The sequence below is a fragment of the Actinomadura geliboluensis genome (genome assembly GCF_043197915.1).
Classification (GTDB): Bacteria; Actinomycetota; Actinomycetes; order Streptosporangiales; family Streptosporangiaceae; genus Spirillospora; species Spirillospora geliboluensis.
Genome location: NZ_JBICUA010000009.1, coordinates 157814 through 386319, shown reverse-complemented (window position 1 = coordinate 386319; position 228506 = coordinate 157814). Strand labels below are relative to the sequence as shown.

At 72.4% G+C, this 228506-nt stretch carries 203 protein-coding genes, 1 tRNA gene and 2 pseudogenes; 91 read left to right on the top strand and 115 right to left on the bottom strand.

Annotation, left to right across the window (positions count from 1 at the left end):
- Positions 1–118 precede the first annotated feature (118 nt).
- The gene (locus ACGFI1_RS28895) at positions 119–1405 is read right to left on the bottom strand and encodes a lipase family protein (RefSeq protein ID WP_392789681.1); all 1287 of its coding nucleotides are present in this window, start codon (positions 1403–1405) and stop codon (positions 119–121) included.
- A gap of 261 nt (positions 1406–1666) precedes the next feature.
- On the opposite strand from ACGFI1_RS28895, the gene ACGFI1_RS28890 reads away from it, so the two are divergent.
- Positions 1667–2851: an MFS transporter gene (locus tag ACGFI1_RS28890; protein ID WP_392789679.1), complete on the top strand. Its 1185-nt coding sequence runs from the start codon at positions 1667–1669 to the stop codon at positions 2849–2851.
- Here the strand turns inward: ACGFI1_RS28890 and ACGFI1_RS28885 are convergent.
- Positions 2848–3420, bottom strand: coding sequence for a hypothetical protein (locus ACGFI1_RS28885; RefSeq protein ID WP_392789677.1), 573 nt, complete (start codon positions 3418–3420; stop codon positions 2848–2850). The genes ACGFI1_RS28890 and ACGFI1_RS28885 overlap by 4 nt on opposite strands.
- A gap of 172 nt (positions 3421–3592) precedes the next feature.
- On the opposite strand from ACGFI1_RS28885, the gene ACGFI1_RS28880 reads away from it, so the two are divergent.
- Entirely contained in the window at positions 3593–5044 is a 1452-nt protein-coding gene (locus tag ACGFI1_RS28880; protein WP_392789674.1) for a hypothetical protein, read from the top strand.
- 7 nt (positions 5045–5051) lie between these two features.
- Here ACGFI1_RS28880 and ACGFI1_RS28875 read toward each other — a convergent pair whose 3' ends face one another.
- A complete protein-coding gene (locus tag ACGFI1_RS28875) occupies positions 5052–5873 on the bottom strand; it encodes an IPT/TIG domain-containing protein (protein WP_392789672.1) in 822 nt (273 codons plus the stop codon).
- Between the two features lie 173 nt (positions 5874–6046).
- Between ACGFI1_RS28875 and ACGFI1_RS28870 the strand changes: the two genes are divergently transcribed.
- The 3 genes from ACGFI1_RS28870 (at position 6047) to ACGFI1_RS28860 (ending at position 9184) form a co-directional block, all read left to right on the top strand.
- Entirely contained in the window at positions 6047–7735 is a 1689-nt protein-coding gene (locus ACGFI1_RS28870; protein WP_392789670.1) for an ExeM/NucH family extracellular endonuclease, read from the top strand.
- Between the two features lie 101 nt (positions 7736–7836).
- Positions 7837–8145 (top strand): hypothetical protein, encoded by a 309-nt coding sequence (locus ACGFI1_RS28865; protein WP_138636257.1) that lies wholly within the window; start codon positions 7837–7839, stop codon positions 8143–8145.
- Between the two features lie 52 nt (positions 8146–8197).
- Positions 8198–9184, top strand: a complete 987-nt coding sequence (locus ACGFI1_RS28860) for an LLM class flavin-dependent oxidoreductase (RefSeq protein ID WP_387073177.1) — start codon at positions 8198–8200, stop codon at positions 9182–9184.
- 32 nt (positions 9185–9216) lie between these two features.
- Here the strand turns inward: ACGFI1_RS28860 and gabT are convergent, their stop codons facing one another.
- The gene (gene gabT / locus ACGFI1_RS28855) at positions 9217–10590 is read right to left on the bottom strand and encodes a 4-aminobutyrate--2-oxoglutarate transaminase (RefSeq protein WP_387073180.1); all 1374 of its coding nucleotides are present in this window, start codon (positions 10588–10590) and stop codon (positions 9217–9219) included.
- 91 nt (positions 10591–10681) lie between these two features.
- On the opposite strand from gabT, the gene ACGFI1_RS28850 reads away from it, so the two are divergent.
- Together ACGFI1_RS28850 and ACGFI1_RS28845 are read left to right on the top strand one after the other, a co-directional pair.
- The gene (locus ACGFI1_RS28850; protein ID WP_392789666.1) at positions 10682–12175 is read left to right on the top strand and encodes a PucR family transcriptional regulator; all 1494 of its coding nucleotides are present in this window, start codon (positions 10682–10684) and stop codon (positions 12173–12175) included.
- A 4-nt stretch (positions 12176–12179) separates the two neighbouring features.
- Complete coding sequence (locus tag ACGFI1_RS28845; protein WP_392733732.1) at positions 12180–13607, top strand: aldehyde dehydrogenase family protein; 1428 nt, start codon at positions 12180–12182, stop codon at positions 13605–13607.
- Here the strand turns inward: ACGFI1_RS28845 and ACGFI1_RS28840 are convergent.
- From ACGFI1_RS28840 to ACGFI1_RS28810, 7 genes are all read right to left on the bottom strand, one after another.
- Positions 13604–14653: an alpha/beta hydrolase gene (locus tag ACGFI1_RS28840; RefSeq protein WP_392789664.1), complete on the bottom strand. Its 1050-nt coding sequence runs from the start codon at positions 14651–14653 to the stop codon at positions 13604–13606. The genes ACGFI1_RS28845 and ACGFI1_RS28840 overlap by 4 nt on opposite strands.
- Before the next feature lie 54 nt (positions 14654–14707).
- Positions 14708–15319 (bottom strand): hypothetical protein, encoded by a 612-nt coding sequence (locus tag ACGFI1_RS28835; protein WP_386873858.1) that lies wholly within the window; start codon positions 15317–15319, stop codon positions 14708–14710.
- A gap of 107 nt (positions 15320–15426) precedes the next feature.
- Entirely contained in the window at positions 15427–16227 is an 801-nt protein-coding gene (locus tag ACGFI1_RS28830) for an SAM-dependent methyltransferase (RefSeq protein ID WP_364548547.1), read from the bottom strand.
- Between the two features lie 70 nt (positions 16228–16297).
- Positions 16298–16708 (bottom strand): hypothetical protein, encoded by a 411-nt coding sequence (locus ACGFI1_RS28825; protein ID WP_392789661.1) that lies wholly within the window; start codon positions 16706–16708, stop codon positions 16298–16300.
- Positions 16709–16751: 43 nt separating this feature from the next.
- Positions 16752–17162, bottom strand: coding sequence for a hypothetical protein (locus ACGFI1_RS28820; RefSeq protein WP_392789658.1), 411 nt, complete (start codon positions 17160–17162; stop codon positions 16752–16754).
- Between the two features lie 51 nt (positions 17163–17213).
- Entirely contained in the window at positions 17214–23582 is a 6369-nt protein-coding gene (locus ACGFI1_RS28815; protein ID WP_392789656.1) for an RHS repeat domain-containing protein, read from the bottom strand.
- Between the two features lie 118 nt (positions 23583–23700).
- Complete coding sequence (locus tag ACGFI1_RS28810) at positions 23701–27828, bottom strand: LamG domain-containing protein (protein ID WP_392789653.1); 4128 nt, start codon at positions 27826–27828, stop codon at positions 23701–23703.
- A 652-nt stretch (positions 27829–28480) separates the two neighbouring features.
- On the opposite strand from ACGFI1_RS28810, the gene ACGFI1_RS28805 reads away from it, so the two are divergent.
- Positions 28481–28717, top strand: coding sequence for a hypothetical protein (locus tag ACGFI1_RS28805; RefSeq protein ID WP_392789651.1), 237 nt, complete (start codon positions 28481–28483; stop codon positions 28715–28717).
- Between the two features lie 60 nt (positions 28718–28777).
- On the opposite strand, the gene ACGFI1_RS28800 is transcribed toward ACGFI1_RS28805, so the two are convergent.
- From ACGFI1_RS28800 to ACGFI1_RS28780, 5 genes are all read right to left on the bottom strand, one after another.
- Entirely contained in the window at positions 28778–30958 is a 2181-nt protein-coding gene (locus tag ACGFI1_RS28800) for an MMPL family transporter (RefSeq protein ID WP_392789649.1), read from the bottom strand.
- A 117-nt stretch (positions 30959–31075) separates the two neighbouring features.
- Positions 31076–32038, bottom strand: coding sequence for an RNA polymerase sigma factor SigJ (sigJ, locus tag ACGFI1_RS28795; RefSeq protein WP_392789647.1), 963 nt, complete (start codon positions 32036–32038; stop codon positions 31076–31078).
- 55 nt (positions 32039–32093) lie between these two features.
- The gene (locus tag ACGFI1_RS28790) at positions 32094–32711 is read right to left on the bottom strand and encodes a class I SAM-dependent DNA methyltransferase (RefSeq protein ID WP_386873867.1); all 618 of its coding nucleotides are present in this window, start codon (positions 32709–32711) and stop codon (positions 32094–32096) included.
- A complete protein-coding gene (locus tag ACGFI1_RS28785) occupies positions 32680–33417 on the bottom strand; it encodes a type 1 glutamine amidotransferase (protein ID WP_392789645.1) in 738 nt (245 codons plus the stop codon). The genes ACGFI1_RS28790 and ACGFI1_RS28785 overlap by 32 nt, the downstream gene beginning before the upstream one ends.
- A 34-nt stretch (positions 33418–33451) precedes the next feature.
- Positions 33452–34954, bottom strand: a complete 1503-nt coding sequence (locus tag ACGFI1_RS28780) for a carboxyl transferase domain-containing protein (protein ID WP_392789643.1) — start codon at positions 34952–34954, stop codon at positions 33452–33454.
- A gap of 1 nt (position 34955) precedes the next feature.
- Here ACGFI1_RS28780 and ACGFI1_RS28775 point away from each other — a divergent pair, with 1 nt between their 5' ends.
- A complete protein-coding gene (locus ACGFI1_RS28775) occupies positions 34956–36464 on the top strand; it encodes an amidase (protein ID WP_392789814.1) in 1509 nt (502 codons plus the stop codon).
- A 3-nt stretch (positions 36465–36467) separates the two neighbouring features.
- On the opposite strand, the gene ACGFI1_RS28770 is transcribed toward ACGFI1_RS28775, so the two are convergent.
- Complete coding sequence (locus ACGFI1_RS28770; protein ID WP_392789641.1) at positions 36468–37832, bottom strand: sensor histidine kinase; 1365 nt, start codon at positions 37830–37832, stop codon at positions 36468–36470.
- A gap of 530 nt (positions 37833–38362) precedes the next feature.
- Between ACGFI1_RS28770 and ACGFI1_RS28765 the strand changes: the two genes are divergently transcribed.
- Positions 38363–39538: a serine/threonine-protein kinase gene (locus ACGFI1_RS28765; RefSeq protein WP_392789638.1), complete on the top strand. Its 1176-nt coding sequence runs from the start codon at positions 38363–38365 to the stop codon at positions 39536–39538.
- A 28-nt stretch (positions 39539–39566) separates the two neighbouring features.
- On the opposite strand, the gene ACGFI1_RS28760 is transcribed toward ACGFI1_RS28765, so the two are convergent.
- Positions 39567–40685, bottom strand: coding sequence for a PP2C family protein-serine/threonine phosphatase (locus tag ACGFI1_RS28760; RefSeq protein WP_138642336.1), 1119 nt, complete (start codon positions 40683–40685; stop codon positions 39567–39569).
- Positions 40686–40861: 176 nt separating this feature from the next.
- Here ACGFI1_RS28760 and ACGFI1_RS28755 point away from each other — a divergent pair, with 176 nt between their 5' ends.
- The gene (locus ACGFI1_RS28755) at positions 40862–41083 is read left to right on the top strand and encodes a hypothetical protein (protein ID WP_387072887.1); all 222 of its coding nucleotides are present in this window, start codon (positions 40862–40864) and stop codon (positions 41081–41083) included.
- Positions 41084–41186: 103 nt separating this feature from the next.
- On the opposite strand, the gene ACGFI1_RS28750 is transcribed toward ACGFI1_RS28755, so the two are convergent.
- From ACGFI1_RS28750 to ACGFI1_RS28715, 8 genes are all read right to left on the bottom strand, one after another.
- A complete protein-coding gene (locus ACGFI1_RS28750) occupies positions 41187–41663 on the bottom strand; it encodes a ribose-5-phosphate isomerase (RefSeq protein WP_138635555.1) in 477 nt (158 codons plus the stop codon).
- Positions 41664–41718: 55 nt separating this feature from the next.
- A complete protein-coding gene (locus tag ACGFI1_RS28745) occupies positions 41719–42783 on the bottom strand; it encodes a hypothetical protein (protein ID WP_392789635.1) in 1065 nt (354 codons plus the stop codon).
- Positions 42784–42829: 46 nt separating this feature from the next.
- On the bottom strand, positions 42830–43789 hold the full coding sequence (locus tag ACGFI1_RS28740) for an ATP-binding protein (protein ID WP_392789633.1): 960 nt from the start codon (positions 43787–43789) through the stop codon (positions 42830–42832).
- A 185-nt stretch (positions 43790–43974) separates the two neighbouring features.
- The gene (locus tag ACGFI1_RS28735) at positions 43975–44727 is read right to left on the bottom strand and encodes an energy-coupling factor ABC transporter ATP-binding protein (RefSeq protein WP_138635558.1); all 753 of its coding nucleotides are present in this window, start codon (positions 44725–44727) and stop codon (positions 43975–43977) included.
- On the bottom strand, positions 44724–45488 hold the full coding sequence (cbiQ, locus tag ACGFI1_RS28730) for a cobalt ECF transporter T component CbiQ (RefSeq protein WP_364548581.1): 765 nt from the start codon (positions 45486–45488) through the stop codon (positions 44724–44726). Before cbiQ ends, ACGFI1_RS28735 begins: the two co-directional genes overlap by 4 nt.
- Positions 45488–45853 carry a PDGLE domain-containing protein gene (locus tag ACGFI1_RS28725; RefSeq protein ID WP_392733699.1) on the bottom strand — a complete coding sequence of 122 codons (366 nt, stop codon included), beginning with the start codon at positions 45851–45853 and terminating at the stop codon, positions 45488–45490. Before ACGFI1_RS28725 ends, cbiQ begins: the two co-directional genes overlap by 1 nt.
- Before the next feature lie 13 nt (positions 45854–45866).
- A complete protein-coding gene (locus ACGFI1_RS28720; protein WP_392789630.1) occupies positions 45867–46583 on the bottom strand; it encodes an energy-coupling factor ABC transporter permease in 717 nt (238 codons plus the stop codon).
- Positions 46584–46742: 159 nt separating this feature from the next.
- Positions 46743–47357 carry a mycothiol-dependent nitroreductase Rv2466c family protein gene (locus tag ACGFI1_RS28715; RefSeq protein WP_386873877.1) on the bottom strand — a complete coding sequence of 205 codons (615 nt, stop codon included), beginning with the start codon at positions 47355–47357 and terminating at the stop codon, positions 46743–46745.
- A 178-nt stretch (positions 47358–47535) separates the two neighbouring features.
- Here ACGFI1_RS28715 and pepN point away from each other — a divergent pair, with 178 nt between their 5' ends.
- The gene (gene pepN, locus ACGFI1_RS28710; protein ID WP_392789626.1) at positions 47536–50115 is read left to right on the top strand and encodes an aminopeptidase N; all 2580 of its coding nucleotides are present in this window, start codon (positions 47536–47538) and stop codon (positions 50113–50115) included.
- A gap of 92 nt (positions 50116–50207) precedes the next feature.
- On the top strand, positions 50208–51203 hold the full coding sequence (locus ACGFI1_RS28705) for a hypothetical protein (protein WP_392789624.1): 996 nt from the start codon (positions 50208–50210) through the stop codon (positions 51201–51203).
- On the opposite strand, the gene malQ is transcribed toward ACGFI1_RS28705, so the two are convergent.
- Together malQ and ACGFI1_RS28695 are read right to left on the bottom strand one after the other, a co-directional pair.
- Entirely contained in the window at positions 51164–53164 is a 2001-nt protein-coding gene (gene malQ / locus ACGFI1_RS28700; protein ID WP_392789622.1) for a 4-alpha-glucanotransferase, read from the bottom strand. The two genes, ACGFI1_RS28705 and malQ, sit on opposite strands and share 40 nt — an antisense overlap.
- Positions 53165–53192: 28 nt before the next feature.
- Positions 53193–54617 (bottom strand): amidase, encoded by a 1425-nt coding sequence (locus ACGFI1_RS28695; RefSeq protein ID WP_392789620.1) that lies wholly within the window; start codon positions 54615–54617, stop codon positions 53193–53195.
- A 348-nt stretch (positions 54618–54965) separates the two neighbouring features.
- Here ACGFI1_RS28695 and ACGFI1_RS28690 point away from each other — a divergent pair, with 348 nt between their 5' ends.
- The 3 genes from ACGFI1_RS28690 (at position 54966) to ACGFI1_RS28680 (ending at position 58332) form a co-directional block, all read left to right on the top strand.
- Complete coding sequence (locus tag ACGFI1_RS28690) at positions 54966–55697, top strand: nuclease-related domain-containing protein (protein ID WP_392733688.1); 732 nt, start codon at positions 54966–54968, stop codon at positions 55695–55697.
- Between the two features lie 266 nt (positions 55698–55963).
- Complete coding sequence (gene ilvD / locus ACGFI1_RS28685) at positions 55964–57829, top strand: dihydroxy-acid dehydratase (RefSeq protein ID WP_392789618.1); 1866 nt, start codon at positions 55964–55966, stop codon at positions 57827–57829.
- A gap of 155 nt (positions 57830–57984) precedes the next feature.
- A complete protein-coding gene (locus ACGFI1_RS28680) occupies positions 57985–58332 on the top strand; it encodes a DUF1330 domain-containing protein (RefSeq protein ID WP_138635565.1) in 348 nt (115 codons plus the stop codon).
- Here the strand turns inward: ACGFI1_RS28680 and ACGFI1_RS28675 are convergent.
- Together ACGFI1_RS28675 and ACGFI1_RS28670 are read right to left on the bottom strand one after the other, a co-directional pair.
- Positions 58329–58547, bottom strand: coding sequence for an FmdB family zinc ribbon protein (locus tag ACGFI1_RS28675; RefSeq protein WP_138635566.1), 219 nt, complete (start codon positions 58545–58547; stop codon positions 58329–58331). The two genes, ACGFI1_RS28680 and ACGFI1_RS28675, sit on opposite strands and share 4 nt — an antisense overlap.
- Positions 58548–58587: 40 nt before the next feature.
- On the bottom strand, positions 58588–59097 hold the full coding sequence (locus tag ACGFI1_RS28670; protein ID WP_387072860.1) for an HNH endonuclease: 510 nt from the start codon (positions 59095–59097) through the stop codon (positions 58588–58590).
- Between the two features lie 309 nt (positions 59098–59406).
- Between ACGFI1_RS28670 and ACGFI1_RS28665 the strand changes: the two genes are divergently transcribed.
- Together ACGFI1_RS28665 and ACGFI1_RS28660 are read left to right on the top strand one after the other, a co-directional pair.
- Complete coding sequence (locus tag ACGFI1_RS28665; protein ID WP_386873884.1) at positions 59407–61506, top strand: prolyl oligopeptidase family serine peptidase; 2100 nt, start codon at positions 59407–59409, stop codon at positions 61504–61506.
- Entirely contained in the window at positions 61503–62273 is a 771-nt protein-coding gene (locus ACGFI1_RS28660) for a class I SAM-dependent methyltransferase (protein ID WP_392789615.1), read from the top strand. The genes ACGFI1_RS28665 and ACGFI1_RS28660 overlap by 4 nt, the downstream gene beginning before the upstream one ends.
- Positions 62274–62381: 108 nt before the next feature.
- Here the strand turns inward: ACGFI1_RS28660 and ACGFI1_RS28655 are convergent, their stop codons facing one another.
- Positions 62382–62972, bottom strand: coding sequence for a GNAT family N-acetyltransferase (locus ACGFI1_RS28655; protein WP_138635570.1), 591 nt, complete (start codon positions 62970–62972; stop codon positions 62382–62384).
- A gap of 6 nt (positions 62973–62978) precedes the next feature.
- On the bottom strand, positions 62979–64613 hold the full coding sequence (locus tag ACGFI1_RS28650; RefSeq protein ID WP_387072853.1) for an XRE family transcriptional regulator: 1635 nt from the start codon (positions 64611–64613) through the stop codon (positions 62979–62981).
- A gap of 384 nt (positions 64614–64997) precedes the next feature.
- Between ACGFI1_RS28650 and ACGFI1_RS28645 the strand changes: the two genes are divergently transcribed.
- From ACGFI1_RS28645 to ACGFI1_RS28630, 4 genes and pseudogenes are all read left to right on the top strand, one after another.
- Positions 64998–65303, top strand: coding sequence for a hypothetical protein (locus ACGFI1_RS28645; protein WP_254715494.1), 306 nt, complete (start codon positions 64998–65000; stop codon positions 65301–65303).
- A 231-nt stretch (positions 65304–65534) separates the two neighbouring features.
- A complete protein-coding gene (locus ACGFI1_RS28640) occupies positions 65535–66614 on the top strand; it encodes a mechanosensitive ion channel family protein (protein WP_301174666.1) in 1080 nt (359 codons plus the stop codon).
- A gap of 61 nt (positions 66615–66675) precedes the next feature.
- Positions 66676–67041, top strand: a pseudogene (locus tag ACGFI1_RS28635) (globin); the annotation flags it as partial.
- Positions 67042–67114: 73 nt separating this feature from the next.
- Positions 67115–68698 (top strand): glycoside hydrolase family 13 protein, encoded by a 1584-nt coding sequence (locus ACGFI1_RS28630; protein ID WP_392789613.1) that lies wholly within the window; start codon positions 67115–67117, stop codon positions 68696–68698.
- Positions 68699–68794: 96 nt separating this feature from the next.
- Here ACGFI1_RS28630 and ACGFI1_RS28625 read toward each other — a convergent pair whose 3' ends face one another.
- From ACGFI1_RS28625 to ACGFI1_RS28585, 9 genes are all read right to left on the bottom strand, one after another.
- The gene (locus ACGFI1_RS28625) at positions 68795–70204 is read right to left on the bottom strand and encodes a S28 family serine protease (protein ID WP_392789610.1); all 1410 of its coding nucleotides are present in this window, start codon (positions 70202–70204) and stop codon (positions 68795–68797) included.
- Between the two features lie 195 nt (positions 70205–70399).
- Complete coding sequence (locus ACGFI1_RS28620) at positions 70400–70993, bottom strand: GNAT family N-acetyltransferase (protein WP_138635574.1); 594 nt, start codon at positions 70991–70993, stop codon at positions 70400–70402.
- Positions 70990–71421 carry an acyl-CoA thioesterase gene (locus ACGFI1_RS28615; protein ID WP_392789607.1) on the bottom strand — a complete coding sequence of 144 codons (432 nt, stop codon included), beginning with the start codon at positions 71419–71421 and terminating at the stop codon, positions 70990–70992. Before ACGFI1_RS28615 ends, ACGFI1_RS28620 begins: the two co-directional genes overlap by 4 nt.
- Before the next feature lie 55 nt (positions 71422–71476).
- Positions 71477–72805, bottom strand: coding sequence for an enolase C-terminal domain-like protein (locus tag ACGFI1_RS28610; protein WP_392789603.1), 1329 nt, complete (start codon positions 72803–72805; stop codon positions 71477–71479).
- Positions 72802–74274, bottom strand: a complete 1473-nt coding sequence (locus ACGFI1_RS28605) for an aldehyde dehydrogenase (NADP(+)) (protein ID WP_392789601.1) — start codon at positions 74272–74274, stop codon at positions 72802–72804. Before ACGFI1_RS28605 ends, ACGFI1_RS28610 begins: the two co-directional genes overlap by 4 nt.
- A gap of 101 nt (positions 74275–74375) precedes the next feature.
- Entirely contained in the window at positions 74376–75017 is a 642-nt protein-coding gene (locus tag ACGFI1_RS28600) for a hypothetical protein (RefSeq protein ID WP_392789599.1), read from the bottom strand.
- On the bottom strand, positions 75014–75490 hold the full coding sequence (locus ACGFI1_RS28595; RefSeq protein WP_392789597.1) for an RNA polymerase sigma factor: 477 nt from the start codon (positions 75488–75490) through the stop codon (positions 75014–75016). Before ACGFI1_RS28595 ends, ACGFI1_RS28600 begins: the two co-directional genes overlap by 4 nt.
- Positions 75491–76578: 1088 nt before the next feature.
- Positions 76579–78243, bottom strand: a complete 1665-nt coding sequence (gene ettA / locus ACGFI1_RS28590; protein WP_138642192.1) for an energy-dependent translational throttle protein EttA — start codon at positions 78241–78243, stop codon at positions 76579–76581.
- Positions 78244–78309: 66 nt separating this feature from the next.
- Positions 78310–79599 carry a sensor domain-containing diguanylate cyclase gene (locus ACGFI1_RS28585; RefSeq protein WP_364548630.1) on the bottom strand — a complete coding sequence of 430 codons (1290 nt, stop codon included), beginning with the start codon at positions 79597–79599 and terminating at the stop codon, positions 78310–78312.
- A 401-nt stretch (positions 79600–80000) separates the two neighbouring features.
- Between ACGFI1_RS28585 and ACGFI1_RS28580 the strand changes: the two genes are divergently transcribed.
- Both ACGFI1_RS28580 and ACGFI1_RS28575 read left to right on the top strand, forming a co-directional pair.
- Positions 80001–80342 carry a cupin domain-containing protein gene (locus tag ACGFI1_RS28580; protein WP_392789811.1) on the top strand — a complete coding sequence of 114 codons (342 nt, stop codon included), beginning with the start codon at positions 80001–80003 and terminating at the stop codon, positions 80340–80342.
- Positions 80234–80749 (top strand): AraC family transcriptional regulator, encoded by a 516-nt coding sequence (locus ACGFI1_RS28575; RefSeq protein ID WP_392789594.1) that lies wholly within the window; start codon positions 80234–80236, stop codon positions 80747–80749. Before ACGFI1_RS28580 ends, ACGFI1_RS28575 begins: the two co-directional genes overlap by 109 nt.
- A 20-nt stretch (positions 80750–80769) precedes the next feature.
- Here the strand turns inward: ACGFI1_RS28575 and ACGFI1_RS28570 are convergent, their stop codons facing one another.
- The 10 genes from ACGFI1_RS28570 to ACGFI1_RS28525 all read right to left on the bottom strand — a co-directional run bounded on the left by ACGFI1_RS28570 (position 80770) and on the right by ACGFI1_RS28525 (position 91683).
- Positions 80770–81234: a single-stranded DNA-binding protein gene (locus ACGFI1_RS28570; RefSeq protein WP_364548633.1), complete on the bottom strand. Its 465-nt coding sequence runs from the start codon at positions 81232–81234 to the stop codon at positions 80770–80772.
- Positions 81235–81318: 84 nt separating this feature from the next.
- Positions 81319–83031, bottom strand: coding sequence for a GTPase family protein (locus ACGFI1_RS28565; protein ID WP_301174673.1), 1713 nt, complete (start codon positions 83029–83031; stop codon positions 81319–81321).
- Positions 83028–84962, bottom strand: coding sequence for an AAA family ATPase (locus ACGFI1_RS28560; protein WP_392789591.1), 1935 nt, complete (start codon positions 84960–84962; stop codon positions 83028–83030). Before ACGFI1_RS28560 ends, ACGFI1_RS28565 begins: the two co-directional genes overlap by 4 nt.
- Positions 84959–86197, bottom strand: coding sequence for a uroporphyrinogen-III C-methyltransferase (gene cobA / locus ACGFI1_RS28555; RefSeq protein WP_392789589.1), 1239 nt, complete (start codon positions 86195–86197; stop codon positions 84959–84961). The genes ACGFI1_RS28560 and cobA overlap by 4 nt, the downstream gene beginning before the upstream one ends.
- A gap of 185 nt (positions 86198–86382) precedes the next feature.
- The gene (gene cobT, locus ACGFI1_RS28550; protein ID WP_364548641.1) at positions 86383–87483 is read right to left on the bottom strand and encodes a nicotinate-nucleotide--dimethylbenzimidazole phosphoribosyltransferase; all 1101 of its coding nucleotides are present in this window, start codon (positions 87481–87483) and stop codon (positions 86383–86385) included.
- A gap of 16 nt (positions 87484–87499) precedes the next feature.
- The gene (gene cobC / locus ACGFI1_RS28545; RefSeq protein WP_138639318.1) at positions 87500–88525 is read right to left on the bottom strand and encodes an Rv2231c family pyridoxal phosphate-dependent protein CobC; all 1026 of its coding nucleotides are present in this window, start codon (positions 88523–88525) and stop codon (positions 87500–87502) included.
- The gene (locus ACGFI1_RS28540; RefSeq protein ID WP_138639317.1) at positions 88522–89118 is read right to left on the bottom strand and encodes a precorrin-8X methylmutase; all 597 of its coding nucleotides are present in this window, start codon (positions 89116–89118) and stop codon (positions 88522–88524) included. The genes cobC and ACGFI1_RS28540 overlap by 4 nt, the downstream gene beginning before the upstream one ends.
- A 52-nt stretch (positions 89119–89170) precedes the next feature.
- Complete coding sequence (gene cbiE / locus ACGFI1_RS28535) at positions 89171–90469, bottom strand: precorrin-6y C5,15-methyltransferase (decarboxylating) subunit CbiE (protein WP_392789587.1); 1299 nt, start codon at positions 90467–90469, stop codon at positions 89171–89173.
- Between the two features lie 75 nt (positions 90470–90544).
- Positions 90545–91051 carry a hypothetical protein gene (locus ACGFI1_RS28530; protein WP_386873897.1) on the bottom strand — a complete coding sequence of 169 codons (507 nt, stop codon included), beginning with the start codon at positions 91049–91051 and terminating at the stop codon, positions 90545–90547.
- Complete coding sequence (locus ACGFI1_RS28525; RefSeq protein WP_392789583.1) at positions 91048–91683, bottom strand: GNAT family N-acetyltransferase; 636 nt, start codon at positions 91681–91683, stop codon at positions 91048–91050. The genes ACGFI1_RS28530 and ACGFI1_RS28525 overlap by 4 nt, the downstream gene beginning before the upstream one ends.
- 60 nt (positions 91684–91743) lie before the next feature.
- Between ACGFI1_RS28525 and ACGFI1_RS28520 the strand changes: the two genes are divergently transcribed.
- Positions 91744–92340: a TetR/AcrR family transcriptional regulator gene (locus ACGFI1_RS28520; protein ID WP_138639314.1), complete on the top strand. Its 597-nt coding sequence runs from the start codon at positions 91744–91746 to the stop codon at positions 92338–92340.
- Between the two features lie 57 nt (positions 92341–92397).
- Here ACGFI1_RS28520 and ACGFI1_RS28515 read toward each other — a convergent pair whose 3' ends face one another.
- Positions 92398–92958: an ATP-binding protein gene (locus ACGFI1_RS28515; protein WP_392789581.1), complete on the bottom strand. Its 561-nt coding sequence runs from the start codon at positions 92956–92958 to the stop codon at positions 92398–92400.
- Between the two features lie 192 nt (positions 92959–93150).
- Here ACGFI1_RS28515 and ACGFI1_RS28510 point away from each other — a divergent pair, with 192 nt between their 5' ends.
- From ACGFI1_RS28510 to ACGFI1_RS28490, 5 genes are all read left to right on the top strand, one after another.
- Positions 93151–93996 (top strand): helix-turn-helix domain-containing protein, encoded by an 846-nt coding sequence (locus ACGFI1_RS28510; RefSeq protein WP_392789579.1) that lies wholly within the window; start codon positions 93151–93153, stop codon positions 93994–93996.
- Positions 93993–94193, top strand: coding sequence for a DUF397 domain-containing protein (locus ACGFI1_RS28505; RefSeq protein ID WP_138639312.1), 201 nt, complete (start codon positions 93993–93995; stop codon positions 94191–94193). Before ACGFI1_RS28510 ends, ACGFI1_RS28505 begins: the two co-directional genes overlap by 4 nt.
- A 130-nt stretch (positions 94194–94323) precedes the next feature.
- On the top strand, positions 94324–95343 hold the full coding sequence (locus tag ACGFI1_RS28500) for an LLM class F420-dependent oxidoreductase (protein WP_392789577.1): 1020 nt from the start codon (positions 94324–94326) through the stop codon (positions 95341–95343).
- Between the two features lie 161 nt (positions 95344–95504).
- Positions 95505–97205, top strand: coding sequence for an acetolactate synthase large subunit (locus ACGFI1_RS28495; RefSeq protein ID WP_392789574.1), 1701 nt, complete (start codon positions 95505–95507; stop codon positions 97203–97205).
- Between the two features lie 27 nt (positions 97206–97232).
- Positions 97233–98021, top strand: a complete 789-nt coding sequence (locus ACGFI1_RS28490; RefSeq protein WP_301174676.1) for an SDR family oxidoreductase — start codon at positions 97233–97235, stop codon at positions 98019–98021.
- Positions 98022–98024: 3 nt separating this feature from the next.
- Here the strand turns inward: ACGFI1_RS28490 and ACGFI1_RS28485 are convergent, their stop codons facing one another.
- Both ACGFI1_RS28485 and ACGFI1_RS28480 read right to left on the bottom strand, forming a co-directional pair.
- A complete protein-coding gene (locus tag ACGFI1_RS28485) occupies positions 98025–98816 on the bottom strand; it encodes a methyltransferase domain-containing protein (protein WP_392789572.1) in 792 nt (263 codons plus the stop codon).
- Between the two features lie 138 nt (positions 98817–98954).
- The gene (locus ACGFI1_RS28480; protein WP_364548667.1) at positions 98955–99161 is read right to left on the bottom strand and encodes a hypothetical protein; all 207 of its coding nucleotides are present in this window, start codon (positions 99159–99161) and stop codon (positions 98955–98957) included.
- A 302-nt stretch (positions 99162–99463) separates the two neighbouring features.
- Between ACGFI1_RS28480 and ACGFI1_RS28475 the strand changes: the two genes are divergently transcribed.
- The 4 genes from ACGFI1_RS28475 to ACGFI1_RS28460 all read left to right on the top strand — a co-directional run bounded on the left by ACGFI1_RS28475 (position 99464) and on the right by ACGFI1_RS28460 (position 102589).
- The gene (locus tag ACGFI1_RS28475; protein WP_392789570.1) at positions 99464–100666 is read left to right on the top strand and encodes a sensor histidine kinase; all 1203 of its coding nucleotides are present in this window, start codon (positions 99464–99466) and stop codon (positions 100664–100666) included.
- Between the two features lie 13 nt (positions 100667–100679).
- Complete coding sequence (locus ACGFI1_RS28470) at positions 100680–101327, top strand: response regulator (RefSeq protein WP_138637837.1); 648 nt, start codon at positions 100680–100682, stop codon at positions 101325–101327.
- A gap of 18 nt (positions 101328–101345) precedes the next feature.
- Positions 101346–101756, top strand: coding sequence for a hypothetical protein (locus ACGFI1_RS28465; protein WP_392789567.1), 411 nt, complete (start codon positions 101346–101348; stop codon positions 101754–101756).
- A gap of 152 nt (positions 101757–101908) precedes the next feature.
- Positions 101909–102589 (top strand): DUF4328 domain-containing protein, encoded by a 681-nt coding sequence (locus ACGFI1_RS28460; protein WP_392789565.1) that lies wholly within the window; start codon positions 101909–101911, stop codon positions 102587–102589.
- Between the two features lie 24 nt (positions 102590–102613).
- On the opposite strand, the gene ACGFI1_RS28455 is transcribed toward ACGFI1_RS28460, so the two are convergent.
- From ACGFI1_RS28455 to ACGFI1_RS28445, 3 genes are all read right to left on the bottom strand, one after another.
- Positions 102614–105946, bottom strand: a complete 3333-nt coding sequence (locus tag ACGFI1_RS28455; protein WP_392789562.1) for a DNA polymerase III subunit alpha — start codon at positions 105944–105946, stop codon at positions 102614–102616.
- A gap of 1 nt (position 105947) precedes the next feature.
- Positions 105948–106223 (bottom strand): DUF6504 family protein, encoded by a 276-nt coding sequence (locus ACGFI1_RS28450; RefSeq protein WP_138637840.1) that lies wholly within the window; start codon positions 106221–106223, stop codon positions 105948–105950.
- A gap of 105 nt (positions 106224–106328) precedes the next feature.
- Positions 106329–106601 (bottom strand): hypothetical protein, encoded by a 273-nt coding sequence (locus ACGFI1_RS28445; RefSeq protein WP_240807862.1) that lies wholly within the window; start codon positions 106599–106601, stop codon positions 106329–106331.
- Between the two features lie 299 nt (positions 106602–106900).
- On the opposite strand from ACGFI1_RS28445, the gene ACGFI1_RS28440 reads away from it, so the two are divergent.
- From ACGFI1_RS28440 to ACGFI1_RS28425, 4 genes are all read left to right on the top strand, one after another.
- Positions 106901–107581: a TetR family transcriptional regulator gene (locus tag ACGFI1_RS28440; protein WP_392733646.1), complete on the top strand. Its 681-nt coding sequence runs from the start codon at positions 106901–106903 to the stop codon at positions 107579–107581.
- An 84-nt stretch (positions 107582–107665) separates the two neighbouring features.
- Entirely contained in the window at positions 107666–108628 is a 963-nt protein-coding gene (locus tag ACGFI1_RS28435; protein ID WP_386873907.1) for a quinone oxidoreductase family protein, read from the top strand.
- A 71-nt stretch (positions 108629–108699) separates the two neighbouring features.
- The gene (locus tag ACGFI1_RS28430) at positions 108700–110049 is read left to right on the top strand and encodes a DUF4389 domain-containing protein (protein WP_386873908.1); all 1350 of its coding nucleotides are present in this window, start codon (positions 108700–108702) and stop codon (positions 110047–110049) included.
- Between the two features lie 80 nt (positions 110050–110129).
- A complete protein-coding gene (locus ACGFI1_RS28425) occupies positions 110130–111893 on the top strand; it encodes a serine/threonine-protein kinase (protein WP_392789558.1) in 1764 nt (587 codons plus the stop codon).
- Positions 111894–111911: 18 nt separating this feature from the next.
- On the opposite strand, the gene ACGFI1_RS28420 is transcribed toward ACGFI1_RS28425, so the two are convergent.
- Positions 111912–112868 (bottom strand): alpha/beta hydrolase, encoded by a 957-nt coding sequence (locus ACGFI1_RS28420; protein ID WP_392789555.1) that lies wholly within the window; start codon positions 112866–112868, stop codon positions 111912–111914.
- A gap of 137 nt (positions 112869–113005) precedes the next feature.
- Here ACGFI1_RS28420 and ACGFI1_RS28415 point away from each other — a divergent pair, with 137 nt between their 5' ends.
- On the top strand, positions 113006–114787 hold the full coding sequence (locus ACGFI1_RS28415; protein WP_392789552.1) for a serine/threonine-protein kinase: 1782 nt from the start codon (positions 113006–113008) through the stop codon (positions 114785–114787).
- Between the two features lie 21 nt (positions 114788–114808).
- Here the strand turns inward: ACGFI1_RS28415 and ACGFI1_RS28410 are convergent, their stop codons facing one another.
- Positions 114809–115447 (bottom strand): LysE family translocator, encoded by a 639-nt coding sequence (locus ACGFI1_RS28410; RefSeq protein ID WP_138637845.1) that lies wholly within the window; start codon positions 115445–115447, stop codon positions 114809–114811.
- Positions 115448–115626: 179 nt separating this feature from the next.
- On the opposite strand from ACGFI1_RS28410, the gene ACGFI1_RS28405 reads away from it, so the two are divergent.
- The gene (locus ACGFI1_RS28405) at positions 115627–117159 is read left to right on the top strand and encodes a glycosyltransferase family 39 protein (protein ID WP_392789549.1); all 1533 of its coding nucleotides are present in this window, start codon (positions 115627–115629) and stop codon (positions 117157–117159) included.
- A gap of 6 nt (positions 117160–117165) precedes the next feature.
- Here ACGFI1_RS28405 and ACGFI1_RS28400 read toward each other — a convergent pair whose 3' ends face one another.
- From ACGFI1_RS28400 to ACGFI1_RS28385, 4 genes are all read right to left on the bottom strand, one after another.
- Positions 117166–117792, bottom strand: a complete 627-nt coding sequence (locus ACGFI1_RS28400; RefSeq protein ID WP_240807863.1) for a DUF1444 domain-containing protein — start codon at positions 117790–117792, stop codon at positions 117166–117168.
- 79 nt (positions 117793–117871) lie between these two features.
- The gene (locus tag ACGFI1_RS28395; RefSeq protein WP_392789547.1) at positions 117872–119377 is read right to left on the bottom strand and encodes a cobyric acid synthase; all 1506 of its coding nucleotides are present in this window, start codon (positions 119375–119377) and stop codon (positions 117872–117874) included.
- Positions 119374–120279, bottom strand: a complete 906-nt coding sequence (locus tag ACGFI1_RS28390) for a cobalamin biosynthesis protein (RefSeq protein WP_392789543.1) — start codon at positions 120277–120279, stop codon at positions 119374–119376. Before ACGFI1_RS28390 ends, ACGFI1_RS28395 begins: the two co-directional genes overlap by 4 nt.
- Positions 120254–120937: a phosphotransferase gene (locus ACGFI1_RS28385; protein ID WP_392789540.1), complete on the bottom strand. Its 684-nt coding sequence runs from the start codon at positions 120935–120937 to the stop codon at positions 120254–120256. Before ACGFI1_RS28385 ends, ACGFI1_RS28390 begins: the two co-directional genes overlap by 26 nt.
- 229 nt (positions 120938–121166) lie before the next feature.
- Here ACGFI1_RS28385 and ACGFI1_RS28380 point away from each other — a divergent pair.
- A tRNA-Arg gene (locus ACGFI1_RS28380) sits at positions 121167–121240 on the top strand.
- A gap of 207 nt (positions 121241–121447) precedes the next feature.
- Here the strand turns inward: ACGFI1_RS28380 and ACGFI1_RS28375 are convergent.
- The 9 genes from ACGFI1_RS28375 to ACGFI1_RS28335 form a co-directional block, all read right to left on the bottom strand.
- Positions 121448–122830 carry a tyrosine-type recombinase/integrase gene (locus ACGFI1_RS28375; RefSeq protein ID WP_392789537.1) on the bottom strand — a complete coding sequence of 461 codons (1383 nt, stop codon included), beginning with the start codon at positions 122828–122830 and terminating at the stop codon, positions 121448–121450.
- Positions 122827–123027: a helix-turn-helix transcriptional regulator gene (locus tag ACGFI1_RS28370; protein ID WP_392789534.1), complete on the bottom strand. Its 201-nt coding sequence runs from the start codon at positions 123025–123027 to the stop codon at positions 122827–122829. Before ACGFI1_RS28370 ends, ACGFI1_RS28375 begins: the two co-directional genes overlap by 4 nt.
- A complete protein-coding gene (locus ACGFI1_RS28365; RefSeq protein ID WP_392789809.1) occupies positions 123024–124652 on the bottom strand; it encodes a replication initiator in 1629 nt (542 codons plus the stop codon). Before ACGFI1_RS28365 ends, ACGFI1_RS28370 begins: the two co-directional genes overlap by 4 nt.
- Positions 124653–124738: 86 nt before the next feature.
- Positions 124739–126205, bottom strand: a complete 1467-nt coding sequence (locus ACGFI1_RS28360; RefSeq protein WP_392789532.1) for an FtsK/SpoIIIE domain-containing protein — start codon at positions 126203–126205, stop codon at positions 124739–124741.
- 89 nt (positions 126206–126294) lie between these two features.
- Positions 126295–126501: a hypothetical protein gene (locus ACGFI1_RS28355; RefSeq protein WP_392789529.1), complete on the bottom strand. Its 207-nt coding sequence runs from the start codon at positions 126499–126501 to the stop codon at positions 126295–126297.
- A complete protein-coding gene (locus ACGFI1_RS28350) occupies positions 126498–126926 on the bottom strand; it encodes a plasmid replication, integration and excision activator (RefSeq protein WP_392789527.1) in 429 nt (142 codons plus the stop codon). Before ACGFI1_RS28350 ends, ACGFI1_RS28355 begins: the two co-directional genes overlap by 4 nt.
- A 128-nt stretch (positions 126927–127054) precedes the next feature.
- Positions 127055–127786 (bottom strand): GntR family transcriptional regulator, encoded by a 732-nt coding sequence (locus ACGFI1_RS28345; RefSeq protein ID WP_392789524.1) that lies wholly within the window; start codon positions 127784–127786, stop codon positions 127055–127057.
- Between the two features lie 182 nt (positions 127787–127968).
- Positions 127969–128193: a hypothetical protein gene (locus ACGFI1_RS28340; RefSeq protein ID WP_392789521.1), complete on the bottom strand. Its 225-nt coding sequence runs from the start codon at positions 128191–128193 to the stop codon at positions 127969–127971.
- Positions 128193–128570 (bottom strand): hypothetical protein, encoded by a 378-nt coding sequence (locus tag ACGFI1_RS28335; RefSeq protein ID WP_392789519.1) that lies wholly within the window; start codon positions 128568–128570, stop codon positions 128193–128195. Before ACGFI1_RS28335 ends, ACGFI1_RS28340 begins: the two co-directional genes overlap by 1 nt.
- Before the next feature lie 636 nt (positions 128571–129206).
- Here ACGFI1_RS28335 and ACGFI1_RS28330 point away from each other — a divergent pair.
- Entirely contained in the window at positions 129207–130400 is a 1194-nt protein-coding gene (locus tag ACGFI1_RS28330) for a transcriptional regulator (RefSeq protein WP_392789517.1), read from the top strand.
- On the opposite strand, the gene ACGFI1_RS28325 is transcribed toward ACGFI1_RS28330, so the two are convergent.
- From ACGFI1_RS28325 to ACGFI1_RS28270, 12 genes are all read right to left on the bottom strand, one after another.
- Positions 130381–131040 carry an HAD family hydrolase gene (locus tag ACGFI1_RS28325; protein ID WP_392789515.1) on the bottom strand — a complete coding sequence of 220 codons (660 nt, stop codon included), beginning with the start codon at positions 131038–131040 and terminating at the stop codon, positions 130381–130383. The two genes, ACGFI1_RS28330 and ACGFI1_RS28325, sit on opposite strands and share 20 nt — an antisense overlap.
- Positions 131041–131197: 157 nt before the next feature.
- Complete coding sequence (locus tag ACGFI1_RS28320; protein ID WP_392789512.1) at positions 131198–131815, bottom strand: ribonuclease D; 618 nt, start codon at positions 131813–131815, stop codon at positions 131198–131200.
- 15 nt (positions 131816–131830) lie between these two features.
- Positions 131831–132610, bottom strand: coding sequence for a hypothetical protein (locus tag ACGFI1_RS28315; RefSeq protein WP_392789510.1), 780 nt, complete (start codon positions 132608–132610; stop codon positions 131831–131833).
- Between the two features lie 954 nt (positions 132611–133564).
- Positions 133565–133822 carry a hypothetical protein gene (locus ACGFI1_RS28310; protein WP_392789508.1) on the bottom strand — a complete coding sequence of 86 codons (258 nt, stop codon included), beginning with the start codon at positions 133820–133822 and terminating at the stop codon, positions 133565–133567.
- Complete coding sequence (locus ACGFI1_RS28305; RefSeq protein ID WP_392789506.1) at positions 133819–134118, bottom strand: DUF6247 family protein; 300 nt, start codon at positions 134116–134118, stop codon at positions 133819–133821. The genes ACGFI1_RS28310 and ACGFI1_RS28305 overlap by 4 nt, the downstream gene beginning before the upstream one ends.
- Positions 134119–134622: 504 nt before the next feature.
- Positions 134623–135963: a tyrosine-type recombinase/integrase gene (locus ACGFI1_RS28300; protein WP_392789504.1), complete on the bottom strand. Its 1341-nt coding sequence runs from the start codon at positions 135961–135963 to the stop codon at positions 134623–134625.
- Positions 135964–136075: 112 nt separating this feature from the next.
- Positions 136076–136351 (bottom strand): hypothetical protein, encoded by a 276-nt coding sequence (locus ACGFI1_RS28295; RefSeq protein ID WP_392789502.1) that lies wholly within the window; start codon positions 136349–136351, stop codon positions 136076–136078.
- 251 nt (positions 136352–136602) lie between these two features.
- Positions 136603–136782, bottom strand: a complete 180-nt coding sequence (locus ACGFI1_RS28290) for a hypothetical protein (RefSeq protein WP_392789499.1) — start codon at positions 136780–136782, stop codon at positions 136603–136605.
- 152 nt (positions 136783–136934) lie between these two features.
- Positions 136935–138173, bottom strand: a complete 1239-nt coding sequence (locus tag ACGFI1_RS28285) for a hypothetical protein (RefSeq protein WP_392789497.1) — start codon at positions 138171–138173, stop codon at positions 136935–136937.
- 25 nt (positions 138174–138198) lie between these two features.
- Entirely contained in the window at positions 138199–139419 is a 1221-nt protein-coding gene (locus ACGFI1_RS28280; RefSeq protein ID WP_392789494.1) for a M48 family metalloprotease, read from the bottom strand.
- Complete coding sequence (locus ACGFI1_RS28275; RefSeq protein ID WP_392789491.1) at positions 139416–140105, bottom strand: hypothetical protein; 690 nt, start codon at positions 140103–140105, stop codon at positions 139416–139418. Before ACGFI1_RS28275 ends, ACGFI1_RS28280 begins: the two co-directional genes overlap by 4 nt.
- The gene (locus ACGFI1_RS28270) at positions 140102–140701 is read right to left on the bottom strand and encodes a hypothetical protein (RefSeq protein WP_392789488.1); all 600 of its coding nucleotides are present in this window, start codon (positions 140699–140701) and stop codon (positions 140102–140104) included. The genes ACGFI1_RS28275 and ACGFI1_RS28270 overlap by 4 nt, the downstream gene beginning before the upstream one ends.
- Positions 140702–140949: 248 nt before the next feature.
- Between ACGFI1_RS28270 and ACGFI1_RS28265 the strand changes: the two genes are divergently transcribed.
- Positions 140950–141825, top strand: a complete 876-nt coding sequence (locus ACGFI1_RS28265; RefSeq protein ID WP_392789485.1) for a helix-turn-helix domain-containing protein — start codon at positions 140950–140952, stop codon at positions 141823–141825.
- A gap of 86 nt (positions 141826–141911) precedes the next feature.
- On the opposite strand, the gene ACGFI1_RS28260 is transcribed toward ACGFI1_RS28265, so the two are convergent.
- A complete protein-coding gene (locus ACGFI1_RS28260) occupies positions 141912–142121 on the bottom strand; it encodes a DUF397 domain-containing protein (protein ID WP_392789483.1) in 210 nt (69 codons plus the stop codon).
- Between the two features lie 202 nt (positions 142122–142323).
- Here ACGFI1_RS28260 and ACGFI1_RS28255 point away from each other — a divergent pair, with 202 nt between their 5' ends.
- The 5 genes from ACGFI1_RS28255 to ACGFI1_RS28235 all read left to right on the top strand — a co-directional run bounded on the left by ACGFI1_RS28255 (position 142324) and on the right by ACGFI1_RS28235 (position 150837).
- On the top strand, positions 142324–144138 hold the full coding sequence (locus tag ACGFI1_RS28255; protein ID WP_392789480.1) for a BTAD domain-containing putative transcriptional regulator: 1815 nt from the start codon (positions 142324–142326) through the stop codon (positions 144136–144138).
- A gap of 40 nt (positions 144139–144178) precedes the next feature.
- Positions 144179–147148, top strand: a complete 2970-nt coding sequence (locus ACGFI1_RS28250) for a DEAD/DEAH box helicase (RefSeq protein WP_392789477.1) — start codon at positions 144179–144181, stop codon at positions 147146–147148.
- On the top strand, positions 147145–148362 hold the full coding sequence (locus tag ACGFI1_RS28245) for a hypothetical protein (protein ID WP_392789474.1): 1218 nt from the start codon (positions 147145–147147) through the stop codon (positions 148360–148362). The genes ACGFI1_RS28250 and ACGFI1_RS28245 overlap by 4 nt, the downstream gene beginning before the upstream one ends.
- Entirely contained in the window at positions 148359–149309 is a 951-nt protein-coding gene (locus tag ACGFI1_RS28240; protein WP_392789471.1) for a M48 family metalloprotease, read from the top strand. The genes ACGFI1_RS28245 and ACGFI1_RS28240 overlap by 4 nt, the downstream gene beginning before the upstream one ends.
- A 118-nt stretch (positions 149310–149427) precedes the next feature.
- On the top strand, positions 149428–150837 hold the full coding sequence (locus ACGFI1_RS28235; protein WP_392789469.1) for a serine/threonine-protein kinase: 1410 nt from the start codon (positions 149428–149430) through the stop codon (positions 150835–150837).
- Positions 150838–151384: 547 nt separating this feature from the next.
- Here ACGFI1_RS28235 and ACGFI1_RS28230 read toward each other — a convergent pair.
- Positions 151385–152428, bottom strand: coding sequence for a C-terminal binding protein (locus ACGFI1_RS28230; RefSeq protein ID WP_392789466.1), 1044 nt, complete (start codon positions 152426–152428; stop codon positions 151385–151387).
- A complete protein-coding gene (locus ACGFI1_RS28225) occupies positions 152421–153098 on the bottom strand; it encodes a GntR family transcriptional regulator (protein WP_392789465.1) in 678 nt (225 codons plus the stop codon). Before ACGFI1_RS28225 ends, ACGFI1_RS28230 begins: the two co-directional genes overlap by 8 nt.
- 71 nt (positions 153099–153169) lie before the next feature.
- On the opposite strand from ACGFI1_RS28225, the gene ACGFI1_RS28220 reads away from it, so the two are divergent.
- The 5 genes from ACGFI1_RS28220 (at position 153170) to ACGFI1_RS28200 (ending at position 156858) form a co-directional block, all read left to right on the top strand.
- Entirely contained in the window at positions 153170–153961 is a 792-nt protein-coding gene (locus ACGFI1_RS28220; RefSeq protein WP_392789462.1) for an SDR family NAD(P)-dependent oxidoreductase, read from the top strand.
- A 1-nt stretch (position 153962) separates the two neighbouring features.
- On the top strand, positions 153963–154856 hold the full coding sequence (locus tag ACGFI1_RS28215) for an amidohydrolase family protein (RefSeq protein WP_386873919.1): 894 nt from the start codon (positions 153963–153965) through the stop codon (positions 154854–154856).
- Positions 154853–155926, top strand: a complete 1074-nt coding sequence (locus ACGFI1_RS28210; protein ID WP_392789458.1) for a Gfo/Idh/MocA family protein — start codon at positions 154853–154855, stop codon at positions 155924–155926. Before ACGFI1_RS28215 ends, ACGFI1_RS28210 begins: the two co-directional genes overlap by 4 nt.
- A 10-nt stretch (positions 155927–155936) precedes the next feature.
- Complete coding sequence (locus tag ACGFI1_RS28205; protein WP_386873921.1) at positions 155937–156380, top strand: VOC family protein; 444 nt, start codon at positions 155937–155939, stop codon at positions 156378–156380.
- 148 nt (positions 156381–156528) lie between these two features.
- Positions 156529–156858 (top strand): fumarylacetoacetate hydrolase family protein, encoded by a 330-nt coding sequence (locus ACGFI1_RS28200; RefSeq protein ID WP_392789453.1) that lies wholly within the window; start codon positions 156529–156531, stop codon positions 156856–156858.
- Here the strand turns inward: ACGFI1_RS28200 and ACGFI1_RS28195 are convergent.
- From ACGFI1_RS28195 to ACGFI1_RS28180, 4 genes are all read right to left on the bottom strand, one after another.
- Positions 156821–157867: an LLM class F420-dependent oxidoreductase gene (locus tag ACGFI1_RS28195; RefSeq protein WP_392789450.1), complete on the bottom strand. Its 1047-nt coding sequence runs from the start codon at positions 157865–157867 to the stop codon at positions 156821–156823. The genes ACGFI1_RS28200 and ACGFI1_RS28195 overlap by 38 nt on opposite strands.
- 66 nt (positions 157868–157933) lie before the next feature.
- Positions 157934–159493: an AMP-binding protein gene (locus tag ACGFI1_RS28190; protein WP_392789448.1), complete on the bottom strand. Its 1560-nt coding sequence runs from the start codon at positions 159491–159493 to the stop codon at positions 157934–157936.
- A 5-nt stretch (positions 159494–159498) separates the two neighbouring features.
- A complete protein-coding gene (locus ACGFI1_RS28185) occupies positions 159499–160959 on the bottom strand; it encodes an amidase (protein ID WP_386873924.1) in 1461 nt (486 codons plus the stop codon).
- A 38-nt stretch (positions 160960–160997) separates the two neighbouring features.
- Entirely contained in the window at positions 160998–162377 is a 1380-nt protein-coding gene (locus ACGFI1_RS28180; protein WP_392789446.1) for a flavin monoamine oxidase family protein, read from the bottom strand.
- 338 nt (positions 162378–162715) lie between these two features.
- On the opposite strand from ACGFI1_RS28180, the gene ACGFI1_RS28175 reads away from it, so the two are divergent.
- From ACGFI1_RS28175 to ACGFI1_RS28155, 5 genes are all read left to right on the top strand, one after another.
- Entirely contained in the window at positions 162716–163396 is a 681-nt protein-coding gene (locus ACGFI1_RS28175) for a FadR/GntR family transcriptional regulator (protein WP_392733607.1), read from the top strand.
- A 122-nt stretch (positions 163397–163518) separates the two neighbouring features.
- Entirely contained in the window at positions 163519–166419 is a 2901-nt protein-coding gene (locus ACGFI1_RS28170) for a family 78 glycoside hydrolase catalytic domain (RefSeq protein WP_392789443.1), read from the top strand.
- Positions 166416–167681 carry an ABC transporter substrate-binding protein gene (locus ACGFI1_RS28165; protein ID WP_392789441.1) on the top strand — a complete coding sequence of 422 codons (1266 nt, stop codon included), beginning with the start codon at positions 166416–166418 and terminating at the stop codon, positions 167679–167681. The genes ACGFI1_RS28170 and ACGFI1_RS28165 overlap by 4 nt, the downstream gene beginning before the upstream one ends.
- A 6-nt stretch (positions 167682–167687) precedes the next feature.
- Positions 167688–168713 carry a carbohydrate ABC transporter permease gene (locus ACGFI1_RS28160; RefSeq protein WP_392789439.1) on the top strand — a complete coding sequence of 342 codons (1026 nt, stop codon included), beginning with the start codon at positions 167688–167690 and terminating at the stop codon, positions 168711–168713.
- Positions 168713–169552, top strand: coding sequence for a carbohydrate ABC transporter permease (locus ACGFI1_RS28155; protein WP_387072750.1), 840 nt, complete (start codon positions 168713–168715; stop codon positions 169550–169552). Before ACGFI1_RS28160 ends, ACGFI1_RS28155 begins: the two co-directional genes overlap by 1 nt.
- Before the next feature lie 170 nt (positions 169553–169722).
- On the opposite strand, the gene ACGFI1_RS28150 is transcribed toward ACGFI1_RS28155, so the two are convergent.
- Positions 169723–169932, bottom strand: coding sequence for a hypothetical protein (locus tag ACGFI1_RS28150; RefSeq protein ID WP_392789436.1), 210 nt, complete (start codon positions 169930–169932; stop codon positions 169723–169725).
- Between the two features lie 213 nt (positions 169933–170145).
- On the opposite strand from ACGFI1_RS28150, the gene ACGFI1_RS28145 reads away from it, so the two are divergent.
- The 4 genes from ACGFI1_RS28145 (at position 170146) to ACGFI1_RS28130 (ending at position 172507) form a co-directional block, all read left to right on the top strand.
- On the top strand, positions 170146–170703 hold the full coding sequence (locus ACGFI1_RS28145) for a TlpA family protein disulfide reductase (protein WP_392789434.1): 558 nt from the start codon (positions 170146–170148) through the stop codon (positions 170701–170703).
- Positions 170704–171549: a cytochrome c biogenesis CcdA family protein gene (locus tag ACGFI1_RS28140; protein ID WP_392789431.1), complete on the top strand. Its 846-nt coding sequence runs from the start codon at positions 170704–170706 to the stop codon at positions 171547–171549.
- Positions 171550–171715: 166 nt separating this feature from the next.
- The gene (locus tag ACGFI1_RS28135) at positions 171716–172159 is read left to right on the top strand and encodes a VOC family protein (protein WP_387072740.1); all 444 of its coding nucleotides are present in this window, start codon (positions 171716–171718) and stop codon (positions 172157–172159) included.
- A gap of 21 nt (positions 172160–172180) precedes the next feature.
- On the top strand, positions 172181–172507 hold the full coding sequence (locus ACGFI1_RS28130; RefSeq protein WP_392789429.1) for a hypothetical protein: 327 nt from the start codon (positions 172181–172183) through the stop codon (positions 172505–172507).
- A 28-nt stretch (positions 172508–172535) separates the two neighbouring features.
- Here ACGFI1_RS28130 and ACGFI1_RS28125 read toward each other — a convergent pair whose 3' ends face one another.
- The gene (locus ACGFI1_RS28125) at positions 172536–173138 is read right to left on the bottom strand and encodes a TetR/AcrR family transcriptional regulator (RefSeq protein WP_386873936.1); all 603 of its coding nucleotides are present in this window, start codon (positions 173136–173138) and stop codon (positions 172536–172538) included.
- A 57-nt stretch (positions 173139–173195) separates the two neighbouring features.
- Between ACGFI1_RS28125 and ACGFI1_RS28120 the strand changes: the two genes are divergently transcribed.
- Positions 173196–174224, top strand: a complete 1029-nt coding sequence (locus tag ACGFI1_RS28120; RefSeq protein ID WP_387072735.1) for an alpha/beta fold hydrolase — start codon at positions 173196–173198, stop codon at positions 174222–174224.
- A 74-nt stretch (positions 174225–174298) separates the two neighbouring features.
- Positions 174299–174901, top strand: a complete 603-nt coding sequence (locus ACGFI1_RS28115; protein ID WP_392789426.1) for a dihydrofolate reductase family protein — start codon at positions 174299–174301, stop codon at positions 174899–174901.
- A gap of 84 nt (positions 174902–174985) precedes the next feature.
- Here the strand turns inward: ACGFI1_RS28115 and ACGFI1_RS28110 are convergent, their stop codons facing one another.
- A complete protein-coding gene (locus ACGFI1_RS28110) occupies positions 174986–176152 on the bottom strand; it encodes an FAD-dependent monooxygenase (protein ID WP_392789424.1) in 1167 nt (388 codons plus the stop codon).
- Positions 176153–176194: 42 nt separating this feature from the next.
- Here ACGFI1_RS28110 and ACGFI1_RS28105 point away from each other — a divergent pair, with 42 nt between their 5' ends.
- Positions 176195–176776 carry a TetR/AcrR family transcriptional regulator gene (locus ACGFI1_RS28105; protein WP_392733585.1) on the top strand — a complete coding sequence of 194 codons (582 nt, stop codon included), beginning with the start codon at positions 176195–176197 and terminating at the stop codon, positions 176774–176776.
- 26 nt (positions 176777–176802) lie between these two features.
- Here the strand turns inward: ACGFI1_RS28105 and ACGFI1_RS28100 are convergent, their stop codons facing one another.
- Positions 176803–178335, bottom strand: coding sequence for a serine/threonine-protein kinase (locus ACGFI1_RS28100; RefSeq protein WP_392789422.1), 1533 nt, complete (start codon positions 178333–178335; stop codon positions 176803–176805).
- A gap of 112 nt (positions 178336–178447) precedes the next feature.
- Positions 178448–178846: a sigma factor-like helix-turn-helix DNA-binding protein gene (locus ACGFI1_RS28095; RefSeq protein ID WP_392789419.1), complete on the bottom strand. Its 399-nt coding sequence runs from the start codon at positions 178844–178846 to the stop codon at positions 178448–178450.
- 17 nt (positions 178847–178863) lie between these two features.
- Between ACGFI1_RS28095 and ACGFI1_RS28090 the strand changes: the two genes are divergently transcribed.
- On the top strand, positions 178864–179331 hold the full coding sequence (locus ACGFI1_RS28090) for an SDR family oxidoreductase (protein ID WP_392789416.1): 468 nt from the start codon (positions 178864–178866) through the stop codon (positions 179329–179331).
- Positions 179332–179630: 299 nt separating this feature from the next.
- Here the strand turns inward: ACGFI1_RS28090 and ACGFI1_RS28085 are convergent, their stop codons facing one another.
- Positions 179631–180899 (bottom strand): MFS transporter, encoded by a 1269-nt coding sequence (locus tag ACGFI1_RS28085; protein ID WP_386873945.1) that lies wholly within the window; start codon positions 180897–180899, stop codon positions 179631–179633.
- 253 nt (positions 180900–181152) lie between these two features.
- Between ACGFI1_RS28085 and ACGFI1_RS28080 the strand changes: the two genes are divergently transcribed.
- From ACGFI1_RS28080 to ACGFI1_RS28060, 5 genes are all read left to right on the top strand, one after another.
- On the top strand, positions 181153–182319 hold the full coding sequence (locus tag ACGFI1_RS28080) for a cytochrome P450 (RefSeq protein ID WP_392789411.1): 1167 nt from the start codon (positions 181153–181155) through the stop codon (positions 182317–182319).
- Between the two features lie 247 nt (positions 182320–182566).
- Positions 182567–184099, top strand: a complete 1533-nt coding sequence (locus tag ACGFI1_RS28075; protein WP_392789409.1) for a M28 family peptidase — start codon at positions 182567–182569, stop codon at positions 184097–184099.
- Positions 184096–185157: an aspartyl/asparaginyl beta-hydroxylase domain-containing protein gene (locus ACGFI1_RS28070; RefSeq protein ID WP_392789407.1), complete on the top strand. Its 1062-nt coding sequence runs from the start codon at positions 184096–184098 to the stop codon at positions 185155–185157. The genes ACGFI1_RS28075 and ACGFI1_RS28070 overlap by 4 nt, the downstream gene beginning before the upstream one ends.
- Positions 185158–185162: 5 nt before the next feature.
- A complete protein-coding gene (locus ACGFI1_RS28065) occupies positions 185163–185939 on the top strand; it encodes a class I SAM-dependent methyltransferase (RefSeq protein ID WP_392789404.1) in 777 nt (258 codons plus the stop codon).
- 32 nt (positions 185940–185971) lie between these two features.
- Complete coding sequence (locus ACGFI1_RS28060) at positions 185972–186730, top strand: sulfotransferase family protein (RefSeq protein WP_392789401.1); 759 nt, start codon at positions 185972–185974, stop codon at positions 186728–186730.
- A 10-nt stretch (positions 186731–186740) separates the two neighbouring features.
- Here ACGFI1_RS28060 and ACGFI1_RS28055 read toward each other — a convergent pair whose 3' ends face one another.
- Complete coding sequence (locus tag ACGFI1_RS28055; RefSeq protein WP_392789397.1) at positions 186741–189941, bottom strand: BTAD domain-containing putative transcriptional regulator; 3201 nt, start codon at positions 189939–189941, stop codon at positions 186741–186743.
- A gap of 149 nt (positions 189942–190090) precedes the next feature.
- Between ACGFI1_RS28055 and ACGFI1_RS28050 the strand changes: the two genes are divergently transcribed.
- Both ACGFI1_RS28050 and ACGFI1_RS28045 read left to right on the top strand, forming a co-directional pair.
- Positions 190091–190684, top strand: coding sequence for an NADPH-dependent FMN reductase (locus ACGFI1_RS28050; protein WP_392789395.1), 594 nt, complete (start codon positions 190091–190093; stop codon positions 190682–190684).
- A 38-nt stretch (positions 190685–190722) separates the two neighbouring features.
- On the top strand, positions 190723–192177 hold the full coding sequence (locus ACGFI1_RS28045; protein WP_392789392.1) for an MFS transporter: 1455 nt from the start codon (positions 190723–190725) through the stop codon (positions 192175–192177).
- Between the two features lie 59 nt (positions 192178–192236).
- Here ACGFI1_RS28045 and ACGFI1_RS28040 read toward each other — a convergent pair whose 3' ends face one another.
- Positions 192237–193448: an FAD-dependent monooxygenase gene (locus tag ACGFI1_RS28040; RefSeq protein WP_392789390.1), complete on the bottom strand. Its 1212-nt coding sequence runs from the start codon at positions 193446–193448 to the stop codon at positions 192237–192239.
- 142 nt (positions 193449–193590) lie between these two features.
- Here ACGFI1_RS28040 and ACGFI1_RS28035 point away from each other — a divergent pair, with 142 nt between their 5' ends.
- Entirely contained in the window at positions 193591–194370 is a 780-nt protein-coding gene (locus ACGFI1_RS28035; protein ID WP_138639797.1) for an IclR family transcriptional regulator, read from the top strand.
- 133 nt (positions 194371–194503) lie between these two features.
- Here the strand turns inward: ACGFI1_RS28035 and ACGFI1_RS28030 are convergent, their stop codons facing one another.
- The 4 genes from ACGFI1_RS28030 to ACGFI1_RS28015 all read right to left on the bottom strand — a co-directional run bounded on the left by ACGFI1_RS28030 (position 194504) and on the right by ACGFI1_RS28015 (position 197330).
- Positions 194504–194947 carry a DUF3592 domain-containing protein gene (locus ACGFI1_RS28030; protein WP_392789387.1) on the bottom strand — a complete coding sequence of 148 codons (444 nt, stop codon included), beginning with the start codon at positions 194945–194947 and terminating at the stop codon, positions 194504–194506.
- Positions 194948–195181: 234 nt separating this feature from the next.
- Positions 195182–195616 carry a hypothetical protein gene (locus tag ACGFI1_RS28025; protein WP_387072686.1) on the bottom strand — a complete coding sequence of 145 codons (435 nt, stop codon included), beginning with the start codon at positions 195614–195616 and terminating at the stop codon, positions 195182–195184.
- Positions 195617–195769: 153 nt separating this feature from the next.
- Entirely contained in the window at positions 195770–196750 is a 981-nt protein-coding gene (locus tag ACGFI1_RS28020) for a helix-turn-helix domain-containing protein (RefSeq protein ID WP_392789385.1), read from the bottom strand.
- Positions 196751–196943: 193 nt separating this feature from the next.
- Positions 196944–197330: a hypothetical protein gene (locus ACGFI1_RS28015; RefSeq protein ID WP_392789382.1), complete on the bottom strand. Its 387-nt coding sequence runs from the start codon at positions 197328–197330 to the stop codon at positions 196944–196946.
- 384 nt (positions 197331–197714) lie between these two features.
- Between ACGFI1_RS28015 and ACGFI1_RS28010 the strand changes: the two genes are divergently transcribed.
- On the top strand, positions 197715–198803 hold the full coding sequence (locus tag ACGFI1_RS28010) for a zinc metalloprotease (protein WP_392789379.1): 1089 nt from the start codon (positions 197715–197717) through the stop codon (positions 198801–198803).
- 22 nt (positions 198804–198825) lie between these two features.
- Positions 198826–199146 (top strand): hypothetical protein, encoded by a 321-nt coding sequence (locus ACGFI1_RS28005; protein ID WP_386873960.1) that lies wholly within the window; start codon positions 198826–198828, stop codon positions 199144–199146.
- 81 nt (positions 199147–199227) lie between these two features.
- Here ACGFI1_RS28005 and ACGFI1_RS28000 read toward each other — a convergent pair whose 3' ends face one another.
- The 3 genes from ACGFI1_RS28000 to ACGFI1_RS27990 all read right to left on the bottom strand — a co-directional run bounded on the left by ACGFI1_RS28000 (position 199228) and on the right by ACGFI1_RS27990 (position 201757).
- Positions 199228–200382, bottom strand: a complete 1155-nt coding sequence (locus ACGFI1_RS28000) for a hypothetical protein (protein WP_392789377.1) — start codon at positions 200380–200382, stop codon at positions 199228–199230.
- Between the two features lie 25 nt (positions 200383–200407).
- Positions 200408–200887 (bottom strand): peptidoglycan-binding domain-containing protein, encoded by a 480-nt coding sequence (locus ACGFI1_RS27995; RefSeq protein ID WP_392789374.1) that lies wholly within the window; start codon positions 200885–200887, stop codon positions 200408–200410.
- Between the two features lie 303 nt (positions 200888–201190).
- Positions 201191–201757, bottom strand: coding sequence for a TetR/AcrR family transcriptional regulator (locus tag ACGFI1_RS27990; RefSeq protein WP_387072675.1), 567 nt, complete (start codon positions 201755–201757; stop codon positions 201191–201193).
- 71 nt (positions 201758–201828) lie between these two features.
- Here ACGFI1_RS27990 and ACGFI1_RS27985 point away from each other — a divergent pair, with 71 nt between their 5' ends.
- From ACGFI1_RS27985 to ACGFI1_RS27975, 3 genes are all read left to right on the top strand, one after another.
- Positions 201829–202962: an FAD-dependent monooxygenase gene (locus tag ACGFI1_RS27985; protein ID WP_392789372.1), complete on the top strand. Its 1134-nt coding sequence runs from the start codon at positions 201829–201831 to the stop codon at positions 202960–202962.
- A gap of 78 nt (positions 202963–203040) precedes the next feature.
- Positions 203041–203670: a ClpP family protease gene (locus tag ACGFI1_RS27980; protein WP_386873965.1), complete on the top strand. Its 630-nt coding sequence runs from the start codon at positions 203041–203043 to the stop codon at positions 203668–203670.
- Positions 203667–204272, top strand: a complete 606-nt coding sequence (locus ACGFI1_RS27975) for a ClpP family protease (RefSeq protein WP_386873966.1) — start codon at positions 203667–203669, stop codon at positions 204270–204272. The genes ACGFI1_RS27980 and ACGFI1_RS27975 overlap by 4 nt, the downstream gene beginning before the upstream one ends.
- A 4-nt stretch (positions 204273–204276) precedes the next feature.
- Here ACGFI1_RS27975 and ACGFI1_RS27970 read toward each other — a convergent pair whose 3' ends face one another.
- Both ACGFI1_RS27970 and ACGFI1_RS27965 read right to left on the bottom strand, forming a co-directional pair.
- Positions 204277–204633 carry a helix-turn-helix domain-containing protein gene (locus tag ACGFI1_RS27970; RefSeq protein ID WP_138639810.1) on the bottom strand — a complete coding sequence of 119 codons (357 nt, stop codon included), beginning with the start codon at positions 204631–204633 and terminating at the stop codon, positions 204277–204279.
- 94 nt (positions 204634–204727) lie between these two features.
- Positions 204728–205519: an alpha/beta fold hydrolase gene (locus tag ACGFI1_RS27965; RefSeq protein WP_392789368.1), complete on the bottom strand. Its 792-nt coding sequence runs from the start codon at positions 205517–205519 to the stop codon at positions 204728–204730.
- Between the two features lie 182 nt (positions 205520–205701).
- Here ACGFI1_RS27965 and ACGFI1_RS27960 point away from each other — a divergent pair, with 182 nt between their 5' ends.
- Together ACGFI1_RS27960 and ACGFI1_RS27955 are read left to right on the top strand one after the other, a co-directional pair.
- Positions 205702–209097, top strand: a complete 3396-nt coding sequence (locus ACGFI1_RS27960) for a DUF4132 domain-containing protein (protein WP_392789366.1) — start codon at positions 205702–205704, stop codon at positions 209095–209097.
- Positions 209098–209228: 131 nt separating this feature from the next.
- Complete coding sequence (locus ACGFI1_RS27955) at positions 209229–209825, top strand: class I SAM-dependent methyltransferase (protein WP_392789364.1); 597 nt, start codon at positions 209229–209231, stop codon at positions 209823–209825.
- Positions 209826–209923: 98 nt separating this feature from the next.
- On the opposite strand, the gene ACGFI1_RS27950 is transcribed toward ACGFI1_RS27955, so the two are convergent.
- Together ACGFI1_RS27950 and ACGFI1_RS27945 are read right to left on the bottom strand one after the other, a co-directional pair.
- The gene (locus ACGFI1_RS27950) at positions 209924–210853 is read right to left on the bottom strand and encodes an FAD binding domain-containing protein (protein ID WP_392789361.1); all 930 of its coding nucleotides are present in this window, start codon (positions 210851–210853) and stop codon (positions 209924–209926) included.
- Positions 210850–213372: a molybdopterin-dependent oxidoreductase gene (locus ACGFI1_RS27945; RefSeq protein WP_392789358.1), complete on the bottom strand. Its 2523-nt coding sequence runs from the start codon at positions 213370–213372 to the stop codon at positions 210850–210852. The genes ACGFI1_RS27950 and ACGFI1_RS27945 overlap by 4 nt, the downstream gene beginning before the upstream one ends.
- A gap of 131 nt (positions 213373–213503) precedes the next feature.
- Here ACGFI1_RS27945 and ACGFI1_RS27940 point away from each other — a divergent pair, with 131 nt between their 5' ends.
- The 9 genes from ACGFI1_RS27940 (at position 213504) to ACGFI1_RS27900 (ending at position 221776) form a co-directional block, all read left to right on the top strand.
- Positions 213504–214304 carry an SAM-dependent methyltransferase gene (locus ACGFI1_RS27940; RefSeq protein ID WP_387072658.1) on the top strand — a complete coding sequence of 267 codons (801 nt, stop codon included), beginning with the start codon at positions 213504–213506 and terminating at the stop codon, positions 214302–214304.
- Between the two features lie 117 nt (positions 214305–214421).
- Positions 214422–214820: a hypothetical protein gene (locus ACGFI1_RS27935; RefSeq protein WP_386873976.1), complete on the top strand. Its 399-nt coding sequence runs from the start codon at positions 214422–214424 to the stop codon at positions 214818–214820.
- Between the two features lie 49 nt (positions 214821–214869).
- Positions 214870–215370, top strand: coding sequence for a hypothetical protein (locus tag ACGFI1_RS27930; RefSeq protein ID WP_392789354.1), 501 nt, complete (start codon positions 214870–214872; stop codon positions 215368–215370).
- 114 nt (positions 215371–215484) lie between these two features.
- On the top strand, positions 215485–216192 hold the full coding sequence (locus tag ACGFI1_RS27925) for a DsbA family protein (RefSeq protein WP_392789352.1): 708 nt from the start codon (positions 215485–215487) through the stop codon (positions 216190–216192).
- Entirely contained in the window at positions 216189–217028 is an 840-nt protein-coding gene (locus tag ACGFI1_RS27920; protein ID WP_392789350.1) for a cytochrome c biogenesis CcdA family protein, read from the top strand. The genes ACGFI1_RS27925 and ACGFI1_RS27920 overlap by 4 nt, the downstream gene beginning before the upstream one ends.
- 68 nt (positions 217029–217096) lie before the next feature.
- The gene (locus ACGFI1_RS27915) at positions 217097–218605 is read left to right on the top strand and encodes an ABC transporter substrate-binding protein (RefSeq protein WP_392789347.1); all 1509 of its coding nucleotides are present in this window, start codon (positions 217097–217099) and stop codon (positions 218603–218605) included.
- The gene (locus tag ACGFI1_RS27910; RefSeq protein ID WP_392733511.1) at positions 218602–219525 is read left to right on the top strand and encodes an ABC transporter permease; all 924 of its coding nucleotides are present in this window, start codon (positions 218602–218604) and stop codon (positions 219523–219525) included. Before ACGFI1_RS27915 ends, ACGFI1_RS27910 begins: the two co-directional genes overlap by 4 nt.
- Positions 219522–220295: an ABC transporter permease gene (locus ACGFI1_RS27905; protein WP_386873982.1), complete on the top strand. Its 774-nt coding sequence runs from the start codon at positions 219522–219524 to the stop codon at positions 220293–220295. The genes ACGFI1_RS27910 and ACGFI1_RS27905 overlap by 4 nt, the downstream gene beginning before the upstream one ends.
- Positions 220292–221776: an ABC transporter ATP-binding protein gene (locus ACGFI1_RS27900; protein ID WP_392789344.1), complete on the top strand. Its 1485-nt coding sequence runs from the start codon at positions 220292–220294 to the stop codon at positions 221774–221776. Before ACGFI1_RS27905 ends, ACGFI1_RS27900 begins: the two co-directional genes overlap by 4 nt.
- Here the strand turns inward: ACGFI1_RS27900 and ACGFI1_RS27895 are convergent.
- From ACGFI1_RS27895 to ACGFI1_RS27885, 3 genes are all read right to left on the bottom strand, one after another.
- Positions 221752–223470 (bottom strand): ABC transporter ATP-binding protein, encoded by a 1719-nt coding sequence (locus ACGFI1_RS27895; protein WP_392789341.1) that lies wholly within the window; start codon positions 223468–223470, stop codon positions 221752–221754. The two genes, ACGFI1_RS27900 and ACGFI1_RS27895, sit on opposite strands and share 25 nt — an antisense overlap.
- 7 nt (positions 223471–223477) lie before the next feature.
- A complete protein-coding gene (locus ACGFI1_RS27890) occupies positions 223478–225262 on the bottom strand; it encodes an ABC transporter ATP-binding protein (RefSeq protein ID WP_392789338.1) in 1785 nt (594 codons plus the stop codon).
- 219 nt (positions 225263–225481) lie between these two features.
- Positions 225482–226255 carry a phytanoyl-CoA dioxygenase family protein gene (locus ACGFI1_RS27885; RefSeq protein ID WP_392789335.1) on the bottom strand — a complete coding sequence of 258 codons (774 nt, stop codon included), beginning with the start codon at positions 226253–226255 and terminating at the stop codon, positions 225482–225484.
- 69 nt (positions 226256–226324) lie between these two features.
- On the opposite strand from ACGFI1_RS27885, the gene ACGFI1_RS27880 reads away from it, so the two are divergent.
- Positions 226325–227227 carry an AraC family transcriptional regulator gene (locus tag ACGFI1_RS27880; RefSeq protein WP_392789332.1) on the top strand — a complete coding sequence of 301 codons (903 nt, stop codon included), beginning with the start codon at positions 226325–226327 and terminating at the stop codon, positions 227225–227227.
- A gap of 46 nt (positions 227228–227273) precedes the next feature.
- Here the strand turns inward: ACGFI1_RS27880 and ACGFI1_RS27875 are convergent, their stop codons facing one another.
- Both ACGFI1_RS27875 and ACGFI1_RS27870 read right to left on the bottom strand, forming a co-directional pair.
- Positions 227274–227939 (bottom strand): GntR family transcriptional regulator, encoded by a 666-nt coding sequence (locus tag ACGFI1_RS27875; protein ID WP_205719350.1) that lies wholly within the window; start codon positions 227937–227939, stop codon positions 227274–227276.
- Between the two features lie 29 nt (positions 227940–227968).
- Positions 227969–228379 (bottom strand): annotated as a pseudogene (locus tag ACGFI1_RS27870) (acyl-CoA dehydrogenase family protein); the annotation flags it as partial.
- Between the last annotated feature and the right edge of the window lie 127 nt (positions 228380–228506).

The following is a 228506-nucleotide window of genomic DNA, read 5'->3' as shown; positions in this document are numbered from 1 at the left end:
GGCCGCCCCCCGCGGCCGCGGGCCGCGCGCCGCCCCCCCCCCCCCCCCGCGCCCCCCCCCGCGCCCCCCGCCCCCCCCCCCCCCCCCCCCCCCCCCCCCCCCCCCCGCGGGGGGTGGGTCAGCAGTTGCCCGTGACCGGCTTGCCCTCGAACCGGTCGCCGAGGAAGGCCGTCACGTCCCCGGCGGCGCCCCAGTCGGTCGACAGGTGCTCGGTCGGGTAGGTGTTCTTCCAGGTCGTGTTGATGCCGGCCTTGCAGTACGCCTGGCGCGTCGCGTCCTCGGTCTCGTGCGGGATGATCTCCTCCAGCCAGCCGCGGTACTGGAAGACCGGGAAGCCGATCTTGTACGTGGCGGCGGAGGCGGGGGTGCCGATGTCCACGCCGAGCTTCTGCCGGTCGACGATCTCGCCCCACGTGGTGCCGTCCGGGCCCTTGAGCGCGTACAGCTGCTCCAGGCTCAGCTTGTCCTTGGAGAAGCTCTCGACCCGGGCGCCGAGGAACACCGCGAGCGTCCCGTACAGGCAGTTGGACTTCACGTCCTTGATGGCCTGCGCGCCCTTGTCGTTCATCAGCTCGGTGAAGGGCATCTCCGGGTAGGCGGCGTTCAGGCCGACGAGCGCGTCGGCGAGGAAGCCCGCGAAGAAGCTGCCGTTCAGCTGCTTGGCGGTCAGCTTCAGGTCGCCGGGCACACCGCCCGCCGCCGCGCCGACGACGTCCAGCTCCGGCGCGTAGGAAGAGGCGAGCTGCGCGCCCCACAACGAGGCGGCCCCGCCCTCGGAGTAGCCGGAGATGCCGACCTTGCCGTCCGCGGCGAGCGTCCCGCCGGGGATCCTCCGGGACGCCCGGACCGCGTCGAGCAGCGCGTGCCCCGCGTTCGCGCCGATCATGTACGTGTGGACCTGCCCGTTGAGGTACCCGACGCCGTCGGTGGCGGCGACCGCGAACCCGGCCTTGAGGAACAGCGTCAGGTTCGCGCCCTCGTACATGTCGACGAACTGCCCGGCGAGCTGCTTGGAGAAGGCGCACTGCAGGCCGGAGCCGAGCGTGCCGGGGTTGAACGCGACGGTCGGGCGGGAGCCGCCCTTCGTCCAGGCGGCGTCGGGGACCGCCACCGTCCCCGTCACCACGTTCCTGGCGCCCTTGGCGTCGGTCGAGACGTAGCGGACCTTCCACGCCTTCATCGGGACGTCGCCGGGGATGTTCGTCAGCTTCGCCGGGCGGCAGGCGAGCAGGTCGCCCGGGTTCCCGGCGACCGCCGCCGGCGGCGCCGCGTAGATGTCGGCGTCGGTCGCGTCGCACCCCGGCGGCGCGGCCCCCTCCGGGGCGGCCAGTGCGGGCGGCGCGGCGACGGGCACCGCCAGCGCCGCGCCGAGCACGGCGGTGCTGAAGAGGGTACGGAGACGCATTCTCGCTCCAGGGGATGGGGCTGGAAACCGAATGCTGACGACTGTGCCGATCACGCTCCGCGCGCGGAATGAAGTCTCCTCACAGGGTCGCAACCCGTTCTTAGCAACGAACCCAAGAACCGTCCTCCAGCCCCCACCCACCACCATTCAACGGACGAGCGCCGCTCGGCGACCCGTCCTCCAGCCCCCACCCACCGCCATTCAACGGACGAGCTCCGCTCGGCGACCGGGTTGTCCGGTCGGTCATCTAATGTCGCGTTAATGAGCGAGTCACTCCGGGACGCCGAGCGCGCCGGCGGCCCCCGCCCGCGCCTGGTCACACGGCCGCTGGCGCTGCTGTTCGCGGCGACCGTCACGAGCCTCACGGGCGTCTTCCTGCTGCTGTCGGTCGTCCCGATGTACGCGGTCGACGGCGGGGCCGGGCAGGCCGGCGCGGGCCTCGCCACCGGGGCGCTGATGCTGACGACGGTGCTCGCCGAACTCGCCCTCCCCCGGCTGCTCGCCCGGTTCGGGTACCGGGCGGTGTTCGCGGCGGGCACGCTGCTGCTCGCGCTGCCGACGCTCGCGCTGCCGCTGTCCTCGGGGCTGCCGATGGTCGTCGCGGCGAGCCTGGTGCGCGGGCTCGGCTTCGGCGTCGCGGTGGTCGTCCCGAACGCGCTGGTGGCGGCGCTCGCCCCGGCGGAGCGGCGCGGCGAGGCGCTCGGCCTGTTCGGCATCACCGCCGGGGCGCCCGCGGTGCTCGCGCTGCCGCTCGGCGTGTGGCTCGCCGACCGGGTCGGCTACGAGCCGGTGTTCCTCGCGAGCGCGGTCTTCTCGCTGATCACGCTCGCGGTGCTGCCCGGCGTCCCCCGTGGGCTCGCCGCGCCCTCCGCGCCCGCCGCGCCGCCCTCGTCGCAGCGGCCGCTGGGGGTCGTCGCGGGGCTGCGGTCACCGGCGCTGCTCCGCCCGGCCGCCGCGTTCGCCGCGACCGCGATGGCGGCGGGCATCCTCATCACGTTCCTGCCGGAGGCGGTGCCCGCCGGGGGCGTCGCGGCGGCGGCGCTGTTCGTCCAGCCGGCCGCGACCACGGCCGCGCGCTGGTGGGCGGGCCGCGTCAGCGACCGGCACGGCGCGGCGCGGCTGCTGCTGCCCGCGCTGGCGGTGTCGGGGGCGGGCATCGCGCTGCTGGTCCTCGTCCCGCACCCGGCGGCCGTGTTCGCCGCGATGGCCGTGTTCGGCGCGGGCTTCGGCGTCACGCAGAACGCGAGCCTGGCGATGATGTACGAGCGGGCGCCCGCGTCCGCCTACGGGACGGTCAGCGCGCTGTGGAACATCGGCTACGACGGGGGCATGGGCGTGGGCGGCGCGGCCTTCGGCGCCGCCGTCGCGCAGACCGGCTACCCGATCGCCTTCGGGCTGACGGCCGCCGTGATCCTGCTCGCGCTGCCGCTGGCCCGCCGCACCTAGCCGGGGTCCGCGGGCAGCAGGCCCGAGGCCTCCAGATAGTGGCGCCCCCTGGGGGTGAGGTCCCAGGCGTTGTGGCGCCACTCCTTGCGGCGCCACACGACGCCCGCCGACAGCAGCTTGCGGCCGACCCGGCTGATCTCGGTCTCGTCGGTGCCGAGCTCGGCGGCGAGCTGCCGGTTCGACAGGCCCTGCCGGCGCGACACCGCGACGAGGAAGCGCGCCGCGTGCCCGTCGGGCTGCAGCGCGAGCTGGAGGCCGGACGGCAGCCGCCGCAGCGCCCAGTGCACGACGTCGATCAGCCCGAGGATGCGGCCGCGCTGCTCGCGCTGCGCGCCGTCGAGGCGGTCGACGTCGAGGTAGTGCCGGTGCAGCCACTGGAGGCCGTCCTGGCACTCGGTCAGCGCCGGCTCGTCGGCGCTCAGCGACGCGTCGGTGATCAGCATGCCGAGCGCGGAGAAGTGGCCGTCACTGATGATCTTGGCGTGCTCCATCGCGTCGATGAGGCGGCGGATCTCGGTACGGCGGTCGCGGGTCCCGGGGGCGGTGTCGCTGTCGGTGGTGGTGTGCACGGCTCACTCCTAGGTCGACGAGCATCGCCGGACACCTCCAGCGTGCGTCCATGCCAAGTGAATGTCAAGTGACGCCGGTGTCTGTTGCAGACGACACGGTCTCGCGGGCCCGGGAGAGTTACCATCGAGCCACCAGCCGTAACCGTGCCTGTCAATCCCCCCGGGGGCGCCTATGACGGATCAGTTGGCCGCAGCCGTGTATCCGGCCTACCCAGCTGATCTCTTCGTCCAGCTCTACGACTCGATGCCCGACGACGTCTTCCTGGGCTGGACGGCCACGCGCTGGTACGAGGACGAGCGGGTGCGGCGCCGCGCGAACGAGATCGCCGAGACCGTCCTGGAGCGCGGCGTCCTCGACCCCGCGGCCACCGCGGAGATCGTCGCCGAGCGCGGCGACCTCGGGCGGTTCACCGTCCTGCTCGGCCTCGACATCGCGCTCGCCCACGCCAGCCCGTACGCGCCCTACCACGGGGCGCCCGCGCTGGCCGGCGTGCTCGTCACCTACCTCACCGAGGGCAAGTTCAACGGGCCCGGCACGACCGGCGCGCTGCTGCCCCGCTGCGCCTTCCCCGGCCGGCCGCGCGGGCTGCGGTCGAAGGCGGAGTTCTTCGGCGTCCACCGCGTCCCGCAGGCCGAGTGGGACATGATCGACCACAGCGTCCTGCCCGCCGTCCACGACCCCCACTTCAGCCGGGACGAGCCGGTCGCGGTCGGGTGCGCGCCGGTGCTGGAGACCTACGAGGACGTCGAGATCGAGTTCGCCGAGCGCGACGGCGGCACCGTCTACCGGCTCCGCCCGATGGACTCCTCCGGCCTGCGCAGCCGCATCAAGGCGATCGTCCGGCGGCTGGACGAGTCCGGCGCGCAGCTCGCCGTGATGCCGGAGGCGTCGCTGTCGGACGCGCTGCTGGAGCACTGGAAGGAGGTCGCGTTCGACACCGCCGGGCGCGACCGCGACCGGCGCCCGCTGCGCTTCCTCATGCTCGGCACCGGCCCGCTCGGCGGCGGCGACCCGCCGCCGAACCGCGCCGTCCTGCTCGACCGCTGGACGGGCCGGGAGCTGCTCGTCCAGGACAAGCTGTCCGGTTTCACGCTCGACGCGGCGCAGGTGCGGCTGTGGCGGCTGCCCGACGCGCCGGACGCCGGCACCGCCGCCGAGCATGTCCGGCCCGGCCGCAGGGTCAGCGTGCTCGACTCCTCGCTCGGCCGGCTCGCCGTGCTGATCTGCGAGGACCTCGGCCGCTCGATGCGCTGGGAGCGGGAGCTGCTGGCCTGCGGGGTGTCGCACCTGCTCGTCCCGATCTTCTCCAAGCCGATCCTGGAGCACCGCTGGGAGGACCAGGGCGCCGAGCGGCAGATCACCGAGCTCGGCGCGTGGGTGACGGTGTCCAACAGCCTCGCGGTCGGCGCCGCGATCCCCGACGCCGACCTGCCGGGCCCGCGCTACACGTGCCTGGTCGCGGGGCCGGAGAGCCTGGACCGCACCGCCTACGCCAGCGACCGGCAGTTCGGCGTCGCGCGGACGGGCTCCGAGCTGGGCCGCCTGCCCACCTCGGAGCTCCCACGGATGTTCCCCGGCGCCGCCTACGACGCCTGGCACGACCACTGGCGCGACGGGAAGTAGCCTTCCGTCACCCGGCGCCGGGCTCGACCGTGAACGTGTCCGGACTCGCCGCCGCGCCGGTCGGGGTGGTCACGATGAGCGGCCCCGAGGTGGCCCCGTCCGGGACGATCGCCCGGATGCGCGTGTCCGTCACGTCCGTGGCCGGAGCCCGCGCGTCACCGAACCGGACGAACGTCGCCGACCCCAGCCCCGTCCCGATGATCGTGATCCGCGTCTCGGGCGGGCCGCTGAGCGGCTCGACCGCGGTGATGCTCGGGGTGAGGGCGTGGTCGCGGCCCGGCGGCGCGGGCGCCAGCAGGGTCGAGAAGACGTCGCGGAACTTCTCCGCGGTCTCGCGCGAGAACTGGCCGACGAGTGCCGCGATGGCCGCGATCCCGTACGGGTTGATGTCGCCCGCGCCGCCGATCGGCGAGGTCAGGCCGCCGCGCACCACGAGGTAGACGATGAGGCCGAAGAGGGCGCCGACGACGGGGAGCAGCAGGTACATGAGCAGCCAGCTGCGGCGCAGCGCCCGGTTCCCGGCGTACCAGTAGAACGACCGCAGGACGTGGGCGATGCCGCCGAGCGCGCCCGAGGCCATCACGATCACGAACAGGCTCGTCTCCCGCGACATGGTCGGCGACCATCCCGGGAAATGGACGGTCTTGGCGGCCGGGGTGGCCTCCGTGCGCCCGTCGGGGCCGGTCTGCGGGCCGGCCGGCCACGCCTGGACGAGCACGATCACCAGGACCGCCGTGATGATCAGCAGCACGGCGAACACGACCACGATGTCGCGGGTGCGGGCGTACTCCCCTCCCGGCGACTCCGGCTCTGCGGACGATGGGGTCACGGCCCTCCTTCGCGTCGGCGCGGGCTGCTCAGCCGGTTATCCCCTCGCGCCCGGACGGCGTTTCGCAAAGGCCGGGTCGAGCGGTGCCCATGATTGCGACAATCCGTTGCAAATTGGTGGAGTCTTCATTAACGGTTCGCCGACCCGCCGGGGCCGCGCCCTACTCTCCCGCCATGCGCCGAACAGCAGCAGCATTCGCGGCCGTGCTGGCCGCCGGCCTCACCGCCGGCGCGCCCGCGGCCGCCGCGGCGGAGCCGCCCACCTGCGGCACTCCCGCCGACCACCGGATCGCCGACGTCCAGGGCGCCGGCGACGCGAGCCCCCTCGCCGGGCGGACCGTCCGGGTCGAGGGCGTCGTCACCGCCGACTTCCAGCGGCCCGACCAGCTCAAGGGCTTCTTCGTGCAGGACCCCGCGCCCGACGGGGACCCGCGCACGTCCGACGGGATCTTCGTCTACTCCGCCCAGGAGGTCTCGGTCGGCGACCGCGTCCTCGTCACCGGCAAGGCCGTCGAGTACAACGGCCTGACCGAGCTGTCGCCCGTCTCGGCGGTGGACGTGTGCGGCACCGGCCGGGCGGCTCCCGCCCGGGTCGACCTCCCGCTGCGGGACGGCGCCACGCTGGAGCGGTACGAGGGCATGCTGCTGCGGTTCGGGCAGCGGCTCACCGCCACCGAGGTCTACCAGCTCGGACGGTACGGCGAGGTCACCGTGTCGGCGGGCGGCCGGCTCTTCCAGCCGACCGAGGGGCGCGGCTCCACCCAGGCCGCGAACGACGCGCGGAAGCTGCTCATCGACGACGGGTCGAACGTCCAGAACCCGGAGACGATCCCGTACACCGACCCGCGCGTGCTGCGCATCGGCGACACCGTGAGCGGCCTCACCGGAGTCCTCAACTACGGGTTCGGCGAGTACCGCCTGGAGCCGACGAAGACGGCGCACTTCGCCAACACCAACCCGGCCCCGAAGAAGCCCCGGCACGTCGGCGGCGACGTGCGCGTGGCGAGCTTCAACACGCTCAACTGGTTCACGACGCTCGACAAGCGCGGCGCGGACACCGCCGCCGAGCAGGAGCGGCAGCTCGCCAAGCTGACCGCCGCGCTCACCGGCCTGGACGCCGACGTCGTCGGCCTCATGGAGGTCGAGAACAACGGCGACACCGCCGTGCAGGCGCTCGTCGACCGGCTGAACCAGCGGGCCGGGGCCGGGACGTACGCGTGGGTCCGGCACCCTTACCCCGGGACGGACGAGATCCACGTCGCGCTCATCTACAAGCCGGCGAAGGTCGTGCCGGACGGCGCGGCGCGGTCGTCGGAGGACCCGGTCTTCGACCGGCCGCCGCTCGTCCAGGCGTTCCGCCCGGCGGCCGGCGGGACGGCGTTCACGATGATCGTGAACCACTTCAAGTCGAAAGGGTGCGGCGGCGCCACCGGCCCCGACCAGGACCAGGGCGACGGCCAGGGCTGCTACAACGCCCGCCGCGTCGCCCAGGCGAAGGCCATCGCGTCGCTGGCGGACGGCGTGCCGAACCCGCTCGTCGTCGGCGACCTCAACGCCTACGGGGCCGAGGACCCGGTGAAGGTGCTCGCCGCCGCCGGGCTCACCTCGCAGACGCAGCGCTTCGTCCGCCCGGCCGACCGCTACAGCTACGTGTTCGACGGGCAGTCGGGCGAGCTGGACCACGCGCTGGCCGGACGGTCCCTGGCGCGGCGCGTCACGGGCGCGACGATCTGGCACATCAACAGCGACGAGCCGGTGTTCCTCGACTACAACACCGAGTTCAACCCGGCGAGGTTCTACCGGCCGGACGCGTTCCGCTCGTCCGACCACGACCCGGTCCTGCTGGGACTGAACCTGCGCTGACGCCTGCGGGCCGGCCGCCGAAAACCGGCGGCCGGCCCCTCGCGTCCGGCGGTCGCCGCGCGTATGATCCACATCACAGTTCTAGTGATCGGTGCGCTGAGATGACCGCAACCGCCCCCATCGCCGCCTCCTCGCCCGCCCCCTCGCTCGCCTTCGGCATCGGCCCGGACGGGACGTACACCCGGGCCGGGCAGGTCGCCGCCTTCATCCTCGGAACCTTCACGACCCTCGCGTTCTTTCCGCTGGCCGTGGCCGCCGCGCTGCTGTACACCCGCGCCGAGACCCGGTTCGCCGAGGACCCGGCGCGCGCCCGCACGCTGGTGACCTGGTCGTGGCTGTGCATCGGGATCCCCGTCGCGCTCGGCGCGGCGGCCTCCGTGCTGGTCGCCGCGTTCCAGCTGCTCTCCTAGCCGTCTCGTCAGGGCGGGAAGAGGACCGCCGTCCGGCGGGTTGGCACACGGTATGACCGTGCGCTTCTCCGTCCTCGATCTCGCCCCCGTCGTCAGCGGCTCCACGTCCGGCCAGGCGCTGCGCAACACCCTCGACCTGGCCCGGCACACCGAGCGGCTCGGCTACCACCGGTACTGGCTCGCCGAGCACCACGCGATGCCGGGCATCGCCAGCTCGGCGACGGCCGTGCTGATCGGGCAGGTCGCGGCGGCCACGACCGCGATGCGGGTCGGGTCCGGCGGCATCATGCTGCCGAACCACGCGCCGATGGTCGTCGCCGAGCAGTTCGGGACGCTGGAGGCGCTCTACCCGGGGCGCATCGACCTCGGCCTCGGCCGCGCGCCCGGCACCGACCAGGCCACCGCGCTGGCGCTGCGCCGCTCCCCCGACGCGCTGTCGGTGGACGACTTCCCCGAGCAGGTCATCGAGCTGCGCGAGTACTTCGGCGCCGAGAGCACGGTGACGCCCGCCGCCGGGAACGAGCCGCCGATCTGGCTGCTCGGCTCCAGCGGCTACAGCGCCCGCCTCGCCGGGCTGCTCGGAATGCCGTTCGCGTTCGCGCACCACTTCAGCGCCGAGAACACCGTCCCGGCGCTGACGCTGTACCGGGACTCGTTCCGTCCCGGCGCGCTTCAGGAGCCGTACTCGATGATCGGGGTGTCGGTCACCGCCGCGGACACCGACGAGCGGGCGCGGGAGCTGGCGGCGCCGCAGGCGCTGGGGTTCCTGCGGCTGCGGCAGGGCCGACCGGGGCCGCTGCCGACGCCGGAGGAGACCGCCGCGCACCCGTACACGCCGCTGGAGCGGCAGATGATCGACGCGCGGCTCGCCGACCAGGTCATGGGCGCGCCGGAGACCGTCCGCGCGCAGCTGGACGCGCTCATCGAGCGGTCGGGCGTCGACGAGGTCATGGTCGTGACACAGGTGTTCGACCACGCCGACCGGCTGCGCTCGTACGACATCGTCGCCGACCTCTACAAGGAGAGCTTCGCGGCCTGACGCCGGGGCGGCCCGGCGCCGGGCCGCCCGAATCACTCCTCGGCGAACGCCTCCGCCAGCACGTCCAGGCCCTCGACGAGCAGTTCCTCGGGGATGACGAGCGGCGGCAGGAAGCGCAGCACGTTCCCGTACGTCCCGGTGGTCAGGACGAGCAGGCCCCGCTCGTGGCAGCGCCGCGCGACCCGCGCGGTCAGGTCGGGGTCGGGGTCCTTCGTGCCGGGCCGCACCAGCTCGATCGCGATCATCGCGCCGCGGCCGCGCACGTCCCCGATCGCGGGGTGCGCCGCCGCCAGTTCCCGCAGCCGGGGCAGCATGATCTCGCCGATCCGGCGGGCGCGCTCGGTGAGCTTGCCGTCCTCGATCTCGGCCAGCACCGCCAGGGCCGCCTCGCAGGCGAGCGGGTTTCCGCCGTAGGTGCCGCCGAGCCCGCCGCCGTGCACCTTGTCCATGATGTCGGCGCGGCCGGTGACGGCGGCGAGCGGCAGCCCGCCCGCGATGCCCTTCGCGGTCGCGACCAGGTCGGGGACGATCCCCTCGTGCTCGCAGGCGAACATGTCGCCGGTGCGGGCGAAGCCGGTCTGCACCTCGTCGGCGATGAACAGGATGCCGTTGGCGCGGCAGAACTCGGCGAGCGCCGGCAGGAACCCGGGCGCGGGCTCGATGAACCCGCCCTCGCCCTGGATCGGCTCGATCAGCAGCGCCGCGACGTTCGTCGGGCCGATCTGCTTGGTGATCTGGTCGATGGCCTGCGCCGCCGCCTCCGGGCCGCAGTCGTCCGGGCCGGTCGGCCAGCGGAACGGGTACGCGAGCGGCATCCGGTAGACCTCGGGCGCGAACGGGCCGAACCCCTGCTTGTACGGCATGTTCTTCGCGGTGAGCGTCATCGTGAGCAGCGTCCGGCCGTGGTAGCCGTGGTCGAACACGACGACGGCGTCCCGCCCGGTCGCGTACCGGGCGATCTTGACGGCGTTCTCCACGGCCTCCGCGCCGCTGTTCACCAGGAACGACCGCTTCTCGTGCGCACCGGGCGTGACCCGGTTGAGGTTCTCGCACACCGCCACGTACGACTCGTAGGGCGCGACCATGAAGCAGGTGTGGGTGAACCGGTCGGCCTGCGCCTTCACCCGCGCGGCGACGCGCGGGTTGGCGTTGCCGACGCTCGTCACCGCGATCCCGGAGCCGAAGTCGATCAGCGAGTTGCCGTCGACGTCGACGACCACGCCGCCGCCCGCGTCCGCCACGTACACAGGCAGCACGCTGCCGACGCCCGGCGGCACCGCGGCGGTGCGCCGTTCCTGCAGTTCACGGGAGCGCGGCCCGGGGATCTCGGTCAGCACGCGGCGTTCCTGCGGCGGCGTGCCGCCGTTCGCCCCGGACGCGTCGAGGGCGGAGTCCTGGCTGGTCATGGCCTGAACATAAGCCGGGAGCCGCCTACGATGAACCGTACGGGACGGCGAAATCCGTCCGGCGAGGTAGACACTTTGCACAGGGATTGACATGCCGCCCACGCTGGCCGCCGTGGCCGCCCTCCCCCAGCTCGGCCTGCGGTCGCGCACCGGGCCGCTGCCGGACGCGCCCGTCGTGTGGGTCGCGGTCAGCGAGCTGGAGGACCCGACCCCGTTCCTGGAGGGCGGCGAGCTCGTCCTCACCACCGGCATGCGGCTGACCCCGGCGAACGCCGCCGGGTACGTGTCCCGGCTGGTCGGGCGGGGCGTCGCGGGACTCGGGTTCGCGGTCGGGGTGATCCACGAGACCGTCCCGGCGGAGCTGCTCGCGGCGGCCCGCGGGCAGGGGCTCGCGCTGCTGGAGGTGCCGCGCCCCACCCCGTTCATCGCCGTCGGCAAGGCGGTGTCGCGGATGCTCGCCGCCGAGTGGTACGAGGACGTCACCCGCGCCTACCAGGGCCAGCGGGAGCTGACGCGCGCCGCGCTCACCGGGCCCGGCGCGGTCGTCACGCGGCTGGCGCGGCTGCTCGGCGGCTGGACACTGCTGCTGGACGCGTCCGGGGCCGTCCAGCACGCCGAACCGGCGGGCGCCCGCGACCGGGCCGGCGTGCTCGCGCCCGAGCTGGCGCGGCTGCGGCGCCGTCCCGCGAAGGGCGCCCCGGCCGCGGGCGGCCCGGCGGCGAGCCTCGCGCTGTCCGACCGGGACGACCACATCGCCGTGCAGCGGATCGGGCTCGGCGGTCGCCCGCGCGGGTTCCTCGCGGTGGGCACCGGCGCGCCGCTGCCGCCCGCCGCGCACACGATCGTCGGCGCGGCCGTCGCCCTGCTGACGCTCCAGTCGGAGGGGCCGCGCACCGGCCGCGACCTGCGCGCCTCGCTCGCCGCGCTGCTGCTCGGGCGGCCCGGCGACGGGCCAGCGGTGCCGCGCGGGCCGGTGCGGGTGCTGGCCTGCGCGGGCGGCACCGCCGTCCTGGACGCGCTGGAGTCCGACCCGGCGGGGGCGCCCTGCCCGGCGGTGCCGCTGGGCGGGCACGTCGCCGTCGTCGTCCCGGACGAGCTGTCCGGCGCGGTCGAGGCGCTGCTCGCCGGCACCGGCCCGGTCGGCGTCAGCACCCCGGCGTCCGATGATCTGCCGGCGGCCCTCCGGGAGGCCGAGGAGGCGCTGGCGGCGGCACGGCAGACCGGCAAGGACGTGCTCCGCCACTCCGACCTTCCCGGGCAGAGCGTCCTCGGCCTCCTGGACCCGGCCGTCGCCCGCGCCTTCGCCGACACACTTCTGGCGCCGCTGCGGAAGGAGGACCTGGTGGAGACCGTCCGGGCCTATGTCGCGGCCAACGGGCAGGGGGAGGCGGCGGCGCGCGCGCTGGGCGTCCACCGGCACACCCTCCGCGCGCGGATGCGCAAGGCCGCCGAACTCCTGGGCCGCGACCCGGACGACCCGGCCGTCCGCGCCGAACTGTGGATCGCGCTCGCCGTGTCGTCCAGTCGAGGCGACCGGATTGGACATCGTGGAGACTCGCAATCGGGCCCCGCGGAGATAGCGTGAACGCATGAACGCGACCCCATTCTGGCTGGCCGGCCGGCCCGAGACCGGTGACGGTGAGCTGACCGTTACGCACCCCTACGACGGCCGCGTGGTCGGGACGGCGGCCGTCCCGACGCCCGCGCAGGTGGAGGAGGCGATCGCCGCCGCGGACGCGGTCCGCCGGGAGGCGGCGGCGCTGCCGCTGCACGTGCGGGCCGAGGCGCTCGCGCACGTGTCCGCGCGGATCGCCGAGCGGGCCGAGGAGATCGCCCGGCTGATCACCGCCGAGAACGGCAAGCCGCTGCTGTGGGCGCGCGGCGAGGTGACCCGCGCGATCTCCACGTTCCGGTTCGCCGCCGAGGAGGCCCGCCGCTTCAGCGCCACCACCCAGCGGCTCGACACCGACCCGGCCGCCGAGGGCCGGATGGCCTACATCACCCGCGTGCCGCGCGGCCCGGTGCTCGGCATCTCGCCGTTCAACTTCCCGCTGAACCTCGCCGCGCACAAGATCGCCCCGGCGATCGCGGCGGGCACCCCGATCGTGCTCAAGCCGGCGCCCGCCACGCCGCTGTCGGCGCTGCTGCTCGGCGAGCTGCTCGCCGAGACCGACCTGCCCGCCGGGATGTTCTCGATCCTGCCGGTGCCGAACGACCGCGCGTCCGGCCTGGTCGACGACCCGCGGCTGCCGATCGTGTCGTTCACCGGCTCGGTGCCGGTCGGCTGGGCGATCAACGACCGGGCGCCGCGCAAGCACGTCACCCTCGAACTCGGCGGCAACGGCGCGGCCGTCGTCCTGCCGGACGCCGACCTCGACTGGGCCGCCAAGCGCATCGGGCTGTTCGCCAACTACCAGGCCGGGCAGAGCTGCATCGCCGTCCAGCGCGTCTACGTCGACCGGTCCGTGTACGAGGAGTTCGTGCCGAAGCTGGTCGACACCGTCGCCTCGCTCGTCACCGGCGACCCGTGGGACGACAAGACGCAGGTCGGCCCGCTCGTCAGCCGGGAGGCCGCCGAGCGCGTCGAAGCCTGGGTGGACGAGGCCGTCGCGGCGGGCGCGAAGGTGCTGACCGGCGGCACCCGCGAGGGCGCCGCCTACGCCCCGACCGTCCTCGCCGGCGTCCCCGCCGACGCCAAGGTGTCCCGCGAGGAGGTCTTCGGCCCGGTCATGTTCGTCCAGCCGGTGGACGGCGTCGACGAGGCGTTCGCGCTCGTCAACGACTCCAAGTTCGGCCTCCAGGCGGGCGTGTTCACCCGCAGCCTCGACATCGCGTTCCGCGCGCACCGCGAGCTCGACGTCGGCGGCGTCGTGATCGGCGACGTCCCGTCCTACCGCGCCGACCAGATGCCCTACGGCGGCGTGAAGGACTCCGGCGTCGGCCGGGAGGGCCTGCGGTCGGCGATGGCCGACTACACCGAGGAGAAGGTCATGATCCTGACGGGTCTGCCCCTCTAGCTCCGGTCCCGGGGCCCCGCGTACAGCCCGGTGCGCAGGGCCCCGGCCGCCTCCGACAGCGCCTCCCGGGCCCGTCCGCCGAGCGACCACGTGTTCGCGAACCCGTGGATGAGGTCGTCCTGGCGGCGCAGCGCGACCCGCACCCCGTCCTTCTCCAGCCGCTTCGCGAACTCCTCGCCCTCGTCCCGCAGCGGGTCGAACCCGGCTGTCGCGATGTAGGCGGGCGGGAACCCGCTCAGGTCGTCGGCCAGCAGCGGCGACGCCTTCACCTCGGCGCGCCGCTCCTCCGGGCAGTAGTGGTCGCCGAACCACGTCATGTCGGCGTCGGTCAGGTAGAACCCCTCCGCGAACAGCTCCCGCGACCGCCGCCGGGCGGACAGGTCGGTCGCCGGGTAGAACAGCAGCGCGAAGTTGGGCGTGCGCTCCGCGAGCAGCCCGACGACCGCCGCGAGGTTGCCGCCCGCGCTGTCGCCGCCGACCGCGATCGCCCCGGGGTCGGCGCCCAGCTCCGCGGCGTGCTCGGCGGTGTACGCGTACGCGGTGAGCGCGTCGTCCGGCGCCGCCGGGTAGGGGTGCTCGGGCGCGAGCCGGTAGTCCACCGACAGGACCCGCACCTCGGCGTGCACCGCCAGGTACCGGCACACCGCGTCGTGCGTTTCGAGGTCGCCGATGACCCAGCCGCCGCCGTGGTAGAAGACGAGCAGCGGCGACCCGTCCGGGAGGGCCTTCGGCGTGTACAGCCGGGACGGCACCCCGCCCGCGTCGACCGCCCGCGTGCGCACCGGCCGCGCGGGCAGCCCCGGCAGCAGCACCTTCGTCCGGGCGAGGCCGGCCCGCGCGGCCGCGACGGACCCGCCGGCCAGCCGGCGCTCCCCCTCCAGCCGCATCATCATCAGCAGCAGCTGCGCGTCCAGCGCCATCTCCTGCCCGTCCCGGCGCACCGGCGCCCCGACGATCAGCCGTTTCACGGGCTCCGGCAACGCGAAGACGCTTCGCAGCATCCGCCCGGACACCGACGGCGGCACCATCTCGACCAACGACGCCACACGAACCTCCAAAACTGGGGGGAATGCCGCAAACCGTACTCGGGCCGGTTCCCCCTAGGCGAGGGCGCGTCGCCGGTAGTACGCGACGGTGACGGCCGCCAGCAGCGGCCCCCACGCCACCAGCGGCGCGTAGGCGAGGACGCCGAGCACCCCCTCCCAGCTGTGGAAGTGGATGGGGAAGCCGTCCGGCAGCGGGCGCCCCTGGATGGTCTTCTGGAACACCAGGCAGTTGACCACCGACACCGTCCACAGCACCGTCAGCACCGCCGCGCCGATCGACGCGGGGATCACCGCGGCCATCGTCGGGACCCGCCGTCCCCGCAGCACCGGCACCCACCGGGGGAACACCTCGCCCCACCGCGCGATCAGCCCCACGGCGGTGAAGGCGACCAGCTCCGACACCAGCGACAGCACCACGACGTACGCCTCCAGGGGCAGCCAGCCCGGCAGGTCGCCCTGCCCGTCCCCCGGCCCCAGATCGTCCCCGTCGATGATCGGCAGGTGCAGCGTGAACGCCGCGATCCGCCACAGCCCCGCGGGCAGCACGGTGAACGGGACGGCCAGCGCGGCGATCCGCGCCCACCGCGGCACCCCGTCGACGGCGTCGTGCGCGCTCCGCCACCCGGCCCGCACCCGCTCGGCCGGCGACATGGTCATGACCGTCATCGCGGTCTCCTCTCATGGCGCTCCCTGTTCCGGGACACCACGATCACAGCCGCGACCGCCCGCACCGATCCCCCGCCGGCGCGATCCGCCTCCCCCGCGCGGGTGAATCAGGGCTTGCGGGCCACGGCCGCGTACCCGGGCACCTCGTCGGGCCGCCCCCAGGGCGTGTGCTCGGGACGCCAGCGCGACATGGAGACCACACCCGGCTCCAGGAGCTCCAGACCGTCGAAGAACCGGGTGATGGCCTCACGCGTGCGCGGCACCATCGGGTTGGCCGACTTCTCGTTCCAGTCGTCCTGGGCCTCCGCCTGCGCCGTCTCCCCCCGGTCGAAGTCGAGGGTGGAGTGCGTCATGGCCACATGGCTCCCGGACGGGACGGCGTCCAGCAGCACCCCGAGCAGCCGCCGCGCCTCATCGTCGTCGTGGACGAAGTGCATGATCCCCAGCAGCATGATCGCGACCGGCTTCCCGAAGTCGAGCGTCGCGGCGGCCTTCTCCAGGATGTCGCCGGGTTCGCGCAGATCCGCGTGGATGTAGTCGCAGGCGCCCTGCGGGCTGCTGCTGAGCAGGGCCCGCGCGTGGGTCAGCACGAGGGGGTCGTTGTCCACGTAGACGATCCGCGCGTCCGGGGCGGCGCGCTGGGCGACCTCATGGGTGTTGTCCATGGTCGGCAGCCCGGTGCCGATGTCGAGGAACTGCCGCACCCCGGCCTCGCCCGCCAGATACCGGACGGACCTGCCGAGGAACGCCCGGTCGGCGCGGGCCACGTCGACGATCTGCGGGAACATGCCCCGGAACTGCTCGGCCGCCTGCTGGTCGACCTCGTAGTTGTCCTTCCCGCCGAGCAGGTAGTTCCACACCCGCGCCGAATGCGGAACGCTCGTGTCGATCTCCGGCCTCTCACCCACGGCGGCACCTCCGGATCTTCGTTTTCCCGCCAATCTAGCGGATTCCGCCGCCCGTCCCGACCCGCTCAGATCATTCGCCGCGAATACCGCGCTTACGCTCCTCATCGAGCAGCCATTGCGGTTTGATGTCGTCCGGGTAGCCGCTGAGATGCCGCTTGACGGCGATGGCGGCCGCGATCGCCGACAGGATGGCGAGAGCGGCGATGCCGTAATCAGTGATGCTGTTTTCGGGAAGGTGGCTCAGCACCACGACCGCCCCCCACAAGGCGAAAACGCTCGACGTGGGCACCAAGTTCAGCGGCGCGTACCTGATCACTGGCGACAAGTTGTCGTTGGCATGGTGGTAGCGCAGCCAGATGTCGGCGACTCGCCCTTTCTTGCGGTACAAGAACCGGCCGAGGAACCCGATGGAGCACAAGCCGAAGCAGATCACCGCGACCCACCACGACAGCGGCTCGACCGGCGCCTCCGCTCCGCTCATCTCCGCTCCCCTCCCACGTCGGGCGCCATCCTGCCCGACGGGATCATTCGGCGGGAATGTTGCGCTTGCGCTCCTCGTCGATGAGCCACTGCGGCTTCTTCTTGTCGGAGTAGCCTGCGAGGTGCCGCGTGATGGCAATGATGGCCGCGACCGCCGACAGGACCACGAGAACGGCGGAAATCCAATAGGTGACGTCGTTCTCGGGAAGGTGGCTCACTACCGCGATCAGCCCCCAGAGACCGAACACACCCGATATGGGGAGCATGTTCAACGGCGCGTACCTGATCATCCCCGGCACGTTCTCATTGAAGTAGTTGTACCGCAGCCACGATCTGCTGAGACGGCCGTACCGCCGGTAGGCGAAATGCCCGTAGAACGCGAGGGCGAACATGGCGAAGCAGACCACCGAGACCCACCATGAGAGAGGCTCGACCGGTGTCTCGGCACCATCCATGCGCCCTCCGTCAGAGTAGGCCGACATTAGCGGATACGACCGTCTCTCAGTCTAGCCACCGTAGAACTTCCTGCCCACCCAGCCGCCGATCGCCCCGCCGGCGGCCGCCCCCAGATATCCGCCGGCGACGCCGCAGGCGAGTGCGGCAGGCCCGCAGAACGTGCCGAGCGATGCGCCGACATACGCGCCGACGCCGGCGCCCGCCCCACGCAGGAACAGCCGGCTTCTCTTGTCGTCACTGGTCAGATCCGACCGCTGCTTGTCGTTGTTGACCTGCGTGTTCACACCGTCGGCGACCGATATTATGACGCCGACCGGACCGGCCACCTTGCTCACGGTGAGTGCACGCCCTCCCAGTTTTCCGATTTTCGAACCGACTTTGGCGCCCTTCACATAAAGATTCCCGGACGGGGGACGCGACCCCCCGGAGCCGCCTATCGTGCGCCGCAGCATGTTGACCGTCTCATCGCTGAGGCCGAGTTTGCCGAGAACGCTGTAAAGGTCGTTCTCCAACGCGAGCCCACCGAGCCCGAGCGCCTTCATCAACTCGGACAGGTAACCCGCGCCGTTACTGCTCGCCACCCAGGGATTCTTCAGGTTGAGACCTGCCAGGAAATCTCCGATAAGGGACGGAGGGTCGTAGGGCCGCGGCGGCCTTATCTGTGCCCGCGGCGGGCATGCGGCCGGCATCAGGGAGCAGAGCGTCTGCCTTGCCTTCTGGTTGCCGCGGGGGGTCTGCCGCCACGACGGGTCCGTGGAGCCGACCTTCCTGCCCCTGCGGTCATAGACGTCGTAGCCGTGCTTGGTGGGCCGGCGGTCGACTCCGTCTCCGTTGAAGCATTCAACGCCGTCGGGCGTGCGACGGCACATGTTGCCGTCGGGGTCGCTGTTGGTGATGGGGCTGTTGTTGGCGTAGGTGTAGCCGTTCATCTGCTGGGGGTCGGCCTGGTCCACGAGGGGGTCGACGGAGATGAATCGGCCGGTGTCGGGGTCGTATTCGCGGGCGCCGAGGTGGGTGAGGCCGGTGGGGTCCTGGGTGCCGCCGACGAAGCCCTTGTCGTTGGGCCATGTCGCGTTCTCATCGAAGCCGCGGATGGAACCGAAGGGGGTGAAGCGGCGGACGATGGCGGCCTGGGTGGTGGCGTTGATGGCCACCTGGCCGCTGCCCTGGTGGTCCGCGGACAGGTAAGTGACCTGCCCGTTGGAGGTGCGCATGGCGACGGTCTTACCGGCGAAAGCGTAGTAGCGGGTGCCGGTAGCGGTAGTGGCGCCGTTGAGGGCCCTCAGTTCGTTGCCTTCCGGCAGGTAGAGCGTGCTCCCGGCGGGATCCTTGCGGATCAGGCGGTTACCGTCGGCGTCGTAGATGTAGGTCTCGTCGTTGCCGTTCTCGGTGACCTTGGCCAGTTCGCCTTCGGTATTCCAGGTGAATGTCTGGGCGCCATCGGTGTTCTGGACGGTGGCGGTGTTGCCGGTGGCGTCGTAGCCGTAGGTGTCGGTGCGGTTCCCTGCCGGCCCGGTCTGGGTGACCTGGGTGAGGCGGTTGCCTTGGCCGGGGTTGGCATAGGTGTAGGTGCGGGTGGTGTCGGTTGTGCCGCCGATTCCGTGCCGGGTTTCGCCGGTGCGGTTACCGGTCTTGTCGTAGGTGAAGGACTGCCAGTACGGGGCCGGCCCGCCGATCACCGAGGCGCTGGGTTCGGTGGCGCAGGCGCCGGTGGTGCCCTGTGTCCAAGCCTCTGTCAGGCGCTGGAGGTGGTCGTAGGTGAAGCACTGGTTGTCGACGCCGTCGCGGGAGTCGTCGGTGACGGAGGTGATGGCGCCGGAGTCGGTGTAGTGGTAGGTGGCGAAGCGGTCGTTGCCGTCGATGCCCTCACGGAAAGTCTTGGCGGTGTCCAGCCGCTGGCTGCCGTACTGGTAACTGAAGGTCTGCCACGCCCGTTTCGGTGCGGTGCCCATCTCGATGATGGACGGTTTGCCGATCGGGGTGTAGACGGTGTCGTTGACGTAGGTGCCCTTGGCGCTGGTCAGCCGGGTGGGCCGTTGCCAGGCGTCGTAGGTGTTGACGACGGTCTCGATGGGCAGCCCGCCGGCGCCGGGCAGGCTGCTGCTCTGCACGGTGCCGTCGAGGTTGTAGGCGGTGGAGAACAGGTACGTCCCGGCCAGGGCTCCCTGCTGGGAGGGGATGGTGACGGTGGCGGCCTCCACACGTCCGAGGGTGTCGTAGCCGCGGACCTGGTTGACGTACTGCGCGCCGTCGAAGTGGCGGACCGATGTGGCGAGCATGCCCTTGCCGCGGGTGACGGTGTCGTAGGTGTAGGAGGTCAGCAGTGGCCCGTCTGCCGCGCCTTCGCGGGTTGCGGTTTTGCGGCCGAGTCCGTCGTAGGCGGTGAAGACCTTCTTGTCGCGTGCGTCGGTGGTGGAGGTGACGCGGTCGAGGTCGTCGTAGGTGAAGGTGGTGGTGCCCTTGTCGGGGTCGGTGGTCTGGATCTTGCGGCCGCGCACGTCGTAGGTGGTGGTGAAGGTGTTGCCGGACGGGTCGGTGACCGAGGCGATCTCCCCGGCAGGGGTGTAGGTGTAGGTGGTGGCGTCGAACTCGCCGGTGGGGGTGGCCGCCTTGTACTGGCGCCGCTCGACCACCTGACCGCGGGCATTGGTGATCTGCGCGGTGGGAGTGCCACCGTCCGGCGGCGTGACCGAAGTGCGGTTGCCGCCGCCGTAGGAGTAGGTGGTGCGCCACAGCTCCTGCTCGGGCTGCGACCCGTTCCCCTTCATCGCCTTCTCGACGGTCTTACGGCCCAGCCCGTCGTACTCCGTACGGGTCTGAGTCTCGACGTTGCCGGGAGTGCCGACCCCGAACAGTGCGGTCTCGGGGGCTCCTGCGGCCGGGTACGCGGCGTAGGACTTGGCCACTTGGCCGCGAGTGTCGTAGAAGGTGTCGCTGATGAGGCGTCCGGCCGGGGCGGGCACCTGGGTCTGGCGGGAGCGCAGCCACCCGTCCAGCAGCTCGACCTTGTCCACTCGCTGACCACCGGTCGCGGTCAGGCCCTTGGTGGTGACCGCGACGATCTGCCCCTCGACCACCCGGTACCCGAACTCGTAGTTGGGGTGCGGGTTGCCGCCCTTGGACCGGTTCGGCAGCCACACCTCGGTGACCCGGCCCAGCCCGTCGTACACCAGGTCGGTGTTCAGACCGTTGGCATCGGTCGTGCGGGTCGCCTGCCCGAACGCCGGGTCCAGTTCCTCGGTGCTCGTCAACGCCGTGGACGCGTTACCCGGCGTGGCCGGCGGCGTGGTCGTCTGCTTCTTGGTCGTCAGGCCCTGGGTGTCGGTGTAAACGGTGGTGGCGACCTGCCCCAGCGCGTCCTTCACCTTGGTGACACGGCCATAGGCGTCATAGGTGATTTCGGACTGCGTCACGTAGTTCGCGGTACCGCCGTCGTATCCGGCGACGCTGTCGACCTTGGTGGTCCGCCCCTTGGAGGGGGCCGCGCCGAGGCCGCCGTTGTCGTAGTAGGTGCGCGTGTCCGACACGACCTGGGTGGGACGGTCCGGGGTGGCGGTGCAGGCGACCGAGACGGTGTCCACCCTCGACGGGAACGACACCATCCACGCATCCTCGTTGTCGGCGTAGGTGGTGCGGGTGCACTTGTCGTCACTGCCGGTGCTGGTGTCCCCGAGATCGTTGACAGCGGTGATGCGGCCGAGTCCAGGGCCCGACGTGGCGTAGGTGTTGTCGGTTTTGGTCTCGGTCCAGCCGCCGCCGTCCTTGGCCGTCCATGTGCGGGTCGTGTCGACCGCGGTCACGTTGGCGGTGGTGGTGCCCCAGGAGCGGGTGCGGGAGGCGGTCTGCGCACGCCAGGGGGTGTTGACCGTCTTGCTGTGGACACTGCCGCCCGGCGCGGTGTACTCGACGGTCTTGAGCTCGAACCCGGCCAGGGCGTCGTGGTCGGTGTAGGTGCCGCCCTCACCGTCGGGAACGGTGACGCTCTTCTCGCCGCCGGACTTGGTCTTGCGGTCCCCGTCCATGCCGCGCAGGTAGAAGTCGTCGGTCTGGGCCGCCGGATTGTCGAAGTCGCCGGTGAGGGTGCGGACCTGGCCGTAGCCGCGCCATTGCGACCAGGTCTTGTTCTTCTCCTTGGTCAGCCCGTCATCGTCGTCGAAGTGCCAGGCCGCGCCACCCAGGTACTGGTACTTGGTGGCCATGTCCGGTGCCAGGCCGGTCCGGTCGGTCTGGATGACGGAGGTGACCACGTATTTGTGGAACCAGTCGGTGATGGGGTCTTCCCGGCCCGGTGGTGTCCAGATGACCGGCATGCAGCGGGTGGTATTGGTCTCCGGTGTCGGCAGGTTCGACAGGGTGCAGTCGGAGTCGGAGTAGGCGATGTCGATCTGCCCGCCGGACTCGTCGTAGATCGCGCCGAGCCGGTAGCGGGTGTAGGCCAGGATGTCGTCGCCGGTCTTGTCCAGCCGGTTGTCCATCTGGACGTGGTTGAACGTCACCTTGGGCAGAGTGACCGGGGCGCTGCCGTCGGTCGAGGCGTGCCCGGTGTGCTCGATCTCCTTCAGCACCAGGTCCCGCTCGATGTCGGCCATCTTCCACTCGTGGTCCAGAGCCCACGAGTCCACCAGCCTGTACCCGGACGCGTCCGGCTTGAGGATCTGCGTGGTGACCTTGGTCAGCCGCTTACGGGACCAGAACGTCGGCGAGATCGCACCGTGAGTGTCCTTGCACTCCTGGCCGGAGTTGCAGTTCAGGTCCCAGGGGACGTCCCACCACTTGTCGGGGTTGCTGCCGATCTTGGACGGGTCGCAGTCGAAGTTGGCGTCCGGGATGCAGCGCTCGGAGGTGGTGAAGGCGACCTGCGCCGGCGCCTTGGCGAACAGCGCGTCCTTGCGCAGCCCGTAGGAGATCGTCTTCAGATACCCGCCGCGGATGTAGGGCGTCTCGTCCCCGACTTTGAGGTTGCGGCCGTAGTGGTTGGTCTCGGTGCCGTAGGTGTAGTTGATCGCGTTGCCCGACGGGTCGACGACATAGTCCAGGTTCCACCGGTACGCCTGCTGGCACCACGACCCCGCGAACGACGAATCGTGGCAGGGTTCGTCGGCGTCGTCGCCGAACACCGGCACCGTCCACGCCGAGTTCGTTTCCGGTTTTCCGTCCTCCCAGCCGGGGAGGCGGTTCAGCCCGAAGAAGTACTGGACGCCATCGACCGTGGTGACCTTCCAGTACTCCCCGTTGTCGTCTCCGTTGCCGGTGGCCGAGTTGGTGAGCTTCTCGAACTTGGTGCCGTCGTCGTTCTTCATCCGCCACGAACCGTCGGAAGCCTTGATCAGCTCTCCGCCCTTGCCGTTCCACGTGACGGTCGCGTTGTCGTAACCCCAGCACCGGTCGCCTGGCGCGTTGCCCCACTCGTCCTTAGGAACGCCGTCGTCCTCACACGACTTGTAGCGCCGCTCGATGTAACCGGGCCACAGGTCGAACCCTTCGCCCACCCACGACGGCTGTCCATTGGTGTTGCTCGTCCGACCGTCCACGCTCGCAGAGGAGTAGGAGATCTCCACCTCCGGCGCCAGGCCACTGGGGACGGGCGGCACCCGCATCGGGTACGACCACGTGAAGTCACCCATGTTGCCGCCGCCGTCCCATGTGGCCGAGGCTTCCAAGGACGTCGCCTTGTAGTCGCCCTGGGAGCTGTCGGAATCGGAGGCGGCGACAAGCAGGGTCGCATTCTGCCCCGACGCCGTCATGGGAGCGGCTTCAATGTCGGCGGTCAGGGTTTTGGAGGCCGCGTCGTTGTCGGTGGTCACCGGCTCACCGGTGCGGCATTCCGGCTTGTCCGGGGTGGTTAGGGCGCATTGCGGGAGTTGGGTGAGGCGCAGCCGAGCGCCGTAGGCGCCACCGAATGCCTGCGCGAACGCTGAATAGTCCAGCCGTACCTTCACGCGGCCCGGCGCGTCGGCATCGGTGCGGGCGACGGTGAACGCCACACCGTCCACTCCGAGGCTTCGGCTGCTCGCCTGGTCCAGCACCTGGACCCGAACCCGGTCCGCCTTCGGGACACTTCTCTTTGAGCGTGCCTGATTACCCGGTGCCAGGACGCGCACCGGCAGCCCGCCGGCACGCTCGCCCGCGCCCTTGGTGTCGGAGGGGACGGCGACCTCGGCGGCTCCCGGCTTCGGCCACGCTGCTTTGGCGGCGGGCCCGGGTTTGGAGGGGTCGGTCTTGCGGGGCCGGACCTTCAGGTCGTGCCCCGGCACCGGCTTCTCATGACCGGCCGCCTTGGGGCGATGGGAGTTGGGCGGGTCGGCCAGCGCCGGCGGAGACGTCAGCACCCCGGCCGACATCATCACCGCCGCCACGCCCGCGGCCAGGGTCACCGCGCGGCGCGGACCCAATACCAGCTTCTTGCGGCGTGCGTTCACGACGTCCTCCATCGCCACCGCCCGGTCGAGGGCGCATCACGCGATCACCAGGAGAGAAGGGACATGGGTAGGAGTGGCTCGCCGCCCCACGGCAGGGGACGGCGAACCATGTCGAGTTCTAGGGGCCGTCGTCGGTGGGGAGTTCGGCTCCGCCGGCCAGCATCTGGATCTGTTCGGTGGTCAGTGCGCCCTGGTAGGCCCAGATGTCGTCGAGGGCGTCGGTCCAGTACTCGCTGCCGTCGGCGGCACCGAACTTGGTGCGGCCGACCTGCAGCCCGCCGTTGCCCTTGGCCTCGAACCCGATCACCTGGTCCTGCTGGGACACGCTGTCTGAGGTCTGCTCCAACTGCCCGTCCACGTACAGGCTGACCCGGTCGCGCAACGCGTCGTACACCACCGCCACATGCGACCAGTCCTGCACCACAAACCCCGAATGCGACGCCGACAGCGCAGGCGCCGACCCCTCATCGGAGTTGTGCATCACCACCTGCCAGACGCCCTGCTCCTCAGGATCCTCGCCAGGGACATAACGCAGCGCGAACGCGTTCGTCGCCGCACCCGGCTGGGAGAACACCGTCGCCGGCGCCAGCGGCCGCCCGTCGTTGCGCACCCACCCGGCGACCGTGAAGCTCTCGTTGGTCGCCACCACCGGACCGGTCGTCTCGGCGAACGCCTTCACCGCAGGGTCCAGCTTCAACCCCGCCGCCGACGCCCACCCCTTGAACCCCGCCGCAGGATCGATGAACGCACCATTGCGCAGCACCAGCCCCGGCCCCGCACCATCCTTGGTCTCACCCGAACCATCGGCGTTCAGCAGCCACCGGGCCTTCAGCACCGGATGCTGGGTGACCATCTCCTCGGCCTCTTGCTGACCGACGATCCGGTCGTAGACCCGCACATCGTCGACCAGGCCGGGCCAGTGGTCGGCTTGGTCGCCGAGCCACTTGCTGCGCCCGATCTGGAATCCGCCCAGAGCCGGCCAGGCCGAAGTGACCTCTGGGCTCTCGACTCCCGGCTCGCCGTTCACGTAGATCTGCAGCTTCCCGGTGTTCTTGTCGAACACGCCGATCAGATGAGTCCAGGCATTCAGAACGGCCGGTTCCTTCGAGAAGGCTTGATAGGTTCCGGTCTCCGCGGAGTCGGCCTTGACCCTTGAGAACGCCCATTTGCGGTATGCGCCGTCGTATTTGAGGTAGAACCCGCTCTTGCTCGTGCCGTCCTGGCTGAGCACCGTGCGGGTGCGATCTCCCTTTTCCAGGCGAACCCAGGCCGATACCGCGAAACTGCGTATGGTGTTGATGACCGGACGGTCGGTGCCGGCGTGCCCTTGGGTCGTGTCATCGAGCCGTAGCGCGGTGCCCGCCTGCCCTTCGTTCCCGAGCGTCGCTCCGCCGTAAAGGGTCGCCTTCCACGGATCCATGGGGCTGTACACCCGTCTCTTCGCGGCCGGCTCGTCCATGTTCCAGTGGGCGATCGAGGCCGCTCCCGTAGGGGCGGTGCCATCGGCGAGTTGCTGGGCCTGCGCATCGGTCAGCGCCTGGCCGAACGCTTGGACGTCATCGATGGCGCCGGGCCAGTAGTTGGCGAAGGAGCCGTTGTACAGGCTCCGGCCGATCTCGGAGGCGCCGTGGGACGCCAGCGGCGTGCCCGCGCCTGCGGTGGCCTGGAGTTGTCCGTTCACATAGAGCCGCAGTTGTGAGGCGGCCTGGTCGTACACACCGATGAGGTGACTCCATGCCCCCAGCGGAAGCGGGGCATCGTCCATGGCCTTCTGCCATGCACCACCGCCGTCATTGGTATCGGTGGACGGCTTCTTGAAGACCGGGTGACCGTCCGGCTCGATTCCGAGTTGGAAGGCGCTCTGGAATGTGGAGTTCTGCGCCAGGACGTTCACCATGCCGTACTGAGTCGGTTTGACCCAGGCGGACACGGTGAAGGCTTTGCCGGGGTCGACCAGTGGCAGGGTGCTCTCGGCGAAACCGTAGACGCCGTCCATGGACAGCCCGGTCCCGTGCTTGCCTTCACCCCCCAGGGCCGCGGATCCCGCCAGCACCGCCGGCCGTCCCGGGCCGGTCGAGGTCACCTCGGACGCACCGGCACCCTCGTCCAGGGAGAATCGCGCCACGGGATCGGCACCCGCATTGGCACGGAACTCATAGGAGAAGCTCGGACCGTTCTGGTTGGACGGAGCGAAGGCCTGAACGGTCAGCACGTTGGGACCCGACCGGGTCGGCGCTAGTACCACCACCTGCTCTGCCCCGTTGGTCGTGGTCACCGTCCGGACAGGAACACCGTTCAGACTGACCTCATACCGGTTGGCGACCTGCTCGGAGTCGGAGACGATAAACCGCCCGCTCTCGCCAACCCCGCCGTGCCAGGCCTCGTCGTTCGGATACTCCTGCGATGTGACCGTCGGTTTGCCCGGGACGGCGGGGTCGTAGACGAAGTAGCAGCCGGTCTGGGCGCCGTCGTAGGACCAGGGGCCCCACTGCTCGCCGTCCCAGGCGCGCACACCCCAGCCGATCTTGGTGCGCTGCGGGATGGTGGACGGCAACGTGACCGAGAAACGGCTCCCCGACGTCTTGGCCGGGGTGAGGGAGGAGGTCCACTTGGGGCCCCAGTCCGAACCGTCGGCCTTGTTGGCCCAGTGCAGCGTGAACTGCCCCTGCACCTTGTTCTTGTCCTCGGTGTCGGGGTCCTTGAGGTAGGCGTACACCGTGGACAGGTCGTTGACGGTCTGCTGCTGCCCGGACGGCAGGCACTTGGTGCCGGGGTTGGCGAACATGGTGTCGGTGTCGGGCTGCAGCGGCGGGTTGTTGTACTGCACCTTCAGGTAGGCGTCATCGGCGAACCGCTTCCACCAGTCCATCGTCGACTCGCTGTAGGCCCGCAACCCGAAGGTGATCGTCGAATTCCCGGCGTTCACCGCGCTCTGCACGTGCGAGCGCAGCTTGGCCCCGCCGAACTCCACCGGCGCCCTGGAGCAGTACGCCACATCCCGCGAGGTCAGATGCTCCAGCCACACCGACGAGGAATTGGTGTTGCTCCACGTCGCATACGACTTCAGCGCCGTCGTCCGCCACAACTGCACCGACGTCGGATTGCTGCAGTTGTAGGCACTGGTCTCAAACGCCGTGAACTCCACGTTCTGGATGTAGCGGCCCTTGATCGACGGCAGCGGCATCCGGAAGAACAACCGCTTGGTCTGGTTCTTCACACAGTTGGGATCCTTGGCCACCTCACACCGGCCCACACCCTCGGTCGACTTCCCATCGAACTTGTAGTACGACTCATCCGGCCACCCCGAGGACACCATGCCCCAACTGGTGGCCTTGCTGGTCGTCCACACCGGATCAATGAACACCGGAAACTTCGTATCCCCGGCCGCCAGCAACTCCCGGTCTGGGGTCAGCGTCAGCTTCCCTTTGCCGACCGCCACACCCAGACGCGCGGTCTTGGCGCCGTCGGCCGGGCCCTCGGACGGGTCGGCGCCCGGGTCGGCGGCCTGTCCACGGGCCTGCGCGCCCTGGGGCTCGGCGTGGGAGGAGTCCCACATGCGCGGGGTCGGCGCCTCGAACACCGCCGAACCCGACCCGCTGTCGGCCGCGGTGAGCACCCCGTTGCCCGCTTGCCGGACCGTCATCCGGTCGGCCGACAGCTTCAGCGCCAACTGCGCCACCCGCGCGTCCTTGGCCGCCTGCGCGGTCTTGACCTCCAGTACATGGGAGAACCCGTCCGCCTTCGCCCGCAACCGCAGATCCACATCCGGCCCGGCCACACCCCGATACACCGCGGTGTCGCCCTCCAGCACCGGCTCGGGCAACGGCTGCGGCCACGACAGCGCCAGCGTGCGACCGGCCCGGGTCATCTGCACCATCGGGCCGTCACCGCCCGCCGAGAACACCAGCCCCACCGTGGTCGCCGCCGGCACCACACCACTGCCCGAACGGCGCAACCGCGTGTCGATGTCCACCCACTTGCCGGCCTTGCGGGTCCGGACCGGCTGCAGCCGCTGCTCGACCTCGATCCGCCCGTTCGGCAGCGCCCGCACCGTCCGCGACTCACCCCGCTGCGACAAGATCTCCACCGGCCTGCCCGACCGGGCCGCCGCCGCGACCGCCTCCCGCTCAGACGCAACCCCCGCCGGCGCCGGCTCGGGCGCGTCCGCACGCGCCACCGCACCCGACACCCCGGACGCGATGCCGGGCACCTGCACCACACCGGCCACCAGCACCAAAACCGCCAACCGCGCCGACCACACCGGACGCCGCCACAACGACAACCGCGCACCCCGCGCACCATCAACCGCCCGACGACGACCCATAAAGAACCCCCACACATAAAGGGTTGTTAAAGCCGCCTTAAGGTAACCCGCTGATCAACTTCCAGAAAGACCCCACAACAACCAACCCGCCGTGACTCAGATCACACCACAAGCAGGTAAACCAGACAGAGCACGTAACACGTCATGTCCTAATCGCCACCACTCAGATGATCACAGCATGCGACTCGTCGGCTTCGCACAGCTGATATTCGCGCGGAAGTGAAGCCGATGTAGCGCAGCTGATTCACACATGCAAGGGCTCTGTGCGACCACAAGTGCCCATATCGCAACGGACAGAGAAGACTGCCTTGACGCGGCATTGAAGAATGGCATAAGAGCCGCGTCCAGGTGCGGCATCGGGACGAGCGCGCGGGCGGACGCCAGCTCCCTCCGGCTCACCGCCGAGGAAGAGTCGACCGTCCGCCGGTCATGCGCGAGGGCAGAGAGGGGGATCGGTACGGGATTACCACGATGCGCAGGGTTGCCGTGCTGTGACAAACTGTGACGTGAGAGTGAAGGCGCCCCCACGAGCAGGAAAGCGAACGACATGGCCGACGACACCCCGGTGCCTTCCGTGAGCGTGCCGGATCCCGTGTGCGGGAGCGCCGCGCGGACGTGCCGGCTGCACCTCCTCACCACCGGCGTGCTCGCCGTGTTCGCCGCCGTCGGAGCGGCCGTGGTCGTCGCGTCGCTGGTGCCGCGCGGTCATCGCGGCAGGCGGCGGCTGCGGCGGACGCGGCCCTGGAATCGCAGAACACCTGCCGAGGCCGCCCCCTCGGATGCCCCTCCCCCAGCGGACGACCGCCCCTGACAGTGAACGGGCCCCGGCGGCGCGTGTGCGCCGCCGGGGCCCGTCCTGTGCCGCGCCGGATCAGGTCCCGTGCTTCTCGATCTGCACTTCGGGGAGCACCCGGGCCAGCGGGCGGGGAAGCCACCATGCGCGGCGGCCGAGCAGGCGCATGGCGGCGGGGACGAGCAGGCAGCGGATGATGACGGCGTCAACGAAGACGGCGACCGCCATGCCGAAGCCGGTCTGCTGCAGCAGCCGCTCGGGGCTGAGCATGAACGCGCCGAAGACGACGATCATGATGGCGCCGGCGGCGGTGATGACCGAACCGGTGTGGGCGAGGCCCTCGCGGACGGCGAGCGCTGCGTCGCCGGTGCGCTTCCACTCCTCGCGCATCCGGGAGACCAGGAAGATCTCGTAGTCCATGGACAGACCGAAGACCACGGCGAACACCATCACCGGCAGGTACGCCTCGATGGGGGCGGGTTCGACGCCGAACAGCCCGTGCTGGAACACCAGCGTCATCGCGCCCAGCGCCGCGCCGATGCTGAGCAGGTTCAGCAGGGCCGCCTTCAGCGGGATCAGCACCGACCGGAACACCATCATGAGCAGGAGCAGCGACAGGCCGACGACGATGGCGACGAACAGCGGCATGCGGTCGGCGACCTTGGCCGCGTAGTCCTCGGCGGCGGCGGTCGTCCCGCCGATGGCGTACCGCGCGCCGGTCTGCGCCTCCAGCCGCGGCAGGACGTCGCCGCGCAGCCGGGAGACCAGGTCGGAGGTCTCCTTCGCCTGCGGGGACGTCGTCGGGTACACGAGGACGGTCGCGATCCGCCGGTCGGCGGACGGCACGGGAGCGGCCGCGGCGCGGACGCCGGAGGTGCCGGCGAGGGCGCGGGACGCGGCGGCGGCCGCCTGCTCCGCGCCGTCCCTGCCGCCGTCCGCGACGAGCATGAGCGGGCCGTTGAACCCGGGCCCGAAGCCCTCCGCCAGCAGGTCGTACGCCTTGCGGCTGGTGGTGTCCGGGGCGTCGTTGCCGGCGTCGGCGAAGCCGAGCCGCATGCCGAGGGCCGGTGCGGCGAGGGCGCCCAGCAGCACGCCGCCGACGAGCAGGGCGGCGAGGGGGCGGCGCTGCACGGCGGTCCCGACGCGGCGCCACATGGCGCCCTCCTCGGCGCGGCCGCGGGCCGCGCGGCGGGCGGCGCGGGCGGGGAAGACGCGGGCGAAGCGCCGGCCGAAGAGGCCGAGCAGGGCGGGCAGCAGGGTGAGCGAGGCGAGCATCGTGGCGAGGACGGTCAGCGCGACCGACACCGCCATGCCGCGCAGCGCGCCCAGGCCGAGGGCGACCAGGCCGAGCAGCGCGAGGATCACGGTGCAGCCGGCGAAGAACACCGAGCGTCCCGCGATGTCCAGCGCCGTCGTGGTGGCGCGTTCGGAGGTGGCGCCGTTCACCAGTTCCGCGCGGTAGCGGGCGAAGACCAGCAGCGCGTAGTCGATGCCGACGCCGAGCCCGACGAGCATCATCACGTACGGCGTCCAGTCGGCGATCGTGAACAGGTGCGAGGCGAGGATGATCGCGCCGAGCGTCGAGCCGACGGCGAACACCGCGGTCAGGATCGGCAGGCCCGCGGCGACCGCGGTGCCGAACATCACCACCAGGATCACCAGTGCCGCGAGGATGCCGGCGCCCTCGGCCAGGCCGCCCTGGCCCGTGGCGAGGAGCCGGGCCGGCTCGCCGCCGAGTTCGACCTGGAGGCCGTCGCCCGCGGCGGCCTGCGCGGTCTCCAAGAGCTTCTCGGCGTCGGCGCGGGTCACCTCCTTCGCGGGGACCTTGAGCATCGCGGTGGCGTAGCCGGTGGTGCCGCCGGGCGCGATCGCGGACGCGTCCGCGTACGGGGCGTGGACCTGCGCGATCACCGGAAGTCCGGCGACCTTGTCGAGCATGCCGGTCACGCGGGCGCGGGTGACCGGGTCGGCCAGGCCCGCGTCGCGGTGCAGGACGATCTGCACGGTGTCGCCGGCGCGGCCGGACCCGTGCGCGGTGAGCAGGTCGGCCGCGCGCTGCGACTCGGTCCCCGGCAGCGCGTAGTCCTCGCGGTAGTCGTCGCCGCTGAGGGACGCGGCCCCCCAGATCCCGGCCAGCACGGCGGTCCACAGGATCAGGACGAGCCAGCGGCGGCGGTGCGCGAAGGCGGCGACCCGGCCGAACACCCCTGCCGGGTGCGCGGCGGCGGTCGCGGTCCGCCGTTCCTCGGTGAACGTCATGACACCTTCCCAATCACGGATTGAACTGATATGAATGCGGTGAGTGACCGCACGAGGGTGCGGTGATGCGGGCCCGGCCGCCGGTGCGGCGGCCGGAGCCTCAGCGAGATGGGATCGTCAGTCGGGGACCGACACGTAGGCGAGCTTGTCGGGGTTGCGGATCACGTCGACCGAGGTGATCCGCCCGCCGTCCACAGTGAAGGAGGCGACCGACAGCACGTCGTCCACGGCCCGCAGGACCAGGCCCGGCATGCCGTTGACGATGGCGACGCGGACGTCCAGCCGCGCGCCGCGGGTGAACGACAGCAGCAGCCGCGCGACCTGGTCGGCGCCGAGCACCTCGCCGGGGACGGCGCTGACCTTGCCGCCGCCGTCGCCGCGGCACACCACGTCCGGGTCGAGCAGCCGGGTGAGCGCGTCGAGGTCGCCGCCCTGGCACGCGGCGGCGAACGCCTCCACCAGCGCGCGCTGCTCCTGCGGGGTGGGCGGGAACCGCGGCCGGCCCGCCGCGACGTGCCGGCGGGCGCGCGAGGCCAGTTGCCGGACGGCGGCGGGCGTCCGGCCGACCACCTCGGCGACCTCCTCGAAGGTCATCGAGAACACGTCGTGCAGCAGGAACGCCGCGCGCTCGGCCGGCGACAGGCTCTCCAGCACGAGCAGCAGCGCCATGCTCACCGACTCGTCGAGGGTGACCCGCTCGGCCGGGTCCGCGCCGGTCTCCGCGACCAGCGGCTCGGGCAGCCAGGTGCCGACATAGCGCTCGCGCCGCGCCCGGGCGCTGCCGAGCGCGTCCAGTGCCAGCCGCCCGACGGTCCTGATCAGCCAGCCCCGCAGGTCGCGGATCCCGGACGGGTCCTCCAGCATGCGCAGCCGCAGCCACGCCTCCTGGACGCAGTCCTCCGCCTCGGCGACCGAGCCGAGCGTCGCGTAGGCGACGCGCAGCAGCCGGGCCCGCTCCTGCTGGAACGCGCGCGCCAGATCATCGGACGTCACGCCGCCCTGCTCGGCCCGGTCGTGCCCGGCGTCCACCGCCTCGCCGACCCTTGGCGCACCGCTCCCACCGATTCCTGCGACTCTCATGCCCGGAGGACGACGTCGCGCCCGAAAGTGTGACAACCACGCCCGGACAAGGCGGCTAGTCCTTGCGCAGGAGCAGGCTGCCGGCGGGGAAGCGCTCGATCTCGGTGGGGGTGCGCAGCATGCGGGCGACCTCGGTCAGGCCCGCGCGGCGGCCGAGGCCGGCGACGGCGTCGACCGGCCAGCGGTAGGCCCGGACGACCTTGTGGTCGAACGCCTCCGGCTCGTGCCCGCCGCCGGACTGGAAGCCGAGGAGCAGGTGCCCGCCGGGGGCCAGGACGCGGTGGAACTCGGCGAAGGCGCGCGCGACGTCGGCGGGCTCCAGGTGGATGATCGAGTACCAGGCGAGGGCGCCGGCGAGGCCGCCGTCCGGGAGGTCGAGCGCCGTCATGGTGCCCTCGGTGAAGCCGAGGTGGGGGTGGTCGGCGCGGGCCCGGGCGATCATGGCGGGCGACAGGTCGACACCGGACGCGTCCAGGCCGAGGGAGTGCAGGAACGCGGTCACGTGGCCGGGGCCGCAGCCCAGTTCGGCGACCGGGCCCTTGCCGCGGACGAGGTCCGCGAACGCGGTGAGCATCGCGCGGTCGAGAGGGAGGCCGGCGAGCGAGTCGCTGAACATGTCGGCGTAAAGGGTGGCAACGGCGTCATAGGCCGTTCGGGTGTCGGTCTCCGTCATGGGGTCCGACACTAGCGGCCCGGTCGAGGAACGCGTCGACGAGCGAGCGGGTGCGGCGGACCGCGTCCGGCTCGGCGCGCACGACCTCGGCCATGACCGCGTCGGGGTCGGCGCCCGCGGCCCGCATGAGCGCGCCCGCGCCGTCCGCCAGCCACAGCGCGAACCCCGCCGCGGTGATCTCGGGATGGAACTGCAGGCCCATCGAGCGGCCGATGGCGAACGCCTGCGGGCCGACGGGGGTGCGGGCGATCTCGGCGGCGCCCGGCGGCGGCCGCCAGCGGTCGCGGTGGAGCTGGAACCAGGGGCCCGGCGGGACGAGCGCCGGGTCGGCGGTCTCGACCGCGACCCAGCCCGCCTCGGTGCGCGGGGCGCGCTCGACGGCGCCGCCGAGCGCGGCCGCCAGCGCCTGCCCGCCGAAGCAGATGCCGAGGACCGGGACGCCCGCGGCGTGGGCGCGGGCGAGCAGGTCGAGTTCGGGGACGACCCATGAGGCCACGCCCGGGTCGTCCACCGACCAGGGGGCGCCCATGGGGACGATCAGGTCCCAGCCGAGCGGGTCGGGGAACGCGCACCGCACGTCCGGGGCCGCCCGCCGGCCGGCGGGCACGACGGGGAGTTCGGTGATGTCATACCCGCGGGCGGCCAGCCGGTCGCCGACCGGTCCCGGCAGGGCCACGTGATCGTGCTGGATGAGCAGGGCGCGCAACGGAACCTCCCCTCCGGGTACTTCCCCGGGCAGGTCACCGGTAACGGGCCTGGCGGGCGGCGGGCCCGCCCGGTGCCAGGCCGGACAGCCCCGCCTCGATCGCGGCGGCGGCGCGGCGGCAGAACGCCTCCGGCTCGTCGGCGGCGTCCGGGCGCTCGTCGACCAGGACGTCGGCGGTCCCGTCGCGGAGCAGGTCCGCCGCGCGGACGCCCTGCGACTCCGCCATCTCCGCCGCGCGCTCCGGGGTCCGGTGGACGATCACCGACGCGCCCTCCGGCGGGAGCGGGGCGAGCCACCCGTGCCGGGCCACCAGGACGCGGTCGGCGGGCAGCAGCGCGAGCGCGGCGCCGCCCGTCCCCTCGCCGAGCAGCAGGCACAGGGTCGGCGCGGGCAGCGTGATCAGGTCGGCGAGGCAGCGGGCGATCTCCCCGGCGAGACCGCCCTCCTCCGCGTCCGCCGACAGCACGGCGCCGGGCGTGTCGACCACGGTGACCAGCGGCAGGCCGAGCTGGGCGGCGAGCCGCAAGCCGCGCCGCGCGACCCGCAGCCCGGCGGGGCCGAGCGGGTGGCCGGTGCGCTGGCTGCGCCGGTCCTGGCCGACCAGGACGCACGGCGCCGCGCCGAACCGGGCCAGGGCGAGCATGAGGCCCGGGTCGGCCTCGCCCTGCCCGGTCCCCGACAGGAGGGTGACGTCGGCCGCGCCGTGCCGGAGCAGTTCGCGGACGCCCGGACGGCCGGGGCGCCGGGACCGCTCGATCGCGTCCCACGCCGTCCCGTCCGGAGGCGGGCCCGCGGAGGGCGGGGCCGCCGGCGCCGACGGCGGCCGGCCGCACAGGACGTTCAGCGCCCGCGACGCCACCTCCGCGAGGTCGTCGATGCCGACCACGGCGTCCAGCAGCCCCTTGGCCGCGAGGTTCTCGGCGACCTGCACGCCGCGCGGGAACGGCTCGCCGTGCAGGCCCTCGTACACGCGCGGCCCGAGGAAGCCGATCAGCGCGCCCGGCTCGGCGGCCGTCACGTGGCCGAGCGACCCCCACGAGGCGAACACCCCGCCCGTCGTGGGGTGGCGCAGGTAGACCATGTAGGGCAGCCCGGCGGCGCGGTGCGCCGCGACGGCCGCGGTGATGCGCGCCATCTGGACGAACGCGGCCGTCCCCTCCTGCATGCGGGTGCCGCCCGAGGCGGGCGCGGCGAGCAGCGGCAGCCGCTCGGCGGTGGCGCGCTCGACGGCGGCGACGATCCGGTCGGCGGTGGCGCGGCCGATCGAGCCGGCGAGGAAGCCGAACTCCGACACGACGAACGCCACGCGGCGGCCCCGCAGCAGGCCCTCCCCGGTGCGGACGGCCTCGTCGCCGCCACTGCGCTCGCGGGCGGCGGCGAGGTCCCGGGCGTAGCGCGAGCCGGGCGGGGGCGCGGCGGCGGGCGGCTCGTCCCAGGACGTCCAGCCGCCGTCCAGCACGCGGCCCAGCAGTTCGCGGGCGCCGACATGTTCCGTCACGCGTCCCCTTCCCTCGGTTCCCCTCGGTCTTCCCAGCATGATGACCGCAGGGGCGGGCCATCCGGCGGCCGGGGGTGGACACTGGGAGGTACCCGGCAGAAGGGGAGGCCACGTGTCCGAGGAGATCTGCTTCGCGCCCGCCCGCGAGCTGGCGCGCCGGATCCGCGCCCGCGAGCTGTCCGCGCGGGAGGTCGTGCAGGCCCATCTCGACCAGATCGAGCGGATCGATCCGCAGGTCAACGCCATCGTCACGCTGGTCGCCGAGCGGGCGATGGAGCAGGCGCTGGACGCCGACGAACGGCTCGCCGCCGGGGCGCCGCCCGGCCCCCTGCACGGCCTGCCCGTCGCCCACAAGGACACGCACGCCACCGCCGGCGTCCGCACCACCTCCGGGTCGCCGATCTTCGCCGACCACGTGCCCGACCGGGACGAGCTGGTCGTCGAGCGGATGCGGGCCGCCGGCGCCATCACGCTCGGCAAGACGAACGTCCCGGAGTTCGCCGCCGGGTCGCACACCTTCAACCCGCTCTTCGGCCTCACCCGCAACCCCTACGACCTCTCCCGGTCGGCGGGCGGCAGCAGCGGCGGCGCGGCGGCGGCGCTCGCGTGCGGGATGCATCCGCTCGCCGACGGCAGCGACATGGGCGGCTCGCTGCGCAACCCCGCCTCGTTCTGCAACGTCGTCGGGTTCCGCCCGTCGCCCGGGCGGGTGCCGTCGTGGCCGGTGCCGGCGGGCTGGTCGACGATGAGCGTGCAGGGCCCGATGGCCCGCGAGGTCGCGGACGCGGCGCTGCTGCTGTCGGTGCTCGCCGGCCCCGACCCGCGCAGCCCCATCGCGCTGGACACGCCCGGCTCGGCGTTCGCCGGGCCGCTCGACCGCGACCCCGCCGGACTCCGCGTCGCCTGGTCCCCCGACCTCGGCGGGACGGTCCCCGTCGACCCCGCCGTCACCGCCGTCCTCGAACCCGCCGTGAAGGTGTTCGAGGAGCTGGGCTGCGCCGTCGAGGAGGCATGCCCCGACCTCTCCGGCGCCGACGAGGTGTTCCGGACGCTGCGGGCCTGGCACTGGGACATCGCCCTGCGCCCCCTGCTGGACGAGCGGCCCGGCGACTTCAAGCCGTCCCTCGCGGCGAACATCGAGGCCGGGCGGTCCCTCACCGGCGCCGACCTCGGACGCGCCGAGATCCTGCACACCGCGCTGTTCCACCGCGTCCGCGAGTTCTTCGAGCGCTACGACGCGCTGCTCCTGCCGGTCAGCCAGGTCCCGCCGTTCGACGCGGACCTGGAGTACCCGGACGAGGTCGCGGGGCGGGCGATGCCCGACTACCTGGAGTGGATGCGCTCCTGCTTCCTCGTCTCCGCGACCGGCTGCCCCGCGCTGTCGGTGCCCGCCGGGTTCACCTCCGCCGGGCCCGGCGGGCTGCCGGTCGGGCTGCCGGTCGGGCTGCAGATCGTCGGCCCGCACCGCGCCGACCTCGACGTCCTGCGGCTCGGGCACGCATTCGAGCAGGCGACGGGGCACGCCGCGCGCCGCCCGCCGCTCGCGTAGCGGCTACGGCCGGTCCAGCGGGATCCGCAGCACGAACCGGGCGCCCTGGTCGCTGTCGGCGGCGACGAGCGTGCCGCCGTGCGCGCGGGCGATGTCGCGGGAGATCGTCAGGCCGAGCCCGGTACCGCTGGCGTCCCGCGCCCGGGCCTCGGGGAGCCGCTGGAAGCGGCGGAAGATCCGCTCGCGGTCGGCCGGGGGGATGCCCGCGCCGTCGTCGCGGACCTCCAGCACGGCGTCCGGCCCGTCCGCCGCCACCGTCACCCACACCCGCGACCGCGCGTGCCGCTCGGCGTTGTCGAGCAGGTTCGTCAGCACCCGGACCAGGTGGTGCGGGGCGGCCGGCACCACGACGCCCTCTTCGGTGTCGATCTCCACCGGGATCCGCCGCGACCGCGCGGCCGCCTCGCCCCGCACCAGCGCGCCGAGGTCGACCCGCTCCCGCTCGACCTGCACGCCGGCGCCGAGCTTCGCCATGATGAGCAGGTCGCTGACGATCCCCTGCAGCCGGTCAGCGTCGCCGAGCGCCGCCCGCGCGACCGCGGGCCAGTCCTCGTCCTCGGGATGCTCCAGCGCGACCTCCAGCTGGGCGCGCAGCCCGGTCAGCGGGCTGCGCAGCTCGTGCGAGACGTCCGCGACGAACGCGCGCTGCCGGGCCATGACGTCCGCGAGCCGGTTCAGTGTCACGTTCACCGACTCCGCGAGGTCGGACACCTCGTCGTTCGGGCTCGGCACGCTGACCCGCCGGTCGTGCTCGCCACCGGTGATCTCCGCCAGCTCCGCGCTCATCACCCGCACCGGCCGCAGCGCCCGCCGCACCGCCAGCGACACGACCCAGCCGACCGCGCCGGTCGCGACGAGCACCGACAGCACGAGCAGCGCCGTGAACAGCCCCCGGTACCGGGTGAACTCGGTGATCGGCGCGCCGGCGTAGACGATCCGCTCGCCCTCGGGGGCCCGCACCCGCTCGGAGACGAAGTAGACACCGCCCTTGTCGGCCATCTGGACGGTGGTGTACTCGCGGCGGCCCGGCACCGGCGAGACCGGCAGCCGCAGCGGGCCGCGGCCCCGCAAGGACTCGCTCGCCGCGAGGACGCCGCCCTCGCCGCTCACGATCTGGAGCAGCGTGAAGTCGGGGTCGTTGACGTGCAGGATGCCGCGCGGGTCCGTCGTGCGCACGAGCGTGGCGAGGTCGGCGGCGACGAAGCCGCCCCGCTCGCGCAGCCCCTGGTACACCGTGTACCGCACGGCCTGGTAGAAGAGCAGGACGCCGGCGACCAGGAGCAGCCCCACGATGAGGGTGGCGACGGCGCTCACGCGGGTCCGCACGGACCAGCGCGACGGCGACAGCCAGCCCCCGAGTCTCCGCACCCGGCGCCCCTCCCCCTTGCGGCTCGTGGTCCGTGCCGGACCGCGAGCGGGGCCTGCCGGACCGCGGCCTGGCCGCCGTACGCGCCGCGTCCCGGCGCCGGGGGGGTGTGACGCAGAACAGGTTCTTACCTGGCCGGTCCGGGGCGAAACCTCGCCGCCCGGCGGGACCGGAACCTCACCGCGAAGCGGACCGGAACCCCCGCTGCCGAGCGAACCGGAGCCTCACCGCGGAGCGGGACCGGCGCCCGCGCGGACGGCGCCTCCCACCCCTGGGGAGCCGCCCGCGCGGGCACCGCCTTCGGTGCCGCCGGCCGCCCGTCGCGCCCGCCGAGGAGGATCGCGGGGGGCCGGGCCGTGCCGCCGACTGACCCCTACTCTGCACGCCTCCGGTGCACGCCGTGCTACATCGACGTGACGATCACGTTTCCGCACTTCCTGCTGGAAGGGGCCATAATCTTCCTCCGAACGGGGATGGAGGGTCCGGAGACACCTGAGGGAGCGAGGAAACCTGAGGGAGCCGGGTACACCCCATGGACGGAGACATCAGACCGCTCGAACCCGCCGACCCGCGCGAGGTCGCCGGGCATACGCTGCTCGGCAGGCTCGGCTCGGGCGGCATGGGGACGGTCTACCTCGGCGCCGACCCCGAGTCCGGGGGACGCGTCGCGGTGAAGACGATCCATCCGCATCTCGCCGTCGACCCCGTCCACCGACGCAGGTTCAAGGACGAGGCGTACCTCGCGAGCCGGGTCGCGTCGTTCTGCACCGCGCGCGTCCTCGCGCACGGTGAGGAGGACGGGCGGCCCTACCTCGTCACCGACTACGTCGGCGGCGTCTCGCTGCACGACCGGCTCGTCCATGACGGGCCGCTGCCGCCCGCCGACCTGCACGGCGTCGCCGTCGGCGTCGCGTCCGCGCTCGCCGCGATCCACGCCGCCGGGCTCGTGCACCGCGACCTCAAGCCCGCCAACGTGATGCTGACGCTGTCCGGCTGCCGCGTCATCGACTTCGGCATCGCCAGCGAACCGGACTCCGCGGCCGCGGCCGGGCCGTCCGGGCAGGTCCTCGGCACCCCCGGCTGGATGGCGCCCGAGGTGCTCGTCGGCGGGCCCGCGACCCCGGCCGCCGACATCTTCGCCTGGGGCTGCCTCATCGCGCACGCCGGGACGGGCCAGATGCCGATCGGCGGCGACCCCGCGACGCTGCGCACCGGGGAACCCGACCTGGACGGGCTGCCGGAGCCGCTCGTCCCAGCCGTCCGGGCCGCGCTCGCCCCCGACCCCGCCGCCCGTCCCACGGCGTCCGACCTGCTGCTCGCGCTCGTCGAGCAGCCGCAGGCGCAGCCGCACGTCGGCGGCTGGCCGGACGCGGGCCCGCCGCGGCCGCGCCGCACGCCGGCCCCGACGAGCCGGCCCCGCCCGGCGGACCGGGCGGGGGCCGACACGAGGGCGTTCACGCCGCCCGGCATGGACGGCACCGCCTCGTCCACCCGGACCCGGTTCCTGGCGGGCGTCGGCGCCGCCGCCGGGACCGTCCTGGTCGGCGCCATCATCGCGGGGCTCGCGCAGGGCCGGGGGGACGCCCCGGCCGCCCCGTCCGCCCACATCCGGTCGACACCGACGGCGTCGGTCATGCCGACGAGGGCGCACAGGGCGAAGCACAAAGCGCGGCACGCCGGGCACAAAGGCAGGCACAAGCGCGGCTGAGCCGTCGGGTGCTTCGTCAGATGCGCTGTCAGGTGCGCCAGATCAGGACGAGCGCGCAGTCGTCGTCGCGGGCCGCCGCCATCGTCTCGACCAGTTCCCGCGCGCCGCTGCCGAACCCCTGCGGGACGAGCCGCTCCGCCTCGCCGAGCAGCCGGTCGATACCGGCGTCCAGGTCGCTGCCGGGCGACTCCACCAGTCCGTCGGTATAGAGGAGGAGCGCGTCGCCCGGCCGAAGCGTGCCCCGCTCGGGGACGCAGTTCAGGTCGGGCACCACGCCGAGCACGACGCCTTTGGCGGAGCTGACCCGCCATTCGCCGCGGCTCGCGTCGAACTGCACGGCGGGCGGGTGCCCCGCCGACTCGACCGTGTACTCCCCCGACTTCAGGTCGACGACGACGTGCACGGCCGTGACGAAGCCCTCGTCCCAGCGCTGCCGCTGCAGGTAGGCGTTGCAGGCGGGCAGGAAGCGGTCGGTCTGGACCGATCCAAGCAGCCCGCCGAACGCGCCCGACAGCATCAGCGCCCGGGTCCCCGCGTCGGTGCCCTTCCCCGACACGTCGACGAGCGCCACCTCCAGCCTGCCGTCGTCGCAGGACGAGACGACGAAGTCGCCGCCGAACGACGACCCGCCGGCCTGAAGCATCACGACCTGCGAGGACCAGCCGTCCGGCAACTCGGGCATCTCGCCCTGCCGCCGCAGCCGGTCGCGCAGCTCCAGCAGCATCGAGTCGCCGCGCAGGCCCTGCACGCCGAGCTGCTGCCGCGTCCGGGCCAGGGTGAGCGCGAGCACCGCCGTGATGGTCAGCGTGGCGATCATGCCGGGGCCGATGGCGGCCACGTCCTGCCAGGCGTTGTAGGTCACCATGGCGACGACGACGCCGAGCAGCGCCAGCAGGCTGCGCACCTTCAGCAGCAGTCCGCCGCCGAGCACGATCAGCACCAGCGCGCCGGACGGGGCCAGCCCGCGCGAGTCACTCGTGGTGGCGAGCCCGATCGCGATCGCACCGGCCGCGAGCACGGCGAAGACGTACCGCTCCCGGGTCAGCTTGCCCTGCCGGGCCCACCGGTACAGCGCCACGAGCAGGGGGATCCGCCGCAGGACGGCGCGCACCCGCGGCGGTAGCAGCTGCACCAGTCGTTGAAGCATGACTCCGGCACTGTATCGAGCAATCACCCCGGACGGTCGGTATCCGGGCCACCGGTGACTCCTTGTAACGGTCCAGGACGGTTTTATCTGGGTATGTGTCACCGCGGGGACACATGATGTCCCGGTGAAGGCAGAGCCCCGGTGAGGGGCGGAGCTGCGGCGAGAGGAGCGGGCGCATGGTCCAGCCCGGCATGCGGATCACGGTCGACGCGGCGATGCGCGCGCGGGACGTCTCGCGCCCCCGCCCCGAGGGCGCCGAACCGCCGCCCGCGGCGGCCGGGCCGGGCCCCGGCAAGCCCGCCGAGCCCGCCCGGCGCACCAAGGCCGCCAAGAACGAACGGCGCCGCCAGGGCAAGCGCGGCGCCGCCGGCCGCCGCCCACCCGAGAACGCCCGCTGACCCCCAACACCCCGGCCCCGCGCAGGACACCGCACCCCGCTCTCACAGCGCCCAGGTCCAACTCACACGCCCAGCGTCAGCTCACGCGCAGGGCACGCGGGGGTTAGCTTTCGCGTGGGAGTGGGGGGAGTTCGCCCGTGTGCTCGTAGGCGCCGAGCATTCTGATGCGGCGGGTGTGGCGCGGCTCCTTGGAGTAGGCCGTGCCGAGGAACAGCTCGACGAACCGGGTCGCGGTGGCCAGGTCGTGCTGGCGGGCGCCCAGCGCGATGACGTTGGCGTCGTTGTGCTCGCGGGCGAGCGTCGCGGTGTCCTCGCTCCACACCAGCGCGGCGCGGACGCCCTTGACCTTGTTGGCCGCGATCGCCTCGCCGTTGCCGGAGCCGCCGATGACGATGCCGAGCGTCCCCGGCTCCGCGACCGTCCGCTCGGCGGCGCGCAGGACGAACGGCGGGTAGTCGTCCACGGCGTCGTACACGAACGCGCCGCAGTCGACGGCCTCGTGCCCGTTCTGCTTCAGCCAGGAGACGAGGTGCTCCTTCAGCTCGAAGCCGGCATGGTCGGATCCAAGAAACACGCGCATGCGGGAATTCTCGCAGGCCGCCGCGCGGTGCCCGCGCGCGGGTCGGGCCGCCGGGTCAGGAGTCGCCGCTCTCCCGCTTGCGGTCGACGATCGTCCGGTCGGCGAGGTTCAGGTCGTCGGAGTCGGCCGCGTTCTCGGGCGTGTCCTCGGGCGTGTCCGTGGCCGCGTCCTTGGGCGTGTCCTGCTCGGGCTCGGCCGGTTCCTCGGCGGGCGCCGGAGGCGTCGGCTCCATCGGGGCGGCCTGCTCGGCCTGCGGCGCGGACGGCTGCTGCGGGACGGACGGCTGCTGCGGGACGGACGGCTGCTGCGGAGCGGGCGGTTGCTGAGGGACCGGCGCCGCCCCATACGGCGGCTGCGGGGGCTGCTGCTGCGGCGGGTACTGCTGCATCGGCTGCTGCGGGACGCCGCCCCAGGGCTGCTGCGGCTGCCCCTGCGGCGGGACGTACGGGGCCTGCTGCTGCATGGGCTGCATGGGTTGCATCGGCTGCTGCGGCTGCATCGGCTGCTGCATGGGCGGCATCGGCTGGCCGTAGGGCTGCTGTGCGTACGGGCCGGGCTGGGGCTGCTGCGCGTACGGGCCGCCGGGCTGCTGCCGCGCCCCCGCGCCGCGTCCGCGCGACATGAGGAAGCCCAGCAGCATGCCGAGCCCGGCGAGCCAGCCGTACCCGAACCCGAAGGACGCGCCGTGCGTCACCGAGGTGAACACGTTGGGCCCGGCGCCGTCCGGCATGTCGAGCGCCCAGTTGATCAGCGCTCCGTCGAACAGCCCGGCCACGCCGCCCGCGACGACCGTCGCCCACCAGCCGGTCAGGACCGCGCCGAGCGCGCCGCGCTCCGGGTCGACGGCGCGGGCGCCCGCCGCGGCGAGCAGGATCAGCAGGACGAAGAACAGGATCGTGCCGAGGTCGATCGCCACGAGGAACTTCCAGGTGGCGTCCCCGGCGGTCAGCCGCCAGCTCGGATACAGCAGCCAGTACAGCGGCGGCGCGAAGCCCTCGTCGTAGTGGATCCCCGACTCGTTGATCGCCTCGACCACCCACTGGTTGCCGAGGAGGATCGAGATGAGCGCGATGGGAACCACCGCGCCGCCCGCCATGACCAGCATCCGCCGCATCGTCATGGCGGGCTAGGTTAGTGCCGATCGGGTCCGGGCGGTAGGCCCGGCGTCACCCCGCGTAGGCGCCCGGCGCCTCGCCGGGGAAGCGGAAGCCGGGGTCGACCTGCGCTTCGAGGTCCTCCCCGGCCGCGCGGCTGGCCCAGCTCCGCGCGTTCTTCACGTGGAACTCGATGCCCTGGCGGCGGAACTTCTCCCAGTCCTTGACGCGGCCGTCGACCTCGGCGCGCATGCGGTCGAGCGCGGCGGTGTTGCCGTCCTCCAGCGCGACGCCGTGCCGACCCTGCTCCAGCGCCCGGACGGCGGCGGACTGGCCGAGCCACGTCAGCAGGTCGTCGCCGACGTGCTCGCGCAGGTAGGCGACGTCGTCCTCGGACTGGACCTTGTTGCCGACGACGCGGATGGCGACGTCGTAGTCGCGGGCGTACTCGGTGTACTGCCGGTAGACGCCGACGCCCTTGCGGGTGGGCTCGGCGACCAGGAACATCAGGTCGAACCGCGTGAACAGCCCGGACGCGAACGTGTCGGCGCCGGCGGTCATGTCGACGACGACGTACTCGCCCGGCCCGTCGACGAGGTGGTTGAGGTAGAGCTCCACGGCGCCGGTCTTGGAGTGGTAGCAGGCCACGCCGAGGTCGTCGTCGTTGAACGGGCCGGTGGCGAGCAGCGTGACGCCGTCCACCTCCTGCCCGGCCTCGTGGATCGGGTCGTCGCCGCGGAACCGCAGCAGCCGCGACCCGGCGCCCGGCGGGGTCGTCTTGGCCATCGCGGCGGTGGAGGAGATGCGCGGGTTGCCGCCGCGCAGATGCTCCTTGATCTCGGTGAGCCGGTCGCCGAGCGCCGGGATCTTGGCGGCGCGGGCCTCGTCCAGGCCGAGCGCGACGCCGAGGTGCTGGTTGATGTCGGCGTCGATGGCCACCACCGGCAGCCCGCGGCCGGCGAGGTGCCGGACGAACAGCGACGACAGGGTCGTCTTGCCGCTGCCGCCCTTGCCGACGAACGCAACCTTCACGAATGCCTCATTTCGGGTATGAAAACCGTTACCAGTGTCGAGACAGTCGAGTCTTGCGAACGACGGGCGGCGAGGCAAGCGGAACGGCCGAACAGGCCGTAACCCGTTAGTCACTGTGAGGGGACGCCCCCGCACGACGCTGACCGCCGCCCTCCGCTCCGCTGGAGCTCCGCTCCAGGCGCCGGTCAGCGGAGCGCGGCGGCCGGGTCGAAGCCGAAGGGGAGTTCGAGGCGGTGCGCGGCGAGCACGTCCGCGTCCGTGAGGAGGTCGCGGGTGGGGCGGTCGGCGGCGATGACGCCGCCGGACAGGATCACCGAGCGCGGGCACAGCTCCGCCGCGTACGGCAGGTCGTGCGTGACCATCAGGACCGTCACGTCCAGGCTCAGCAGGATCTCGGCCAGCTCCCGGCGGCTCGCCGGGTCCAGGTTCGAGGACGGCTCGTCCAGCACCAGGATCTCCGGCTCCATCGCCAGCACGGTCGCGACGGCGACGCGGCGGCGCTGCCCGAAGCTGAGGTGCTGCGGCGGCCGGTCGGCGGCGTGCGCCATGCCGACGCGCTCCAGGGCGGCCGTGACGCGGCGGTCCAGCTCCGCGCCGCGCATGCCGAGGTTGGCGGGCCCGAACGCGACGTCCTCCCGGACGGTCGGCATGAACAGCTGGTCGTCGGGGTCCTGGAAGACGATGCCGACGCGGCGGCGGATCTCCCGCAGCGCCTTCTTGTCCTTCGGGTCGACCGCGAGGCCGCCGACCCTGACCTCGCCCAGGCCGCCATGCAGGATGCCGTTGAGGTGCAGGACGAGCGTGGTCTTCCCGGCGCCGTTCGGCCCGAGCAGCGCGACGCGCTCGCCGCGCCCGATCGTCAGGTCGACGCCGAACAGGGCCTGCGTGCCGTCGGGGTACGCGTACGCCAGGCCCTTCACCTCGAGGGACGGGGTCATGGCACCATCCAAGCAGCCAGCGCGACGAGCCCCGCGGCCAGCGGCAGCGCGGCGGCGGCCGTCCACTGCGCGGCGGTCGCGCCGACGTCGTGCAGGACGGGCATCCGGCCGTCGTAGCCGCGGCTCAGCATGGCCAGGTGGACGCGCTCGCCCCGCTCGTAGGAGCGCAGGAACAGCGCGCCCACCGACTTGGCGAGCACGCCCGTCGCGCGGATGTCGCGCGCCTCGAAGCCGCGCGACGCACGCGCCGTCCTCATCCGGCCCAGTTCGGCGGTGACGACGTCGCCGTAGCGCAGCATGAACGTGGCGATCTGCGTGATGAGCTGCGGCATGCGCAGCCGCTCGATGCCGAGCAGCAGCAGCCTCGGCTCTGTGGTCGCGGCCAGCAGGATCGACGCGACGACACCGAGGGTGCCCTTGGCGAGGATGTTCCAGGCCCCCCACAGCCCGCTCTCACTCAGCCGCAGCCCCAGCACGGCGACCTTCTCGCCCTCCGCGACGAACGGCATGAGGAAGGCGAACGCGACGAACGGCACCTCGATGACGACGCGCCGCGCCACCGTCCGGAACGGTACGCGGGCGGCGGCGGCCACGGCGGCGAGCAGCAGCGCGTAGACGCCGAACGCCCAGATCCGCTCGCGCGGCGTGGCGACGACGAGCAGCACGAACGCCAGGACGGCGACGAGCTTGCACTGCGGCGGCAGCCGGTGCACCGGCGACGCGCCCGGCAGGTAGAGCCGGTGCGCGTGCCCGGCCCCCATCAGCCCTTCCGCGCCGGCTCGGACGGCGCCGTCCCGTCCTGCGCGGCGTCCTGCCCGGCGTCCTGCGCGGCGTCCGTGCCGCGCCGCCGGACGGCCCAGAACAGCCCGCCGCCGACGAGCAGGACGGCGCCGACGCCGACCACCCCGGACAGCCCGCCGGACAGCCGGGCGTTCTCGATGCCCTTCACCCCGTAGTCGCCGAACGGGGAGTCCTTGAGCGAGTGGTCCTTCTCCTTGGCGCTGATGCCCTTGTCCTCGGCGACCTTCTCCAGGCCGTCGGGGCTGGACGAGGCGTAGTAGCTCACAATGCCCGCGAGGACGAGCGAGACGAGCAGGAACCCGGCGAAGAAGCGCTTGGTGGTCATGTGAGGTCCCCTCTCAGGCGCGGGACGGCTCGGCCGGGCCGTCCGCCCCCTGCTCGGCGCCGGTGCGCAGTTCCAGCGGCTTCAGCAGCCCGCGCGCCCCGTACACGAGGTCGGGGCGGACGGCGAGCACGCTCGACAGGGTCACCGCGGTGATCAGCGCCTCGCCGATGCCGATGAGCACGTGCACGCCGATCATCGCGGTGGCGACCTTGCCGATCGACACGTCCGCCGTCCCGCCGACCGCGTAGACGGCGGTGAAGGCGATGGCGGCGGCGGGCACGGACACGACGGCGGCGACGAACGCCGACGCCGACACCGACGCCCGCGACTTGGGCAGCACCCGCAGCAGGAGCCGGAACAGCCCGTACCCCACGAGGACCGTGACGAGCGCCATCGTGGTGATGTTGGTGCCGAGCGCGGTGAGGCCGCCGTCCGCGAACAGCAGCGCCTGCATCAGCAGGACGACCGAGACGCACAGCACCCCGGTGTAGGGCCCGACGAGGATCGCCGCGAGCGTGCCGCCGAGCAGGTGCCCGCTCGTCCCGGACGCGACCGGGAAGTTGAGCATCTGCGCCGCGAACACGAACGCGGCGGTCAGGCCGGCGAGCGGCGCGGTCCGGTCGTCCAGTTCCCGCCGGGCGCCGCGCAGCGCCACCGCGACCCCGGCCACGGCGACCGCGGCCGTCGCGACGGACACCGGAGCATCGATGAATCCGTCCGGTACGTGCACGTCTCCCACCGTCCTACCTGTTGCGAGCGATAGGCCCAGTTTGACGGCACACACCTAGTAGTTGCAATACGGTCGCAATAGCAAGACGGCTGTCACTCGCGGGCCACCCGGCCGGGCCCCGCCCCGCTCAGGCGGAGCCCGGCCCGGTCGAAACCCGGCTCAGTCGAAGCTGGGCTCGCGGGTCCGCGTGCGCTTGAGCTCGAAGAACCCGTCGGTGGACGCCACGGCCCGCACACCGTCCCAGAGCTTCACGGCGGCCTCGCCGCGCGGGATGGGCGTGACCACGGGGCCGAAGAAGGCGCTGCCCTCGACCTCGATGACCGGGGTGCCGACCTCCTGGCCGACGCGGTCGATGCCGTCCTGGTGAGACGCCCGCAGCGCCTCGTCGTAGGCGGTGGAGTCGGCGGCGTCCGCGAGCGACGGGTCCAGTCCGGCGGCGGTCAGCGCGGCCTCGGCGAAGGCCCGGTCCAGCTTCTGCTTCTCGTGGTGGCGGCGCGTGCCCATCTCGGTGTAGAGGCGGCCGAGCACCTCCGACCCGTACTTCTGCTCGGCGGCGATGCACACCCGCACCGGGCCCCACGCGTCGGCGAGCATCCGCCGGTAGTCGTCCGGGATGTCCTTGTCCTCGTTCAGGACGGCCAGGCTCATCACGTGCCAGCGCACCTGGATCGGGCGCAGCTTCTCCACTTCCAGGATCCAGCGGGACGTGATCCACGCCCAGGGGCACAGCGGGTCGAACCAGAAGTCCACCGGGGTGGGCGAGTTTTCAGTCAACGTCGTCTCCTAGGGCGTGAAAAGAGCTGCTTTACGCGACAACCAGGGCGTCCCCGTCCCGATTCCCGGCTGGGGGAGGCTATCCAAGCCCGCCTCTCGGCCGTGGCGGGCGGACCGGGACGCCGTCCGGTTGGTAGACATGACTTCACCAAGCGATTAAGCCGACCAAGGAGTACATGTGGCAGGCAACCTCACGCGCGACGAGGCGCGGGAACGGGCCCGGCTGCTCACCGTCGAGTCGTACACGGTGGAACTGGACCTCACGACGGGCGCGGAGCGGTTCGCGTCCACCACTGTGGTCAGGTTCGGCAGCGCCGAGACGGGCGCGTCCACGTTCATCGACCTGCACGGCGCCGTCGTGCGGGAGGTCACCCTCAACGGCAAGGCCCTCGACCCCTCGTCCTATGACGCCGAGAAGGGGCGCGTCCCGCTGCCCGGCCTCGCCGCGGAGAACGAGCTGCGCGTCGTGGCCGACTGCGAGTACTCGCGGTCGGGCGAGGGGCTGCACCGGTTCGTCGACCCGGTGGACGACGGCGTGTACCTCTACAGCCAGTTCGAGACCGCCGACGCGCACCGCATGTTCACCTGCTTCGACCAGCCCGACCTCAAGGCCACCTTCGAGCTGACCGTGAAGGCGCCGCAGGACTGGGTGGTCGTCACCAACGAGCCCCCACAGACCACCGGGGGGTCTGGGGGGTCGTCCCCCCAGAACGACGCCGAGTCGGCGGAGGGCGGCACGTGGCACTTCCTGCCGACGCCGCAGATCTCCACCTACATCACCGCGCTCATCGCCGGGCCGTACCACGTCGTCCGCGACGAGTACCGCCGCGAGGACGGCACCGTCATCCCCCTCGGCGTGTACTGCCGGGCGTCGCTGGCCGAGCACCTGGACGCCCCCGCCATCGTGGACGTGACCCGCCAGGGCTTCGCCTACTTCGAGAAGGTCTTCGGCCGCCCCTACCCGTTCACCAAGTACGACCAGCTGTTCGTCCCCGAGTTCAACGCGGGCGCGATGGAGAACGCGGGCGCCGTGACGTTCCTGGAGGACTACGTCTTCCGGTCGCGGGTCACCGACGCCGCCTACGAGCGCCGCGCCGAGACGATCCTGCACGAGATGGCGCACATGTGGTTCGGCGACCTCGTCACCATGCGCTGGTGGGACGACCTGTGGCTGAACGAGTCGTTCGCCACGTACATGAGCGTCCTGTGCCAGGCCGAGGCCACCAAGTGGACGGGCTCGTGGACGACGTTCGCGAACCTGGAGAAGGCGTGGGCGTACCGGCAGGACCAGCTGCCGTCCACGCACCCGATCTCCGCCGACATCCCCGACATCCGGGCGGTGGAGGTCAACTTCGACGGCATCACCTACGCCAAGGGCGCGTCCGTCCTGAAGCAGCTCGTGGCCTATGTCGGCCTCGACAACTTCCTGGAGGGCGTCCGGCGGTACTTCGACCGGCACGCGTGGGGCAACACCGTCCTGACGGACCTGCTGGGCGCGCTTGAGGAGACCTCCGGCCGCGACCTCGCCTCCTGGTCGAAGGAGTGGCTGGAGACGGCCGGCGTCAACACGATGCGGCCCGAGTACGAGCTGGACGGCGACGGCGACTTCACGTCCTTCACCGTCCTGCAGGAGGCCAAGGCCGACTACCCGACGCTGCGTTCGCACCGGCTCGCGATCGGGCTGTACGACCTGACCGCCGACGGCCTCGTCCGGCGCGAGCGGGTCGAGCTGGACGTGGTCGGCGCCCGCACCGACGTCCCGCAGCTCGTCGGCAAGAAGCGGCCCGACCTCGTCCTCGTCAACGACGACGACCTCACCTACGCCAAGATCCGGCTGGACGAGCACTCGCAGAAGACGCTCATCGAGCACATCGGCGACATCAAGGAGAGCCTGCCGCGCGCGCTGTGCTGGTCGGCGGCGTGGGACATGACCCGCGACGCCGAGATGGCCACCCGCGACTACGTCCGGCTCGTCGCCAAGGGCATCCGCGGCGTCACCGACATCTCGGTCACGCAGACGCTGCTGCGGCAGGCGCGCACCGCCGTCCAGCAGTACGCCGACCCGGCGTGGCGCAAGGAGGGCCTCGCCCTGCTCGCCGGCACGCTCGCCGACCTGGCGCGCGAGGCCGAGCCCGGCTCGGACCTCCAGCTCGCCTACACGCAGGCGTTCACCGCGTCGGCGGTGTCCGACGAGCACCTGGCGTTCGTCCAGGGCCTGCTGGACGGCTCGCAGACGCTCGTCGGCCTCACGGTCGACACCGACCTGCGCTGGGCGCTGCTGCGCCGCCTCGTGGTCACCGGGCGGGCGGGCGAGGCGGAGATCGACGCCGAGCACGAGCGGGACCGCACCGCCGCGGGCGAGCGGCACGCCGCCGCCTGCAAGGCCGCGATCCCGACCGCGGCGGCGAAGGCGTCCGCGTGGGAGCGGATCGTGTCGGGCGAGCTGCCCAACGCCGTCTACCGGTCGACGCTCGGCGGGTTCGTCGAGCCGGACCAGGCCGAGCTGCTCCTGCCCTACGTCGACCGGTACTTCGCCGAGGTCGGCCGGGTGTGGAAGGAGTGGACGAGCGACATGTCGCAGACGTTCGCCGAGGTCGCCTACCCGTTCCTGGTGATCGAGCAGTCCACCGTCGACCGGACCGAGGCGTACATCGCCGAGCAGGACCCGCCGGCGGCCCTCGCCCGGCTGCTGTCGGAGGGCCGCGACGGCGTCGCCCGCGCGCTGCGCGCCCGCGCGAAGGACGCGGCGTCCGCCTGAGCCCGTCCGCCCGAGGCTGTCCACCCGCCCCGTGACCGTGGGATCGTTGCACGGTCACGGGGCGGGGGCTTATGGGGCTGGAGGACGGTCGGATGGAGACGGCTCGGGACGTGCTGGCGGCGCTCGCGCGGCGCCACGCGTTCGGCGATCTGGAGGCGCTGGTCACGCAGGGCGGGCCGGCGGCGGGCGGCGGCTCGGCGGCGGTCGCGGCGCTGTGCGCGTTCGGGCAGCGCGTCCTCGACCTGGACGCCGAGGACTTCGGCATGCCGGAGGCGGCCGGCGAGGTCCCGGCCGACCTGCTGGACCGGGCCCGCGCCAGCCGGATGCCGCAGACGCCCCGGGAGCGCCCGCGCGGCGCCCTCGCGAGCCTGCGCCCCGCGTACTCCCTCCTGCTGGAGGTCATCGAGGTCCGGTGGCGGCGCCGCGACATGGCCGCGCTGGTCGCCGCCGTCCACATCGCCGCCGAGTACCTGCCGATGCTGGCCTGGGAGCCCGTCCTCGGCCACGCCGGCGACCCGGCGCTCATCGGCGCCTCGGTGAGCGGCGACGGGAGCCGGTTCGGGGTGCCGGTGGAGCCGGGCTCACCGCGGATGTGCGACCACACCCGGCCGGAGCGCTCCGCCTGCGAGCGGACGCTCCGCGTCGCGAAGGAGCCGGGGCCGGGCTGGCGCGCCTACCTCGACCGGCAGCACAGCCAGGTGGCGTCCGCGCTGGGCGACTGCGCGGCCCGCTGCCGGACGCCCTGCTCGGTCATGACGCGCCTGGACGACGCCGTCCGCGCCGACCTGACCGACCGGTGCACGCTCGCCGTGGAGTTCACCGACGGGGCGCTCGTGAAGCTCCGCCATGCCGCGCCGGTCGGCCACGGGTTCGGCGTCCCGTCCCCGGAGGAGGTGCAGGCGGCGTGGACGCGCGCGCGCAAGTCGCTGTCACGCCTGCCGCTGGGCCACAAGGCGCTGGCGGACGCCGACGGCTCCTACCCCCTGCGCGGCCTGCCCGAGCTGTTCTCCGCCATCGCCGCGGCCGATCTGCGTCCCGACACGCTCCTTCAGGACGTGGCGAAGCGCATCGAGTCGGCGCTCTCCTGAAGGTCCTCCAGCAGGATGGGCAGGCCGTCGGCGCCGGCCAGCGGAACACGCCAGTTGGGGTACTCGTCGGTGGTGCCCGGCTGGTTCTGGGTGCGGCGCTCGCCGACGACGTCCGCCAGCGCCACACCCCTGAGGCGGGCCGGGGTGCGGGCCAGGAAGGCGTGCAGGGCGTCCACGATCTGCTGGTCGTAGGTGGTCGCGCCATCCGCGAGGGCCTGCATGACCTCGGCGGCGGGCGCGGGCAGCAGGCCCTCCTCGTGGAGGAGCGCCAGCCAGTCGCCGAGCTGGCGGCGGTGGTCGGCCTCCTCGTCGGCGCGGGGCCGCGTCAGCAGGCCGAGGCGGTCGCGGAGCGCGATGTGGTCGCCGTGCACGAAGCCCGTGATGGGCGGCATGTCATGGGTGCCGACCGTGGCCAGGGACAGCTCGCGCCACTCGGCCGCGGGCTTGGGACGTCCCGCGGCGTCGCGCTCGAACCAGAGGAGCGACGTGCCGAGCATGCCGCGGTCGGCCAGGTCGTCCCGGAAGTCGGGTTCGACGGTGCCGAGGTCCTCGCCGACCACGACGGCGCCCGCCCGTTCGGCCTCCCAGGCCAGGCAGCCGAGGAGCGCGTCCCGGTCGTAGCGGACGTACGTCCCGTCGGCCGGTGAACCGCCTTCGGGCACCCACCACAGGCGCGACACCTGCATCGCGTGGTCGAGGCGCAGCCCGCCGCCGTGCCGGAACGCGGCGGCCAGCATCTCCCGGAACGGGGCGTAGGCGGCGCCCGCGAGGCGGTGCGGGTGCCAGGGCGGCTGGCCCCAGTCCTGGCCGCGCTGGTTGAACTCGTCCGGCGGCGCCCCGACGCTCATGCCGGGCGCGAACAGGTCGCGGTACATCCAGGTGTCGGCGCTGCCGTGCGCGACGCCGACCGCGAGATCGTGGACGATCCCGACCGGCATCCCGGCGTCGGAGGCGGCCCGCTGGACGGCCGCCAGCTGGCCGTCCAGCCGCCATTGCAGCCAGGCGTGGAAGTCGACGCGCGGGGCGAGCCGCGCCGCCTCGTCGGCGACGGCGCGGCCGCCGGCGTCGTGGAGGTCCGCGGGCCAGCGGCGCCAGTCCGGGCCGTGCCTCTCGGTGAGCGCGCACCAGGTCGCGAACGCGGTGAGGGCCCGGCCCTCGCGGGCGCGGAACGCGTCGTAGTCGCGCTGGGCCGCGGTGCCGCGCGGGACGCGGTGGAGCAGTTCGAGCGCCTGGAGCTTGGCCGACCAGACCGCGTCGCGGTCGAGGGCGCCGCCGGGGATGCGCAGCGGTTCGGCGAGCGCGCCCAGGCCCGCGCGGTCCTCGGGCGGCAGCGCCGCGTACTCGGGGAGGTCCTCGACGCGCAGGTACAGGGGGGAGGTGAAGCGGCGGCTCATCGGCGAGTAGGGGGACGCGCCGACCGGCGGGACGGGCTCGGCCGCGTGCAGCGGGTTGATCAGCGCGAACCCGGCGCCCCGCGCGCGGCCGCTCCACGCGGCGAGGTCGGCCAGGTCGCGCAGGTCGCCGATCCCCCAGGACGCGCGGGAGCGCACCGAGTACAGCTGGACGGTGAGCCCCCACACCCGGTCCGGGGTGCGCAGCCGGCGCGGCGCGACCAGCAGCGGCGCGCTTTCGGCCCCGGCGTGCAGCCGGTGCCAGCCGAGCGGCAGCCGCGCCGTGGGCGGGACGGTCTCGCCGGTCGCCAGCTCGACGCTCGCGCCCGGGAAGTCCGGCGGGCCGTCGCCGTGGCGGACGACCACGACCGGCGGCAGCGTCCGCGCGGGGGCCCGGACGCGTTCCAGCTCCGCCCTGGCGGCGCCCGGGGTGGAGGCGTCCACTCCGAGCGCCGCCAGGACGGCGACGAGCGTGTCCGGCGCGACCGCCGCCTCGCGGCCGCGCCAGTCGGCGTACCGCGTCGCGACGCCGTGGTGCCCGGCCAGCCTGATCAGTTCGTCGTCGCCCACGCCTGCACCATGCCCGGTGCGGGCGCGGTCACGCCGTCCAGATCTCCGGCGTGCGGCCGATCCACGGGCGGGCCTCCTCCAGCTGCGCGGACAGCGAGATCAGCGCGCCCTCGCCGCCGAGCCGCCCGGCCAGCATGACCCCGATGGGCAGCCCCTCGTCGTTCCAGTGCAGCGGGACGTTCACCGCCGGCTGCCCGGAGACGTTGTAGACCGCCGTGAACGGGGTGAAGTTGGTCTGGCGCCGGAAGTTCTCCTCCGGCTCCTGCCCGTGGAAGTGGCCGATGGGGACGGGCGGCGACGCGAGCGTCGGGTGCAGGATGGCGTCGAACCCGTCCGTGATCGGGAACGCGGCGCGCAGCGCGCCCTGCAGCGCGGCGTGCGACTGCATCAGCTGCGGCGCCGTGGTGGCCTCGCCGAGGCCGCGCAGCCAGCGGCTCAGCGGCTGGAGCAGGTGCTCGCTCTCCTCTGGGACGGGCGTCATCGTCGCCATCACGCCCCACAGCGTCGCGAAGTGCGGGAGCAGGTCGGCGCCGAGCACCTCCGGCAGGTCGACGACCTCGTGGCCCAGCTCCTCCAGCAGCGCCGAAGCCTCCTCGTAGGCGGCGACGCAGTCGGGGTGGACCTCCACGCCCGGCACCGGCGGCTGCTTGCTCCGCGCGATGCGCAGCCGGCCCGGCGCCCGGTCGGCGTACGCGAGGAACGGCCCGTCGGCCTGCGGCGCCCGGTACAGGTCGCCCGGCATGTGGCCGGCCATCAGGTCCAGCATGAGGGCCGCGTCGCGGACGGTCCGGGCGATGGGCCCGTTGGTCGACAGTCCGAACAGGTCGGGGACGATCGGCCCCGCCGACACCCGGCCGCGGGTCGGCTTGATCCCGAACAGGCCGCAGGCGCTGCTCGGGATCCGGATCGAGCCGCCGCCGTCGCTGCCCTGCGCGATCGGCGCCAGCCCGGCCGCGACCGCCGCCGCCGCGCCGCCGGACGACCCGCCCGCCGACCGGGTGAGGTCCCAGGGGGTGCGGGCCGGGGGCGCGACGTCACCCTCCGTATAGCAGGGCAGGCCGAACTCGGGCGTCGTCGTCTTGCCCAGCAGCACGGACCCCGCTTGCGCGAGCTTGGTGACCACATGGTCGTCGGCGAACCCGGTCAGGTCGGCGTACACCGCCGACCCGAACGTCATCCGGACGCCGTTCACCATGTTCAGGTCCTTGATCGGGACCGGGACGCCGTGCAGCGGCGGCAGGTCCGCCGGGTCGGCCGCCTCCAGCACCGCCTTCTCGGCGCGGCGGGCCTCCTCGCGGGCGCGCTCGGCGGTGACGGTCACGTAGGCGCCGACCTGCTCGTTCAGCCGGTCGATGCGGGCCAGATAGTGGTCGGTGAGCTCGACCGGGGATACTTCCCTCGTGCGGACGGCGGCGGCCATCTGGATGGCGCTCAGGTCATGGGTTTGTGTCACGAATCGGAACGCTAGACGCCGTGTGCGCGGGCATCAAAGAGGGCAGGGACGTAAAGGCGGAGGAAGGAGAAGAGTATCGGCCTACCCATCCGTCGCGTAAGTTACTCACTGTCCCGACGGCGACAAAACTATTAACCCCGCATGACTAGTCGCCGACCGGCCGGATGATTACTCTGCGCACGGAGGATCATGCCCCCGATGGGAAAGGGATACGGAGCGTCACTCATGGCGATCATGGAGCGGGGCAACACGCAGGGAGCCCGGGGCCAGCCCCGGGCCGAGTCCGAGGAGTCGCGGCCGGTGGAGGCACGGTCGGAGGAAGCGCGTGAGCACCATCACCCGGCGCCGGTGACCGAGCGTCCGGAGGAGGGCGAGCGCACCGCCGCGACGCCCCTCGACGACCCCCGGATCCGCCGCTGGGCGTGGCGGGCCGGCGCGGCCGTCGTCGCGGGCGTCGCCGTCATGGTCCTGGTCGGCTGGCGGCTGGGCGTCGCCGTCGCGGTCCTGGTGGTCGTCGGCGATGTCGTCCGGACGTCCCGCAAGAGCTCCTCCGTCACCGCCTGGCAGAAGTCCTCGGCCGCCGAACGGCGCACCGAGAAGCAGCTGAAGTCCCTCCAGCGCAACGGGTACCTCGTGCTGCACGCGCGGGCCGTCCCCCGCGACGACGAGGGCGTCAGCGACGGGCGGATCGACCACCTCGTGATCGGGCCGAGCGGCGTCTACGCCATCGACTCCGAGAAGTGGGACAAGCGCCTCCCCGTGCGCACCATGTCCCACCTGAAGCTCTTCCACGGCCCCTTCAACAAGAAGGACCGGCTGGACGAGGCGCGCTGGGAGGCCCAGATGGCCAGCAGCATCCTCGCCGAGCGGGTCGGCTTCGAGGTCCCGGTGCAGGCCTCCGTGGCGATCTACGGCCCGTCCATCCCGTGGAAGGTCATGCGGGTGCGGGACGTCGACGTCTACGCCGGCAACCGGGCCCGCGCCTACCTGCGGCGCCGTCCGAAGATCCTCACCGACGGCGACGTGCAGCGCATCTTCCAGGCGGCGGAGCAGGCCCTGCCGCCGAAGTACCCCGACTGAGGCCGAGGGCGGCCTGCTTCCCCGGGCCGCCCGCCCCAACTGCTCGACGGCGAGCCCGCCGGGACGTCCGCGTCCCGGCTTTTCTCATGCCCGCTCACCGGTTGGTAGCATCGAGGGTCACGGGCCGGCCCGCGCGCGACCTCCGCTGAGCCGGCGGCAGCGCCGAGATCCGCCGCTGCGAGCACGCTTCCGAAGGCGACCCGCCCCGCCACGCCGAACCACGCGCGGCCCGTCGTCCCCGCACGCCACAGGTTTGGAGAGGTCACATGCCACCGCTCAGGTCACGCACGGTCACGCACGGCAGGAACATGGCGGGCGCCCGCGCCCTCATGCGCGCCAGCGGCGTCGAACGCGAGGACTTCGGCAAGCCGATCGTCGCGGTGGCCAACAGCTTCACCCAGTTCGTGCCGGGCCACGTCCACCTGGACGAGGTCGGCAAGGTCGTCGCGGGCGCGGTCCGCGAGGCCGGCGGCGTGCCCCGCGAGTTCAACACCATCGCCGTGGACGACGGCATCGCGATGGGCCACGGCGGCATGCTGTACTCGCTGCCGTCCCGCGAGCTGATCGCCGACGCCGTCGAGTACATGGTCAACGCGCACTGCGCCGACGCCCTCATCTGCGTCTCCAACTGCGACAAGATCACCCCGGGGATGCTGCTGGCCGCGCTGCGGCTGAACATCCCGACCGTGTTCGTCTCCGGCGGCCCGATGGAGGCCGGCAAGCCGGTCGCGGGCGTCATGGGCGGCAACAAGCTCGACCTGATCGACCCGATGATCGCCTCCGCGGACGTCTCGATCGCCGACGACACCCTGCTGGAGATGGAGGAGTCCGCCTGCCCGACCTGCGGGTCCTGCTCCGGCATGTTCACGGCGAACTCGATGAACTGCCTCACCGAGGCGATCGGGCTGGCGCTGCCCGGCAACGGCACCGTCCTCGCCACCCACACCGCCCGCCGCCGCCTCTACGAGGACGCCGGCCGCACCGTCGTCGAGATCGCCAAGCGCTACTACGACGGCGACGACGAGTCCGTCCTGCCGCTGAACATCGCCACCCCGGAGGCGTTCGAGAACGCGATGGTGCTGGACGTCGCGATGGGCGGCTCCACCAACACGATCCTGCACCTGCTCGCCGCCGCGACCGAGGCCCGCGCCGACTTCGGGCTGGCCGAGATCGACGCGGTGTCGCGCCGCGTCCCGTGCATCTGCAAGCTGGCCCCGGCGACCGCCAAGTACCACGTCGAGGACTGCCACCGCGCCGGCGGCATCCCCGCCCTGCTCGGCGAGCTGCACCGGGGCGGGCTGCTGCACGGCTCGGCGCACTCGATCCACTCCGCGTCGCTGGAGGAGTTCGTCGCCAAGTGGGACGTCCGCTCCCCCGACGTCCTGCCCGAGGCCGTCGAGATGTTCCACGCGGCGCCCGGCGGCGTCCGCAGCACCTCGGCCTTCTCGCAGAGCGCCCGCTGGGAGACCCTCGACCTCGACCGCGAGAACGGCTGCATCCGCTCCGTCGAGCACGCCTACACCGCCGACGGCGGGCTCGCCGTCCTGCGCGGCAACATCGCCCCCGACGGCGCGATCGTCAAGACCGCCGGCGTCGAGGAGGAGCTGTGGACCTTCACCGGCCCCGCCGTCGTCTTCGAGTCGCAGGACGAGGCCGTCGAGGGCATCCTCAGCGGCCGGGTCACGCCCGGTGACGTCGTCGTGATCCGCTACGAGGGCCCGAAGGGCGGCCCCGGCATGCAGGAGATGCTGTACCCGACGAGCTTCCTCAAGGGCCGCGGGCTCGGCAAGGCGTGCGCGCTGATCACCGACGGCCGGTTCTCCGGCGGCACGTCCGGGCTGTCCATCGGGCACGCCTCCCCGGAGGCGGCGGGCGGCGGGATCATCGCCCTCGTCGAGGACGGCGACCGCGTGGTCATCGACATCCCGAACCGCGTCCTGGAGCTGGCCGTCCCGGCGGACGAGCTGGAGATCCGCCGCGAGAAGCTGCTCGCCGACCTCGGCGGCTACCGGCCCCGCGACCGCAACCGCCCGGTCAGCGCCGCGCTGCGGGCCTACGCGGCGATGGCCACGTCCGCGTCCACCGGCGCCGCCCGCGACGTGTCGCAGCTCGACCGCCTCCCCAACAACTGAGCGAGGCGGGGGTGTGGGGGTCGTCCCCCACAGGGAACACGAGCAAGCGGGCCCGGCGCTTTACCCGACGGGTAATCGCCGCCGTTCCCTGACTTCGGCACAGTGGTGGGTGCCGGGCGAGACCAGCCCGGCGCCCACCGCCGAAGGAGTCCGCGATGACCGCCTACGCCCTCGCCCACCTGCGGCCGCAGCCGCCGCTGCACGACGACGTCTTCACCTACATCGAGCGCATCCAGGACACCATGGACCCGTTCGGCGGCCGCTTCCTCGTCCACGGCGTGAACCCCGAGGTGATGGAGGGGCCGTTGGAGGGGAGCTACGTCCTGATCGAGTTCCCCGACATGGACAGGGCCCGCGCCTGGTACGAGTCGGACGCTTACCAGGCGATCCTCCCCATGCGCACCGACCACATCCCGGGCACCGCAGTGCTGCTGCAGGGCGTCCCGCCGGGCTACGACCCCGCGGCGACCGGACGGGCCATGCGCGCCGCCCAGAACGGCTAGGAGCAGCAGCCTCCGCCGCAGCAGCCTCCTCCTCCGGCGGGCTTCGGCGGGGGCGCCGTGCCGCGGGAGGTGCCGGTGACGGCGACCGTGGACAGCAGCTTGACCGTGTCGTCGTGGCCGTCCGGGCAGGGGGCCGGGTCGGACGCGTTGATCATCGGGCGGGAGACCTCGAAGGTCGATCCGCACGCGCGGCAGCGGTAGTCATAACGAGGCACGGCCCCAGGATACGTGGTCGCCGGGACGCGGGGCCGCCGGTCAGGCCGCCGGTTCGGAGACGTAGGCGGCCCACTGGGGGTCGCCGTCCTGGACGAGGCCGATGAGCCGCCAGTGCGCGCCGCGCGGCACGGCGGGCGGGACGGGGAGCGTCCAGCCGAGCTCCGACAGCAGCCGGTCGGCCTTGCTGTGGTTGCAGGTCATGCAGGAGGCGACGCAGTTCTCCCACACGTGCTCGCCGCCGCGGCTGCGCGGATGGACGTGGTCGATCGTCTCGGCCCGGCGCCCGCAGTAGACGCAGCGGAAGTTGTCGCGGCGCATCAGCGCGGCCCGGGTCAGGGGCACGCGGGTGCGGAACGGGATGCGGACGTAGCGGCGTAGCCGGATCACCGACGGCACCTCGACCGTCATCGTGGCCGAATGCAGCACCGCGCCCGTCATGTCGTGATGGACGATCTCGGCCTTCTCCCGGAGTACGAGGCAGACCGCCCGCCGCAGCGGCAGCGTGGTGAGTGGTTCGTACGTCGCGTTCAGGAGCAGGACCTGTCGCATCAGACGGCCTCCGCCGGGTTCGGCGGGATCGCCGGATTCGGCGGGTTCGGCGGATTCGGGGGGTGGGTCGCCTCGGCGGGCGCGGTCGACCGCGCCTCGGACCGAGGCCCGATTATCGTCTCCGGTTCCTGCGCCCTCGCCATGAGAACCTCCCCAGGGGCGAACCGACCTTCATCAGTGTGGCGTCTGAGGGAGCCCGTCCGCTACCCCAATAATCCCCCAGCGTGCGCCGGAACGAACGCGGACCCGCGTTCAGGGCAGGGGGGACTGTCCGGACGGCCAGCCCCGAAGGGCCAATACAGTGCATTCATGACGCCGTATCCGCCCGCGCAGCGCCAGGACATCGTCGAGGACATCCACGGCCACCGGGTCGCCGACCCGTACCGGTGGCTGGAGGACGCCGACAGCCCCGAGACCGCGGAGTGGCTCGCCGCGCAGGACCGGCTCTTCCACAAGGTCGTGGACGCGCTGCCCGGCCGCGACGCGCTGCGGGCCCGCCTCGGCGAACTGCTCGGCGCCGGCAGCGTCGGCTCCCCCGTGTGGCGGGGCGAGCGGCGGTTCTTCACCCGCCGGGACGCCGGGCAGGAGCACCCCGTCCTCTACACGGCGGACCCGGACGGCACCGAGCGCGTCCTCGTGGACCCGATGGCGCTCGACCCGGACGGCACTACGACGCTCGACGGCTGGCAGCCCGACAAGGAGGGCCGCCGCCTCGCCTACAAGGTCTCCACCGGCGGGGACGAGGAGTCCCTGCTGTACGTCATCGACGTCGCGACCGGCGAGCGGGTCGAGGGGCCGATCGAGCGGGCCCGGTACTCCGCCGTCGCGTGGCTGCCGGGCGGCGAGGCGTACTACTACTCGCGCCGGCTGCCCGCGCACGAGGTCCCGGACGGCGAGGAGCAGTACCACCGGCGCCTCTACTTCCACCGGGTCGGCACCGACCCCGACGCCGACGACGTGCTGATCTTCGGCGCGGGCCGGGACAAGACCAACTACTACGGGGCCGGCGTCAGCCGGGACGGGCGCTGGCTGACGGTCTCGTCGTCGCAGGGCACGGCGCCGCGCAACGACCTGTGGATCGCGGACCTGTCCGCGTCGCCGCCGGAGGCCCCGGAGCTGCGCCCCGTCCAGGAGGGCGTGGACGCCGGCACCGGCCTGCACGTCGGGCGCGACGGCCGCGCCTACATCTTCACCGACCGGGACGCGCCCCGCTCCCGGCTCTGCGTCGCCGACCCGGCCGACCCGTCCTACGAGCACTGGCGGGACCTCGTCCCGGAGGACCCGGAGGCCGTCCTCACCGACTTCGCGATCCTCGACGGCCTGGACCGGCCCGTCCTGCTGGCCGGGTGGACGCGGCACGCGATCAGCGAGATCACCGTCCACGACCTGGCGACCGGGGAGCGGATCGGCACCGTCCCGACGCCGGGCCTCGGCTCGATCGGCGGCATCGTCGAGCGGCCCGAGGGCGGGCACGAGGCGTGGTTCGGCTACACCGACAACACCACCCCGTCCTCGGTCCTGCGCTACGACGCCCGCACCGGCGAGACCACGCCGTGGGCGTCGGCGCCGGGCGCGGTCGAGGTCCCGGAGATCGAGACGCGCCAGGTCGTCTACACCTCCCGCGACGGCACCGAGGTGCGGATGCTGGTCGCGTCCCGCCCCGGGCTGTCCGGCCCGCGCCCGGCGATCCTCTACGGGTACGGCGGCTTCAACATCTCCCTCACCCCGTCCTACTCGGCGAGCATCCTGGCCTGGGTGGAGGCGGGCGGCGTCTACGCGGTCGCCAACCTGCGCGGCGGGTCCGAGGAGGGCGAGGAGTGGCACCGCGCGGGCATGCGGGAGCGCAAGCAGAACGTGTTCGACGACTTCCACGCCGCCGCCGAGAAGCTGATCGCGGACGGGCTGACCACGCCCGCCCAACTCGCGATCTCGGGCGGCTCCAACGGCGGCCTGCTCGTCGGCGCGGCCCTCACCCAGCGCCCCGACCTGTACCGGGCGGTGGTCTGCTCGGCGCCGCTGCTCGACATGGTGCGCTACGAGCGGTTCGGCCTCGGCCAGACCTGGAACGACGAGTACGGGACGGCGGACGACCCCGAGGAGTTCGGCTGGCTCATCGGCTACTCCCCGTACCACCACGTCCACCCGGGCACCGCGTACCCGGCCGTGCTGTTCACGACGTTCGGCAGCGACACGCGCGTGGACCCGCTGCACGCCCGCAAGCTGTGCGCGGCGCTGCAGTACGCCACCGCGTCGGACGCGCCGGTCCTGCTGCGCGACGAGGCCGAGGTGGGGCACGCGGCCCGCTCGGTGAGCCGCTCGGCCGACCTGATGACCGACACGCTCACGTTCCTGGCCGCGCAGACCGGGCTGTCCTTCGACGAATTGACTCATGGTCTAATAGCGGGATGACGGTGCAGACCACCACGGTCCTCGACCTCCTGCGCGAGCCGCCCGGGGAGCCCGACACGTCGGCCGGCTACCTCGACCTGCTCGGCCCGCCGGCGAAGCCGTCGCTGGCCCAGTCGGCGATGGAGTCGACGTTCCTGCCGCGGATCTACGAGAAGGTGTGGCGGCCGATCGGCTTCAACCTCGCCAAGGGCTGGCCGCTCGGCCCCGACACCGCCGCCGAGCACGCGATGGCCCGCGAGTGGCTGGGCCTCACCGATCGCCCGCCGGCGACGGTGCTGGACGTGGCGTGCGGCCCCGGCAACGTGACCCGGGCCCTCGCCGAGGGGGTCGGCCCGGACGGCCTGGTCGTCGGCCTGGACGCGTCCGAGACCATGCTGGCGCAGGCCGTCCGCGACACCCCCGAACCCCACCTCGACGACGCCCGCATCGACTACGTGCGCGGCGACGCCGTCGACCTCCCGTTCCGCGACGGCGTGTTCGACGCCGTCTGCTGCTTCGGCGCGCTCTACCTGTTCGACGACCCGTGGCGGGCGCTGGACGGCATGGCCCGCGTCCTGCGGCCCGGCGGCCGGCTGGTCATCCTCACCTCGCGCCGCCCCGTCCCGCTCCCCAGCGCCCGCATCGCGGGCGCGCTGATCCGCCGGACCACGGGCTTCACGGTCTTCGGCGACCGCGAGGTGACCCGCGCGCTCACCGCCCGCGGCTTCACGGACGTGCGCCAGCACCGCTACCCGCTGATGCAGATGCTCGCCGCCCGGCGCCCCTGACCCGCGCGAGGTACGGCGCGGGTCAGCGGCGGCGCCAGGTCGGCGGAGCCACCGCGTCAGCGGAGCCACGGGGTCAGCGGAGGCGCGAGGTCGGCACAGCCACGGGGGTCAGCGGAGGGGCTTCTCGATGTAGATGTTGACGATGCCGCCGATGGTCTCGCGGCGGGTCTCGCGCCAGCCGAACTTGCGGTAGAGGGCCAGCGCGGGGGCCTGGAGCTCGGTGGTGTCGGCGCGCAGGACGCGGTAGCCGTACTCGGCGGCGCGCTCCTCCAGGGCCCGGACGAGCGCGGCGCCGTAGCCGCGGCGCTGGACGGCCGGCAGGACGCGCAGGCGCACCATCTCGACGGCGTTCAGCTCGCGGGCGCCGGGGGCGTAGCCGCCGAACGCGCGGGCGTGCCCGCCGGGGATGAGGTCGGCGCGGCGCAGGCCGCCCATCGCGACGATCCGGGCGCCGAGCTCGCCGACGAGGAACTCGCCGTCGTTGCGGAGGTAGATGTCCTCCATCCGGAAGAAGTCGTGGTCGTAGTAGACGCCGTCGCCGGGCCGCAGGCCGACCTGGGCGAGGCCCTCGCGGTGCAGGGCCAGGACGGTGCCGTGGTCGGCCGCGTGGTAGCGGCGGATGCGCAGGTCGCCGAACCGCCAGACGGGCGGCTCGTCCTCCAGCCGGACGAGGTGGCCCTGCGAGAAGGTGCTGCCCATGCCCGGTCAGACCTGCTCGGCCGGCGGCGCGGTGACGGGACTCTTGATCGAGGGGCCGGAGAGCGCCTCGTAGAAGTCCTTGAGCGCCGGTATCTCGCCGTGCTTGGCCGAGACGGCCGCGCCGATCTGGCGGGCGCGGTGCACGAGGATGTCGCTGCGGTGGTCGGCGGGCAGGTCGAGGATGGCCTCCCGGCCGGCCACGAGCGCGGCGTCGGGATGGCCGGCGTGGAGCTTGCACATCGCGCGGTCGAGGCGCACCAGGGTCAGGTCGACGCGGTCGGTGGGCGAGTAGAGGGTGAGGGCGTGGCTCAGCACCTCGTCGCCGTGCTTGTGGTCGCCGAGGTTGGTGAACGTGTCGCCCTCGTAGAAGGCCATCTGCCGGTCGGTGAACCCGAACACCAGGTCGCCGGTGTCGGTCTTGGACAACTGGTCGAACACCGAGCGCCCCCGGACGAGGGCGCGGCGGGCGCTCGGGGCGGCGTCGCCGCGGCCGCGCAGCGCGAGCATGCCGAGCGCGCGGGCCTCCACGGCGGGGGCCATCGCGGCGGCGACGCCGGGCGTCCGGCCGGCGAGGTCCTGGGCCTTGCGGGCCAGGTGCAGCGCCTCGCGCGGGTCGCCGTAGTACATCGGCACGAGGGACTCGCGGACGGTCACCCAGGCGCGCAGCTGCCGGTCGCCGGTCTCGTCGGCGGCGGTGCGCGCGGTCCGGAAGAAGGAGCGGGCCAGCCGGTGGTCGCCCAGGTTGATCATGATCAGCCCGGACAGCCCGGACAGCTGCGCCGCGATCCGGCACAGCCGCTCCTGCAGTTCCACCGGCTGCCGCTTGTCGCACATGCGCCGCACCTCGCTGAAGTCCAGCAGGACGTCGCAGAGCATCCGCAGCGAGGGAGTCGCCTGGTACTGCCGGCCGTAGCCGTAGGTCGTCTCCTCCCACTGGTCGAGCATGGTCGGCGAGACGGTCGCGCCGACGAGGGTGTCGTCCATCTTGCGGCGCAGGTTGTCGACGGCCCCAAGGAACTGACCGTCGAGCGCCACGCCCGCTCCGGCCAGCAGCTGCAGAAGGGTCCTACGAAGCACGATGTCCTCCTCTCCCACATCAATGGTCAGGGGGCCTTCGGCGCGGTCGGGGCCCCGTACGTCGTTGACGGTGATCCAGGGGCGCTCGTCGCCCCTGGGAACGATCGCCCCGACGAGCGCGTCGGGGTCGGCCGCCGGGCGCCGCTCCGGGGCGCGCGGCGGGGGGACGCTCGGAACCCCCGTGCGGGCCGCGTGGCCGCGGCCGCAGATGCAGGGGCTCTGGTAGTCGAGCGCGTCGGGCTCCACCCGGTAGACGGCGCACAGGTAGTGCAGGTATTCGGGACCGGGCCGCTTGTACCCGCTCTCGTAGGCCGACAGCAGCGTCTCCCCGAGCCGGGGAGGCGGTTTGCCGTCGACCTCGTACAGCGCCCTGACCTGCGCCACGATGTCGGACAGCGCGACACCGTGGGCAAGGCGGTGCGCCTTGATCCGGCTGGTGCCGAACAGCGGCCCGCACTGCTCGTGGATGTCCTGCGCGATCTGGACCGGGCCCTGGCCGCGGGCCAGGGCGTGCGCGCGGATCCGGCGGGCGACTTCCGTCTCTTTCCGGGGGGGATCCGACATCGACTCCGGCCTCCTCACCGTCGGGCCGGGACGCCGTTCCCCCGGGGGGAGGGCGGTCGTCCCTGCCACGGCGACCGGTCACTAGATGGCCACGACAGATAACCTTTCGCGCACGCAGCGTAACCCTCGTCACATTGGCCGCCAAGCGGTTTCGCAGAAGAAGCACCGGCCGGAGGACGCCTCACCCCCTGCGGGTAGAGATTCTTCCTCCGGAGGAGGGGCCCCTTCCTCTGAGGTGGGGTAATCCGGTACTTCGCCGGACGACCGCCCCCTTGACCCGCCAGTGTGAGAGTTGCAATTCTCGCCGCGAGTGACCGGACGGATCCAGAGAGTCGATCATCCGCCCCGGTCCGGTCGACGTCCGGTGCTCGCCATGGAGGGGGTGTGAAGGTGGTCAGCGACAGACGCGTCGGCTACCTCGAGGAGCTGGAGCACGAACTCGACACGCAGGGCCTGGTCGCCCGCGTCGTCCGCACCCGCTCGGGGCCGGCCTTCCTGCGGGTGGTGAACCCCGAGGCCGCGAGCCTCGCCGAGGACGTGACCTGCGCACCGGCCCCCGAGACCAAGGACCACTACTTCTGGTGGTCGTGGGGCGAGCGCATGCACCGGGTGGACGACGTCGGCGGCGCCGCGATGAAGCTGGCGCACGTCCTGCAGCCGCTCTCCCGGGAGGTCGGCTCCCGCCCCTGAGACCGGGCGTGTCCCGCGGTCCGCGGCCGGAACGGCGCGGCAGCCGCCGGCCGCGGGACACGTTCGCCCTAACAGCCCCTCCCCGGCCGCGCCTCCCGGGCTCCGTCCGGGCGGCGCCTCGTCCGGCGGCGTACGAACCGGTCGGAAACGTCCCCTACGATCGGCTCGTGCCCGCCGCGGGTCCACAGCGAGGTGCCGAGGCACCACAATTGGCCGGGGAGGGTCTGCACCATGTCATTCGCCGCGTCGTCTCTTGCCGCCTCGCCGCTCGCCGGGCCGCTCGCCGGAGCGCTCGGGGTGCCGGCCGCGCCCACCGCGGCGCCCGGCGGCGAGCCGCTGCTCCCCTGGGCCGACAAGGGGTCCCCGGAGACGGCCTGCGGCGACCCGGACCCGACGACGGCGTGCCGGCTCGTCTGGAACATCTCGCACAACACCGACTTCACCAAGTTCTTCGCGACATGGCTGGACAAGCCGCTCACCACGCTGCTGCTGATCATCATCACCTTCGTGGTCGCGCTGATCGTGAAGAACATCGCGCACCGCATGATCACCAAGGTGACGCTGCGGATGGCCGAGGGGACGATGTCGGAGCGGGCCCGCGAACGGGCCCGGACGGTCTTCGAGGGCAGCCCCGCCCTGCTGAACAAGCGGCGCGCCCAGCGCGCGCAGACGCTCGGCTCGGTGCTGCGCTCGATCGCGTCCGTCCTGATCATGGGGACGGCGCTGTTCAGCATCCTCGGCTCGCTCGGCCTCAACCTGGCGCCCATCCTGGCCAGCGCCAGCGTCATCGGCGTCGCGGTCGGCTTCGGCGCGCAGAACATCGTCAAGGATCTGCTCGCCGGATTGTTCATGCTGCTGGAGGACCAGTACGGCGTCGGCGACTTCATCGACGTGGGCAGCGCAAAGGGGACGGTCGAGGCCGTCACGCTGCGGGTCACCCGGATGCGGGACGTCAACGGCGTCGTCTGGTACGTCCCGAACGGCGAGATCAAGAAGGTCGGGAACGAGTCGCAGAACTGGGGGCGGGCCGTCCTCGACATCCCGGTCGACATCCACGAGGACACCGAGAAGGTCAAGGAGATCCTGCAGGCCACCGCCGACGAGATGGCCGCCGACACCGCCTGGAAGGACCTCGTCCTGGAGCAGCCGTCGGTGTGGGGCGTGCAAGCCCTCGCGGGCGACGCGATCGTGATCCGCGTGGTGCTGAAGACCGCGCCGGGCAAGCAGGGCGACATCGCCCGCGAGCTGCGCGAACGCGTCAAGCGCTCGTTCGATGAGGCGGGCGTCACGGTGGCCACGCCGGCGCCGTAGGCGATCAAGGTGAGGATCGGGACGCATCTCACATATGGTGGGGAGCGCTATGGCTGAACAGGTGACTTTCTACGAGGCGGTCGGCGGTGAGGCGACCTTCCATCGGCTGGTGCACCGCTTCTACCAGGGCGTCGCCGAGGACCCCGAACTCCGGCCCATGTACCCGGAGGAGGATCTCGGCCCCGCCGAGGAGCGGCTGCGGCTGTTCCTGATCCAGTATTGGGGCGGTCCGAACACCTACAGCCAGCGGCGCGGGCATCCGCGGCTGCGGATGCGGCACGTACCGTTCGTCATCGACGAGGCCCAGCGCGACCGGTGGCTGAAGCACATGCGGGACGCGGTGGAGGAGCTGGAGCTGCCCGAGCCGCTGGAGAAGCAGCTCTGGGACTACTTCACGATGGCGGCGCGGAGCCTGGTGAACACGCCCACGTGACCGGCCGGGCGCGGCCGTGCGGCGGCCGCGCGTGACCGCTGCGGGGTAATCGGGTAGATCGCGGTGTATGACGCGAATCCCGTGGTGGCGCGACGCCGTCGTGTACGAGATCTACGTCCGCAGCTTCGCCGACGCCGACGGGAACGGTGAAGGCGACCTCCAGGGGATCCGGTCCCGGCTCGGCCATCTGCGCGACCTCGGCGTGGACGCCCTGTGGCTCACCCCCTTCTACCGCTCGCCGCTGGCCGACGGCGGCTACGACGTGGCCGACTACCGCGACGTGGACCCCCGGTTCGGCACGCTGGACGACTTCGACGCGCTGGTCGCGGACGTGCACACGCACGGGCTGCGGCTGATCGTCGACATCGTCCCGAACCACTCGTCCGACCGGCACCCCTGGTTCCAGGAGGCGCTCGCGGCGCCGCCGGGATCGCCCGAGCGCGCGCGCTACATCTTCCGTCCCGGGCGGCCGGGGGAGCGCCCCGGCGAGGAGCAGCCGCCCAACGACTGGCCGTCCGCGTTCGGCGGCCCGGCCTGGACGCGGGTGGACGACGGAGCCGGCGGCGGCGAGTGGTACCTGCACCTGTACGCGCGCGAGCAGCCGGACTTCAACTGGCGCAACCCGGAGGTCCGGCACGAGTTCGAGGACGTCCTGCGCTTCTGGCTCGACCGGGGCGTGGACGGCTTCCGCATCGACGTCGCCGCCGGCCTGTTCAAGGACGAGTCCTTCGGCGACCTCGCCGGCCGGGACCGCCGCGTCGCGAACGGCCCGATCTACAGCCGTCCCGAGGTGCACGAGGTGTACCGCAAGTGGCGGCGGATCCTGGACGAGTACGGCGGCGACCGCATGGCCATAGGCGAGGTGTGGACGGACGGCCCCGAAGACCTCGCGCTCTATCTGCGTCCGGACGAACTGCACCAGGTGTTCCAGTTCGACCTGCAGCTGGCTTCGTGGTCGGCGACGGCCTTCCGTGACGTGATCGACGCCGCGTTGAAGGCCGTCGCGCCTACCGGGGCCGCTCCCACGTGGGTGCTGTCCAGTCACGACTCGATCCGCCATTTGACGCGGTATGAGCGGCCGGGGGGCATCCCCGGCATCGAGCGTGCGCGAGCCAAGGCTGCGCTACTGCTGCTCTTGTCGCTCCCGGGATCGGCCTACCTGTACCAAGGGGAGGAACTGGGGCTGCCCGAGGTGACGGACCTCCCCGACGAGGCCCGGCAGGACCCGATCTTCGAGCGGACGGGCGGGGAACTCGCCGGGCGGGACGGCTGCCGGGTCCCGCTGCCCTGGTCGGGCCGGGCCGAGCCGTTCGGGTTCTCCCCCGCCGGCGTCCGGCCGTGGCTGCCGATGCCGCCGGAGTGGGCGTCGATGACGGTGGAGGCGCAGGTTTCGGACCCGTCCTCCATGCTGCGGTGGTACCGGGAGGCGCTGGCGCTGCGGCGCCGCCTGGCGAACGACCTGCCCGAGGACCTGGAGTGGCTCGACTCCCCCGGCGGCGCGCTCTACTTCCGGCGCGGCCCGCTGACGTGCGCGCTCAACTGCGGCGAGAATCCGGTGCGCCTCCCGCCGGGCACCCCGCTCCTGACGAGCACCCCGCTCTACGGCGACCTGCTCCCCGGCAACACCGCCGCCTGGCTCCGGACGCCCTGAGAAGCCGCCAGGACGAAGAACGCGGTGCGCCGGGCCGTGCCAGGGATCAGAGCACGGACCGGCGCACCGCGGGCCTTCACCGGCGGGAAGGGCCGGTTACATGGGCGGACGCTGGATCTGGAGCGGGTCGTCGGCGGGCGGCACCGCCTGGAAGGTCCGGGCCTGCGACTCGACGCCGGCCCAGCGCTTGACGTCCGCGACCGCCGCGGCCTGCTCGTCGGCGGGCAGCTTGGCGATGAGGCGGGCGCTGTGGTTCATGCCGGGCGCGACGTAGACGGCCGAGTCGCGGCTGCCCCGTCCGAGGGTGAACGGCTCGGCGCCCCACGGGTCGTTGGCGCCGTACAGGAACAGCATGTGGTTGGAGTTGTTCCGCACCCAGCGGTCGATGTCGCGCATCGCGCTGCCCCGGTCGAACCGCATCGGGATGTCACGCGGGACGTAGGTGCGCGGCTGGTAGCTGTCCTCGTAGCGCAGCAGCGGCCGCAGGTGCTTGAACTTGGGCGACGGCCAGCCGAGTTGGGTGCCCGCCTGGTAGTAGTACGGGATGTACGGGGCGAGCCCCTGGTCGCTGTAGAACGACAGCCCGGAGATGGTGTCGAGCGTCTTGTAGATCTCGTCGTCGGGGGCGTCCACCGGCGGCAGCGACGGGCAGTCGGACAGCAGGCTGTACTGGTAGAACGCCCACTCGTAGTCCATGACCGAGTTCTCGAAGGCGCGGTCCATCGAGCGCAGGATGGTGAAGGTCAGGCCCTGCTCGTCGGCGGCGGCCTTGAAGCGCTGGAGCATGGCGGGGCGGCGCTTGAGGAACTCGCGCGCGAGCGCCTTGACGTGGGCGCGGCACTGGGGGTCGTCCCCGACGGTCCGGAAGAACTCGTCGTAGGCGCGGTCGTCGTTGTTGTTGACGTCGTTGGGCGCCACGTAGACGACGCTGCCGTCGACGTCACCCGGGTAGAAGCGCTTGTGGTAGACGGCCGTCATGCCGCCCTTGCTGGCGCCGGTCGAGATCCACTTGCCCTTGTAGATGGTCTTGAGGGCCTTGATGAGCCGGTGCTCGTCGGTGGCGGCCTGCCAGATGTTGTCCTTGGACCAGTCGGTCGGCTCGGGACGGGACGGGGTGAAGTAGCGGTACTCGACCGAGATCTGGTTGCCGTCCACCAGGGCCGTGGGCTCGGACGTGAACATCACTTCGGGGGTGTTGTAGCCGCTGGTGTAGAGCACCATGGGCTTGTCCGCCGACTTGTGCTGCAGCATGATGCGCTGCTCGAACCACTGCCCCCAGGGCTTGCGGTGGTCGACGGGCTGGCGGTATTCGAGCCAGAACCAGCGGACCCCGGGAATCGTCGAGTCCTTCTCCGTCACCCGCATTCCGTGAATGGCCTTGAGCTGGGCCAGAATGTCGCCGGCCTGGGCCGCACCCGCCCGCGTGGTACCGGCCTGCGCGGTGATCGCCGCCTGCGCCGCCGTGGCTCCCGCGCCGGTCATTCCGGCGGCGAGCAGCAGTGCCATCGCTCCTCGTGAGACGCGCCGCATTGTGCCCCTTTCACGTGGGTTCTCCACATTCGCGTCGCGACACTAGAGGGAGAAGAGGCCCTAAAACGGATTGCTGTGGTGCTTGTTACCTATCCGTGACGGCTCGGTTGTCACCGGGCGCGCCAGGACAGATCACCCTGCGGGCGGGCCACGCGAAGGGACCGCAGAGGGTCACGCGGGCGGGGTCAGGGACACCCCGTCGTCCCACGGGGCCAGGCACTCGAAGAGGTGCTCGTCGTGCCAGCGCCCGTCCAGGTGGATGTGGCGGCGGGCCGTCCCGACGGGCGTGAAGCCGTTGTTGCGCAGGACGCGCTGGGACGCGTGGTTGTCGACCCTCGTGAAGGCTTCGACGCGGTGCAGGCGCAGGGCGCCGAACGCCACGTCCAGGGCCTGCCTCAGCGCCTCTGTGGCGACACCATGGCCGGCGTGCGCGCGCGCCACCCAGTAGCCGACGAAGCAGCACTGGAGTGGGCCGCGCAGGATGTTGTTGAGCGTGATCCGTCCGGCGATCTCACCGTCGACCAGGATCAGGCCGGGCCACATCTCCCCCAGCGCGTACGCCTCGATAAGGTCGTGCAGGTTGTCGCGCTGGGCGTCGACCGTGAAGTACGCGTCGTCGCGCTCCGGCTCCCACGGGCGCAGGTACTCGCGGTTCTCCCGGTACAGCGCGGCGAGCGCCTCCGCGTCCGCCATCTGGACGACGCGGAGCCGCACACCCGGCTGGCGGCGATCCAGGGCGGGCTGCGGCCCGGCCAGCGCGGTCATGCTCTCGGCACCACGTAGCGCCCGATGAACTCGCGCTCCTCCGGCGTGAAGCGGCGCAGCCGGTTCGCCTCCACGTCGAACGCGACGAGCGTCGAGGTCGCCTCCGCGTACACGTTCTCGTCGTCGCGCACCTCGTAGGCGAGCTTGAACGAGGCGGCGCGGGCCTCGGTCACCCAGGTCTCCACCCGGATCGGGTAGACGGTCGGCAGCAGCGGCAGGCGGTAGTCGATCTCGTGCCGCGAGATCACCATCCCGCGGACCGGCTGCTCGCCCTTGCGCACCGGGTCGCCGTGGAACATCTCCAGCCGGGCGTCCTCCAGGTAGCCGAGGAACTTGACGTTGTTCACATGGCCCTGGGAGTCGATGTCGCCGAACCGGATGTTGAACTCGTAGACGTGCCGGTACTCGGCCGTAGGCGTCCGCTGCATGTCCTCGCCTGGGGATCGGGGAACCGGGGTCGGCCCGATGTTACCCGCAGCCGATTCAGTCCCTGACGAGGCAGGGTCGCTTGCGGTCGAACGTCCAGCCCGGGATCAGGTACCGCATCGCCGCCTCGTCGTCCCGGTCGCCGAGCCCGTGGCGGACATAGCGCCGGTGCGCCTCCTCCAGCCGCTCCTCGTCGATCTCGACGCCGAGGCCCGGCGCGTCGGGCAGGCCGACGCGGCCGTCCACGATGCGGAGCGGGTCCGTGGTGAGGCGCTGGCCGTCCTGCCAGATCCAGTGCGTGTCGATCGCGGTGATCTCGCCGGGCGCGGCGGCGGCGACGTGGGTGAACATCGCCAGCGACACGTCGAAGTGGTTGTTGGAGTGCGAGCCCCAGGTCAGGCCCCACGCCTCGCAGAGCTGCGCCACCCGCACCGAGCCGCGCATCGTCCAGAAGTGCGGGTCGGCGAGCGGGATGTCCACCGCGTCCAGCCGGATCGCGTGGCCCAGCTCGCGCCAGTCGGTCGCGATCATGTTGGTGGCGGTGCGCAGGCCGGTCGCGCGGCGGAACTCCGCCATCGTCTCGCGTCCGGAATAGCCCAGTTCGGCGCCGCACGGGTCCTCGGCGTAGGCGAGGACGTCCTTGAGATCGTTGCCGACCCGGACGGCCTCGGCGAGCGACCACGCGCCGTTCGGGTCGAGGTTGATGCGGGCGTCCGGGAACCGCTCGGCGAGCGCCCGCACCGCCGCCGCCTCCTCGTCGGGCCGCAGCACGCCGCCCTTGAGCTTGAAGTCGGCGAACCCGTACCGCTCCCGCGCGGCCTCCGCCTGCCGGACGATCGCGTCCGGCGTCAGCGCCTCCTCGTGCCGCACCCGGAGCCAGCCGTCCGCGCCCTTCGGGGGCTCCCGGTAGGGAAGGTCCGTCTTGTTCCGGTCGCCGATGTAGAACAGGTAGCCCAGCATCGGGATCGAGCTGCGCTGGACGCCGTCGCCGAGCAGCGCCGCCACCGGCACGCCGAGGAACCGCCCCATCAGGTCCAGCAGCGCCGACTCGATCGCGGCCAGCGCGTGGACGGTGATCCGGGTGTCGTGCGTCAGCGGACCGCGCCCGCCCGCGTCCAGGTGCCCGAACGCGGCCCGGACGGAGTTCAGGATCTCGTCCGACCGGCCGAGGGGCCTGCCGACGATCAGCTCGCGGGCGTCCTCCAGCGTCCTGCGGATGCCCTCGCCGCCCGGCACCTCCCCGACCCCCGTGCTGCCGGACGAGTCGGTCAGCAGCAGCACGTTCCGGGTGAAGAACGGGCCGTGCGCCCCGCCCAGGTTGAGCAGCATGCTGTCGTGGCCCGCGACGGGCACGACCCGCATGCCGGTGACGGCGGGCGTGCTCATCGGGGCGTCCCCTGGTAGGCGATCGGCCGCTGGAACCGCTCGATGGCGAGGCTGCCCACCGACGTCGTGCGCGCGTCGGACGTCGCCGGGTACGGGCCGCCGTGGACCATCGCGTGCCCGACCCTGACCCCGGTCGGCCAGCCGTCCCACACGATCCGGCCGGCCAGCCGCTCCACCACCGGCAGCAGCCGCGACGCGTCGTCCCCGGAGCCGTGGATCGTCGCGGTCAGCTGGCCCTCCAGGCCCCGCGCCACGGCGATGACCTGGTCGAGGTCGTCGCAGCGGACCACCAGCGAGCAGGCGCCGAAAATCTCCTCCTGGAGGTCGGGGCCGAAGTGGGCGGCGTCCACGGCGGCGAGCGCGGCCCGGCAGCCGGCCGCCGCGTCGGGCTCCCGGCCGCGGGCGATGATCTCCACGTCCGGATGCCGGTCGAGCCGCGCGACGCCGTCGGCGTAGGCGCGGGCGATGCCCGGGGTGAGCATCGGCGCCCCCGGGTCGGCCTCGATCGCCTTGGCCGCCGCGTCGAGGAACGCGTCGAGATCCGCGCCCTTCACCGCGAAGACGAGCCCGGGGTTGGTGCAGAACTGCCCGGCGCCGAGCGTCACCGACCCGGCGAACCCCTCGGCCAGCTCACCGGCGCGCGCGGCCAGGGCGTCCGGCAGCAGGAACACCGGGTTGACGCTGCTCATCTCCGCGTAGACCGGGATTGGAACGGGCCGGCCCGCCGCCGCCCGCGCGATCGCCAGGCCCGCCTTCCGCGACCCGGTGAACCCGACCGCCCGGACGCGCGGGTCGGTGACGAGCGCGATGCCGAGCATGGGCCCGTCGCCGTAGAGCATGGAGAACACGCCCTCGGGCAGGCCCGCCTCCCGGACGGCCTCCGACACCGCCGCCCCGACCAGCTCGCACGTCCCCGGGTGCGCGTCGTGCGCCTTCACGACGACCGGGCAGCCCGCCGCCAGCGCGGACGCGGTGTCGCCGCCGGCCACGGAGAACGCGAACGGGAAGTTGCTGGCGCCGAACACGACGACCGGTCCCAGCGGCACCCTGCCCTGCCGGATCTCGGGCCCGCCCTCGCCCGCCGGGTCGACGCTCGTGATCGGCTCGCCGCCGCGAAGGTCTCCCGCGAACAGCCGGAGCTGCCCCGTCGTCCGGCCGACCTCACCGGTGAGCCGCGCCACCGGAAGCCCGGTCTCCGCCGCCGCGCGCTCGACCAGGACGTCGCGCAGCGCGTCGAGCTTGGCCGCGATCGACTCCAGGAAGGCGGCGCGCTGCTCGGCCGTCGTCGCGCGGTAGGCGTCGAAAGCCTCCTCCGCCAGGGCGCAGGCGCGCTCCACATCGCCCTGGTCGCCGTAGCGGTACCCGGGATCGAGGTTCTCACCGGTGCGGGGATCGACGGCGGTGATCGCCCGCCCCGTGCCGGCGACGCGGTCGAAGCCGATCACCATGCGTCCGGTGAGCTGCGCCAAGGGTCCGTCCTCCTCCGTCAGGTCACGTCAAAACGGACCCTAGGAGACGGGAACGATACCTGTCCAACACGAAAAACGCATTGTTCGATGCACCCGAAGCATCAATCCTGGGCGAACGGATCGGTCACCGTGCCGGACGGGAGCGCGGCCGAGGCGCTCTTCAGCAACGCGACGAAGTCCGCCAGGCAGGTGATGCACCGCGCGGCATGGTGGCTCAGCTCCCGGATCCGCTCGTCGCTGAGCACCTCGTTCGCCGAGGCCAGCTCCCGGACATGGGTACAGCGCGCCGGGGGTTCGCACGGCAGCTCCTCCCGGCGGCCCGCGAACCCGGCCAGCAGCTCGTCGATCCGGTCGGCGGCCTCGGGATAGCCCGCGGCGTACGCCTCCGCGTACGCCTGCGCCGCCTCGGTCACCAGATGCAGCTCCGCGCGCCCGCAGGCCCCGGCGAGCCGGTCGAGCGTGCGGCCGAGCCGCAGCGCGGCGTCGGCGTGGTCGCCGCCCGCCGCGACCCGAAACCAGCGGGCGGCCTCCACCAGGTTCCCGTCCGCCTCGTGGCGGCACCCCAGCTCGTACGCGGCCCGGTCGAGCTGCAGCGACGCGACGAACGCCGCGTGCCGCGCCCGCGCGATGTCGTCGCGCCGCCGGTACTCCTCCTCCACCTCCGCGAGCCCGACGGCGAACTCGGCCTCGGGCATGCCCGCGATCGCGGACGCCGCGGCGGCGAGGGCACCGTCCAGGGTCACGCGTCGACCTCCGCCGGCCGCACCATCCCCGCCAGCCGCCGCCGCGCCCGCTCCACGTGCACCGCGGCGGCGGCCTCGCTCTCGTCCAGGATCTCCGCGACGTCCGGCATCGGGAACTCCAGCAGGCAGCGCAGCGCGACGGCCTCCCGCTGCCGGCGCGGCAGGCTCCGCACCGCCGCGATCAGGCCGTCCGGCCCGGCGCAGGCCATCTCGTCCAGCGAGGTGCACTGCTCGCGCGCCTTCGCCTGCCAGCGGCGCAGCAGGGTCGTCGCGATCCGGAACAGCCACACGCCCGGCTTCTCGCAGGTGACCAGCTCGCCCCACCCGCACCGCGCGGCGAGCATGCTCTCCCGCGCGACGTCCTCGACCCAGCGCCCGTCCGCCGTCTGCGCCCGCAGGTACCCGGTGAGCAGCGGCGCCCAGTGCCGGTGGAAGGCGGGGAACGACGTCAGCGACTCCCGCTCCATGTTCATCGCGCCGCCCGCCCCGTCATCGTTGACCCGTCCACGAATCTCCTTTGCGGCACACAGGAACTGCTTTCACCCCAGTCTTACGCATAAAAGCGCCACCGTGGCTCACAATCCCCAACATCACCCGCCGAGATCCCGCCCCAGTGATCAAAAACACCAATGACCACTAGGTCACTACACCCCTCCCCCCACCTGCACCGACACCCCCGAGAAAGATCACCAAGAATGGTCCACCACCTCCGAACCCGACATTCACCCAACACCACCACGAACCAAATTCGACTTCCCCTCCCCCATCACGAAACACCCCGCAATCACGACCAAAACCCACCCGAACACCCGACAACCACAGACAAAGACACACCCGCAGAACGCGCCACCCAACAACCGCACCCCGAGCAAGGCCCCCTCGCCCCTGCGCGATCTCACACCCACGCATTGCCCCTAGCACGCCTCGCCATCGGCCACTCCGTGGTCGGGCGGTCTCTCCGTAGGCGCTCCTCGCTGACCCGAGAGCCAGACCTCACAGGCGCCCAAGCACAGCCGACGGGCTACGCAGGGCACATTCGCAGGCGAGAGCACAGGACAGCGAGCACCACGTGCGCGGGTTTCCACAGTGTGAGTGCGGGGCTAGGGCGCGCGCGGAGGGAGTGAGACGCTCGGGCAAGCATGAGTTTGGCCCCGGATCATGAGCGCAGAACCCACACGCCGGAGGCGCGGGCCGCTCGGCCCCCACGAGCGGGGCGCAGGACTCCTGAGCATGAGAGCAGAACTCACGCACGGAAGGGCGCGGGCCTCTCGGGCTCGCACGACCGGGCGCAGAGCTCCGGAGCATGAGTGCGGAACTCACGCACGGAAGGGCGCGAGCCTCTCGGGCTCGGCGACCGGGGCGCAGAGCTCTGAGCATGAGTGTGGAACCCGCGCGCGAAAGGCGGGTGGGCCGCTCAGGCAGGCACGTGCGAGGACGCAGGGGGCCAGAGTGTGGGGGCGGGCCTGGGGTGTGGGCCGAGGGTCTGGGGCTGGTCGGGTGGGACGCGGCGGCCCCGTGAAGGGGTGCTTCACGGGGCCGTCGGGCGATGCGGTGCGGGCGGTCAGTCGCGGGTGAGCTTGCGGTGCGTCACCCGGTGGGGGCGGGCGGCGTCCGCGCCCAGGCGCTCGATCTTGTTCTTCTCGTAGTCGGCGAAGTTGCCCTCGAACCAGAACCAGTTCGAGCCCTCTTCCCACGCGAGGATGTGGGTGGCGATGCGGTCCAGGAACCACCGGTCGTGCGAGGTGATCACGGCGCAGCCGGGGAATTCGAGGAGCGCGTTCTCCAGGCTGGACAGGGTCTCGGTGTCCAGGTCGTTGGTGGGCTCGTCCAGCAGGAGGACGTTGCCGCCCATCTTCAGCGTCAGCGCCAGGTTGAGGCGGTTGCGCTCGCCGCCGGACAGGACGCCCGCCGGCTTCTGCTGGTCGGGGCCCTTGAACCCGAACGCCGCGACATAGGCGCGGGACGGCATCTCGACCTGGCCGACGTTGATGTGGTCGAGACCGTCCGAGACGACCTCCCACACCGTCTTCTTGGCGTCGATGCCGCCGCGGCCCTGGTCGACGTAGGAGACCTTGACGGTCTCACCGAGGCGCAGCACGCCGGCGTCCGGCTGCTCCTCGCCGACGATCATGCGGAAGAGCGTGGTCTTGCCGACGCCGTTCGGGCCGATGACGCCGACGATGCCGTTCGGCGGCAGGTTGAACGAGAGGTCGTCCATCAGCAGCCGGTCCTCGAAGCCCTTGGTGAGCTTGTCGGCGACGATGACCGTGTTGCCGAGGCGCGGGCCCGGCGGGATCTGGATCTCCTCGAAGTCCAGCTTGCGGGTCTTGGCGGCCTCCGCCGCCATCTCCTCGTAGCGCTCCAGGCGGGCCTTGCTCTTGGTCTGCCGCGCCTTCGGGTTGGAGCGGACCCACTCCAGCTCGTCCTGGAGGCGCTTCTTGCGCTTGGCGTCCTTGTTGCCCTCGACCTTCAGCCGGTCGGCCTTCTTCTCCAGGTACGTGGAGTAGTTGCCCTCGTAGGGGTAGCAGCGGCCCCGGTCCAGTTCGAGGATCCAGGTGGCGACGTTGTCGAGGAAGTACCGGTCGTGCGTGACGGCCAGGACGGTGCCCTCGTACTTGGCGAGGAACTGCTCCAGCCACTGCACGCTCTCGGCGTCCAGGTGGTTGGTGGGCTCGTCCAGCAGCAGCAGGTCGGGCGCTTCGAGCAGGAGCTTGCACAGCGCGACGCGCCGGCGCTCACCACCCGACAGCTTCGAGACCTCGGCGTCGCCGGGCGGGCAGCGCAGCGCGTCCATCGCCTGCTCGAGCTGGCTGTCGAGGTCCCACGCGTTGCGGTGGTCGAGCTGCTCCTGGAGCTTGCCCATCTCCTCCATCAGCTCGTCGGAGTAGTCCGTCGCCATCTTCTCGGCGATCTCGTTGAACCGGTCGACCATCGCCTTGGTCTCGGCGACGCCCTCCTGCACGTTCCCGAGGACGTCCTTCTCCTCGTTCAGCGGCGGCTCCTGCTGGAGCATGCCGACGGTGAACCCCGGCATCAGGCGCGCGTCGCCGTTGGAGGGCTGTTCCAGACCGGCCATCATCCGCAGCAGCGTCGACTTACCGGTGCCGTTCGGCCCCAGGACGCCGATCTTCGCGCCCGGGAGGAAATGCAGGGTGACGTCGTCGAGGACGACCTTGTCGCCATGTGCCTTGCGCACACGCTGCATCGTGTAGATGTACTCGGCCATATCCTCAAGCCTAGAGGGTCCTGGGACCGCTTCGGCGCTCCCCGGCGCGGCCCGCGCGGGGCCGCCTCAGCCGCCCGCGGTCTTGGGGCCGTCCAGGGCGGGGAGGCAGACCCGGTCGCGGCCGGACGACTTGGCGCGGTACAGGGCGAGATCGGCGGCGGCGAGCAGCTCCAGAAGGTCTTGGCCGTGGGTGCGGAAGAGGGCGACGCCCACCGAGACCGTGACCGTGACCGTGCCCTCCTCGGCGGGCACCGCGAGCCTGCGGACCCGGCCGCGGAGCCGCTCCGCGACCCGGCACGCCTCCACGGTGTCGGCGCCTGGCAGCAGCACCACGAACTCCTCGCCGCCGAACCTCCCCACCACGTCGTAGTCGCGCAACTGGTGGCACAGGGTGCTGGCCACCCCCACCAGCACCTGGTCGCCGATCAGATGGCCGTGCGTGTCGTTGACCCGCTTGAAGTGGTCGATATCGATCAGCAGCAGGGCGACGGCGTCGTGGGTGCGCTGCGCCCGGGACAGCTCGGTGTCGGCCTCCCGCTGCCAGGCCGACGCGTTCAGCAGGCCCGTCTTCGCGTCCGTGCGCGCGGCGGCCTGGAGCTGCTGGTGCATCAGGCTGCGCTGCAACAGCATCACGGGGGGCAGCGCCAGCAGGAGCAGGCCCAGCGACAGGGCGCTGGTGATCGCCACGATGACGCCGACGCAGAGCTCGACCACGTCCAGCAGCAGGCTCTCGCGGTTCCACAGGACGTCCCGCCAGCGGCTCTCGGGGTTCGCCGCGTGCGCCGCGACCGCGACGATCGCCGTGTTCACCACGGTGAACAGCGCCGCGCACCCGACGGCGGCCGGGATGCCCGGGTAGGGCTCGACGACCCACTGCGGCGCCCCCTGCAGCGGTTCGGGCACCACCAGGTGGAACACCTCGGACGCGCACGCCCCGGCGATGCCGAGCGCGCCGGCGACGATCGCCCGCCGGTAGATCAGCGTGCGGCGCACCCGGAACTGCAGCAGCGCCTGAAGCGGTATCGGGAGCAGCAGCGCGTACAACGGCGGCAGCAGGAGCGCCACCGGCAGCCACCAGGCCGACAGCAGGTCACGCGCCACGCCGGCCGGCATGCCGAGCCGCCGGGTCGCCTCGATGCACATGGCCCCGCACGCCAGCAGGGCCGCGAACGTCACCAGCTCGTCGCCCCGGTACGGGGTCTCCACCAGCCCGGCGACGATGAGCCCGAGGTGGACGGCGACGACCACCGGCACGTAGACCACGAGCAGGGTCGGACGCCCCGGTCGTACCCGGCGCCCGGGCTTGCCGGCCAGCTCCCCACCATGGTCCTCGGCGGACGACTGCACTGCCGTCATCCTTCCCCCTTACGCGCATCACGTTGTGTAACACGATAGTTGCAACGTGTGCGGAACGGGCGTGAAACAGGTACGTTCGGGAAGGCACATGCGGGTGACCGTTCCGGGCACCGGCATCAGGGCCCGCGGATTCGCGGTGCTCAGCACATCCTGAGGGGGAAATCGTCATGCGCGGCATTTCCTGGATCTGACCAGGCCGCAGAACCCCGACGGCGCGGGGGCGCCGACCGGCGACCACGCCGGCCACGCCCCCGCTCCCCCTCCGCCGCCCACCGCACCACGAACAACCAGCCGCCAACTCGCCCCGGGCGTGTTGCCCATTGTTCCGCCGCCCTTTGTTCCGTCGAGAGCGCGCCGCCCGGACCGCCAACCGCCCCTGACGTGCACTCGCTCCGACAGAACTGGGCGGCATCGCCGTTGTCCGCGGCGACGTGCCTTACACGGTCGCCGACGATCCCGCGACCACACCCTCGCTGGAGGTGACCAGCGGCGACTACTGCTCAGCGGCCGAGGGCGCCTCCGGATCGGCTCGGACCTGCGGAACGCCCGTCGACGGAGCCCCCGTGCTGCTCAGCGGGGCCTTCGAGCGCCGCGGGGAGCTCAGCGAACGGCTGCTGGGGCCCCCGCCGTTCTCGTGGTGCGAGCCGAGGACAGCCCCTTCCCCGCGGTGGAGACGTTCGCCGAGGAGATCGGCAGGGCCCGGCCGGGACAGCAGCTGGTCCTGGACCGGCTGCTGGACCTGATGCTGGTCTCCGCGCTGCGCAACTGGTTCGACGACCCGGACGCCGACGCCCCGGCCTGGTGCCGGGCGCTCGACGACCCGGTGGCGGGCGCCGCGCTGCGGCTGCTGCACGACGCGCCCGCCCACCCGTGGACGGTGGCCGAGGCGGCGGCCAAGGTGGGGGTCTCCCGGGCGGCGCTCGCCCGGCGGTTCACCGCCATGGTCGGCGAACCGCCGATGGCCTACCTCGCGAACTGGCGGATCGCCCTGGCCGCGGACCTCCTGCGCCAGACCGACCTCACGGTGGACGCCATCGCGCGGAAGGTGGGCTACGCCAACGGCTACGCCCTGAGCGTCGCCTTCAAACGCCTGCGCGGCACACGCCCGAGCGCCCACCGAAACGCGGGACCGGCGCGGCGAACCGGCTGACGCCCGGCCGATGGGCGAGGTCAGGCGGCTTTGGGTTCCTCCTCTTCGGCGGGGGCCGTCAGGGCCCACTGGTCGGCGGCTTCGCGGGCCAGTTGGCGGTCTTCGTCGGTCAGGGGGCCGCTGCGCTGGGCGGGACGGTAGTCGACGGTGCCGCGGTTCAGGTCGGGGCCCAGCGTGAGGGCCTCCACCTCGGCGGAGAAGCGCCACTGGTCGGCGCGTTCGTACTGGCGGATCCGCAGGCGGCCGGTGAGCAGGACGGGTGTGCCGCGCCGCAGTTCGGACGCGTTGACGTTCTCGGCGAGGTTGCGCCAGCAGTTGACGGTCACGAACAGGGAGTCGTCGTCCTGCCACTGGTTGGTCTGGCGGTCGAAGCGGCGGGGCGTGCAGCCGACGCGCAGGGAGAGGTAGGGGGTTCCGTTCGCGGTGACGGCGTAGTGCGGTTCGGCGGCGACCCAGCCGGTGATGGTGACGTGTGCCTCGTTCACTGCGTCCTCCGTTGTCCTCGGTTACGAGTCAACGGTGGCGCGGCGGCCCTGCGGCGGCCAGGGCCTCGCGGAACTGTGGATAACTCAGCCGAGCGCGACGTCCACGTCCTTGCGGAAGCGGGCGTAGACCTCCAGGTCGTCCTCGATGGGCTCGATGACCTTCTCGAACGCGACGTGCTCGATGCCCTGGCGCATGTGGTGCTCCATCTTCTCGCCGTGTTTGGCGGACGACAGCGCGACCAGGTTGCGGCAGGCGGACGCCGTGAGCCAGCCCATGCCGAGCGTGCACACGACCAGGACCGCCACATAGGGGATCAGGCCCGCCTGGCCGATGAGGCCGGACGGGTCGTCGCCGCCGGCGCCCAGCAGGCCGTAGGCGACGAGGAAGCCGATCCAGACGACGCTGAGGACGGCGACCAGGATCAGGAAGTACTGCCAGGTCTTCACCAGCCACCACCAGCGCGGAACCGTGTTGAAGGTGGGCAGGGCCGCCTTCAGGGACTCGCCGAGCGCCTCGGGGATCTCGGTGGCGTGGGCGCGGGCCGCGGCCCGCACGGACCGCCCCCAGTGGGTGGGGAGCTCGGGGGTCAGGCCCTCGGTGACGCTCTGGAGCGCGTTGTCCACATCGCCCTGCTGGGCGCCGACCGGGCCGGTGAAGGCGTTCCGGAGCTCCTCGCGCAGCTCGGTGAGGCGCATCCGGCGCAGCGGGTCCGAGCGCAGCCGGGCGATCATGGCGCTGACGGGCCAGCCGACGAAGTCGGCGGCGCGCAGCTCGTAGGCGCTCTCCATCGCCTCGGCGACGGCGGGCGCGCCGGCGGCGTCGGTGAACGCCTGGATCAGCTCGGTGCGGCGGTTCTCGTCGACGGTCGTGGGCGGCTCGGCGTCGAAGCGGTAGGCGGTGAACCGCTCGGCGACCCGGTCGACGTCGGCGGACAGGCGCTCGGTGCGGGCGCGGCGGGCGGCGACGGTGTCGATGAGGACGTCCCGGAACCCGTGCACGCCGTCGGCGGCGACCGCGGACGTGGTCACGATGCGCGGGTCGGCGAGGCCCTCGGCCTCCAGGAGGCGGCGCAGGTCGGCGACGCAGTCGTCGATCTCGTGCGGGGCGAGCCGGTCGACCTGGTTGAGGACGATCAGCGTGACGCCGGTGTGCCGGGCGAACGGGACGATGTAGTTGCGGTGCAGGGCGGCGTCGGCGTACTTCTGCGGGTCGACGACCCAGACCAGCAGGTCGGCGATGGTGACGAACCGGTCGACCTCGGCGCGGTGCACGGCCTGGATGGAGTCGTGGTCGGGCAGGTCGATCAGCACGAGGCCCTGCAGGCCGGCGTCGGCGCGCTCCAGGTCGAGGGCGCTGGCGCGGGCGTAGCGGTGCCGCTTGTCGACGTCGAGCCAGTCGAGCAGCGGGCCGGCGCCGTCCAGCCCCCAGACGCAGGAGTGGGCCTTGGACGTCATCGGGCGGCGCATCCCGGTGGGCGACAGTTCGAGCCCGCAGATCGCGTTGAACAGGGAGGACTTGCCGCTGCCGGTGCCGCCGGCGAGGGTCACGACGGTGTGGTCGCCGGACAGCCGGAGCCGCTGCCCGGCCCGGTCGAGCAGCGCGCCCGTCTCGTCCAGGACGGGCTGGTCGAGCCGCCCGTAGCCGGTCTGGACGAGCCGGTCGAGGGCGTTGAGCCGGTCCACCAGCGCGGGCGGACCGGCGGGGGCGGGCGCGGCGGGGGCCGGCCCGGTCGCGTCGGCGAGCGGGATCCCGCCGGTGCCGGCCGGCGAGTTCGCGGGCAGGGCCGAGGTGGTCATCGGGCGACCTCGAGGTTGTAGGTGGCCTGGTACAGCTGGACGGGGACGGTCTCGTCGGGGATGCCCGCGGAGTCGAGCACCTGCCCGAATCTGATGGCCTCCTCGTCGAACAGCATCCCGATGCGGCTGCGCAGGTCGGCGCGGGCCTTGGCGCCCATGCCGCGCAGCGACTCGGCGCCGAACAGCGCCTTCAGGAGCCGCTGCGGGACGGCGCTGTTGCCGCCCTCGACGGCGACGTCGGACGTGCCGTAGCCGAGCAGGCCGATCATCAGGACGAGCGACACGGCCTCGGTGTCGAACGAGACCAGCTTCGCGACCGAGCGCTTGGTGACGCCCTCGGTGCGGATCAGCTCCTGGACGTGGTCCTGCCAGGAGCTGACGGCCCGGGTGACGCGGCGCGACAGCTCCGGGGAGACGTGCGCGAGGTCGGCGTCGGTCCCGGCGAGGACCTGCCGCCCGGCGGGGTGGTCGCGCCAGCGGGCGAGGACCTGCTCGGCCCCGTGCTCGGCGGACGACATGATCAGCGATTCGAGCCCGCTGCGCAGCGCGGCCTTGAGCGCCCGGACGCGGGCCGGGCTGCGGCGCCCCGCCCGGCGGCCGGCGGCCCGGCCGCGCCGGGACCGCTGGACGTGCAGGGCCTTCAGCAGGTCGCCGGTGCCGGCGAAGTCCTGCCAGCGGGCGAGGACCTCGCCGCGCAGCAGGGAGCCGTTGCGGGTGGCCTCGTCCAGTTCGGCGAGGGCGGTGCCGTAGCCGGCCTCGACCTCGCGGGCCAGCTCGGCGCGCTGCTCGACCTGCGCCTCGACCTGCCGGGCGACCTCGGGGACGCGGGTGCGGAGGCTGTCCAGGACGGCGGCGAGGGTGTCGCTGATGACGATCTCGCGGTCCTCGGCGTCCTCGGCGACGCCGGTCAGCCAGGCGCGGATGTCCTCGACGGTCTCCTCGGGGAGCCGGCTGTTCTCGATGCGGGTCTCGGGGATGGTGAAGCGCTGCGCGTCGCCGACCTCGTGCTCGTCCAGCATCTCGCCGAAGTGCTCGACGACCTCGGCGCCGGCGCCGTCGGGGACGCGGGACAGGACGACGCCGATCGTGGCGCCGTTCTCCTTGGCGCGCTGGAGCATCTGCCACACCTGGGCGTCGGCGTACCGGGCGGCGGTGGTGACGCACAGCCACAGGTCGGCGGCGGCCATCAGCTTGGTGGCGAACTCGTAGTGGTCCTCGAAGACGGAGTCGAAGTCGGGGCTGTCGAGGAGGGCGAGGCCGGGCGGCAGGACGTCGCTGCCGATGATGACGAGCTGGTCGCCGGCGATGGCGTCGGGCGCGGGGCCGCGGACGCGTCCCATGCCGGGCAGCATCGGCCCCTCCATGAACCACTCCGTGTGGTCGGGGTGGCAGACGAGGATGGGGCTGCTGGTGGTGGGGCGCAGCACGCCGGTGGCGCTCACGCGGGCGCCGACGAGCGTGTTGACCAGGGTGGACTTTCCGGCGCCGGTCGAGCCGCCGAGGACCACGAGCATCGGCGCGCCGGCGGCCTGGATGCGCGGGAGGACGTAGTCCTCCAGCTGGCCGCGCAGCTCGTCGCGGGCCTCGCGGGCCTCCTCGACGCCGGGGACGTCCAGCAGCAGGTCGAACGCGCCGAGCTGGTCGCGGAGCGCGGTCAGGGCGCGGATCAGCTCGCCCTGGCGGACCGTCCCGCCGCCGGTCCGGGGGGCGGCGCGGCGGCGGCCCTTGCCCTTCGTCCGGGCGGACGGGGCGTCCCGCTCCGGTGCGTCGGCTTCGGGGGCGGCGGGGGTCTGCGAGGTGTCGGGGGCGTCCTTGTCGGGCACGGCGTCCTTCTCGGGCACGGCGTTGTCGGGCGCGGAGTCCTCGATTCCGCGTCCCTGGCCGGCGGCCTCCTCGTCGTGGACCGCGCTTCGCTCTGCCGGGGGTGTCACGGATCCCGTCCCATGTCCGCTCGAATCATGTCGATCTCTCGTGCCACGGCGACCACGTCGCCGACCACCGCGATCGCCGGGGGCCTGATCTCGGCGGCGGCCATCTCGTCGGCCACCGTGCCCAGCGTCGCCGTCAGCGCCCGCTGGCCGGGGAGCGTGCCGTCCTGTACCACGGCCACCGGCGTGTCGGACGATCGACCATAGCGCATGAGGGCCGCTGCGATGAGCGCCATCCGCTCCACCGCCATGAGCAGGACGATCGTGCCCCGCGCGCGCCCCAGCCCGGCCCAGTCGACGGTGGAGTCGGGGTGGCCGGGCGGGACGTGCGCGGAGACGACGTGGAACTCCTGCGACACGCCCCGGTGGGTGACCGGGATGCCCGCGGCGGACGGCACGGCGACCGCGCTGGTGATGCCGGGGACGACCGTGACGGGCACGCCGTGGCGGGCGCAGTACAGGGCCTCCTCGCCGCCGCGGCCGAACACGAACGGGTCGCCGCCCTTGAGCCGGACGACGAAGCGCCCGGCCTTCGCGTGCTCGACCAGGTACTCGTTGATGCGGTCCTGGGTGACGGTGCGGCCGTAGGGGATCTTCGCGGCGTCGATCACCTCGACGTCGGCGGCCAGCTCGTCCAGCAGGCCGCCGGGGGCGAGCCGGTCGGTGACGACGACGTCGGCCATGGCGAGCAGCTGCCGCCCGCGCACGGTGATCAGGCCGGGGTCGCCGGGGCCGCCGCCGACGAGCGCGACGCCGGCGGGCTTGCGCCGGGAGTGCCGGGATTCGAGGGCGCCGTCGCGGAGCCCCTCCACCACGGCGTCGCGGATGCCCGCGGCGCGGCGCGGGTCGCCGCCGAGCAGCACGCCCACGGTCGCGTCGCCCGCGTGCCCGCTGGCGGGCGTCCAGGCCGGGGACGACTCGGCGTCGTCGGCCCGCACCGCCCAGATCCGCTTGGCGTCGGCCTCCGCGACCACGTCGCCGTTGACCGCGGCGTCGTCGGTGACGGCCTGCACCAGCCAGGCGCCGGCGCAGTCGCCGCGCTTGTAGGGCCGCCGGTGCCAGGTGATCCGGCCGCGTTCGGCGAGCCCCTCCAGGGTGGCGGTGACGTGCGGCGAGACGAGGACGACCTCGGCGCCCGCGTCCAGCAGCGCGGGCACGCGGCGCTGGGCGACCCGGCCCCCGCCGACGACGAGGACGCGTCGCCCGCCGAGTCGCAGGCCTAGCAGGTACGGGGGCACGTAATGGTTCTCTCGGTCGGGTGCGGTGGGCGGCTGACGTGCGGTTCGTTGGACGTGCGCGGCGCTTGCGGACGACGGTGACCGGCAAGTTCCTTTGTTGAATAAAGGTACTCGGGATATGGAGTCCATGCAGAGGGGCTCCGCTCAGTCGATAGCCGAGCGTGACTCAACCGTTGATCACTCCGCTACGGCCGTCCGGAGGCGTCGTCCCCGGCCGCGCCGGGCTTCTCGCTGACCCCGGCGGAGTCGAACGTGGCCACGTCGTGCAGGACCCGCACCGCGCCCTGGACCAGCGGCAACGCCAGCAGGGCGCCGGTCCCCTCGCCGAGCCGCAGTTCCAGGTCGACGAGGGGCCGCAGGCCGAGGGCGGCGACGGCGGCGGCGTGGCCGGGCTCGGCCGAGCGGTGCCCGGCGACGCACCCGGCGAGGGCGTCCGGGCGGAGCGCGGCGGCGGCCAGCGCGGCGGCGCCCGCGATCACCCCGTCGAGGACGACCGGGACGCGCAGCGCGGCCGCGCCGAGGACGAATCCGGCGAGCGCGGCGTGCTCCAGCCCGCCGACGGCGGCGAGGACGTCCAGCGGCGCCGTGCCGTGGCCGGGCGCGAGGCCGTGCCGGTCCAGGGCGGCGCGGACGACCGCGACCTTGTGCGCGTGGGTGGCGTCGTCGATGCCGGTGCCGCGGCCGGTGACGTCCTCCGGCGGGAGGCCGGTGAACGCGGCGATCAGCGCGGCGGACGCGGTGGTGTTGGCGATCCCCATGTCCCCGGTGAGCAGGCACCGGGCGCCCTCGGCGACGAGCGCGCGGGCCACGCCGATGCCGGTCTCGACGGCGCGGCGGGTCTGCTCGGCGGTCATCGCGGGCCCGGCCGTCATGTCGGCGGTGCCGGGCGCGATCTTGCGGCGGAGCAGGCCGGGGGCGGCGTCCAGTTCGGCGGCGACGCCGACGTCGACCACGGTGACGCGGGCGCCGACCTGGGCGGCGAACGCGTTGACCACGGCGCCCCCGGCCAGGAAGTTGGCCACCATCTGCGCGGTGACCTCTTGCGGCCACGGAGTGACGCCCTGCGCGTGCACGCCGTGGTCGGCGGCGAACACCGCGACGGCGGCGGGTTCGGGCAGCGGCGGCGGGCACTGCCCGGCCAGCCCGGCGAGCCTGACCGACACCTCCTCCAGGACGCCGAGGGACCCGGGCGGCTTGGTGAGCCGCGCCTGGTGGTCGCGGGCGTCCCGGACGGCCGCCTCGTCCAGCGGGGCGATGGCGGCGATGGTCTCGTCGATCAGGTTCACAGCGTCCTCTCTGCGGTCAGATGCCGAGCTCGCCCAGTACGTCGAGCAGCCGGTCATTGGACGGACGGTCGCGAACGGCGATGCGCAGCCAGTCCGAGCCGAGCCCTGGGAAGGTGTCGCCGCGCCTGACGGCGTAGCCGCGCTGCCGTAGGAGCGCCCTGATGCCGAGGGCGTCGGGCACGCACAGGCACAGGAACGACGCACGCGCTTCTGGGACGACGTACAGGCCGCGTCCGGTCAGCTCTGCGGCCAGCCGGTCGCGTTCTTCGCCGAGCTGGACGGCCCATGCCTCGGCCTCGGCTACGGCTTCCGGCGAGGAGCAGGCTTCGACGGCTACGAGCGCAGGGGTGGACACGGCCCAGAGTGGCTGTGCTTCTGCGAGCCGCCCCACCAAATGGGGGTCGGCCAAGACGTAGCCTGCGCGGAGCCCGGCGAGCCCCCATGTCTTGGTCAGGGACCGGATGACCACGACGCCGGTGGGGAGCCTGCTTGCGAGGGACTCCGGTTCGCCTGGGACGACGTCCATGAACGCCTCGTCGACGACGACCGTCCGGCCGGGCCTGGCGAGGGCGGCGACGGTGTCGGCCGGATGCAGGACCGACGTGGGGTTGGTCGGGTTGCCGACCACCACGAGGTCGGCGTCCTCTGGGACGAGCCCGGGGTCGAGGGTGAAGTCCTTGCTGAGGATCACCCGCTCCACCTCGTGCCCGGCGGCCCGCAGCGCGGCCTCGGGCTCGGTGAACTGCGGGTGCACCACCACCGCACGGCGCGGCGCGAGGACGCGCGCGAGCAGCACGAACGCCTCCGCGGCCCCGGCGGTGAGCAGCACCTCCTCGACGGACCTGCCGTGCCGCCGCGCGACCGCCCGGCGGGCCGGGCGCGGGTCGGGGTAGGCGGCGAGGTCCGCGACGGACGCCCGGATGCGCTCGGCCAGCCACGCGGGGGGCATGCCCGTGCGGACGTTGACGGCGAAGTCGGCGAGCCCGCCGCCGACCTCCGCGTCGCCGTGGTGGCGCAGATCGACCTCGTACGCGGCGCTCATGCGCGGGCCGCCTCGTGGTAGAGCAGGGCGTTGACGGCGGCCGCGGCGACCGCGGAGCCGCCCTTCTCCGAGACGTTGCTGAGCTGCGGCAGCCCGCTGGCGCGCAACGCCTCCTTGGCCTCGCAGGCGCCGACGAAGCCCACCGGCATGCCGATGACCAGCGCCGGTTCGACCCGGCGGGCGATGATCTCGAAGATCGCCTCGGGGGCGGAGCCGACCACCCAGACCGCGCCCGGCCCGACCTCGGAGTAGGACAGCCGGACGGCCGCGGCCGAGCGCGGGATGCCGGCGGCGCGCGCCATCCGGGCGGCGGCCGGGTCGGCGGCGTGGCAGAGCGTCTCGCGCGCGGTGATCCCGGCGGCGACCATGCCCTCGTCGGTGACGATCGGCGCCCCGCCGCGCAGCGCGGCCCAGCCCCGGGCGAGGTGCTCCTCGCTGGTCAGCAGGTCCACCGCGTACTCCAGGTCGGCGGTGGCGTGGATCACCCGCTCGGCGACGGCGCGCCACAGCGGCGGCATCGGCGACAGGTCGACGCGGGACCGCAGGATCTCGTACGACCGGACCTCGATCGGGTGGGGCTGACGGACGGTCAACTGCGCTCCTCCAGTGCTCCGGATGCCTGCTTCCGGACGGGGTACCAGGGTTTCACGCCGCGCCGGGCGGTATGTCCGGCTCGTCGGGCGGCGCGGGGATCGTCTCGATGGGACGGTCCGTCCGGGGCGCCCGCCGCGCCGGGGCCGGGACGTCCCGCTCCCCCCAGACGACGGCCACCGGATCTCCCGGCCGCTCCGGTGGGGTCAGCCGGGCCGCCTGGAGCTGGACGGCGCCGGAGGTGAAGCCGCGCTCATCCAGGATGTCCAGTATGACCTGAACGTCGCCGAGCGGGGGAACAGCGACGACACGGGACGGGCTCAGCCCGGCGCACGCCCGGACGGCCTCCGCCCCGCCCTGCCCTGAGAACACCCCAGGCCCGAGGAACACGGCGTCGGGCTGCGGCAGATGGCCGGCGGCGGACCGGACGTCCCCGGACGCCATCGCCACCTTGACCCCGTGCAGGCGCACGTTCCGCCGGACGCGCTCACACGCCGCGTAGTCGCGGTCCATGGCGACCACGGCGGCACCAAAGCGCGCGCACTCGATGCCCACAGAGCCGTCGCCCGACTCCACGTCCCACACCATGTCGCCTAGGCCCGGACCGAGCTTCGCCAGCACGAACGCCCGGACCTCCGGGCTCAGGCCGAATACGTCGCCGGACCCGTCGCCGAACGCGTCCGCGGGCAGCGCCCACCCGGCGGGCGTACGCGGAGGCCCGGAGACCCAGCCCGTTTCCCCCAGGGCGTACCGGTTGTCCAGGACGAGCACCACATCAGGGCTGTTCCATGGACGAGTGGTGGCCTCCGCAGGACGGACGTACACGACCCGTTCCCCAGGCCCGCCCAGGTCCTCGCAGACCACGAACGAACGCGGCGTCACCGGGAACAGCGCGCGCGCCAGTTCCGCCGGCCCTGCACCAGGCCCGGTCAGCACGGCCACCTTCGGATGGGCACGGCACGCGTTCACCGCCTGCCTGAGGTGCCCGCCCCTGGCGGAGACGACCACAGCGTCTTCCCAGGGCAGCCCCGCCTGGGCGAAAGCCCGCGCCACCAGCGGCGTCGCAGGGATGGCTTCAGGCGCATACCCCTGTTCGAGGAGTTCGCGGACGATGCCGAAGTAGCCCGGATCCCCGTCCACGACGAGCACGACGTCCTGATCGGCGGCATCGGCCTCTTCCAAGACCTCCCGCAGGGCCCCGGCCACGTCGTCGGCGGCGACCTTGCGGACGTCCGGCGGCAACGGCAGGCCGTCCAGCAGGCGAGCCTCGCCCACGACCAGTGCAGCACTCTCCAAAGCCGCCACGGCCGCGCCGGAAAGCGGCGAACCATCGCGGCCGACGACCGTAAGCATCGCCCTGCCCTGCCAATCGCCTACCGAGCCGGCCCCGAACGGAACCGGTCCCCAACGAACCGATCTAGCGGGCGCTCACCGGGCCATCCGCCCGTACATGCCGACCATGCGCTCGCCCGCCGCGTCCACCAGGACGACCTGCGCCGCGACCGGCGCGGCGGACCCGGACTGCGCGCCGGCCGCCTCGGCGGCGACGCGCTCCAGTTCCCCGGCCGTCCGGCGGCACAGCTCCCGGCCGCACGGCCCGAGCTTGCCCGCCGCCTCCCACAGCGCGTACACGTCGCGCGGCGTCGCCGCCCGCGACACCTCCCCGGCCAGCGCGACCCCGCAGTCCATGTCGAGCGTGACCGACTCCAGCAGGCCCGTCATGCCGCCCAGCACGGCGATCTGCTCGCCCAGGCCCGCGACCAGGACGACCTGCGCGAGCCCGTCCTCGACCGCCGCGCCGACCGCGTCGCGGACCGCCTCCGCTCCCGCGCCGACCGGGACGAAGCGCTCCTCCGGCAGCGTCGGCAGCATCCGATGGGCCGCCTCGCGCGCGCCCTCCCCGTACATCACGAGCGTCCGATCCGTCGCGGTCACTGGTGCCGTCCCTCCTCGTCGTCGGCGCCGAGCCTCGCGGAGGCGCCGCCCGGATGCGGCCGCGGCGCGCCGGGAGGCGGCGGATCGGTCGCGATCCGGCTGAACACGATCATGTCGCGGTTGACGCCGTCCGCGTCGCGCTCGGCGCCGCGCGCGACGCCCTCGCGCAGGAAGCCGGCCTTCTCCGCGACGCGGATCGAGGCGTGGTTGGTGACCATCGCCCGCAGCTCCACGCGGAACAGCCCGCAGTCGTGCAGTGCCCAGTCGGTGATCAAGCCGAGCGCCTCGGTCGCGTAGCCGCGCCCGCGCGCGGCCGGCCGCATCCCGTAGCCGACCTCGCACGTCAGTTGTGCCCACTCCACCTTGAACAGCCCGATCGTGCCGATAAGGTCACCGGTGCACCGCTCTGTCACCGCGAGATGGATTCCCAGGCCCAGATGCTGAATGTTGTGGACGCCCGTCTGGAGGAACCAGGCGATGGGCTCGGCCTCCAGGGCGGTCGGGAAGTTGGGCGGCAGGAAGTCCTCCCCGGCGCGGATCACCTCGATCAGCACCGCGGCGTCGTCCAGGCCGAACGGGCGGAGGACGAGCCGCTCGCCGGCGAGGCGCACGGTCTCCTCGAAGCCGTTCACGCGCGCTCCCCTCACGCCGCCCGCACGGCGCGGGCCGCCCGCACAGAATAGGCTGCCACGGTGAGCTACCAGCGCCTGTCCCCGGACGAACGGCGTGCCCAGATCCTGGCCGTCGCTCGGCGGATGTTCACCGAGCTGCCCTACGCCGAGGTGTCCACGGCCGCGATCGCCCGGGAGACCGGCGTGCAGCGCGGCCTGATCCACTACTACTTCGGGACGAAGCGCGAGCTGTTCCTGAAGGTCGTCCAGGGGCTGACGGCGTCCGCGGCGATGCAGGCCCCGCCGCCGGACGACCGGCTGACGCTGCCCGAGTCCGTCGAACTGCTGGTGAACCTGTTCCTCGACACCGCCGAGCGGAACGCGACGACCTGGTTCGCGGCGCTGGACGCCGAGGGCTTCGGCCAGGACCCCGAGCTCCTGCGGATCGTCAACCGGTTCAAGGACGAGGCGGTCAAGCACATGCTCGCCGTGCTGCGGGTGCCGGAGCCGACGGAGACGCTGCGGGCCGTCCTGCGGGTCTACTCGGGGCTGGTGGACGCGGCGACGCGGCAGTGGCTGCAGGAGAAGACGCTCGACCGCGAGCAGGTGCACACGCTGCTCTCCCGGTCGCTGCTGGCGCTGGTCAGCGACATCGGGCCCGCCCTGGAGAAGGACTGACCCCGGGCCCGCTCAGCACGGGCCCGGGACGAGCCTCAGCACGGGCCCGGGACGCGCTCAGGACGAGAAGGCCGCGCCCGGGACGGCGAACCAGACGGCCTTGCCGCGCACGGACGGCCCCAGCCGCGAGAGCGTGCGCCGCAGCCCCCAGCGCCCGCCGGACAGCTCCCGGACGATGCTGAGCCCGCGCCCGCAGTCGCCGGACGTCCACGAGTAGCCGGGCAGGGCGGCGTCGGCGAACGCGTCGAAGACCGCGCAGCGGATCTCCCGCGCCCGGCCGCCGCCCTGGTAGAGCCACAGCTCGTGGGGCCCGTGCCCGCCGGCGTGCTGGTAGGCGTTGGTCGCCAGCTCGCTGACCATGAGCAGCGCGTCGGCGACGGCGTCCGGCGGCACGCCGAGCGAGGCGAGCGCGTCGCGCAGCACGCGGCGGGCGTGGCCGGCGCAGCCGGGGCCGCCCGGCAGCGCCCACACCCAGCCGGGCATGCCGTCGCCGGAGGCGTCGCCGCCGTCCCGCGCGGTGTCGCCGTCCCGCGCGGTGCAGGGCAGGCTCTCCGTGTCGGTGATGGTCGATGGATCGGTCATGACGTCCGCCGTCGGATCGGCCGGCGTGCTCTTCACGGGTCCTCCCGTGGTCAAGGTGCCCGGGCACACGACCGCCCACCGTCACTGTCGGTCCTCAGGCGGTCACGGATCCAAGACTCTCGTGAGATTCTCACGATCGCAAGCCTCTTCCCGGAATTGCCCCGCACGGAGCGCGGGGTTGGCCAATCGCGTTGTGACGGGCGGCGAGAGTCGCAAGACTCCACTGCCATGACTTACCGCCCCACCGTCCGTGGCCGCCGCCTCGCGCGGGAGCTCCGCAAGCTGCGCGAGGAGCAGGGCCTGACCCTGCAGGAGGTGGCGGACCGGCTGGACTGGTCGCGCGCCACCGTCTCCCGCCTCGAGACCAGCCAGACCCGCCCGAAGCCCGGCGACATCGCCGACATCCTCGACCTCTACGGGGTCCCGAGCCCGGACCGCGACGCGCTCATCACCCTCGCCCGGCAGGCGGGCCAGCGCGGCTGGTGGACCGCCTACCAGGACGTCTTCGCCGGCAGCTACGTCGCACTGGAGGACGAGGCGTCCCACATCCGCACCTGGGACCCGCAGCTCGTGCACGGGCTGCTGCAGACCGAGCCGTACTCCCGCGCCGTGATCACGGCGGGCCGGCTGCTGCCCGCCCAGGAGGACATCGAGCGCCGCATCGCCGCCCGCAAGATCAGGCAGGCGCTGCTGGACCGCGCCGACGCGCCGCGCCTCCAGGTCATCTTCGACGAGGCGGTGCTGCACCGCCCGATCGGCGGCGAGGAGGTGATGCGGGCGCAGCTGGAGTCGCTCGCCGCCATCGTGCAGACCCACCCAACCGTGACGATTCAGGTACTTCCGTATACAGCAGCGGCGCATGCGGGCCTAGACGGACGTTTCACCATATTGTCGTATCCAGACCCCGCAGACCCCGATATCGCCTACGTCGAGGGCACTATGGGTGACGTTTACCTTGAGAGCGCCGAGGAAATAGCGAAGCATAGGGACCGCTTCGATCGCATCGAGGCGGACGCCCTGTCCCCCGAGGATTCCGCGCACCTCATAGCCGAGGCAGCAAGGAGCAGCCCGTGACCAACCTGCAGCGCGAACTCACCGGCGCCGTCTGGCGCAAGTCGTCCCGCAGCGGTAGCGGTGACCAGTGCGTCGAGGTGGCGCCACTGACCCGCACCCTCCGCGCGGTGCGCGACTCCAAGGATCCCGCCGGACCGGCCCTGGTGCTGACGCCGGCCGCCTGGCGGGGCCTGCTGGACGCGATCAAGGAGAGCTAGCGACCGGCCGGGGGCCGTGGCGGGCGACGCGCCCGCCGCGGCCCCCGGGCGCGTCCGCCCACCGGTCCCCCCTTCCGAGAAACTAGAACGTGTTCTAGTATCGCGGTGCGTCGACAACCGGAGGGTGAACGTGACCGCGGAACTCAAGCTCGGCATCAACGTCGGCTACTGGCAGGGCGAACCCGACGACCAGACCGAGACGGTGCTGGCCGCCGAGCGCTGCGGCTACGACTCGGTGTTCACCGCCGAGGCGTACGGCTCCGACGCGTTCACCCCGCTGGCCTGGTACGCCGCCCGCACCTCCCGGATCAAGCTCGGCACCGCCGTCGTGCAGATGTCGGCGCGCACCCCGGCGGCCACCGCGATGCACGCGCTCACCCTGGACGCGCTGTCCGGCGGACGGGTGATCCTCGGCCTCGGCGCGTCCGGGCCGCAGGTCGTCGAGGGCTGGTACGGGCAGCCGTTCCCGAAGCCGCTCGCCCGCACCCGCGAGTACCTCGACATCGTCCGCCAGATCTGGCGCCGGAAGGGCCCGGTGACCAGCGAGGGCCCGCACTACCCGCTGCCCTACCCCGGCGGCGCCGGGCTCGGCAAGCCGCTGAAGTCGATCGTGCACCCCGTCCGGTCGGAGATCCCCGTCTACCTGGGCGCCGAGGGGCCGAAGAACGTCGCGCTGTCCACCGAGGTCGCGCAGGGCTGGCTGCCGCTGTTCGTCGACCCGCAGCAGATCGACTCCGTCTTCGGCGCGTCGCTCGCGAACCGCCCGGACGGCTTCGAGATCGCCGCGACCGTCACCACGATCGTCACCGACGACCTCGCCTCGGCGCTGGAGTTCGCCAAGATGCCGCTCGCGTTCTACATCGGCGGGATGGGCGCCAAGGACCGCAACTTCCACCTCGACCTGATCGGCCGGCTCGGCTTCGCGGAGCAGGCCCAGCGCGTCCAGGAGCTGTTCCTGGCCGGCCGCCGCGACGAGGCGTTCAAGGCCGTGCCGGACGAGCTGGCCGACGCCATCTCCCTGCTCGGCCCGCTCGGCCGGATCAAGGAGCGGCTCCAGCTCTGGCGCGACAGCCCGGTCAGCACCGTGCTGATCGCCGGGGTGCGGGACGAGCCGACCCTGCGCGCCCTCAAGGACCTGGCCGACTCCTGAGAACCGCCGCCGCCCCTGAGAACCGCCGCCGCCGGCCGACGGCGGTCCTCGACGAGATCAACTGCACATCACCGCGCGGAATCGAGGCATGTCTCCGGGTGCTGCACCGAAGGCACCCAGAGACACGCACCACGATTCGCGGACTGGAGATGGGACACACGATGTCCACGCAGGAGACCGCCGCCCGGCTGCTCGTCAGGACCCTTGAGGCGGAGGGGGTCGAGTACGTCTTCGGCATTCCCGGCGAGGAGAACATCCACTTCGTCGACGCCCTGAACGACTCGTCGATCCGCTACGTCCTCGTCCGGCACGAGCAGGCCGCCGCGTTCATGGCGGAGATCTACGGCCGGCTCACCGGCCGCGCCGGGGTGGCGTCCGCGACCCTCGGGCCCGGCGCGATCAACCTGCAGCTCGGCGTCGCGGACGCCACCACCAACAGCACGCCCGTCGTGGCGATCTCCGCGCAGGTCGGGCTGGACCGCATCTACAAGGAGTCGCACCAGATCATCGACCTGGTGTCGCTGTTCCGGCCGATCACCAAGTGGGCGGAGCTGGCGCCGCGCGCCGAGGCGCTGCCGGAGATGGTGCGCAAGGCGTTCAAGACCGCGCAGACCGAGCGGCCCGGCGCCGTCTACCTCGCCATCCCCGAGGACGTCGAGGCGGCGGAGGTCGACCCGGGCCTCGCGCCGCTGCCGGTGAACACCGTCCGGGCGCAGGAGCCGTCGCCGTCCCAGATCGCCCGCGCCGCCGACGTGCTCGCGCTCGCCCGGCGGCCGATCGTCCTCGCCGGGCACGGCGCCACCCGCGCCGGCGCGAGCGCCGCGCTGGTCCACTTCTCCGAGCACCTCGGCCTGCCGGTCGCGACCACGTTCAACGGCAAGGGCGTCTTCCCCGACGACCACCGCAACGCCCTCGGCGCCGTCGGCTTCATGCGGCGCGACTACGTCAGCTTCGGCTTCGACGAGGCGGACGTGCTGATCGCCGTCGGCTACGAGCTCCAGGAGTTCGACCCCGTCAAGGTCAACCCCACCGCCGACAAGAAGATCATCCACATCCACCAGTTCCCCGCCGAGGTCGACGAGCACTACCCGGTCGAGGTCGGCATCCAGGGCGACGTCTCCCGGTCGCTGTACGCGCTCGCCGACGCGGTGCACCGCCGCTTCGACGACACCGGGGCGGACCGCGACACCGGGGCGGACCGCGCCCACCGCCGTCCGCCGACGAGCCGCCGGATCCGCGAGCTGCTCCGCGAGGAGCTCGCCGAGGGCGCCGCCGAGGACGGCCACCCGCTGTCGCCGCGCCGCGTCGTCGCCGACATCCGCGCCGCCATGGGCCGCGAGGACATCGTCCTCGCCGACACCGGCGCGGTGAAGATGTGGATGGCGCGCATGTACCCGACCTACGAGCCGAACACGCTGCTGGTCTCCAACGGCCTGTCGTCGATGGGCTTCGCCGTGCCGGGCGCGATCGCCGCCAAGCTCGCCCGCCCCGACCGCCGCGTGCTCGCCGCGACCGGCGACGGCGCGTTCCTGATGAACTCGCAGGAGCTGGAGACCGCCGTCCGCGAGAACATCCCGATCACCGTGCTGATCTGGGACGACTCCGCCTACGGCCTGATCGGCTGGAAGATGGACCTCGAACTCGGCCGCAGCTCCCACGTCGCGTTCGGCAACCCCGACTTCGTGAAGTACGCGGAGAGCTTCGGCGCCAACGGGTACCGCGTGGAGTCCGCCGGCGAGCTGCTGCCCACCCTCCGCAAGGCGCTGGCCGAGGACGCCGTCTCCGTCGTCACCGTCCCCGTCGACTACTCCCACAACCTGGAGCTGACCGACAAGCTGGGCGACCTCACCGACCCCTTCTGACCGCCCGCCCCCGCCTACCCTGGGGGCATGACGATCATGGAACCGCTCGCCGGGCGGGTGGCGGTGGTGACCGGCGTGGGCCGGCGGGCGGGGATCGGGTTCGCGATCGCCCGGGAGCTGCTCGCCGCGGGCGCGAGCGTGCTGGCGCAGTCGTGGACGCCGCACGACGAGGAGCAGCCGTGGGGCGCCGAGCCCGTCGAGGACGTCCTGGCGGCGCTCGGCGGGACCGGCCCCCGCCTCGCCCATGTCGCCGCGGACTTCGCCGAGCCGGACGCGCCCGGGCGGGTCGTCCGGGAGGCGGTGGAGCGGTTCGGCGCGGTGGACGCCGTCGTCGCCAACCACGCCCGCAGCGCCCTCGGGACGCTCGGCGAGGTGACGGCGGCGGAGCTGGACCTGTGCTGGGCGGTGAACGCGCGGGCGAGCGTCCTGCTCGCCCAGGCGTTCGCCGCCGCGCACGACGACGCGCGCCCGGGCGGGCGGATCGTGCTGTTCACCTCGGGCCAGCACCTCGGGCCGATGGTGCGGGAGATCCCCTACGCGGTCAGCAAGGGCGCGATCCAGCAGATGACGCTGACGCTGGCCGACGCGCTGGCCGACCGGAAGATCACCGTGAACGCCGTCAATCCGGGCCCGGTGGACACCGGCTGGGCGGATGAGGAGCTGACCGAGCGGGTCGGACGGGCGCTGCCGTTCGGGCGCTGGGGCGCGCCGGACGACGTGGCCCGGCTCGTGCGCTGGCTGGTGTCGGACGAGGGCCACTGGATCACCGGCCAGGTCGTCAACTCCGAGGGCGGGTTCCGGCGCTGGGCGATGTGAGGGTCAGGCGCGGCAGATCACCTCGCCGTGGGTGACGGAGAACCAGCCGTCCTCGGCGGCGGCCCAGGACTTCCAGCCCGCGTAGACGCGGTCCAGTTCGTCGCGGGTCGCGTGGCCGCCGGCCACGGCGTGGTCGGCCACCGAGGACCGGACCATGCGGCCGCCCCAGGACTCGCTCCACCATTCGCGCTCCGCAGGGGTGGCGTAGCACCAGGACGAGGCGGACGCGGTGACGTCGGTGAAGCCGGCGGCGCGGGCCCAGGAGACCAGGCGCCTGCCCGCGTCGGGCTCGCCGCCGTTGCCGCGCGCCACCTTGTAGTAGATGGGCAGCCAGGCGTCCATGCCGGGCGGCTCCGGGTACCAGACCATGGCGCCGAAGTCGGCGTCGCGCGCGGCGACGATGCCGCCGGGCCGGGTGACGCGGCGCATCTCGCGCAGTGCCTGGACGGGGTCGGCGACGTGCTGGAGCACCTGGTGGGCGTGGACGACGTCGAAGGTGCCGTCGGGGTAGTCCAGCGCGTGGACGTCGGCCACCGCGAACTCGACGTTGGCCAGGGCGGCGGTGCTCTTGCGCGCCTCGTCCAGCACGGACTCGGCGGCGTCGGCGGCGACGACGCGGCCGGGGGCGACGCGTTCGGCCAGGCCGGCGGTGATCGTGCCGGGGCCGCAGCCGACGTCCAGGACCGACAGGCCGGGGCGCAGGTGCTCGATCAGGTGGGCGGCGGAGTTCTCGACCGTGCGCCACTGGTGGGAGCTCAGGACGCTCTCGTGGTGGCCGTGGGTGTAGGCCGGCATCGGGATCACCTCTCTGTCCTCGGTGCCCCCCACCGTACGCTCGCTTCTCATAGTTTGAGAATCATGTATCAATATATGAGACAGCAGGGCCGGGAAAAGGGGATCGGGACGATGCCCGATCCCCTTCCGGTGGCTTGGTCAGGCCGCCACGGCGACGCGGCGGGCCGGCGCGGGCTGCGGACGCAAGGGCAGGGCCTCGACCGCGGCCAGCGACGGCTCGGGGTCGGTGTAGGCGTTCAGCGTCGCATGGGAGAGCTCGGTGAGCCACGGCTCGACGACGGTCCGCTCGGCGGGTCCGTCCAGCCGCGGGTGGGAGAGATGGAACGTGCCGGTCGCTGCGCTCACTGCCAACACCCCTTCCTTGACCCGGTGGCGCCCGCGCCTCTGCGGGTGCCACCGTCAGTCACATACCCCTAGGTACGTGGTTACAAGCCACTCGGTTCGACGCCTGTTCCCAGGTGTCTCCCAAATCACAAGGTCAACGCTACGGGGCACCTCTGACATTTTCGAACCTTTATTCGAGCGGTCCGGCGGGCGCGAGGCGCCGATGATCACGGAGCGCGACGGCGGGCCGGGGGCCTCGCCGGCCCGGGATCGGCCGTTCGGCCGATCCGGCGGGTCCCCGGCAGGCCGTACCCTGCATCACCGTGAGCGACCTGGGGACACGGCTGGACCGCATCCATTCGGTGGGCGGCTGCCTGATGCGCGCCGCGTACCTGGGCTTCGCGGGCCTGTACCTGCTCGGCTGCCTGGTCGCGATGGTGCGGGACATGCCCACCCTGTGGCTGCTGGTCGTCGCGGCCGTCGCCAGCGTCGCGGCCGTGGACGGGCGGGTCGTCCCGTGGGCGGTCGCGGCGGGGGCGCTGTCGGCGTCCAGCACCCTGTACCTCGGGCTCGCGGTGCGCCCCGACTACACCGCGCCGAGCGTGCTCGCGGAGGTCGGCGGACTGCTGATCGCCATCAGCCGGACGATGTGGAAGGCGCGCCGCGAGCACCTCGTCCCGCTGGCGGCGCTGCTCGGCGCCGCGGTGCTGGCGACGCCGCTGCGCTGGTCGGCGCTCGCCGGGGCGCTGATCAGCGCGCCGCTCGGCATCACCGTGTCGATCGCCCTCGGCATCGGCCTGTACCTGCGGGCGCTGGACGCCCGGCGGTCCCGGTCGCTCGCGGCGGCGCGCCGGGACGAGCGGCTGGAGCTGGCCCGCGACCTGCACGACTTCGTCGCCCACCACGTGACGGGCATCGTCGTCCAGGCGCAGGCGGCGCGGTTCGCGGCGCAGGCGGGCGCGGGCCAGTCGCCGGAGGACCTGGACCGCATGTTCGGCGGCATCGAGAAGGCCGGCACCGAGGCGCTGACCTCGATGCGCCGCATGGTCGGCCTGCTGCGGGACGCGCAGCACGTCAACGCCCCGGACGGGGACGCCCTCCCCGACGGCGGCGCCGCCACCCGCCCCGTCGGCGACCTCGGGCAGCTCCGCGACCTCGTCGCCGGGTTCGCCCACCCGCCGGCGACGCTGACGCTCGCGCCCGACCTCGGCGCGCTGCCACCGGAGGTGGCGGCGTCGGCGCACCGGGTGGTGCAGGAGGCGCTGACCAACATCCGCAAGCACGCCGCCGACGCCGCGACCGTGCGGGTCACGCTCGGGCGGGCGGGCGCCGACGTCGAGGTGGCGGTGCGCGACGACGGGCGGGGCCGCGGCCGGCGGCTGCCGTCCGGCGGGTTCGGGCTCACCGGGCTGGCGGAGCGGGTCGGCGCGGCGGGCGGGCGGCTGCGCGCGGGCCCGCGCCCCGAGGGCGGCTGGGAGGTCGTCGCGGTGCTCCCGGCCGGGGAGCGGCGGTCCGGCGGGAGCTGACAGAATCGGCCGGGTGAGCATCCGCGTCCTCGTCGCCGACGACCAGGAGATGGTCCGGACCGGGTTCCGGATGATCGTCGACTCGCAGCCCGACATGACCGTGGTCGGGGAGGCCGCCGACGGCGCCGCGGCCGTCGCGCTGGCCCGCCGGCTCCGTCCCGACGTGTGCCTGTTCGACATCAGGATGCCGGTGATGGACGGGCTGGCGGCGACCCGCGCGCTGGCCGGTCCGGGCGTCCCCGACCCGCTCCGCGTGGTGATCGTCACGACGTTCGACATGGACGAGTACGTGTACGGGGCGCTGCGCGGCGGCGCGGTCGGGTTCCTGCTGAAGGACAGCGGCCCCGCGCTGCTGGTGGAGGCGGTCCGCGCGGCGGCGAGCGGCGGGTCGCTGGTGTCGCCGTCCATCACCGTGCGGCTGCTGGAGCGGCTGGCGCGGCCCCGCCCGGCCGCGGCGCCGCCCCGCGAGCCGCTCACCGACCGGGAGCTGGACGTGGTGAAGCGGGTCGCGCGCGGGCGGACGAACGAGGAGATCGCGGGCGAGCTGTTCGTGTCGCTGTCCACGGTCAAGACGCATCTCGGGAGCGTCCACCGCAAGCTGGGCACCCGGAACCGGGTGGAGACGGCCGCCTGGGCATGGGAGTCGGGCCTCATGATCTGACCGCCCCGCCACAGGCATGTGGGGCGGGAACGCGGACGGGGGGCACTCGGGGGAAGGGACACGGCACTGGCACCGGAATCGCTGAACGGGCTGCCCGTCGCCGTCCTCGTCGTCTGGGCGCTGTGCGCCGCCGGCTGGGGCGCCGTCCTCGCCGGGCTGCGCCGCGGCCTGCCCGGGCCCGCCCGAGGCCCGGCGCTGTTCGCGCACACCGCGACCCCGGCGGGCGTCGTCCTGCTCTTCGCGCTGATCGGCTTCGGCTCGCTGCACGCGACGGTCGCGCTGGCCGCCGAGTGGTGGGGCCTGCTGGCCGTCACGCGGTTCCGGCCGGAGCGGCTGCTGTCCACAGGTGGCCTCGGCCGGCTCGCCGCCTGGGCCGCCGTCACCGCCGCCTTGGCCTTCGCCGCCACACGGTTCGTGTTCCAGATGTGACGATCCGGTGAGACCGCGAACCCGCGTGGGGTCGCGCGAGTCAAACGTACGTAGTATCCGAAGCAGCGAAAAGCAAAGACCGGCGACCCGCGAGGGCCGGTGGGCGAGAACCGGGTGACAGCGAGCGAGCCATGAGACCAGGGAGGTGGACCATGCCGTGCGCGCTGTGCGGCGACATCATCCCGACGGAGGTCGACCGGTGCCCCGGCTGCGGCGCGTGGGCGCGCCGCCGGGACTTCCGCGCGGTCGGCACGGCCGTGTTCATGCTGCTCGGGTTCAACGCGTTCGTCGCGCTCGGCTCGGGGATCAGCCTGCTGCGGCTCGCGCACCCGCTGCGCGGGGCGACGCACGACAGCTACGACCCGGCGGCCACCGGCCAGGCCCTCGCCCCGTACGCCGACGTGTTCACGATCGCCGCGATCATGGCCGGGGTGACCGGGCTGCTCTACCTGACCTGGCTGTGGCGGGCGTTCCGGCAGTCGCCGGGCCCGCACCGCCACCACCGCTCCTGGGTGCTGCTCGGCTGGTTCATGCCGGTCGTCAACCTGTGGCTGCCGCCCCGGATGGTCTACGAGGTGTGGGTGAACAGCGGCCGGTACCGGACGGCCGAGCGCCAGGCCGCCGGGCTCGTCGTGGCGGCCTGGTGGTGCTGCGCCCTGCTCGGCCTGCTCCTCGGCCGCGCGTTCACGCACGGCAGCGTCGACACCCTCGCCGAGGCGCGCTTCGACGTCCACGTCGGCGTCGCCGCCGCCGCGTTCCAGGCGCTGGCCGCCGCGCTGTGCATGGCCACCGTCTTCCAGATCACCCGCCTCCAGATCACCCGCGACACCTAGCCCCGGCGGCCCGCCCCGCTCCGGCTAGGAGCCGGAGGAACCGGGGCTGGCGTGCCAGAGCGCGGCCCGCGGCGGGCGCTTGACGGCCGGGCCCGCGTGGCCGATGTCGGAGTACGGCGACATCGCGAAGCCCGTCGGCTGGACGATCCGGCGCCCCACCGGCCGGCCCCGCGGCGCGGCGCCCCGCAGCGCGGCGCGGAGGGCGTCGGGCCCGCCGCGGCGCCACTCCTCGTTCAGGGCGTTCAGGTCCCAGCAGGCGTTCGCGGTGATCGAGACGGCGGAGTCACCGGCATGGCGGACGCGGCCCCGGGCGACGAGCAGCCAGGAGCCGAACACCGTGGCGGCGCACCGGTCCTGCACCGACTCGAAGAACGTGAGGTCGACGGGGCCGGTCGCGTCGTCCAGCGTGGCGAAGATGACCCGCTGCCCGGACCGCACCGCCGGGGTCTGCGTGGCGACCTTCACCCCGGCGACCAGGACCTCGCTCCCGGCGGGACGCCCCGGCAGGTCGGCGGCGCGGACCACGCCGAGCGCGGCGAGCAGCCCGGCGTAGAAGGTCAGCACGTGCCGGCTGACGTCCATGCCGAGGATGTCCAGCTCCGCCTCGACGACCTCGGCCGGCGTCATCGGCGGCAGCTCCCCCGCCGGGATCTCCTCGGCGAGGTCGAGCTCCAGCCCGGCGTCGTCGGCGAGGGCGAGCTGCCCCTCGACCGGGGCCGCACGGGCGGTGGCGCGGTCGAGGGCGCCGACGCGGCAGAGCAGGTCGCGGCGCGGGACCCGGTCGTGGACGGCGTCGAACGCCCCGGCCAGCACGAGCCGCTCGGCGGTCGGGCGGGAGACGCGGGCGCGGCGCCAGAAGTCGCCCAGCGACGCGTACGGCCGCGCCTCGACGATCTTCCCGACCTCGGCCTCGGAGATGCCCTTGACCTCGCTCAGCGCGACCCGGATCCCGGCCGGGCCGCCCGCCGAGACGGGTTCGGCGTGCCAGGCGGCGGCCGACCGGTTGACGTCCAGCGGCAGGATCGGCACGCCGAAGTGCCGCGCGTCGTCGAGGATGACCCGCTTGGGGTACATGCCGGGGTCATGGGTGAGGACGCCCGCGTAGAAGGCGGCCGGATGGTGCCGCTTCAGCCAGGCCGACTGGTAGGTGGGCAGCGCGAACGACGCCGCGTGCGCCTTGCAGAAGCCGAACGCGCCGAACGCGGTCAGCATCCGCCAGACGCCGTCGACGGTGGCCGCGTCGTAGCCGCGTGCCAGCGCCCGCTCCCGGAACCAGGCGCCGACGACGGCCTGGCCCCGCTCGCCGCCGAGGCTCCGCCGCGCCGCCTCCGCCCGCGACAGCCCGCACCCGGTCATCACGTCGATGACGCGGAGCACCTGCTCGTGGAACACGACCACGCCGAGGCTCTCCCGCAGCGCCGGTTCGAGGTCGGGATGCGGGTAGGCGGGCTCGCGGGTCCCGGCGCGGGCCTCCAGGAACGGCGACACCATGTCGGAGTTGACCGGTCCGGGCCGGAACAGCGAGATGTCGATCACCAGGTCGTCCAGGTCGCGGGGCTGGAGCCGGCCGATCAGGTCGCGCTGGCCGGGCGACTCGATCTGGAAGCAGCCGAGCGTCCGGGACGTGCGGATCAGCGCGAACGTCGCGGGGTCGTCGCGCGGGACGTCCTCCAGCACGATCCGCTCCCCCGACACCCGCGCGGCCTCCGCGACCGCGTGCGCCATCGCCGACTGCATCCGGACGCCGAGGACGTCGAGCTTCAGCAGCCCCATCGTCTCGACGTCGTCCTTGTCGAACTGGCTCATCGGGAACCCGACGGCGGCCTGCTCGATCGGCGTCCGGTCCCGCAGGGTCGGGTTCGACAGCAGGACGCCGCACGGGTGCATGGCGATGTGGCGGGGCAGGCCGTCCAGCCGCTCGGCGATCCGGAACAGCACCTCCAGCCGGCCCGCCGCGAGGTTGCTCTGCCGCAGCTCGGGCAGGTCGTCCAGCGCCGTGCGGATCTGGCTCGCCCGGATCCGCGGGAACGCCTTGGCGATCGCGTCGATCTCGGCGGGCGGGAGCCCGAGGGCGTTGCCGACGTCGCGGAGCGCGCTGCGCGCCCGGTAGGTCTCCATCATCGACACGCACGCCGTTCTCTCGGCGCCGAACCGGTCGAACAGCGCCTGGTACGCCTCCAGCCGCCGCGCGGACTCCACGTCCAGGTCGATGTCGGGCAGCCCCTCCCGGCTGTCGGCGAGGAACCGCTCCATGAGCAGGTCGTGGCGCAGCGGGTCGAGGTCGCCGATACCGAGCAGGTAGTTGACCAGGCTGCCCGCGCCGGAGCCGCGGATCGCGCAGCGGATGCCGCGCTCCCTGATCAGCGCGGCGGCGTCGGCGACCGTGAGGAAGTAGGAGGCCAGGCCCTTGCGGGCGATGACGCCGAGCTCGGCCTCCAGCCGCCCGGCGGCCCGCGCCGAGCCGGCGAGCCCGCGCCGGGCCATCCCGTCCGCGCAGCGGGCGGCGAGCCGCGCGTACGGGTCGTCGCCGGCGGCGGGCAGGTGGACGTCGTCCATGCCGAGGTCGCGGCCGGGGTCCAGGACGCAGCGCTCGGACAGCCGCCGCGTCGCCGCGAGCAGCGCGTCCGCCTCGTCCGGGCCGCAGGCGAGCTCCGCCGCCCGCCGCAGCTGCGGGACCGATTTCAGGTAGGCGTGCCCGGTCTGGTCCTCCAGGTGGCGCCGGTCCAGCGGGACGAGCTTGCGGGTGACGTCCAGCACCTGCGCGACAGGGTGGTCGGCGGGCTCCAGGTAGCGGACGGCGTTGCCGAGCACCGCGGGCACCCCGGCGGCGCGGGCGAGCGCGAGCATCCGCGCCGCGTGCGGCCCGTCGCCCCGGCCGTGGTGGTTCACGATCTCCACCGCGGTCTCGGCGGTGGCGCGCCAGGCGTCCAGCCGCGCCGCCGCGACGTCGGGGCGCCGCCCGGCGACCGCGCGCCCCACGTCGGACGCCGGGCCGAGCAGCACGATCAGCCCCTCGGCGTGCGCGCCGACCATCTCCCGCGTCACCACCGGGTTCCCGCGCCCGCCCGCCGCGTGCGCCGCCGACACCAGCCGGCACAGCGACCGCCACCCGGCCCGGCCCTCGGCGAGCACCACGACGCGCTCCTCGCCGGTGGAGACGACCCGGAGATCGGCCCCGACGACCGCCCCGATGCCCGCGTCCGCGCATGCCAGGACGTGCCGGACGGCGCCGTACAGCCCGTCGCGGTCGGTCAGCGCGAGCGTCTCCATGCCGAGGCCGGCCGCGCGCTCCGCCAGCGCCGCCGGCGGGGCGACGCCGTAGCGGAGCGAATAGCACGAAGCGACATGAATGTGCACGTCAGTCCCATACCCGGGAGAGCAGCCAGCTGTCGCCGGCGGCGTCATAACGCAGCTCGTAGACGCCGATCTCCCTGTCCGGGGTCGCCTCGACCCGCCAGAACTCCCGCTCCCCGGTGGCCTCGCCGGCGGGCTGCTGCTCCCGCCACCAGTCACGGGTCGTGACCCAGTGCTCCAGCACCCGCCGCACGGCGTAGAGCCGGCCGCGCCAGACGAACCGGACCGGACGGCCGTCGCTCACCCAGACCTCGACCGGATCGCCGAACACGCGTGTCATCTGCCTCCCCCTCGCGCACACCGCACGGGGGAAGGACATGCGGACGTTCGAACAAACGTTCGCCTCGGAGTCTAGGGAAGCCGCCGCCCCGGGAGCAAGGCGGGATCAGGTCAGCAGCCGGGTCAGTTCGTCGGCGGCGCCCTCCGCGTCGGCCACGTCGGCGATGCCGCCGCCCGGCCACAGGTAGGACCAGCCCTCGCCGGCGGGGGTCGCGACGACCATCACCCGGCGCCGCGTCCGCGGGCCGTAGACGGCCAGCAGCGACTCGTCCGGCCCGGCGAACCGCCACGCGAGCCCCCGGGCCTCGACCTCGCGGGCGAGCGCCGCGAGGTGACGCCGGCGCGCCTCGGCGGTCTCCCGCCCACCCACTACAGACACATCAGCCGCCTCACCAACGGTCCGCGCCCCGCATGACCTTGGGCGATCATCCGGCGACGAATGGTGACCGGACTTCAGCATGACCGGTCGGCCGCGATCGCGGAGGGGGAATCCGGAGAGTGGGCCGGGTGTTTCCCGGACCCGCGAAAATGGTCCCCCGCGAGCGCGTGCGCGCCCGTCGCGCGACGGACCTTCCAGCGGGCGGAACCCGCCGCGCATCCGGAGGGTCCGTCCGTGATAGAAGCCTCTGTGAGACGGGCATCATGTGCCCATGCCAGGCAGATAGAAGGAGCGAGCCGATGAGCGCCGTCCCCGCCGGCGACCCGTCCGGCCCCACACACGGCACCTCGTCGGCGCAGGAGCGCGCGCTGGCCGGCCTCCGCGAGCGCAAGAAGCAGCGGACCCGGATCGCGCTCATCGACGCCGCCCTGGAGCTGTTCCTCGCCAAGGGCTACGAGGCCACGACGATCGACGAGATCGTGGCGGCGGTGGAGGTGTCGCAGCGGACCTTCTTCCGCTACTTCGCCACCAAGGAGGACGTCGTCACCGTTTTCCTCGCCGAGCACGACCAGCTGCTCGGCGAGGCGCTCGCGGCCCGCCCGCCCGGGGAGCGGCCCTTCGCCGCGCTGTTCGAGTCGCTGCGCGTCGTGCTGGAGACGATCGCCGAGGGCGACCCGGCGGAGAGCGTCCGGTTCCGCCGCGTCCGGCAGGTGATCGAGTCGACGCCGTCGCTGATGGCCGCGCAGATGGCGCGCTACTCGGCGTCGGCGGAGGCGCTGGCCGCCGAGATCGCCCGCCGCGAGGGCGTGGACCCGGCGGAGGACCTGCGGCCCCGGATCCTCGTCGCGTTCTACCTGGCGGCGGTGAAGGTCGCGTTCGAGGAGTGCGCCCGCCGGGAGATCTGGGACGCCGGGACGGTCGCGGCCCGCGTCGAGGAGGCCGTCACCGTCGCGGGCCGCACGATGCGCGACTGGGTCTGAGCGGGAACCGGGGCCCACCCCGGAACAACCGCCGGCGGCTCCGGGTTCTCCTTGATCGCCGGCCATCGAGCAGCAGGAGGGCGCATGCGCGCGATCGTCATCACCCGGAACGGCGGACCCGAGGTCCTGGAGCCCGCGGAGCGTCCCGCTCCCGAGCCGGGCCCCGGCGAGGTACTTGTCGACGTGGCGGCGGCGGGCGTCAACTTCATCGACGTGTACTTCCGGACGGGCGCCTACCCGCACGACCTCCCGTACACGCCGGGCATGGAGGCGGCCGGCACGGTCACGGCCGTCGGCGAGGGCGTCCGCGAGTTCTCGGTCGGCGACCGCGTCGCCTGGGCCGACGTGCACGGCGCCTACGCGGCACAGGCCGTCGTCCCGGTGGAGCGGGCCGTCCCCGTCCCGGACGGCGTCGGGCTGGAGGACGCGGCGGCGTCGCTGCTGCAGGGCATGACCGCGCACTACCTGACCCGGTCGACGTATCCGATCCAGCCGGGCGACACCGTCCTCGTCCACGCGGCGGCGGGCGGCATGGGCCTGCTGCTCACCCAGACCGCCAAGGCGCTCGGCGCCCGCGTCATCGGCACGGCGTCCACCCCGGAGAAGGAGCGGCTCGCCAAGGACGCGGGCGCGGACGTCACCATGCCCTACGACGGTTTCGCCGGCCGGGTGCGGGAGCTGACCGGCGGCGAGGGCGTCGCCGCCGTGTACGACGGCGTCGGCGCGCCCACCTTCGACGGGAGCCTGGAGAGCCTGCGGCGGCGCGGCACCCTCGCGCTGTACGGCGCGGCGGGCGGCCCCGTGCCGCCGTTCGACCCGCAGCGCCTCAACAGGGCGGGGTCGCTGTTCCTGACGCGGCCGACGCTCGCCCACTACGTGGAGAAGCGCGAGGAGCTGCTGGAGCGCGCCGCCGACGTCTACGGCTGGATCGCGTCCGGCGCCCTGAACGTGCACGTCGGGCACCGCTACGACCTCGCCGACGCGGGCGCCGCGCACACCGATCTGCAGGCGCGGCGCACCACCGGCAAGCTCCTGCTGATTCCCTGACCGGCCCGCCGGGCCTCCCCCGGCTCCCTTAGGCTGGGCCCAAAGACGATCATCTGAGGAGCCCGCCCCCCATGACGACGACCGCCGCCGGCCCCCTGGAGCAGGACGAGCCCCGCGTCCTCGGCCCCTACCGCCTGCTCGGGCGGCTCGGCCGCGGCGGCATGGGCACCGTCTACCTCGGCGCCGAGCCCGACGGCCGGCGGGTCGCGGTGAAGGTCGTCAACCGGGACCTCGCCGGCGAGCCGGCGTTCCTCGCCCGGTTCCGCCGGGAGGTGACCGCCGCGCGGCGCGTCCACCGGTTCTGCACCGCGCCCGTCCTGGACGCCGAGCTCGACCAGGACCCGCCGTACATCGTCACCGAGTACATCGACGGGCCGAGCCTGGACAAGGCCGTCCGGGAGAAGGGGCCGCTGCCGGGCTCCGACCTGGAGGGCATCGCGGTCGGCGTCGCCACCGCGCTCGCCGCCATCCACGGCGCCGGGATCGTGCACCGCGACCTCAAGCCCGCCAACGTGCTGCTGTCCTCCACCGGCCCCCGCGTCATCGACTTCGGCATCGCCCGCGCCCTCGACGCCCCCGACGGGCCGACCCGCACCGGCCAGTTCGTCGGGACGCCGTCCTACATCGCGCCCGAGGTGCTGCGCGGCGAACCGGTCGAGCAGGCGTCGGACGTGTTCTCGTGGGGCTGCGTCGTCGCCTACGCGGGGACGGGCCGGCCCCCGTTCCAGGGCAAGACGGTCGCGGAGACGTTCCACCGCATCGGCCACGAGGAGCCCGACCTCGCCGGCCTCGACCCGCGGCTGCGCGAGGTCGTCGCCGCCGCGCTCGGCAAGGACCCCGCCGCCCGGCCGACCGCGCGGCAGCTCCTCACCCGCCTCGTCGGGCAGGAGCACGCCGACCCCGAGCGCGCCGCCGAGACGATCTCGATGTCGTGGCGGGGGGCGCATCCAGCCCCCGGGCCGGCCGCCCCCGAACCGGCCCCGGCCGCGGCCGCGGAGCCGCCGCCCGCCTCCGAAGCCGGAACTGGAACCGGAGCCGTCCAGGGCGCCGAGCAGCCTCGGCCCGTCCCCGAGCCCGTCGCGGCGCGGGAGCCGGAGCCGGGGGCCGGCGAGCAGACCGTCACTGTCGACCTGCCGTTCCCCGCGCAGTGGCGGGGCCCGAGGCGCTGGTTCACCCTGCTCAGGGGCCTGCTCGTCCTCCCGCACCTGATCGTCATGCTGGCCATGTACGCGCTGCTCGTTGTCGTGATGCCGCTCAGCTGGCTGGTGATCCCGTTCACCGGCCGCTACCCGCGCCCCCTGTACGGGCTCGTCGTCGGCTGCCAGCGCTGGTCGAGCCGCGTCATCGCGTACGCGTTCGGGCTCACCGGCGAGGCGCTCCCGCCGTTCCGCACCCTCCCGCGCGCCCGCCGGAGCCGCTGACTGAGTCCGCGCCGCCCGGCGCCGTCCAGCACACTAGGGTGCTACGAGACACTCCCCCCGATTCCCCCTTCAGGATCACGATGACCACGCACGCAGGAGAGAACGGTGAGGCCCTGCGCCCCGAGGACCCCGCGGAACTCGGCCCCTACCGGCTGATCGGGCGGCTCGGCCGCGGCGGCATGGGCACGGTCTACCTCGGCGAGGACGCCGGCGGGCGCCGCGTCGCGGTGAAGGTGATCAACCGGGAGCTGGCCGGGGAGGGCTCGTTCCGGGAGCGGTTCCGGCGCGAGGTGACGGCGGCGCGGCAGGTCCGCCGGTTCTGCACCGCGCCCGTCATCGACGCAGAGCTCGACCACGATCCCCTGTACGTCGTCACCGAGTACATCGAGGGCCCGAGCCTGGAGCGCGCCGTCGCCGAGCGCGGCCCGCTGCCGGGCTCCGACCTGGAGGGCATCGCGGTCGGCGTCGCCACCGCCCTCGCCGCCATCCACGGCGCCGGGATCGTGCACCGCGACCTCAAGCCCGCCAACGTGCTGCTGTCGTCCACCGGCCCCCGCGTCATCGACTTCGGCATCGCCCGCGCCCTCGACGCCGCCGACGGCCCGACCCGCACCGGGCAGTTCGTCGGGACGCCGAACTACCTGCCGCCCGAGCTGCTGCGCGGCGAGCAGGTGAGCCCCGCGTCCGACGTGTTCTCGTGGGGCTGCGTCGTCGCCTACGCCGGGACGGGGTCCGCGCCGTTCGCGGGCAACACCGTCCCCGAGATCTTCTACCGGGTCGTGCACGAGGAACCGAAGCTGGACGGGCTCGACCCCGGCCTGCGGGACGTCGTCGCCGCCGCCCTCGACAAGGACCCGCGCCGCCGGCCGTCCGTCCAGGACGTCCTCGCCCGCCTCGTCGGCAACGGCACGACCGACCCGGCGACGCTCGCCGAGACCGTCCAGGCGGGCTGGCACGGCCCCACCGGTGCCGCCGGTGCCGCCGCGGCGACGGCGGGGGCGGGAGCCGCCGGGGCGGCGCCCCGGCCGCCGTCCGCCACGGCCACCGCGCCGACGGTGTTCCAGCAGCAGCCCAACCCCCTGCACGGCGCCGACACCACCCGCCGCGACACCCGGTCCGGCCCGCCGCGGCGCGGGCGGCAACCCCAGCGCCCGCTGCTCATCGGCGGCGCCGCCATCGCCGCCGTGGTGCTGCTCGCCGTCGTCGCGTTCACCGTCTTCCGCTCGGACGGCCCGCCCGAGAACCTGGCGACCGCGTTCGGCGACGCGTTCGCCGACTCCGCGTCCGGCTGGGGCGACACCTACGACAAGACCTACGGCTACGCCGACGGCAAGTACCGGATGCAGACCAAGGACAACACCGGGGTCGTCGCGCGCTGGGTGCCGAAGGACAAGCGGGAGGACTTCCCCGACCCGATGCTCGCGACCGTCACGGTGGCGGTCGAGCAGGGCCCCGCGGACGCCATGTTCGGCATCCTGTGCCGGGGCGACGAGGACGGCAAGAAGCAGTACATGTTCCTCATCCGCAACGACGGCAAGGGCGCGGTGCTCCGCAAGATCAACGGTGATCTCGGCACGAAGGACCTCGCGACCCCCGACTCGGTCCCCGGCTACGACGACAAGGGGCCGAACAAGGTCCAGGCCGCCTGCGAGGGCAGGCTGGACGACGGCCCGTCCGTCCGGCTGCGGCTCTGGGTGAACGGCGAGAAGGTCCTCGACGAGACCGACACCGACCAGCCGCTCGGCAACGGCTGGGTCGGGCTCCAGGTCGAGCGGGGCGGCAACCCGGCCGAGCAGATCGTCGCCGACTTCGACGACTTCGACATGTCGAAGATCCTCGGCTGACCCCCGGCGGGCCGCCGGTCAGCGGGCGGGCAGGTAGCCGTTCGTCCAGCGGGCCAGCTCCTCGAACACCTGCGTCCGGGCGGGCTCGGCCGACAGCACCAGGTCGTGCAGGCCGCCGTCGATCCGGACGAGCGTGACGTGCCGCCCGATGCGGGGCGCGTACCGGGCCATGTGCTCGACGTCCAGCACCGCGTCGGCGCCCGTCACGTCCAGCACCCTGCGGGACGGGCGGACGCTCCGCGTCGACGCCATGACCAGGACCGGGACGTCCACGTCCAGGCCCTTGTGCAGGCGGAGCTGCCCGCGCCGCACCGCCGCCAGCCACGCCGCCCGCACCGGGAACCCGAGCAGCGGCTTCCAGGCGAGGTCGAACTCCCACTCGCCGTCGTGCTCGCGGTGGAGGCTGCGCGGGTACAAGTCGGACACTCCCGCCGGCAGCTTCGCCTTCGGGAACCGGGACCGCAGCGCCCGCGCCAGCCCCGCGCCGGCCTTGCGCATCACGAGCGGCTCGGCGAGGTCGAAGAACGGGCTGTTGAGGAACAGGCCGTCCACCAGGCTCTTCCCCTTCACCCGGTCGGCCCACAGCGCGGCGATCAGCCCGCCGGTGGAGTGGCCGTTCAGCAGCAGCGCGTCGTGGCCGTCCACGTCCCGGATGATCCGGACGGCCTCGCCGATCTCCGGGAAGTAGTCCGAGAGGCTCTCGATGTAGTTCGGCGTCTGGTGCGGGCGCAGCGAGCGCCCGTACTTGCGCAGGTCGAGCGCGTAGAAGTCGAAGCCAAGGTCCAGGTAGAAGTCGGCCAGGTGCTTCTGGAAGAAGTAGTCGACGAACCCGTGCAGGTACAGCACCGCCCGGCGGGACGGGTCGGTGCCGCGCCGCCGCACCAGCGTCGCGACCACCTCGCCCTCGGCGTCCCGCCCCATCGGCAGCTCGATCGCCTCGTAGCCGGGGCCGAGCACGTCGTCCGTCACGTCCACGCTTCCTCCCAAGACCCGTCCGCAGGGTCTCAGCGTACGGGCGGTCGCAGGCCGCGGGCCGCGACCGGGAACGGATGCACCCCCCGCCGACGTCCGAAAGACTGAGCGCACACGCCTTCGGCTTCCGGGAGACGCCCATGCAGGCCCCCCTTCGCGACCGCGACCCGCGCCGGCTCGGCCCGTACCGGCTGACCGCACGGCTCGGCCGGGGCGGCATGGGCACCGTCTTCCTCGGCGAGGACGCCGCCGGACGGCGCGTCGCGGTCAAGGTCGTCAACCCGGAGCTGGCCGACGACGAGGCGTTCCACGAGCGGTTCCGCCGCGAGGTGACGGCCGCGCGGCAGGTCCGGCGGTTCTGCACCGCCGCGGTGCTGGACGCCCGGCTCGACGGCGACCCGCTGTACGTGGTGACCGAGTACGTCGCCGGGCCGTCGCTCGACGAGGCCGTCCGGTCGGGCGGGCCGCTGCGCGGCGGCGACCTGGAGGCGCTCGCGGTCAACATCGCGACCGCGCTGGGCGCGATCCACGGCGCCGGGATCGTGCACCGCGACCTCAAGCCGTCCAACGTGCTGCTGTCCCCGACCGGCCCGCGCGTGATCGACTTCGGCATCGCGCGGGCGCTGGACGCGGGCGACGGGCCGACCAGAACCGGCCAGTTCATCGGCACCCCCGCCTACATCGCGCCGGAGCTGATGCACGGCCGGGAGATCACCCCGGCCGCCGACGTGTTCTCCTGGGGCTGCGTCGTCGCCTACGCGGGGACGGGCCGCGTCCCGTTCGCCGGCGAGACGCTCCCGGAGATCATCAACCGGGTGACGTCCGCCGACCCCGATCTGGACGGGCTCGACCCGGCGGTGCACGACCTCGTGTCTCGCGCGCTGGCGAAGGACCCGTCCGAGCGTCCGACGGTCAAGCAGCTCATCAAAACGCTGACCGGCGAGGAGGCACCGGCGGAGGCGGCGGTGGCACCGCCGGTCGATGAGCCTTCGGCAGAGGAGGCACCGGCGGAGGAAGCGCCGGTCACGGTGCCGCTGCCTCCGGCGCCGCAGCCGCCCCCGCGGCCGACGGCCGTCGCCGACCCGGCCACGGCCCCGACCACCGTGCCGCCGTTCCAGCCGCCGCCGACGGGCCCGTCCGCGATGCCGGTCCCGCCGGGGGCGCGGCGCCCGTCCCGTGGCGGCGGGCACCGGCGCGCCATCGGCCTGACGGCCGCCGTCGCGCTCGCCGGCCTGATCGGCGTCTCCGGCTTCATGGGCCTGCGCGGCCTCGGCGACGGGAACGGCGGGACGGGCGGCGGCGGCAGCGGCGCGGACACCGGCGCGGTCGCCGCGAACTTCCACAAGGGCCCGCCCGACGACAAGGACGAGGTCTTCGACGACAACTTCAGCGACGAGGACTCCGGCTGGAAGACGGCCGCCGCCCCCGCCTGGGACGCGTCCTACCGCGACCGCAGGTACGAGCTGCACGTCCTCCCCACGACGACGTCGACGGCCGTCGACGCCCCGGTGCCGGACGTGCCCAGGTCGCAGCTCATGGAGGTCAAGGTCGAGTCCGTCCGGTCCGGGGGCGAGGCGGGGGTGTACTGCCGCGGGCAGAGCGGGGGCTTCGCGTTCCTGCTCCATCCGGAGGACGGCCTCGCCCGGATCGCCCGGCTCGGGTCCGGGCAGGTGCGGACGCTGGCGATCAACAAGGTCGAGCTCCGCGACGGCACCAACCGCGTGCAGGCCGCCTGCGTCGAGGGCGAGGGCGACACGGTCCACCTCGGCATGTGGGTGAACGGCCGGTCCGCGGCGTCGTCCGTCGCCACCCCCGGCGCGGGCGACCCGGACGGCCGGAGCGGCCTCATCCTCAACCGTCCGGAGAAGGCGACGGGGTACCCCGAGGCGGTCTTCGACGACTTCTCCCTCTGCTCGGTCTGAGCCGGGCGCGGGCGGCGGGGGTCAGTCCTTGCGGCCGGTGGCGGCGACGGTGACGCCGAGGCCGATCATCATCAGCCCGCCGGTGCCGCCGATCGCGGCGAGGCGGCGCGGTGAGCTGGCGAACCACTCGCGGGCCGTCCCGGCGGCGATGCCCCACACGCTGTCGCAGAACAGCGCGATGACCGCGAACACCGCGCCGAAGACCATCATCTGCAGGGTGGCGTGGCCGTGCTCGCGCACGACGAACTGCGGCAGGACAGCCGCGAAGAACACCGTCGTCTTCGGGTTCGTGATGCCGACGACGAAGCCCTGCAGCAGGGCCCGGCCGCCGGTCCGGCCCGCCTCGTCCGCGCCGATCGTCTCCTGCAGCGAGCGGCGGTGCCGGATGGCCTGCACGCCCAGGTAGACGATGTAGACCGCGCCGACGATCTTCAGCGCGGTGAACACCACCGCGGAACGCTCCACGATCGACCCGACGCCGACCGCGACGGCGGCGGTCAGCGCGAGCGCCGCGAGCACCCCGCCGACGACCCCGGCGAGCGCGGTGCGGCGCCCGTGCGCCAGCGCCCGGCCGACGACGAACAGCACGGACGGCCCGGGGATCACGATGATCGCCAGCGCCATGGCGGAGAACGCCAGCAGTTGATGCAACGAAACCATGGACGCACATTACGGAGCACTCCCGACATCTCCCACCGATTTTTCCGCTCCCCCGGCCCGGCCTCTCCGCCCGCAAGACCAGGAGCCGACGCCCACGGGACAGGGCGTGCGGGCGGTGTCCGGGGTCGGCCGGGGTGAAGATCGTGACTTATGTCATAGTCGCGCCCTAGGTTTGGATCATGACCGCCCCTGCCGCCGCGGCGCCGCGGCCCGCCAGCCTCCCCGCCGCCGCGCCGGCCCCGGCCTGGCGCCCGGTCCTGCTGATCGCCGGGGCGCTCGGCGTGCTCCTCCTCGTCCTCAGCGCCCGGTACGGCCACCACCGCGACGAGCTGTACTTCCGGGTGGCCGGACGGCACCTGGCCTGGGGGTATCCCGACCAGCCCGCGCTGCTGCCGCTGCTCGCGCGGGCGATCACGGCGGTGTTCGGCGACTCGCTCCTCGCGCTGCGGGCGCCGTCCGCCGTGTTCGCCGCGACCGGCGTGGTGGTCGCCGCGCTCACCGCGCGGGAGATGGGCGGCGGACGGCGCGCGCAACTGCTGACGGCCGCGTCCTACGCGGTGTGCCCGTTCGCGGTCGCGGCCGGGCACCTGTTCTCCACGGCGACGCTCGACCTGCTGCTGTCCACGACGCTCGTGTGGCTGACCGTCCGGTGGGTGCGGACCCGCGACCAGCGGCTGCTGCTCGCCGCCGGCGCCGTGACGGCGCTGGCGCTGAACGTGAAGTACCTGGTCGTGTTCCTGCTGGCCGCGCTCGTGGCCGGGCTGCTGCTGTCGGGGCCGCGCGAGTTCCTGCGGCGCCCGATGCTCGCCGCCGGGGCCCTCGTCGCCGTCCTCGCGGCCGTCCCCGGGCTGGTGTGGCAGGCGCGGCACGGCTGGCCGCAGCTGGAGATGGCGGACGCCATCGCCGACAAGGCCGACTTCGGCGGGCGGCCCGGGTTCATCCCGTTCCAGATCCTGCTGACGGGTGTGTTCCCGTCCTGGCTGTGGATCTACGGGCTCTGGCGGACGTACCGGTCCGGCGAGCTGCGGCCCTACCGGTTCCTCGGGCACGCGTACCTGCTGCTCAACGTGGTGTTCCTGGTCACCGCCGGGAAGCCGTACTACCTGAGCGGGCTGTGGGCGGCGCTCTGGGCGGCCGGGGCCGTGGAGATCGAGCGGAACGGCGCGCCGCGCGGCTTCGGCTGGCTCGCGTCCGCCCCCATGTACGCGGTCACCGCGATCACGACGGTGCTGCTGACGCTGCCCGTCTACCCGGTGAAGTGGCTGGCGGACACGCCTCAGCCCGCCGTCAACGCCGACTCTGCCGAGACGGTCGGCTGGCCCCGGTTCGCCGCGCAGGTCGCGGACGCCTACCGCTCGCTGCCACCCGCCGAGCGAGCCACGGCGACCATCGTCGTCAGCAACTACGGCGAAGCCGGGGCACTCGACATGTACGGGCCCGACCTCGGCCTTCCCCGCGCCTACAGCGGGCACAACGGCTACTGGTACTTCGGGCGTCCACCGGAGACGGGCGGCCCCACCATCGTCGTGGGGCCGGACAACGTCGCCGAGGGCGCCGGGCTGCGGCGGTTCTGGTCGGACGTCCGTCCCGTGGGGCGCATCGACAACGGCGTCGGGCTCGACAACCAGGAACAGGACAAGCCGATCTGGGTCTGCCGCGGGCAGCGTGCCCCGTGGCCGCAGCTGTGGCCCGAGTTCAAGCAGCTGTCGTGACGGCCGTCAGTCGGTCAGGACGTCCCAGACGCCGCCGCGCCGCACCATCAGGTTGTGGGTGAGCAGGCTCCCGGCGGGCACGTCCCAGCTCGGGTCGGCGTTGTCGCGGTCCTCCGCCCACACCTGCGCGACCGCCCAGCGCAGCTTGTCCACACCGTCGGGATGGCCGGTACCGGACGCCACGAACACGTCCCGGGCGGGGGCCGCCACGACGAGGTCGCCCTCCACGTCCTGCGCCAGCTTCTCCAGGAACCCGTCGTCCAGCAGCAGCCCGGCCTCCAGGGTGCCGCGCCCCGTCGTCCCGCCGAGCGACACCGTCACGGCGCGCACGTCGGGGTACCAGCTGAGGCTCAGCTCCGGACGCAGGTCGCGCAGATTGATCACCGCGCGGCGGCGCAGCTCGCCGGGCGCCACCCCGAGCTCGGCGCAGTGCCGGCGCGCCACGTGCTCGTAGCGGCGGCCCGCCGGGGCGCCCTCGTCGGCGATCTCCAGCGCGTACGTGACGTACAGGTCGCCGGCGAACGGGTCGCGGACCGGCTCCTCGTCCGCGGGCAGCGGGAACTCCAGCTGGACCTCCGCCGGCACCCGCGCCTTCATGAGCGGGACGATCAGACTGGACCGCGGGTCGGACACGGGACGATCCTCCTGGTACCTGGTGCGGCCTGAGTGGATCACCTTACCGTCGCTCCGGGACCGCACGCGGAACCCCGGGTCAGCTCGTCCCGGCCACGGGCGGCGCCCCGCCGGGCGGGACGACGGGCAGCCCCGCCGGGGCGCCCTTCTCGATGATCCGCCAGACGGCATCGGTGTCCAGGTGCTCTTCGACGAGGTCGCCGAGCGCGTCCAGGGTCGCCTCTCGCAGGGCCGCGAACGACACGTCCGGCGCGGGGGTGAAATCCCTTCCCGCGTGGCGGGCGACGTCCTCAAGGAATGCCCTTCTGAACCCGTCGTTCTCCATGGCGCCGTGCCAGGTCGTCCCCCAGACGGCGCCGTTTCGGCATCCGTCCAGAAACGGCTCTCCCCGAGCGGTGACGACGCCATGGTGGATCTCATAAGCGTGGACGTCCTCACCGTAGGCTTCGCCGGTCGGCCGCCCGAGGATCTTCTCTTCCCCGAATTCGACCTTGGCCGGCAGAAGACCGAGCCCCTGAGCCGTGCCCTTCTGGGACTCGACGTGGTCCACGATCTCCTCGGCCAGCATCTGGTAACCGCCGCAGATACCGAGAACGGGCATCCCTTCCCGGGCCCGCCGGGAGACCTCCTCGGCCATTCCCCTTTCACGGAGCCACTGCAGATCGTTCACCGTCGCCCTGGTACCCGGCAGAACCACGAGATCGGCCTCCGCCAGATCACCGACGCTCGCCGCGTACCGGACGATGACGCCCGGCTCGCACGCCAGCGCGTCCAGGTCGGTGAAATTCGAGATGCGCGGGAACCTGACGACGGCCACCCGCAGCGTCTGTTTCCCGTACGGGCTCCTGGCATCGGGCCTCGGCGCGTCCAGCGCCAGCGTGTCCTCGGAATCGAGGTACAGCCCCAGCTTCCACGGCAGCACACCCAGCGTCGGCCGCCCGGTAAGGGCCTCCAACTGCTCCAGCCCCGGCTTCAGCAACTCGTACGCGCCACGGAACTTGTTGATGACGAACCCGGCGACGAGAGCCTGATCTGCTTCTTCCAGCAGCGCGACCGTCCCGTACAAGGACGCGAAAACACCGCCCCGGTCGATATCGCCGACGACCACGACCGGCAGATCGGCCGCCCTCGCCAGCCCCATGTTCACGATGTCGCCGCCGCGCAGATTGATCTCGGCCGGGCTCCCCGCCCCCTCGCACACCACCACGTCGTACTCGGACCGCAGCTCATCGAGGCTCTCCAGCACCACGCCCTTGAGCCATTCCTTGTGCTGCCCGTATTGGAGCGCGTCGACCTCCGCGATGGGCCGCCCGAGAACCACCACCTGGCTGCGCCGGTCACTCCCCGGCTTGAGCAGCACCGGATTCATCACCGCCCGCGGCTCGACCCCCGCCGCCTGGGCCTGCATGTACTGAGCCCGCCCGATTTCCGCCCCATCACTCGTCACCATCGAATTCAGCGACATGTTCTGGGCCTTGAACGGCGCGACCTTCACCCCCTGCCGCGCCAGCCACCGGCACAGCCCCGCCGTGACCACGCTCTTCCCCGCGTCCGACGTCGTCCCCGCCACGAGCAGCCCGCTCACCGCAGCACCCCGATCGCCACCGCCGCCGCGAACGTCACCGCCGCCGAAAGCCGGACGGCCTTCCTGATGTCCCTCACTTCGGGCACCCTGCCGTCCCCCATCTCGGGCCGCCGTTCGACCCGGCCCCCATAGGCGTTGACGCCGCCGAGCCGGACATCGAGCGCGCCCGCGAACGCCGCTTCGACCCGTCCTGCATTGGGACTCGGGTGCTTCCCGCCGTCCCTTCTGAGCACCCTCCAAGCCCTCGGCCCGCCGCACGCCACGACCAATCCCGCGGTCACCCGAGCCGGCACCCAGTTGGCGGCATCGTCCAATCTCGCCGCCGCCCACCCGAACCGCTCATACCTCGGGCTCCGGTACCCGACCATCGCGTCCAGCGTGTTGATGGCCCGATACATCAGCAGCCCCGGAATACCCGCCACCGCTCCCCAGACCAAAGGGGCCACCGACGCGTCCGAGGTGTTCTCGGCGACCGACTCCACGACCGCCCTGCTCAACCCCTTCGCGTCCATCCCCTCGGGATCCCGCGCGCACAAATGAGAAAGCCGCGCCCTGGCCGCCTCCGCATCGCCCCGCTCAAGAACGCGGGCCATGACGAGCCCTTCACGTCCCAACGACGTCCCGCCGAGCACAGCCCAAGTGACGGCCGCGGTGGCAAGCCCGTGCACCCCGAACCGCCGGCTCACCCGCTCCAGCACGATCCCGACGGCCCCCGCACCGCCCACGAGAACCCCGGCATAGACGACCCCGCGCCACCGGGCATCCCCATAAAGAGTTTTTTCGACGGCCGAGGCCACGCGCCCGAATCCCGCGACCGGATGCCAACGCCTCGGATCCCCCAGAAAGGCGTCCAGCACGACACCGCCCACAAGCCCCTCAGCAGAGCCGCGCATCAAGTTCATCCCAGTGCCTCTCCAGCCAATCCTGCGCGCGCCGGATGCGCGGCCCGGCACCACCGTCCCAGATCCGCGCCCATCCCCCACCACGCTGCGCCCTGGCCCGCATGGCCCGATAGGAGCGCTCGAACCTCACCCGCGCCGTCGGCAGCACGTCCCGCCGCAACTCCCGCGCCAACCCGTAAGCGTCACAGAAGACCTTGATCCTCCGCCCGACGTCGGCTCTGTACAGCAAGGCGTCCCGATCGGCCGGATCCTCGATCGGCCCCCAATGCCGCAACGCGGTGACGACATCGAACAACCGCGTCGTGGGCCGCGCGAGGTCGAAATCAATCAGCGCCGCCGGTGCCCCACCCCGGAAGACCACGTTCTCCGGCGTGACATCGCAATGCCCGACGATCTCGGGCTGCCCGTCCAGATTGGAGAGGTCGTCATCCCACCCGGCGTCCGGCACACCGTAGGAGGCCACGGCATCGTGGTAGCGCCGCAGCAGCCGCCCCACTCCCCGAAGCGCGTCCTCCGAGACCACATGGGCCGCGAGCGGCCGGTGCGGCACCTCGCCGGGCACCCAGCTGAGCACCTCCCGCCCCCGCTCATCGACCCCCAGCACCCGCGGCGCCCCGTCGAACCCGACCGCCTCCAGATGCCGCAGGACCCCGTGCACAGCGGGACTGTGCGCCCCGAGCGGCCTCCGCACCGTCTCCCCGACCCGCACCACGCCCTCCGACACGTCCCCACCGAAGAGCGGAACCTCAAAGTCCACTGCCACAGCACCCAAAGATAGAACCCGGAACACCCCGCACGCTCCGCTCACGCGTGGTAACGGCGTTATAGATGTGGAGCTGGAGGACCCGCACCCTTACACTGTGTCCCGGCGTCCCGCCGGGCGCCGGGCGCCCGTAGCTCAGCTGGACAGAGCATCGGACTTCTAATCCGACGGTCGCGGGTTCGAATCCTGCCGGGCGCGCCCTTCTCACCAGCCGATCAAGGCTCTGACCTGCGAGGACGTCTCTCACGCCGATTCGTCCGGATGCAGCCAGACGCCACCGAAGGCAGCCGAGCGGCACCGTTCCCGGAATATACGCGGAATGAGTCCGCCCACGTTTGCCCAGGTCAGCACGCAAGACAAGAGAGGCCCCGGAACGCCCCGGAGCCTCTCCACCGCAGTTGCCGATCATGCCGCCAACGCGTCCTCGATGCGCTGGTTGGCGACGTCCCGTTGCCCATCTATGCACTTGGCGTAGACACGCAACATCACATCCACGCCGTGGCCAGCGCGTTCGGCCGCTTCAGGCGCATGGACGCCCGCGTTGAGCCAGAGCGACACCGCTGCATGCCGAAGGTCGTACGGCCGCGCCCCCAACGGGGACTCGACCTGATCGGGAGTCAGCGCCAGGGCGCGAGCCTGCTTCCAGACTTGCGCGTAGGCCGAGCCGGAGAACGACCGGCCGCCACTGGTGACGAACAACCGCCCGTCCTTGGCCGTCCCGAACGCGTCGAGGTGCTCACGGAGTACGGCCACCAGCTCAGGCGGGATAGGGACGGGCCGGACGAGGTCATCGTCCCGATGCTTGAGGCCCCGATCATCGAAGGTCTCCCCCGAGTCGGTGTATCGCTTGTTCGTCTGCGGCCGGGTCTTCTTGAGCGTGATCAGGCCCCAGCCGGTTGCCGGAAGTTCGCAGTCCTGCCGCCGCAGGCCCGCAGCCTCAGCCGGACGAAGGCCAGCGAAGTACATGCACGCGAACATCGCCCGCAACCGAGGGCCACGCGACCGGCCGACGTAGGAGACCGCCGTCAGCAACTCCCGAGCCTGGGCCGGATTCACAACGACGCGGCGATCAACGGCCCCGTTCTGCTTCGGCGGACGCCACTTCACACGGTCGAGAGGGTTCGTCGCCAAGTCCCCCAGTTCGACCGCGTAGCCGAGCGCATGCTTGAACACCGCCCGCTTGCGCCGGAAGGTCGAGGACGCCGCCGGCTGCCCGTCGAGCTGGAGCGCGAGCGTTTCCAGCGCGGCCCGAGCCAACCGCGGTTCGTCCAGGTCGGTAATCGGCATGGACGCCGACTCCAGCCAGCCAAGCGCCGCGCCCAGGTCAGCCGACATCTCAGGACGGCGATCGTCCGGGACGAAGACGAATTGCCGAAGAAGCACCCGGAGGAGGGACGCGTCAGGACGGCCGGGCATGTCCTTGAGGAACACGAGCGTCACCGCCGTCATGGTGTCGGTGAGCCCCTCACGTGACTTTGCCGCCGCGTGCGGCCAACGGGTATTGACGTAGGCCCGCGCGAACTCCAGCCATGTGCGCGCCGTCGCCGCCTTGAGCATGGACAGCGGAAGGCCCGTGTCCGTATCGAACGCCTCACCGTTCTTGGCAGACTGCCGCAGGTCGGACAGGAAGCTCTTCGCTTGAGACGACCGTTCGAAGGTCCGGGACTTCTCATGACCGCCGACCGTCCAACGCGCGGTGTACGAGATGACCTTGCCCGGCTTACTCGACCTCGGCCCCGCTTTGTTCGGCCGGATCTCCCAGAACTTGACCTTGTAGGACGTGTTCACGCCGCCGTCTCCTCACGCAGCGACCAGAGCCAGGCGTCGAGGTCACTGCGATAGATGCGGATCTCACCGTTAGGGAGCTTGAATGACGCCGGAGCCCGACCGATCTCACGCCAGCGGTAGAACGTCCGCCGAGAGATCCCGCCGAGCGCCTCGAGAACTTGGTCGACCGTGAGGAGTTCATCCCGCTTGGTGCTCACGCAGCCTCCGCAGTTGCCGAAAGTTCCGGGGTGGGGGTGTGGGTCGCGGCGTCGAGCTGGCGACGCCGTTGGATGCGTTCGTTGATCAGTAGGAGGAGCCGTTGTTCGGCGGGTTTCACGTCCGGGTCGCCGGGTCCCGCTCGTTCCCAGACGTGGACGGAGTTCGGATCGGCCGGGTTGGTCACGGGGATTCCGGCCTCAGCCAGGCGCGCGAGGACCCAGGCTTTGCGGTCGGCTTTGTGGTCGGCGAGGGTTTTGCCGGACCATTTGCGGGAGACCAGGACGCGGCGGCCGCCGTAGCCGAGGTGTTCGCGTCGGTGTGCCTTGCCCTTGCAGTAGCCCGGCGTGAGGCCCTTGCGGGGGTTCTTGGGCTGGACGCCGTAGCGCAGCCAGTTCGCGCACGTCGGCGAGCACGGCTCGTACCGGAGCGCTTCGGCCATCCGGTCGACATGCTCACGCTGCGCCGCAGTCTCGGCGGTGTGGCACTCGGCCACGCCCTTGACCAGGTATTTCGTCAGGTAGCCGATGCAGCGCCGGGAGTCGGCCGAGTCGGCGAGGACGCCTTGTGCGTCGATCTGCCGCCCGAACTTGACCACGTGAAGCGGTTCGGCATCCTCGCCGTCGCCGAGGGCATCCAGCGCCTCATCCCACGTAGGCAGCACCTCGCCCGTAGTGGGGTCGAGGTAGCCGCCACCGTCCTCGCCCGCCACATCATCCCAGACCGGCAGGTGCTCACCCTCGAAGACGACGCGATCGGTCGAAGGCCACCACACCTGGTGATAGGTGGCCGCCACCACCTGCCGCAACTCAGCCCGCGAAACCGTTCCCCGTATGGCCATGTGCAGGTGCGGAGCGAGACGGCGTTGCGGTTCGACGGCGGCGAAGTACTGCACGTCATATCCGACGAACCGGCGCAGGTTCTGCACGAACCGGTCGATCAGCTTGGAGAAGTGCAACGCGTCCCGCGCCGCCCGCGCGTAGTCGTACGTCGAAGGGTCGACCGGCGTACCGTCACCCCGCACCCGCCCGTAGGAGTCCAGCGTCAGCGTGAGGAACAGCGAGGGCCGGAAGGTCTTGCCATCGTGGCCCCGGAACACCTTGCCGACCGTGCGGGAGTCGACCGGACGACGAGGAAGGTCCGGCGCATCCTGCCGCCGCCGAGTCGACCGAGTCCGCCGGCCCCTGGACTCATCACCGGTCTTGAGAGCACCGCGGACCCCCGTCCTTTCAAGCTCGATGTCGAGGTCTCGTATCACCGCGTCCCAAAACTCTGGCCCCTCCCCGTCCGCCGTCCCGTCCTCGGCCGCGCGGTCACGGGCCGCCGCCGCTTGCGCCCGCAGTTCCATCCACGCGCGTTGCTCCTCATCCGGGTCAGCGCGCGTGATGACCGGTTCCTCAGTCAGGTGCCAGCCCTGACGACACTGCACAGCCCGAAGCTTGCGCTTACGTTCAGCGCACGAGGGACACACCGAGGCGAGAGTGTGACCGCACGGGACGTAGACCATCTCGGCCGCACCGGTGTTGAGGTCGACCCGCCGCATGGGCACCGGCCGGATACAGACGCCGTGTTCCACCGCGACCGCTTCCAGCACGCCCCGCGCCAGCGGAGCCAGCGTCTTGACCACCGGCTCCGGGCCGGTTTCCGCCGACGAGGCCGGGTCGACCTCGGAGCCGTCGAGGGTGGGTTGCGTGACGCCGGAAGCCGCTTTCGTCACGCCGCCCCCTCGATGTCGAGGTCAGGCACGCCGAGCGCGACCATGTCACGGATGTCGGAGTCGGAGACGTACGCCGCCCGCACCCGCACCGGATCAGGCGAGGTCTCCAGCCGAACGAACCCCACGCCCGCGCCGACCTCCGGAACGGACGAGATCTGATCGGCCAGGGCGCCACGGTCACGGGCGCCGTCGCCGAGCACCATGTCAACCTGCTCGTCCTCATCGAGGCGCAGGGCGATGCGGTCGGGGAACAGGTTGCGCAGGTTGTTGACCTCTTTGCGCGCGTCCTGCTGCGCACCGATCACGCAGTACCCCACCGAACGCCCCTGCGAGGTCAGCACCGCCAGCGCCGACTCGGCCCGCTTCCGCAGATCCCGTTCAGGGCAGTAGGCGGTCAGGAACGCCAGCTCATCCACCACGATCACCCGGAACGGGAACTCATGCGAGGGCGTGAACGACCGCGTCACGCCCGCGAAGCGTTCGGCGCGCGCGTTCATGTCCTCGGCCGCCGTCTCCAGCAGCGCCACCATGCCGCCCGACTGGTCGGAGGAGTACCGCCCGTACCGCTCGAACAGCGCCCGCCCAAACGACAGTTCCATGCGTTTGGGGTCGACCGCCCACACCTCCACCAGCCCCGCGAGCATCAGAGGGAGCAGGGCGCGAATGATGGACCAGATGACCGAGCCCTTGCCGGCCCCCGTCGCCCCCGCAATCAGCACATGCGTCCCGAGCAGCCGCAGCCGCCACGGCGAACCGTCCTCGCACCGTCCGATCACCAGCCTCGCTAGGTTGACCGCGGAGCCGTCCGGGACGGGAAGCGCCGGTATCGGGACGGCCAGGGCATCGCGCCGGACGAATTCCAGCCAGATGCGGCCCGGACGGTCCCCGTCCCGGACCCGGACCAGGGACGCGCTGAACCCGTGCGCGAGGTTGACCGCGACCCGTTCCCACGCGTCCGGAGCCTGCCCCTTGAGCATCCGGACGAGCACCCGATCCGAGGTAGGACCGCAGCGGACCCGCACCAGGGAGGGCAGGTACTCCCGTCCGCGATGCATCTTGGTGAGTCCAGCGGTGACGAGGACGGGTTGCCAGTGCCGCCGGTACACCGCGACCAGCCGCCACCGGGCACGGGCCGGACGAGCGACCCAGCGGACGAAGGACGGACGGTCCACCCCCGCCCACACGCCCAGGCCCACGGCGACGAGGGCCAGGACCAGGACGGGGACGAGCCACCCGAACCGGACGCCGAGCCAGCCCAGCCCGGACAGGACCGACACGGGGACGATGTTGCGGACCAGGAACACGACCGTCCGGACCAGCGCGCGGACGAGGTTGACGAGCAGCACCAGGCCCTCGGGCATGTGCCACACCGGAGGCGCCCACTTCGGCGCGGCGAACGGGTCACGCTGCGCTTCAACCGCGACGTTCTCGCCAGGTGCGAGCTTGCGGAACTCCCAGGCCATAACCTGGACACCTCTTCTCTTCTGTGCTGTTGGAGAGCGAGAGAAGCGGGGCGGCCGGAGGTACCAGCTCCAGCCGCCCCACCCAGAACTCAGCCGGAGATGACGCGCGGGAACTCGTCCGACAGCGACCGCGACCGGCACACCCGGCAACCGGCGTCACCGCAGAACCGGGCGAGGGTGTGAGCCCAGCGCACCGACCGGCGCCGCTCGGCGACATCAACCACCAGCCGCAGCCCGAACCCGCCAGCACCGGCCAGCACGACGAGGGCGAACGCCAGCATGCCGAGCGTGTTCATGCCGCGTCCCTGGCAGCCGCGCCGCTGTCCTTGCCCGAGCGGCCTGCGCCGCCCTTGAAGTTGGCCGGACGGACCGCCGACGCCTTGAGCGAGTAGGCCAGACGGCCGGTACCGGAGTTGACGTAGGGCGTCACCATCAGGCCGTCGAACTCCACCGGCACGAACGGGAACCCCGCCGGAGCCTCCGGCACGACCGGCTGAACCGGTCCGGTCAGCTTTACCTTGAACGTGCCCTTGGACTCCGGGTCGGCGTCCAGGACCTCCACCGCCCAGACCAGTTCGCCGGTGTCCTTGTCCCGCGCCTGAACGAAGTTCTCGCGGGTCGACCGGTCGAAGTCCCGCACCGGCTCCACACCGCCCTTGACGAACGCCCCGAACGGGAACACGTCCCCGAACGCGACCTTGAACGGACCCTGCACCGCCATCACGAACCACCTTCGTTTGTACACCCGTCCACTTGTTCGGACGTGTGCATGTACATGGAGTGTACGTCGCTCACTCGACCGAACAAGCTCGGGAGAGAGTGACGTGCATCACATCACGGGCATGCGGGTCAATTCGGGACGCTGTACACGTCTTCCAGTTCATGCAGCGACCCCGGCATCACGACCTCAACCACGAACCGCACCACGTCGGAGGCGTCGTGCACGCCCGCCAGCATCGACAGGACCGGCTCAGAGGTCTTGATCTCCAGCAACTCGGCCTCGTCGCCGGCGGGAAGCCGCGCGGTCAGCCGCTCGGAGATGTGATCCACCCGCAGCCCCTTGACCGACCGCAGGTGATCCCGCAACCCGACCGGCAGCGCCGTGTCCTTGTCCAGGTCGGTACCGAACACCAGCTCAGGCGGGAACCAGCACGTCACCAGATCAGAGGCGATCCCGTCGCGGACCGTCAGCGATCGCCGCGCCAGCACCCGCCCACCGTCGAGGCCGAGCAGTGCCGCCACGCCCGCAGGGGCGTCGACCTGGCCGACGTCGACCAGCCGCACACCCGGCAACGTCTCCGGACGGTCCAGCAGCGCCAGCCCCCGGCGACCGGCCCGCACGTCCGAGGCGGGACGACCTTTGACGAACGAGCCGCGCCCGTGCTCACGGGTGATCCATCCGTCCTGCTGGAGCATCTGCAACGCCCGCACCACCGTCGTACGTCCCACCGCGAACTCACGCACGAGCTGTGATTCCGAGGGGAGCATGGAACCGGGCGGGTAATCGCCGTTCTCGATCCGGCGCCGCACCTCCAGCACCACCCGCGCATACTTCGGAGGCTCGAACTCCAAGCTCGACATATCAACCACCTAACTACTGTCACACTCGACCGCATAAGTGCACCTCACGGCACTGTAGCGCCCCGACACCCGCACGTCACGCCCCCCGGAACCCGCCGGCCCGGACCGTCCGACCCCCGGACAGCAGACCGGGCACCCAGGCCCGATGCCCGAGTGCCCGGCCCTGTGACCGCCATCGCCGTTCACCTCGGCCACGGCCACCCCCGCGCGTTGACGATCGCCTCCCGCAACTCCCGCGGATCCAGCGCCTCCACCAGCCGCACATCACGCTGAACACGCACCATCGCCCACCACGCCCCCGTGGCCTGCCCGTACCAGGCCACCACCCCGGAGAACTCCCGCTCCACCTGCGCCGCCACCGCCCGCCGACTCCGCTCGTCCGACGCCGACACCCACGACACGCCCATCACCCGCACCCACCCGACGAACCGGACGAGCCGCAGGAGCCGGACGAGGCCGCAGACGGCGACGAGGCCGGCGAGGGCGGCGAGGCGGCGAAGGGGACCGCGAGAACCCGCGCGATCCGGGTCACCGCCGTGACGATGTCGGCGACCGGGCACAACGGCTCCAACTCCGGCGGACAGTTCCGGGTCGGCTCCGGCCACACCCAGTACCACCAGAGGACCCCGTCCCGGCGACGGCACACCACCTCCTGCCGCAGCCCCGGCGCGAGCACCTGCCCGCGCGGGTCGCCGGGGTCGGGTTCACCGGCCGGGTTGTGCACCCGCACCACGCCATGCCCCCGCACCTCGGCCACCAGGCCGCGCCGCTCCAGCTCAGCCACCAGCCCCAACGCCGCCGGACGCCACGCGCCATCAGCCCGAGACCTCACCGACACACCCACAGGGCACCACTCCCAGACAGGAAAGAGAGCGGGACCGGCAGGGACGAGCGGCCACAGGGACGACCTACCACCCCGCAAGCGCAGCCGCACCGCCCGGCACGACCACGCCACAGCCGCCACGAGATCCCCCACCGGCCCCGCAGCCTTGGACGAACTACGCCGCACACGCCTCACGCGACGGCGCACACCAGCGACACGGCACCCGCACAACCTCCGGCCCCGAACCCACCGGCACCCCGACCAGCACCGCCCGCCGCGGATGAACGAACTTCCACCCACGACCGCCGCAGTGCCCGCACTCGCTGCTCGCTTGCTCGTCTCGCATGCGACAAACACTCCCGCGCCGCAGCGTCCTACTGAAGGCCGCACATAGGACTCTTTAAGGACGTTACGAGGACGCAAGTCGGGGTTAGACACGTCACAGCGTCCGCTCGGTGCCCCTATGGGCGCTAAAGTCGGACCCGTAGAGGACTCACCGTGGAAGGAACGACGATGCCGCGCCCAGCAGGTAACACCCGTCTCAAGGCAGCCCGGCAGCACGCCGGGTACGCATCCCAGCAGGCGCTAGCCGACGCCATGACGGCAGCCGCCCCGCTGCTGGGCTTGGGCAACATGCAGATCAGCGCCCGCCAGATCCGACGTTGGGAGTCGGCGTCCCCGCCGTGGCCCCGCGCCGACCACCAACGCCTCTTGGTCCACGTGCTGCAACTGCCCGTCGAACAACTCGGCTTCACCCCGCCATGGGAGACATCGGACACGTCGGCCCCCTCACGGCCGAACCCCACCACGCCCGCCGTCCCCAGCCAGGGCACCGGCGCCGCACTCCCACTCCCGAAGGCCAACGCCGCCGTCCAGCCGCCCACGGTCGGAGCCGACTTCTCCGCCATCAACGGCGCACTGCGACGCCTCTACTTCTCCGTTCAGCCCGCCCAGCTCCACCCCACCGTGGTCGAGCACACCAAACTCGGCACGCAGCTCCTCGCCGAGACAACCGGCGTCCCCCGCACCATCCTCGCCACCGCACTCGCCGAGTCCCTGCTTCTGGTCGGCCGCATCGAGTTCTTCGACCTACGCCAGCCAGACGACGCCGACGCCTCATACGTCCGAGCCCTCCAGGCCGCCGGCGAAGCCAACGATCCGCTATTGGGCGCGGCGATCCTGGCTCACGCCGCGTTCATCCCCGGATGGGACGGCCGACGCGACGAGGCCGCCGAACGCATGCGCGCCGCCCGCACCTACGCCCGACGCGGCACCGCCCCCGCCGAGTTCCTGGCATGGCTGGACGCCGTCGAGGCCGAGTGCGAAACCCGATGCGGACACCCCCGCGAGGCCCTACGCCTCATCGACCACGCCGAACACCTGCTCTCCGAAAGCACCGGACAGCCGGCCCCCGACTGGTTCAACTGGTTCTCGCCGATCAGCCTCGCCTCTTTCAAGGGCGACACCCAGCTCAAAGCCGGTCAGCCCGCCCAGGCCAAGGCCACACTCCTCGGCGTCCTGGAGGCGATCGGCGACACCAACGCCAAACAACGCGCCGTCATCCTCGGCGACCTGGCCGCCGTCGAGGTCGCCCAGCGCGACCCCGAGGCCGCATGCTCCTACGCCGAGCAGGCCCTAGACCAACTCGCCGTCACCTGGTACGCCACCGGCATGGACCGCGTTCACGACGTCCGCCGCGCCCTCCAGCCATGGGCCGACACCGAATGCGTCCGCCGCCTGGACGACCGCCTGTACGGATGGCAGACGACCCTCAGCGCTCTCCAGCGTTGAACTCAGCGATACGGCCCGGAAGCTCGGCCAGCGAATCAATCCGCATCGTCGGAACGCGGTCGGCTTCCGGGTCGTCCTGCTGAATGATCCCCCACGGCCCCCGCCGGATCAGCGCAGTCCGCAACCCCGCCGCAGCCGCGGGCATGATGTCGTTGTCCAGCCGGTCACCCACATACAGCACCTCACCGGCGTCACACGGCGCCGCGTCCACCACGCACCGGAAGAACCCCGGATCAGGCTTGGCCACACCCCAGTCATCCGACGTCGCGATCATGTCGCTAGGCAGATCCAACGACCGCAGGATCCCGCCGGCCCGCACCGTCTGATTCCCCGCGATCCCGACCCACAGCCCATCACCCCGCAACTTGGCCAGCGTCGGACGCGCATCCGGGTACAAGTCCTCTTCCCCGAACGTCTCAGGCCGCCCCACCTCGGCCCGCTCCTGCCGCTGCTGCGTCAGATCGAACCCCGGCGCGAACACCTGGAACGTCTCCCGGTAGTCCAACCCCCGAGCGATCACCGCCCCGAACATCGCCGAGAACGTATGCCGAGGCACCCCCAACCAATCAGCCCACGTCCCATACTCCCGAGTCTCGTTCACCAGGCACTCGCCCACATCGAACACCACAGCGCGAATCATGTCACCCACCCTACGGGCGGCCCGATTGCGTCCAGCGTGCCCCCAGGACGGCAGCCATCACCGCAGAATGAAGCCCTTCTCCACCTCTTCGCCTCCACCGTGCCCGGCGTGTCTGGTGCTGCCGCCGCTCACGTGGGTGGAGCATAAACATGCCCTCTTAGTATGAATAGATGTCCGGCCACTCTCCTAGATCAAGTTCAACTCGCGCAGGCATGAACTCCATGCATTTGGAAAACAAGTCATCTAGTCCAGCGGATCGCATTTCTTGCTGAAGAGTCTCAAGGAGTTTCGGTAGATACTTGACATCCCCACTGGCGTATTCAATTTGGGCGTAAGTCAGCGTGTTTGACGTCCAGTCCGTGAGTCGTTGCGCCTTGCTGATCCTCACGTTCAACACCCGGTTAAGTAGGGCCTTAAGACTATGCTGGTCACTGTCTATCTTCGGCCACAGTAGCTTGGATGCCACCTTGGTGCATCTAATGTTAGATGGCTCGGCCTTCCATGCGTGCGCCATGAAGCGCAAATCGAAGATAGCATGGTGAAATATCTTCGGTACGCCGGGATCGATAAGTAGTTGCCGCAGATAAGTGGGTACCGTTGATGAGATTTGCGTAACGATAACACCTGTCTCGGGGGCATATATCTGGCAGGTGCCAATCTTTTCCGTACGCCAGTCCAGGCCAGATGTCTCGATATCCCATGCTATGCAGTCCGATCCGCGCAGGAGTTGGAACGCACTCTCTGAGATATCACCTTTTACGATGACTGCTGACATTAGTGGTAACCCTACCTAGGCTGGGCGACATACATCGCGCAACGCCGAAATTTCATCATATACGAACTGGAAGAGCGAACCGCCAGCTTTGCAAATTAGCGTAGGCACCCCAGGCTGGCGCCGTCTACTGTGACTGTACAACGTTATAACGGCCGTCGAATCGAAGCGATAGAAACTGAAGACGGAATACGGTGGCCGATAGTAAACCGTCACTTCGGCTCCGCCTGGTTGGGCGAGCTCCTGGAAAGCGGCCCGCGTCTCTTCAATTTTTTGGCGCAGACTTGAGAGATCGGATCCGAACTTTCGAGCGAGAGCCTTGAGTTCGGTCGCATCCTCAGGGTCGGGCAAGTAGACGTGAATTCGGGCATCTGGGCGCCTAGCCACTTCCCGGAGCTGCGTTAGATGCTGGTTGCGCCACGTTTGCCCGTAAGCAACAAAAATATCGAGTTTAGAGACGCCGGCAAAATAGCTATCCCAATCAGGGTCGGCTACATAGTTTGTTCCTATGCCGACTAGTCCTGCCGTCTTCACGTCTGCGCTCATTTCAAACTTTTCGTGCATCTCGTCTACGAGAGCGCGCTTTCCTACGAGCTCCCAGAGGATTCCAAGAGCGACAGCGCCGATGAGCGCCCCTCCTACCCCGTTGACGAATGCCTGGATGCCTTTGTGGCCCGACCATAGACTCTCTCGACCGCCGAAAAACAGCGCTGCTATCCCCAGCCCAGCCGCGACTATCGCAGCGATGACTACGTTGAGGGTGGTGATCTTCCAGTAAGGGCCTCGTGATGATGGCACCTGTGTCTCCTCTGCACAGTCCGGAGGGTATGCCGGGGGTCTGACACTATCGCTCAGGCCCTCAGGCACCGAGGTGCCGGAGACAAGGTTGCCCGTGCTGAGCTTGCCGAATTGGGCTGTTTAGGATCAAGGGGCGGCGGCGCTCAGGCCGCTGCGCGGCCCCGCGCCAGGCCGCCCGGAGCGTGCGGCGTGGGCGCCGGTCACCGGACGGCCGCGCCGGGCCGCGCATCGCGACACCGCCGCCCCGTCCGCCAGCCGCCGGCGATCACGGGGTCCGCGCCGCCGCCCAGACCACAGGTCATCACGCGTGGCCGAGGTGCTTTCTTGCCTCCGGCGGGGGCACTCCGGCTCCGGGAAGCAGGAGCTGAGCCCGTGACGGTCACCGAGGGTTGAGGTAGGGCCTGAGCTTCCCGTCTGCCGCCGTCCCGATCGGAGATCTACCAGACCAGGGCCAGGGGGTGAAGGTCGTTCGTCCAGTGGGGCGCTCCACCTTCACCCCCTGGCCCTGGCCCGGCAGCGCGGAGCGCGGGACGACGGCAGACGGGAAGCTCAGACGAGGTGAACTCTGCGCGCTTCGCGTCGTGGCAGATTCAGGTAATGCGATTTTTTTTGAACAGCTAGGGCACCGGGCGTTGCACCTGTCACTGCAAGTCCTACGAGAAGTAGGCCCCGCATCAGCTCGGAGTCGGCCCAACCTGCCAGCGCCGAGAGCACGGCCATCAATGCGCCCAGTACTGCCAAGCCTGTTCCCTGACGGCGGTCGCGTTCAGGAGTCACCAAGTCTCCAGAGGTCGGGCATGTCTGCGGATCAGACGCTCGGCTTAGCTGAAGGGTTCCATGACAGCCGTGACAGCAACAGCAGCGGACGCCGCCGCATGCGATCAACCCTCCACACGAGGCCACCATGACGGAACAGACGCGCCACCTTGGCCATGATCGAACGCAGCTACGCCGCTACCCCAACCACATGATGTCGATGATGCGCAGCGTCTCAGCCTCGTCGTCGACCAGCAGCGTGAGCATGCCCTCGCCGTTCGCGCCGAAGAAGGCATGTCGGACGGCTGTCTGGCCTGGCCGTTCCGGTACCGCGTCCCACGGCGTTTCCAGGAGGTCGAGGAGGCGCTCAAGTAGTGGGCCATCGCGAACTTCGTTCGGAAGCCCGTTCAGCTCGTACAGCGCGCGTCCGTGGAAGCCGTCCCAGCGGTACGTCACACCCGGCCTTCCCAGCCCGGAGGGGTGTAGCGAACGAAGGTGTCTTCCCTGCCCTGTAGGGCGTCCTGCACCGCCTCTTCGTATCCGGGACGGTCATAGGCGATGGCCCGCAGGCGCCACTGCCGAAGAAGGGTCTGGACCTGCTTGAAGCGCGCCAGGTCGTGGGCGGCGTCGAGCGCCTCGTCATACTCGGCCCGGAACTGGTCACGATGCGCCGGCGGGAGCGCATCGAAGATCGCAGCCGGATCCTCGCCAGGATCGCGCGGCGCGGTCGGTTCCTCGGGCTGAGCGGTCATGGCGTCCAATCTACCTGTGAGCCGCACGCCGCACTGAGACTCCCGCGGAGCAAGCAGCCGCCCCCGACCAAGATCCGGAGCATGTACGGAATGATCTTGCGGTGAGCACCGTCCCGCCGGAGAGTACGCGCAGGTGAACGAGGGTGCGGAGCCGCCGGAGATCCTCGGCTTCTAATCCGACGGTCGCGGGTTCGAATCCTGCCGGGCGCGCCACACCCTGACCTGCATGGACGCCCTCCCCAGGGCGGGTCGGCCCAGAGCATGTGGGGCCGGACTGGGGCCGACCTGGGGCCCGGACACTTCTACGCACACCGGAACATCCCAACGTAGCGGCTTGGGTAATAGCGCTGCGCCGCGGCCGGGCAGCACCTACCGCGCACCGACCGTACCGTGGCCGATGCGTCCGGTTATCCAGTTAGCCCTCAACTCGAAAACAAGGACGGGGAGCCCCAGGCTCACGATTACCGAACGGCGGCGGATCCGCCGTTCGCGTATTCAGCAGCGTTACGGCCGGCCGAGTTGACGCGCCGGATGCGTCATCGGCGCCGGTGTCAGGGCGGTGCCGCTCTTGCGGCGTTTCCGGTGGCCAGTGTCTCGTCGGCGCACCCGGTTGGTACCGGGCACCAGCCGCCCCGCCTTCAGCACGTGCTTGGCGGTCTTCTCAGCCGCACGATGAGCGACCTCAGGCAGCACCGAGGTGTAGGTGTCGGCAGTCAGAACAATGCTGGAATGACCCAGCATGTCCTGCACCACCTTCAATTCCACCCCTGCCGCCAACGCCAGCGTCGCCGCGCCATGACGTAGGTCGTGCAGCCGGATCGGCGGCAGCCTGTGCTCGGCGACCAGTCCCTGGAACAGTCGGGTTAGCCGTTCCGGGGCCAGTGGGTCGCCGTTGGGAGCGGTGAACACGTAGCCGCTGTCGCGGTAGTCCGCCCGCGCTTGCCGCCGTTCGCCGCGTTGTCGTTCACGGTGTTCGCGCAATGCGGTGACGGTGGTGCGGTCCAGCGCGATGACGCGGGCGCTGGTGGAGGTCTTGGGCGGGCACGCGGTCAGGTAGCCCTGGTGCTGCTGAATCTGCTGGGAGATCACCGCGACCCGCTGGTCCAGGTCCACATCGCACCACCGCAGCCCAGCCGCCTCTCCGCGGCGTAGCCCCCGCAGTGCGATCAGGTGAAACGCCGCATATAGCCGGTGCTCCCGGATCGCTTGCAAGAACTCGGCGGTCTGTGCGGCCGTCCACACCGCGACCGGCGATCGCTCCCCCGTCCGCTGCCAGTGCTCCACTCTCGCCGCGGTCCACACCATCGCACGCGGACGCCGCGCCACCGGCAGCTTCACGCGAGACGCAGGATTGTCGCTGATGAGCCCCTGCCGGATCGCGGCGTTCAACGCCGTGCGCAGCGTCGCCCGGATCCGGTTCAACGTCGCCGCCGACAGCGGCGCGCCGCGCGCATCGTGCTGGCGGGCGATGCCCGCGAACATCGCCTGCAGGTGGGCCACCGACAGCTCGGCCAGCACGATGCGCCCCAGGTACGGGGCCAGGTAACGGCGGACATGGCAAGAGTAGTTTTTGATCGTGGACGCCGCCCTGGCACGAGTGGCCAGCCACTGCGCCAGCCACTCCCCTACCGTGAGCAGACCACCACCCGCCCCGCACGACCTACCTAGCTGCGCCAGCGCCTCCTCAGCCGCCTTCCGCGTGGCAAAACCGCCACGGCGGATCCGACGCCGCCGCCCATCCGCACCCACCGGCAACTCCAGCCGGACATACCAGCTCCCATGCCGGTGACCGGCCCGCAGCTTCAGACACTGCGCGCCCAACGCCTTCCCCGACTGCTGGTCCACACAGCCACAACGGCGGTACACCCCGCCAGGACCCTTGGTAAGCACCATGCCCGCCATCTACACAGCCGACGAAGAGGGCGACCGCTGAATTCAGAGAACTCAAGCCTGGAGGTCAGGCACACCTCACTTCAACAAACCCGGTGGGTTTCAATGCCGACCGCCCGGGGACGATGAGCAGGCGGCCGCCGAAGCGGTCGAAGAACCGTCCGACGCCCGGGCCGAGCAGCCCCATCGCCAGCCCGCCGGGCATCACCAGCAGGCCAGTCTCCAGCAGGCTGAGGCCACGCAAGTTCTGCAGGGAGATCGGCAGCTGGATCATCGAGCCGAGCATCGCTGTGAAGCCGAGCGACACCAGCAGCAGGGACAGCGAGAAGTTGCAATGGCGCAAGGATGCGCAAGTCCATCAGTGGGGTGCCGTGGCGCTGCAGGCGCAGCCGGCGCACCGCGAAGACTTGCGATGAGGACGGCCCCGGCCAGGACGATCAGCGCGGGGGCCGTCGAGCCGCCCGTGCCGAACCGGCTCAGCCCGTAGACGAGGGAGCCGAACCCGGCGGCCGCGGCGGCGACGCTGCCCCGGTCGATGACGCCGGGCCGCGCTTCCCCGACGGTCTCCAGCCGCGCGGAGGCCGCGCCAGGTGATCAGCGCTGACCCGCTGCAGGAACCAGCCCGTCTGGGATCACCGCGGCCATCGTCAGCATGAACACGGTGGACAGCCACTGCGCCGCCTGCTCGGTGACGTGCATGTCCGTCATCAGCCGCGGGATCGCGTTGATCATGATCCTCTCGTTGAGGATGACCACGAACGTCGCGAGCACCAAGTCGGATGACGGGAGGCGTCCGTCGCGGCTCGGCGGTGTCGGAGGTCGGCGGCTCGATGTCCGCAGGCTCATAGGTGGCAGTCATGCCGAGACCGGTGCCGCCGCGAGAACTCATCGGCGGACGGCGATCTCGAAGAAGACTAGGGCGCACGTCACTCCGGCCCTCCCGGCAGGACGAGCTGGATCCGGCCGTCGACGAGGCGCACGGTGCCTTCCACCGAGATCTCCACCGACTGGGAGTACGGCTCCTTGCCGAGGTAGCCTTCCTCGGTTCCGGAGACGGTGGCCGTTCCGCGCGTGACGGTGGTGACGACCGGAGCGTCGCCGTACTCCGCCCTCTCCAGGGTCACCTGGGGATAGGCGGTGACCTTCCAGCGGACGTCCGAGACCTCGCCGAAGTGGAACGGGTCGGCGAAGGGGCAGCCCTTCGGCGCGATGTCGTGGCTCCGCGCGCACTGGTCGACCAGCTGCCGGACCTGCCGATCGACCTCGGCGTTCGCCGACGGCCTGATGCTCACCGGGAGGTCGACGGACGCGCCCGCGTCGCCGTCCGCCGCGGCGGCGTAGGTGACGGCGACCTTCGTGGGCGTGGCTTCGAGCATCGGGTTGTCCGCCAGGCGCACGGTGTGGCGGCCGACGAGCGCGACGGTCTGGATGCCCTCCTGCTCCGGCTGGGCCCGCACGGTCTGGCCGTCGACCATCACCTCCGTGGAGCCGGGCGCCGTCACCGAGAGCGGCACCCCGAGGTCGGCCACGCGCCAGCGGTGGAAGAGCGCCAGCGTGCTGTCGTCGTCCCGGATGAGCCGAAGGAAGGACGTGTAGCGCGCCGTGCCGACCACGTAGCGCACCTTCACGCTCGCCGTGCGGTCCTCCCTCTCCCCGCTCTCTTCGGTCACGTCCTCCTCGGTCACGTCGAGGATCTCCAGGTCGGACGGCGGCTCGTAGCCGGGGTTCCGCAGGGCCTCCGGCGACAGGAGGGGAGAGCCCCGCAGCTGCTCTGCGTCGTCCGGGGGGAGCGTGTGCAGCACGGCTTCGGCGTCGCGCTTGCCGAGTGCCGAGAAATACTGCCGGACCACGGTCTCTGGTGAGAACAACGTCGCCTTGACGAGGAACTGACCGAGGAGCAGCGCGGCCACTGACGCGAAGGCCGTCACGATCCAGAGAAGCCTTTTGGGGCCTTTCTCTGGGTCGACCCAGAGACCTTCTGTGGCGGGGGCGGCCCGCGCTGGTGCGGGCTCGGCCGCGGGCTCGGGAGGCTGTCCGGTCTCGTCGGTCTCGTCGGTCTCGGGACGGACGCGGTCCGGCCCGAGGCTCTCGCCGCAGCGCAGGCAGGCTGCCACGCCCGGAAGCGCGATCGTGCGGCAGCGGTGGCAGGATTCCTGGATGGTCATGGCCGTCTCGCCTTCGTGAGTCGTCCTAGCCCGGTTGGCAGTCAGGCGTGATGGTGACCGGCAGGGGCCGGATCGGGGCGTCGGGGTCGGGCAGCGAGTACGTCTCGCCCGCCGCCTCAAGCCGTTCGAGGCGTAGTTCGGTCGGCGGATGCGTCCGGTGGACGGCGTCCTCCCAGCGGTCGCGGGCGCCGTCTACCATGCCGCCCGTGCGGGAGAGGAAGCGCCGCATTCCGGCGAGGTGCCCGGCCTGCTTCGCGGCCCGGTCGGCGCGGTACTCCGCCGCCCGTGAATCGGCCGCCTGCATCGGCATTACCAGGTACCGGGTCGTGAAAAGGAACGGCCACATGAACAGCCACAGCCCGAACATCAGCAGCGAACCGCGCGCCACCCGCAGTATCGCGGTGGCGATCAGGTAAGGGATGTACAGCGGGAGCGCCACGCCCCGGACGAACGCCGCCGCGATCGGGTCGGCGTTGTTCCAGTGTGCCAGCTCGTGGCAGATCACCGCCGCGAGCACGTCCGGGTCATGGCAGAACTCGTCCAGCAGCCCCCGGTGGAGGACGATGTGCCTGCTCAGCGCATACGCGTTGAGGTCGGCGCGGTCGTCGATCAGCAGGTGCGGGATCCCGTCGATCCCGAGCCGGCGCGCGCATTCGACGGCGATCGGCATCACGAGCTCGCGCTCGCGGCGGCTGAGCCTGCGCACCCCGGCGGCCTTCAGGCGCAGTGGCTCGGTCGCCACCGAGCACACCGTGGACAGGGCGCCGATCGCGGATCCGGCCAGCAGCTGGCCGAACGCGATGCCGATGGCGGTGCCAAGGTCCACCGAGGAGAGCAGCAGCCAGGGGCCGAACAGGCCCACGAGGACGCCGCCGACCATTCCGGTGAAGGCGCCCGCGATGGTCCCGGTCAGCCCGCCGATCTGAAACGCGCCGTTCGGCAGCGCGTCCCCGATGACCGGGATGCCGAGCGTTCCGAGGGCGCCGCTGACGAACCCGACGAGGCCGGCAAGCGCCGCGCCGAGGAGCCCGCAGAGAACGGCGAACGGGACGTTGAACCAGGCGCAGACCAGCGCAACGGTCGCACCTCTGAGGTTCCGCGTCGTCCCGGCGATGAGCCAGGACGCGGCGCTCGGGAAGCGGGGTGGACGGTCCTGCGGTGCGGGCCAGTCCCCGGCGGGCCGGCGGCACGAGCTGCAGGCGTCCTCCCCCGAAACGAGTTCGGTGGAGCAGTTCGAGCATTTCATTCGCGATCCCTAGGGAGAAGTCGGCGGACGTCGGCGAACGTCAACTGGCCGGTGTGGACGAGGAACTCGGCGAGGTGCTGGAGCCCGCGGTCGCCCGCGACCTGCGGGATGCCCGCGGCGCGCAGCCGCCTGCGCAGGTTCTCGACGCGCCTGCGCACCTGCGCCTCGGTGTGGTGGCGGCCGATCCGGCGGGCGGCGTCCCGGTAGGTGCGGATGTTCTCGATGCGCGACGTGCGCATGAACTCCTCGAACAACGCGGCGACCGCCCGCAGGTCCTTCTCGGTGAGCTTCACGTCCAGGCCGGAGACCGTGGACAGCCCGAAGGGCTCGGTGCCCGGGTCGGACGCGTCCGCTGCGGGCTGCTCGTGCGGCGTCACGATGAGCACGTGCGAGCCGAGCCGACCGTCTACGATCACCCGCGTGACGATGTCGAGGGGGTGACGGCGCCGGCGGGGCAGCAGGTTCCGCGCGATGTGCGGGTCGGTGACGACAAGCGGGCGGGTGCCGCTGTCGTTCACCAACCACCAGATGGCGCCGTCCCAGCGCACCGTGCCGGAGCGTCGGGAGATGCCGTGGTCGTCCGGGTCGAGGCGGATCGTGCAGCCGGGGTCGCGGCCGAACGTGACCGGCTCGGTCTCGGTGGCCTGGTGGCGCTCCTGCCCGTAGGTGACGGTCGCCCGGATCATGGCCGCCGCACCGCCCGACCGGCCGCGGGACGGCACTCGCCCAGGACGATGATCCCGGCCGCCGCCCGGTGCAGGTCGCCCGACACGGTGCGCAGGTTCGGGGAGAGGACGACGGTGTCCCGGCGGGCGGCGAACGCGGCGAAGTATCCGTCCCGGCTGGCGAGGTAGAACCGCTCGAAGCCGCGTCCCGCCAGGAACTCGAAGCGCTCGCCGAGCAGCCGGTCGGCGGCGTCGGGCGCCGGGGAGGCGACCGCGACCGGCACCTGCCGGGCGGCGAACGCGCCGAGGTGGGTCTCCAGCGCCCAGAGCCGCCCGGCGACGAGGACGTGGTCGGCGTGCCCGGCCACGTCGAAGATCGCCTCGATCCGCGCCGCGCCGACCTCGCGCGGGACGCGGCACCCGCGCTCGTACAGGATGTTCTCCAGGTCGACGAGCAGCGCGGTACGGCCCAGGCGTTGCGGGGACGGCCCGCGCCTCCGCGAGCGGCAGGCCGGGGGGCGGGCATCGAGGGCTGCGGAGTGGCGCCTCCCGGTCACGTGGCGCGGCATGACCGCCGGGGTGGGCCGGTAGGCCCGGTCGGAAAGTGATTCAGTCATGTGAATCACTGTGCCCTGCCCCGCGTGATCGCATCAAGGCATGGGCCGCGACAGAACGCGCCTCGGGGAGCCCTCCCCATCTACGAGGAGGTTTATGCCGTGATCAGAGCATGGTTCGGGGAGCGCTCCCCAAACCGTCCGAGGTACTTGACGCAGCGAATCACGGACTGATTAACTGGTGAATCGCGCGAATCTGAATCAGTCGGTGCCGGCGCGGGGACCGGCGTCGAGAGTGAGGCGGCACGGCCATGGACGATCCTGCCGAACCGCAGGGGGACCTCCAGCGGCTCGGCGCCGAGCTGCGGCGGCTACGCGACCACGCCGGGATCTCCGGCCGCAAGCTGGCGCGCCGGATCGAGGGGATGAGCCAGTCCAAGGTGTCGAGGATCGAGGCGGGCAACGCGGTGCCGACCCCAGCCCAGGTCGACCGGTGGGCGAGCATAACCGGCGCCTCACCCTCGACCAGGAGGGGCCTCGTCGAACTGGCCGAGCATGCGCAAACCGAGATCCAGGACTACCGGACGGCACTGCGCGGCCGGTCGCACCGGCAGGGCGTCGTGGCCGAACGGGAGGAGAAGGCACGGATGGTGCGCACCTTCCACCCCTCGATGGTTCCGGGGTTGCTCCAGACCGCGCAGTACGCCCTGCAGGTGTTCGGCCTGTCTCCGGTCACCGAGGCCAGGGAGGGCGCCCCGGCCGCCGCGTTCGCCCGGGTCGACCGGCAGGCCGTGCTGTTCGAACCCGGCCGCCGGTTCGAGTTCCTGCTCACCGAGGCCGCGCTGCGCTGGCGTCCCGGCCCGGACGGTCGGCGCGCGCTGCCCGCCCAACTCGACCGCATCGCCTCGCTCAGCACGCTCGGCACCGTGTCCATCGGGATCATTCCAGGCGGGCAGGAGGCCCTGACCCTCGCCTCGCACGCGTTCGTGATCTACACCGGCCGGCAGCCCGATGAGACGTTCGTGACCATCGAGACCATCCATTCCGGCCTTACCGTCCGCTCCCCGGAACAGATCGAACTGTATGAGCGTACGTGGGCGGCGCTGCGGCAGATGGCCGTCTACACCGACGAGGCCCGCCACCTACTCGCCCGGCTGGCCGTCGACCTGCGTGCCTCGGTGGAGTGACTGGTGGGCGCCGTACACGAGCCGCCTGCCGGGTGGGGGACGCCCCGGCGCGCGCGCAGAGACATCCCCCGGTCGGCTCCGCGGCGTCAGCCGTCGATGAACTGGCGCAGCGCGGCTGCGAACGCCTCCCGCGCGGCCGGCGCCATCCGGATCACTGGCCCGTCCGGGTCCTTGGAGTCGCGCAGGAACAGCACCCTGCCGTCCAGGCTGACCTCCACGCACTCGTCGATCTCGCTGTGGCTGCTCTTCCGCCACCGCAGCGAGGCCCTCCGCCGCGCTTTTCCGCTCTCCCGCATAACAGTTCCCTTCTGGATTCGCCGCCAGATCCCTTCCGTCGGCGACGCCAGAATCTGCGGGCGTTCCGGCAGGCTCCCGGCACGTTCATGGAACAGCGGGCGCGCTCCTGGCGGCGTCCTGGAATCCGCAGGTCGGATGGGATGAGGATCGGTCGTGGAATTTCGTTTGCTCGGGCCGGTTGAGGCCGTCACGGATAGCGCTGTGATTACCTTCGAAGGGAAACGCCTGCTGCTTCTCGTGCGGCTCCTCATGGCCGCGGGGAGAATGGTGACAACCGAGGAACTCATCGACGTCCTATACGCGGAGGAACCGGACAGGCCGAAGCCGCGTGAGAACGTCCAGGACCACGTCAAGCATCTGAAGAACCAACTGGACGCGGCCGAGCCGGGATTCGCCGAACGGTTCTCCAAGCGCGGTCCCGGTTACCGCCTGAACGTCGACGCCGACGACGTGGACATGCGCAGATTCGAAGCCCGGGCCAGGCGGATGGACGTGCTCACCTGCCAGGACCGGGTCCGGAACTCCCTGGAGATTGCCCTCCTCGGACGGGAGGCGCTCCAGGAGTGGGGCGGAGTGGACGTCCGGCCCGCAGACTGCCGGCCCTTGGCGGACGTGTCCGGTGTCTGGGCGGAGGGCGAGAAGGAGAGCCTGCGCAAGGAGTTCCGGAAGGTCCTGACCGCGTACTGGGAAGCCGAAGTGCTTTCGGGGAACGGCGCGCATCTCGTACCGGAACTGCGCGAGCACAGCAACGCCCAGCCGTGCGACGAGCACCGGATCAGGCTGCTGATGCGCGCCTACTGCCAGGCGGGCAACCCGGCGAAGGCCATCGATGTCTACGAAACCCTCACGCGCAACTTGAAGAAGCGGTACCAACGGGAGCCCGGCAGGGAGACGAAGGAACTCTTCGAACAGATCAGGAACCAGGAATCCGCGACCGCCGCCGAGGGAGCCGCCATGCCGCATGACGAGCCAGACGAGCCGAAAGGCCAGACCAACAACTACGGTGCCACCTTCAACCAGCCGTTCAGCATCACCGGGTCGGCGAACGTCCAAGGGCTGGTGTTCGGGGGCGAGAACGTCAGCCTCAACTTCGGCGACCAAGGAGCGCTCGTGCCGGTACCGCGCTCCGAGGCAGTACCGGACGGCTGGCAGGGCGGCGCCGACGTGGACGTCGGCGACCGCACCTACCTCCTGCACACGCCGTACCTCGACGAGCGGCACTCCCCCGACCAGGCCGTCGTCTACCGCGAGGCGCGCGCATTGAGGCGCGAGCCGGAGCGGACGGGTAGAAGGCCCGAGTACGTCTGGCTCCGCCAGGTCAGCATGCGCGCCGACACCCCGGAGGCCCACGACGCGGTCAAGGCCCTGTCCGACGAGCACGGTCTGCTGACCGAACTGGACCGTACCCCAGGCCTCCCGCGCCCGGCCGGCGAACCGCGGCGGGCCCCGGACGGACGTACCACGCTCGCCGTGACCTGGCCGTCCACCCCGGCCGACGGGGCCCCGTGCCCCGGCATCGACACGATGATCGACCCGGGTGGCGGGCCGCTCGACCCGTTCCAGGTCTACGGGCTCCTCCAGGGCCTCGCCGGGCTCTGCGACGTCCTCGTCCGTCTGCACCGGCTCGGCGTCGCGCACCGCGAGCTGACCCCGGCCGCAGTCCTCGCCGTCGACCGGGGACGGCTGGCCCTGCGCGACCTGGGCCTCGCCGCCCGGCCGTTCCGGAACGGCGAGGGCGGCTCCGACCACCAGGCCCCCGAGCAGCGGACGGGCGCCGGACGCCCCGCGGGTCCGCACACCGACGTCTACCGGCTCGCCGCCGTCGCCTACCACCTGATGACCGGGAGTCCCCCGGACTCGCGCGCCCCGCTCCCCGTGGCCGGTCAGGTCCTCCCCGACCTGCCGGAGCGGTTCGGATGCACGCTGGACGCCGCGCTCGCGGCCGACCCCGCCGAGCGTCCCGGCATGGCCGCGCTCGGCGCCGCGTTCCAGAACGCCCGCAAGTCCATGCGCTGACCCACCCGCGCCCGAGCCTGGCCCACCCCCAAGGACGACGATGACGCTTCGCTACGTGTCCCTCCCCGGCCCCATCACCCTGATCCCCAGCAAGAACCTGCACGCTGAAATGGCCCGGCTCCTCAACAGGCACCCGACCCTGCGGCTGCCCAGAAACCCTGGGGAGTTAGTGGGTGAGCTGCGCTCCCGGCCCGACGGCGTCGCCGCGACGTTCAGCGAGCCGAAGCGCGGCGGCGACGACTGGAGCATCCTGCTCTACCTGCCGACCTTCACCCTCCGCCTGTTCCTTACCAAGGGATACCAGGACGCGTACATGGTCGGCGCGATCGGGCTCATGCGGATCCACGACCACCAGCGGCTGGCGGAGGGCGCGCTGCTGATCCGCCCGTCCGGGTGGCGGATGGCGTTCGACGTGAAGAGCATCCCGCGGCCGTCCGCCTCGTACTGGAAGCCGCTGGTGGCGGAGTGGCGGCGGCTCGGCGAGGACCTCGCGGCGCGGCACGGCGCGCCCGGGCTGACCGAGGAGCAGGCCGCCTTCCTCGACACTGTCGACCGGGTGATCGACGCCGACGAGCGGATCACCACGGAGGCGGCGCGGGCGGCGCCGCTGTTCCCCTACCGCGGCGTGGACGCTGCGGGGGAGCGGCGGGAAGGCACCCGGCAGTACTACAGGTTCCGCCTGGCGGGCGGTCAGGCACCGGACGAGCGAGCGTTCGTTCAGATCCACGGCGCGCCGGACCTGCGGGGGCAGGTGGCGCGGGTGGCGCGGGGCGTCGTCACGGTCCGCTTCGACCACCCGGTGGACTGGGAGCGGTTCGCCGCGTCGCCCCAGGGGCAGCTCGAACTGACGTCCAGCCGGGTCGTGTACGCCAAGCAGCGGGAGGCGGTCGCGCTGCTCCGCTCGCGCCGGGCCTGCAACACGACGCTGCTCCCCGCCCTCGTCGCGGGCGGCGGCGGGCGGCTCCCGCAGGTGCCGGCAGTCCAGGTCGACGGGCTGGACGCCGACCAGTCCGAGGCCCTGCAGAAGGGCCTGGCGACCCAGGACGTCCTCGTGGTGCACGGCCCGCCGGGCACCGGCAAGACGCGCGTGATCAGCCAGCTCGCGCACGCCGCCCGGACGGAGCTCGGGGAGCGGGTCCTCGTCACCTCGCACACAAACCGGGCCGTCGACAACGTCCTTGCCAGGCTGCCGAAGGACCTCCGGGCGATCAGGGTCGGCAACGACGGCTCCGTCACCGCCGAAGGCAAGCCCTACCTTCTGGACCGCCAGGTCGACGATATCCGCGACCGGGTGCTCGGCGAGGCGGAGCGGGCGGCCGGTCGGTACGAGCGCCTGCACGACGCCGGGCGGTGGACGGACGAGCTCGCCGCCGCCCTCGCCGGACTCGACGCGGCGCGGGAGGAGGAGACCCAGGCGTGGATCCGGCTCGACCAGGCCCGCCGCGCCACCGGCGGCGGCGTCCAGCTCCGCGTGGACGAGCTGGCGGCCGGGCTGGATGCCCGCGACCGCGCCATCGACCGGCTGCGGCGGCGCATGGAGCGACGCGGCGAGCGCATCCGCTGGACTGCCGCACACGCCGCGATGCCGCTGCTCGGCGTCCTGCTCGGGTGGCTGAGCGAGCTGTGGCGGCGGCGGCAGGAGGCGGCCGGGCAGCGCGCGAAGCACCTCCGCGAGGAGCGCCGACTGGCCGGCGACGCCCTGGCGGCGGCGGAGCGGGAGCTCGACGTGACCACCCGGGACCAGCCGGCCGTCCGGGAGGCGCGGGGCGCGGTCCACGCCGCCCAGGGACGCCGCGACGCGCTCCGGCCCGCCGTCCAGAAGTCGGCGCGCGAGGCACGGCTCGCGACGGCGACGGTTAAGGCGCCGCCGCCCGTCCGCGAGGACGCCGGAGCCGACGCCCTCGAACGGGACGCGAAGGCCCTGCTCGGCTGGCTGCGCGCGAACCTCGGGCCGTTGCGCGGGCGGGCCGCGCTGCTCGCCGAGTGGCGCGCCGACGTCGCGCGGGAGGCCGAGCCGCTGTCGTCCGAGCTGGTCCGCTACGCCGACGTCGTCGCCGCGACCTGCATCGGAGCGGCGTCCCGCCGGGAACTCGCCGACCTCGACTTCGACCTTGCGATCGTGGACGAGGCCGGGCAGATCGGCGTCGCGAACGCGCTGGTCCCTCTGATCCGCGCCCGCCGCGGCGTGCTGGTGGGCGACGACCGGCAGCTCCCGCCGTTCCTCGACTCCGAGGTCGAGGAGTGGGGCCGGTCCGTCGAGGACCCCCTCGTCCGGGAACTGCTCGCGACGAGCGCGCTTGAGCGGCTGTCCGGCGGCGAGGTCGTCCGGCTGACCGGGCAGCGGCGAATGCCCGCGGAGATCGCCGACTTCGTCTCCGACGCGTTCTACGGCGGACGGCTGCAGACGAAGGTCCGGCGCGAGCACCGGGACGCGCTGTTCGGCCGCCCGCTGGCGTTCGTCGACACCGCGCGGCTCCCCGAGGCCGAGCGCTACGAGCGTCCGGTGGGCGGGCGCGGCGAGTCGTGGGGACGGTCCGGCTACGTCAACTCGGCCGAGGCCGCGCTGCTAGTGGAGCTGGCCGTGCACTACGAGCGGGTCGGGGCCGGGTGGGCGGTCATCGTCCCCTACAAGGCGCAGGCACGGCAGATCGTGCGGGCCGTGGCGCGCGGCATCGGCGACACCGAGAAGGCCGCGCTGAACGTCGGCACCGTCGACTCGTTCCAGGGCGGCGAGCGCGAGGTGATCCTCTACGGGTTCACCCGGAGCAACGACGCCGGACGCGTCGGCTTCCTCAAGGAGCTGCGCCGCGCCAACGTCGCCTTCACCCGCGCGCAGTTCCAGCTCGTCCTCGTCGGCGACCTGACCACCCTGACCGCGGCCCGCGACCGGGGCTTTCGGGAGCTGGCCGTCGCACTGCGCGCCCACACGGCCAAGCACGGCGAGATCCGGCAGTACCGGGACGTCCACGCCCAGGTCACCAGGCTCAACGAAGAGGAGGGCCGGGCATGACCGGCAAGTGGCTCATCCCCTACCCGGAGGAGCGCGCCCTGGAGGACGCCGCGTACGCGCGCGGCGATAGGCCCACTCGCATCTACCATCTGCTGCTTCCGGTGTGGCGTGTCGAGATCCGGGCGACGGTCACCGAGGCCGAGCCGTACGACCTGATCGACTACTACCTCGAACGCGGCATCCGGGACTGCGCCCTCGACACCCCGGCCGAGCTGGCGGACTTCTTCTCCCTGGACGAGGTGCTCGTCGACCGGGCGCTGCGCGTGCTGGCGCGGATCGGCCACGTGCGGGACGACGGCGGCGGGCGGGTCGCGCTCACCGAGATCGGGATGCGGTCCGTCCGGGACAGGTGGCGCTACACCGTCGAGACCCGGGACCGCCGCGAGCTGTACTTCGACGGCCTCGGCTCGCAGCCGCTCCCGCGCGCGTACTACGAGCCGTCCACCGTGACCCTGCTCGCCGGGGAGGATCTGACGGACGTGGTGAACCGGCGCACCGGCGGCCCGGCGTTCCGGCCGGTCGTCAGCCAGCGGATGTTCCGCGACGAGGCGCTGGCCGAGCTGGCGGCGCGCCGCGACCGCGACCGGTTCAACCTGCCCGCCCGGATCGACGCGCCGGAGCGCGTCGCGCCGCCCGTCCCCGTCTACCTGCCCGCCTACCTGGTGCGGACGGTCGCGCCCGACAGCCGCCCGCGGCTGCTCGCCTACACTCAGGCGGGCGACACGGCCGACGAGGACCTCACCCGGATGTACGGCGGGCCCGACCTCGCCGCGCTGATCGAGAACGAGGAGTCCGCCGCCCGGGACGGCCGCGACGAGGCCCGGGCCCGGGACTGGCTGCGCGGCCGCGGCTTGGACGCCGTCCACCCGCGGCGGCAGCCGGACGGCATGCTCCGCGTCACCCTCCCGGCGTCGGCGTTCGACGGCAGCGACCGGGTGCCGCTGCACAAGCTCGGGTCGTTCGTCGTTGGGGGCACCGACTTCTTCCACGTCTGGTGCGAGGACGAGAGGGTCCGCCGCCGCGCGCTGCTGTACCGGATCGAGTCCTACGCCCGGCCGAACATCAGGCGCGCCGACCTCGACCAGCGGATCGCCAGGATCGGCCGGCAGGTCGGGCTCGGCGAGGTCGACTTCGCCGAGCTTCGCCGGATGGCGGCGCGCGCGGGGAAACGCGACCTCGTGTCCCTCCTCGACGACATCGGCGAGCGCTCATGACCGCCGCGCACGGGCGCTCCGGGCCGCGCCGGAGCCGCCGGACGATCGACGGCGCGTCGCTCTCCCGGCTGCTCTTCGGTCTGCCGTGGTTCCTGACCAGCCTGCTCGTCGTCCTGCTGGCCGGCGCGGTCGCCGGAGCGGTCGCCGCCCCGCTCGGCCCGCTGGTGGTGCTCGGCTGGCTCGGGTCCGGCGCGGTCGTCTTCTGGGACCGCGCCGAGTCCTGGTTCGCCCGGTCGGTGCTGCGTTGCCGTCCACCGACCGAGGAGGAGCGGAACCGGCTCGCACCGATCTGGGACGAGGTCACCCGCCGCGCGGGCGTCGACGGGTCGCGGTACTCGCTGTGGATCGAGCCGGCCGCCGAGATGAACGCGCAGGCGGGCGCTGGGCACGTCGTCGCGGTCACCGACTGGACGCTCCGCACCCAGCACCCGCGCGGCCTCGCCGCGATCCTGGCCCACGAGCTGGGCCACCACATGGGCGGGCATGCCTGGTCCACGCTCGTCGTCCTGTGGTACTCACTCCCGGGCCGCGTCGCCGTGCGGACGGCCCGGGCCGTCGTCCGGTTCGCGCTGCACATGATCCTGGTTTTCTCCGCGCTCGGCTGGTCGCTCGCGATCGTGATGCTGATGTTCATCGGGTTCGCTCTGGTGCTGGCGGCGCCGTACCTGATCCTGCTGCCCGTGCTGCCATACGCGGCCGCGTACGCCTCGCGCGCCGCGGAGCTGCGCGCCGACCAGTTCGCGGCTCGGCTCGGCTACGGCGAGGATCTGCTCCAAACACTGCGGACACTGCGTGAGGTCGAGTCCGGCGCGCCCCCGGAGAACCGCATCGCGGGATATCTGGCGACGCATCCGCCGACCGCGGAACGTCTCCGCGCGGTGGAATTCTTCCTGGGCAGCGCGTGGCTGCGGCGGGACGAATTCGAAACCGAAACAAAGCGATCATGAAAGGGCCCGGCGGGCAGCCACCGGAACAGCGAAATCCGTTCGGCGGCGACATTGGCTGCATTAGGCTCGGGCGGCGGGCGCCTTCGCTCGGGAGGCGCCGACGGGGTGGTGACGTGGCGTGCCGAATGCCGACGGCGAACTCGCAACGGGTGACGAACTCTCCCATTACCTGCTGGCCGAGGAAATCGGCCGCGGCGGCATGGGCGTCGTCTTCCGGGCGGTCGATCGTGATCTCGACCGCGAGGTGGCGATCAAAGTGATGGCCGAGCGCGCCACCACCGGACGGAAGGCGCGCGAGCGGTTCGTCCGCGAGGCGCGCACTCTCGCCAGAATCAACCATTCGCACGTGCTGCCCATCTACGAGATCAAGGACCACGAGGGACGGCTATACCTCGCGACGCGGATGATTCCGTTCGGGCACACCCTGCGTGGCCTGCTCCGCGCGCGGACGCGGCTCGCGCCCGGCCACGCGTTGCGGCTGCTGGAGCAGATCGGCGACGCGCTCGACGCCATGCACCGCGCCGGCGTCCTGCACCTCGACCTGAAGCCCGAGAACATTCTGCTGGAAGGCCCGGAGGGCGACGAGCACCCGTGGCTGGCCGACTTCGGGCTCGCCCGCACCCGCGGCGACGAGACGACCTGGACCGACGGCATCGCGGGCACCGTTGCGTACATGGCGCCCGAGCAACTCGCCGGCACCGGCGACATCGGCCCGCGCGCCGACCTGTACGCCCTCGCGCTAGTGCTCTTCGAGACACTCACCGGACGGCAGCTCGACTTCGTCCAGCGGTCCGGCGTCCCCGGCACCCTCCCGGCGGACGAGCTGCTCACCGACCGGCTGCGGACGGTGTTCGGCCGCGCCCTCGCGCCGGTCGCCGCCGACCGGTACGAGTCGGCCGGGATGTTCCTGGCCGACGCGCGCGAGGCGCTGTCCCGGGCCCCCGCCGGTGCGGGCGCGGGTCGCGCCAGGGGCCACACGACCACCGCGCCCCCCGCCCCCCGGAACTCCCTGGCGGGCGCTCCGGGGAAGAGGCCGAAGCGTCACCGCTGGGCCGTCGCCGCCGTCGCCGTGGTGGCGGTCGCCGCCACGATGGCCGTGCTGGTCCCCGTGCTGCTCATCCAGCGCGGCGACGGCGGCACGAAACGGTCGGCGACCGCTCCCGCCGCACCCTCGCCGACCGCCGCCAACACCACGAAGCCGTCCTCTCAGCCGTCTACGCCACCGTCGCCTCGGCGGCAGGCGCCAGCGCCGGCCGCGCCGACGACGTCCAGGCCGCCGTCCGTCGCCGTGACGCCCCCGCCCCCGCCGGCCGACTCGACGCGACTTACGGTGTGCGCCGACACGCTGAGGGTCCGCGCCGCTCCCGAGAGCGTGAAGGAGACCGCCACGGTCGCCACGCTGATCAGGGGCCAGACCTTCGTGGTGGAAGTCGTCCAGGATGCGATCTGGGTCCGCGGACACTCGCCCGAGGTGCCAGCCGCCCGGGGCTGGGTCTTACGGAGGTACCTCCAACACGCCTGCCGCTGAACGGGATGACAGCCGAACGGGATGACAGCCGCGGGCGAGCTGCAAAGCTTTCAGCGGCTACCGAGACCGCCATGCCGTGGAGTGCGGCATCGACCGGCTCAAACGCCAGCTGCATGCATTGCTGGCGCGGGGACCGTGTTCGCTCGTTGTTTGCTCGTATGTCGCGGAACGGGTCGCACCTGAGCGGCACAAGACATCACTCGACGACGCCACCAGGTAGACGGAACGGTGCATAGCGGCACGACACGGCGGCCTGCGGAACAGAGCGGCAGGCACTCGAGGCTTCTAATCCGACGGTCGCGGGTTCGAATCCTGCCGGGCGCGCCACCGTATGACCTGCAGTCTTACCGCTGCCAAGATCCAAAGCTCTGTCCCGATTCGTCCTCTTGTTCGCTCGGGTGTCGCGGACCTGTCGGCGCCACCCCTGCGAACGGCCGTGATCGCCTACTCATCCGCCGCCCTGGTCACAGCGACCATGCGATCGCTGGAGCGCCGTTGTACAAGCCGTCGCCGCCGTTGCCGCCGGCTGGGTGACCGTGCACGGCGGTCAATCCGAGGAGGTCATTGCCTCGGCGTCACCGGCAACCGGACGACGCGGCCCGGTGCTGCGGTTTCGTCGGGCTCGGTATTCGGGGTTGACGATTGAGGGGACCGGTCTTCCCGCGAGGAAATCGACGATCTGGCGGGCCGCGCGGCGTGGCAGTTCCTCCAGGGAGTCCGGTGAGTACCAGGCGGCGTGAGGGGTCAGCAGCACGCCGGGGGCGTTGCGCAGTGGGCTGGCGGCGGACAGGGGCTCCTGCTCGAACACGTCGAGCGCCGCCGCGGTGACATGGCCGGACGCCAAGGCTCCGGCGAGTGCCGTCTCATCGATCAGCTCGCCCCGGCAGGTGTTCACGATGCGCGCACCAGGGCGCATCCGGGCGATGGTCTCGCCGTTCAGAAGGCGCCGGGTGAGGTCGGTCAGCGGCACGTGCAGGCTGACGATGTCGGCGACGGCCAAGGCCTCTTCCAGCCGCGAGGGCTCGTGACCGGCCGCCCGGACGGCCGCCTCGTCCACATTCGGGTCGTGCACCACCACGCGGAACTCCAGGGCGGCGGCGTGTGCGGCGACGAGCGAGCCGATCCGGCCGAAGCCGATGACGGCCACGGTGGCCCGGGAGGGACGCAGCGCGCCGGCCCCGTCGCCGGTCGCCGACCAGCGGCCGTCCCGCACCGCCCGGTCGAGGACGGGCAGCCGCCGCGCCAGCGCCATGACCATGGCGATGGTGTGGGCCGCGACCTCCTCGACGCAGTAGTCGGGGGTGTTGGCCACGGCGATCCCCCGCGCCGTGGCGCCGGCCAGGTCGATCATGTCGTGACCGATCCCCAGGCGGCTGACGAAGCGCAGCCGGTCCAGCCGGTCCAGCACCGATGCCGTGATCGGAGCCCACTGCACCAGCAGGGCCGTCGCGTCTCCGGCCTCCTCGGCGACCTCCTCGGCCGCGCGGCAGGAGGCACGGCGCACCCGCAGGCCGGCCGCCCCGAGGATCTGCTCCGGCTCGTCACCGGGCAGGTCGCAGTCGGTGATGACCACCAGCGGCGGCTCAGTCATCGCCGTCTCCTGCGTCCAGTGTGTCGCGCAGCCGTTCGGTGGCCAGCTCGATGTGGCGGGTCATCTCCGCGCAGCCGGTCTCGGCGTCACCGCTGAGGATCGCGTCCAGCAGTTCGTCGTGTGATGCGGCGTGCTCTTCGAGTGCGTCGAGCTCCAGTGCCGCCGTCGCGGCACGCAGGAACGCGCCGATCCGGCCGCCCAGCCCCGTGACGACCTCCCCCAGCATCTGATGGTCGGCCAGCTCCCACAGCCGTTCGTGGAAGCGCTGGTCGAGGTCGAACACCCGGCGGAAGTCGCCGCGGGCGGCGGCCTGCCGCATCGACGCGACCACGCGGCGAAGCTCTTTCTCCGCCATCGCGGTGAGCCTCTCCTGGACGCGGGTGACCACGAAGCGCTCCAGCACGATGCGCAGCGAGGAGAGCTCCTCCAGTTCCCTGGGCGTCAGCGTGGCCACCCGCGCCCCTCGCCGAGGCGCGCGCTCGACCAGGCCCTGATCGGTCAGCCGGACCAGCGCCTCGCGGACGGGGATGTGACTGACGCCCAGTTCGGCGGCCAGCGTCCGCTCGACCAGCCGGGCGCCCGGCGGATAGCGGCCCTCGTGGATCGCGTCGCGGATCCGCCCGGTGACCCGGTCGGTGAGGCTGTCGTCGGCGAGAGGCTGGAGCTTCATGTCATTAATGCTATAGCATCTAGCATTAATGGACTTGCTAGATGCTATAGCGGCCAGTGAGGCGGAGGGGCATGCGGATCGCTCAGGAGCGCAGGGCATTGGTCACCGGAGGCGCGTCCGGGTTCGGGCGGCTGATCGCCCGGCGGCTGCACGAGGCCGGAGCCTCGGTGGCGGTCGTCGACATCGACGCGGAGCGGGTCAAGGAAGCGGTGGACGGCCTTGGAGACCGCGCGCTCGGCATCACCGCCGACGTCCGCTCGGCCGAGGAGATGCGCGCGGCCGTGGAACGGGCGGTCGACGACTTCGGCCGGCTGGACACCCTGGTCGTCTCGGCCGGGGTCTTCCACGTCGGCACGCTGGAGGAGACCGGCGAGGACGACTGGGACCGCACCCTGGACGTCAACCTGAAGGGGGCCTTCATGACCGTCAAGGCGGCCGCCGCGGCGCTGCGCGAGTCCGGCAGAGGACGGATCGTGACGATCGGCTCCGACTGCGGGCGGCGCGGATTCCCCGGCCAGATCCCCTACGTGGCGTCCAAGTTCGGGCTCATCGGGCTGACCGAGTCGGTGGCGGCGGAGCTGGCGCCCGCCGGTGTGACGGCCAACTGCGTCTGCCCGGTCGCCTGCCCCACCACCGGGATGGGGCGAGAGGTCATCGGCTGGAAGACCGGGCGCACCGGCCTGTCGGCCGAGCAGGTGATGGAGGCGACCGCCGCCACCAACCCGCTCGGCCGCAACGCCACCGAGGACGACGTCGCCGACGCCGTCCTCTTCTTCATCTCCGACCACGCGGACTTCCTCACCGGTGTCACGCTCGACGTGGACGGCGGCGCCCGCCTCGGCAGCATCCCCGGGCCCCGGTGACATGGCCGGCCTGCCGCTCGTCGACACCCACGTCCATTTCCACGACCTCGGCCATCCGCGGCTCCGTTACCAGTGGCTGGAGCCGGACGCGCCGCACGATCCGGTCGTCGGCCCCGACGAGGCGATCCGGGCACGCCGGTACTGGGCCGACGACTTCATCGCCGAGACCCGCTTCCACAACGTCCGCAAGGTCGTCCACGTCCAGGCCGCCATCGGGACGGACGACCCCGTGGAGGAGACCCGCTGGCTGCAGGCGTTCGCCGACCGGCTCGGCGTCCCGAACGGCATCGTCGCCTACGCCGACCTCACCCGTCCCGACGCCGCCGAGACGCTGGCAAGGCACGCCGAGTTTCCCAACCTCCGCGGGATACGCGACCTGCGCTACGACGGCTACCTCACCGACGAGTCGTGGCTGCGCGGCTACGCCCTGCTGGAACGCCATGGACTGGTCGGCTGCGACGATCCGCTCCTGGAGCAGTTCCCGGACGCGCGGCGGCTGGCCGAGCGCGTTCCCGGCGTCACCCTGTGCATCGACCACGCGGGCTATCCACGCGACCGCGACAGCGAGTACTTCCGCATGTGGCGGGATGCCATGCACGACATCGCCAAGGCCCCCAACGTCGTCGTGAAGATCTCCGGCCTCGGCCAGGCCGACCACCGCTGGACGACCGGCAGCCTGCGCCCATGGGTCCTGGAGTGCATCGACGCGTTCGGCACCGAACGGGCCTTCTTCGGCACCAATTGGCCGGTCGACCGGCTCTACAGCTCCTACGGCGACGTGGTGAACGCCTACGCCGACATCATCTCGGACTTCACCGAGGCCGAGCAGCGGGCGATGTTCAGCGGCAACGCCGAGCGGATCTTCCGGCTCGGCGCCGAGGAGGCGGGGCCGTGAGCGGCGGGGAAATGAGCAAGGTGCGGGTCGCGGTGATCGGCTGCGGCTGGTGGACGACGTTCGCCCACCTTCCCGCGATCGCCGGGCATCCCGACGCGGAGATCGCCGCCCTGGCCGATCCCGACCGCGACAGGTTGGCGGCGGCGTCCGAGGCGTTCGAGGTGGACGCCGCGTTCGCCACCGCCGAGGAGCTGCTGGACGAGGTGAAGGCCGACGCGGCCGTCATCGCGGTCCCCCACGCACTGCACCACCCGATCGCCCGGCTCACCCTGGACCGCGGTCTGCCCACCCTCCTGGAAAAGCCCATGGTCATCGAGCCTCGGCACGGCCGCGAGCTGGTCGCCCTGGCCGGGCGGCGCGGCACCGAACTGCTCATCGACTACCCCTGGCACTACAACCGGCACGCGCTGACCATCCGCGAGGAACTGGCCGGCGGCGTGATCGGCCCCATCGAGCACGTGTCCTGCCTGTACGCCTCCAGCGTCCGCGAACTCTACCGAGGCGACCCGGAGCCGTACCGCGACCTGTGGGGATATCCCGTGAACGCCCCCAGCGCGAGCACCTACAGCGACCCGGCGCTGTCGGGAGGCGGGCAGGGCCAGACGCAGATCACCCATGCCGCCGCCCTGATGCTGTGGCTCACCGGCCTGCGCCCGTGCGGTGTCAGCGCCTTCTCCTCGAACTTCGAGCTCCCGATCGACCTCGCCGACGGAGTGGCGGTCCGATTCGACGGGGGCGCGATCGGCGTGCTCAGCTCGACGGGCGCCGTCCTGCCCGGCCACGACGAGATCGTCCGGTTCGAGATCTTCGGCCGCGACGGCCACGTCCTGTTCGACGTCAACCGGGGCACCGCCTCGATCCATGTCGCCGGCAAGACCGTGAACCTGCCGGAACTGCCCCATGAACAGCGCAATCCCGAGCACGCGCCCGCGCACAATCTCATCGACGTGGTGCTCGGCCGCGCGGGCAACGGCTCGTCCGGCGAGATCGGGCTCGGGGCGGTGGAGTTCGTCGCCGCCATGTACCGGTCGGCGCGCGAGGGCCGGATCGTCGACCCGGCGGACGTATAGGAGACCCGTCATGCTCACCGGTGTCTCACACATGGGCTTCACCGTCGCCGACGTCAGCGCGGCGGCGGCCTTCTACGAGCGGCTGCTCGGCGGTCCGCCGGAGGTCCGGCGGATCTACGACGCGCCCTACACCTCCGACCAGGTCGGCTACCCGGGCGCGCGGCTGGACATCGCGATCTTCCGCATCCCGGGCAGCGACGTCCGGCTGGAGCTGATCCAATACCTCGAACCCGCCGGAACCCCGGTCGACATCGAGACCAGGAACCCGGGCACCGCCCATCTCTGCCTGGTCACCGACGACCTCGCCGCCGAGTTCGCCCGGCTGACGTCCCTGGGAGCCCGTCCCCGGAGCGCCGCTCCGGTAATGATCACCTCCGGCCCCAACCGAGGACGCAACGTCGCCTACTTCCGTGACCCGCAGGGCCTGACCATCGAAATCGTCGAAGCCCGCTAGGAGCGTTCATGCGCATCGCCAACCTGAACGACCGAGCGGTCCTGCTGGCGGGGGACGGCGCCATCGACGTGGAGCATGCCGGCTCCGGCCGCTTCGGCCGGCCCTCTCCACCGTCTACGAACGCTGGGACGATTTCACGGCCTGGACCATGAACGCCTCGGCTCCCGGCCCCCGAGTCCTACGCGCAGATCTACGCGCCCCCGTACCCGCGCCACGCCAGGTGTTCGCGATCGGGTTGAAGTACCACGCACACGCAGCGGAATCCGGTCTGGCCGTACCCGAGCAGCCCGTCGTCTTCACAAAGTTCCCCACCTGCATCACCGGGCCGTACGACGACATCACCCTGCCCGATGGCGGCCACACCGATTGGGAGGTCGAACTCGTCGCCACAGCTGATCCGGCGAACCACCACTCGGAGGGCACAGAGCCGCCGGAAGCGGTTACAGGTCGGCGGCCAAGTCGCAGATCCGTTCGATGAGCCGGACCCGGTCGGCGTGCGTGCCGGCGACGGGCGTGACACTGAGGGTGGTGGCGCCGGACTCGGCGAGCGCGGCGAGGCGCTCGCGGACGTACGACTCGGTGCCGATCAGCGAGGTGTCCTTGAGCAACTGGTGGGGGACCTTGGCGGCGGCCTCGCCCTTGCGCCCGGCGAGGTACAGGTCCTGGATCTGCTCGGCCTCGCGTTCATAGCCGTACCTGCGGACGAGATCGTTGTAGAAGTTCCTGCCCTTGGCGCCCATGCCGCCGACGTAGAGGGCCACCCCCGGGCGGGCGAGATCGAGCAGCCCTTCGACGTCGGCGCCGATCGCCAGGGAGGCGGTGGCGACGATGTCCAGCTCACCCAGCGCCGGGTCCCGTTTCGCCGTGCCCTCGGCCAGCGCGGCGCCCCAGACCTGCCCGGCCCGCTCCGGCAGGTAGAGAATGGGCTTCCAGCCCTCGGCCAGCTCGGCGGCCAGCGCGACGTTCTTGGGGCCCAGCGCCGCGATGACGATCGGGATCCGGTCGCGCTCGGGGTGGTTGATGAGCTTGAGCGGCTTGCCCAGGCCGGTGCCTTCACCGGGCGGCAGCGGGATCCGGTAGTGCGCGCCGTGGTGCTCGAGCCGCCCGCGGCGCCACACCGCGCGGCAGATCTCGATGGTCTCGCGGGTGCGGCCGAGCGGCGCGGAGTACGGCACGCCGTGCCAGCCCTCGATCACCTGCGGGCCGGAGGCGCCGATGCCGAGGACGAACCGCCCGTCGGAGACATGGTCGAGGCCGGCGGCGGTCATCGCGGTCAAGGTGGGCGTACGCGAGTAGAGCGGCAGGATCCCCGACGCGATCCGGAGCCGCTCGGTCTTGGCCGCGATGTAGCCCATCTGGCTCACCGCGTCGAAACTGTACGCCTCGGGCACGAACACGATGTCCAGGCCGGCGCGCTCGTAGTCGGCCAATTCCCGGACGGTGTCCTTGAATCCCCCCGCGTAGCTGAGCGACATTCCGATGCGCATCCGCGGCCTTTCCTTTCTGCTGGGCGGAGCCGACCCCTTCCGAGGCCGGCGTCCTCCCCGCGGTCATCAGTGGTCGTCAGCGGGGCCGGCGAGCGACCGGCCGCGCCAGTGCTCGTCCCGGAGCAGCCGCTTGTACAGCTTGCCCGTCGGTTGCCGGGGCAGCGGCGAACGGAATTCGATCGAGCGCGGGCACTTGTAATGGGCGATGCGCTCCCGGCAATGGCCGATCAGCTCGGCGACGAGTTCGGCCGAGCCGTCCACCCCGTCGGCCGGCTCCACGACGGCGTGGACCCGTTCTCCCATCTCGTCGTCCGGGATGCCGAAGACAGCGGCGTCGGCCACCTTCGGGTGCAGGACGAGAACGTTCTCGGCCTCCTGGGGGTAGATGTTCACCCCGGCCGAGTTGATGACGTACGCACGGCGGTCGGTCAGATACAGGAACCCGTCGTCGTCGAGATATCCGATGTCGCCGAGCGTGGTCCAGCCCCGTCCACGCGGATCTCGTACGCCCTGGGTCCCCTCCGGATCACGGTGGTACTCGAAGGCGGACGACCCCTCGAAGTAGATCGTCCCGGCCCGCCCGGCAGGCTGCTCCGCCCCGTCCTCGCCGAGGATGTGCACCGGCATGTCGAACATGGCTCTGCCCACGGATCCCTTGTGCGCGAGCCACTCCCGGCAATCGCAGTAGACGAAGCCGGACCCCTCGGTGCCGGTGTAGTACTCGTGGATCAGCGGGCCCCACCACTCGATCATGCGCTCCTTCACCTCCACCGGGCACGGCGCGGCGGTGTGCACGGCGCCGCGGAGGGAGGTGAGGTCGTACTTGTGACGCACTTCTTCGGGCAGCCGTAGCAGGCGGATGAACATCGTGGGGACGAGCTGGGTGAAGGTGACCCGATGCCGTTCGATCGACCGGAGGAGTTCCTCGGGATCGAACCGTTCCGGGATGACCACCGTCCCGCCCATGCGATGGACGATGAGCGCCAGGAACAGCGGCGCCGCGTGATAGAGCGGCGCCGGTGAGAGGTGGACGGTGGCGTCGGTGATGCCGAAGAGCCCGCCTACCGCCTCACCCGCCGGATCGTACGGATAACTTTCGGTGGGCAGCGGCAGCTTGACGCCCTTGGGGCGGCCGGTGGTCCCGGAGCTGTAGAGCATCCGCGCACCCTCGGCCTCATCGGCGATGGGTGTCGCGGGGCGCCCGGCCAGCGCGGTCTCGAGCGGCTCCCATCCCACCGGCGCGTCGTCCCGCCGGCCGATCAGCAGGCGGCGCTCGACCGCGGGGGCGGCGACCGCCCGGGCGGCCTCGATCGTCGCGTCCGTGGCGATGAGGACCCGGGCGCCGCAGTCGTCGACGATGCGGCCGAGCTCCTCGGCGTTCAGGAGGGTGGAGCACAGGGTGTAGTGGAGTCCGGAACGCTGGGCGGCCCAGACCACCACGAAGAGTTCGGCTCTGTTCTCGGCCACCAGCGCGATGTGGTCGTCGCGGCGCAGCCCGGCCGACCGGAACAGGTGTGCCAGCCGGTTGGCGGCCGCCTCCAGTTCGGCGTAGGTCATGGACCGGCCGTCCGTCATGATGACGGCCGGCTTGTCCGGGGTGCTGCGCGCGTGGGCCCCTGGGTGCATTGCTCTCACTTCGCTTCGTGAGACGAGTAGCCGGCCGGCGGCCGGAAACCGCCGATGAGGTCGCGCAGGAGCCCGGCGAAACGGGTGGCCGTGCGGTCCTCCAGGTAGGGGGCCACGATCTGGATTCCGACCGGAAGCCCGTCGCGGGTGAGCCCGATCGGCGCCATCGCCGACGGCAGCAGGGGCATGTTGATCATGCCCGACCAGGTCGTCATGTCCGAGAGGTAGCTGCGGGTCTCGCCGTTGACGGTGGTCCGGCGCTCCTCCTGGTCGGGGGCATGGTCGTGCGGGATGGCCGCCGTGGGCACCACCGGGCAGAGCAGCACGTCGTGATCCTTGAAGAACTCGGCCCACCGGGCGCGTATCCGGTGCCGCTCCTCGTCCAGACGGTGCCAGTCGCGGGCCCGCTGGGTGACCAGCCTGGGGTCGAAGACCGCGCCGGTGTCCCCGTCCCCCAGCGCCAGGGCGGCCTCGAAGTCCTCGTCACCGAGCACGCCCGCGCCGACGCCCATCAGCAGCCCGAGATAGACGCGGTGCGACTCCTCCAGCCCGACCGGCCGCGCCGTGTCGTCGACCTTGACACCCGCCTTCCGGATCGCCTCGACCGCGTTCTGCATGACCGCGAGCACCTCGCGGTCCACCGTGCAGTAGGCGTCGTCGAGCCAGACCGCGACGCGGAAGCCGGTCAGCGAGGCGGCGCGCGGAGGAGGCAGTTCCAGCCGCCAGGCGACCGCGCGTTCCGAGTCGGCGCCGCTCAGGATGTCCAGCCCGAGATCGAGGTCTTCGGGGGCGCGTCCCATCGGGCCCAGAACGGCGAGGTCCATCTCGCCCAGCCCGCCCGGGGAGGGGGGAATGTGGCCATGGGCCGAGACGATGCCGTGGCTGGTCTTCAGCCCGTAGACGCCGCAGTAGTGCGCGGGGGTGCGGATCGAGCCGGCGATGTCGCTGCCCACCTCGAACCCGGTCAGTCCGGCCGCGAGCGCCGCGGCCGAACCGCCGGAGGACCCGCCCGGCGTGCGGTCGACGTTCCAGGGGTTGTTGGTACAGCCGAATACCGGGTTGAACGACTGCCAGTCCGCGCTTCCCACCGGCACGTTGGTCTTGCCGAAGATCACGGCCCCGGCGGCGCGCAGCCGCGCCACCGTTTCGGCGTCGGTGTCCGGGACGTGGCCGGCGAGTTCCGGCACGCCTCCCGTGGTCCGGATCCCGGCGGTCTCGATGGCGTCCTTCACCGTCATGGGCAGGCCGTGGAGCGGGCCCCACAGCTCGCCCCTGGCCAGCGCCTCGTCGGCGGCCAGCGCGCGGCCGCGGGCCTCCTCCTCCGCGAGGGTCACCACCGCGTTGAGCCCGGGGCCGAACCGCGCCACCCGGCGCAGGTACTCCTCCAGCAGCTCCCGGCTGGAGATCTCCTTGTTCCGCAGGGCCTCGGTCAGCTCGCTGGCCGAACGGAAGGCGATGTCGGTCACGATGCCTCTCCTTCGCTCATTCGGAGTCTCTTCTTCGCTTACTCGGTCATTTCGCCCGGACGTCCGGGCACCGCACCGCGCGTGCCGGCGAGGGCGGCGACCACCTCGGACGCCGCGCGCTCTCCGGAGCGGACGGCGCCCTCCATGTAGTTCATCCAGATCGCGGAGGTCTCGGCCCCCGCCCAGTGGATCGGGCCGACGGGCTCGCGCAGGGCCGGTCCGTAGCGCGTCCAGGCGCCCGGCGGGAGGTTCGAGCCGTAGCACCCGTGCGTCCACTCCTCGGTGGACCAGTTGGTCTCGGCGTAGTGGGTCGGCCACATGGCCTGCCGGCCGAAGTAGCGCACGAGACTGCCCAGCACGGCCGACCGCCGGTCGCCGGCCGGCAACCGGGCGAAGGCGCGGGCGCGGTCGGCGACGACGAAGCCCATCAACACTCCGTGGCCCCGGTCCGGCGGCGAGTCGTCGAAGACGGCCGATACGCACTCCTCCGGGGACAGCGCGCTCCCGGAGCGTCCGGCCGCTCGCCAGAACGGTGTCTCGTAACGGCAGTGGATCTTGATGGTGACCCCGGTCGCCATCCGTTGGTGAAGTTGCCGGCGACCGGGAAGGCCCGGCTCGTAACCGATCCGGTCGCCGAGCGCGACGGGCACCGCGACGATCACCCGCCGGGTGGTGATCGAGCGTCCGGCGGCCTCCACGACGGCACCGTCCCGGCCGTGCCGGATGCGGTGCACCGGCGAGCCGAGCCGCACGCCGCCTCCGCCGTCCGTGGAGGCCAGGCGTTCCGCGAGACGGATCGCGAGGAGCTGCGAGCCCCCGCTGAACCGCCTCTCCTGGGCGCCTCCGGCCACGTCGGTCAGCATGCTCGTCGATCCGGCGGAACGGATGTAGGTCAGTACGTGGAGCAGGGACAGCTCATCGGCCTCGGCCGCGAGAACGGCCGAGAAGGCCAGCCGCAGGAGGGCCATCGTGGTCGGCTCGGTGACCCGGAGGGAAAGCCAGGTATGGAATGTCCGGGCATCCCATTCAGCGGCGCGCTCGGCCCGCCAGGGCGCCTCGACCGGAATCTCGGCGGCCAGCCGGTCGAGCTCGTCGAGCACGGGGCGGGCCAGCTCGAACGTCTCGGGGGTACGGGCGCCCCGCCAGGTCGTCCGCCCTTCATGGTGGGTGGGGAAGGTCTCGACTCCCACGTCCTCCGCCAGGGCGGCCAGCCGGTCCTGGGTGGGCCCGATGTACTGCCCGCCCGCCTCGATCGTCCAGCCGCCGGGCATCGGACGGTTCCAGGTCCGCCCGCCGACCCGGTCCCGCGCCTCGACCACGATCACGCTGAGACCCGCCCGCCGCACATCCCGTGCGGCGACCAGACCGGCCAGACCAGCTCCGACCACGGTGACGTCCGCGAACTCCTCGAAACCCAACCGACCCACCCCCACTGTCGTTCGTGCGCAGCTCCCAGGTGAGCCATGTCTAGCAGCGCAAACGACGGCAGGCAAGACCGGTATTACCAGTTTCTCAAGGCCATTGAAGCCCCGGGCCGGTTCGGTTATCTTGGCGCCACTGGTATTACCTGCTTTACCTGATCGAGGAGTGTCAGTGTGAGCGGCGCCTTCGCACCGGCCATGGCCGGCAGCACACATCGGCCCTGGGGGGCGCATGGTCCAGTCCCCCCCGGCACCGGAGCGGGAAGGATGCGATAGGTCGTATGGCAGGCACGATCGACTGAGCCGATGCCGTCACCGAGCGCCGTGGAGGGACCATGAACAGAGCAGACGTGGGAACGCCTCGAAGGGAGTCGCAGGCGAATCGCATCGCCCGGCTCCTGGTCGAGGACATCCGGCGGGGCACCCACCCCGTGGGCGACCGGATTCCCAGCGAGCGCCGCCTCGCAGAGCGCTTCGGCGTGTCACGTCCCGTGATCCGCGAGGCGGTGTCGACGCTCATCGGTTACGGCCTGCTCGAGGTGCAGATGGGCCGCGGCACATTCGTGGTCGGGCAGCCCACGGACGGCACCCCGGCCGAGCATCTCAGCCTCCAGGACGTCGTCAACGTCCGCGAGGTGCTGGAGGTCGGCGCGCTGCGGCTGTCCGCACGCCAGGGCGGCGACCGGGGAAAGGCGAAGGTCTCCTCCGTCCTCGACGACCTGACCCGCGCGGTGGCGGCGCGGGCGGAGACCGCCGAGCTCGACAGCGCCCTGCACGCGGCGGTCATCGAGGCGAGCGGCAGCCCGCTTCTGATGTCCCTGTGCCAGGGACTGCAGCAGCAGATAGACGCGACCATCCGCATCTCGCCGCACGGCCACAGCATGAGCGCCGAGATCCTCGCCCTTCACCGGGAGCTCGCGGACGGAGTGCTGCACGGCCGCGTGGACGAGGCCGTGGACGCATGCCAGCAGCTGTACGAGCAGCACCGCGAATTCCTGCGAGGGCTGCTCGGCTGAGCCCGGAGGGGCCCGAACCTCTGCGCCCGGCCACGTCAGGACCGATCAGTACCGAACTCTTCAGTTCCCTTCCGTGCACCGCATCTCCGGTCCGCCGGCGCACAACGAGATGGAGGCCCCCCATGGCGAACTCTCATCACGTCAACGAAATCCGCCCCGCCCCGTCCGGCCCGCCTGCGGCGGCCCGGCTGCGCTGCCAGCACCTGGCCGATCCGCTCGCGGTGGGCACCGCCCACCCGGTGTTCTCCTGGGTCCCCACGGGGCCGGGCGGCGACCAGACCGCCTACCAGCTTCTGGTGGCCGGGGATCCCGGGTCGCTCAACCCCGGCGGGGCGGACCTCTGGAATTCGGGCCGGGTCGCCGGCGACCGGGTGAACGGCGTCGCCTATGAGGGCCGACCGCTGACCGGCGGGCGGCGCTACTGGTGGACGGTGCGCCTGTGGGGGGCGGACGGCGCGCCTGGGCCGTGGGCGCCGCCCGCGACGTTCGAGACGGGCCTGCTGGGCCGGGAGGAATGGCACGCGACGTGGATCGCGGCCGAGGCCGGCATCTCCTCGCCGCTGCTGCGGACCGAGTTCGAGGTGCCCGGCCGTGTCCGCCGTGCCCGCGCGTACGTCGCCGCGCTCGGCTATTACGAGATGCGGCTCAACGGGCGGCGTGTGGGCGACCGCGTGCTGGATCCGGCCCCCACCGACTACGACCACGACCCCGGCCTGGTCGACGGCGAGGGCGAGGCCGCGCGAATCACCGGCCCGCGGGTGCTGTACTCCACGTACGACATCACCGACCTGGTCGTGGGCGGCGCGGACGGTGCCGCCGCGGTCAACGCGGTCGGGCTCGTCCTCGGACACGGCTGGTACAGCGCCGAGGACGACCTCGGGCCCAGGCCGTTCCCCCGCACCCCGCTCGGGGACCGCCCGGCGGCGCTGCTGCAGATCGAGATCGAGACGGACGACGGCCGCAGGCTGACGGTGGTCTCGGACGGCGGCTGGCGCACCGCGCCCGGTCCCGTCCTTTACAACGACTACGCCAACGGCGAGCGCCACGACGCCCGGCGCGAGCTCCCCGGGTGGGATCGCCCCGGATTCGCCGGCGGCCCGGAGTGGCGGCCCGCGATCGCCAGGCCCGCCCCGGCGGGGGCACTGCGCGCACAGCTCGTGGAGCCGATCCGGGTCGTCGAGACGCGGGCCGCGCGACGTACCGTCTCCGAGCGCGATGGCCGGCGGGTCGTGGACTTCGGCCAGCACGTCTCCGGCTGGACCAGGATCCGGGTGAGCGGGCCCGCGGGCGCCGAGGTCACGGTGCGGCACGCGGGCGATGTGGACGCCGCCGGCGCACTGGACCCGTCCGCCAATCTCGCGCCCTGGATGCCGGCGCGGCAGACCGACGTCTACGTGCTGCGGGGCTCTCCGGCCGGTGCCGGGGAGCACGAGGTCTGGGAGCCGCGGTTCACCCTGCACGGCTTCCGCTACGCCGAGGTCGGCGTGTCCGACCCCGAGGTCACGGTGCATGAGATCGAGGCCCGCGTCGTCCACTCCGACGTGGAGATGCCCGGCGAGTTCCGCTGCTCGGACGGGATGCTCGAACGGATCCACGCCAACGTCGTGTGGAGCCTCCGCGCCAGCCTCCAGGGGTTTCCGCAGGACGCGGCGGACCGGGCCGAACGGGTCGGCTGGCTCGGCGATCCCGGCTGGACGATCGAGGACTACCTCTACGGCTTCGACTCGCTCGGGTTCTGGCTGAAGTGGCTGGACGACCTGGCCGGCGCGCAGCTTCCGGACGGCCGGTTCCCGATCATCTGCCCCATCATGTGGCGCGGCCGGCTGGCCGACTCGATCCCCGAGGGCGCCCTCGGCGAGATGGACGAGGAGGGGGCGGACTTCACGAAGATCTTCTGGCCGTATATGGACAAACCAGACTTCACGATGACCACGTACACGAGCATCGCGTGGAACCTCTACCGCTTCTACGGTGACCGGTCCATTCTCGAAACCCACTACGAGCGGATGCGCCACGGGCTGGACTTCCTGCGTTCCCGTGCCGACGACTTCATCGTCGAGGAGGGTTGGGGCGACCACATGGAGCCCCAGCCGGATGGCACGTGCAGCGTCGACCCCAAGCGCACCCCCATCGCGCTGACCTCGACCGCGTGGTTCCACGCGGTGGCCACGATGGTCGCCGACGCGGCCGAGGCCATCGGGCGCCACGTAGACGCCATCCGCTACCGCGAGCTCGCCGAGTCCATCCGCACCGCGTACAACGAACGCTTCCTCGATCCGGCCTCCGGCCGCTATGCCTCCGGATCGCAGACCGCGCAGGCGCTGTCGCTGTGGCTCGGCCTGGTGCCGGCCGAGCACCGCGACCGCGTCGTCCGCGCGCTGATCGAGGAGATCAAGGACCGCGACGGGGGGCGGCTGAGCACCGGGACCATGGGCACCGCGGCGCTGCAGCACGTCCTCAGCGACGTCGGCGCGGCCGACGTGATGTACGAGATCGCCACCCAGCCGGCGTTTCCCGGCTGGGCGTACCAGGTGGTCAACGGGGCGACGACCCTCTGGGAGACCTGGGGCGGCGACGAGCACTTCAGCCGCAACATGAAGCTGCTGGCGTCGATCGAGAAGTTCCTCTACAACGACGTGGCCGGTCTGGCGCCCGCGGCGCCCGGATGGCAGCGGATCAGGGTGAAGCCCGCGCTGACGCACCGGATGACCTCCGCGTCCGCCCGGGTACGGACGGTACGAGGCGACGCGGCCGTCGGCTGGCGGGCCGGCGACGGCGTACTGCGCATGGACCTGGAGGTCCCGGCCACCAGCGTGGCCGAGGTATGGCTGCCCCTGTCCCCTGATGCGGAAGCCCCCGTCCTGATGGCGGGCGAGGACAGCGTCTGGGCGCCGGACGGCCTCGCCGACATCGCCCTGAGCAGGGGGATCCGGAGCGCCCGGCGTGCCGCCGGGCACGTCGTGATCGAGGTGGCGCACGGCCTCCACACCCTGACGCTGACCTCCGAAGGGGCACGGCGATGAGCCGCGGGGCCCGCATCCTGGCCTGCGGCGCGTTGACGCTGCCCTTGGTGGTGGCGGGATGCGGGAACGGGGCTCGCGACGCCGACTCCCTCGAGATCTCGACGATCTCCGGGGCGCCCGACGACCCCATCGACACCGTCGTGCGGGAGTTCCGCGCCGCCAACCCCGGCGTCACCGTCACCGTCAAGAAGGCCCCGTTCGACCAGCACCTGCAGGGCATCCGCAGGCGGTTGAGTACCGGCCGGCCGCCGGACGTGGTCACCACCCTGCCGGGCTACGGCGAGCCCTCGTCCTCGGCCTCGCTCGCGGACAGGGACCTGCTCCTCGACCTGAGCGCGAGCCCGTGGACCAAGGAGATCCTCGAGGCCGACCGGCGCATCACCGGCGACGGGAAACGGACCTTCGTCTACCCGGTGAGCTCACAGGCCGTCGGGACGTTCTTCGACCCGACGGTCCTCGCCCGGGAAGGGGTGTCGGTTCCCACGACGTTCTCCCAGGTCCTGACGCTGTGCCGGACCGTCGCGCGCAAGGGGAAGACGGCGTTCGCGATGACCGGGCAGGAGGGGGCCGGGCTGACGGTCTTCGTGGCCTTCGCCCTCGCGGCCTCGGACGTCTTCGCCGACGACCCCCGGTTCGGCGAACGCCGCCTGGCGGGAGGGACGACGTTCGGCGGCACCGCCGGATGGGCCCGGTCGATGGAGCGCTTCCAGCAGATGAAGGACGCCGGCTGCTTCGACAAGGGCGCCGCCGGCTCCAGCCGCGAGGCGGCGGCACGGGCCTTCGCGAAGGGCGATGCCCTGATGGCGGTCGGAACGACGGTGACGCTGCGGCTGTTCCAGGCCGGCGACCCGAACCTGAAGCTCAAGATGTTCCCCTTCCCCGGCAGCGACGACCCGGCCAAGGTGCGGATCCCCGTCGGGCCGGCGGTCGGCCTGGTGGTGCCGAAGAAGGCCGGCAACCCCGAGCTCGCCAGGAAGTTCCTGGACTTCTACGCCGAGGGACGGGAGCGGTACGCCCAGCTGGACGCTAGCGTCCCCGCCATCCCGGTGGGCACGCGTGGGCCGGACGTGCCGGACTACGCGGAATCGCTGAGACCGTACCTGCGGGCCGGCAAGACCGCGCCGATCATGGACCAGCACTGGCCGAATCCGGAGGTCCGCACGCAGTACGCGAACGGCCTGACCGAGATCCTCCTCGGCAAGAAGGACCCGCGGCCGTCGTTGAAGGCCATGGACGCGGCCTGGACCGAGCAGGCGCCGTAAGGACCGGTGGGGAGACACGATGACGGACACGATCATCTGCCCGTACGGACCGATCGCCGCAGCGCCGAGTCCGGTGAGGCCGAGACCGTGGTGATATCGGTACGGCGGCGCGAGCCGCACCGGGAGGCGACCGCCGGGGTCCGGAGAACCGGCGGGACCGGCCGGGCCACCGCCTCGGCGCGCAGGGTGCCCTGGGTCTTCGTGGCGCCGGCGGCCGCCCTGTGCTCGGCGACAGTGCTCGGCCCGTCCCTGCTGGGCGCGTTCTACGCCTTCACCGAATGGGACGGGTTGACCGCCCCGAAATGGGTCGGGCTGGGCAACTTCGCCGAGTTCCTCACCAGGCCGGAAGGCACCGGCGTACTGGCCCACACCCTCGTGATCGTGATCTGCTACGTGGCCGGGGTGAACGCCGTCGGGCTCGGCCTCGCCCTCGGGCTGGAGCGCACACTGCGAACCCGGAACGTGCTGCGGACGCTGTTCTTCCTGCCGGCCGTGGTGAGCCCGCTGGTCGTGGCGTACGTCTGGAAGTTCATCCTCGATACGCACGGCCCCCTCAACGCCGCGCTGGAGGCCATCGGGCTCGACGCGGCCGCGCAGCCCTGGCTGGCCAAGCCCGAGACGGCGCTGCCGGCGATCGTCGGCGTGATGGTGTGGCAGTTCTCCGGCTACCACATGCTGATCTACATGGCCGGGCTCCAGGGGATCCAGTCCCAGGTCCGCGAGGCGGCGATGGTCGACGGCGCGGGGACCTTGCGGCTCTTCCGGCACATCGTCCTGCCGCAGCTCAGGCCCGCGATCGCGATCGGCGTCGCCCTGTCGACGATCCTGTCGTTCACGCTGTTCGACCAGGTGATGGCGCTCACCGGGGGCGGTCCCTCCGGGAAGACCGACACCCTCGGCACCTACGTCTACAAGCAGGCGTTCGTCAACGGACAGTACGGCTACAGCGCCGCGGTCGCCCTGCTCCTGGTGGGCGTCGTGTGCGTGGCGGCGGTCGGCCAGCTCCGAGCGCTCCGCACGGAGGATTCCTGATGCACCGGTACACGCGCTGGTCGGCCTTCCGCGAGATCTCCCTCTGGATCGCCGCGGTCCCCGTCCTGGCGCCTTTGTATTTCGTCATCACGACCGCGCTGCGGCCATCCGGGGACACGGCCGGATCGCCGTTCGCCCCGCCCGCCCGGCCCACCGCCGGCAACTTCTCGGAGGCCTGGGGGCAGGCGGGAGGGGACACGGTGTCGTTCGGCCAGGCGCTGCTCAACAGCACGCTGGCCACCGTCACGGTGGTGGTCCTGCTCGTGGCCGCGGGCGCGCCCGCCGGATACGCGCTGGCCCGCCGCGGCTCCCGGCTCGGCAGCCTGATCTTCGGCCTGTTCACCCTCGCCCTGATCTTGCCGATCCAGCTCGGACTGATCCCGTTGTACGCCTTCATGGTCGAGACCGGACTGGCCGGAACGCTGGCCGGGCTGGTGCTCGTCTACACCGGGCTGCAGATGCCGCTGGCGGTCTTCCTCTACACCGGGTTCTTCCGGGCGCTTCCGACCGCCTACGAGGAGGCGGCCCTCGTGGACGGCGCGTCCCCGATACGGATCTTCGCCCAGGTCGCGCTCCCCCTGGTGCGTCCGGTGACCGGTGTTGTCGCGGTGCTGACGGGCCTGTTCGTATGGAACGACTTCTTCATCGCGGTGGTCTTCGTCGGTGACACCGACAGGGCCACCCTGCCCGTCGCGGTCTACTCGTTCGTCGGCCGGTTCTCCACCAACTGGCCCCTGCTCCTGGCCGGCGCCATGATCGCCCTCGTCCCCGTCCTCCTGCTCTACGCATTCATTCAACGCTCAGTCACGCAAGGCTTCACCAGCACCCTCCGCGGCTAGAGAGGACGCCGTTCGGCCTGGACCACCTGCCCATCGAACGGCCAGGTGGTCGTCCCTCCGCTACAGGGACTGGCCCCGGTCCGGATGCTCGCCCGCGTGACGGTGAGCGGCGCCTCGTCCCGCGCGAGTGTGCCGGTCACGTCCGGCAGCATCTTGGGTCCGGCCAAGGATCAGCTTGGCGCCTTCACAGTACTGACCCGGGTCGGGCCGCGAGCTGCGCTGCGGTAGCGGTAGGCGGGCGGCGCTGCAACCTGGCTGCCCGCCGATGCCTTGAGCAGTGTCGTGCCGCCGGGCGGGAGGACGAGCGCTCCGTACACCTCCCGATCCTCGATCGCCGAACGGGCCGCCGCGAGATCGGGGTAGGTGCGCACGTCGAACATGCCTTCGGCGCCGAGCCGCTCGCTCGCACCCCTCTTTGCCAGCCGACCCCGAGAAGGTTCACGCGCGAGCGGCGGCGGGAGTGTCCAATGAACGGCGGATCCGATGATCAAGGAGATGCCTGGTAATTGGCATTGTCGTCGAGGACGAGTCCGCTGAGTGACGTCATCGACTTGTAAGGGTCGGCGTGGACAGAGCAGATCTACCGTGACGGCATGAAGATGTTCAGTCTGTCCCTCTCCGCGCTGGCAGTCGTGCTGACCGCATGCGGCGGTGGGACCGCTGAGCCGGGCATCGCCGCGCCGTCGGCGACGGTTTCAGCACCGACGAGCGCGGCGCCGAGCAAGGCGTCCGTCAAGGAAGCACCCGCGTTGCTGAGGTTCCGGGGAGCCAAGCTCGATGGAACGGCGTTCGACGGCGAGAGCTTGGCAGGCAGGCCGGTAGTGCTCTGGTTCTGGGCGCCGTGGTGCCCCAAATGCCAGGCCGAGGGGCCCGCGGTCGCCAAGGCCGCTCAGAAGTACGGCGACAAGGTCGCCTTCGTGGGCGTCGCCGGGCTCGACAAGGACAAAGCGGCGATGGAGAGGTTCGTTTCGCGCACCGGGACGTCCGGGATCGTCCAACTGGACGACCGGACCGGCGCCCTCTACAAGCACTTCAAGGTCACCTCGCAGTCCTCTTATCTGATCGTGAACCCCGAGGGTGGCAGCCACCCGGCGGTGGGTCCGTTGGACGAGGCCGAGCTGTCCTCCCTCATCGATAAGCACGCCCTGTAAATGGACGACCTCGCACTCGCGTTGGCCGCCGGATTGGTCGCGGCGTTCAATCCGTGCGGCTTCGCGATGTTGCCTTCGTTCCTGGCCCTGCTGGTTTCCGGGCCCGGTGGTGCGGCGCGGGCGCTGCGGTTGACGGCGGCCATGACGTTGGGCTTCATCACCGTCTTCGGAATCTTCGGCCTGGTGATCAGCGTCGCGACCGCTCCGATCCAGCGGCACCTGCCGTGGGTCACCGTCGTGACCGGCGGGCTCCTGATCGTGCTCGGCGTCTGGCTGGCGTCCGGGCGGGAGCTGCTCCTGCGGCTTCCGCGCCTGAACGTCGGCCGGCCGACCGGCTCGTTCGTCGCCCTCTACGGATACGGCGCTTCCTATGCGGTCGCCTCATTGTCGTGCACCATCGCGCCGTTCCTCGCCGTCACCGGGCTGGTCTCCGGGAGCGGCGATCTGCTGGACGGGCTGGCCGCGTTCGTCGCCTACGGTGCCGGAATGGGCCTGGTCATCGGACTGCTGGCCCTTCTCGTCGCCCTTGCCCAGGAAGCCGCCGTCCGAAGGACCCGAGCGGTTCTTCCCCACGTCTCGCGAGCCAGCGGGGTGTTCCTGCTCCTGGCAGGCGTCTATGTCGGCTACTACGGCTGGTACGAGTTGCGTGTCAACGCCGGAGCCTTCGCCGACGACCCGATCGTTGGTGCCGTCACCGACATTCAGGGGCAGGTCACCACATGGCTCGACGCCCTCGGCGTCCGCTGGATCGCCGGGGCCTTCGCTCTCGCGGTCGTCCTGGCCATGGCGCTCCGCAGGCGCAGGAAGCAGTCCGCTTCTCCCTCGGCAACCGACAACGTGACGTGATCCGCAGGTGACGTGGGGAACGCCCGGCGCTGGTAGCGATCAGTGGAGCGCCACCCGTTCGGTGAGGACGTGGCGTACCGTTCGTGCTCGGGGTCGCGCGGCCGCCATCAGGTAACCAGGCGCTCGAAGGCTTCAAGGGTCCTCAAGATGCACGGGAAGGCGACCGATGGGCTTTATACAGCGCTTCGACCACGTCGGTATCACCGTTGCCGACCTCGACGCCGTGACGGCGTTCTTCGTCAGCCTCGGATTGGAGGCCGACCAGAAGATGGCCGTGGAAGGCGAGTTCCTGGACACGGTGATCGGCATGAGCGGCGCCGCCACCGAGATCGTCATGCTGCGACCGCCTGGAGGCGGAACGACGTTGGAGCTTTCGAGCTTCGTACGGCCGGACCACCTCGCGGGTTCCCCGGCCGCACCGGCCAACGAACTGGGCCTGCGCAACGTCGCTTTCGAGGTGGGGGACCTGCAGGCCGCCGTCGATCAGGCTGCGGCCGACGGCTACGGCCTGGTGGGAGGCATCGGCGAATATGAGGGCGTGTGGCGGATGGCCTACGTCCGCGGGCCTGAGGGAATCATCGTGTCGCTGGCCGAGCGCGTCCACAAGTAGGGAGACCTGGTGAGCACAAGGGTGACCGACGAACAGATTCAGGCTCTGGCTTCGACCGCGAGACCTTTCAGCCTGGCGCTCCTTCAGTGGACTCCGGAGCGAACCATGAACGGCGCGGACGCGGTAGAGATTGAGCATCAGCGGCGCATGGTGTCGCTTCGTGCCGAGGGGGTGATCGCCGTCCTCTGCCCGGTCGCCTCCGACACCGTGGCGGGCGTCGCGATCATGACCGTGCCGGCTGAGGAAGCCGCCGAGATCATGGCTGACGACCCCTGCGTGCAAGCCGGGATGATGCGCTGCGATGTCCATCCCTGCCACGGCTTCCCCGGCGATGCTCTCCCCACCTGAACGATCCAGTTGGGTCGCAGTGCAATCTTCATAGTCCCTGGGTCAGCATGAGGACGATCTGCTCGGCTGCGGCGCGGGTGTCATACGTCGGGTCCTCGAGGAACTCCGCGACGACGGCGTCGATCATCCCGCCGACCAGGATCGCCCGGGTCCGCAGGCTGTCCGCGTCCGCCGGGCGGCCGTCCGCCTCGGCGGCCTCGCGTAGAAGGGCGGCCAGCGGGGCCCAGCGTTCCTGCCCCGGCGGCCGCGCCCGGTCCCCCTCGTCGGCTGCGGCCAGGCCGGCCTGCACGATCGTGCGGGCGTGCTCGGGATGGTCCGTCAGGTAGCCGATCATGGCCCGCACGTAGGCCCCGGGAGCCTCTCGGGGCGAGGTTTCCTCGACTTTTCCTGCCACGTGCGTGACCAGGGCCGTCATCACGTGCTGGTAGGCCGTGGCCAGGACGGCGTCCTTGGTCGTGAAGTGGTAGACCACGGTGCCCTTGGCCACCCCTGCGGCCTGCGCGATCCTCGACAAGGAGGCCGCGGCGTGCCCGTGCTCGGCGACCAGGGTGATGGTCGTGGCGATGATCTGGGCGCGCCGCTCCCGCTCGATCCGGGTGAGACCGTCGGGCCCCGACGCGCGCGCTGGCATGGGACGAGGCTACTCTGGAACCCAGGATTTGACCGAACGGTCAAAAAAAGGGGGACCATGGAGGAGGACGTCCAGGACGCGACGCCCGAGGACGGTGCCCGCAAGGCCGCGCGCAAGCGGCGTCGCCGCCGGGCCGGTGGCATCACCGCCGGGGTGCTGGTGGTGGCGGTGGTGGCCGGCGCATTCGCGCTGCGCACACCGAGCCCTGTGGGGCACTGGAACTCGAAGGCCGGGTACGAGGCGTTCATGGCCGACTACAAGCGGGCCTGGGAGGCGATGCCCGCACCGGACAAGACACTGGACGTGCGCACCGGGTTCGGGTTCGTGCGCGTCTACCGGTTCGAGGCCACCACCGACGCCCCGGCGAAGCACCCGTTCGTGCTGCTGCCGGGCCGGTCCTCGCCCAGCCCCATCTGGGCGGACAACATGCCCTCCCTGCTGGAGCTCGGGGACGTGTACGTGCTCGACCTGCTGGGCGAGCCCGGCCTGAGCGTGCAGATGGTCCCGATCGAGGACTTCGCCGACAACGCCGCCTGGCTCGACCAGGCCCTCGCCGAGCTGCCCGAGGAGAAGTTCAACCTGCTGGGGCTGTCCATCGGCGGGTGGACGGCCGTGAACATGGCCGCCCATCACCCCGAGCGGGTGGCCGGCCTACTGCTGATCGACCCGGCCTACACGTTCGGCAGCATCCCCGCCGAGACGGCGGTGCGCGCGATCCCGGCCTCGGTGCCCTGGCTGCCCAAGTCCTGGCGCGACTCTTTCGCCTCCTACACCGCCGGGGGCGCACCGGTGGAGGACGAACCGGTGGCCCGCATGATCGAGACCGCGATGAGCGCCTACTCGATCAAGCTGCCCCAGCCCGCCCGGATCCCAGAGAAGGACCTGAAGGGCCTGAACATGCCGGTCCTGGCGATCCTGGCCGGCAAGTCGGTCATGCACGACACCGCGAAGGCCGAGAAGGTCGCCAAGCGTGTCCTGCGGGACGGGACCGTGGTCGTCTACCCGCATGCCTCCCACGCGGTCGGCTCCGAAGAGGCCGGCGCGATCGCCAAGGAGATCAAGGCTTTCCTCGCCGCTCACGCATGATCCCTCGTCCGATGAGTTCGGTTCCGGCGGCTGGTCGGAACCTCGACACGACACTCACGAACGGAGGTATGAGCATGGGCAAGGTCATCGTCGATCTGAGCGTGTCCCTGGACGGGTTCATCGCCGGGGCCGGCGCCGGCCTGGACAGCCCCCTCGGTGTCGGCGGTGAGCGGCTGTTCCATTGGTTCAGCGCGGGCCCGGAGTCCAACCGCGTCAACCAGTGGTTCTGCCCGCCCGACGCCAGCAGGCAGGTCATCGAGGGCTGGTACCGCGACATCGGGGCGATGATCAGCGGGCGGCGGACGTTCGACGTCGCCCGCGGGTGGCGGGACGGCCATCCCATCGACGTGCCCATCTTCGTCGTCACGCACAAGGCGCCGGCCGAGGGCGAGTGGAGCCCGCGGGTCTCCTTCGTCACCGAGGGCGTCGAGCAGGCCGTGGAGCTGGCGAAGGAGGCCGCCGGCGGACGGGACGTGTCGGTGTCGGCCGCCGAGACCGCGCAGCAGTTGATCCGCGCCGGGCTGCTCGACGAGATCCGGCTGAGCATCGCGCCGTGCCTGCTCGGGTCGGGCGTCCGGCTGCTCGACGACATCGGGCCGGAGCCGCTCGACCTTGAGCAGATCTCCATCGTCCCGTCGGACGGCGTGACCCACGTCCGCTACCGCGTCGTCCGCTGAAGCGAGGCGGGCCGGGGAACGGGTCCGGATCCGGAACGCGGCTACTGCGACGCGCGGGGTCTTAAGGCTTCGGCGAACCGGGTACTAGGCGTGCCAAATGCTGGCGAGCTGTCGGGTGGCCAGGCGGGCCGGGATTGCGCGCAGCAGGGTGTCACGCACCCAGGCGGCGGCCCCGGTCCGAGAGGTCAGCCGGGACTGCCGTTCGGCGGCTCGCATCATGCGGTTGGCACGCGGGCGGCGCTGTGCGTCGTAGCGCAGCAGCCGCTCGGCCACGTGTGCGGGCTCGGCCGCCGCCAGGTGGCGGGTGAGCGAGGCGGCGTCCTCGAAGGCCTGGCTGGCGCCCTGCCCGAGGTCGGGCGTCATGGCGTGTGCGGCGTCGCCGAGCAGCGCGATCCTGCCGGACGCGAACGTCGGCAGCGGCTCGGCCAGGCAGGCGATCGGATCGACGTAGACGTCGTCGGCCGCGGTGGCCGCCAGCAGTGCGGGGACGGCCGGATGCCAGTCGGCCATCAACTCCAGCATCAGCTCACGAGCCCGCTCCGGCTCCGGGACGGTTTCGGGCAGCGGAGAGTCGGTGAACCAGTACAGCCCGTCCGAGCCGAGGGGGAACAGCCCGAACATCGCACCGGTGCGCCGGTCGATCAGGATGCCGGCCAGCAACTCCTCCACGTCCGGCTCCGCGGGGCGGGGCAGGGTGCCGCGCAGGTCCATGCGGCCGATTCTGCGCGGCCCGCGGTGGCCGGGGAACAGCTGTACGCGCAGCCTGCTGCCGATCCCGTCGGCCGCGATCACCACGTCCGCCTCGTCGACGCGCTCGCCGCCGCTGAACACCACCACCGCGTCCTCGCCGGCCTCCAGCCGCTCCACCGGTGTCGCGGTCCGCACCGCGCCGGCGGGCAGCGGGGCGCGCAGGGCGCGGTGCAGCTCCGTCCGGTCGGCCACGATCATCGACCCGACCTCGCGTTGCGCCTGCACGGCGTCGGTGACCAGCAGCGGCCGTCCGCGCCAGTCGCGCAGCCCTCCGGTGCGGGCGGAGGTGGACCGCGCTCCGCCGATGTCAGTGGTGTCGTAGCCGAGTTCCTCCAGCGCCCGCAGCCCGTTGGGCATGATCACCACGCCGGTGCCCGCCTCGCGGAGCTCGGCGCCCCGTTCGTAGAGGACGACCTGGTGCCCCTGGCGGTGCAGCCCCACCGCCGCCGTCACCCCGCCCAGCCCTGCACCGACCACCACGACGCGCATGACACCCTCCATTCACTACGATCGTACTACTACGGCTATTGGTAGCATGGTGCGGTGCCGCCCACCAACCTCGCCCGCCGCCAAGCCCTGACCGACGCCGCCATCGACCTGCTGGCGGCCTCCGGAGTGCACGGTGTGACCCACCGGACGGTGGAGAAGCAGGCAGGGCTGCCGGCCGGCACGGCGTCCAACTACTTCCGCAGCCGCGAGGCCCTACTGGTGGCCGCGGCGGAGCGGGTGGTCGAGCTGCATTTGGCCGACATGGAGCAGGCGGCCGAGCACCAGCCCGCGGGCGGCGCCGACCTGGTGGAGATGCTGACCGAGTCGTTGTTCACGGCGGCGACCGCACTGCGCGACCGCTACCTTGCGATCTTCGAGCTGCGACTGGAGGCGGTGCGCCGCCCGGCGCTTGCCGCGGCGCTGGCTGGACTGCAGGAGGCCGCGGTGCGTTTCACCGCCGGGCTCCATGACCAGCTGGGGCTGAAGATCGCACCCGAGAAGGTCCCCGCGCTCATCGCGCTCTACGGCAGCGCCCTGTTCGCCCTGGTCAGCGCACCACCCGGCGCCGTCACCCGGCCCTCCGTCAAAACCATCGCCGACACCATGGTGCACGGCTCGGCCGTACCGGATCCCTAACGCGGGCCGTGGTCGAGCTACGCCGCTCACGCCCCGAAGCGGCGGGAGAAGGCCGCCCTGATGCTGCTCGACCAGAGGAACGGTTGGACGCCGAACCAGATCACGCCCAGGGCTGTGAGCAAGGTGGTGAAGGAGGTGTCCAGTTCGATCTCCATGCCGTACCTCCAATCCGCCAGCTCGTAGACCGGCTTGGCCCAGAACAGGGCCACCACGCCCTCGACGGGAACCGCCACGGCGAGCAGGGCATGGCGGACGGGCGGGGCAGTCACCCGGCCGGCGAACGACCAGTTCATCACGGTGAAGGCCAGCATGAACGCGAGTGTGCCCAACGCCCAGGGAACTCCGAAGCCCTCTTTGGCCTCACTACTCTCCCCGTACGTGTACACCGAGACGATTCCCACGTGAAGGGCGCCGAGAATCAAGATCATGCTGCCGAGGCTGAGGAGCGGTCTGTGCGACAGGAACCACAGTCCGCACATGACGATGAAAGCCACGACCACCAGCAGCAGACCGGGCGAAGCGTGCGTGTAGTACTCGAGGGGAAACCTGTCGCCGACCTCGCTCCACGGTGAGACCAGGAAGGTCAGCATGGAGAGTACGGCGCAGACGAGGGCCACTCTGATCAAGATCGTTTGATGGCGCTGGAACGGGATGTCGCTGACGGGTGAGGAGAGAAGGGAAGTACGGGGCTGCGGACGATCCTGGACGGGCGGTCCGATGTCGACCGCAGTGTTGCCGGTCGAGTTGAGGGCGGCGTTGAGCAGGTCGCGGACCTGGGCGGGGTGGAGCCTTTCGTCGGGGTTCTTGCGCAGTAGGCCATCGAGGGCTTGGGCGAGTGGGCCGCCGCACCGGGGTGTGGGTGGCTGCCGGGTGGCGATCGCGACGAAGACGGCGCCGTGGCTGGGACCGTCGAACGGTCGGCGGCCTTCGACCGCCACGTACAGGGTGGCGGCCAGGGACCACAGGTCCGAGGCCGGGGTGACCGGCTCGCCCTCCACCTGTTCGGGCGACATGTAGGCGGGCGTGCCCAGCACCATGCCCGAACGGGTGATGGTGGCATCGCCCTCCAGCGCGGCGATGCCGAAGTCGGTCAGCAGGACCCGGTCGCCCTCCAGGAGCACGTTCGCGGGCTTGACGTCGCGGTGGACCACGCCCTGGGCGTGCGCGGCCGACAAAGCGTCCAGCATCGCCAACCCGAGGGCGGCGACCTGACGCGGCGGAAGCGCTCCCTGATCGGCCAGCACCTGCTCGAGGGATCGGCCGCGAACCAACTCCATCACGATCCAGGGACGGCCATCGTCGCCCGTCACCCTGTCATGGACGGCCACGATGCCGGGGTGCCGCAGCCGCGCGGCGGCGCGGGCCTCGCGGTCCATCCGCGCGTACCAGTCGCGCCGTTCCCGGTCGGTGACCTGTTCGGGCACCAGAAGCTCCTTGACGGCGACCTCGCGGTCCAGTTCGAGGTCATGGGCCTGCCACACGGACCCCATCCCGCCCCGGCCGATCCGGTCGAGCCTCCGGTACCGGCCCGCCAGCACCCCGTCACCGTCCCACCCCATGATCAGAACCTACCGATGCGGGACCGACGGCCGTTGACGATCCGGATAACTGTCAGACATCGGTGTTCGGCTGAAGGTCACGTCCAGTGGGGTGGTGCAAGGAGTCGTGGTTTCAGCGGCTCACGGTGGTCTCCCGCTGCACATACGACAGCTTTTCGGGGTTGCGCACGTGGTAGGCGCCGATGATGAAGCCGTTCTCGACCCGCACCGCCACCACGCCGTCGATGTTCCCGTCGACGCGGACGAGCAGGCCCGGACCACCATTGATCTGTACCGGCTCGACCGTCCTTTCGGCGTCGCGCTTCCACCAGCCGGCGGCGAGCAGGCGCGCCACCTTGTCGGCCCCGATGACGGGCTTGAGCAGGGCGTGTCTGATTCCGCCGCCGTCGCTCAGGGCGGCGACGTGCGCCCGTGCCCGGTAGGCGAGCTGGCGGACCGCCGCCGGGGTCTTGTCGACGGCTTCGGCGATCTCGTCGTAATCCAGGTCGAACACCTCGCGCAGCACGAACACCGCCCGCTCGATCCCGCATGCCCAGCCCACAGGTACTCGGAAGCACGTACTTCACCATCCGGGAGACCGGCGACCTCCGCAGGATCGGGGAGTCCGAGGAGCGCATCACCGCCGTGGTGGCAGGGGCGACCGGACGGTTGGGACGCCACGTCGTGGACGTCCTGACCGAGAGGGGACACCAGGTCGTGCCGGTGTCCCGGGCCACCGGCGTGGACATCATCACCGGTGAGGCCCTCACCGGGGCCGACGTCGTCATCGACGTCGCGTCGTGGCACGCCTCCGACCAGGAGGCGGCGACGGAGTTCTTCCGCACGTCGGCCCGCAACCTGCATGAGGCGGGCCGGAAGGCGGGGGTCGCCCGGATCGCCATGGCGTCCATCATCGGCGTCGACGGCTCCGGCATGCCCGATGCCGAGATCGCCGGGGAGTTCACTTGGCGCGACGGTGTCCGTTACTCCCTCCTGCGCACCGACCCTCGACCTTGACCTCGTTCAGAGGAGCCACCTGCGCCAAAGCACCCATGTGCACCACAACAGAGCCGCCCCGATGAGAGCCTCCAGGCACCGCACCCACCACAGCGCGTCCCCGGCCAATGCCAAGACCAGCACCAGAACCAACCCCAGCGAGCCGACCAGCACAACCGCTATACGTCGAAGCACGCGAGACAGCATTTCGGGAGCCTAGCCCGCGGCAGGGCACCGTTGATAGCTGGGATGGAAGGGAACGCGGCTCCCCCGACTCGTTGTGTTGAGGATGGCGGCGGCTACGCCGCTCCCCCATCCGATCAAGACATGGGCTTGGTGCCTGGTGAGCGGGCCGGCGGCTCTTTTTCTCGGGGTGTCGGGTCGAGGTCTTTGCGTGGAGGGTCCTGCGGCTTGGTTTCGGTCGGGACGCGTACCAGCCAGATGGCGCATACGGCGGTGACCGCGGCCATGAGGATCAGCAGGACCCGGTAGTCGACGACCAGGGACAGTGCCGCGCCGAGGGCGATGGAGACGGTCTGCGGGGTGCTGACCACGCCCATCGACGCGGTCAGTGCCCGGCCGCGCAGGGCGTCGGGCGTGCGTCGCTGCACCGCCATGACCAGGCCGACGGTCGTCCAGCACATGCCGAAGCCGAAAAGGAGCGCCCCCACCGCCACCGGGAGGATGGCGGGCGCCAGATAGACCAAGGACGCCACCGTCACCAGGGCGATGCCCGACATCACCGTGCGCAGGTCGCCCACGCGGCGGATGGCGGCGCCCGCCGTCAGGCCGGCGCAGACGGCGCCCGCGCCCTGCACACTGCTCAGCACGCCGACGAACGCGGGAGCGCGGTGCAGCCCGTCGTCGACGATGGAGAAGATGAGGGTCTGCGAGAAGCCCGTCACCAGCATGGCCAGGCCCAGCGCGCCCACCAGCGTGCGCAGTTGCGGGGACCGGTAGATGTGGCGCAGGCCCGACAGCACCTCTTCGCGCAATTCCAGGGCACCGGTGACATGACGCTGGTCACCGGGCGCCCGGATGAGCCACACGCATACCGCGGCCGCCAGGAACGTCGCCGCGTCCAGCAGGGCCACCACCTGGCCGCCCGCCACGGTGAACAACGCCGCGCCGAAGAGGGGAGCCAGCAGCTTCACGCCGTCGGCGGAGGTCTGGAGCAGGCCGTTGGCGTCGGGGAGTGCGTCCTCGTCCACGATCGCCGTGACGAGGGCGGCCTGGGTGGCGGTGATGACCACGCCGGCGATGCCGTAGCAGAGGATGATCGCGTACAGCAGCCAGACCTGGCCCTCGCCGCGCACCAGCAGGCTGAGCAGCATGACGCACGCCATCGCCAGGTTGGTCACGACGAACACCTGGCGCCGCGGGAATCTGTCGATGAGCACCCCGGCGAACGGGGCGAACAGGAACGGCAGGGCGACGAAGAAGAACGCGCCGCCCGCCGCCGCATTGCTGCCGGTCAGCTCCTTGACCCAAATGCCGAAGGCGATGATGAGAGCCCGGTCGCCAAGGGTTGACAAAGACTGCCCGATGATCAGGAGCCGAAACCCTCGATTGGTCAGGAGAACCCGCACAGGCGACCTCCTTGGCGGGGCGGCGGAACTACAAGACCATGCCATATCCGAGCCTTCATGGATATGGAAGACCGGTGGCCGGATCCGGCACTCGGCAATTCCGCCTGATCCATTTACCATCGGTAAAGATCATGTGTCGGACGACCCATCGGACACCTGAGCGACTGCGTCGCCGTCCTCCCGGCCACCCGCAGGGGAGGCGGCGAACTGGCCCGAGGCCGCTCGCCGGTGCCGTCCGTGCGAGGAGGTCGATATGTCGGAGGCGCCGGTCGCGGATCCGGCCGCGGGACTCGCGGAGCCCGCGGCGCTGCTGGACCCCTACGCCTTCTTCGGCCGCCTGCGCGAGAGCGCGCCCGTCCACCGCAGCACCTTCCTCGACTCCTGGGTGCTGACCCGGTACGACGACTGCGCCGCGGTCCTGCGCGACACGGAATCGTTCGCCTCGGACTGGCGCCGGATCGGCGAGGCCGTACCGGAGCCGTTGCTGAGCATCCAGTCGCTCGACCCGCCCGAGCACACGGCCATCCGGCACTTCATGGTCGACGCGGTCCGCGGTCTCGACTCGGGCGCGCTGCGCGAGCGCATCGCCGCGCAGGTCCGCGCACGGGCCGAGCGGCTGCGCGCGGCCGGGGAGTTCGACTGCGTGTCCGATTTCACCGCGCCGCTCGCGCTGGACACCATCACCGCGGTGCTCGGGGTGCCGCCCATCGACGCCGCGTGGTTCCTGCCCGTGTCGCAGACGATCGTGGACGGCATGGACGCCGGGATCTGGCCGGAGACCGCCGAGCCCGCCGTGCGCGCCCGCGCTGAGCTGGCCGAATACACCGGCCGGTGGCTGGACGACCCGCCGGCGGACGGGCTGGTGGCGCATGTGGCGGCCAAGGCGCCCGGCTCCGGCATCGCGCGCCCGGTGCTGCTGAACACGCTGCGGGCCGTCCTGCACGCCGGGTTCGAATCGGCGGGGCGGCTGCTCGGCAACGCTCTGGTCGTCCTGCTGAACTCACCGGAGAATTTGGCACGTTTCACCCGGGCCGACCTGTCACTCGCAGTGGAGGAACTGGTCCGGTACGTGTCGCCGGTGCAGGCCGACGCGCGGGCGTGTGTACGGGAGACGCGCCTCGGCGGCCGTGTCATCGCACCCGGCGAAGCGGTGACGCTGATGCTGGCCGCCGCGAACCGGGATCCGGCCAAGTTCGCCGAGCCCGACGAGCTGGACTTCGCCCGCCGGCCCAACCCGCATCTGGGGTTCGGCCGGGGCGCCCACGCGTGCCTCGGGCAGTCGCTGGCGGTCCTCCAGGCCCGGGTCGTCCTCGGCCTGCTCGCGACCGAGTTCCCGGGAATCCGCCTGGCCGAGAAACCCGTCTACCACCGGAATCTCACGCTGCGAGGCGTGGCCCGACTCAAAGTCCACCTTAGCTGACCGACCTCAGATCCGTCTTGACAGAAAGGAGGTGGCACGGATGCGTTACCTCCACTGAGTGGCATAGAGGGTGCCCGGCATATCGGAGCACGCTTCCCGCCTGCACCGATATGCCGGGCCACTCATTATTCACCGCGTCGGCCAACCTCAGAGACTCTCCGCGCACCTCAGCGCGGCCTCTGTCTCTTGGCACCACGTATTTTCATCTGGAACGCTTATGAGGGTGTTTGTGCGCACAAAAACCGCCTTGGTAACCGGCCTCGTCACCATAACCGCCACCATCCTTCCGGCTGCTCCACCGTCCGCCACCTCCCACGCCTCCGCGACCCCGCTCCACGCGGCTCCCGCCCACGCGGCGGCAGGTCCTTCGGGCGACGGGTCCGGGGAGCTGTGGCTGGCGCGGCTGCTGGCGGGGTCCACCCATGGCGCCGACGCGTGGCGGCACCTGCGCGTCCTCGACCGGATCGCCGCACAGAACGGCGGGGTGCGCGCCACCGGTACGCCGGGGTTCGAGGCCTCCGCGCGCTACGCCGCCAAGGTGCTCACCGCCGCCGGCTACCGCGTTCACCGGCAGCGAGTGCCGTACACCGACTATCAGATCGACGCGGAGAGCGCGGCGGTGACCGCGCCCGCCGCCCGCCAGGTGCGCGCGATGGTCATGCGCTGGTCACCCGTCACCCCGCCCGGCGGTCTCGACGCCCACCTCGTCGTGCCCCGGGCCACGGCGGGCGACGCCGCCGGATGCTCCGCGGCCGACTACGACGGGCTGCCCGTGGCCGGATCCATCGTGCTCGTACGGCGCGGATCCTGCGGCTACACGGCGCAGCAGCGCGTCGCCGCCGGGCTCGGCGCGCGGGCGATGCTGATCTACCTGGACACGCCGAGTCCGGACAACATCTACCGGCTGCACGCGTTCGACCCGACGGCGTTCACCATCCCGGTGGCCAGCGTCACGCAGACGCAGGCCGAACAGCTCGCCCAGGAGACCGCGCAGCACCAGGTGCGGCTGCGTCTCGACCTGCGCGGGCACGGGGTCGCGGGAGTCACCACCAACCTGATCGCCGAGACGCGCGGCGGCAGCGACGACCGCACCGTCATGGCCGGCGCCCATCTGGACAGCGTGTCCGAAGGACCCGGCATCAACGACAACGCCGCCGCCGCGGCCGCGCTGATGGCGACCGCGCTGCGGCTGGCGCCCCACCAGGACAAGGTGCGGCACAAAGTCCGGTTCGCGCTGTGGGGCGCCGAGGAGCTCATCGACATCGGCTCCAACTACTACGTGCACAACCTGACCCCGGCCGAACGCGCCAAGATCGCGCTCTACCTCAACTTCGAACTGATCGCCGCGCCGAACGGGGTGCGGTTCGTCCTCGACGGGGACGCGAGCGAGCAGCCGCCGGGCACCCCGCCCGGCCCGGCGGGATCGCAGGTCGCGGAGAAGGTCTTCAAGGACTACTTCGACCACGCCGGACTCCCCTACGAAAGCCACGACCTGCGGGCCGTCGGCTCCGACCACGAGCCGTTCGTGGCCGCGGGCATCCCGGTCGGCGGCCTGAACGGCGGCGTCCTCGGGGTCAAGACCGCGGCGCAGGCGGCCCGGTTCGGCGGGACGGCCGGGCAGCTGTACGACCACTGCTACCACCAGACCTGCGACACGATCGGCAACCTCGATCGCCGGGCTCTCGGCGAGAACGTGCCCGCCATCGCGTGGGCCGTGGGCCGCTTCGCCCTCGACGTCTCCGACCTGCCCGCGGCCGGCGCCCGGGAGCAGCGACCATGACCACGTACCACGAGGCCGTCGAATCGCCGACGGAACCGTCCGCCGCCTACCCGCCGTCGGCGCCGATGCGGCTCAGTTTCGACGTCGACGCGCTGCGCGCCGACCTCGACCTGCTGCGGCGCGGGCGGTGGCGCGCCCAGCGCGCCTACAGCCAGGACGGCACCGCCATGGAGTCCGGCGTGGACTGGCGCATCCTGCCGCTGCGCAGCGTCGGCGGCGATCCGGTACGGACCGACCCGGGCGGCCCGGGCCTGACCGACTTCGCCGACACCCCGTGGCTGGACGACGCCCCGGCGCTCGCGCAGGTCATCGACGCCCTGCCGGCGCCGGTCCGGGGCGTACGGCTGATGGCCCTGGGCGCGGGTGCGACCGTGCACGAGCACCGCGACTACAAGTACGGGTTCGAACGCGGGCTCCTGCGGCTGCACGTGCCGATCGACACCAACCCCGACGCCGTCGTGGTCATCGACGGCGTGTCCGAGCACTGGACGGCAGGACGGTTGTGGTTCGGCGACTTCGGCCGCAGGCACTACGTGGCGAACCACGGGGACCGCGCTCGGGTGCACATGGTGCTCGATTGCCTGGTCAGCCGGGAGGTCGTCGGGCTGCTGCCGGACGAGTTCCGGGAGCTGCTGCCGCTGAGCGAGGTGATGTTCGCCCGCGATCCGGTGCCGCTGACCGCGTCCGAACGCGACCGGCTGTGCTGCCGGTTCCGGCTGCCGGGCGACTTCGCGCAGTGGTCGGAGGAGGAGGTCGAGGCCAGGCCCGACAGCGACGCCGCGGTCCTCGTGCACGAGGACCGGCTCGTCCTCGCCATCGACGGCGAGCCCGCCTTCGGCCTGGAGCATCTCGGGCTGGGCGAGTTCCGCCTCACCGGCTGGAGCGAGGAGCGCACCATCGCCGTCGAGCCCACCGGCCAGGTGCGGATCAGGGAGCGCGCCGGCCGCGCCCTCCGCGAGTGGACCCGTCCGGCACAGCCCGTCCACGGCGGCCGGACGGCGCCGGCCGCGCACGATCCCCTGACGACGCGCCCTCGTCCCGACCAGACAGGCAGGTGACTCGCATGACCTCCTCCACCCGGGTCGCTCCGCTCGGCACCGACCCGTACGCCTTCCAGCCCGGTTACTACGATCTCTTCCGCGCCTCCCGCGGAGAGGGCGCCCTCCCCGACCCCCGGTTCTTCGCCGGCCGCGCGCCCCAGGGCGGACACGCGCTGGAGATCGGCGCGGGCACCGGCCGGATCACGCTGGCCGTGGCCGAGCGAGCCGCCACCGTACTGTGCCTGGAGAGGTCCGCCACCATGCGCGCGGTGCTGCTGGCCAAGCTCGCCGAACGCCCGCACCTGCGGGCCCGCGTCACCGTGCTCGACCGGGCGGCGCCCCACTTCGACCTCGGCAGCCGCCGCTTCGACTTCGTGTACCTGGCGGGCGTGCTGGAGCACGTGCCGCACCCCGAACGGCCTGTGCTCTTCGAGGCGATCGCCGAACATCTGGCCGAGGACGGCGAGGTGGCGATGGACATGGTGCTGTCGGAACCCGTACCGGACTGGCCCGAGCACGTCGCCGACGAGGCCGCCCTCGGCGACTGCCGGTACGAGATGTCGTCCGAGGCGCGGCCCGTCGGCGACGATCAGGCGCACCTGCGGTTCGTCTACCGCACGTACCACCAGGGCGATCTGGTGGCGACCGAGGTGGTGGAACGCGCCCACTACCTGCACCGGCCGGACGCCGTCGTCGCCGACCTGGCGGCGGCCGGGCTCACCCCGACTGCCGGAACCGCTCTCAACCCCGTCGCCGACGGCGAAGACCCCGGCACCCTGGTCGCCCGCCGTACGGCCTGAACGTCATCCACTTCACCCTGAGGAGAGTTCGCGTGCAGGTCATCGGCGTCGGTTTCCTCCGGACGGGCACGACTTCACTCGCGCTGGCGCTCGACCGGCTCGGGTACGGCCCGTGCTACAACATGCGGGTCCTCACCACCGAGCCGGAGCGGGCCGCCGACTGGGCCGCCGCGATGGACGGGCGGACGGTCGACTGGGGGAAGGTGTTCGCGGGCTACGGCTGCGCCGTCGGCTCGCCGGCCACCGCGTTCTGGCGCGACATCGTCGACGCGTTCCCGGACGCCAAGGTGGTGCTCACCGTCCGCGATCCGCGACGCTGGTACGACAGCGCCGCGCAGACCATGTCCGCCGTGCTCGCCAGGCCGCCGCTCCTGGTGCGGGTGCTGAGCTGGCGGGGCCCGCGCCGTCCCGATCCCGTGGCGCAGGTCCTCGACCGCGTGCAGCGGACGACGTGGGAACGTGAGATCGGCGGGCCGTTCGGCGAGCGCGCGGAGATGGCCGAGCGTTTCGAGCGGCACGTCGCCGAAGTGCGGGCGTACGTGCCCGAAGACCGGCTGCTGGTGTTCGAGGTCAAGGACGGATGGGCGCCGTTGTGCGCCTTCCTCGGCCGCCCGGTCCCCGACGAGCCATTCCCCCGGGAGAACGACGCGGCCACGTTCAAACGGCGGCAGCGGCAGGCGCTGAAGAAGAGGCTGGCCCCTCGGATCCTCGCCGCCACCGCGCTCGCGACCGGCGCCGCGATCACCTGGGCAGTACGCCGCAAACGGCGCCCACGCCGAGCCGGCAGGTAACCCAAAGACCTTACTGCGGGCGGGTGAGGCGGGAGCGGGGTGTGGCTTGGGCTTTGGCGAAGGCGTCTTCGCCTAGGACGGATCTTGCTGCGGTCGCTATGCGGTCGACGTCAGCGCGCTCTTCGGGCGGCAGAGGGGCGCCTACGGATTCGCGTAGGGCGGCGGCTTCGCCGAGGAGGCGGGCTGCTTCTTCCGGGGTGCCTCTCAGGGCCGCCGCGCCGGCCAGTCCTTCGAGGGCGAGCGCGATCGCCCTGGGGTCGCCGATGTCCTGCGCGACGGTGAGGGCCTCCCGGTGGAGTTCCTCGGCCGCCGCGGCGTCCCCTCGCTGCTCGGCGATGAAGCCGAGTTCGGCCAGGCCGAGCGCGATGCCCGGTGCGTACCGCACCTCGCGTGCGCGGGCGAGGGCGTCCAGCATGTGGGCCTCGGCGTCGTCGAGGCGGCCCGCGCGGCGGGCGGTGAGGGCCAGGCCGGTGAGGGCGAACGCCTCGCCGGGACGGTAGCCGTGCTCGGCGGCGAGCGTCCTGCCCCGCTCGTGGCGCCGGTCCGACTCGGCGTGGTCGCCGGCCAGCAGGGCGACCCGGCCGAGCCCGGACTGGAGCAGCGACACCTGGAGCCACAGCCCGAGTTCCCCGGCCAGCCGGAGCCCGTCCCGGCAGAGGTCGGCGGACCTGCGGTGGTCGCCCCTGATCTCCGCGAGCCGGCCGAGCAGTTCGACGGCCCGGACCCGCCCCCACCGCTCGCCCAGCTCCTCGAAGATCGCCAGGCTCTCCTCCCCGGACCGTTCGAGCGCGCCGAGGTCGCCGCGGACGAGGGCGTGGTTGGCCTCGGTGGCCAGGGCCGCGGCGGTGCCCCAGCGGTCGCCGAGCCGCCGGAACACCGGCAGGGCCCGTTCCACCAGGTCCCGGCTGAGGTTCAGGTCGCCGGCGCCGAGCAGCACGTCGCTGAGGAACCACTCCGCCCTGGCGCGCTCGCCCGGATCGGCGATGGCCTCTGAGGGCGTGCGGCCGTCCGCCGTACGGCCGCCCAGGAGTTCCAGGCCGGTCTGCCATGCCTCGGCCCGTGCCCTCGTCGCGGTAGGTGCTTCGGCCTGGATGGCCAGCGCCATCGCGAACGCGCGCCGTCCCTCGCCGATCCTGCCGCGCAGGAACCAGTACCAGGCCAGCGCGTTGACCAGCCGCAGCGCGTGGCCGGCGTCGCGCCGCCGCACGGCCTCCTCCAGCGCGCCGCGCAGGTTGGCGTGCTCGGCGTCCAGGCGCCGCAGCCAGCGCCGCTGGTCGGGGCCGTGGAGCTGCGGCTCCGCGCGTTCGGCCAGTGCGACGTGAAAGGTCAGGTGCCGGAGGCGGATCCGCTCGGTCTCGCCGGCCTCCTCCAGCCGGTCCAGGGCGTAGGCCGCGACCGATTCGAGCAGCCGGTAGCGGGCCTGGCCCGGTCCGCCGGCCCGGACCACCATCGAGCGGTCGACGAGGCGGGCCAGCACGTCGAGGACGTCCTCGGGCGGGATGTCGTCCCCGTCCGCGCAGACCTCCTCCGCCGCCTCCAGCGTGCAGCCCTCGTGGTGCACCGCGAGCCGCCGCAGGACGAGGCGTTCGGGCCCGGACAGCAGCTCCCAGCTCCAGTCGATCATCGCGCGCAGGGTCCGCTGCCGCGCCGGGGTGCCGCGGTGACCCGAGGAGAGCAGCCGGAACCGGTCGTCGAGCCGTTCGGCCAAGTCGTGGACGTCCAGCGCGCGCAGCCGGGTGGCCGCCAGCTCCAGGGCCAGCGGGACGCCGTCCAGCCGGCGGCAGATCGCGGCGACCGCGCGGGCGTTGGCGGTGTCGATCGCGAACCCCGGGACGGCGGCCGCCGCGCGCGCCTCGAACAGCCGGACGGCGCTGAACCTGCGGAGGCTCGCGGGCCCGTGGTCGGCGGGCGCGTGGGGCGCCTGCAGCGGCGGGACGGGCCAGACCGACTCCCCGGCGAGCCCCAGCGGCTCCTGGCTGGTGGCGAGGATCCGCAGCTCCGGCGCCGCCCGCAGGAGCCGCTCGCCCAACGCGGCGACGTCGTCGATCACGTGCTCGCAGTTGTCCAGGACGAGCAGTGCCCGGCGGGTCCGCAGCGCGTCGGCGAGCCGGGCGGCCGGGTCGGCGGGCGCGCCGGAACACGGCAGGCCGGGGGCGGTGTCGTCGCGGATGTCGAGCGCGGCGGTCACGGTCTCCACGAGCCGGTGGCCCCCCGATGCCTCGGCCGTGCGGTCGAGACCGGCCAGCTCGACGAGCCACACGCCGTCCGGGTGGTCGGCGGCGGCCCGCGCGGCGGTCTCCAGGGCGAGCCGCGTCTTGCCGACGCCGCCGGGGCCGGTGAGGGTGACCAGCCGGGCCGACCTCAGCACCGCCTGGACCTGGACCACCGCCTCGTCGCGCCCGATCAGCTCGCTGATCTGCGCCGGGAGGTTCGTTTGCGGCGGCGTGGTGGGCGCGGTGGCCAAGGCGGGGTCCTGCGCGAGGATCCGCCGGTGCAGTTCGGCGATCTCCGGCCCGGGGTCCAGGCCGAGTTCCTCGCGCAGCCGCGTCCGGAGGTCGGCGTAGGTCTTGAGGGCGTCGCTCTGCCGTCCGGTGGCGTACAGGGCGCGCATGTACGCGGAGCGGAGGCGTTCGCGCAGCGGATGGCGTTCGACCAGGTCGCCCAGCTCGCCGGCGAGCGCGCCCTGCTCACCGGTCTCCAGGTGCGCCTCCGCCCGTTCCTCCAGGGCGGTGAGGCGCTGCTCCTCAAGGAGCGCCGCCACCGGGCGCGCGAACTCGGCATCGGCGAAGTCGGCGAAGGCCGGCCCGCGCCACAGCTCCAGCGCCTCGGTCAGCAGGCCCGCCCGTGACCGCGGGTCAGCGGCCTCGCGCGCCCGCGCCAGCAGCGCGGTGAACCGCGTCGCGTCGACGGACTCGGCGTCCGCCCGGAGCCGGTAGCCCAGGGCGTCCTCGAAGGACACCAGTTCCCGGGCGCCGGGCTCGGCCTCGTCCAGGGCGCGGCGGAGCTGCGAGACCTTGACCTGCAGTGCCCCGGACGGGTTGCGGGGCGGCGCGTCGCCCCACAGGTCGTCGATCAGCCGGTCCACCGGCACCGGCCGCCCCTCGTGCCCGATCAGGACGGCCAGCAGCGCGCGGACCTTGGCCCCGCGCACCGCCACGGGGGCGCCGCCGGCCGTCCATACCTCCAGCGGCCCGAGCACCCCGAATCGCATGCCCCCACGATATCGGCCGCTTTCCCCCCGGGATCGGCCCGCTTACGCCGGCCCGCCGCCGGCGGAAAGCACGCGGTAAGTGCCGGATAAGCACCGGCCGCCATGCTCGCCCCACCGAGTCGTACAGGAAGTTTCGAAGGGAGAGCACGATGACCCCGACCGGGCCGCTGAACCTCGCCGTCATCGTCGGCAGCGTCCGGGACCGCCGGTTCGGCCCCACGGTGGCCGCATGGTTCGCCGGGGAGGCCGGCCGGCGCCCCGCCCTCCGCCTCGACGTCGTCGACCTCGCCGAGACGGCCCTGCCCGAGGTGCTCCCCGCCGACGGCGCGGGAACGTCCGAGGCGCCCGAACCGGTACGGCGGCTGGGAGAACGGCTGGACCGGGCCGACGCGTTCGTGGTCGTGACGCCCGAGTACAACCGCAGCTTCCCCGCCTCGCTCAAGACGGCCGTCGACTGGTACGTGGACGAATGGCAGGCCAAACCGGTCGGCTTCGTCTCCTACGGCGGAGTCTCCGGCGGCCTGCGCGCCGTCGAGCACCTCCGGCAGGTCTTCGCCGAACTCCACGCCGTCACCGTCCGCAACACGGTCAGCTTCCACTCCTGCCGGGACAGGTTCGACGACCACGGCCGCCCGATCGACGCGGCCGGGTGCCGCGCGGCGGCCGAGAGCCTGCTCGACCAGCTGACCTGGTGGGCCCGCGCCCTGCGGGACGCCCGCGCCGAACGCCCCTACGCGGCGTGACTCAAAGCCTTGCCCCGAACCCTTCTGAGGAGACCGCGATGTCATCGCGCAAGAAGCCCACCACAGGCGCCCGTCCGCGCTGGAGCCTCGGCCTGCTGGCCTTCTCCAGCCTGATCACTTCGCTCGACTTCACCATCGTGTACGTGGCGCTGCCCGACATCGCCCGCGATGTGGGGCTGTCCGGTCACGCCACCCAGTGGGTGGTCAGCGCCTACGCCATCTTCTTCGGCGGCTTCCTGCTGCTCGGCGGCCGCTCGGCCGACCTGCTGGGCCGCCGCCGCATGTTCGTCCTGGGCATGCTTCTGTTCGGCGGTGCGTCGCTCCTGGGCGGGCTGGCCACCTCGCCCGCGACGCTGATCGCCGCGCGGGCGCTCCAGGGGATCGGCGGCGCCGTCCTGTTCCCCGCCACGCTCTCCCTGGTCACCACCAGGTTCGCCGAAGGCCCCGAGCGCGTCCGGGCTCTGGCCGTGTGGGCCATGGCCGGCGCGGGCGGGCTGAGCCTGGGCGCCCTGCTCGGCGGTGTGCTGACCCACGCGTTCGGCTGGGAGGCGGTGTTCGTCGTGAACGTGCCGCTGGTCGTGGCCGGCACCGTGGGCGCGTTCGTCCTGCTCGACCCGGACGGCCCGCGCGAACGGCGGCGCGGCTTCGACATCCCCGGCGCCCTGACCGGCACGGCCGGACTGACACTCCTCGTCTTCGCCATCGCCCAGGGCCCCGAGACGGGCTGGGCCGCGGCCCCCGTCCTCGCCTCCGCCGTCCTCGCCGTGGCGCTGCTGGCCGCGTTCGTCGTCATCGAGGCCCGCACCCGGCACCCGCTGATGCCGCTGCGGCTGTTCGCCAACCCCAACCTCCGCGCCGGCCTGCTGGTGATCCTCGCCTTCGGCATCACCATGCAGAACCTGGTCTACTTCCTCACCCTGTACTTCCAGGACGTGCTCGGCTACACGGCGCTGCAGGGAGGGCTGGCCTTCCTGACCCTCTCGCTGGTGATCGGCATCGCCAACGTCGTCGCCGAACGGCTGATCATCCGCTTCGGCGCCCGGACGACCCTGATCACCGCCCTGCTGCTCGGCTCCGCCGGCGGCGCGCTGATGGCCGCGGGCATGCACACCGACGGCTCGTACTGGACGATCCTCGCCGGCCTCGTCGTCTACGGCGCCGGCATGGGGACGATCTACCCGACCATGTTCGGCACCTCAGGCAACGGCGTGGCCGACGAGGACCAGGGCGCCGCCGGGGGCATGGCCAACACCGCCCTCCAGATCGGCACCAGCGTGGGCCTGGCCATCCTGGTCGGCGTCTCCACCTCCGGGCTGGCCGACCTGACCGGCGAGGCCCTGCGCGCCGCCACCTCCGACGGCCTGCGCGACGCGGTCTACGTCGCTGCCGCTCTGACCCTCGCGGGCATCCTCGCCGCCCTGACCGTCCCCCGCCGCACCGCCCCGGCTCCCGTCGCCCCCGCCAGCGAGGACCACGTCCCCACTCTTCACTGACCCACCGAACGAACGAACGGCATCCAACCGCCCCTAGACCTGCGCGGGCACGCCGGACGTCATGTGTCCGGTGTGCTCGCTAGGGCGTTTTCGGGGTCGTAGTTGTAGATCCAGGCGTTGGCCACCAGGGGGTCGGCAGTGGTGAAGGAGTCGTCTCGGGCCTGTTGCTCTGGGCCGTCCGGGAGGTGGTTCACGAGGGACCGGGCGTGGCTGACCTCTTGGAGACGGGTGGTTCGGGGGATCCGCAGTCGCTCGTAGCGGCGCAGGGCCCGGGGCGGGTCGTCGGGGGCGTCGGCCAGGCAGCGGGCGAGGACGGCGGCGTCCTCGATGGCCTGGGCGGCGCCCTGCGCGAAGAAGGGGAACATCGGATGGGCCGCGTCGCCCAGGAGGGTCACGGCGCCCTCGCTCCAGCGCCGCAGGGGCGGCCGGTCGAGGAGGGCCCAGCGGCCGGGGGTCCCGGCCGCGCGGATGAGCGCGGTGAGCCTCGGGTCCCAGCCTTCGAACTCGCGCAGGAACTCCTCGACCGTCGCCGTCGCGGTCCAGGACTCGACGGCGTCGTCCCCCGCGGGGGCGAACGCGACGAGGTTCACCGAGCGTCCGGCGGAGACCGGGTAGTGCACCAGGTGGTGGTCGGGGCCGATCCACAGGGTCTGGGCGTTGCGCCGCGCGAAGGCCGGGGCGCGCTCGGACGGGACGAGCGCGCGGAAGGCGCAGATGCCCGAGTAGGTCGCGGACGCGGCTTCGGTGATCACGCCTCGGACGATCGAGTGGATCCCGTCCGCGCCGATCACGACGTCGGGCTCGACGGTCTCACCGTCGGCGAAGCGCAGCACCGGCTGCCCCTGGCTCTGCAAGGTCAGTTCGACGCACCGCTTGCCGAGGCGGACGCCGTCGTCGGGGACGGCCGATCGCAGGACGTCCAGCAGGTCGGCGCGGTGCGCGGTGTAGGTGTGCTCGCCATAGAGCCGCTCGCATGCCGAGGCCAGGTCCTCGGCGGACAGGACGGTGCCGTCCCGCCACCGGCGGAACTCCCAGCCGACGTCGAGCCGGACGGCACGCGCGGCGAAGGCGTCCAGCACACCGAGCCGGCGCAGCAGCCGGGCCATGTTCGGGGCCGCTACCAGCCCCGCGCCCACCTCCCTGAGCTGCGACGCCTGCTCGTAGACGGTGGCCGCGATCCCTTCGCGACGCAGGAACGCGCCGGCCGCCAACCCGCCGATGCCGCCTCCGACGATCGCGATCCGCGGTCCTGCGGCTCCTGCGCCGATCATCTGCTCACGCTCCCGCCCTCCTCGGTGAACCCGGTACCGCGATGATCCCCTCCTGCTCCTCTAGCGCCATCGGGGTGTTCATCTGATGAACATGGTTGTTAGGCTGCCGGGTCACCCGAGACCGGAGGGGGTGCGTACCCGCATGCCGCGTACCCGTGAACCGGGCAGGACGGTGGGTTCCCGCCTGCTGGACGTCCTCTTCGCCTTCGGGCCGGACCACCCCGACCTGAGCCTGGCGGATCTGGTGCGCCTGACCGGCATCCCCCACCCGACCGCGCGCCGCATGGCCCTCGAACTGGTGAAGGCGGGCGCCCTCGACCGCCGGGAGGACGGGCGGTTCACGGTCGGGCTGCGGCTCTGGCGGCTCGGGACGCTGGCCCCGCTGACGGAGTCCTTGCGAACCCTCGCGCAGCCGTTCATGGAGGACCTGCACAGTGCTCTGCAGCAGCATGTGCAATTGGCCGTGCTCGAAGGGCGTCAGGCAGTGGTCATCGAACGGCTGTCCGCGCCGAGTGCTCTGGGCTTGATGTCGCAGGTCGGCGGACGGCTCCCGCTGCATTGCTCCGGCGTGGGCAAGGTGCTGTTGAGCCACGGCGGCCCGGACCTGGTGGAGAGCGTCCTGGACGGCGGCCTGCGCAAGTACACCTCGCGGACGATCACCGACCCCGGGGAGCTGCGCAGGCAGATCGCCGCGTGCCGCCGGACCGGTACGGCGACCGTCCACGGCGAACTGACCGGGGAGGCCGACTCGGTGGCCACCCGGATCGTCGACGGCCGCGGCCGGGTCGTCGCGGCGCTGTCGGTCGTCCTGCGGAAGGGGTCGGTCAAGCACCAGGCCGCGCTGCCGTCCGTGCTGGCGAGCGGCCTGGGCATCTCGCGCCAGCTCGGCTGGCGCCCCGGGACGGCCGTCCGCCACGGCTGAGCGCGGACGCGGTCGGCGGCGGCGAGGATCGCGGAGGCGCCGCCGGCCGGCGGGTGGATCGCGGCGCCGCCCAGGTTTCGCTCAGGACGGCGCATCCCTCGCGAACGCCGGGGCCGGTGCGGGCGTCCGCGGATCAGCGCTGGAGGGGAGGCGCGTCCGTGGGAGACCGCCGGACCACCAGGTCCCGGGCTCGGGCCCTCTTGTCCCGGCTCCGGTATGCGAAGGTCCCGAAGACTCCGAGGTTGACCAGCCAGATCAGCCCGTGTACCTGCCATCCCGGCCCCTGGCCCGGCCGTCTGGCGTCCACCGCGCTGTCCGCCGGCCGGGCTCCCTTGTACCACACGCGGACGCGCTCGCCGGCCTTCGGCATCTCCACCCAGGCGCCCTCCTCGATGGAGGTCCGCACCCGCTGACCTGACGAGGTCCTGAAGTCCACGTCCGCGTAGCCGGTTCCCTTCGCGTCGGTCCACATCCTGACGACGGCGGCGGACGCCTCGTCTCCACCCCACGCCGCGTGGATTTCGAGGGAGCTGGTGACTGCGCAGAACACCCCGGCTCCGGCGATGAACGTCGCCATCCCCCCGGGGACCGCTATCGGTCCGCGTCTGTGCCTGCTCACTCGGAAACGAGCCCGATGGCGCTGTTCGAGCGCCTCCATCCACGTCCCCCGACGGCTCACAGCGCCTCCCCCGGTTTCTCATGTGACGCCTTCCTCCGCCCCGGGGTTGCCCTGACCGAGCCGTCAGCGATCGTGTGAGCACAGGCCGGAGAGGCCCCGGAACACTCCGGAGCCCCTCCATCGCGCTCGCCGTCAGCAGCGGAACTGGTTGACCTCCCACCGTTCGAAGGAGCGGCCGAGGTCGGGGCGCCACGACTGGCCGGCCTGGACGGTGCTGTAGTACTTCCACCTGCCGCTGGAGTCGGTCGTCCTGATCTCGGCGCAGTACCCGGAGGCGACGTAGTAGCCGTCGGCATAGGGCCAGCCGAAGCCGGCGGCGCAGTCCGTGCGCTGGCCGACCGGCAGGACCCTGTCGTAGTAGCCCTCGGCGTAGATCTTGCCGTAGCCCCGCCAGTCGAACATCACTCCGAGGCCGATGTCGCCCTGGTTGCTGATGTAGCTGGTTCCGGGCGAGCACGCCCTGGCGCCCGAAGGGGATCCGGCGGGTGCGGCGTTCGCGGTGGCGCTCAACGGGAGCATGGCGGCCACGCTCAGGACCAGCACCAGCAATCTCTTCCCGTACTTCATCGTCCTCCTGCCCTTTCGGAACGTCTCCGGTTCTCTTCGATCGAGGGTGCGGGACGCGGAGGATCATGTCGTTACGGCGGAGTGCACACTTCTTTAGTGAGCGTGCACTCCCGACGGACGCGGCACGTGGCCTGGGCTTATGGGTGGCTGGCCCTATGGGGAGCTGGTCGCCGCCGTCCGGCGGAACTGGCGGGGTGAGAGGCCGTAGGCGGCGCGGAACGCCTGGCTGAAGTGGGCCGAGCTGGTGAAGCCCCAGCGGGCCGCGATGGCGCCGATCGGGGTGGCGGTGAGCAGCGGGTCGCTCAGGTCGCGCCGGCACTGTTCCAGGCGGCGTTCGCGGATCCAGCCCGCGACGGTGCGCTCCTCGGCGCGGAACAACTGGTGCAGGTAGCTCAGCGAGATGTGGTGGGCGGCGGCGATCGCGCTCGGGGTCAGGTGCGCGTCGCCCAGGTTCGTCCGGATGAAGGCGTGGATCTGGGCGAGGAGCGCGCGCCGCCGGCTGCCGGGCGGTACCGCGCTGCCGGCCTCCAGGGCGTCGGCCAACGCGGCGGTCAGGACGTCGAGAGTCAGCGTGGACACTCGCGACGCCTCGGCCGCACTGAACTGTTCGAGGCGCCGAGCCAGCTCCAGCAGGTACTGCGAGGCCAGCGCACCGATGCCCCGATCGCCACGGATCCGGACCGCGCTGAGATCCCGCAGCCCCCGTTCGGGTAAGGGCAGCACGGAGCGCGGGAACTGCAATGAGAGCAGTTGGCCGCCCGCAGGGTCCGTCGATCCGAATCTGGTCAGGTAGGGACGTGAGCTGTCACGGAGCATCAGGTCCCCGGTGCGCAGTTCCGCGTCGCGGCCGGCTTGTTCCGCTGTGGCCTCACCGCGTACGGCGCAGGTGATGAAGAAGGTCTCCGGGTCCGACTGGCGGATGAGCCGGGGCGTGCGCTGGATCGTCAGCGACCTCGCGGTCAGCAGGGTCGCCTGGACGGAGCCGAGCCCGCCGAGTGCGACATGGGCCTGGAACGTGTCCTCCAGATGGGGCTCGCTGTGCGCATCCAGCGGCATCCACATCTTCGCGCTCATCTCGCGCCAGAAGGCGAACCGCTCTTTCGCCGGAACGGCGGCGAAACTGACCACGTCCATGACCCACCAAAGCTGTTGGCGCCGCGGGGTTCGACCAGCAGCATCACCCGGGAGGCCGCGCCGCCGCAACCGCCAGCGCCGATACACGGTGATGGCATGCGTGAGCAGGCCCCGGACGTGCGGCAACACCGTCCGGGGCCCTCGCCCCCGTTCTGGCCCGCGCCGCGCGGCCGCGGAGCGCGCCGGCCGCGGGTCAGATGGTCACGCAGGGCAGGCCCACCGAGTGCCATTGCCCGGCGACGCGGGACCAGCCCTCGGCGCACACCTGCCCGGTCCCCCGCGCGGACCAGCGCTGCGTGTCGTGGCCGGCGGGCCAGTAGCCGTTCGGCGAGGACCGGCGCGAAAGGCCCGGCCCCCAGACGTCGAGATGCCCGTCATTGACGGTGGTGTGGTCGAACTCCGCCCAGACCTGGTAGCCCAGGCCGGTGTACGCCGTGTAAACGCACACGTTCCAGTTGCAGCCGGACGGCCCGTTCACGTCGGTCGTCCCGGCGGGCGCGGCCTGCGCCGCGCCGGCCGTGGACAGGACGAACGCTGCCGCGGCCGACGTGGCGAGCCCCGCCATACGGCTGGTTTTCATGCCTTCCCCTTTCCGTTCTGCTTTCCTCCCAAAGGATGTGGCCACGACCGGGGTCTTTTCTTTCACCTGCGTGCACGGTTCTTTAGCCTCAATACACCGATGGCGCATCGGGCCGTGGTGCAGCACCCGCCGCATCACGTTCAACACGACCGGGCGCCCTCCGCCCCTTCAAGACGGCGCCGGTGCATTGCCGGAGCGCAACGCCGGAAACCGGGTTTTCGAGCGGCATGTACTTCGCTTACCTCATGAAAGGGTTGAAACTGCAATAGTTGCCTGATTTTGGATGTTTTTGGGTTTTCGCGACTTAAGACTCGGGCGGGGCAGGTAGGTCTACCGGCAGGGCAGGCCCCACGCGGGGCCGGTGAGACGTGAAAGGACTTCGCCATGACCGAGAACTTCCCGGCACCGAGACGCGACCTGTGCGGCGCCATGCACGTGCACCGCCGGCTGCTGAACGAGAGCATGACCTACCGCGCGCAGCGCGCCCGGATCGAGAGCCGGGCACTCCAGTACGAGACCGGGCGGCGCAGTTCGGTGCGCCGCGGAGTGGTCACCCTCCCCGTGGTGGTCCACGTCGTCCACAACACGCCGGAGCAGAACATCGACGACGCGCAGATCCACTCGCAGATCGACGTCCTCAACCGCGACTTCAGGGCGGCCAACCCCGACGTGTCGCGGGTGCCGGAGGTGTGGCGGACGCTGATCGCCGACAACGAGGTCGAGTTCGCCCTGGCCACCGTGGACCCGCTGGGCGACCCCACCGACGGCATCATCCGGGCCGCCACCGACCGGACCTCCTTCGACGTGGACGACGGGGTGAAGGCGGCCGCGACGGGCGGCTCCGACCCGTGGCCGACCGACCAGTACCTCAACGTGTGGGTGTGCCGGCTGGGCGGCGGTCTGCTCGGCTACGCGCAGTTCCCCGGCGGACCGCCGCCGACCGACGGCGTGGTCATCCTGCACACGGCCTTCGGGACGACCGGCACCGCCACCGCCCCGTACGACGGGGGCCGCACCGCCACCCACGAGATCGGCCACTGGCTCGACCTCTTCCACATCTGGGGCGACGACGACGGCGCGTGCAGCAACGACGACCGGGTGGCCGACACGCCGAACCAGGCGGACTCCAACGTCGGCAAGCCGGCCTTCCCGCACGTGACGTGCGACAACGGGCCGAACGGCGACATGTTCATGAACTACATGGACTACGTCGACGACGACAGCATGTTCATGTTCACCCAGGGGCAGCGGGAGCGGATCAACGCCTGCCTGGAGGGGGCGCGGGCCTCCTTCCTGGTCGCGCGGCAGGCGGCGCCCGCGAAGCAGCCCGCGGCGGCGGTGGCGCCCGCCCAGGCGCAGGCGGAGGACGGCGACGTGGAGCGGCTCCTGCACGACTCCGAGCGGCTGACCAAGGAGGTCCTCGCCGACATCCAGAACATGCTGGGGCTCGTCGGGCACGAGTCCGGCAAGTGACCCGCCGGGGAGAGGGGACCGCATGAACGGTCCGCCGCCGGACGTGACCGGCGCCTGGATCCACGCCTTCGAGGAGGACACCGGGGAGGCGGCGGTGTACCGGCCCGCCGACCACCCGTTCCGTCCCGCGCGGCGGCCGCGGCGCCGGATCGAGTTCGGCGCGGACGGCACGTTCATCGAGCATCGCCCCGGGCCCGACGACCGTCCGCGTCCGGTGCGGGGCCACTGGGCGTGGCAGGGGGCGAACCGCATCGCCGTCACCTTCCCGGAGGGACGCGGCGGCGCGCCGTTCGGCATCACCGTCCTCTCCCGCACCGGCGATCGGCTCCTGATCGCGAAGTGAGCAGGACCGCGATGCCAATCGCCGATTACGGAGTCTGAAAGGGACGGTCAGTGAGGCTGGACGCTTCAGAAGCGTCCAGCCTCACTGCTGCGGTGGTGGTGGCGGCCGGTCCGCCGGGCCTCGCGGAGCCGGGGCCGGGGGCAGGGCGGTGTGCGCCGGGTCCCGGACGCTGTCGAGGACGGCCTGCCCCTGCCGGTCGACGAACTTGGTGAACAGCTCCTGCGAGTAGCCGAGGACGACGGCCCAGGCGATGATCTGCGCCGAGGAGTCCAGCGCGCTGAGCCCGGGGATGAACGCGCCGCGCATCAGCAGCAGGCCGAGCACCGCGGTGATGGCCCCGGTCGGCAGCTTGAGCATCGCCAGCGCGACCGGGATGCCGAACGCGGTGGACGTGCCGCGGATCTTCCGCAGCGCCGACGCCGCCGCGATCCCGGCCGCGACGAGGCCGACGAACTCGACGACGATGTAGTCGCCCCAGCCCGCCACCTCGCGGGTCCGCGCCGTGAGGTCCCCGGCGGGCACGGACGCCGCCGCGTTCGTCGGGCAGACGACGCCGAACTCGCCCTGCGAGCCGGGGCTCGGCGACGGGGTGAAGCACAGCGGGACGGCCGTCGTCCACAGCGCCGACAGCACCCCGATGAGGATGACGACCGCGCACAGGAACACGGTGATCCACTGGACGATCCGCACGAAGCTCTCGGCGCGCAGCTTCTCGCGCAGCGCGGCCTGCCGGGCCGCGTCCACCGCCGCGACGAGGCTGATCAGCTGCGCGTCGGTGAGCGGCACGGACCGTCCGGCCTCCTGCGCGTCGCAGGTCTCCCGGGCGATTCGCTCCACGAACACTCGGTTCTCGTCGGTCGGCGGCAGGTGCTGCTTGACCGTCGCGTACATGGCGGGCAGGTACGACTGCAGCTCCAACGGCGAGAGCGTCCGCATCCACAGGGACCGCCCCGAATTCAGATGGAGTTGGGCGGTCGTTATATGGGCTCCGGACAAGAACCTGCTGTGGGCAACGGCGTCCACAGCGTTCTCTGCCCGCTTCAGCGCCTCCTCAGCGCCGTGCAGCAGTTGGGCGTCGCGGGCGGACATCTCTCCGTGGTCCCGGCGGGCGGCCAGGAGCGCGCCGAGCTCGTGGACGCCCGCGCGCACCTCTTCGCAGAGCACCCAGGAACCGCGCTCGTGCCGCCACCCCCGGAACCGCGAGGCGCCGGGCGCCCGGCCGATCACTCGGCTCATCCGCACTCCCGGATCCGGGCCGCCGTCAGACGGCGATCGCGACCCGCTCGCGCCAGGCGGCCTCCCAGGTCGCGCGGTCGACCTGCCCCGTCACGGGGAGGCCGAGGGCCGCCTGCAGGGCCCGGCACGCGACGGCGGTCTCCTCGTCGAAGGAGCCGTCGATGTTCTTGATCCGCCAGCCGCGGCCGTCCGCCTGCCGCTCCCAGGTGACGACGGCGTCGCCGTAGGAGCCGACCCGCAGGACGTCGGCCGGCGCGGGCGGGGGCTGCGTGCTCGGGGCCTCCCAGGCGGCCCGCCAGGTGATCGGCCCGACGATCCCGTCGGCGTTCAGCTGGTGCTCCTGCTGGAAGTTCCGGCAGATCCGCTGGCTGCCCTGGCCGTACTTGCCGTCCGGGGCGATGTTCCAGCCGCGGTTCTTCATCTGCTGCTGCCACATCTGGACGGTCGTGCCGCTCGTGATCGGCGGATATTTCATCAGCGGGGGCTGGAACGGTGGGGCCGACATGGCATCTCCTCTCCTCGCACCCTTTCTTTCAGTGAAACAGCGCGGGTAGGGCGGGACCACCAAGGGACCGTAGGTCGTCGACAGAGTTCCGTTCGATCGGCCGCCCGATTTCCGGGTTGCGCAAAACCCGGCGGCGCCCGTCCGGCCGGGCCCTGACGACAGCCGAGACGCCATGCGAGTGCTTAGTCAGCCCCGCGCAAATGACAAATCATCTATTGCCGTCGCGACATATCTGAGTACGCGAGCCCGCCCGGCGCGTGCCACGACGAATTGTCCGCGCGAGGCCGTTGCACCCGGCGCGGATCAGCGCAGGAGGCCGGCGAGGAAGGCGGCCACATCGCGGCGCAGTTCGTCCAGTGTCGGATCCTCGCCGGCGCCGGCGAGCGCGTAGAACATGACGCCCTCGGCGTAGGCCACGAGGCGGCGCCCGTCGTTCTGCGGGTCGGCGGAGCCCAGGGCCGCCATCAGCGCGACGGCCGGCTCCCGGAAGTGGCGGCCGCTCGCGTCGTACAGCGACCGCAGTTCCGGGCGCCGGGTGGCCTCCAGCGCCAGCTCGTAGCGGGCGAGGGTGCGCCGCCTGCCCTGGGTGAGCTGCGCGTGCAGCAGCCGCGCGAGCAGGTCGGTCGCGGGTTCCGGCCGGTCGGGGACGGACGCGATCCCGAGCGCGGCGAACTGCCGCTCCTCGAGTTCGTTCAGCCGTGCCAGGGCCAGTTCCAGCAGGGCCGCGCGGGTGCGCGCGACGTTGGAGGCGGCACCGGGGGGCAGTCCGGCGGCGGCGTCCACGGCCCGGTGGGTCAGCCCGCGCATCCCGCGCTCGGCCAGCAGCGCGATGGCGGTCTCGGCGACCAGCTCGGCGCGCGTCGTTCCCATGGTCGGACACCCTACTTGCCGAACGATCACTACATCCGTAGTCTGAACTACAGACGTAGTGGAGGTGTGCGGTGAAGGCGATCGTGATCGGTGGCGGGATCGGCGGGCTGACCGCCGCCGCGGCGCTCAAGGGCCGCGGCTGGGCGGTCGGCGTCCTGGAGCGGGCCCCGACGCTGGAGCCGGTCGGGTCCGGGCTGGCGATGATGCCCAACGCGCTGCGCGCCCTCGACACCCTCGGCATCGGGGACCGGGTCCGCGAGCTCGCGACGTTCGCCGGCGACGGCGGGATCCGGCGGCCGGGCGGCGGCTGGCTGAGCCGCACCAGCGCCGAGGCCGCCGCCGCGCGGTTCGGCGACCCGACCGTCGTCCTGCTGCGCGCCACCCTCGTCGACCTGCTGCAGGGGCTGCTCGACCCGGCGGAGGTCCGCCTCGGCGTCACCGTCGAGTCGGCCTCTCCCGACGGGACGGTGACCACCTCCGAAGGCGTGGAGAGCGCGGACCTCGTCGTCGCCGCCGACGGCATCGGCTCCGGCGTGCGGTCCGCGCTGTTCCCCGCGCACCCCGAGCCGCGGTACACGGGCCTGACGGCCTGGCGGCTGCTCGCCGCCGACCCGCTGGGGAACGGCTCCTTCTCCGAGACGTGGGGCCGCGGCCTGGTCTTCGGGCTCAACCCGATCGCCGGCGGCCGGGTCTATTGCTACGCCACCGCGCCCGCCCCGGCGGGGACGACGGCGCCGGACGAGAAGGGTGAACTGCTGCGCCTCTTCGGCGCCTGGCACGACCCGATCCCCGAGCTGCTGCACCAGGCCGACCCCGCGCGCATCCTGCGCAACGACATCTTCTTCATGCCGCGCCCGCTCCCCGCCCTGCACCGCGACCGGATCGTCCTGCTGGGCGATGCCGCCCATCCCATGACGCCCAACCTCGGCCAGGGCGCCTGCCAGGCGATCGAGGACGGCGTGACGCTCGCATACGAGGTCACGGAAGGCGCCGGGCTCGCCGGGTACACCGCCGCCCGGCGGGACCGCACGGCGGCGATCATGAAGCGGTCCCAGCAGATCTCCCGCCTCACCCGGATGCGGAACCCGCTGGCGGTGGCCCTCCGCGACGCGGGCATGTGGGCCGCCGGCCGGCTGGGGCAGAACCTCGTCCTCCGCCAGGCCGACCCCGTCATCAACTGGACCCCGCCCGGCGGACGCCTGTAGTGCCCACGCTGCTCTGAGCAGATCTGCCGTGGGCAGATGCGGCTATCACCGGTGCCGGGGGCGGCGCAAAGTGAGGGCATGAGCGAGGAACAGAAAATCCCGTTGTTCAACGAACGAGTGCGGAACGAGCTCTACCACCAGCGCGTCCTCGTGCTGGACGGCCCGCTCGACGACGACAACGGCACGCTGCTGGCCACCCAGATGATCACCCTGGCGCGGGAGGACGCGTCCGCCGACATCGCGCTGTGGATCCACTCCCCCGGCGGGTCGGTGCCGTCGATGCTCGCGATCCGCGACGTCATGCGGCTCCTCCCGTGCGACGTGTCCACGACGGTGCTCGGCATCGCCTACAGCGCCGGCCAGTTCCTGCTGTCGTCCGGCACCCGCGGCAAGCGCCGCGCCATGCCGCACGCCCGCGTGCTGATGCACCAGGGCTCCGCCGGGATCGCCGGCGCCGCCGTCGACATCGAACTGCAGGCGGGCGACCTGCGACACACCCGCGACACGGTGCTCGGGCTCATCGCCGAGGACACCGGGCAGCCCCTCGACCGGATCTTCGAGGACTCCCTCCACGACCGCTGGTACACGGCGCGGGAAGCGCTCGAATACGGGTTCATCGACTCGATCGTCAGCACCTTCGACGAGATCGCGCCGCCGACCCACCGCCCCGTCGGACTCCGCGTCCACCCCGAAGGAGCCGCCCGATGAGCACCTACACGATCCCGAACGTCATCGCGCAGCACCCGCGCGGTGAACGGATCATGGACGTCTACTCGCACCTGCTGACGGAGCGGATCATCTACCTCGGCACCGCCATCGACGCGGGAGTCGCGAACGCCCTCGTCGCGCAGCTGCTGCACCTGGAGGCCGACAACCCGGAGCGCGACATCCAGCTGTACATCAACTGCGAGGGCGGAGACCCGAGCGCGATGCTGGCGGTGTACGACACGCTGCGCTACATCCGCGCGCAGGTGGCGACGACATGCGTGGGGCAGGCGGTCGCCGTCGGCGCGGTGCTCCTGGCCGCGGGCGCCCCCGGCAAGCGCGCCGCGCTGCCGCACACCCGCGTCGTCCTGCACCAGCCGATGGGGCAGAGCCGCGGGGCGATCCCGGACCTCATCCTCCAGGCGGACGAGGTCGTCCGTGTGCGCTCGGACATCGAACGCATCCTCGCGCGGCACACCGGCCAGGACACCGCGACGCTGCGCACCGACACCGACCGCGACCGCGTCTTCACCGCGCAGGGCGCGCTGGACTACGGCCTCATCGACCTGGTGCTCGAGGAGCGGCAGCCGCTCCCCGTGGTGTGACGCCTTACGCGGCGAGCGCGTAGGCGGCCTGGCACGTCGGGCCGGCCGGAGCCCGTCCGGCCGGCACGGCCAGCAGGCTCGTCGCGACCGCGAGCGTCAGGTCGGCGAGCGTCATGTCCAGGGCGCCGGCGACCGCGGCGATCATCTCGCTCGACGGCTCCTTGACACCCCGCTCCATCTCGGAGAGGTACTGCGGCGAGACTCCCGCACGGCGCGCGGTCTCCACCAGCGTCTCGCCGCGCTCACGGCGCAACTCCCTCAGCCGGCCGCCGAGCGCGTCGCGCCACAGCGGCTCCGCCGGCGGGCGGCTCTCGGTCGGCGTCTCGTCGGCGGGCATGAGCGGTCGGACGGTCTCGGCCATGCGCACATCGTAAATCGGCGGCACTGTCACCCCCTAGCCGTTCCGCCGACCGCAGAACGGGGATCGGCAGAGAACCTGCCGATCCCCTCCCCCTTCAGCCGAGAACGTCCAGAAAACCTTTGACGGCGGCGGCAAATCCCGCAGGGTCCGTGGTGTGGACGAAGTGGTCGCCGTCGAGCTCGGCAAGACGAGTGTTGGCCCGCCGACCGACGATCTCACGGCCCTCCTCGGCCGTGATGACCTGGCTGCTACGGGCCATCACGAACAGAGCGGGGCAATCGCTGGCAATCCAGTCGGCCCAGTGGTCGCCCCGCGTTCCCTCCTCTGAGGCGATGGTGTCCTGCGGATGGAACGGCAGGCGCCAGCCACCGTCCCCGGTGGGCCGGAGCTTGTCACCGAGCAGCGGCGCCAGCGGGCCGATGGCGTCCAGAAGCGCCTCCCGGCTGGACGCGCTGTAGGGCATCGACAGCACGAACGACAGTGCGCTGGGCCCGTCGTCGAGGTCGCAAACCGGGCCCTCGACATTGACGATCCCCGTCACGCGTCCGGGATGCCGGGCGGCGATCTGAAAGGCGGTGATGCCGCCGCCGGAGTGACCGAGCGTCACAACCTGGTCGATCCCCAGATGGTCGAGCAGCGCGACCGCATCATCGACGTAGTCGTCACGCGTGTAGGAGGCGGCCCGGTCAGAGTCCCCGTGCCCCCGCTGATCAGGCGCGATGACCCGCCACTGCGGCGCCAACGCTTCGGCCAGCTGCTCCCACGTCCGCCCCTCGTAGAGATGCCCGTGCAGAGCCAGCAGCGGCCGTCCCGCCCCACCGAAGTCCAGAAAGGACAACCGCCGCCCATCGATGTGGACCTCGCCACGCATTCCAGTGCCGTTCATGCTTGAACCTCCATCAGGTGTCTCCCTCGATGAACAGCACCCTGTCCGCACCCACTGACCACCAACGCACCACCCACTGACAACCCCCACCCCTCCCGGTGCGCGGGCCCCGCGCCAACTCCGGCGAGCAGCGATGGGTGGATTCGAGGTGAGTTGTCGGTGAGCTGTTCTACGGTTTCTTCATGATCGACACGGGGAGCGGTGAGGACGCGTTCGTCATGCCGGAGGGGTGGCGGCGGGTGCGGCATGCGCGGCGGGACCGGGGGGACGTGCCGGGCGCGCCGGGGCTCGTGGCGGACGCCGTCGAGGGTGCGCGGGCGCTCGTTGACGCCGTGCGCGACGACATCGAGGTGGTGCTCGGGCTGCCGGGTACCGAGGGCGGCATCGCGGAGGCGGCGCGCGCTCACCTGGGCGGGGAGGCGAATCCGCTCGGCGCGGCGGCGATCGCGTACATCACCGCCCCGTTGAACGAGATGTCGGAGTTCTCCGAGCCGCCGCCCGACCGGCTCTTCATCGACGCCCTGGTCGCCGAGCACGGCATCGCGTTCGCGGCGCGGGCCTGGATGGAGTGGGCGGGGATCTACGCCGACAACCCCGCGTGCATCCGCGCCACCGGTCTGCCGGTGCGGCTGGGCACCGAGCGGCGCCGTGCTGAGCTGCGGGCGATGACGCTGCGGCGGCACCGTACCGATGAGCTCCACTGCGACTGGTGGCTGACCAGGGAGAGCGGCCGGGCGCTGCGCGGTCGGCTGGCCGCGGCGCCCGAGGACGTGTACGCCGAGGCCGTCGCACTGGTCGGGGACGTCCGCGATCATCCGCTGCAGAAGGCCGTCGCCGCGTATCTGCTCCCGACCCGGGAGGAGTGGGTCGAGGACCTGTGGGCGCGGCCCGGGGAGATCCGGCTCGGCCACCTGCCGGGGTGGCTGACGCTCTGCGCGCTCGGCCGGCCGCACCAGCCCGCCGAGCTGGGGCTTCCGCTCGGCTTCGAGTGCCGGCGCGACGTCGTCGCGACGCTGCTCGACGGCATCGGCGTCGATGCGGTGGTGCGGCTGCTGATCGAGGCCCTGGACGGCCCTTACATGACCGGCACCGACCGGACTCGGACGCTGCTGGGGTTCTTTCCTCCGCTCCCCCGGGACGAGGCGCTGCGGGCCCTCGTCGAGCGGGTCGACCGCCCCGAGGTCGTGCCGGCCCTGCTGGCCACCGCCCGCCGCCAGCCCGTGCGGGCGATGCGGCTGCTGCCGGAGTCGCCGGAGCCGCGGGCGGCCGAGTTGCTGTCCGCGCACGTCCGCGCCAACCCCGGCATCGCGGCGGAGGTCGCGCCCGGCCTCCCGGCCGAGCGGCGGGCGCGGATCCAGGAGATCCTCGACGCGAACACGCGCGTCCCGCAGACGTCGGACGTGCCGCCGCTGCTGACCGAGCCGCCGTGGACGCGTCCGCGCAAGGCGGTCAAGCCCGTCGTCATCAAGGATCTGCCCGCGCCCGGCTCCAACGCCGTTGTCTGGGGTCCCGGTGAACGCGACGTCTGGGCGGCGCGGGAGGCCGACCTGTGGGACCGGCGGGCCGAGGGCACCGATTTCGCCCAGCGGGCCGCGGACGTCGAGGAGGGACGCGGCTTCTCCATGACCGAGCGCCCCGTCCTGTTCCTCCGGGGGCCCGAGGATCTGGTGCGGCCGCTGCTGCCGCGGTGGGAGCCCGGCGACAACGAGATGTGGGAGGTGCACGAGTGGCTGCCGCCGCTCGTCGCACGCCACGGGACGCAGGCGTGCGGCCCGGCGCTGGCGGTCGCCGTCCGCGACCCGGGCGCGTTCGGGCAGTACCTGCTGCCGCTGCTCACCGACGAGGTCGCGGTGACGATGGCCGACTGGCTCGTCCGGCTGAAGTCCGGGGGCAGGACGGCCCGCGCGTGGCTGCGGCGCCACGGAACCGCCGCCGCACCCTCCCTCGTCCCGGACGCGCTGGGCAAGGCGGGCTCCGCGCGGCGTGCCGCTGAAGCCGCGCTGCGCTTCATCGCCGGCCGGCACGGCCCGGAGCCGATCGTGGAGGCGGCGCGGGTCCACGGCGACAAGGCCGCCGCCGCGGTCGAGGCGCTGCTGGCCCGGGACCCCCTGGACGATCTGCCCAAGAAGATCCCGGTCGTCGACTGGGCGGAGCCGCGCATGCTCCCGCAACTGCTGCTGCGCGGCCGCGAGCGGGCCCTCCCGGACGAGGCGGCCGGGCACGTGCTGACGATGCTGGCGATGTCGAAGCCCGGGGACGCGTACGCGGGCGTGGGGGTCGTCCGCGAGCTGTGCGATCCGGCGTCCCTCGCCGCGTTCGGGTGGGCGCTGTTCCGCTGGTGGGAGGTGTGCGGCGCGCCGTCCGCGGACGGCTGGGCGCTCACCCAGCTGGCGCTGACCGGCGACGACGAGACGGTCCGCCGCCTCACCCCGGTCATCCGGGCGTGGCCCGGGGAGGGCGGGCACGCCAAGGCCGTGGCGGGCCTGGACGTCCTCGCCGCCGTCGGCACCGACACCGCCCTGATGCACCTGCACTCGATCTCGCAGCGGGTGAAGTTCAAGGGGCTGAAGGCACGGGCGCAGGAGAAGATCCAGGAGCTCGCGGCCGAACTCGAACTGTCCGCCGAGCAGCTCGCGGACCGGCTCGTCCCGGACTTCGGGCTGGACGCGTCCGGGACGCTCACCCTCGACTACGGCCCGCGCCGGTTCGTCATCGGGTTCGACGAGGCGCTCCGGCCGGCGGTCGCCGACGAGGGCGGCGCGCGGCGCAAGTCCCTGCCCCGGCCGGGAGCCGGCGACGACCCGGCGCTCGCCCCCGACGCCTACAAGCGGTTCGCGGGCCTGAAGAAGGACGTCCGGACGGTCGCGACCGACCTGCTCGCCCGCTACGAGAACGCGATGGTCACGAGCCGCCGCTGGCCGGTGGCGGAGTTCCGCGACTTCCTCGTCGGGCATCCCCTCGCCGGGCATCTCGTCCGGCGCCTGGTCTGGCTGGCCGAGGACGGTCCCGCGTTCCGCGTCGCCGAGGACGGGACGTTCGCCGACTCCGCCGACGACACCGTCACCCTTCCGGAGACGGCGCTGGTCGGCATCGCGCACCCCGTCCACCTGGGCGGCGAGGTGAAGGCGTGGTCGGAGGTGTTCCTCGACTACGAGATCCTGCAGCCGCTCGAGCAGCTGGCGCGGCCCGTCCACGAACTCACCGGTGAGGAGCGCGAGACCGGCCGGCTGACCCGGTTCGAGGGGCTGGTGGCCCCGATCGGCGACCTGCTCGGCCTCGTCCGGCGCGGCTGGGTGCGCGGCCCGGCGATGGAGGCCGGCATCGAGTGGTACATCTCCCGCCGTGTCGCCGCCGACCGGCACCTGGTCGCCACCTACGACGGCGGCTTCCCCGTGGGGGCGCCCGACGAGATGGGCGACCAGACCTTGGCGGACGTCCGGTTCGCCGTGTACGCCGACCGCTACCGGAACGACCGGCCCGCCGCGAGCGTCCCGGACGGCCTCGACCCGGTGACCGTCTCCGAAGTGCTCGCCGATCTGACCCGGCTGACCTCTTCTTCGGCGAAGACAGACCGATGACCGGCACCGACCTCGCGGGACCTGGTGATTCGCCGCTGAAGGCCACCCCGCGGCGCCATGATCAGATCGGCCGGTAGCGTGCGGAGGGTGAGCACGGCGTCTGAACTCCCTCCCGGTCAGGTGGTCTGAGCATGACGAACTACGCCCGCATGTACCGCTTCGGCATGACGCCGTGGGAGCGCTATGGCAAGGCCGCCGGGGACAGCATCGCCGCGCTGCTCGACCGGGAGGAGGCGGACCGGTCCCGGCCGCTCGGCCGGGCCCTCGACCTCGGGTGCGGTCGCGGCCAGTTCACCCCCGAACTGGCGCGGCGCGGCTGGGAGGCGGTCGGGGTCGACTACGTCCCCGCCGCGATCGAGGCGGCCCGGAGCAAGGCGGAGGAAGGCGTCACGTACGTGGTGGGCGACGTGACGGACCTGGAGGCGTCCGGTCTCGGAACGTTCGGCTTCTTCATCGACATCGGCTGCTTCCAGGGTTTCCAGCCCGAGCAGCGGCGCGCCGAGGGGCGCGGGGTCACCGCGCTGGCCGACCCCGGCGCGACGCTGCTGATGCTCGCCTTCGGCGTCACCCGGCTCCGCTCGCGCATCGGCGGGGTGTCCCAGGCGGAGGTCGAGGCCGCGTTCCCGGACTGGGAGATGCTCGACGTCCGGCCCGCCGAGACCGCCGGTCTGGGCTGGCCGATGAACAGGACGTCCCCGCAGTGGTACCGGCTGCGGCGGCGAGGCTGACGACGAGGCCGGCCACCGCCGCCGCGTGCCTCAGGCCGCCGCGTGCCTCAGGCCGCCGCGTGCCTCAGGCCGCCGCGTGCCTCAGGCCGCCGCGTGCCTCAGGGGGACGGCGGCGAGCAGGCAGTGAGGGTGTCGATCAGGGTGGCCCGGAGGAGCGCCACCTTGTAGGCGTTCTGACGCAGGGGCGTGCACCGGGCGGTCGCCAGGTCGGCGGCGGCCGTCAGCGTCTCCTCGGTGGCGGGCTTGCCGAGCACGGCTTCGGCCACTTCCGTGAGGAGGAGCGGCGTGCGGGCCACTCCGCCCACGGCGACGGACGCGGTGGCGATGGTGTCACCGTCGAAGGTGAGACGGGCGGCGGCCTCGACCAACGGCCATTCGGCCATCTCGCGGGCGGTGGCGCGGCGGTACGCGGCTCGTTCGTCCGGCATCGGCGGAGGCATGACGACGGTCTGCAGGATCTCGCCGGGCTCCAGGCGGTGGTCGCGCGTGGGGTCGGCGCCGTCCCCGTACAGTTCGGCGATGCCCAGCGTGGAGCGGCCGTGGACCTCGGCGGTGGCGCCGTAGGTGAGGAGCGCCACGGCGAGCGAGGACGGGTGCGGGGCCACGCAGGGGCCCTGGTCGACGACGGCCGAGTAGAGGTGGGCGCCGTCGCGGGCGTGGCAGGTGTCGCCGCCCGTCTGGTGGCAGGTGAAGGCCGGGTTGCGCAGGTACCAGCAGCGGTTGCGCTGGAGGAGGTTGCCGCCGACGGTCGCGACGTTGCGGATCTGCGGGGTGGCGACGGCGGCGGCCGTGGCGGCGAGCGCCGGGTAGGCGGCGGTCAGCCGGTCGTCGGCGAGCAGGGCGGCGATCGTGGTGAGGGCGCCGACGCGGGCGGAGCCGTCCGGCCGCCAGTCGACGCCGCCCAGGCCGGGGACGCCGAGCAGGTCGACCGCGGGACGGTCCGCCCGGGTCATGACGTCGGTGCCGCCGGCGCGCGGCTCGCCGCCGGTGTCGCGGACGGCCGCGACGGCGGCCTCGATGGTGGTCACGTGCCGATCCCCTCAAGGAGCAGGTCGGGCCGGATGGGCAGGTCGTGCGGGCGCCATCCGGTGGCGTGCCGGACGGCGTTGCCGACCGAGGCGGCGACGGCCACGGTGCAGACCTCGCCGAGGCCGATGCCGCGGCCGGGGACGTGGTCCCAGCCCTCGGTGTGGAAGTGCACGTCGATCTCCGGGGTGTCGGCGATCCCGGGGATGCGGTAGTCCTCCAGGTTCGCGGTGAGGACGGTGCCGGTGGCCGGGTCCTCGTGGCGCTGCTCGAACAGGGCGTAGCCGATGCCCTGGATGACCCCGCCCTCGCACTGGTTGCGCGCCAGCCGGGGAGCGTAGACGTGGCCGGACGTCACGCCGCACCAGACGCGGGTCGGTTTGACGCGTCCGAGCAGGGTGTCCACTTCGACCTCGGTCACGACGACGGCTCCGGAGAAGCCCCGTCCGATGGCGAAGTGGTCGAGCGGGAAGGGCGTCACGTATCCGCGCCGGTCCCGCGGGCGCTTTCCGACGACCCGGAGCCCTTCGACCTCCTCAAGGGTGCGGGCGCCGAGGACCTTGCGGAGCCGGCGCGCCGCGTCCTCGGCCGCCGGGGCGACGGACGCGGTGGCGCAGCTGCTGGCGGACGTCGGCCCGTAGGCGTGGTCGCTGTCGCCGACCTCGACGCGCACCTGCGCGGGCCGCAGGCCGAGCGCGGACCGCACGACCTCGGCGATCACCGAGCGGGTGCCGGTGCCGATGTCCTGGACGGCGACGCGGGCGACCACGGCGCCCTGCTCGACCGCCAGCGCGACCTTGGTGCCGGGGTCGAGGAAGTACATGTAGTTGGCCGCCGCGACGCCGACGCCGCGGCGGAGGCGCCCGTCGCCGGGGTCCGCGCGGTCGCGCCACATGGGCAGCTCCGCGGCCCGGTCGTACAGGGCGTGGCGCTTGGCGTTGCCGTCCCAGCGACGGCGCAGGTCGATGGGGTCCTCGCCTCGGCGCAGGGCCATCTCGTCCACGCCCTGTTCCAGCGCCCACAGCATCGGCGGCAGGCCGGGGCCGCGGAAGGGGATGCCGGGGGCGCGGTTGGTGACGTGGTCGTAGTCGCGGATCCGGCGGGGCGCGTTGCCGTAGAAGAACCGCGAATGCCAGGCCGCGTTCGACCCGATGGACACGCCGGAGTCGCCGTGGGCGTCCATGGTGAAGGCGGACAGGCCGCCGCCGGCGTCCGCGAGAAGGGCCAGCTCGATGCGGACCCCGGGGCGGGTGCCGCCGTCGACGAGCTCCTCCGGCCTGCTGAGGACGACCCGGACCGGCGCGCCGTGCAGGCGGGCCAGCTCCACGGCGGCGGCCACGTCGGGGGTGACGTTGACCTTGGAGCCGAAGCCGCCGCCCACGTGCTCGGCCACGATGTGGACCTGCTCCCGGCGGAGGTTCCAGCGCTTGGCCGCCTGTTCAGCGACGCGGGTCACGGCCTGGGTGGACAGGTGGAGATGCAGTTCACCGTCTTCCCAGCGGGCCACGCAGCCGTGCGGCTCCATACAGGTGTGGGCCTGCACGCCGGTGGTGAAGGTGGCCTCCACCAGGGTCTGGCCGCCGTCGCTCCGGGCCTTCTCGATGCGCTTCACCGCCGTGCCGCCGCGCCAGCTCATGCCGGCCGGGCCGCGCACGTTGCCGTTCCACTTGGCGGACGCGAGCGGGCCCTCGTTGGCGCGCGGAGCCTCCTTGCGGGACTCCGCGGTCGGATAGACGACGGTCTCGTCCTCCGGCGAGAGCACGGCGGGCAGCACCGTGTAGTCGATCTCGACCCGCGCCGCGGCCTCCAGCGCCTCGGCCTTCGTGGGCGCGGCGACCGCCGCCACCGGCTGGCCCACGTAGCGGACGACGCGGTCCGCGGGCAGCAGTTCGGTCAGCGGACCGTCGTACCGGATCTCCCCCACCTTCGCGTGCGGGTGCGGCGACCGTACGATCACGCCTTCGAGCTGCCCGTCCAGGACGACGTCCGCCGTGTACCGCGCGGCACCCGTGATCTTGCTGAGGGCCTCCACGCGGGCCGGCGTCACCGTGCCGTCGTCGTGCTTCCCCGCGCACGCAGCCGCGACCGCCTCGTAGATGCCGACGTACGCGCCGCAGCGGCACAGGTGCCCGGCCAGGGCCTCGGCGATCTGCTCGCGGGACGGTTCGGACGTGCCGTGCTCGGCGCGCCACCGGTCCATGAAGGCCGCCGCCTCCACCACGAAGCCCGGCGTGCAGTAGCCGCACTGGAGCGCGTCGTGCTCGGCGAAGGCCCGCTGCACCGGATGGTCGCCGCCGAGGCCCTCGACGGTCGTGACCTCGCGGTCCGCCACCGCATCGGCGGGCAGCAGGCAACTCGCCGCCGTGCGCCCGTCCACCAGGACGGTGCAGGTGCCGCACACGCCCGTGCCGCAGGCGACCTTCGTCCCGGTCAGCCCCATCCTCTCGCGCAGTACGTCCGCCACGGTCTCCGCGGGTTCGGCACGGGTGCCGACGGACTTGCCATTGAGGCTGAATTCCATTCGCGCTCCATGCGCAGGGGGCTGATCAGCGTCATCGTGGCACAGCGAACAGGGTAAATCACCACTTTCGTGCTATCTCACCTTCTACAGTTGTCGCGACGTTTCATCGCTCACGGCAGACGGGAACCGCGGTGCCACCACAGCCGGGCGTGCCACAGGGGATCGATCCGAACACCCCGAACGTGGCGCGCATGTACGACTATGTGCTCGGCGGCAAGGACAACTACGCCGCCGACCGCGAACTCGCGGGCCACCTCATCGCCTCCATCCCGGACGGGGTCGAGGCGCTGCGCGCGAACCGCCGCTTCCTCGGCCGCGCCATCGCCCACGTCGCCGGGCAGGGCATCGACCAGTTCATCGACCTCGGCGCGGGCCTGCCCAACCAGGGCAACGTCCACGAGATCGCCCAGCGCGTCCACCCGCACGCGCACGTCGTCTACGTGGACATCGACCCGATCGTCATCGCGCACGCCCGCGCCCTGCTCGCCGCCGACGACCGCACCGCCGCCCTCCAGGCCGACATGCGCGACCCCGGAACCGTCTTCGCCTCCGACGCCGTGGCCCGCCTCATCGACTTCGACCGCCCGGTCGGCGTCATCTTCAACGCCATGCTGCACTTCGTCACCGACGCCGAGGACCCCGCCGGCATCGTCGGCGCCTTCACCGACCGCATGGCCCCCGGCAGCCACCTCGTCATCTCCCACAGCACCCTCGACGACCGCCCCGCCGACCTCGTCGAGATCATCAGGGCCGCCTACGAGAACGCCTCGGCCCCCATGGTCTTCCGCGGCCACGACGCGATCCTGCGCCTGTTCAACGGCCTCCGCCTCGTCGAACCGGGCCTCGTCAAGGTCAACCGCTGGCACGCCGACGCCGAGGAGGCCGCCGCCACCGGCGGCGCCTGGGTCTACGGCGGCGTCGCCGTCAAGTAGCGTCGCGCGTCACGGCGGGCCGGAGCCGTCGACCGCCCGCTCGTGTTGAGCGTTGCTGCTTTTCTGTCTCCTATAGTGAGCCGAGCATTCGTTTCGCTGGGAGGAAGGACGTTCGGCATGCCGTCGCTGGTGCGGAGGAGGCCCTCGTGGTCCCGGCCGTGCCTGGTGCTGGCGTTGCTGATCGTCCTGCTGACGGTCGGCTGCCTCATGCAGCTCGGCAAGGGCGCCGCCGCCTTCCAGTCGGCCGGTGCCGGTCCCGTCGCCGCCAGTGCGGCGGACGAGCCGCCGCGGGAGTCGGGGACGGAGCCGGGTACCGGGCAGTGCGGCAAGAAGACGGTGGCCGAGGCGCCCCCGGTCGCGCCCGCCGCCCAGCCGCTGCCGGTTCCGGCGGTCGTGCTGCCGGCCGCGCTCGCCGAGGGCGCGGCGGCGCCGCCGGGCGCGGTCGCCCCGGTGGCGCGCCAGGGACCCGCGCCGCCCCCGCCCGACCTCGCCGGACTCTGCGTTCTGCGGATCTAGAGGCCCCGTTCACCCGGGCCGCCAGATCCGACCGAACGGAGTCCGACCGATGATCTCTGCTCGCCCGTCCGTGCGGGCGTCCACCGGCATGCTCGCCAAGGCGGGCCGCGCGCTGGCCTCTTGGCCGCGCCGACGCTGGGCCTTCGCCGCCGCCGGCGCCGCCGGGGCCGCGCTGCTGGTGGGAGCGCCCACCGACGTGATCCCGAATCCGCTGTTCGGCCGTTCCGTGCCGGTGCAGTGGTGGAACTACCCCGTGCTCGCCGTCACCGCCGTCCTGTCCGGGCTGGTCCTGGCCACCTATGCCGGACGGCCGTCCGGCGCGGGCCGGCGCCTCGGCCCGCTCGGCGGACTGCTGTCGTTCTTCGCGATCGGGTGCCCGGTGTGCAACAAGGCGGTGCTCCTGCTGCTGGGCACCTCCGGCGCGCTGACGATCTGGGCGCCGCTGCAACCGGCCGTGGCCGTGCTGTCGATCGCCCTGCTGGCCGTGGCCGCCGTGCGGCGCCTCGCCGGGGAGATCGACTGCCCGGTCGGCGCGCCCGGCTCGTCCTGATACTTCCTCCGCACCGCGCGCGCCGTGCCGCGCGGTCAGCCCGCCTGCGCTGACCACGGGTCGCGTTCACGCACGCCCGGCCGCGCCGCGCTCTCTTCGAAAGGCGTTTCCGCCATGTCGGCTTCATCCCGCAAGACCCGCTCCCTGACCATCGCGGCCGTGCTGCTGGGCGCGGCCCTGGTCCTCGGCCTGGCCGCCGCCCTCAGCACCCGGGGCGGCGGGGAACCGGCCGCCGGGTCGCCGTCGCCGTCCGCGTCGCCGTCGCGGTCGACGTCCGGCGGCCCCGACCTGGCCCGGCGCAAGGACGGCGACCCGTTCGCGCTCGGCCGCACCGACGCCCCGGTCGTCATGATCGAGTACAGCGACTTCCAGTGCCCGTTCTGCGGCCGGTTCGCCCGCGAGACCAAGCCCCGGCTGATCAAGGAGTACGTGGACGCCGGCGTGCTGCGGATCGAGTGGCGCAACTTCCCGATCTTCGGGGACGAGTCGAAGGCCGCGGCGCAGGCGGCCTACGCCGCCGCGCGGCAGGACCGCTTCTGGGCGTTCCACGACCGGCTGTACGCCGAGCCGCGGCGCCGCAACTCCGGCGACTTCGCCCGCAAGCACCTGATGACCTGGGCGCGTGAAGCGGGCGTGCCCGACCTGGACCGCTTCCGGGCCGACATGGAGAGCGGCGAGGCCGAGGACTCCATGATCGCCGACCAGGTCGAGGGCTACCGGATCGGCGCCGCCAGCACCCCGACGTTCCTGATCAACGGCCGGCCGCTCCTCGGCGCCCAGCCGTTCGAGGTGTTCGCCAAGGCCATCGAGGAAGCGCGGTGAGCGTCGGCTACGTGGCCGCCCTCCTGGGCGGCGTCCTGACCCTGTTCAGCCCGTGCAGCGCGCTGCTGCTCCCGGCGTTCTTCGCCTACTCCTTCACCGAGCGGACGCGGCTCGTCGCCCGGACTGCGGTCTTCTACCTCGGGCTCTGCACGACGCTGGTCCCGCTCGGCGCCGCCGGGGCGCTGGCCGGCCGGCTCTTCTACGGGCACCGCGAGCTGCTGGTCGCCGTCGGCGGCTGGACGATCATCGCGCTCGGCGTCGTCCAGATCGCCGGGCTCGGGTTCGGCTCCACCCGGCTCCAAGGGCTCGCCGCCCGGCGCGGCAAGGCCGGGTCCGCGCTGTCGGTCGGCCTGCTGGGGGCCGTCTACGGGCTGTCGGGCTTCTGCGCCGGGCCCCTGCTCGGCGGCATCCTCACCGTCTCGGCGGTCGGCGGCAACCCGCTGTACGGGGCGTCGCTGCTGGCGGTGTACGCGCTGGGCATGGCCGTCCCGCTGTTCGTCCTGGCCTTGCTGTGGGACCGCTACGACCTCGGCCACCGCCGCGTCCTGCGCGGCAGGCCGGTCACGCTCGGGCCGCTGCGGGTGCACTCGACGTCCCTGGTCGGCGGGCTGTTCTTCATCGTCCTCGGGACGGTGTTCCTGCTCTTCGACGGCACGTCGGCGCTGCCCGGCCTGCTGGACCCCGACACCGAGTTCGCCTTGGAGGAGACGGTCTCCCGCATCGGCGCGGCCGTGCCGGACGGCCGGCTGCTGGCGGTCCTCGCCGGCGGGGCCGCCGTCGCGGCCGCCGCGTTCCTGTGGCGCGGCCTGCGGGAGGGCCGCCGCTCGCCCGATTGACGACATTGATAACCGTTTTCATTTTCGTTAGTGTGTGGCACCCCGCGTCGCCGTCCCGAGGGAGAGCCATGCACGACCAGTTGACCCGCCGCGCGTTCCTGGGAGCCGCCGCCGGAGCCGCCGTCCTCGCCGGGTGCGGGACGGGCCCCTCCTCCTCCGGCGGCGGCAGGCTGCGCGCGGCGTTCGCGGGCGGCGGCGCGACGGAGGTGCTCGACCCGCACCTGGCCAACCTGTTCGTCGAGGCGGCGCGGGCGAAGGCCATGTTCGACAAGCTCGCCGACCTCGGCGACGACGTCGCGCCGCGTCCCCGGCTGGCCGAGCGCTGGGAGGCGAGCGCCGACTTGCGGACGTGGCGCGTCACCCTGCGCGAGGCGGTCTTCCATGACGGCAAGCCGGTGCGGGCGCAGGACGTCCTTGCCAGCTACGCGCGGATCCTCGATCCGAAGGGCGCCTACCGGGCCCGGTCCAGCCTGGCGCTGATCGACCTCGGCAACAGCAGGGCGGTGGACGAGCGCACCGTCGAGTTCGCGCTCAAGCGGCCGTTCGCGGAGTTCCCGAACGCGCTCGCGGCCTTCGGCGCGTACATCGTCCCGGCGGGCCTGCGCGACTTCTCCAAGCCGGTCGGGTCGGGGCCGTTCCGGTTCGCGTCATGGCAGCCGGGCCGGGCGGTGCTGCTCGCCCGCAACCCGGACTACTGGGACGGCGCCCCGCACATCGGCGAGCTGGAGTTCCTGATCGCCAACGAGGAGTCCGCCCGGATGAACGCGCTGCTCGGCGGCCAGGTCGAGTACGCCCACGACATCTCGCCGGCGACGGCGCGCCGGCACGGCTCCCGCGCCCGGTTCGTGCACTCCCCGAACAGCAACATGCAGGCGTTCGCGATGAAGGTCGACCGGCCGCCGTTCGACGACCGCGACCTGCGCGAAGCGCTGTTCCTGCTCGCCGACCGGCGGCGGCTGGTCGACACGACGATGCCGGGCGCCGGCCAGGTCGGCAACGACCTGTTCGGCAAGGGCTACCTGCACTACGCCGCCGGCATCCCGCAGCGCGAACCCGACCTGGACCGTGCCAAGGCGCTCATCAGGAAGGCCGGGGCGGACGGGACGACGATCGAGCTGACCACGTCCCAGGCCGCGTCCGGCTTCGTCGAGGCGGCCACCGTGTTCGCCGACCAGATCCGCGCCGCCGGGCTCAAGGCCAAGGTCGTGACCGGCGACAAGGACACCTACTGGTCCGACATCCTCAAGCGGGGCACGCTGGTCAGCTTCCGGTCGGGGGCGATGCCGATCGAGACGCACATCTCCCAGCGGCTGCTCTCGCACTCGACCACCAACGCCACCAGGTGGGCCAGGCCCGACTTCGACGCGCTCTACGACCGGGCCGTCTCCTCGCCGCGCGAGCAGGACCGCAAGGACGCCTTCGACCGGATGCAGCGCATGCTGCACGCCGAGGGCGGCCTGCTGGTCTGGGGATTCGCCGACGGCATCGTCGCGACGGCCCGCAACGTGACCGGCGTGCGCGGCGCCCCCATGAACACCCTGGACTGGGCGCGCTTCGACAAGGTCCGCCTGGGATGAGCCTCCCCCGCTACGCCGCGCGGCGGCTGCCGCTGGCGTTCGCGCAGGTCGCCGCCGTCACCACCGTGATCTTCCTGCTGACCGAGCTGCTGCCGGGCGACGCCGCCGTGGTGCTGGCCGGCGACTCCCCGGATCCCGCCCGGGTCGCGCAGATCCGCGCGGGCCTCGGCCTGGACCGTCCGCTGCCCGAGCGGTTCGCCGAGTGGGCGGCCGGGCTCGCGCACCTGGACCTCGGCAGCTCGATCGTGTCCGGACGGCCGGTGGCGGAGATCGTCCTGGCCGCGCTCGCGCCGACCGCGCTGCTGGCCGGGCTGACGCTGGCGCTGCTGGTGCCGCTGGCCATCGCGGCCGGGGTGGGCGCGGCGGTCCGGGAGGGCGGCCTGCTGGACCGCGCGCTGACCTCCACCGGCGTCGCGCTGTACTCGGTCCCCGAGTTCGCCCTGGCCATGCTGCTGATCGCGGTGTTCTGCGGGTGGCTCGGCCGGCTGCCCGCCACCGCGATCGACGGGCTCGGCGCCGCCGTGCTGGTGCTGCCGCTGCTCGTGCTGCTGGCCCGTCCGCTGTCGTCCACCGGGCGGCTCGTCCGCGCCGGGATGATCGACGCGCTGCACGCCGGCTACACCCGGCACGCGCTGCGGCTGGGCGTCCCGGTGCGGCGCGTCCGGTACGCGCACGCGCTGCCGAACGCCCTGGCGCCCGCCGCGCAGCAGCTCGCCCGCACCGTGGACTGGCTGCTCGGCGGCGTCATCGTCGTGGAGGCGGTGTTCGTGGTCCCGGGACTCGGCACCGTCCTGGTGGACGCGGTCGCCGACCGGGACCTGCCCGTCGTCCAGGGCCTGGCGGTGCTGTTCGCGACGACGACCGTCCTGGTCAACCTGGCCGCCGACCTGGCGGCGTTCCGCCTGGTGCCGCGCGCATGAGGCGGCCGCCGATCGTCCCGCTGCTGCTGGTGGCGGTCCCGCTGCTGATCGCGCTGGCCGGGCCGTGGCTGGCGCCGGGGTCGGCCGGGACGTCCGGACGCGGGGCGGCGTTCGCCGCGGACGGCCCGCTCGGCACCGACTTCGCCGGACGGGACGTGTGGGGCCAGGTCCTGCTCGGCGGCCGGACCCTGGTCCTGGTGGCGCTGGCCGCCACCGCCGGCGCGTACCTGCTGGGCGTCCCGTGGGGGCTGGCCGCCGCGACCGCGCCGCGCCGCGCCGTGGACGAGGCCCTGATGCGCCCGCTGGACCTGCTGCTGGCCGTGCCGTCGCTGCTCCTGCTGATCCTGCTCGCGGCCATCGGGTCCGGCGGCGCGCTGGTGTGGGCGCTCGCCCTCGTCCACCTGCCCGACATCGCCCGCGTCACCCGCGCGGCGGCGCTGGACGCCGCGCACGGGACGGCGATCGAGGCCATGCGGCTGCAGGGCGAGCACCGCTGGCGCACCGGTGTCCTGTTCGTCGGACGGTCCGCGCTGCGGACGCTGGTCACCGACGCGGGCACCCGCCTGACCGGCACCCTCTACCTGGTCGCCGCCGCCGCGTTCCTCGGCATCGGGGTCTCCCCCGACACCGCCGACTGGGCCGTGATGATCGACCGCAACCGGGCGGGCCTGTTCCTCAACCCCTGGTCCGTCCTCGCGCCCGCGCTGCTGATCGTCATGCTCACCGTCGGGCTCAACCTCGCCGCCGACCGCGCCTTGGAGGAACGGTGATCGAAGTGGTGGGCCTGCGGGTCCGTTCCGCCGCCCGGACGCTGGTGGACGGGGTGGGCTTCACCGTCCCGGAGGGGCGGGTCCTCGCGCTGGTCGGGGCGTCCGGCAGCGGCAAGACGACGACCGGGCTGGCGCTGCTCGGGGAGCACCCGCCGGGCACCGAGGCCACCGGCACGGTGCGGATCGACGGGCGGTGGCCCGCCGCGGCCGGCGCCGTCGGCTACATCCCGCAGCATCCTTCGTCCGTGCTGAACCCCGCCCGCCGGATCGGGCCGGTGCTCCGGGGCATCGCCCGGCTGCACGGCACCGATGCGGCCGCCGCGCTCGACGCCGCGCGGCTGCCCTCCGGCGGGGCGTTCCTGCGCCGATTCCCGCACCAGTTGTCGGGCGGGCAGCAGCAGCGCCTCGTGCTCGCCCAAGCCCTGCTGGCCGCGCCCAAGGTGATCGTCGCCGACGAGCCCACCACCGGCCAGGACGCCGTCACCCGCGCCGAGCTGGTCGGGGTGCTGCGCGGCCTCGGGGTGACGCTCGTCCTGCTCAGCCATGACCTGGACGTCGTCCGGGCGCTCGCGGACGACGTCGTCGTGCTGCGTGGCGGCAAGGTCGTCGAAGCGGGCCCGGACGTCCTGGACGCGCCGCGCGGCGACTACGCCAAGGCCCTGGTCGCCGCGCAGCCCGACCCCGCGGCGCCCGTCACCGCCCGGCCGCTGCCGGACGCCCCGCTGCTGCGCGTCCGCGACCTGACCGCAGGCCACGCCGGCCGCCGGGACCGTCCCGCCGTGGACAGGGTCAGCCTCGACCTGGCCGATGGGGAGCGGCTCGGAATCGTCGGCCGGTCGGGCGGTGGCAAGACGACGCTGGCCCGCTGCGTCGCGGGGCTCCACCCGTGGACGGGCGGCAGCGTCGCCGTCGGCGGCGTGCCACTGCCCGCACGGCCTCGGCGGCGCACCCGCGCCCACCGGAGGCTGGTGCAGTACGTGTTCCAGGACGCGCGCGCCTCCTTCGACCCGTGGCGTCCCGTCCACGAACAGGTGGCGCGCACTGCCGTCCGGCTACGCGACCTGCCCTCCACCCAAGCCCGAGCAGAGGCGCTCGACAGCCTGGAGCGCATGGGCTTGGACGCGTCGGTCGTCCGGCACCGCCCCGACCGGCTGTCCGGCGGCGAACTCCAGCGGGCCGCCCTCGCCCGCGCCCTCCTCGCCGGGCCCCGCGTGCTCATCTGCGACGAGATCACCTCCGGGCTCGACACGCTCACGCAGGCCGCCATCCTGGACCTGCTCGCCGGCTTGGAACTCGCGCTCGTCTTCATCAGCCACGACCTCGGCGTGGTCGCCCGGATCGCCGACACCGTCGCCGTCGTCCACGACGGCCGCCTCGTCGAGCACCGGCCCGCCGCCCACCTCCTGCGGGCACCCGAGCATCCCCTCACGAAGGCCCTTCTCGGAGACCCGGACGGTCAGCGGGCAACGGTCTGGCGGTAGCGCTCGTCGGTGCGGAGGAGGGCGCGGTGCGTATCCTCGGCGGTGATGGCGCCGCCGTCCAGGACGAGGACGCGGTCGGCGGCGTCCAGCAGGGCGGGGCTACTGGTGATCACGACGGTGGTCCGGCCGCGCCGCAGACCGGCGATGCCCCGCGCGATGAGCTGCTCGGTGACCGCGTCAACGGCGGTCGTCGGGTCGTGCAGGACGAGGACCGGGCTGTCGGCGGCGAGCGCGCGGGCCAGCGACAGCCGCTGGCGCTGCCCGCCGGACAGGTTCGCTCCCCGGTCGCGGACGGGGTGGTCGAGCCCGTCGCGGTGCAGGGCGACGACGTCGGTCAGCATGGACGCCTCGACGGCCGCCGCGACCTCCCCGGCGGTGCCCGACGGGTCGATGTTCGTGCGGAGCGTGCCCGCGAAGATCTCCCCGTGCGACGGGTTCACCAGCAGGTGCTCGCGGAGCCCGTCGGTCGACAGGTCCGCGGTGTCCCGGCCGCCGACCCGCACCGCGCCCTCGTACGCGCCGGGCGGGACCTCGCCCGACAGCAGCGCCATGAGGTCGGCGGCGGCGCGCTGCTCGTAGGCGGCGATCGCCGTGAACTCCCCGGCGGGCACGTCGAACTTCAGCTCGCGCAGCGACCCGTACCGGACGCGGTCGACCTCCAGGCCGCCGTCCGCGTCCGGGCGCGCCGTGCCCGGCACCGCCACCGGCGGCGCGGCCAGCACCAGCGCCATCCGCTCGGCGGACGCCCGCGCGACCATGATGTGCTTCGGCATCTCCGAGAACAGCTTGAGCGGTTCCATGATGAACTGCGCGAGCCCGACGGCCATGACGAGTTCCCCGGTGGTGATCCTGTCCTCGAACGCGAGCCAGCCCGCCAGCAGCGTCACGGCGGTGGCGAGGAGCGCGTTGAGCGCCAGCGCGGCGCCTGCGTACGCGCCGTTGGCCCTGGCGACGGTGACCGCCTGGTCCCGCGCCTCCCGGCTGACCCGGCGGTAGGACGCGAACGCCGCGTGGTTGCCGCCGAACCCGTGCAGCGGGCGCAGGCCGGTGATCAGGTCGGCGACCTTCGCGCCCGCCCGCGCCACCCGGGCCTGCTGCTCGCGGGTGCCGGTGCCGATCCGCTTGGACAGCACGCTCAACACCGTCAGGACCGCGACGGTCCCCGCGATCACCAGCAGGCCGAGCCCGACGTCGGCCAGGCCCAGCGCGACCGCCGCGATGAGCACCGCGACCAGCGAGCTGACCAGCAGCGGCACCACCTCGATGATGTCGGCGGTCTGGTCGGCGTCCTCGGTGGCGATGGTCAGCACCTCGCCGGACTTCAGGTCGGCGTCCCGGGCCACGGGCTGGAGCCCGCAGGCCGCGACCCGCACCCGCCAGCGGTGCGCCTCGGTCGTGTTGGCCTTCTGCAGGATGCGCATCCCGAACCGCCACGAGAACGACACCGTCGTGATGATCACGGCGAGCGCGGCGACGGACAGGCCGAGCGCGCCGAGGCTCCGGTCGCGCATCGTGTGCTCGACGATCAGGCCGAGCGCGATGGGGAAGGCGGTCTCGCCCGCCTGGTACATGCCCATGAGGACGGTGCCCGCGGTCATGGCGCCCGCGTTGCGGCGCAGCGCGGTCCGCAGGATCGCGGAGCCCGTGCGGGGTCCCGGTTCGGCGGCGGTCGTCGTCTCCGCGGCGGTCGTCATCGCCGGATCAGCCCCCGGCCCGCCAGGCGCGCCACAGCCGCGCGTACCGGCCGCCGAGCGCCACCAGTTCATCGTGGGCGCCCTGCTCCACGACGCGTCCGGCGTCGAGCACGGCGATCCGGTCGGCCGCCATGGCCTGGGTGAGCCGGTGCGCGACGAACAGCGTCGTGCGCCCCCGGCACGCGGCGAGGACGGCCCGCTCCAGCGCGGCGGCGCCCTGGCTGCCCGCCTCCGCGGTCGACTCGTCCAGCACCACGACCGGCGACCGGCTCAGCACCAGCCGGGCCAGCGCGACCTGGGTGGCCCGCGTGGCGTCGAGGCGCTCGCCGCCCTCGCCGACCAGGGTGTTCAGCCCCTCGGGCAGGGCATCGACCCAGCCGTCCGCGCCGACCGTGCGCAGGGCGTCCATCAGCTCGGCGTCGGACGCGTCCGGCGCGGCCAGCCGCAGGTCGTCGGCGAGCGGGCCGGAGAACACGTGCGTCTCCTGCGTCAGGATGCTCACCAGGGCCCGCGCGCCCGCCTCGTCCAGGTCGGCGAGGTCGACCGGGCCGATGCGCACCGACCCGGCCTGCGGGGTGCCGATGCCCGCGATGAGCGCGGCCAGCGTCGACTTGCCCGCGCCCGTCGCGCCGACCAGCGCGAGCGAGCCGCCCGCCGGGATCACCAGGTCGACGTCCCGCAGGACCGGCTCCTCGGAACCGGGATAGGTGAACGTCAGCCCCTCGACCGTGACCGGGTGGGCCGCGGCGTCCGGCTCGGCGGGCGTGCCGCCCACCAGGCGCTCCTCGGCGGGCTCCTCCAGCACCCCGACGAGCCGGGTCAGGCTCGCGCCCGACTTCTGGGCCTCGTCGAAGGTGAACAGGATGGAGCCCAGCGGGTTGAACAGGCGGTGGAACAGCAGCGGGGCCGCCGCGACCTCGCCCAGGCCGGCGGCGTCCGCCTCCAGCAGGGCGTACCCCACCGTGATGATCAGGACGAGCCCGATGAACTCGGCGCGGTTCTCCCGGCCGACGAACCGGCCGAAGAGGCGGAACACCTCGATGCCGAGGTCGCGCACCCGCCACGACTCGCGGGTCACCCTGGCGCGGAACGCGTCCTCCAGCCGGTACGCGCGGACGGTGCCGATCCCGTCCAGCCCGCTGATCAGCTCCTGCGCCCGGTCGGCCTGCGCCGCGCGCTGCCGCCGGTAGAGCGGCGCCGACCTCGGCAGGTACCAGCGCAGGGCCAGCGCGTAGGCGGGCAGCGCGCCGGCGCCCGCCAGGCCGAGCCGCCAGTCGAGGCCGAACATCCCGGCGGTGGCGATCGCGACGAGCACGCCCGCGGAGAAGACCGTGGGGACGGCCGTCCGGATGCCCTTGGACAGGACGGCGACGTCGTCGCCGACGCGGGAGAGCACGTCCCCCCGGCCGACCTGCTCGATCCGCGCGCTCGGCATGCCGAGCACCGCCCGGACGGCGCCCTCCCGCAGCCGCGCGAGCAGTTCCGCGCCGAGCCGCCCGATCAGGTACGTCGACGCGGCGGTGGCCGCGGCGCCGAGCGGCGCGGCGGCCACCAGCAGGGCCCCGATCGTGATCAGGATCGAAGGCGAGCCGCCGCCGGCCACCCCGTCCACCACCCGGCCGAGCAGGAGCACCGGCAGGACCTGGAGCGCCGCGCCCGCCACCGTGGTGAGCGCCGCGGTGCCCGTCAGCCACGGCGTCTCGCGGCAGTGCGCCGCGACCCAGCGGGACGCCTCGCGCCCGGACGCCGTGCGCAGGGCCGCCGGGGCGACGCGCGGGACGGCGGTGGTCACTCCCAGCCGACCGACGTGACGATCTCGGCCTCCTTGCCCGGGGCCTTCGCGATGTGCACCGCATTGCCCCGCCACGGCTCCATGACCGCGCTCATCCGCGCGGGCCGAGTCCGGCTAGCACTACTTTCCTCCGAAATCAGAACTGATTAAGGAGAGCCTAACCTAAATAGGATCATGGACTCCGGCCCGGGCGGCGTGCGCCTCATCCCTGGTTGCGCCTCACGCCCACGGCCTCGGGAAGTCGTCGCCGTCCAGGCGGGCGCCTTCGGTGAGTCCCAGCGGGTCGGTCACGGGGTGCGGGGCGCCGTTGAAGACGGTCTCCTCGTCCATGTAGATGACGACGTGCGCGAGCCTCGCCATATCGGTCGTGTTGGGCAGGGCCATATGGCCGGTGTAGCCGCTGTGGAAGGTGCAGTCCCCGGCCCGCAGGGGGATGGTCACGCGCGGGATCCACCGCAGCGCCGGATCCGCCTCGAACAGGTCGCCCTCCTCATGGAGGTCCTGCGCGCGCAGGCCGCTGCGGGTCTGGGTACCTGGGAGGAACGTCATGCAGCCCCGCTCGGGCGGGACGTCCACCAGTGCGATCCACGCCGAGAGCGGGAGCCGGTCGTCGGTGTGCGGCCAGTACGGCCGGTCCTGGTGGAACTCGGTGGCGGTGTTGCTGTGCGGCTCCTTCACCAGCATCTGGTCATGCCACAGCCGCACCGGGAACCCCGCGAGCTGCTCGGCGACCCGGCCGAGCCGCCGGTCGAACGTGAGGTCGCGCAGGGTCTCGTCGCGCCGCCAGACGTTGACCAGCTGGCTGAAGGCGCCGCCCTTCTCCAGGCTCTCCCCGCGATGGGATTCGAGGTACGCCTCCGCACCCGATCTGAAGCGCTCGACCTGCGTGCGGTCGAGCACGCCGCGGACTCGGACGAATCCGTTCTCGCGGTAGCTGCTGACGAGGTCGTCGGAGAGGCGTCCGTCCGGGCCGAGGTCTGTCTCTTCGCTCATGTGGAAAGCCTCGCAACGGCCGCAGGAACCGGCTAGGCCGATGTCGTCCTCCAGTCGTACGATTCCGACATGACCACGGTGCTGCACGAGCGGGCGCTGTTCGCGGACGGGCCGATCTGGGGAGGCGTGCAGCGGCTGTCCGCGGACGTCGAGGCCCACGCGCACGACTTCGTGGAGATCGCCGTCGTCGGGCCCGGCCGGGGCACGCACGTGACCGCCAAGGGCGGGCACCGGCTGCGGCACGGCCAGGCCGTCGTGCTCCGGCCGGGCGCGTGGCACGGCTTCGAGGGCTGCGCCGATCTCGTCGTCGCCAACTGCTGCGTGTCGGCCAAGGCGCTGCGCTCCGACCTGGAGGGCGTGATGCTGGTCCCGGCGCTGCGCCGGCTGCTGTGGACGGAGCCCGTCGCCTCCGGCTCCCGGGGAGTGGCGGTCACGGCCGTCGAGCCGGACGCCGCCGACGAGGCCATCGACCAGATCCGGCGGCTCGAAGCCGACCTGTCGGGTGCCCCGCCCCGCACCGGACGCGCGCTGGGCAGGCTCGTCACCGTCCTCGGCATCCTCGCCGACGCGGGCTCCCCCGGCGCCGCCGGGCCCGGCATGCACCCGGCGGTCGCCGCCGCCATCGCGCGGATGGAGGCGGCGCCCGCCGAGGCGTGGCGGCTGGACGGCCTCGCACGCGCCGTCAACCTCGACCCCGACTACCTGGGGCGGCTGTTCGTCCGGCACGTGGGGGCGTCCCCGCTCGCCCATCTGGCCCGGATCAGGGCGGAACGGGCCGCCGACCTGCTCGCCCACTCCGACCTCCCGGCCGCGCGCGTCGGCGCGGCCGTGGGCTGGGACGATCCGACCTACTTCGCGCGGCGCTTCCGCGAGCTCGTCGGCCTGACCCCGACCGCGTACCGGCGGACGGCCAGGCCGCCGCTGGGAACCTGCCCGACGACTGGGGATCGTCGAGGGCCGGGGGAGCAGTGAGGAACGTACTGAGTCGCCGTCCAGTAGTCCAGGAGTCGCGCGCCGGTCAGCCGGCCTGCGGTGCCAGGACGGCGCGCAGGACGTCCAGGGCGCGCTGCCGGTGCGCGTCGAGCTCGCGGACGAGCCGGTCGGCGTCCCGGGCGCGGACCGCCTCGATGATCCGGTCGTGCGCGTCCACCGAGGCCGCGCGCTCCGCCGGGTCGTTGTAGTACATGGCCCGGTACACCTCGGTGGAGTCCCAGAGCAGCCGGATCAACCGCAGGACGTGCGGCTGGCCGGGCGTCTCCAGGACGGCGAAGTGGAACGCGCGGTTGGCGGCCAGTTCGGCGGCGACGTCTCCGGCGGCGGCGGCCTCGGCGCAGGCGCGGGCGGCCTCGCCGATGCGCCGCAGCGCGGCGTCGTCCAGCATCGGGAGGGCGTGCCGGGCCGCGCGCTCCTCCAGGATCTTGCGCAGCTCGTAGATCTCGCTGAGGTCCTCGTACTGGAGTTCGGTGACGACGTACCCGCGCCGGGGCCGGTAGGTGAGCTGCCCCTCCTCGGCGAGGACGCGCAGCGCCTCCCGCACCGGCGCGACGCTCAACCCGACCTGCGCGGCGATGTCCTCCTGGTTGACCCGCTCGCCGGGCCGGACGTCCCCCGACGCGATGCGGCGGCGCAGCGCGTCGACGGCGTGCTGCTGGGCCGTGGGCACCGTGGCGCGGGGATCTTTCACCGGGCCGAGCATAGCCGCGGGCGCGCCGGTCAGCGGAACGCCTGGACGCCCGTCAGGGCGCCGCCGATGACGAGGGCGTGGACGTCCGCGGTCCCCTCGTAGGTGACGACCGACTCCAGGTTGTTCATGTGCCGGATCACCGGGTACTCCAGCGAGATCCCGTTGGCGCCGAGCACCTGGCGGGCGCTTCGGGCGACGTCCAGCGCGGCGTTGACGTTGCCGAGCTTGCCCATGCTGACCTGCTCGGGGCGCAGCCGCCCGGCGTCCTTGAGCCGGCCGAGGTGCAGGGCGAGCAGCGTCGCGCGGTTGACCTCCAGCGCCATGTGGGCGAGCTTCTGCTGCTGGATCTGGGTGCCGGCGATCGGCTTGCCGAACGCGGTGCGCTCCCCCGCGTACTTCAGCGCGGCCTCGAAGCAGGCGCGGGGCGCCCCCGCGGCGCCCCCCCCCCACCCCGCCCCCCCCCCCGGCGGGGGGGGGGGGGGGGGGGGCCGCGCCGGCGCGCCCCCCGGGCCCCGCCCCGGCCGGGCCCCCCCCCCCCCCCGCCGCGCCCGCCGCGCCGCGCCGCCG

Bases quoted from the DNA above. Each gene is read 5' to 3' on its own strand.
- ACGFI1_RS28895 (WP_392789681.1), bottom strand. From the start codon at position 1,405: ATGCGTCTCCGTACCCTCTTCAGCACCGCCGTGCTCGGCGCGGCGCTG.
- ACGFI1_RS28890 (WP_392789679.1), top strand. From the start codon at position 1,667: ATGAGCGAGTCACTCCGGGACGCCGAGCGCGCCGGCGGCCCCCGCCCG.
- ACGFI1_RS28880 (WP_392789674.1), top strand. From the start codon at position 3,593: ATGACGGATCAGTTGGCCGCAGCCGTGTATCCGGCCTACCCAGCTGAT.
- ACGFI1_RS28870 (WP_392789670.1), top strand. From the start codon at position 6,047: ATGCGCCGAACAGCAGCAGCATTCGCGGCCGTGCTGGCCGCCGGCCTC.
- ACGFI1_RS28865 (WP_138636257.1), top strand. From the start codon at position 7,837: ATGACCGCAACCGCCCCCATCGCCGCCTCCTCGCCCGCCCCCTCGCTC.
- ACGFI1_RS28860 (WP_387073177.1), top strand. From the start codon at position 8,198: ATGACCGTGCGCTTCTCCGTCCTCGATCTCGCCCCCGTCGTCAGCGGC.
- gabT (WP_387073180.1), bottom strand. From the start codon at position 10,590: ATGACCAGCCAGGACTCCGCCCTCGACGCGTCCGGGGCGAACGGCGGC.
- ACGFI1_RS28850 (WP_392789666.1), top strand. From the start codon at position 10,682: ATGCCGCCCACGCTGGCCGCCGTGGCCGCCCTCCCCCAGCTCGGCCTG.
- ACGFI1_RS28845 (WP_392733732.1), top strand. From the start codon at position 12,180: ATGAACGCGACCCCATTCTGGCTGGCCGGCCGGCCCGAGACCGGTGAC.
- ACGFI1_RS28835 (WP_386873858.1), bottom strand. From the start codon at position 15,319: ATGACGGTCATGACCATGTCGCCGGCCGAGCGGGTGCGGGCCGGGTGG.
- ACGFI1_RS28825 (WP_392789661.1), bottom strand. From the start codon at position 16,708: ATGAGCGGAGCGGAGGCGCCGGTCGAGCCGCTGTCGTGGTGGGTCGCG.
- ACGFI1_RS28820 (WP_392789658.1), bottom strand. From the start codon at position 17,162: ATGGATGGTGCCGAGACACCGGTCGAGCCTCTCTCATGGTGGGTCTCG.
- ACGFI1_RS28800 (WP_392789649.1), bottom strand. From the start codon at position 30,958: ATGACGTTCACCGAGGAACGGCGGACCGCGACCGCCGCCGCGCACCCG.
- sigJ (WP_392789647.1), bottom strand. From the start codon at position 32,038: ATGAGAGTCGCAGGAATCGGTGGGAGCGGTGCGCCAAGGGTCGGCGAG.
- ACGFI1_RS28790 (WP_386873867.1), bottom strand. From the start codon at position 32,711: ATGACGGAGACCGACACCCGAACGGCCTATGACGCCGTTGCCACCCTT.
- ACGFI1_RS28780 (WP_392789643.1), bottom strand. From the start codon at position 34,954: ATGCTGGGAAGACCGAGGGGAACCGAGGGAAGGGGACGCGTGACGGAA.
- ACGFI1_RS28775 (WP_392789814.1), top strand. From the start codon at position 34,956: ATGACCGCAGGGGCGGGCCATCCGGCGGCCGGGGGTGGACACTGGGAG.
- ACGFI1_RS28765 (WP_392789638.1), top strand. From the start codon at position 38,363: ATGGACGGAGACATCAGACCGCTCGAACCCGCCGACCCGCGCGAGGTC.
- ACGFI1_RS28760 (WP_138642336.1), bottom strand. From the start codon at position 40,685: ATGCTTCAACGACTGGTGCAGCTGCTACCGCCGCGGGTGCGCGCCGTC.
- ACGFI1_RS28755 (WP_387072887.1), top strand. From the start codon at position 40,862: ATGGTCCAGCCCGGCATGCGGATCACGGTCGACGCGGCGATGCGCGCG.
- ACGFI1_RS28750 (WP_138635555.1), bottom strand. From the start codon at position 41,663: ATGCGCGTGTTTCTTGGATCCGACCATGCCGGCTTCGAGCTGAAGGAG.
- ACGFI1_RS28745 (WP_392789635.1), bottom strand. From the start codon at position 42,783: ATGACGATGCGGCGGATGCTGGTCATGGCGGGCGGCGCGGTGGTTCCC.
- ACGFI1_RS28735 (WP_138635558.1), bottom strand. From the start codon at position 44,727: ATGACCCCGTCCCTCGAGGTGAAGGGCCTGGCGTACGCGTACCCCGAC.
- cbiQ (WP_364548581.1), bottom strand. From the start codon at position 45,488: ATGGGGGCCGGGCACGCGCACCGGCTCTACCTGCCGGGCGCGTCGCCG.
- ACGFI1_RS28725 (WP_392733699.1), bottom strand. From the start codon at position 45,853: ATGACCACCAAGCGCTTCTTCGCCGGGTTCCTGCTCGTCTCGCTCGTC.
- ACGFI1_RS28705 (WP_392789624.1), top strand. From the start codon at position 50,208: ATGGAGACGGCTCGGGACGTGCTGGCGGCGCTCGCGCGGCGCCACGCG.
- ilvD (WP_392789618.1), top strand. From the start codon at position 55,964: ATGCCACCGCTCAGGTCACGCACGGTCACGCACGGCAGGAACATGGCG.
- ACGFI1_RS28680 (WP_138635565.1), top strand. From the start codon at position 57,985: ATGACCGCCTACGCCCTCGCCCACCTGCGGCCGCAGCCGCCGCTGCAC.
- ACGFI1_RS28670 (WP_387072860.1), bottom strand. From the start codon at position 59,097: ATGCGACAGGTCCTGCTCCTGAACGCGACGTACGAACCACTCACCACG.
- ACGFI1_RS28665 (WP_386873884.1), top strand. From the start codon at position 59,407: ATGACGCCGTATCCGCCCGCGCAGCGCCAGGACATCGTCGAGGACATC.
- ACGFI1_RS28660 (WP_392789615.1), top strand. From the start codon at position 61,503: ATGACGGTGCAGACCACCACGGTCCTCGACCTCCTGCGCGAGCCGCCC.
- ACGFI1_RS28655 (WP_138635570.1), bottom strand. From the start codon at position 62,972: ATGGGCAGCACCTTCTCGCAGGGCCACCTCGTCCGGCTGGAGGACGAG.
- ACGFI1_RS28650 (WP_387072853.1), bottom strand. From the start codon at position 64,613: ATGTCGGATCCCCCCCGGAAAGAGACGGAAGTCGCCCGCCGGATCCGC.
- ACGFI1_RS28640 (WP_301174666.1), top strand. From the start codon at position 65,535: ATGTCATTCGCCGCGTCGTCTCTTGCCGCCTCGCCGCTCGCCGGGCCG.
- ACGFI1_RS28630 (WP_392789613.1), top strand. From the start codon at position 67,115: ATGACGCGAATCCCGTGGTGGCGCGACGCCGTCGTGTACGAGATCTAC.
- ACGFI1_RS28625 (WP_392789610.1), bottom strand. From the start codon at position 70,204: ATGGCACTGCTGCTCGCCGCCGGAATGACCGGCGCGGGAGCCACGGCG.
- ACGFI1_RS28620 (WP_138635574.1), bottom strand. From the start codon at position 70,993: ATGACCGCGCTGGCCGGGCCGCAGCCCGCCCTGGATCGCCGCCAGCCG.
- ACGFI1_RS28615 (WP_392789607.1), bottom strand. From the start codon at position 71,421: ATGCAGCGGACGCCTACGGCCGAGTACCGGCACGTCTACGAGTTCAAC.
- ACGFI1_RS28610 (WP_392789603.1), bottom strand. From the start codon at position 72,805: ATGAGCACGCCCGCCGTCACCGGCATGCGGGTCGTGCCCGTCGCGGGC.
- ACGFI1_RS28595 (WP_392789597.1), bottom strand. From the start codon at position 75,490: ATGAACATGGAGCGGGAGTCGCTGACGTCGTTCCCCGCCTTCCACCGG.
- ettA (WP_138642192.1), bottom strand. From the start codon at position 78,243: ATGGCCGAGTACATCTACACGATGCAGCGTGTGCGCAAGGCACATGGC.
- ACGFI1_RS28585 (WP_364548630.1), bottom strand. From the start codon at position 79,599: ATGACGGCAGTGCAGTCGTCCGCCGAGGACCATGGTGGGGAGCTGGCC.
- ACGFI1_RS28565 (WP_301174673.1), bottom strand. From the start codon at position 83,031: ATGACCACCTCGGCCCTGCCCGCGAACTCGCCGGCCGGCACCGGCGGG.
- cobC (WP_138639318.1), bottom strand. From the start codon at position 88,525: ATGAGCGCCGCGTACGAGGTCGATCTGCGCCACCACGGCGACGCGGAG.
- cbiE (WP_392789587.1), bottom strand. From the start codon at position 90,469: ATGCTTACGGTCGTCGGCCGCGATGGTTCGCCGCTTTCCGGCGCGGCC.
- ACGFI1_RS28510 (WP_392789579.1), top strand. From the start codon at position 93,151: ATGACTTACCGCCCCACCGTCCGTGGCCGCCGCCTCGCGCGGGAGCTC.
- ACGFI1_RS28495 (WP_392789574.1), top strand. From the start codon at position 95,505: ATGTCCACGCAGGAGACCGCCGCCCGGCTGCTCGTCAGGACCCTTGAG.
- ACGFI1_RS28490 (WP_301174676.1), top strand. From the start codon at position 97,233: ATGACGATCATGGAACCGCTCGCCGGGCGGGTGGCGGTGGTGACCGGC.
- ACGFI1_RS28485 (WP_392789572.1), bottom strand. From the start codon at position 98,816: ATGCCGGCCTACACCCACGGCCACCACGAGAGCGTCCTGAGCTCCCAC.
- ACGFI1_RS28460 (WP_392789565.1), top strand. From the start codon at position 101,909: ATGCCGTGCGCGCTGTGCGGCGACATCATCCCGACGGAGGTCGACCGG.
- ACGFI1_RS28450 (WP_138637840.1), bottom strand. From the start codon at position 106,223: ATGACACGCGTGTTCGGCGATCCGGTCGAGGTCTGGGTGAGCGACGGC.
- ACGFI1_RS28440 (WP_392733646.1), top strand. From the start codon at position 106,901: ATGAGCGCCGTCCCCGCCGGCGACCCGTCCGGCCCCACACACGGCACC.
- ACGFI1_RS28435 (WP_386873907.1), top strand. From the start codon at position 107,666: ATGCGCGCGATCGTCATCACCCGGAACGGCGGACCCGAGGTCCTGGAG.
- ACGFI1_RS28430 (WP_386873908.1), top strand. From the start codon at position 108,700: ATGACGACGACCGCCGCCGGCCCCCTGGAGCAGGACGAGCCCCGCGTC.
- ACGFI1_RS28425 (WP_392789558.1), top strand. From the start codon at position 110,130: ATGACCACGCACGCAGGAGAGAACGGTGAGGCCCTGCGCCCCGAGGAC.
- ACGFI1_RS28415 (WP_392789552.1), top strand. From the start codon at position 113,006: ATGCAGGCCCCCCTTCGCGACCGCGACCCGCGCCGGCTCGGCCCGTAC.
- ACGFI1_RS28410 (WP_138637845.1), bottom strand. From the start codon at position 115,447: ATGGTTTCGTTGCATCAACTGCTGGCGTTCTCCGCCATGGCGCTGGCG.
- ACGFI1_RS28405 (WP_392789549.1), top strand. From the start codon at position 115,627: ATGACCGCCCCTGCCGCCGCGGCGCCGCGGCCCGCCAGCCTCCCCGCC.
- ACGFI1_RS28390 (WP_392789543.1), bottom strand. From the start codon at position 120,279: ATGAACTTGATGCGCGGCTCTGCTGAGGGGCTTGTGGGCGGTGTCGTG.
- ACGFI1_RS28360 (WP_392789532.1), bottom strand. From the start codon at position 126,205: ATGGCCTGGGAGTTCCGCAAGCTCGCACCTGGCGAGAACGTCGCGGTT.
- ACGFI1_RS28355 (WP_392789529.1), bottom strand. From the start codon at position 126,501: ATGAACACGCTCGGCATGCTGGCGTTCGCCCTCGTCGTGCTGGCCGGT.
- ACGFI1_RS28350 (WP_392789527.1), bottom strand. From the start codon at position 126,926: ATGGCGGTGCAGGGTCCGTTCAAGGTCGCGTTCGGGGACGTGTTCCCG.
- ACGFI1_RS28345 (WP_392789524.1), bottom strand. From the start codon at position 127,786: ATGTCGAGCTTGGAGTTCGAGCCTCCGAAGTATGCGCGGGTGGTGCTG.
- ACGFI1_RS28340 (WP_392789521.1), bottom strand. From the start codon at position 128,193: ATGGGCGTGTCGTGGGTGTCGGCGTCGGACGAGCGGAGTCGGCGGGCG.
- ACGFI1_RS28330 (WP_392789517.1), top strand. From the start codon at position 129,207: ATGACGGCAGCCGCCCCGCTGCTGGGCTTGGGCAACATGCAGATCAGC.
- ACGFI1_RS28325 (WP_392789515.1), bottom strand. From the start codon at position 131,040: ATGATTCGCGCTGTGGTGTTCGATGTGGGCGAGTGCCTGGTGAACGAG.
- ACGFI1_RS28320 (WP_392789512.1), bottom strand. From the start codon at position 131,815: ATGTCAGCAGTCATCGTAAAAGGTGATATCTCAGAGAGTGCGTTCCAA.
- ACGFI1_RS28305 (WP_392789506.1), bottom strand. From the start codon at position 134,118: ATGACCGCTCAGCCCGAGGAACCGACCGCGCCGCGCGATCCTGGCGAG.
- ACGFI1_RS28285 (WP_392789497.1), bottom strand. From the start codon at position 138,173: ATGACCATCCAGGAATCCTGCCACCGCTGCCGCACGATCGCGCTTCCG.
- ACGFI1_RS28280 (WP_392789494.1), bottom strand. From the start codon at position 139,419: ATGAAATGCTCGAACTGCTCCACCGAACTCGTTTCGGGGGAGGACGCC.
- ACGFI1_RS28275 (WP_392789491.1), bottom strand. From the start codon at position 140,105: ATGATCCGGGCGACCGTCACCTACGGGCAGGAGCGCCACCAGGCCACC.
- ACGFI1_RS28270 (WP_392789488.1), bottom strand. From the start codon at position 140,701: ATGACTGAATCACTTTCCGACCGGGCCTACCGGCCCACCCCGGCGGTC.
- ACGFI1_RS28265 (WP_392789485.1), top strand. From the start codon at position 140,950: ATGGACGATCCTGCCGAACCGCAGGGGGACCTCCAGCGGCTCGGCGCC.
- ACGFI1_RS28260 (WP_392789483.1), bottom strand. From the start codon at position 142,121: ATGCGGGAGAGCGGAAAAGCGCGGCGGAGGGCCTCGCTGCGGTGGCGG.
- ACGFI1_RS28250 (WP_392789477.1), top strand. From the start codon at position 144,179: ATGACGCTTCGCTACGTGTCCCTCCCCGGCCCCATCACCCTGATCCCC.
- ACGFI1_RS28245 (WP_392789474.1), top strand. From the start codon at position 147,145: ATGACCGGCAAGTGGCTCATCCCCTACCCGGAGGAGCGCGCCCTGGAG.
- ACGFI1_RS28240 (WP_392789471.1), top strand. From the start codon at position 148,359: ATGACCGCCGCGCACGGGCGCTCCGGGCCGCGCCGGAGCCGCCGGACG.
- ACGFI1_RS28230 (WP_392789466.1), bottom strand. From the start codon at position 152,428: ATGACTGAGCCGCCGCTGGTGGTCATCACCGACTGCGACCTGCCCGGT.
- ACGFI1_RS28225 (WP_392789465.1), bottom strand. From the start codon at position 153,098: ATGAAGCTCCAGCCTCTCGCCGACGACAGCCTCACCGACCGGGTCACC.
- ACGFI1_RS28220 (WP_392789462.1), top strand. From the start codon at position 153,170: ATGCGGATCGCTCAGGAGCGCAGGGCATTGGTCACCGGAGGCGCGTCC.
- ACGFI1_RS28215 (WP_386873919.1), top strand. From the start codon at position 153,963: ATGGCCGGCCTGCCGCTCGTCGACACCCACGTCCATTTCCACGACCTC.
- ACGFI1_RS28205 (WP_386873921.1), top strand. From the start codon at position 155,937: ATGCTCACCGGTGTCTCACACATGGGCTTCACCGTCGCCGACGTCAGC.
- ACGFI1_RS28200 (WP_392789453.1), top strand. From the start codon at position 156,529: ATGAACGCCTCGGCTCCCGGCCCCCGAGTCCTACGCGCAGATCTACGC.
- ACGFI1_RS28195 (WP_392789450.1), bottom strand. From the start codon at position 157,867: ATGCGCATCGGAATGTCGCTCAGCTACGCGGGGGGATTCAAGGACACC.
- ACGFI1_RS28190 (WP_392789448.1), bottom strand. From the start codon at position 159,493: ATGCACCCAGGGGCCCACGCGCGCAGCACCCCGGACAAGCCGGCCGTC.
- ACGFI1_RS28175 (WP_392733607.1), top strand. From the start codon at position 162,716: ATGAACAGAGCAGACGTGGGAACGCCTCGAAGGGAGTCGCAGGCGAAT.
- ACGFI1_RS28170 (WP_392789443.1), top strand. From the start codon at position 163,519: ATGGCGAACTCTCATCACGTCAACGAAATCCGCCCCGCCCCGTCCGGC.
- ACGFI1_RS28165 (WP_392789441.1), top strand. From the start codon at position 166,416: ATGAGCCGCGGGGCCCGCATCCTGGCCTGCGGCGCGTTGACGCTGCCC.
- ACGFI1_RS28155 (WP_387072750.1), top strand. From the start codon at position 168,713: ATGCACCGGTACACGCGCTGGTCGGCCTTCCGCGAGATCTCCCTCTGG.
- ACGFI1_RS28150 (WP_392789436.1), bottom strand. From the start codon at position 169,932: ATGTTCGACGTGCGCACCTACCCCGATCTCGCGGCGGCCCGTTCGGCG.
- ACGFI1_RS28145 (WP_392789434.1), top strand. From the start codon at position 170,146: ATGAAGATGTTCAGTCTGTCCCTCTCCGCGCTGGCAGTCGTGCTGACC.
- ACGFI1_RS28140 (WP_392789431.1), top strand. From the start codon at position 170,704: ATGGACGACCTCGCACTCGCGTTGGCCGCCGGATTGGTCGCGGCGTTC.
- ACGFI1_RS28135 (WP_387072740.1), top strand. From the start codon at position 171,716: ATGGGCTTTATACAGCGCTTCGACCACGTCGGTATCACCGTTGCCGAC.
- ACGFI1_RS28125 (WP_386873936.1), bottom strand. From the start codon at position 173,138: ATGCCAGCGCGCGCGTCGGGGCCCGACGGTCTCACCCGGATCGAGCGG.
- ACGFI1_RS28120 (WP_387072735.1), top strand. From the start codon at position 173,196: ATGGAGGAGGACGTCCAGGACGCGACGCCCGAGGACGGTGCCCGCAAG.
- ACGFI1_RS28115 (WP_392789426.1), top strand. From the start codon at position 174,299: ATGGGCAAGGTCATCGTCGATCTGAGCGTGTCCCTGGACGGGTTCATC.
- ACGFI1_RS28110 (WP_392789424.1), bottom strand. From the start codon at position 176,152: ATGGAGGGTGTCATGCGCGTCGTGGTGGTCGGTGCAGGGCTGGGCGGG.
- ACGFI1_RS28100 (WP_392789422.1), bottom strand. From the start codon at position 178,335: ATGGGGTGGGACGGTGACGGGGTGCTGGCGGGCCGGTACCGGAGGCTC.
- ACGFI1_RS28090 (WP_392789416.1), top strand. From the start codon at position 178,864: ATGCCCAGCCCACAGGTACTCGGAAGCACGTACTTCACCATCCGGGAG.
- ACGFI1_RS28080 (WP_392789411.1), top strand. From the start codon at position 181,153: ATGTCGGAGGCGCCGGTCGCGGATCCGGCCGCGGGACTCGCGGAGCCC.
- ACGFI1_RS28070 (WP_392789407.1), top strand. From the start codon at position 184,096: ATGACCACGTACCACGAGGCCGTCGAATCGCCGACGGAACCGTCCGCC.
- ACGFI1_RS28065 (WP_392789404.1), top strand. From the start codon at position 185,163: ATGACCTCCTCCACCCGGGTCGCTCCGCTCGGCACCGACCCGTACGCC.
- ACGFI1_RS28055 (WP_392789397.1), bottom strand. From the start codon at position 189,941: ATGCGATTCGGGGTGCTCGGGCCGCTGGAGGTATGGACGGCCGGCGGC.
- ACGFI1_RS28050 (WP_392789395.1), top strand. From the start codon at position 190,091: ATGACCCCGACCGGGCCGCTGAACCTCGCCGTCATCGTCGGCAGCGTC.
- ACGFI1_RS28045 (WP_392789392.1), top strand. From the start codon at position 190,723: ATGTCATCGCGCAAGAAGCCCACCACAGGCGCCCGTCCGCGCTGGAGC.
- ACGFI1_RS28040 (WP_392789390.1), bottom strand. From the start codon at position 193,448: ATGATCGGCGCAGGAGCCGCAGGACCGCGGATCGCGATCGTCGGAGGC.
- ACGFI1_RS28035 (WP_138639797.1), top strand. From the start codon at position 193,591: ATGCCGCGTACCCGTGAACCGGGCAGGACGGTGGGTTCCCGCCTGCTG.
- ACGFI1_RS28030 (WP_392789387.1), bottom strand. From the start codon at position 194,947: ATGGCGACGTTCATCGCCGGAGCCGGGGTGTTCTGCGCAGTCACCAGC.
- ACGFI1_RS28025 (WP_387072686.1), bottom strand. From the start codon at position 195,616: ATGAAGTACGGGAAGAGATTGCTGGTGCTGGTCCTGAGCGTGGCCGCC.
- ACGFI1_RS28020 (WP_392789385.1), bottom strand. From the start codon at position 196,750: ATGGACGTGGTCAGTTTCGCCGCCGTTCCGGCGAAAGAGCGGTTCGCC.
- ACGFI1_RS28015 (WP_392789382.1), bottom strand. From the start codon at position 197,330: ATGAAAACCAGCCGTATGGCGGGGCTCGCCACGTCGGCCGCGGCAGCG.
- ACGFI1_RS28010 (WP_392789379.1), top strand. From the start codon at position 197,715: ATGACCGAGAACTTCCCGGCACCGAGACGCGACCTGTGCGGCGCCATG.
- ACGFI1_RS28005 (WP_386873960.1), top strand. From the start codon at position 198,826: ATGAACGGTCCGCCGCCGGACGTGACCGGCGCCTGGATCCACGCCTTC.
- ACGFI1_RS28000 (WP_392789377.1), bottom strand. From the start codon at position 200,382: ATGAGCCGAGTGATCGGCCGGGCGCCCGGCGCCTCGCGGTTCCGGGGG.
- ACGFI1_RS27995 (WP_392789374.1), bottom strand. From the start codon at position 200,887: ATGTCGGCCCCACCGTTCCAGCCCCCGCTGATGAAATATCCGCCGATC.
- ACGFI1_RS27990 (WP_387072675.1), bottom strand. From the start codon at position 201,757: ATGGGAACGACGCGCGCCGAGCTGGTCGCCGAGACCGCCATCGCGCTG.
- ACGFI1_RS27980 (WP_386873965.1), top strand. From the start codon at position 203,041: ATGAGCGAGGAACAGAAAATCCCGTTGTTCAACGAACGAGTGCGGAAC.
- ACGFI1_RS27975 (WP_386873966.1), top strand. From the start codon at position 203,667: ATGAGCACCTACACGATCCCGAACGTCATCGCGCAGCACCCGCGCGGT.
- ACGFI1_RS27970 (WP_138639810.1), bottom strand. From the start codon at position 204,633: ATGGCCGAGACCGTCCGACCGCTCATGCCCGCCGACGAGACGCCGACC.
- ACGFI1_RS27965 (WP_392789368.1), bottom strand. From the start codon at position 205,519: ATGAACGGCACTGGAATGCGTGGCGAGGTCCACATCGATGGGCGGCGG.
- ACGFI1_RS27960 (WP_392789366.1), top strand. From the start codon at position 205,702: ATGATCGACACGGGGAGCGGTGAGGACGCGTTCGTCATGCCGGAGGGG.
- ACGFI1_RS27955 (WP_392789364.1), top strand. From the start codon at position 209,229: ATGACGAACTACGCCCGCATGTACCGCTTCGGCATGACGCCGTGGGAG.
- ACGFI1_RS27945 (WP_392789358.1), bottom strand. From the start codon at position 213,372: ATGGAATTCAGCCTCAATGGCAAGTCCGTCGGCACCCGTGCCGAACCC.
- ACGFI1_RS27935 (WP_386873976.1), top strand. From the start codon at position 214,422: ATGCCGTCGCTGGTGCGGAGGAGGCCCTCGTGGTCCCGGCCGTGCCTG.
- ACGFI1_RS27930 (WP_392789354.1), top strand. From the start codon at position 214,870: ATGATCTCTGCTCGCCCGTCCGTGCGGGCGTCCACCGGCATGCTCGCC.
- ACGFI1_RS27925 (WP_392789352.1), top strand. From the start codon at position 215,485: ATGTCGGCTTCATCCCGCAAGACCCGCTCCCTGACCATCGCGGCCGTG.
- ACGFI1_RS27915 (WP_392789347.1), top strand. From the start codon at position 217,097: ATGCACGACCAGTTGACCCGCCGCGCGTTCCTGGGAGCCGCCGCCGGA.
- ACGFI1_RS27910 (WP_392733511.1), top strand. From the start codon at position 218,602: ATGAGCCTCCCCCGCTACGCCGCGCGGCGGCTGCCGCTGGCGTTCGCG.
- ACGFI1_RS27905 (WP_386873982.1), top strand. From the start codon at position 219,522: ATGAGGCGGCCGCCGATCGTCCCGCTGCTGCTGGTGGCGGTCCCGCTG.
- ACGFI1_RS27895 (WP_392789341.1), bottom strand. From the start codon at position 223,470: ATGACGACCGCCGCGGAGACGACGACCGCCGCCGAACCGGGACCCCGC.
- ACGFI1_RS27885 (WP_392789335.1), bottom strand. From the start codon at position 226,255: ATGAGCGAAGAGACAGACCTCGGCCCGGACGGACGCCTCTCCGACGAC.
- ACGFI1_RS27880 (WP_392789332.1), top strand. From the start codon at position 226,325: ATGACCACGGTGCTGCACGAGCGGGCGCTGTTCGCGGACGGGCCGATC.